The 197329-nt window shown below is 62.2% G+C and carries 195 protein-coding genes, 2 tRNA genes, 2 rRNA genes and 3 pseudogenes (1 of these 202 running past the window's edge); 107 read left to right on the forward strand and 95 right to left on the reverse strand.

What is annotated here, in order from left to right; genetic code table 11:
- Positions 1-284 precede the first annotated feature (284 nt).
- Complete coding sequence (locus FJ941_RS02695) at positions 285-497, reverse strand: helix-turn-helix transcriptional regulator (RefSeq protein ID WP_140502877.1); 213 nt, start codon at positions 495-497, stop codon at positions 285-287.
- A gap of 246 nt (positions 498-743) precedes the next feature.
- Between FJ941_RS02695 and FJ941_RS02700 the strand changes: the two genes are divergently transcribed.
- Together FJ941_RS02700 and FJ941_RS02710 are read left to right on the forward strand one after the other, a co-directional pair.
- Complete coding sequence (locus tag FJ941_RS02700) at positions 744-1199, forward strand: hypothetical protein (RefSeq protein WP_140502879.1); 456 nt, start codon at positions 744-746, stop codon at positions 1197-1199.
- A 418-nt stretch (positions 1200-1617) separates the two neighbouring features.
- Positions 1618-2211, forward strand: a complete 594-nt coding sequence (locus FJ941_RS02710) for a tyrosine-type recombinase/integrase (protein WP_246673670.1) — start codon at positions 1618-1620, stop codon at positions 2209-2211.
- A 143-nt stretch (positions 2212-2354) separates the two neighbouring features.
- Here FJ941_RS02710 and FJ941_RS02715 read toward each other — a convergent pair whose 3' ends face one another.
- The 10 genes from FJ941_RS02715 to FJ941_RS02760 all read right to left on the reverse strand — a co-directional run bounded on the left by FJ941_RS02715 (position 2355) and on the right by FJ941_RS02760 (position 12417).
- A complete protein-coding gene (locus tag FJ941_RS02715) occupies positions 2355-3122 on the reverse strand; it encodes a hypothetical protein (protein ID WP_140502881.1) in 768 nt (255 codons plus the stop codon).
- A 25-nt stretch (positions 3123-3147) separates the two neighbouring features.
- On the reverse strand, positions 3148-4032 hold the full coding sequence (copD, locus tag FJ941_RS02720) for a copper homeostasis membrane protein CopD (protein ID WP_140502882.1): 885 nt from the start codon (positions 4030-4032) through the stop codon (positions 3148-3150).
- Positions 4032-4499, reverse strand: a complete 468-nt coding sequence (gene copC / locus FJ941_RS02725; protein WP_246673671.1) for a copper homeostasis periplasmic binding protein CopC — start codon at positions 4497-4499, stop codon at positions 4032-4034. The genes copD and copC overlap by 1 nt, the downstream gene beginning before the upstream one ends.
- A gap of 59 nt (positions 4500-4558) precedes the next feature.
- Complete coding sequence (locus tag FJ941_RS02730) at positions 4559-5029, reverse strand: hypothetical protein (RefSeq protein WP_140502884.1); 471 nt, start codon at positions 5027-5029, stop codon at positions 4559-4561.
- Positions 5030-5057: 28 nt separating this feature from the next.
- Entirely contained in the window at positions 5058-7280 is a 2223-nt protein-coding gene (locus FJ941_RS02735; protein ID WP_140502886.1) for a multicopper oxidase domain-containing protein, read from the reverse strand.
- Between the two features lie 79 nt (positions 7281-7359).
- Complete coding sequence (locus FJ941_RS02740; RefSeq protein WP_140502888.1) at positions 7360-7764, reverse strand: hypothetical protein; 405 nt, start codon at positions 7762-7764, stop codon at positions 7360-7362.
- 151 nt (positions 7765-7915) lie between these two features.
- Positions 7916-8386 (reverse strand): hypothetical protein, encoded by a 471-nt coding sequence (locus FJ941_RS02745; RefSeq protein WP_246673684.1) that lies wholly within the window; start codon positions 8384-8386, stop codon positions 7916-7918.
- A 77-nt stretch (positions 8387-8463) separates the two neighbouring features.
- Positions 8464-9123: an acyl-homoserine-lactone synthase gene (locus FJ941_RS02750; protein WP_140502889.1), complete on the reverse strand. Its 660-nt coding sequence runs from the start codon at positions 9121-9123 to the stop codon at positions 8464-8466.
- A 634-nt stretch (positions 9124-9757) separates the two neighbouring features.
- Positions 9758-11278 (reverse strand): tyrosinase family protein, encoded by a 1521-nt coding sequence (locus FJ941_RS02755; RefSeq protein ID WP_181169703.1) that lies wholly within the window; start codon positions 11276-11278, stop codon positions 9758-9760.
- Positions 11279-11694: 416 nt separating this feature from the next.
- Positions 11695-12417, reverse strand: coding sequence for a LuxR family transcriptional regulator (locus FJ941_RS02760; RefSeq protein WP_140502892.1), 723 nt, complete (start codon positions 12415-12417; stop codon positions 11695-11697).
- A gap of 953 nt (positions 12418-13370) precedes the next feature.
- Between FJ941_RS02760 and FJ941_RS29325 the strand changes: the two genes are divergently transcribed.
- Positions 13371-13601 (forward strand): hypothetical protein, encoded by a 231-nt coding sequence (locus FJ941_RS29325; protein ID WP_246673672.1) that lies wholly within the window; start codon positions 13371-13373, stop codon positions 13599-13601.
- A 72-nt stretch (positions 13602-13673) separates the two neighbouring features.
- Here FJ941_RS29325 and FJ941_RS28910 read toward each other — a convergent pair whose 3' ends face one another.
- A complete protein-coding gene (locus tag FJ941_RS28910; RefSeq protein ID WP_181169704.1) occupies positions 13674-14015 on the reverse strand; it encodes a hypothetical protein in 342 nt (113 codons plus the stop codon).
- Between the two features lie 1560 nt (positions 14016-15575).
- A complete protein-coding gene (locus tag FJ941_RS02775) occupies positions 15576-18968 on the reverse strand; it encodes a TM0106 family RecB-like putative nuclease (protein ID WP_140502894.1) in 3393 nt (1130 codons plus the stop codon).
- 104 nt (positions 18969-19072) lie between these two features.
- Between FJ941_RS02775 and FJ941_RS02780 the strand changes: the two genes are divergently transcribed.
- The 3 genes and pseudogenes from FJ941_RS02780 to FJ941_RS02790 all read left to right on the forward strand — a co-directional run bounded on the left by FJ941_RS02780 (position 19073) and on the right by FJ941_RS02790 (position 23176).
- Positions 19073-19609, forward strand: coding sequence for a HEPN domain-containing protein (locus tag FJ941_RS02780; RefSeq protein ID WP_246673673.1), 537 nt, complete (start codon positions 19073-19075; stop codon positions 19607-19609).
- 186 nt (positions 19610-19795) lie between these two features.
- Positions 19796-22564, forward strand: coding sequence for a UvrD-helicase domain-containing protein (locus FJ941_RS02785; RefSeq protein WP_246673674.1), 2769 nt, complete (start codon positions 19796-19798; stop codon positions 22562-22564).
- Between the two features lie 182 nt (positions 22565-22746).
- A pseudogene (locus tag FJ941_RS02790) lies at positions 22747-23176 on the forward strand (MucR family transcriptional regulator).
- 871 nt (positions 23177-24047) lie between these two features.
- Here the strand turns inward: FJ941_RS02790 and FJ941_RS02795 are convergent.
- Positions 24048-24839, reverse strand: a complete 792-nt coding sequence (locus FJ941_RS02795; RefSeq protein WP_140502896.1) for a hypothetical protein — start codon at positions 24837-24839, stop codon at positions 24048-24050.
- Between the two features lie 161 nt (positions 24840-25000).
- Between FJ941_RS02795 and FJ941_RS02800 the strand changes: the two genes are divergently transcribed.
- Both FJ941_RS02800 and FJ941_RS02805 read left to right on the forward strand, forming a co-directional pair.
- Entirely contained in the window at positions 25001-25282 is a 282-nt protein-coding gene (locus tag FJ941_RS02800; protein WP_140502897.1) for a hypothetical protein, read from the forward strand.
- A 74-nt stretch (positions 25283-25356) separates the two neighbouring features.
- On the forward strand, positions 25357-25602 hold the full coding sequence (locus FJ941_RS02805; protein ID WP_140502899.1) for a hypothetical protein: 246 nt from the start codon (positions 25357-25359) through the stop codon (positions 25600-25602).
- Between the two features lie 112 nt (positions 25603-25714).
- On the opposite strand, the gene FJ941_RS29330 is transcribed toward FJ941_RS02805, so the two are convergent.
- A complete protein-coding gene (locus tag FJ941_RS29330; RefSeq protein WP_246673675.1) occupies positions 25715-25876 on the reverse strand; it encodes a hypothetical protein in 162 nt (53 codons plus the stop codon).
- A gap of 196 nt (positions 25877-26072) precedes the next feature.
- Here FJ941_RS29330 and FJ941_RS02815 point away from each other — a divergent pair, with 196 nt between their 5' ends.
- The 4 genes from FJ941_RS02815 (at position 26073) to FJ941_RS02835 (ending at position 30125) form a co-directional block, all read left to right on the forward strand.
- The gene (locus FJ941_RS02815) at positions 26073-26327 is read left to right on the forward strand and encodes a hypothetical protein (protein WP_210242209.1); all 255 of its coding nucleotides are present in this window, start codon (positions 26073-26075) and stop codon (positions 26325-26327) included.
- Positions 26324-27280: a gamma-glutamylcyclotransferase family protein gene (locus FJ941_RS02820; RefSeq protein WP_140502902.1), complete on the forward strand. Its 957-nt coding sequence runs from the start codon at positions 26324-26326 to the stop codon at positions 27278-27280. The genes FJ941_RS02815 and FJ941_RS02820 overlap by 4 nt, the downstream gene beginning before the upstream one ends.
- Before the next feature lie 38 nt (positions 27281-27318).
- A complete protein-coding gene (locus tag FJ941_RS02825; protein ID WP_140502904.1) occupies positions 27319-28494 on the forward strand; it encodes an abortive infection family protein in 1176 nt (391 codons plus the stop codon).
- Between the two features lie 1070 nt (positions 28495-29564).
- On the forward strand, positions 29565-30125 hold the full coding sequence (locus tag FJ941_RS02835; RefSeq protein WP_140502906.1) for an EF-hand domain-containing protein: 561 nt from the start codon (positions 29565-29567) through the stop codon (positions 30123-30125).
- Between the two features lie 301 nt (positions 30126-30426).
- Here FJ941_RS02835 and FJ941_RS02840 read toward each other — a convergent pair whose 3' ends face one another.
- The 3 genes from FJ941_RS02840 to FJ941_RS02850 all read right to left on the reverse strand — a co-directional run bounded on the left by FJ941_RS02840 (position 30427) and on the right by FJ941_RS02850 (position 32196).
- Positions 30427-30693 carry a hypothetical protein gene (locus FJ941_RS02840; RefSeq protein ID WP_140502907.1) on the reverse strand — a complete coding sequence of 89 codons (267 nt, stop codon included), beginning with the start codon at positions 30691-30693 and terminating at the stop codon, positions 30427-30429.
- 534 nt (positions 30694-31227) lie between these two features.
- Positions 31228-31704: a hypothetical protein gene (locus FJ941_RS02845; protein ID WP_140502909.1), complete on the reverse strand. Its 477-nt coding sequence runs from the start codon at positions 31702-31704 to the stop codon at positions 31228-31230.
- A 9-nt stretch (positions 31705-31713) separates the two neighbouring features.
- Positions 31714-32196: a YidB family protein gene (locus tag FJ941_RS02850; protein ID WP_140502911.1), complete on the reverse strand. Its 483-nt coding sequence runs from the start codon at positions 32194-32196 to the stop codon at positions 31714-31716.
- A gap of 606 nt (positions 32197-32802) precedes the next feature.
- On the opposite strand from FJ941_RS02850, the gene FJ941_RS02855 reads away from it, so the two are divergent.
- Positions 32803-33261 carry a MucR family transcriptional regulator gene (locus FJ941_RS02855; protein WP_140502912.1) on the forward strand — a complete coding sequence of 153 codons (459 nt, stop codon included), beginning with the start codon at positions 32803-32805 and terminating at the stop codon, positions 33259-33261.
- Positions 33262-33744: 483 nt separating this feature from the next.
- Here the strand turns inward: FJ941_RS02855 and FJ941_RS02860 are convergent, their stop codons facing one another.
- The 3 genes from FJ941_RS02860 to FJ941_RS02870 all read right to left on the reverse strand — a co-directional run bounded on the left by FJ941_RS02860 (position 33745) and on the right by FJ941_RS02870 (position 35398).
- Positions 33745-33978 carry a hypothetical protein gene (locus tag FJ941_RS02860; protein WP_140502914.1) on the reverse strand — a complete coding sequence of 78 codons (234 nt, stop codon included), beginning with the start codon at positions 33976-33978 and terminating at the stop codon, positions 33745-33747.
- Between the two features lies 1 nt (position 33979).
- Entirely contained in the window at positions 33980-34729 is a 750-nt protein-coding gene (locus tag FJ941_RS02865) for a thermonuclease family protein (protein WP_246673676.1), read from the reverse strand.
- Positions 34730-35308: 579 nt separating this feature from the next.
- Positions 35309-35398: transfer RNA gene (locus FJ941_RS02870), tRNA-Ser, on the reverse strand.
- Positions 35399-35773: 375 nt separating this feature from the next.
- Here FJ941_RS02870 and FJ941_RS02875 point away from each other — a divergent pair.
- From FJ941_RS02875 to FJ941_RS02890, 4 genes are all read left to right on the forward strand, one after another.
- On the forward strand, positions 35774-36505 hold the full coding sequence (locus FJ941_RS02875) for a DUF2569 domain-containing protein (RefSeq protein ID WP_246673677.1): 732 nt from the start codon (positions 35774-35776) through the stop codon (positions 36503-36505).
- Positions 36506-36638: 133 nt separating this feature from the next.
- Complete coding sequence (locus FJ941_RS02880; RefSeq protein WP_140502918.1) at positions 36639-36962, forward strand: hypothetical protein; 324 nt, start codon at positions 36639-36641, stop codon at positions 36960-36962.
- 244 nt (positions 36963-37206) lie between these two features.
- Complete coding sequence (locus FJ941_RS02885; protein WP_140502920.1) at positions 37207-38196, forward strand: BMP family ABC transporter substrate-binding protein; 990 nt, start codon at positions 37207-37209, stop codon at positions 38194-38196.
- A 104-nt stretch (positions 38197-38300) separates the two neighbouring features.
- The gene (locus FJ941_RS02890) at positions 38301-38777 is read left to right on the forward strand and encodes a GNAT family N-acetyltransferase (RefSeq protein WP_140502921.1); all 477 of its coding nucleotides are present in this window, start codon (positions 38301-38303) and stop codon (positions 38775-38777) included.
- On the opposite strand, the gene FJ941_RS02895 is transcribed toward FJ941_RS02890, so the two are convergent.
- Both FJ941_RS02895 and FJ941_RS02900 read right to left on the reverse strand, forming a co-directional pair.
- Positions 38756-39154, reverse strand: coding sequence for a hypothetical protein (locus FJ941_RS02895; RefSeq protein ID WP_140502923.1), 399 nt, complete (start codon positions 39152-39154; stop codon positions 38756-38758). The genes FJ941_RS02890 and FJ941_RS02895 overlap by 22 nt on opposite strands.
- 22 nt (positions 39155-39176) lie before the next feature.
- A complete protein-coding gene (locus FJ941_RS02900) occupies positions 39177-39383 on the reverse strand; it encodes a SlyX family protein (RefSeq protein ID WP_123151274.1) in 207 nt (68 codons plus the stop codon).
- A gap of 216 nt (positions 39384-39599) precedes the next feature.
- Between FJ941_RS02900 and FJ941_RS02905 the strand changes: the two genes are divergently transcribed.
- The 6 genes from FJ941_RS02905 (at position 39600) to deoA (ending at position 45873) form a co-directional block, all read left to right on the forward strand.
- On the forward strand, positions 39600-41132 hold the full coding sequence (locus FJ941_RS02905) for an ABC transporter ATP-binding protein (protein WP_140502925.1): 1533 nt from the start codon (positions 39600-39602) through the stop codon (positions 41130-41132).
- A complete protein-coding gene (locus FJ941_RS02910) occupies positions 41129-42268 on the forward strand; it encodes an ABC transporter permease (RefSeq protein WP_140502927.1) in 1140 nt (379 codons plus the stop codon). The genes FJ941_RS02905 and FJ941_RS02910 overlap by 4 nt, the downstream gene beginning before the upstream one ends.
- Position 42269: 1 nt before the next feature.
- Positions 42270-43241 carry an ABC transporter permease gene (locus FJ941_RS02915; RefSeq protein WP_140502929.1) on the forward strand — a complete coding sequence of 324 codons (972 nt, stop codon included), beginning with the start codon at positions 42270-42272 and terminating at the stop codon, positions 43239-43241.
- A 62-nt stretch (positions 43242-43303) separates the two neighbouring features.
- Positions 43304-43696, forward strand: coding sequence for a cytidine deaminase (gene cdd / locus FJ941_RS02920; protein ID WP_140502931.1), 393 nt, complete (start codon positions 43304-43306; stop codon positions 43694-43696).
- A gap of 48 nt (positions 43697-43744) precedes the next feature.
- Positions 43745-44554, forward strand: coding sequence for a purine-nucleoside phosphorylase (locus FJ941_RS02925; protein WP_140502933.1), 810 nt, complete (start codon positions 43745-43747; stop codon positions 44552-44554).
- Positions 44554-45873, forward strand: coding sequence for a thymidine phosphorylase (gene deoA / locus FJ941_RS02930; RefSeq protein ID WP_140502935.1), 1320 nt, complete (start codon positions 44554-44556; stop codon positions 45871-45873). The genes FJ941_RS02925 and deoA overlap by 1 nt, the downstream gene beginning before the upstream one ends.
- Before the next feature lie 7 nt (positions 45874-45880).
- On the opposite strand, the gene FJ941_RS02935 is transcribed toward deoA, so the two are convergent.
- From FJ941_RS02935 to FJ941_RS02945, 3 genes are all read right to left on the reverse strand, one after another.
- Positions 45881-46444, reverse strand: a complete 564-nt coding sequence (locus FJ941_RS02935) for a TIGR02281 family clan AA aspartic protease (RefSeq protein ID WP_140502937.1) — start codon at positions 46442-46444, stop codon at positions 45881-45883.
- Between the two features lie 851 nt (positions 46445-47295).
- Positions 47296-47925, reverse strand: coding sequence for a uracil phosphoribosyltransferase (upp, locus tag FJ941_RS02940; RefSeq protein WP_015315749.1), 630 nt, complete (start codon positions 47923-47925; stop codon positions 47296-47298).
- A gap of 148 nt (positions 47926-48073) precedes the next feature.
- A complete protein-coding gene (locus tag FJ941_RS02945; RefSeq protein ID WP_140502939.1) occupies positions 48074-49048 on the reverse strand; it encodes an adenosine deaminase in 975 nt (324 codons plus the stop codon).
- A 134-nt stretch (positions 49049-49182) separates the two neighbouring features.
- Here FJ941_RS02945 and ubiE point away from each other — a divergent pair, with 134 nt between their 5' ends.
- The 3 genes from ubiE (at position 49183) to coaBC (ending at position 53165) form a co-directional block, all read left to right on the forward strand.
- Positions 49183-49959 (forward strand): bifunctional demethylmenaquinone methyltransferase/2-methoxy-6-polyprenyl-1,4-benzoquinol methylase UbiE, encoded by a 777-nt coding sequence (ubiE, locus tag FJ941_RS02950; protein WP_140502941.1) that lies wholly within the window; start codon positions 49183-49185, stop codon positions 49957-49959.
- A gap of 70 nt (positions 49960-50029) precedes the next feature.
- Positions 50030-51604 (forward strand): 2-polyprenylphenol 6-hydroxylase, encoded by a 1575-nt coding sequence (gene ubiB, locus FJ941_RS02955; protein WP_140502943.1) that lies wholly within the window; start codon positions 50030-50032, stop codon positions 51602-51604.
- An 88-nt stretch (positions 51605-51692) separates the two neighbouring features.
- Positions 51693-53165 (forward strand): bifunctional phosphopantothenoylcysteine decarboxylase/phosphopantothenate--cysteine ligase CoaBC, encoded by a 1473-nt coding sequence (gene coaBC / locus FJ941_RS02960; protein WP_210242210.1) that lies wholly within the window; start codon positions 51693-51695, stop codon positions 53163-53165.
- Between the two features lie 51 nt (positions 53166-53216).
- Here the strand turns inward: coaBC and FJ941_RS02965 are convergent, their stop codons facing one another.
- Positions 53217-53798, reverse strand: a complete 582-nt coding sequence (locus FJ941_RS02965; RefSeq protein ID WP_140502944.1) for an invasion associated locus B family protein — start codon at positions 53796-53798, stop codon at positions 53217-53219.
- A 183-nt stretch (positions 53799-53981) separates the two neighbouring features.
- On the reverse strand, positions 53982-54305 hold the full coding sequence (locus FJ941_RS02970; protein ID WP_246673678.1) for a hypothetical protein: 324 nt from the start codon (positions 54303-54305) through the stop codon (positions 53982-53984).
- Positions 54306-54390: 85 nt separating this feature from the next.
- Between FJ941_RS02970 and FJ941_RS02975 the strand changes: the two genes are divergently transcribed.
- Positions 54391-54690: a hypothetical protein gene (locus FJ941_RS02975; RefSeq protein ID WP_246673685.1), complete on the forward strand. Its 300-nt coding sequence runs from the start codon at positions 54391-54393 to the stop codon at positions 54688-54690.
- A 127-nt stretch (positions 54691-54817) separates the two neighbouring features.
- Positions 54818-55294, forward strand: coding sequence for an NUDIX hydrolase (locus tag FJ941_RS02980; RefSeq protein ID WP_140502948.1), 477 nt, complete (start codon positions 54818-54820; stop codon positions 55292-55294).
- A gap of 143 nt (positions 55295-55437) precedes the next feature.
- Here the strand turns inward: FJ941_RS02980 and FJ941_RS02985 are convergent, their stop codons facing one another.
- Entirely contained in the window at positions 55438-56514 is a 1077-nt protein-coding gene (locus tag FJ941_RS02985; RefSeq protein WP_140502950.1) for an OmpA family protein, read from the reverse strand.
- Positions 56515-56602: 88 nt separating this feature from the next.
- Positions 56603-57142, reverse strand: a complete 540-nt coding sequence (locus tag FJ941_RS02990) for a GNAT family N-acetyltransferase (RefSeq protein WP_140502952.1) — start codon at positions 57140-57142, stop codon at positions 56603-56605.
- A 219-nt stretch (positions 57143-57361) separates the two neighbouring features.
- On the opposite strand from FJ941_RS02990, the gene FJ941_RS02995 reads away from it, so the two are divergent.
- Positions 57362-57817 carry a DUF2214 family protein gene (locus FJ941_RS02995; protein ID WP_140502953.1) on the forward strand — a complete coding sequence of 152 codons (456 nt, stop codon included), beginning with the start codon at positions 57362-57364 and terminating at the stop codon, positions 57815-57817.
- Here FJ941_RS02995 and nth read toward each other — a convergent pair.
- Entirely contained in the window at positions 57811-58617 is an 807-nt protein-coding gene (gene nth, locus FJ941_RS03000) for an endonuclease III (RefSeq protein ID WP_140502955.1), read from the reverse strand. The two genes, FJ941_RS02995 and nth, sit on opposite strands and share 7 nt — an antisense overlap.
- 22 nt (positions 58618-58639) lie before the next feature.
- Here nth and FJ941_RS03005 point away from each other — a divergent pair, with 22 nt between their 5' ends.
- From FJ941_RS03005 to FJ941_RS03050, 10 genes are all read left to right on the forward strand, one after another.
- Complete coding sequence (locus FJ941_RS03005) at positions 58640-59134, forward strand: DUF2244 domain-containing protein (protein WP_140502957.1); 495 nt, start codon at positions 58640-58642, stop codon at positions 59132-59134.
- 138 nt (positions 59135-59272) lie between these two features.
- Positions 59273-60151: a bifunctional helix-turn-helix domain-containing protein/methylated-DNA--[protein]-cysteine S-methyltransferase gene (locus tag FJ941_RS03010; RefSeq protein WP_140502959.1), complete on the forward strand. Its 879-nt coding sequence runs from the start codon at positions 59273-59275 to the stop codon at positions 60149-60151.
- Between the two features lie 224 nt (positions 60152-60375).
- Positions 60376-60846, forward strand: coding sequence for a hypothetical protein (locus tag FJ941_RS03015; protein WP_140502960.1), 471 nt, complete (start codon positions 60376-60378; stop codon positions 60844-60846).
- Between the two features lie 21 nt (positions 60847-60867).
- A complete protein-coding gene (locus FJ941_RS03020) occupies positions 60868-61260 on the forward strand; it encodes a hypothetical protein (protein ID WP_140502962.1) in 393 nt (130 codons plus the stop codon).
- On the forward strand, positions 61227-61745 hold the full coding sequence (locus FJ941_RS03025) for a hypothetical protein (protein ID WP_140502964.1): 519 nt from the start codon (positions 61227-61229) through the stop codon (positions 61743-61745). The genes FJ941_RS03020 and FJ941_RS03025 overlap by 34 nt, the downstream gene beginning before the upstream one ends.
- Positions 61720-62202, forward strand: coding sequence for a hypothetical protein (locus FJ941_RS03030; protein WP_140502965.1), 483 nt, complete (start codon positions 61720-61722; stop codon positions 62200-62202). Before FJ941_RS03025 ends, FJ941_RS03030 begins: the two co-directional genes overlap by 26 nt.
- Before the next feature lie 88 nt (positions 62203-62290).
- Positions 62291-63196, forward strand: a complete 906-nt coding sequence (locus FJ941_RS03035; protein WP_140502967.1) for a ribokinase — start codon at positions 62291-62293, stop codon at positions 63194-63196.
- 1 nt (position 63197) lies between these two features.
- Positions 63198-64643 carry an amidase gene (locus tag FJ941_RS03040; protein WP_140502969.1) on the forward strand — a complete coding sequence of 482 codons (1446 nt, stop codon included), beginning with the start codon at positions 63198-63200 and terminating at the stop codon, positions 64641-64643.
- A 93-nt stretch (positions 64644-64736) separates the two neighbouring features.
- Entirely contained in the window at positions 64737-65351 is a 615-nt protein-coding gene (locus FJ941_RS03045) for a LysE family translocator (protein ID WP_140502971.1), read from the forward strand.
- Between the two features lie 75 nt (positions 65352-65426).
- Positions 65427-65807, forward strand: a complete 381-nt coding sequence (locus FJ941_RS03050) for a hypothetical protein (RefSeq protein ID WP_140502973.1) — start codon at positions 65427-65429, stop codon at positions 65805-65807.
- 39 nt (positions 65808-65846) lie between these two features.
- Here FJ941_RS03050 and FJ941_RS03055 read toward each other — a convergent pair whose 3' ends face one another.
- Complete coding sequence (locus FJ941_RS03055; RefSeq protein ID WP_140502975.1) at positions 65847-66791, reverse strand: nucleoside hydrolase; 945 nt, start codon at positions 66789-66791, stop codon at positions 65847-65849.
- Between FJ941_RS03055 and FJ941_RS03060 the strand changes: the two genes are divergently transcribed.
- The 3 genes from FJ941_RS03060 (at position 66766) to FJ941_RS03070 (ending at position 67841) form a co-directional block, all read left to right on the forward strand.
- Complete coding sequence (locus FJ941_RS03060; protein WP_140502977.1) at positions 66766-67092, forward strand: hypothetical protein; 327 nt, start codon at positions 66766-66768, stop codon at positions 67090-67092. The two genes, FJ941_RS03055 and FJ941_RS03060, sit on opposite strands and share 26 nt — an antisense overlap.
- 1 nt (position 67093) lies before the next feature.
- Positions 67094-67519: an Hsp20 family protein gene (locus FJ941_RS03065; RefSeq protein ID WP_013893014.1), complete on the forward strand. Its 426-nt coding sequence runs from the start codon at positions 67094-67096 to the stop codon at positions 67517-67519.
- A 64-nt stretch (positions 67520-67583) separates the two neighbouring features.
- A complete protein-coding gene (locus FJ941_RS03070; RefSeq protein WP_015315721.1) occupies positions 67584-67841 on the forward strand; it encodes a DUF1150 family protein in 258 nt (85 codons plus the stop codon).
- A 72-nt stretch (positions 67842-67913) separates the two neighbouring features.
- Here the strand turns inward: FJ941_RS03070 and ptsN are convergent, their stop codons facing one another.
- From ptsN to lptC, 6 genes are all read right to left on the reverse strand, one after another.
- Positions 67914-68378 carry a PTS IIA-like nitrogen regulatory protein PtsN gene (ptsN, locus tag FJ941_RS03075; RefSeq protein WP_027056629.1) on the reverse strand — a complete coding sequence of 155 codons (465 nt, stop codon included), beginning with the start codon at positions 68376-68378 and terminating at the stop codon, positions 67914-67916.
- A gap of 57 nt (positions 68379-68435) precedes the next feature.
- Positions 68436-69020 carry a ribosome-associated translation inhibitor RaiA gene (gene raiA, locus FJ941_RS03080; protein WP_027143036.1) on the reverse strand — a complete coding sequence of 195 codons (585 nt, stop codon included), beginning with the start codon at positions 69018-69020 and terminating at the stop codon, positions 68436-68438.
- 264 nt (positions 69021-69284) lie between these two features.
- On the reverse strand, positions 69285-70811 hold the full coding sequence (rpoN, locus tag FJ941_RS03085; RefSeq protein WP_140502978.1) for an RNA polymerase factor sigma-54: 1527 nt from the start codon (positions 70809-70811) through the stop codon (positions 69285-69287).
- 293 nt (positions 70812-71104) lie between these two features.
- Positions 71105-71923 carry an LPS export ABC transporter ATP-binding protein gene (gene lptB, locus FJ941_RS03090; protein WP_027143038.1) on the reverse strand — a complete coding sequence of 273 codons (819 nt, stop codon included), beginning with the start codon at positions 71921-71923 and terminating at the stop codon, positions 71105-71107.
- Positions 71923-72519 (reverse strand): LptA/OstA family protein, encoded by a 597-nt coding sequence (locus FJ941_RS03095; protein WP_027143039.1) that lies wholly within the window; start codon positions 72517-72519, stop codon positions 71923-71925. Before FJ941_RS03095 ends, lptB begins: the two co-directional genes overlap by 1 nt.
- Positions 72506-73219: an LPS export ABC transporter periplasmic protein LptC gene (gene lptC, locus FJ941_RS03100; protein WP_140502980.1), complete on the reverse strand. Its 714-nt coding sequence runs from the start codon at positions 73217-73219 to the stop codon at positions 72506-72508. The genes FJ941_RS03095 and lptC overlap by 14 nt, the downstream gene beginning before the upstream one ends.
- 353 nt (positions 73220-73572) lie before the next feature.
- On the opposite strand from lptC, the gene sppA reads away from it, so the two are divergent.
- The 4 genes from sppA to FJ941_RS03120 all read left to right on the forward strand — a co-directional run bounded on the left by sppA (position 73573) and on the right by FJ941_RS03120 (position 76314).
- Positions 73573-74529 carry a signal peptide peptidase SppA gene (sppA, locus tag FJ941_RS03105; protein WP_140502982.1) on the forward strand — a complete coding sequence of 319 codons (957 nt, stop codon included), beginning with the start codon at positions 73573-73575 and terminating at the stop codon, positions 74527-74529.
- 79 nt (positions 74530-74608) lie between these two features.
- A complete protein-coding gene (locus FJ941_RS03110; RefSeq protein WP_006200394.1) occupies positions 74609-74893 on the forward strand; it encodes an integration host factor subunit beta in 285 nt (94 codons plus the stop codon).
- Between the two features lie 40 nt (positions 74894-74933).
- On the forward strand, positions 74934-75311 hold the full coding sequence (locus tag FJ941_RS03115; RefSeq protein WP_140502983.1) for a DUF1049 domain-containing protein: 378 nt from the start codon (positions 74934-74936) through the stop codon (positions 75309-75311).
- A 37-nt stretch (positions 75312-75348) separates the two neighbouring features.
- Positions 75349-76314: an ornithine cyclodeaminase family protein gene (locus tag FJ941_RS03120; protein WP_140502985.1), complete on the forward strand. Its 966-nt coding sequence runs from the start codon at positions 75349-75351 to the stop codon at positions 76312-76314.
- A gap of 79 nt (positions 76315-76393) precedes the next feature.
- Here FJ941_RS03120 and FJ941_RS03125 read toward each other — a convergent pair whose 3' ends face one another.
- Positions 76394-76843, reverse strand: a complete 450-nt coding sequence (locus tag FJ941_RS03125) for an EVE domain-containing protein (protein ID WP_140502987.1) — start codon at positions 76841-76843, stop codon at positions 76394-76396.
- 26 nt (positions 76844-76869) lie between these two features.
- A pseudogene (locus FJ941_RS03130) lies at positions 76870-76953 on the reverse strand (transcriptional regulator); the annotation flags it as partial.
- Positions 76954-77051: 98 nt separating this feature from the next.
- Between FJ941_RS03130 and FJ941_RS03135 the strand changes: the two are divergent.
- The 7 genes from FJ941_RS03135 to FJ941_RS03165 all read left to right on the forward strand — a co-directional run bounded on the left by FJ941_RS03135 (position 77052) and on the right by FJ941_RS03165 (position 84700).
- Positions 77052-77537 carry a DUF1772 domain-containing protein gene (locus tag FJ941_RS03135; RefSeq protein WP_140502988.1) on the forward strand — a complete coding sequence of 162 codons (486 nt, stop codon included), beginning with the start codon at positions 77052-77054 and terminating at the stop codon, positions 77535-77537.
- 89 nt (positions 77538-77626) lie between these two features.
- The gene (locus FJ941_RS03140; protein WP_140502990.1) at positions 77627-78715 is read left to right on the forward strand and encodes a class I SAM-dependent rRNA methyltransferase; all 1089 of its coding nucleotides are present in this window, start codon (positions 77627-77629) and stop codon (positions 78713-78715) included.
- A gap of 1 nt (position 78716) precedes the next feature.
- Positions 78717-79574 carry an RNA methyltransferase gene (locus tag FJ941_RS03145; RefSeq protein ID WP_140502992.1) on the forward strand — a complete coding sequence of 286 codons (858 nt, stop codon included), beginning with the start codon at positions 78717-78719 and terminating at the stop codon, positions 79572-79574.
- Positions 79575-79587: 13 nt separating this feature from the next.
- On the forward strand, positions 79588-80085 hold the full coding sequence (gene lspA, locus FJ941_RS03150) for a signal peptidase II (protein WP_140502994.1): 498 nt from the start codon (positions 79588-79590) through the stop codon (positions 80083-80085).
- Positions 80086-80140: 55 nt separating this feature from the next.
- The gene (locus FJ941_RS03155) at positions 80141-81130 is read left to right on the forward strand and encodes an MDR family oxidoreductase (RefSeq protein WP_140502996.1); all 990 of its coding nucleotides are present in this window, start codon (positions 80141-80143) and stop codon (positions 81128-81130) included.
- 144 nt (positions 81131-81274) lie between these two features.
- Positions 81275-83584 (forward strand): PAS domain-containing hybrid sensor histidine kinase/response regulator, encoded by a 2310-nt coding sequence (locus tag FJ941_RS03160; RefSeq protein ID WP_140502998.1) that lies wholly within the window; start codon positions 81275-81277, stop codon positions 83582-83584.
- Positions 83585-83824: 240 nt separating this feature from the next.
- Complete coding sequence (locus FJ941_RS03165; protein ID WP_032935138.1) at positions 83825-84700, forward strand: GNAT family N-acetyltransferase; 876 nt, start codon at positions 83825-83827, stop codon at positions 84698-84700.
- A gap of 146 nt (positions 84701-84846) precedes the next feature.
- On the opposite strand, the gene FJ941_RS03170 is transcribed toward FJ941_RS03165, so the two are convergent.
- Entirely contained in the window at positions 84847-85479 is a 633-nt protein-coding gene (locus FJ941_RS03170) for a trimeric intracellular cation channel family protein (RefSeq protein ID WP_140503000.1), read from the reverse strand.
- A 105-nt stretch (positions 85480-85584) separates the two neighbouring features.
- A complete protein-coding gene (grpE, locus tag FJ941_RS03175; protein ID WP_027143051.1) occupies positions 85585-86217 on the reverse strand; it encodes a nucleotide exchange factor GrpE in 633 nt (210 codons plus the stop codon).
- A gap of 444 nt (positions 86218-86661) precedes the next feature.
- Here grpE and FJ941_RS03180 point away from each other — a divergent pair, with 444 nt between their 5' ends.
- Entirely contained in the window at positions 86662-87684 is a 1023-nt protein-coding gene (locus FJ941_RS03180) for a fatty acid desaturase (RefSeq protein WP_140503002.1), read from the forward strand.
- 79 nt (positions 87685-87763) lie between these two features.
- On the opposite strand, the gene FJ941_RS03185 is transcribed toward FJ941_RS03180, so the two are convergent.
- The 6 genes from FJ941_RS03185 to cysG form a co-directional block, all read right to left on the reverse strand.
- Positions 87764-88384, reverse strand: coding sequence for a DJ-1/PfpI family protein (locus FJ941_RS03185; RefSeq protein WP_140503003.1), 621 nt, complete (start codon positions 88382-88384; stop codon positions 87764-87766).
- 158 nt (positions 88385-88542) lie between these two features.
- Positions 88543-89076 (reverse strand): DUF934 domain-containing protein, encoded by a 534-nt coding sequence (locus FJ941_RS03190; protein ID WP_140503005.1) that lies wholly within the window; start codon positions 89074-89076, stop codon positions 88543-88545.
- A gap of 171 nt (positions 89077-89247) precedes the next feature.
- Entirely contained in the window at positions 89248-90012 is a 765-nt protein-coding gene (locus tag FJ941_RS03195; RefSeq protein ID WP_027143056.1) for a phosphoadenylyl-sulfate reductase, read from the reverse strand.
- A complete protein-coding gene (locus tag FJ941_RS03200; protein ID WP_140503007.1) occupies positions 89987-91657 on the reverse strand; it encodes a nitrite/sulfite reductase in 1671 nt (556 codons plus the stop codon). The genes FJ941_RS03195 and FJ941_RS03200 overlap by 26 nt, the downstream gene beginning before the upstream one ends.
- 10 nt (positions 91658-91667) lie before the next feature.
- Positions 91668-91982, reverse strand: a complete 315-nt coding sequence (locus FJ941_RS03205; RefSeq protein ID WP_140503009.1) for a DUF2849 domain-containing protein — start codon at positions 91980-91982, stop codon at positions 91668-91670.
- Positions 91979-93427: a siroheme synthase CysG gene (cysG, locus tag FJ941_RS03210; RefSeq protein ID WP_140503011.1), complete on the reverse strand. Its 1449-nt coding sequence runs from the start codon at positions 93425-93427 to the stop codon at positions 91979-91981. Before cysG ends, FJ941_RS03205 begins: the two co-directional genes overlap by 4 nt.
- Positions 93428-93808: 381 nt before the next feature.
- On the opposite strand from cysG, the gene FJ941_RS03215 reads away from it, so the two are divergent.
- Both FJ941_RS03215 and FJ941_RS03220 read left to right on the forward strand, forming a co-directional pair.
- A complete protein-coding gene (locus tag FJ941_RS03215) occupies positions 93809-94258 on the forward strand; it encodes a host attachment protein (protein WP_027143060.1) in 450 nt (149 codons plus the stop codon).
- Positions 94259-94464: 206 nt separating this feature from the next.
- Positions 94465-96249, forward strand: a complete 1785-nt coding sequence (locus FJ941_RS03220) for a cation:proton antiporter (RefSeq protein ID WP_140503012.1) — start codon at positions 94465-94467, stop codon at positions 96247-96249.
- A 27-nt stretch (positions 96250-96276) separates the two neighbouring features.
- On the opposite strand, the pseudogene FJ941_RS03225 reads toward FJ941_RS03220, so the two are convergent.
- Positions 96277-97067, reverse strand: a pseudogene (locus tag FJ941_RS03225) (helix-turn-helix transcriptional regulator).
- 95 nt (positions 97068-97162) lie between these two features.
- On the opposite strand from FJ941_RS03225, the gene FJ941_RS03230 reads away from it, so the two are divergent.
- Entirely contained in the window at positions 97163-98083 is a 921-nt protein-coding gene (locus FJ941_RS03230) for a zinc-binding dehydrogenase (RefSeq protein WP_140503014.1), read from the forward strand.
- A 27-nt stretch (positions 98084-98110) separates the two neighbouring features.
- On the opposite strand, the gene FJ941_RS03235 is transcribed toward FJ941_RS03230, so the two are convergent.
- From FJ941_RS03235 to FJ941_RS03260, 6 genes are all read right to left on the reverse strand, one after another.
- The gene (locus FJ941_RS03235; protein ID WP_140503016.1) at positions 98111-98863 is read right to left on the reverse strand and encodes an SDR family oxidoreductase; all 753 of its coding nucleotides are present in this window, start codon (positions 98861-98863) and stop codon (positions 98111-98113) included.
- A 77-nt stretch (positions 98864-98940) separates the two neighbouring features.
- Positions 98941-101208, reverse strand: a complete 2268-nt coding sequence (locus FJ941_RS03240) for a transglycosylase domain-containing protein (RefSeq protein ID WP_140503018.1) — start codon at positions 101206-101208, stop codon at positions 98941-98943.
- Positions 101209-101421: 213 nt separating this feature from the next.
- Entirely contained in the window at positions 101422-101631 is a 210-nt protein-coding gene (locus FJ941_RS03245; protein WP_140503020.1) for a hypothetical protein, read from the reverse strand.
- A 349-nt stretch (positions 101632-101980) separates the two neighbouring features.
- Complete coding sequence (locus FJ941_RS03250) at positions 101981-102184, reverse strand: hypothetical protein (RefSeq protein ID WP_140503458.1); 204 nt, start codon at positions 102182-102184, stop codon at positions 101981-101983.
- A gap of 41 nt (positions 102185-102225) precedes the next feature.
- Complete coding sequence (locus tag FJ941_RS03255; RefSeq protein ID WP_027143068.1) at positions 102226-102846, reverse strand: ribonuclease D; 621 nt, start codon at positions 102844-102846, stop codon at positions 102226-102228.
- A gap of 148 nt (positions 102847-102994) precedes the next feature.
- On the reverse strand, positions 102995-104386 hold the full coding sequence (locus FJ941_RS03260) for a M20/M25/M40 family metallo-hydrolase (protein ID WP_181165809.1): 1392 nt from the start codon (positions 104384-104386) through the stop codon (positions 102995-102997).
- Positions 104387-104816: 430 nt separating this feature from the next.
- Between FJ941_RS03260 and polA the strand changes: the two genes are divergently transcribed.
- Positions 104817-107774: a DNA polymerase I gene (gene polA / locus FJ941_RS03265; protein WP_181169712.1), complete on the forward strand. Its 2958-nt coding sequence runs from the start codon at positions 104817-104819 to the stop codon at positions 107772-107774.
- Between the two features lie 143 nt (positions 107775-107917).
- Here the strand turns inward: polA and FJ941_RS03270 are convergent, their stop codons facing one another.
- From FJ941_RS03270 to FJ941_RS03305, 8 genes are all read right to left on the reverse strand, one after another.
- A complete protein-coding gene (locus FJ941_RS03270; protein WP_140503024.1) occupies positions 107918-108322 on the reverse strand; it encodes a Fur family transcriptional regulator in 405 nt (134 codons plus the stop codon).
- A gap of 343 nt (positions 108323-108665) precedes the next feature.
- Positions 108666-109712 carry an L-glyceraldehyde 3-phosphate reductase gene (gene mgrA, locus FJ941_RS03275; RefSeq protein WP_140503025.1) on the reverse strand — a complete coding sequence of 349 codons (1047 nt, stop codon included), beginning with the start codon at positions 109710-109712 and terminating at the stop codon, positions 108666-108668.
- A 133-nt stretch (positions 109713-109845) separates the two neighbouring features.
- Complete coding sequence (locus tag FJ941_RS03280; RefSeq protein WP_140503027.1) at positions 109846-110988, reverse strand: Gfo/Idh/MocA family oxidoreductase; 1143 nt, start codon at positions 110986-110988, stop codon at positions 109846-109848.
- Positions 110989-110999: 11 nt separating this feature from the next.
- On the reverse strand, positions 111000-111746 hold the full coding sequence (locus FJ941_RS03285; RefSeq protein ID WP_140503029.1) for a sugar phosphate isomerase/epimerase: 747 nt from the start codon (positions 111744-111746) through the stop codon (positions 111000-111002).
- Positions 111747-111800: 54 nt separating this feature from the next.
- Positions 111801-112898 carry an ABC transporter ATP-binding protein gene (locus tag FJ941_RS03290; protein WP_140503461.1) on the reverse strand — a complete coding sequence of 366 codons (1098 nt, stop codon included), beginning with the start codon at positions 112896-112898 and terminating at the stop codon, positions 111801-111803.
- A gap of 5 nt (positions 112899-112903) precedes the next feature.
- Positions 112904-113839 carry a carbohydrate ABC transporter permease gene (locus FJ941_RS03295; RefSeq protein WP_140503031.1) on the reverse strand — a complete coding sequence of 312 codons (936 nt, stop codon included), beginning with the start codon at positions 113837-113839 and terminating at the stop codon, positions 112904-112906.
- On the reverse strand, positions 113832-114725 hold the full coding sequence (locus FJ941_RS03300) for a sugar ABC transporter permease (RefSeq protein ID WP_015315676.1): 894 nt from the start codon (positions 114723-114725) through the stop codon (positions 113832-113834). The genes FJ941_RS03295 and FJ941_RS03300 overlap by 8 nt, the downstream gene beginning before the upstream one ends.
- A 98-nt stretch (positions 114726-114823) precedes the next feature.
- A complete protein-coding gene (locus FJ941_RS03305) occupies positions 114824-116062 on the reverse strand; it encodes an ABC transporter substrate-binding protein (protein ID WP_140503033.1) in 1239 nt (412 codons plus the stop codon).
- A 405-nt stretch (positions 116063-116467) separates the two neighbouring features.
- Between FJ941_RS03305 and FJ941_RS03310 the strand changes: the two genes are divergently transcribed.
- On the forward strand, positions 116468-117517 hold the full coding sequence (locus FJ941_RS03310; RefSeq protein ID WP_027146776.1) for a LacI family transcriptional regulator: 1050 nt from the start codon (positions 116468-116470) through the stop codon (positions 117515-117517).
- A 59-nt stretch (positions 117518-117576) separates the two neighbouring features.
- On the opposite strand, the gene FJ941_RS03315 is transcribed toward FJ941_RS03310, so the two are convergent.
- Positions 117577-118371: an NAD(P)H-dependent oxidoreductase gene (locus tag FJ941_RS03315; protein WP_140503035.1), complete on the reverse strand. Its 795-nt coding sequence runs from the start codon at positions 118369-118371 to the stop codon at positions 117577-117579.
- Positions 118372-118464: 93 nt separating this feature from the next.
- Here FJ941_RS03315 and FJ941_RS03320 point away from each other — a divergent pair, with 93 nt between their 5' ends.
- Complete coding sequence (locus FJ941_RS03320) at positions 118465-119397, forward strand: LysR family transcriptional regulator (protein ID WP_140503037.1); 933 nt, start codon at positions 118465-118467, stop codon at positions 119395-119397.
- Positions 119398-119446: 49 nt separating this feature from the next.
- Here FJ941_RS03320 and gndA read toward each other — a convergent pair whose 3' ends face one another.
- The 6 genes from gndA to FJ941_RS03350 all read right to left on the reverse strand — a co-directional run bounded on the left by gndA (position 119447) and on the right by FJ941_RS03350 (position 125269).
- Positions 119447-120874, reverse strand: a complete 1428-nt coding sequence (gene gndA, locus FJ941_RS03325; RefSeq protein ID WP_140503039.1) for an NADP-dependent phosphogluconate dehydrogenase — start codon at positions 120872-120874, stop codon at positions 119447-119449.
- A gap of 126 nt (positions 120875-121000) precedes the next feature.
- Positions 121001-122602: a copper resistance CopC/CopD family protein gene (locus tag FJ941_RS03330; RefSeq protein ID WP_246673679.1), complete on the reverse strand. Its 1602-nt coding sequence runs from the start codon at positions 122600-122602 to the stop codon at positions 121001-121003.
- 88 nt (positions 122603-122690) lie between these two features.
- Entirely contained in the window at positions 122691-123209 is a 519-nt protein-coding gene (locus tag FJ941_RS03335; RefSeq protein WP_140503043.1) for a YcnI family protein, read from the reverse strand.
- Positions 123210-123250: 41 nt separating this feature from the next.
- Positions 123251-123793: a copper chaperone PCu(A)C gene (locus FJ941_RS03340; RefSeq protein WP_140503044.1), complete on the reverse strand. Its 543-nt coding sequence runs from the start codon at positions 123791-123793 to the stop codon at positions 123251-123253.
- A gap of 96 nt (positions 123794-123889) precedes the next feature.
- Entirely contained in the window at positions 123890-124246 is a 357-nt protein-coding gene (locus tag FJ941_RS03345; protein WP_140503046.1) for a DUF2946 family protein, read from the reverse strand.
- A gap of 120 nt (positions 124247-124366) precedes the next feature.
- Positions 124367-125269, reverse strand: a complete 903-nt coding sequence (locus FJ941_RS03350) for a GntR family transcriptional regulator (protein WP_140503048.1) — start codon at positions 125267-125269, stop codon at positions 124367-124369.
- A gap of 245 nt (positions 125270-125514) precedes the next feature.
- Here FJ941_RS03350 and FJ941_RS03355 point away from each other — a divergent pair, with 245 nt between their 5' ends.
- From FJ941_RS03355 to FJ941_RS03380, 6 genes are all read left to right on the forward strand, one after another.
- Positions 125515-127020 (forward strand): altronate dehydratase family protein, encoded by a 1506-nt coding sequence (locus FJ941_RS03355; RefSeq protein ID WP_140503050.1) that lies wholly within the window; start codon positions 125515-125517, stop codon positions 127018-127020.
- Positions 127021-127081: 61 nt separating this feature from the next.
- Positions 127082-128080 (forward strand): aldo/keto reductase, encoded by a 999-nt coding sequence (locus tag FJ941_RS03360; protein ID WP_140503052.1) that lies wholly within the window; start codon positions 127082-127084, stop codon positions 128078-128080.
- Between the two features lie 339 nt (positions 128081-128419).
- Positions 128420-129412: an ABC transporter substrate-binding protein gene (locus FJ941_RS03365; protein ID WP_027144669.1), complete on the forward strand. Its 993-nt coding sequence runs from the start codon at positions 128420-128422 to the stop codon at positions 129410-129412.
- Positions 129413-129569: 157 nt separating this feature from the next.
- Positions 129570-131123, forward strand: a complete 1554-nt coding sequence (locus tag FJ941_RS03370) for a sugar ABC transporter ATP-binding protein (protein ID WP_140503053.1) — start codon at positions 129570-129572, stop codon at positions 131121-131123.
- Positions 131120-132088: an ABC transporter permease gene (locus FJ941_RS03375; protein ID WP_140503055.1), complete on the forward strand. Its 969-nt coding sequence runs from the start codon at positions 131120-131122 to the stop codon at positions 132086-132088. The genes FJ941_RS03370 and FJ941_RS03375 overlap by 4 nt, the downstream gene beginning before the upstream one ends.
- A 77-nt stretch (positions 132089-132165) precedes the next feature.
- A complete protein-coding gene (locus FJ941_RS03380) occupies positions 132166-133182 on the forward strand; it encodes a zinc-binding alcohol dehydrogenase family protein (protein WP_140503057.1) in 1017 nt (338 codons plus the stop codon).
- A gap of 8 nt (positions 133183-133190) precedes the next feature.
- Here FJ941_RS03380 and phnF read toward each other — a convergent pair whose 3' ends face one another.
- Entirely contained in the window at positions 133191-133937 is a 747-nt protein-coding gene (phnF, locus tag FJ941_RS03385) for a phosphonate metabolism transcriptional regulator PhnF (RefSeq protein ID WP_140503059.1), read from the reverse strand.
- Positions 133938-134049: 112 nt separating this feature from the next.
- Between phnF and phnG the strand changes: the two genes are divergently transcribed.
- The 13 genes from phnG (at position 134050) to phnE (FJ941_RS03450) (ending at position 144812) form a co-directional block, all read left to right on the forward strand.
- Positions 134050-134511 carry a phosphonate C-P lyase system protein PhnG gene (gene phnG, locus FJ941_RS03390; protein WP_140503060.1) on the forward strand — a complete coding sequence of 154 codons (462 nt, stop codon included), beginning with the start codon at positions 134050-134052 and terminating at the stop codon, positions 134509-134511.
- Entirely contained in the window at positions 134511-135122 is a 612-nt protein-coding gene (phnH, locus tag FJ941_RS03395) for a phosphonate C-P lyase system protein PhnH (RefSeq protein WP_140503062.1), read from the forward strand. Before phnG ends, phnH begins: the two co-directional genes overlap by 1 nt.
- A gap of 3 nt (positions 135123-135125) precedes the next feature.
- The gene (locus FJ941_RS03400; RefSeq protein WP_140503063.1) at positions 135126-136238 is read left to right on the forward strand and encodes a carbon-phosphorus lyase complex subunit PhnI; all 1113 of its coding nucleotides are present in this window, start codon (positions 135126-135128) and stop codon (positions 136236-136238) included.
- The gene (locus tag FJ941_RS03405) at positions 136235-136513 is read left to right on the forward strand and encodes a hypothetical protein (protein ID WP_140503065.1); all 279 of its coding nucleotides are present in this window, start codon (positions 136235-136237) and stop codon (positions 136511-136513) included. The genes FJ941_RS03400 and FJ941_RS03405 overlap by 4 nt, the downstream gene beginning before the upstream one ends.
- A gap of 5 nt (positions 136514-136518) precedes the next feature.
- On the forward strand, positions 136519-137418 hold the full coding sequence (locus FJ941_RS03410; RefSeq protein WP_140503067.1) for an alpha-D-ribose 1-methylphosphonate 5-phosphate C-P-lyase PhnJ: 900 nt from the start codon (positions 136519-136521) through the stop codon (positions 137416-137418).
- Positions 137415-138191, forward strand: a complete 777-nt coding sequence (gene phnK / locus FJ941_RS03415; RefSeq protein WP_056577906.1) for a phosphonate C-P lyase system protein PhnK — start codon at positions 137415-137417, stop codon at positions 138189-138191. Before FJ941_RS03410 ends, phnK begins: the two co-directional genes overlap by 4 nt.
- Positions 138192-138240: 49 nt before the next feature.
- A complete protein-coding gene (gene phnL / locus FJ941_RS03420) occupies positions 138241-138948 on the forward strand; it encodes a phosphonate C-P lyase system protein PhnL (RefSeq protein ID WP_140503069.1) in 708 nt (235 codons plus the stop codon).
- Positions 138945-139562 carry a DapH/DapD/GlmU-related protein gene (locus FJ941_RS03425; RefSeq protein WP_140503071.1) on the forward strand — a complete coding sequence of 206 codons (618 nt, stop codon included), beginning with the start codon at positions 138945-138947 and terminating at the stop codon, positions 139560-139562. The genes phnL and FJ941_RS03425 overlap by 4 nt, the downstream gene beginning before the upstream one ends.
- 148 nt (positions 139563-139710) lie before the next feature.
- Positions 139711-140421 (forward strand): DUF1868 domain-containing protein, encoded by a 711-nt coding sequence (locus tag FJ941_RS03430; RefSeq protein WP_140503073.1) that lies wholly within the window; start codon positions 139711-139713, stop codon positions 140419-140421.
- 130 nt (positions 140422-140551) lie between these two features.
- Positions 140552-141409: a phosphonate ABC transporter ATP-binding protein gene (gene phnC, locus FJ941_RS03435; protein ID WP_140503075.1), complete on the forward strand. Its 858-nt coding sequence runs from the start codon at positions 140552-140554 to the stop codon at positions 141407-141409.
- A gap of 110 nt (positions 141410-141519) precedes the next feature.
- A complete protein-coding gene (phnD, locus tag FJ941_RS03440; RefSeq protein ID WP_140503077.1) occupies positions 141520-142428 on the forward strand; it encodes a phosphonate ABC transporter substrate-binding protein in 909 nt (302 codons plus the stop codon).
- 56 nt (positions 142429-142484) lie between these two features.
- Positions 142485-143441, forward strand: coding sequence for a phosphonate ABC transporter, permease protein PhnE (gene phnE / locus FJ941_RS03445; protein WP_140503079.1), 957 nt, complete (start codon positions 142485-142487; stop codon positions 143439-143441).
- A 3-nt stretch (positions 143442-143444) separates the two neighbouring features.
- Complete coding sequence (phnE, locus tag FJ941_RS03450) at positions 143445-144812, forward strand: phosphonate ABC transporter, permease protein PhnE (protein ID WP_140503081.1); 1368 nt, start codon at positions 143445-143447, stop codon at positions 144810-144812.
- Positions 144813-144889: 77 nt separating this feature from the next.
- Here phnE (FJ941_RS03450) and FJ941_RS03455 read toward each other — a convergent pair whose 3' ends face one another.
- The 3 genes from FJ941_RS03455 to FJ941_RS03465 are packed head-to-tail and all read right to left on the reverse strand — an operon-like array spanning position 144890 to position 148075.
- Positions 144890-145741, reverse strand: a complete 852-nt coding sequence (locus tag FJ941_RS03455) for a sugar phosphate isomerase/epimerase (RefSeq protein WP_140503083.1) — start codon at positions 145739-145741, stop codon at positions 144890-144892.
- 37 nt (positions 145742-145778) lie between these two features.
- A complete protein-coding gene (locus tag FJ941_RS03460) occupies positions 145779-146966 on the reverse strand; it encodes a Gfo/Idh/MocA family oxidoreductase (RefSeq protein WP_140503085.1) in 1188 nt (395 codons plus the stop codon).
- 53 nt (positions 146967-147019) lie between these two features.
- Positions 147020-148075 carry a sugar phosphate isomerase/epimerase gene (locus FJ941_RS03465; protein WP_140503087.1) on the reverse strand — a complete coding sequence of 352 codons (1056 nt, stop codon included), beginning with the start codon at positions 148073-148075 and terminating at the stop codon, positions 147020-147022.
- A gap of 400 nt (positions 148076-148475) precedes the next feature.
- Between FJ941_RS03465 and FJ941_RS03470 the strand changes: the two genes are divergently transcribed.
- From FJ941_RS03470 to FJ941_RS03490, 5 genes are read left to right on the forward strand one after another with little or no spacing between them, the layout of a single operon-like run.
- Positions 148476-149363, forward strand: coding sequence for a sugar phosphate isomerase/epimerase (locus FJ941_RS03470; RefSeq protein ID WP_140503089.1), 888 nt, complete (start codon positions 148476-148478; stop codon positions 149361-149363).
- Between the two features lie 52 nt (positions 149364-149415).
- Positions 149416-150585 carry a mandelate racemase/muconate lactonizing enzyme family protein gene (locus FJ941_RS03475; protein ID WP_140503091.1) on the forward strand — a complete coding sequence of 390 codons (1170 nt, stop codon included), beginning with the start codon at positions 149416-149418 and terminating at the stop codon, positions 150583-150585.
- 2 nt (positions 150586-150587) lie between these two features.
- Positions 150588-151307: a FadR/GntR family transcriptional regulator gene (locus FJ941_RS03480; protein WP_140503093.1), complete on the forward strand. Its 720-nt coding sequence runs from the start codon at positions 150588-150590 to the stop codon at positions 151305-151307.
- A gap of 14 nt (positions 151308-151321) precedes the next feature.
- The gene (locus FJ941_RS03485) at positions 151322-152302 is read left to right on the forward strand and encodes a hydroxyacid dehydrogenase (protein ID WP_140503463.1); all 981 of its coding nucleotides are present in this window, start codon (positions 151322-151324) and stop codon (positions 152300-152302) included.
- Between the two features lie 39 nt (positions 152303-152341).
- On the forward strand, positions 152342-152731 hold the full coding sequence (locus tag FJ941_RS03490) for a hypothetical protein (protein ID WP_140503095.1): 390 nt from the start codon (positions 152342-152344) through the stop codon (positions 152729-152731).
- A gap of 24 nt (positions 152732-152755) precedes the next feature.
- On the opposite strand, the gene FJ941_RS03495 is transcribed toward FJ941_RS03490, so the two are convergent.
- A complete protein-coding gene (locus tag FJ941_RS03495; RefSeq protein ID WP_140503097.1) occupies positions 152756-154051 on the reverse strand; it encodes an amidase in 1296 nt (431 codons plus the stop codon).
- Positions 154052-154167: 116 nt separating this feature from the next.
- On the opposite strand from FJ941_RS03495, the gene FJ941_RS03500 reads away from it, so the two are divergent.
- The gene (locus tag FJ941_RS03500; protein WP_140503098.1) at positions 154168-154515 is read left to right on the forward strand and encodes a GFA family protein; all 348 of its coding nucleotides are present in this window, start codon (positions 154168-154170) and stop codon (positions 154513-154515) included.
- 113 nt (positions 154516-154628) lie between these two features.
- Here the strand turns inward: FJ941_RS03500 and FJ941_RS03505 are convergent, their stop codons facing one another.
- Positions 154629-155843 carry an MFS transporter gene (locus FJ941_RS03505; protein ID WP_140503100.1) on the reverse strand — a complete coding sequence of 405 codons (1215 nt, stop codon included), beginning with the start codon at positions 155841-155843 and terminating at the stop codon, positions 154629-154631.
- Positions 155844-156020: 177 nt separating this feature from the next.
- Between FJ941_RS03505 and FJ941_RS03510 the strand changes: the two genes are divergently transcribed.
- The gene (locus FJ941_RS03510; protein ID WP_140503102.1) at positions 156021-156992 is read left to right on the forward strand and encodes an AraC family transcriptional regulator; all 972 of its coding nucleotides are present in this window, start codon (positions 156021-156023) and stop codon (positions 156990-156992) included.
- Positions 156993-157109: 117 nt separating this feature from the next.
- A complete protein-coding gene (locus FJ941_RS03515) occupies positions 157110-157541 on the forward strand; it encodes a DUF4437 domain-containing protein (RefSeq protein WP_140503104.1) in 432 nt (143 codons plus the stop codon).
- 6 nt (positions 157542-157547) lie between these two features.
- On the opposite strand, the gene FJ941_RS03520 is transcribed toward FJ941_RS03515, so the two are convergent.
- The 7 genes from FJ941_RS03520 to FJ941_RS03550 all read right to left on the reverse strand — a co-directional run bounded on the left by FJ941_RS03520 (position 157548) and on the right by FJ941_RS03550 (position 164274).
- Positions 157548-158651, reverse strand: coding sequence for an ABC transporter ATP-binding protein (locus tag FJ941_RS03520; protein ID WP_140503105.1), 1104 nt, complete (start codon positions 158649-158651; stop codon positions 157548-157550).
- Complete coding sequence (locus FJ941_RS03525; protein WP_140503107.1) at positions 158651-159754, reverse strand: ABC transporter ATP-binding protein; 1104 nt, start codon at positions 159752-159754, stop codon at positions 158651-158653. The genes FJ941_RS03520 and FJ941_RS03525 overlap by 1 nt, the downstream gene beginning before the upstream one ends.
- Positions 159751-159981: a hypothetical protein gene (locus FJ941_RS03530; protein ID WP_140503109.1), complete on the reverse strand. Its 231-nt coding sequence runs from the start codon at positions 159979-159981 to the stop codon at positions 159751-159753. Before FJ941_RS03530 ends, FJ941_RS03525 begins: the two co-directional genes overlap by 4 nt.
- On the reverse strand, positions 159978-160937 hold the full coding sequence (locus tag FJ941_RS03535; protein WP_027144637.1) for a carbohydrate ABC transporter permease: 960 nt from the start codon (positions 160935-160937) through the stop codon (positions 159978-159980). The genes FJ941_RS03530 and FJ941_RS03535 overlap by 4 nt, the downstream gene beginning before the upstream one ends.
- 1 nt (position 160938) lies before the next feature.
- Positions 160939-161844 carry a sugar ABC transporter permease gene (locus FJ941_RS03540; RefSeq protein ID WP_015315632.1) on the reverse strand — a complete coding sequence of 302 codons (906 nt, stop codon included), beginning with the start codon at positions 161842-161844 and terminating at the stop codon, positions 160939-160941.
- Between the two features lie 69 nt (positions 161845-161913).
- Positions 161914-163230: an ABC transporter substrate-binding protein gene (locus FJ941_RS03545; protein WP_027144635.1), complete on the reverse strand. Its 1317-nt coding sequence runs from the start codon at positions 163228-163230 to the stop codon at positions 161914-161916.
- 366 nt (positions 163231-163596) lie between these two features.
- On the reverse strand, positions 163597-164274 hold the full coding sequence (locus FJ941_RS03550; protein WP_140503111.1) for a TetR/AcrR family transcriptional regulator: 678 nt from the start codon (positions 164272-164274) through the stop codon (positions 163597-163599).
- A gap of 139 nt (positions 164275-164413) precedes the next feature.
- Here FJ941_RS03550 and FJ941_RS03555 point away from each other — a divergent pair, with 139 nt between their 5' ends.
- The 3 genes from FJ941_RS03555 to FJ941_RS03565 are packed head-to-tail and all read left to right on the forward strand — an operon-like array spanning position 164414 to position 166900.
- Positions 164414-165610, forward strand: coding sequence for a Tm-1-like ATP-binding domain-containing protein (locus tag FJ941_RS03555; RefSeq protein WP_140503113.1), 1197 nt, complete (start codon positions 164414-164416; stop codon positions 165608-165610).
- Positions 165611-165619: 9 nt separating this feature from the next.
- Complete coding sequence (locus tag FJ941_RS03560) at positions 165620-166477, forward strand: phosphoenolpyruvate hydrolase family protein (protein WP_140503115.1); 858 nt, start codon at positions 165620-165622, stop codon at positions 166475-166477.
- Between the two features lie 6 nt (positions 166478-166483).
- Positions 166484-166900 (forward strand): cupin domain-containing protein, encoded by a 417-nt coding sequence (locus FJ941_RS03565; RefSeq protein WP_140503117.1) that lies wholly within the window; start codon positions 166484-166486, stop codon positions 166898-166900.
- Between the two features lie 206 nt (positions 166901-167106).
- Here FJ941_RS03565 and FJ941_RS03570 read toward each other — a convergent pair whose 3' ends face one another.
- The gene (locus tag FJ941_RS03570; protein ID WP_140503119.1) at positions 167107-168297 is read right to left on the reverse strand and encodes a Xaa-Pro peptidase family protein; all 1191 of its coding nucleotides are present in this window, start codon (positions 168295-168297) and stop codon (positions 167107-167109) included.
- Between the two features lie 365 nt (positions 168298-168662).
- On the opposite strand from FJ941_RS03570, the gene FJ941_RS03575 reads away from it, so the two are divergent.
- The 6 genes from FJ941_RS03575 (at position 168663) to FJ941_RS03600 (ending at position 174402) form a co-directional block, all read left to right on the forward strand.
- The gene (locus tag FJ941_RS03575) at positions 168663-170273 is read left to right on the forward strand and encodes an ABC transporter substrate-binding protein (RefSeq protein WP_140503121.1); all 1611 of its coding nucleotides are present in this window, start codon (positions 168663-168665) and stop codon (positions 170271-170273) included.
- A 149-nt stretch (positions 170274-170422) separates the two neighbouring features.
- Positions 170423-171409: an ABC transporter permease gene (locus tag FJ941_RS03580; protein ID WP_140503123.1), complete on the forward strand. Its 987-nt coding sequence runs from the start codon at positions 170423-170425 to the stop codon at positions 171407-171409.
- Entirely contained in the window at positions 171406-172236 is an 831-nt protein-coding gene (locus FJ941_RS03585; RefSeq protein ID WP_140503125.1) for an ABC transporter permease, read from the forward strand. The genes FJ941_RS03580 and FJ941_RS03585 overlap by 4 nt, the downstream gene beginning before the upstream one ends.
- Positions 172233-173117, forward strand: coding sequence for an ABC transporter ATP-binding protein (locus FJ941_RS03590; protein WP_140503127.1), 885 nt, complete (start codon positions 172233-172235; stop codon positions 173115-173117). The genes FJ941_RS03585 and FJ941_RS03590 overlap by 4 nt, the downstream gene beginning before the upstream one ends.
- Positions 173114-173899: an ATP-binding cassette domain-containing protein gene (locus FJ941_RS03595; RefSeq protein ID WP_140503129.1), complete on the forward strand. Its 786-nt coding sequence runs from the start codon at positions 173114-173116 to the stop codon at positions 173897-173899. Before FJ941_RS03590 ends, FJ941_RS03595 begins: the two co-directional genes overlap by 4 nt.
- Complete coding sequence (locus FJ941_RS03600; protein WP_140503131.1) at positions 173896-174402, forward strand: L-2-amino-thiazoline-4-carboxylic acid hydrolase; 507 nt, start codon at positions 173896-173898, stop codon at positions 174400-174402. Before FJ941_RS03595 ends, FJ941_RS03600 begins: the two co-directional genes overlap by 4 nt.
- Positions 174403-174500: 98 nt before the next feature.
- Here FJ941_RS03600 and FJ941_RS03605 read toward each other — a convergent pair whose 3' ends face one another.
- The 4 genes from FJ941_RS03605 to FJ941_RS03620 all read right to left on the reverse strand — a co-directional run bounded on the left by FJ941_RS03605 (position 174501) and on the right by FJ941_RS03620 (position 178726).
- Positions 174501-175256 (reverse strand): ATP-binding cassette domain-containing protein, encoded by a 756-nt coding sequence (locus tag FJ941_RS03605; protein ID WP_140503133.1) that lies wholly within the window; start codon positions 175254-175256, stop codon positions 174501-174503.
- Complete coding sequence (locus tag FJ941_RS03610; protein ID WP_140503135.1) at positions 175249-176310, reverse strand: ribose ABC transporter; 1062 nt, start codon at positions 176308-176310, stop codon at positions 175249-175251. Before FJ941_RS03610 ends, FJ941_RS03605 begins: the two co-directional genes overlap by 8 nt.
- Positions 176311-176412: 102 nt before the next feature.
- Positions 176413-177390, reverse strand: coding sequence for an ABC transporter substrate-binding protein (locus FJ941_RS03615; protein WP_140503137.1), 978 nt, complete (start codon positions 177388-177390; stop codon positions 176413-176415).
- Between the two features lie 430 nt (positions 177391-177820).
- On the reverse strand, positions 177821-178726 hold the full coding sequence (locus FJ941_RS03620; protein ID WP_140503139.1) for a sugar-binding domain-containing protein: 906 nt from the start codon (positions 178724-178726) through the stop codon (positions 177821-177823).
- A gap of 282 nt (positions 178727-179008) precedes the next feature.
- On the opposite strand from FJ941_RS03620, the gene FJ941_RS03625 reads away from it, so the two are divergent.
- Both FJ941_RS03625 and FJ941_RS03630 read left to right on the forward strand, forming a co-directional pair.
- Positions 179009-179917: a tagatose-bisphosphate aldolase gene (locus FJ941_RS03625; RefSeq protein ID WP_140503141.1), complete on the forward strand. Its 909-nt coding sequence runs from the start codon at positions 179009-179011 to the stop codon at positions 179915-179917.
- Positions 179918-179951: 34 nt separating this feature from the next.
- Entirely contained in the window at positions 179952-181397 is a 1446-nt protein-coding gene (locus tag FJ941_RS03630; protein ID WP_140503143.1) for an ROK family protein, read from the forward strand.
- Between the two features lie 23 nt (positions 181398-181420).
- On the opposite strand, the gene FJ941_RS03635 is transcribed toward FJ941_RS03630, so the two are convergent.
- Positions 181421-182098 carry a GntR family transcriptional regulator gene (locus FJ941_RS03635; RefSeq protein WP_140503145.1) on the reverse strand — a complete coding sequence of 226 codons (678 nt, stop codon included), beginning with the start codon at positions 182096-182098 and terminating at the stop codon, positions 181421-181423.
- A gap of 114 nt (positions 182099-182212) precedes the next feature.
- Here FJ941_RS03635 and FJ941_RS03640 point away from each other — a divergent pair, with 114 nt between their 5' ends.
- The 8 genes from FJ941_RS03640 to FJ941_RS03675 are packed head-to-tail and all read left to right on the forward strand — an operon-like array spanning position 182213 to position 190966.
- Positions 182213-182800 carry an amino acid synthesis family protein gene (locus tag FJ941_RS03640; protein WP_140503465.1) on the forward strand — a complete coding sequence of 196 codons (588 nt, stop codon included), beginning with the start codon at positions 182213-182215 and terminating at the stop codon, positions 182798-182800.
- Positions 182793-184589, forward strand: coding sequence for an alpha/beta fold hydrolase (locus FJ941_RS03645; RefSeq protein ID WP_140503147.1), 1797 nt, complete (start codon positions 182793-182795; stop codon positions 184587-184589). Before FJ941_RS03640 ends, FJ941_RS03645 begins: the two co-directional genes overlap by 8 nt.
- Positions 184586-185623: an LLM class flavin-dependent oxidoreductase gene (locus FJ941_RS03650; RefSeq protein ID WP_140503149.1), complete on the forward strand. Its 1038-nt coding sequence runs from the start codon at positions 184586-184588 to the stop codon at positions 185621-185623. Before FJ941_RS03645 ends, FJ941_RS03650 begins: the two co-directional genes overlap by 4 nt.
- A 10-nt stretch (positions 185624-185633) precedes the next feature.
- Positions 185634-187103: an aldehyde dehydrogenase gene (locus FJ941_RS03655; protein ID WP_140503151.1), complete on the forward strand. Its 1470-nt coding sequence runs from the start codon at positions 185634-185636 to the stop codon at positions 187101-187103.
- A gap of 59 nt (positions 187104-187162) precedes the next feature.
- Positions 187163-188167 (forward strand): ABC transporter substrate-binding protein, encoded by a 1005-nt coding sequence (locus tag FJ941_RS03660; RefSeq protein WP_140503153.1) that lies wholly within the window; start codon positions 187163-187165, stop codon positions 188165-188167.
- A 60-nt stretch (positions 188168-188227) separates the two neighbouring features.
- Positions 188228-189088: an ABC transporter permease gene (locus FJ941_RS03665; RefSeq protein ID WP_140503155.1), complete on the forward strand. Its 861-nt coding sequence runs from the start codon at positions 188228-188230 to the stop codon at positions 189086-189088.
- 1 nt (position 189089) lies between these two features.
- On the forward strand, positions 189090-189890 hold the full coding sequence (locus FJ941_RS03670) for an ABC transporter permease (RefSeq protein ID WP_140503157.1): 801 nt from the start codon (positions 189090-189092) through the stop codon (positions 189888-189890).
- Positions 189887-190966 (forward strand): ABC transporter ATP-binding protein, encoded by a 1080-nt coding sequence (locus FJ941_RS03675; RefSeq protein ID WP_140503159.1) that lies wholly within the window; start codon positions 189887-189889, stop codon positions 190964-190966. Before FJ941_RS03670 ends, FJ941_RS03675 begins: the two co-directional genes overlap by 4 nt.
- A 124-nt stretch (positions 190967-191090) precedes the next feature.
- Here the strand turns inward: FJ941_RS03675 and FJ941_RS03680 are convergent, their stop codons facing one another.
- The gene (locus tag FJ941_RS03680; protein WP_140503161.1) at positions 191091-191702 is read right to left on the reverse strand and encodes an NAD(P)-dependent oxidoreductase; all 612 of its coding nucleotides are present in this window, start codon (positions 191700-191702) and stop codon (positions 191091-191093) included.
- Positions 191703-191745: 43 nt separating this feature from the next.
- Complete coding sequence (locus FJ941_RS03685; RefSeq protein ID WP_140503163.1) at positions 191746-192384, reverse strand: DsbA family protein; 639 nt, start codon at positions 192382-192384, stop codon at positions 191746-191748.
- Between the two features lie 141 nt (positions 192385-192525).
- Here FJ941_RS03685 and FJ941_RS03690 point away from each other — a divergent pair, with 141 nt between their 5' ends.
- On the forward strand, positions 192526-193443 hold the full coding sequence (locus FJ941_RS03690) for a LysR family transcriptional regulator (protein WP_140503165.1): 918 nt from the start codon (positions 192526-192528) through the stop codon (positions 193441-193443).
- A gap of 148 nt (positions 193444-193591) precedes the next feature.
- On the opposite strand, the gene FJ941_RS03695 is transcribed toward FJ941_RS03690, so the two are convergent.
- The 4 genes from FJ941_RS03695 to FJ941_RS03710 form a co-directional block, all read right to left on the reverse strand.
- Positions 193592-193668: transfer RNA gene (locus tag FJ941_RS03695), tRNA-Met, on the reverse strand.
- 216 nt (positions 193669-193884) lie between these two features.
- Positions 193885-193999 (reverse strand): 5S ribosomal RNA (rrf, locus tag FJ941_RS03700).
- Positions 194000-194272: 273 nt separating this feature from the next.
- Positions 194273-197104 (reverse strand): 23S ribosomal RNA (locus FJ941_RS03705).
- Between the two features lie 45 nt (positions 197105-197149).
- Positions 197150-197329, reverse strand: the 3' portion of a protein-coding gene (locus tag FJ941_RS03710; RefSeq protein ID WP_140503167.1) for a hypothetical protein. 48 nt of this gene lie beyond the right edge of the window; the window shows 180 of its 228 coding nt (coding positions 49-228); its start codon lies off the right edge, out of view; the stop codon is at positions 197150-197152.

A 197329-nucleotide genomic window follows, 5' to 3' on the forward strand; every position in this document is an offset into this window, starting at 1 on the left:
CCGGGCGCTTCGATGGGAAATCGATGTCAAGTATCGGCGGCGTGGTTCTGATATTGGAGGAGCCAATGTCAAGAGCGTCATTGGCGAGACGTGGCCCGTACAGAACGCCGGCTGCCGCTTTTTCTCGCCTCCCGCGGCTCCCATGCCTAACTTTTTGAGCAGCGATGTCTGCTTACGGGCGGGGGCAAACTGGCTCCAATGGCCGACATCAGGCGCAAAGCCGCCGCCCGCTCGCTACAGCGCTGTTGAGGGCGCTCTCGCGGGCGCTCAACGGTCGCGTGTGGCTATCTGTTCAGCCGCACCAGCAGGTGCGGCTCGACACCCAGCGCGTCTGCGATGCGCCCGAGCACGGTGACACTTGCAGAGACGTCTGCTCGCTCGATTGAGCCGATGTATCTAGCGCTAAGCCCTGCGCGCTCTGCCAACTCTTCCTGCGTCAGCCCATTGCTGGTTCTGATCTGACGCAGGTTGATCGCAAAAACTTCCTTGAGGTCCATTCCCAGAGATAGCTCAGGAATGGAACGATCATTCCAGGAACGATAATTCCTATTCGGCATTCAATATGATATGGAGGAGATGCCTTCCAGCAAACGAAAAGGCTCACCCCCATGGACAGATTCGATAGACAACCCGCATTGGAAAGCCGGTTCAATGACCGAGCACTGTACCTTTGGTCCCACCAGCAGCGAGCCCATCACGTCGCTCTCCTACTGTGCCGGGTCCAGCAACGGCTAGAGAGCCGAATGTTGGTCAATACCGGAATTCCGGTATTGACGGATTCGGCGGCATCGGGCTCCGGAAATAGCATCCGAGCGGCGCGGATCGCGGCCTGGCAGACGGTCAATGGTAGACAAGAGTTTGCGGTTGCACGTGAAGCGGAAGTGCTCGCCGTGACGGAGGAGTTGAAGCATCTGGACGCAATCCCCGATGTTACGGCGACTTCGCTTGCTGGCGTCGTCGCCAAGCTGGAGATGATTGTTGGAGCAGACAGGGAGATCGACGATCCGTCTGACTTCCCCTGGCCGCACATCGCGTCGGTGCTTCGGGACATGAAGGCGATTGTTGGAGACATAGGTATGGATCGGCCAGAGAGGGCGGCGGTCCGGACTGACATCGCCAGACATTGGGAGGCGGCAGTCAAGCTGGTCGCGGCCCTGGAGGAGGAAGATGCCTTGGAGCGGTGCGGCCCAACCGGTTGAACCAAAGCTGATCCGTCAGCGTGCGAATGGTGGTTCTGGCGAATACATAGGTCGTTCCGCTTTGACGGGTTGCTGGGGCATATTTGGGCCATGTCCCACCCGGCTCGCAAAGCGACCTCTTCGGAACTGTCACGGGTCCGCCTCGGAACATTGCCGATCGACCTGTATGACTACCTATACGTTGAGCCGCGTCCACGCGTTGGCCGACCGGTTCAACACGATCCACGCGAGTGGCGCGTTACCGACAATCTTCCAAAGCGCGTCCCTGTCACTTCCGCAGAAATCGACGCGTTCGAGGCGTGGTTTGGCGACATCTTTAATCAGCTTTTCGGAGATCGCCCATGAAATGACAGGGAGACAGTGCTTATGAAGACGGCTTCACGGCGCGATTCTACGGAAAGCTTCGAAGAATGATGCCTTGGGCACCTTCGTCGCTGTCGGCCGTTCCCTAGCCCTCACGGGCTGCAGGCGAAGCGAGGCCGTGGGCCTGAAGTGGACCGAGGTCGATGCGGCAAATAGTTGTCTTCGTTTCGAAGACAGCAAGGAGGGAGCCTCGGTAAGGCCGATTGGGTTGTCGGTGCTAGATATGACGGATGGTCTGGTAATGGACGACCAAGGCGCCTTCGTTTTTCCTGGTACGGTCGAAGGGAAGCCGCTGGTTGGCTTCCCTAAATATTGGAAGAAGGCTCTCAAGGGGACCACACTCGAGGACATAACGCCTCATGTGCTCCGCCACAGCTTCGCCAGCGTCGCCAATGACCTCGGGTTCACAGAGGCTACCGTTGCGGCCCTGCTCGGGCATTCGCGCGGCACAGTGATTAGCCGATACATCCATACCGTTGATACCGCGCTGATCATGGCGGCTGATACGATTGCGGGATACATCCATGGGCTTCTGGATGGAATGCGCTTTACGCGAACATCGTACGCGCTCGATCGTGTGGCACGACAAGCCGCGCTCTCACGGTTGTTTTCCGAGGTCACGGCTGGTTCAGAGGCACTTGCGGCGTAGCCATGGCGCGTCTGCGGCGCGTCGGCCTGGTTGTCGTTCAGGGGTAGTGATTTGCGTTCCCTTATTCCCAAAACATCCTGACCCTGTGATCTGACAAGGGGCCCATGGAGGCGTCAACCCCGGCGTCAGTTCGATCTACCTTCCTAGCGACATTCTTGTTGAATAAACTTCATCATCTCTACCGCACAATGATCGAAGTATGGTCCGGCCAGCAAGAACGTGCCGTTTTCTTCCGACGCAGTCGAAGACAGACCGACAACAAAATCCGAGGCACTGTCTGAGACGGGGCTCAGGCGAGTCACCCATGCGCCACCGCTCATGCCCAGCCTGGCGTCGGGTTGCTTATTAGTCATCACCCCCAAGGTCGCGAAATCTTTGTCGCGATCTGCCCGCCCGGTAATTTCAACGAGCTTTCGATGATGACCCAGACCGACGGGTAATCCATAAGCAGATACGTCCGCGGGCGACGCAATTTCATCTCCCAACTGAAGAAAATTGTCGGATATCACTGAACGCAAAACAACGAGGGCGTAATCATCTGGCCAAAAGAAGCGCCCCCCAAAACCCTCGGGCAAGGGCTTAACCCATCCCCTAGGAGTTGCGATACATTTTGGATTGGTCAGCGGAGCTTCATTTTCCGAATTTCCGAGATTGCGGAGCTGAAAATCTCCGACCCAAGTGCCGTCTCCATTGTCTCGAACGCAATGGGCAGCGGTAAGCAGTATGTCACCACGCCCAACAAATTGAGCGGTGCAGTATCTGGTTGTCCCCTTTACCACGGTATCAAGGCGGTGGAATACATTGTACGGAGACTTCGATATGTCCGGAAAGGTTGTACCCTGCGCCAGATTACCATCCCCTCCACCAGGTGGCTCCGCCAATGGCGCAGCAGACGTTGACATCGTCAGCATCAATGCCACTCGGGCGCGCAATCGACTAAATCGGTTCCAGCATTCCAAATATCGAGACAAGAGCTATGACGCAAACTGACAGAGTAATTTCGGTCATAGTTCCAATGCGAATGGCGCGCAAGCTTTTAGACCTTTGAAATGCGATCTGTGGAACGAATTTGTATCGGTTGAGCATTGCAAAACTGACCATTAAGAGGACCAATACCATCTTGGTGGCCAGCATCGCCTGATAGGGCGAGGACCAGTTGGTAGGCCACTCTCCAAGTGTCAAGAAGGTATTGATCACGCCCGTGGCAAGCACCAGCGCAACCACCACATGTCCCACCTTGGAAAACCGTCGCAGCGCCAAACCAGCGGATATTCGCTTCTTCGGATCGTTCAAGGCTAAAAGAATCAATAGAAGTGGCACGAGAGAGCCCAGCCATGCGCCACACGACAGAACGTGGATGGCATCGTTTAGTCGATGCCCAAAACCAATCCAGCCTTGCTGCATGGCGGCATGGCCCGTCAGCGTGAAACCCGCAAGAACGAGACTGGCTGCTAGCGCTGTCCACGTCTGACGGTATGTTGACGGTATGACGAGCGCCGCGACCAACGATAGAACAGTAACGGCCTGCACCAGCCAAGTGTGGCCTACGGTGCTTTGGGACAATACGGCCCAGATCATCGATCGATCGAATACATCTGTCCAGCCGTCACCGATTGATCCGGCCTCCAAGGGGAGCGCGGCGATCGTCGATGTCGCAACTACCCCGGTGGCGATGATCCGGAAAAGTTGCAGGCGCTGTTGAATGTCGCGCGCCAGTTTACTCGGAACAACAATTGACAGATATGCGAAGGTTCCCCAAAGCAGCATCGCAAACGTATCCCGTAGGAACGTGCATACAGCCAGGGCAAAGCCAGCGCTCATCAGGGCTTCACGATGAAACTGTAGCGGCCTTTGGCTTTGTGGCCATCTGCCGACAGGGCATGCCAATCGACGGTATACGTACCCGCGTCAAGCGCCCGAGAAATTGGAACGACTAGGCTTGCAGCGTTGCCGCCACCAAAAGAGGCGGGGCCCGTCGCCACCGCCCTTTTGTCGGCCCCGACAAGCAATACCCCAGTAAACTTTAGGTCCACGTCCTCAGAAAAGGTCAGGTCGAGTTCGTTCGGCGGAATTGCCACTATGCTGCCTTCAGCAGGGATTGCGGACGTAAGGCGCGCATGTGCGAATGCCTCATCAGCAAACATGCCTCCGATCAGAGTAGCAAGTATCAGGGCGCGAATGTATTTTGGCATGAACATTTCCTTCAAACGGCGACCTGCGCCCCATACAACGATGGTGCTTTTCAGCCCGCCGAACGAGCCGTCGTGCCTTTGCTTGGTATGCTTCATGAAGAGGGGCAACGATGGGCAAACGGCTGACCATATGAACGAAGACATCAGCTGTTAGTTCACGGCTTGAGCTTGAGCGTTCCCCGCATACCACCAAGGTGTATCACGCACCAAAAATCGACTGGGTCCTTAAAGGTGTCCAGTACTTCCAGTCGCATTTTCCCCTTGAATTGAACGCCGAATTGACTCGCAGCCCCGCAATCTGTTTCACGGAGGACCACGTTTGGTCCTTTGTCTTGACCGCAGGCCCAGACAAGGTCCTTAGCCTCGGTGGAAGTTCCGTCCTTAGTTCTTATTGTGACGAATCCGTGGGGGATTGCCCCGTCAATCTGGATTTCGACGATGTCTCCTATCTTGAGATCATCGACGATGAGTGGTGTGGTCTTCGTCGAAGCCTTTCCGTTATAGGTCCACGCAACATTCTTGGTTGCAACAGCATGGGTATCAGCTGCAAAGCTTGCACCCCCAGCTACGACGATCGTGCCAAGTGCCAGTCCAAGAACCGAAGAACTTGCCAAAAACGTTCTCATTTCATTTCCTTCCTTGTTCGAAGCTTTCCTATTGCGCCATTGCTCCCACCGTTGGCTCCCACACTTCAATGGGAGCCATCAGCCCGCCGTCCTCGTGCTTGAGGATATGGCAGTGAAAAACAAACCGTCCGATCTGCTGCTTAGCATCGAAGCTCATCACGATAAAAACCGTGCTGAGGGGCGGCAGTGGAATGGTATCATGCCAGAGAGGTGTCGCGCCGGGATCGGCCGGATCAGTCGCATTTTCCTCATAGAATTTAACATTGGGTTGCATACATTCTTCAGGCGTTTTTTCCCCACACGTATCCGATGGCTTCGGTGGCTCAATGTTATAAATGTCTACAAGTTCTTTGCGCGTTGCCAATCGAAATTTAATCTGGTGGATGTGGAAATTGTGTAAGGCTGCTGTTGCGTTATTAAGCACCCACAACTGTTTGTGGCTCCCATCATGGTCTCCATGATCTATGAAGATGCAGACATGCCTCTTTGTCCAGTCAACCGTTCCATCCGCTTGAACATAATCTTCAAACGGAACAGCTATTTCAGCTTGCTGCCGCACATCATATCCTACGCTCGTTTTGCTGGGATCGTCGGGTTCGTAGTTCGCCTCATCCTGCAAACCTGATCCGACCTTGGGGCGCACGATTTGCGTTAGAATGCTCCAATCCGATTTCATGCCGGTGGATGTTTCCCCCCCGGGAATGAAAGTCACCCGGCGGTATTCGTGGAAAGCCGGATCCAAATCCCTGACGCAGCCATCAGGTAACTGCGCTCGTTCAGCAACAGGTGGCTGAACCTGAATGAGATTTGGGAAAGCCTCGACGGAAGCGTTCAATGCAACTCGAATCGGGCTTGCAGCGGTGTTCGGCTCTAACACAATCGTTGCAAGCTCAACCGCGGGCCACTTGTCTGTTCCCGCATCGAGCCCCCGGGTACTAAGAATGTATTCTTGGGGCTTATCATGCGATTTCTCGTCATTACGAATGTAGATCTCGGCGCGCGAAGCCGGCATCAACAATAGGCTATCATAGTTGTTTGCCTCAACAGGTTTCCCTTCCTGCTCAGGCAGGACAGGTCGTGCTGGGACTACGCCGTCGAGACCCAGTATTGTCAGTGGCAGAACCGTTCCGTCGGCCTTGTTGCGCAGTTCAAGCCAGTAGCCCACATTCGCGCTGAGATTACCCAATCGAAGTAGAAGGTTTTTCCCGCCCTCTATCTTAACCGTCGGAAAACGTTGCCCGTTCAGGGTGAATAGCCAAGCCGAGCTTTGGTCGAGTTGGCAGAAGCCGGCTCGAAGTGACAAGTCATCCGTGTCCAGTTTGTCCTTTTTCCAAACTCCGCACTTGGCGCCTGGTGCGCTTTCCGGTGGAAAATCGCGCGCAACGGGCTCCCATTCGGCCGTCGCGTTGCCATCGGCTTCTTCTGGAAGCTTGCTGATGTTCTGGAGTGGAATGTCCCGAAGGAGGGCGTATCGGACATTCGTTTCACGCCTCAGGTCGGCCGTGTCCTTGGCAACGTCATTGATGCATTTGGAAGGGTCAAGCGGATCCTGCCGGCAACCTGCTTTGACGTTAGCGGCCGCGTCGCCGACCGACAGTAGGCCGGACATGCCGCCCATAACCTGGTCGGATGAAATTCCGTGCATATGAGAGTGATACCAGTCGAGCCCAGATGGGTGAGGGATGTAGCCTCCTTTGCCTTCCAAGACCCGGGCATCGAGCACCCCGTCGCCGGGTATTGGGACATTGAGGTCGAAACTGCTGGGGTTTCCCTCTGCGTCGCGGCCAGCCTTCAAATGCACGTAAACGTTGTCCCCGTTTCCTAGCTCGGCGCGCTTAGGTCTCGCATTGTTGGGCGATACAATCCCCCCATGAAAGTAGTGAAGATTGGTCGGGTTTTCGTCCCCGTCGCCGTGGGACATGCCGTCATGCAAACGAGGTGCCAAGAGATTTTCGAGGTGAGCAGCGACCGTGTCACCTGGCGCTATCTCGATAACTGGCGTCAAATAACTTCCGTTGTAATTTTCAGTGGTGACTTTGTAGCCTCCGACCTCGATTTCATGCGTCTCGGCCGTCAGATTGACCTTCACCTGGTGGCGGCCGTCGGCTTGAGTTGAAACGGTACACTTGTCGCCAAGAGAAGACGCGCCTGCCGTTGCCACGGAGCAGATCGGAGGTTGGACAAGTTCTGCGGCCATCGCCGGCCAGAGGACCATGCCAACACCAAGTGCAAGGACCAAAAGACGTTTCAAGGCATCATTCCGTTCTGCAAGGTTTGTGGGCTTGGACCCTTTCGATACGAATAGGCCGGATTTCGCTGCCGAAGCTGCCCTACCGATCTTGAGTGCCGGCTGGACTTAGACCGACTACTATTCGCTGCTTGCCGTAGCTTACGGCCACGCCGTAGTGACAATCGTGGTAATTTGGATCAGCGTATTGAACCGGTGAAAGGGTGAAAACCTGCGTCACTTGGCCCGCTGGCGGCGCTGCTGCCAGCTCTAATTGGAGAACGAGCGGGTTATCCTGAGTTCCGGCCTTGGTAACGCTCAATTTATACCCAGGCGTCGGCGCGAGGAATTGGCCAGTTACCAGCAGCGAAGAGCAGCCCGCACTCGTAGGAACATAGGTCGCGGCGAACGAACCCGGAACCAGTCCGATACTGTCTGCAGCAAACGTGGCTGTTGACGCAAGCGATGCTACGAGGCTGGTGACGATCGACAGCTTCGAATATCTCATTGCAGTATCCTCCTTGTTATTGGACGTAGTCTTCACTCCGCCAACATTCGTGTTCCACGGCAGAAACAATTTCACTGCACTCGTCTGTGCACAGGAAATCGCCCGTCCAGCCGTGCTCGGGATTCGCCAACGCGTATGATTCGCGGCGGGGTCATTGTTTGACGGCTACAAATGAAGCGACGTACCCTGCGGGCGCACCATCGTGCGGTTTTGCTCTCAGAACACTGCCAACGAGTGCTGGAACCTGTCCAACACCGTTCGACCATGATGGAGCCAGATAGCCGGAATAGTCGTATTCCCAGTTCTCGGTCTGTGTGCCCACCCGACCATGGCCAACGATTTGAACCGTCAATGGCGCCGCCGATGTTGGAGGCTGGACGGTTCCTTGTAGATCTAATCCGCCGCCGCCCCAGTCAATCGCTCCTGTGAGCGAATTGTCCGGTTTGACATCAAATGAAAAAACCGCCTCTGCAAAAAATAAAGATAATGCGGTTTTCGGGTCGGCGGTAACCAGAGCAGGATTGTTGTGAAAACTTCGATATGTCCATTTACCGGATAGCACGCTGCTGTCCTGCACTGTTTGCTCTGTTGCCTGAGCGAAGCTGTGGGCGATTGGACCCACGCTCAAGCCAAGCACCACAACGAAGTACGTTAGACAGATAGAGGGTCCTGACACTCGCACTTATATACTCCCCAAACTTATTCAGCCGCCTGGACCGTGTTTTTAGGTCCTTCAAGAAAGCGCCGCTGTATCCCGCGCCGTACCAGCAGGGAATGATCGATTCCAAGGATCTTGCGGACACTCTTGAGCGCTGCTTCGTTCACCTCGATATAGGCGACGATGTACCATTCGCCGTTTTCCTCGCGCGCCATACCAAGGGGCTCGGCCCGCCACTTCAGCGCACCATGGTGGGGCATGAAATAGGTTTCCTGGACGCCGCCCACCGCGCTGAAGCCCTCATCAAGCGCGTATTCCATCACCGCGCAGCACAGCTGCGTCAGCGTACCCCGCAAGCCGATCGAGCGTTTCTCGGGCACCACGAAGGTGCGTGTCCATTCGGCCCAGTCGGGACGTCTCGGAACACCTGACCTTTCGCACATGTGAGAAAAGACCTCCGAGACCATGTGCGGCTCGCTCGTTGGGATCAATCGCGCCGAGGTCACCACGCGACCGTCTTCGAGACCCAGCAGATAGGTCGCCGCGTCCGTATCGAACTGGTCTCGCTCACGACCATCTGGGCTTGGAGGGCGCCAGCGCTTCTGATGCACGAAGAAATCGTGCCGGCGGCGCAAAAACTCATCGAATTCGTTTTCGTAGAGATGCATGTTGTGCGCATTGACGACATGGGCAGTTATCATCGCGCGACCCCCATCATTCCGAGAAAGGATAGTTGCAGTCGCGCTAAAGTACGTCACCTGTCCGATCGGACAGTTGACGCACTTGCAGTCAAACGCCTGTGCGCATCGTCAACGACAGCTTGGGCCACCGTGCCGGCAAAATACCTCCGCAGAGCTCATATGGAAACCATCCAAAGGTGCGCTCAGTCGGGGACAATAGACGAATTTGCGTGGGATGACCGGATAGCGATCTATTTGATCAGACTTCCCAAGCCGCGGCGCTGTGGATTGGCTGCTGTTTCCAGGCGCAGCAAAGCTCACATCGGCGCAATCGCGACTACCATATCATTGTCGTCCAATCGTGCATGCAAACGATACTTGCCAGCGCGATTTGCGTCATGGAGGAATATCCGACAGGTTGAAGGTTGCGGCCGAGCGCGGCGAGGCGGCCTGTTGTCGGTTCAAACTGCCGTATTATCCGTAACGGAAGACTGTGCAAGCCTTGCCCGAGTGTTGGCGGCTGGCGTCAATCCAGGAGAGCGCCTCCTACAGGCAACTCGCCGGGGCCGAAAGGGCGCAGGTTTCTGGAAAGCCGAAGTACGGTACGGACTGCCAACCACGGGCTGTCCGCACCGCCGGGAGCGCTTTTGCGGTCCTACTGCTGCGGCAACCCCGCACTAACTTCGACAAGCTCGACCTTGCCCAAAGTGAGCGAGGCACCATTCAAAGTACCTACCGATTCTTTGGTGGTCAGATTGAGCCGTCCATCCCACAATCCTTCTTTCTGAAGTTTTGCTACGAGCGATGTGACGTCGAAAGACAGTATGTTTGGCGGACCCTCCATCGCATGCCCATCGTGTCCCCCACCTGCGGGTATTGGTAAAAGCGAAAACGTCGATATTGTTCCTATGAGGAACTCATCGATCTTGTTAGAATCGCCCTCGTTCGGAACGTTTAGATATAAGTCAACGTTCGCTTCAACCTGCTTATCGATAGAGATCTCGGATATTTCTATTTTACTGCTCTTGGCACCCCCTTCGACGAGCGGAGACATGTTGGATATCTCACTCGTTTCAGCAATTGTCTCAGATCGCAAGCCAGCTTTAACTATCACGTTGGTACTGGTCGCAATAACACGTCTGCTAGTGGGTTGCATGGCTAAGATCACCACTGGCGCCGATGGAGGTTGTGGAACCTCATGATAACTGTATCCAGGCCATTTGGCGATCTGCTCCGGTTTCAACACGTCCCTTGTGGCAACTTTGACCAGCGCGCGGTTTTCGTCAAAAAAGCTAAACTCGCGATCAAGCCAGCTATCGGTTGGCGTTTTGAAGTTTGCCTTCATTGTACCTTCCCAGATGCGATCGATCTCGCAGTGATGCAGCCAGAAGATGGGGTCCCTCGGTGACGTAAACAGGCTCGACATATCTTTCCCGCCAACTCCCGTTTCATTATGGACCCCGCCGTGAGGGGTTCCCTCAATTGCCCGGGTTAAAAGCTCGTATTTGTCTTTCTCTGTTTTCCAAAAATTCCCAACAAAGTTATTTTTATTCATATGATCGCCACCATTACTGGCGGGCGATCGATCATGAAACAGTGGACTGCCGGCATCTTGTCTGAACTCTTCAGGCAAAATCTGGCTGGCGGCGCCATCCATGTATCCCCAATATGGCAGAGCGAAACTATCGTCGCCGGAAAGCTTCCGAACTATGCGTTCGAAAAAGAACAGGTACGGCCGGTGCCAAGACAAGAAATCCATATTGGTTGGAAAGCCTGGCAGTGTGTGGGGGCATTTCCCCCAGGTCGCCTCTGCGTCCTTTCGTTTCGTATTTTTATCGCTAGCCACACCGAAATACAGGTCAAGCTCCGCCTGCTGCGCTTTCAAGAGCGCAGGGAATCCCCCAGCGGCCAGTTTAGAATTACCATCATCCGGAAACCAATGCATTTTGTATTGATACAGCCATCCCAGCGGGTCGGTAGGGTCCTTCTTTGACAGTTCTTGCATCTCTTTGACTGCCTTGGCGTACAGTCCTAGTGACGTTTTGCCTTCTTTAGAGAAGGCAGAGTATCGGGTCTTTGGAACGTCGGACGCGTACGCCGGCAAGGAATCAAGGAGCGCAAGTATGCCAGCCGCCGCAGTGCCCCTCAGGACGGTCCTTCGCGAATAGTCCCTCATTGTAGCCTCCCAGGTTTTTCGTCGTATTTCTTCCAATGGCAAACGCGAAGACAGCCCCGCATAGGGGCGAGCTTCGATAGCTGACATTGAATTTAGTTGCCGGTTCCGGACCCTTCCCCAGACGTGTGAGTTCGGGTTTGCCGAGGTGTCGTGACTGGGCCGGATGGCACAGGCACTCACCTGTCGGGGTCACCACGCGACCGCCTTCGAGACCCCAGCGGTAGATCGCCGCGTCCCTTGACGATTCTGATGCACGAATAGATTGTGCCGGCGGCGGCGCAGAAACGTCATCGTAGAGGTGCTTGTTCAGCGCATTGATGACATATGCAGCAATCATCGCGCGCCCCCTAAATTCCTGAGTGATAGTTGCAGCCACGCTAAAGTACGTCACCTGTCCGATCGGACAGTTGACGTAATCAGGGGTGGATCAATCGACGGCGCACAGCTTCGACTACAGCTTGCGTGGTCGTCCCTACGCCAAACGCCTCGCGGGCTCGGGTTGCATGCCATTTGACCGTGCGTTCGGTCAGGCCGAGGATCTGGGATGTCTCAGACGAAGTTTTGCCGGCGGCCGCCCAAAGCAGCACCTCTTTTTCGCGATCTGTCAGGACACTGTCAGCGTCGTCCGCGACGTCCGACAAAGCTTGGATTGACATGCCAGCATAGACCGCCATCGTCACCAACTGTACTTGCTGCCGTGGGGACAGAACGCAGGCCTTTTGCGAGGAGGCGAAGGACAGGACAGACTGCCAATGATGCACGCTAAGCATCGGCACGGCGAAGCCGCTACAGATGCCAAACTCCGTCGCCTCACCTGCCACGCGCCGTGAAGCCTCTGTGTCTGACCATTTTGCCGGCACTTCGGCCCACAGGAATGGCTTCAGAGTTTTTGCCGAGTAAATGCACACGCCGTCCACCGCGGCATGCTCCGCTTCGACGTAACGTTCGAACCAGCCCTTGGGCCAGCCATTCAGTTCAACCATCGGCGCCAGCTTCTGGCCCCCGAGAGGGACGCCGCTCAGGATAAGGTGCTCGAATCCGAGATTTTTTACAGTGGAAAGGAGGTCGCTTAAAAGTGCGCCGGTTTCCGTGTGCCTCCGGCAGCGCTCGACAAAATCGAATACATCTGAATCGATCATCGGAAAGACGCCCAAAACCCCTAAGCCCGATGCGGTTATGCGGCAAATTAGCAACTTCAAATATTATATTTAAAAGGCGTTCCTTTTGCCAGCGGTTCCCGGCGTTCCAGCCCGCTTTTCTGCTTTGGCAGCCTTGTCGAGAAAGTTGTAGCGAAGCACGTGTTTTAATTGTAGCGCTATACCAGGTTAGATCTCAGGGGTCCCGCAGGCTAAAGTGACGCTCAGCTCGAGGTCGGTTGCTGGCCAAAAATTGAGGGCGCGGCTGTGGCTGCGCGTTTATGACTCTATAACTTGTGCGTCAAGCTTCGTTATAGTCTAGCCAAGCTTTGCGAAACGCAGCACGAAAAGACGACCGATCCTGATATAGGTTGACGGGAGGAATCATTCTTAGGGGGAGCGAAATCGTGCTGGGGGCTTGCGTCAGTCGTTTGCAACATGACGTGGGCCCGGTGGATTTCACACGGGCCACATTCAACTCTTCGAGCCGCCCAGAACAGGAGCCGAAGCGGCGGCCGAAAAAGAGATTGAACGCTTCCGCTATGTTTATGATTGCGGCTCCGAGCAGAGCGAGGCGTTAAAAAGCCAATTAAACGCGCACCGACTAAGCAGTAACGGACGCGCAGACATTCTGTTCGTATCCCACCTCCATTCCGACCACATCAACGGCATCGAACGCTTGCAGGCCATTGCGTCACTAAGCTGGCCATCGATCATTTTGGACGCGTCTACAACGAGATCTATGGCTTGCAGACGGTGTCACTGCGCTTCACCGAGGTCTACGGGCCGGGCAACCGCATGCCGCAGATCCTGCGCGATATCGTCAAGACGGTGCTACGCGGCGAACGGTTGTTCATGGAGAATGGCTCCGATCACCTGTTCCACTTCATCCACATCGAGGATGTCGCGCGTGCCGCAATCCTGGCCGCGACGGCCGAGACCATGAAAGGGGCTCGGTGTTCAACATCTTCGGTGACCGAGCCTGGACACTTGCGCAGTCGGCGGATCTGCTGCGAAAGCTCCTGCCAAACGCCGCGATTTCGATCGGCCCAGGCTATTGCCATCTTGACCAGCAAGGCCCTTGGCACCAGTCCGCCGCGATCCGCGAACTCGGCTACGCCCCGCAACACACCCTCGAGGACGGCCTCGCCCGCTACGTCGAGTGGCTAACAACGAACGAATATTGAGCGGTTTGTCCGAGGGCAGAGCCGCATGGTTGGATGGCGGATTTCTCCTAAATCGTCGGACGTCGCCCATTTTTAAAAAATATGCTCGCAGCGATCAAAGGCGCGCCCCGGTGCTGCGCGGCTTTGCCAGCAGCAGCTGGTTTCGCTGCCGGTGATTCCGGGGATTAGGCAAAGAAAGCCGGCTCTTTCATCGGTGCCCTCGCATCTGTGGGTACGACTTGGCTCACGCAAAACCACGAAGATCGTTTGGAACGGGTGAAACAGGAAGGCGCGCATCGCGAGCGGCTCTTTGGCGAATTCATTGATCAGGCGTCGAAAACCTACGCGGACGGCGTTTTTCGGGAAGGCTTGGATGATCCGGCCAAGCTTGTCCCAATGTATGCGACCGTCAACAAGCTTCGCTGTTCGCAACACCGGGTACGATCGCCGCGGCAGAGGCGGTTCTGGAAGGGATCGTGGAGACCTATGAATCGCCCTCCCCCGCTCCGCAGGCGCGCAGTCAACTCGCGGCGCACGACATACTGCGCATGTTCGCAGACTCGTGCCGTGCAGAACTTGCCCGGCTGAGATGACGCCTGGAAATTGGCACGACCAATTTTAATGGGGATCGGCCTGTGATCTGGGACATGGACGCTTGCGGCGAGCCATCGGCCGGACCGGCTGAAGCTCTTCAAGCAAGTTATCCTCGCCTCCACCGCCGTTCCCACGATATTCCGGCCGGTCGAACCGAAAGTGCTCGCCTCCGGCAAAGCCTACCACGAAATGCACGTCGACGGCGGCACCAGGACCAGGTCTTTCTAAGGCCCGCGGGCTTGAGCTTGCTCGGACATTCCACGCGCGGCTCAAAGCACGCCTTTATATCATCCGCAATGGCCGGACGACGCGGGTGCGGGGACCGTCGACGCCACACTGCCAGACATCGCAGAAAAGGCAGTGTCCTCCCTTATCAAGACGCAAGGGATCGGCGACCTTTCAGATACGCCGTCTCCAAGCGCGACGGCATCCCTTCAACTTCATTGACGTTCCGGTCGGCTTCAGTGAGGAACCAAAAACCCCGTTGAGAACAACTTCATGCGGGCGCTATTTGCAAAAGGCTATGAGATGGGTCACGACGACGTGCCATGGAAAACGTGCCACTCGGATTTTCGAAATGACCTGGCGGAGCCGTTGATCCCGTCGTGGACTGCCGGCGTCTCGCATGCTCCGAAATCCGCCTGAAGCTTGACCACGAGTCATTTTTCCTCCTCTACCTGTCGGATGGCGGGCACTCCACAAGCAGTGTATCCGCAGTATCTCGACCGATATGGAAGGCATGCGAAGCGAACGGCAGCTTACGGGATCGTCATCCGGGACTTCAAATGTCGCGGATGCGGCGCAAAGCTGCCTTTCAACACTAGGCCAAGGCGCTGGATTTCGATTGGTTTAGACGTCTGGTGCGCGCGAAGGGATTCGACTGCCGACCCGCGATTGATTACCCGCAGATGGGCTCCGCTCAACCGCAGCAACGAATTCTGAAATGGCAAGTTGTTGAGTGGGGGGGAAAGGCGGTAGCGCTCTAGCGCTACCATAATCAACCACACGAGCCGATGCATGCTATCCCCCCGAAATAGGCGGCCTTCGGTCAACGCGTCATCATCGAGCAGACTTCGATGGCATTTTCCACAGGAGGGTTAGCGAAATTGGTACGGTCTCTTGTGCTTCCGTAGTGATTCCGCGCAAAAATAGCGAGGACACTTGCCAAAATCGGCTTCGCCTAACTATCTGATATTTACGATTAAATTGGCGAACCCGACAAGATTCGAACTTGTGACCTCTGCCTTCGGAGGGCAACGCTCTATCGGTTAAAACTGGCGAGTAGTTAGTGTCCCATGCGAACCCATGACATCGCGTAACTATCTGATCTTACTTAAGTATCGTCCCATCCATCAGAGCTGATCCTCCCACGCATGCTATCGGATGGGCCACGCTGCGGACCTATGGGTCGATCGCATCGGCCATTTCGAGATACCGGCAGAAGCCATTGGCGAGCTGCATCTGGCGCGGCGTCCGGCATTCCGGCTCGAACACGTCCGGATTGGCCACGAGAATACACAAGGCCTTGGCGCGAGAGGTGGCCACATTGAACCGGTTCGCGCTGTAGAGGAACTCCATGCCACGTGGCGCGTCGGCATGACTGGAGGTTGTGACGGAATAGATCACGATTGGCGCTTCTTGTCCCTGGAACTTGTCAACCGTCCCGACTTTCGCGCCGGGGAGGCGCGCCTGGATTTCAAAGACCTGCGCGTTGTAGGGCGCGATGACCAGAATGTCGTTCAGGGTCAGCGACGCCTCGTTGCCCTCACGGTCGCGCCAGCGTGCGCCCGAAGCGAGGATCCCGCTGACAACATCGCGAATGCGATCGGCCTCCTCCGGGCTGGAATTCTGGTTCCCCCTGTGCTGCATCTCGATGTAGCGCAGGCCACTCCCGCCAAGCAGGCCGTCCATCAGGATGGCCTGGTTCTCAAGACCGGGACGGGGAAGGAGGCGGCTTTCGTAGAACAACTCGGAGGTGAACTGGCAGATGTCGGGGTGGAGGCGCCAGGTCTGGTCGAGGAACAGGCCCTCGTCCTCGGCGATGGTTTGCCGTCCGCCGAGAAGGTGGTCGAGGGCCGAGACCTCCGTACCCTCGGGGTGCGAGCCCTGCATCGGCTGCTCAAGCTGCTGCGGATCGCCGAGCAGAACAAGGCTGGCTGCGGCCGGCGATAGGGCAAGCACGTTGGCGAGCGACATCTGCGCGGCCTCATCCACGAACAGCACGTCGACGAGGCCAGCCGCATCGGGCCTGGCCCACAGGAACCCCGTGCCGCCGAGGACGTGGTAGCCGCTTGCAAAGGCGCCGAGGGCCTCGGGGTTCTTCGCGGTGAATGTGAGGTGCGGGACATTGTCTTCCGCATCCGTGACCTTGTGCAGGCACTGCAGGTCGAAGTCTTCCTTAGCTGCTTCTTCGGCGGCCTTCGCGAGCAGATTGCGAATGACCTTGTGGCTGTTGGCGGTCACCCCGACGCGAAGGCCGGCCCTGACCAGCGCAAGGATCGCGTAGGCGCCGGTATGGGTCTTGCCCGTGCCAGGCGGTCCTTGGATGGCGAGCACCCCCTGCAAGGCCGGAACGAGGCGACAGGCCGCATCGACCGCGCTCTCGCCCGGCTGGCGCAGCACCGCGCAGCCGGCATCGGGTGGAAGGCGCAGCAGCAGATCGCGCGCCGCCTTGTAGGCGCCGAGACCGCCGATGCCATGATCGGCCACGTACTCGCCGATCTGCACCAGGGACTCGGCCAGAACGCTTGTGTCAATGTAAGTATGGGCAAAGACCGCTTCGGGATGAAAACCGGCAGTGTCGCCCCTCTTCTTGACATCGATGAAGCGATGTTCCAGGTCGACGGCCTCGACTTTGCCAAATCGCTCGCCGCCGACACTGCGCAAATCCTCCCCGCCCCGAAACTCGGCGTCCTGCTGGGGAAATCGATAGCGGTGGATAGGGGCCTTGACGGTTCCGCCCACCGCATCCACGTATTCGAGACCCGAAATGCCTGCCCGCTCGTCCTCCAACTCGTCCGCAGACAGTGCCGCCAGCCGGAAATATTCCCACCAGATCGCCTTCTCCTCCCGGCGATGCCAGTCGAGCACGTTCGCCAGCACGTAGAGCGCCTGCTGCTCGCCGCTACGCCCCGCGGGATCCACCGGAATGCCATCGGTCAACTTGGCAACGACTGCATGGATCCGCGCCTGCCAGGCCGTAATATCCGGCGGAGCGCCCTCTCCAGGCGGAGCCGGCCGGGGAATCTTCACGCCTGAGGCGACCGCGTCAGTCCGCAGACGCTCCAGCCAGTCCCGAAGCCGCTCCGTCGAGACACAGTCATCTTGGTTGTAGCCTGTCACGACGGCCCGATCTTCCGCATTGATGCCGCCTGCATCCTCGAGCTCCAGGCGGGCCTGGACCTTGCTCAAGGCATAATTGGCATCGGGCAGCGACACCGCGCGTACGAATTCGTAGAGCGGCTCCAGCCTCTTGATGGAATAGCTCTCGACGCTGGCGCGGATGGCGTGGCGGACCACCGCATAGAGATCGACCAGGACCTGCCCGCGCAGCAGGGTGTCGATCTCTTCCTCGCGCGTGGCGTAGCGCCCCATTAGGCGTTTGAGCGCGCCCACCTCATAGGCCGCGTAATGATAAATGTGCATGCCGGGATGGTGCGCTCGCCGCTCGATCACGAAATCGACGAAGCGCTCAAAGGCTGCCTTTTCATCGGCCGGCGTGAGACACCAGTCGGCGACGTAGGTGAGCACGCCTTCTGCGTCCTTGAAGGCATAGCCGAAGAGATATTCGAGGCCGCCATCGCCAACGAAGGGGTCGCCTTCGAGATCGAAGAAGATGTCGCCGTCATCTGGCTCCGGTAGACGGCACAGACCAAAGCCCGGTTCAATAGGCAGCGCTTCATGGAGCAACTGCCCGGCCGCGCGCCCCGCGACCTGTATCCGGGCCTGCTCCCGGATGCGATTGTAGGACGAAACGGCGCCGCGCTCCGGCTTCCACGGCAGCGGCAGGGTGAGCTCGGCCAGCGCGGTCATGGTGGCGACGTCGTGGCCGGCGAGCTCGCCGCGCTGCACGGCCGTGATCCCGGCCACAAGGGAGAGGTGATCGTCCTGGTGGCGCTGGTCGTCGCATCGGCCACGCCAGCGGCAGATATCGCAATGAGCGACCGGCTCCGGATAGGTGCCGCCGTTTCCGTTCAAGGACGCGACGAAGCGTTCGCGGACATTGCGGTAGTAGGCGGCATAATCGCTGACCCTAAACGCCTCCGGCTCGAAGCCGGTAAGCGGCGCGACAACGTAGGCGTATTCTGGCACCAGGCCCTGCACCTGCCCGACGAGGTCAGAATAGAGGCAGAGCTGCAGCACCGTCCCGCCCTTGGTTTCGCGGGCGAGCTTGGTGTCGACGACTTCATAGGACCAGGCGCCAAGATCGCTTGGCGTCTCGACGCGCCGGAGGATGTCGGCCCGGCCCGTGAAGGGCGGCGCGCGTAGCGCGGCCTGCACAATGATCTGCGCGCCGGCGCGCATCGCCTTAATCGTGGCGGCCACTGAGCGATCATCGATGCCCTTGCCGTCGATGACCGCGACCGTAAAGCCGGACGCGCGCAGGTGATCGACATAGGCAGCCTCGTGCGTGGCGCCGCGCTGCTGCAGGATTTCAAGCAGTGGGTCCCAGATCTTCGGCTTTTCGAGCGCGCCGTCCGCAACCTGAAGGTCAAGCGCCGTCAGATGGCCGCAATTCAAATACCCGACCAGGTCGGAGGCGCTCAACTGTAGGTCGGGGCCGATTCTCAGCATCAACAAAGTCTATGCGACTTAGCGACAGCCCGGCAATTGCGAGCGCGCCGAACAACACTCTTCTATTTACGAAATCTTCCCCATAGTGCCCTTACATTGCGCTAATGACGCTCGATAACCGCAAATATCCTGGTGAGCTTGCATCTCCACAGCAGATTCACGCCCTAGCCGAGGAATACCGCAGAGCAGCAAGCCTTCTTCTTCAGCTCGGCCGACCCGGTAAGCCGCTTACCCGAGCACCGTTCAGAATGGCGGCAATCCATGCGATCGAACTCTATCTGACTGCGCTTCTGCTCGACTTTGGGCTCAATCCCAATCAGATCCGCAAGATGCAGCACGACCTTTCAGCGAGGACGGAACACGCCTTAGCGGCCGGGCTGAGCCTTCGCGTCAAAACGGCAAAGCACCTCCAGTCCCTCAGCCAGAACCGAGAATATCTCGTCACCCGCTACGGACCGGAACTCGCAGCAACGGCCTCGCAGATAAACCGTCTCACAGCTACCCTTGATGAGGTAGCGACAAAGGTCACTGCATTGACCACGCTTGCGCCGAGAAAGCCGAAGCAATCACACCCGGCTACCGACGAGCTTCAAGGCCAGAATCCAGCAGCCCCCTATCCGAATCCATCGCCAACTCGATAACATGCTTGTAAGCGCCGAATCCGACGGACATGACAAATGCGCGCTCGTAGCAATGGGTCACGCTCCAGCGACCGCTGAGAAATACCCAGGCACTATTCAGCATGAGTGCCAGGATAATTTGGAACATCTCAATCTGTTCATGATAGTCGGCTCCTCGGCACCATTTGCTTACTGGGCGCACGAGACGTGGCTTTGACTAAATTGCTATCTGGCCGCTCCCGCACCTACCGCCCTGGCTTCTTTGCGCGCTTGTTTCCGGCGGGAAAATGGAAGCTGACCCTGGACCCCAAATTGTCGGGACATTTCCGGCTAGCTCAAGATAACGAAGTCGAGCTTAGCTGCCTTGATGTCGTGTCGATTTCGACCAGCAAGGCCCTCTTGTGGCACACTGTGGAGATCCGCGCTCGTGGCAGAACAGTTTTGCTGTCAGCGCTGTCGGGTGACGCGGCCACACAGCTGGCCGCGGACCTTCATGCCTTCATTAACACGCACCTCTTTGGGCTGATCGCCACCGAGAAGGATCGCCTGCTCGATGTCGACCAAAGGCTTCGCGAGATTACCGAAGGCAACAGGCAGTATCTTGCACAGGCCGATCTGGGCAGGGCCGTTGCCGGCGTCTCTGGCGCTGCGGCGGCTGCCCTCTCTCACCCGCTTCTGGACCCAGACCTGATGCCGCGAGCGCTCAAGGCCTCCCTCCCGGCCTCGTTCTCCATGATAACGGACCCGGGCGTCCGCCATGCCTACAACGAGGCTTTCGTCAGCTCGGAATTGATCAAGTTCCAGTCGTTCTTCGACGATCTCGACCGGCGTTCGTTTTCCGACCAGCAGCGCGAGGCCTGCATCCGCCTGGAGGACAACAACCTGCTCGTCGCCTCGGCAGGGTCTGGCAAATCCGCGACGATGGTCGGCAAAGTCGCTTACGTTCTGGCAAAACAGCTCTATCGGCCTGAAGAGATCCTGCTCCTGGCCTTCAACAGAAACGCAGCCGATGAACTCAGGACGAGGATCGCCGCCCAGCTGCAGGTCGCGGAGGACGCCTTAGAGTGTCGCGTCACGACATTTCATGCGCTTGGGCGCGGAATCATCGAGGAGGTCGAGGGCCGACCGCCCCAGCTCGCCAACTGGGTGGATCATCCCGCTGGCGAAACCAAGGTCATCGAGGCGATCATCCAGAGCCTTGGCGAGAGCGACCCGGAATTCGCCCGGATGTGGGCCGAGCTTCTCGTTGTGCATCCCAAGGCCGACATCCCGATCGAGGTGTTTGACGGGCAGGCCGACTATCGGCGCTACGTGTCGGACAGCCTTCGAAAGGGTAGCGCCACGATCGGTTCCCTGTCCGGCGTGATCGTAAAGTCGTTGCAGGAACAGAAGATCGCCAATTGGCTTTGGTTGCATTCCGTCACCTTCGAATACGAACGGCAGATCGCAGTAGCGGAAGATGGTGACGCGGTCCGCCATCTGCATCCTGATTTCTACTATCCGCAGACCGCAACCGTGCACGAGCATTTCGCACTCAATGCGGACGGAAGCTCACCCTTTGCGGACTATGCCCAGCACGCCGAGAACAAACGGCTGGCATATAGCCGGAACGAGATCGATTTCTTCGAGACGACTTCGGCTCAGGCCAGCAACGAGACGCTGCTTGGCACCCTCGAGTCCGAACTGGCGCGCCGCTCCATACCTTTCGAGCGCAAGGGCTACGCCGAAATCACCAAGGCGCTCGATCCGGTGATTATCAAGCACTATCACCAACTGATATCCACCTGCTTGAAGCATATACGCGCCAGCCACCTCACACTCGAAATGCTGCTCGAACGTGCCAGGACCTTGCACGACAAGGAGCGCGCGAAGCTATTCGCGCGCGTGGTCTGGCTGATCACTCAAGGGTATTCCCGAAAACTCGAGGAAACCAGGCGGATCGACTTCGATTCGATGATCGCGGATGCGGTCCAACTGGTCGAGACTGGCCGATATCGAAGCCTCTATTCCCTCATTCTCGTGGACGAGTTTCAGGACATTTCCGAACCTCGCGCCAACCTCATCAAGGCGCTCAAACAACAAAAAGCGTTCAGCAAGGTGTTCGCGGTCGGAGACGACTGGCAGTCGATCTATCGCTTTGCCGGATCGGACATCACGATCTTTACACGGTTCGAAGCGAATTTCGGGACCAGTTGGCAGGGGCGCCTGGAGCAGACGTATCGCTGTAACCAGCTCATTGCCGAAACGGCCGCTAAGTTCGTCCAGCGCAATCCTGAACAGATCAAGAAGTCCGTCCGCTCTACCCTGCCGGCCATCTCGCGATCGATCCGCGTCATTCCCATCGACGATAAACGCGACAAGCCGGACTTCGCAGCGGCCTGTAAGCGCCTGCTCGAACGGCTTGATGCCGCTCTGGGTGGCATCGCCGACCGGTGGCGCGACGAAAACAGGGACAAGCTCAAGGTTCTGGTTTTGTGGCGCTATAACGTCCTTGATCCATTCGAAGGGCGGCCACCGTCCTTTGACAACATCGAGGTGACCGGGCTTTCTTTTCACCGCGCCAAAGGCCTTGAAGCCGACTACACGATCCTGCTCGATGTCAGCGAGGGCGATTATGGCGTACCAAGCCGCATCGAAGACGATGAGCTGCTAAACTTGGTCATTCCCCGCCCCGAGACCTTCGCCTACGCCGAAGAACGACGCCTGTTCTACGTGGCGCTCACTCGTGCTAGCCGAGGCGTCTACATGATCACCAATCGTCGTCAGCCGTCTCGCTATATCCATGAGCTTTGCCAGATCGCCGGTGAGGAAGTCCGCTTCGAGACGATCGAGGGAGCCGAATTGAGCCAATGCCCAGCTTGCCTGGTCGGCCAAATGGTGGAGCGGCGTAACAAAGACGGGTCGATGTTTCGTGGGTGCAATCAGTTTCCGGATTGCAAACACGTTGAACCGGCAAGCGCAGTGCGAAGGCGGTGACCGCCTAAACTCAGTTTGACGGCGAACTTGGACGCTCTACGAAAGCCACGCTCTAACGAGCATTGAGTTGTGCTTTGGCCTGATGGGGAATGAAATGGCTGAGATTTAACTCGGAATCGTTCAAAATTACGATATACGACAGAAGGGCAAAGCGGGCTTTGAGCTATACCAGGAGCGGATACTTGAGCGATCAAAACGAAGTCGTGACGGCCGATTTGGTCGAACTGACAGCCGACATTGTCTCTGCCTATGTCAGCCAAAATCCCCTGCCCGTTGCAGGATTGCCAGACCTCGATCCATTCGTCGCTTACAGGCCTTGGTCAGCCGAATGTGGACGAGCAGTCTCAACAGGAACCAGCCGTCAATCCTAAAAAGTCGGTAACGCCGGACTACATCATCTGCCTGGAAGATGGGAAGAAATTCAAATCGCTGAAACGTCATCTCGCGGTTCACTACGGGCTCACGCCAAACGAATACCGCGAAAAGTGGGGATTGAAGCCAGACTACCCGATGGTTGCGCCGAACTACGCGGCCCAAAGATCTACGCTCGCGAAGGCGGCAGGGCCCGGACGCAAACCGCAACCTACCCCGACCCGAAAGGTGCCTGCCTAACGAAAGCCTAGGGCTTAGTAAAGGCTGGCTGTCGTTGTTCCAAACCTCGGGCACGCCTTGAGGGGCAGTTAGCCTATCGAGACCGTGGGCTATGTCACCTAATTTCGAGCAATCTTCGGCGACGTTGCGCGCTACGCAGAGCGTCGCCGATAGCAGAAGGTGCGCCGAGATACGAGCTTCGATCAAAGTAGAATACTGCGGATCCAGACCGCCAATTTTTCATCAGCGCGCAAAATTCAGCTGTAGGCTCAACGCAGAAAGTTCGAAAAGCTAATCCCGGTCTTCTCACAATATTCATTATGTTAAATGAGATGTCCCGGAGAGTCGGGGATGGAACTTCCCATGCCGGCCTTGCTGGGGGCACTATAACCTGCCGGCAGCCCCACCTGATGGGTAGACCCCGCATCGTGCTCCAAGATCGAAGTTCTCCGATCGACCCGAAAATGTCCGCCAAGATGGTGTGCTGTCCCCCAATTGGCAATCAATTCGAGCTTCGCAGGTAAGCACGAGCCACCAACACACACCCGCGTGTCTCCTTCCTTCCAGGCTGCAGGCGGATCGCGGGACCGGTAAGGCGCTACAGGTCCCGCGCCTTATCCAGTCGCGATCCCTGCATCGCAGGGCGACTGTCTGATGTCCTCTTGCGTGGACCTGGTTCTCTGTGCTGTTGCCCCGAGCGCGGGTCACGCGCATGCGGACGGCGGAAGAGTCACAGCTCTTACGACTGGGCAGCCTTTGATGCCGCCAACACACTGGAATTGCGTCGTCGCTACCAATCAAGATTATGGAACTTAAGCCTGGGTGCACAGCCTCGCACTCGCCTACCGCGCCTTTGGGTCGGTGCAGCTCAGAGACCGGCCTGATTGCCCGGTCAGGGATTCAATGGGCCACCATTTGCATTGCCAGGCATCGCAAACCTCAACCAAACGTCAACGGCAGATTTGTTACCACGAACGGCAATCTCTAGCAACTCTCGGAGCCTCTCATATTCTACGCTCGGTGCGACCTCCTCTTTGTAGTCGGCAAAGCCTACGTCGTGCATTTTCTCCAAAACGACTGGGAACAGAACAGGGTAGAGCGATCGTTCATAACTGTCGGTGTAATCCATCGCCACACAAACGCCGGTCATGATTTTTGTTTCTTTGCCCCGGATCCGACACCGCCCCAACTCATCCAGGGCATAGAGGCTGCTCCATCCGTCGACCGCGCCTCGCAGGAAAAGGAATTTCCCCTCCGGTTTGTACACGATAAACTGAACTCTATTTCGGCCATAGTTTTGCATGACTACTTTGGCCACTTTAAGTGAGTCGTCCCACTCAAAGCCAGCTCTGAAGATCTCTATCCGGTTAGAGTCGACAGAATTTGGTCGATACATATTATAGAACCCGTAGTGGCCGTCGAACACTTTCTTAGTGTAAGTCCCTGTCTCCCTTTTTGAATAAACTAATGAGTTTTTTGAAAGGAACCTCACAATTTTATTGAACTCCACATCGGAAATGGAGAGGCCTTGGCCAGCGCGCCGCCAAGTCCTATATGGAAGGCCAGCATTCCCGAGGATTGATTCAATCTCACCTCGATGCTCTTTTGAAAATTCATCGATTAGAGCTTTTACCTGCTGCCTGGCTTCTTTTCTCTCTTCTTCTGTAGCCATTTCCGCAAGCATGGTCGTTCGTTCCCTTCCGGCCATCTGACACACTCTGACATTTCCCTGACAGCCGTGAGAATGGGCAGAGCCGTTGGCGGCGGCGATGATCCGGGCAGCTCATAAGAGCACACCGCCCGGCTCGGTCAAGGCCGTGATCAAGGGAGCCTTAGGGTTTCGCAATGTTCAAACTTCCTCTCGTATTCGCCCTCGCTGTGGCCGGCCTGGTCATGGTCAGCCACGCGAGTTCCGCCGAAGAACAGTCGCCGCCCCCGAAGGTGACCTGCCCCGTTGACACGATGACTGACAATGGGGGTGTCAAGATTTGCCACGACGACAAGGGCTCCGCCGGCGTCACGATCCCGGTCGACCCCAACGTCCTCAAATATCCAATCGGCCGGAGCGACAAATCCGTCGCCAAACAGGTTGGCAACGCTGTCCATCACTTCTTTAGCCACCTGTAAGGGCACGCTACTGGCTCGCGGTTAGCGCGAGCCAGTAGCAATCCGATCCTCTTTTAACGCTCAGGAGAACACAAATGCGCACTTTCATGCTCGCCGTCGGCCTCATCGTGGGGTTCCCCGTCATTCCCGTCATGGCGCAGAACTACACCGACAATCCGCCGACAAATGGGCCCTACATTTCGCCCTGCCAGGACAGCAACAGCTGCAACACCGTGCAAGTTGACACGCTTGGCGGCAAACCGGGCCTGAATCCGGTGTCCGGCGGCTACCCCGGCGTCCCTTCGACCGCAGCCCCGCCGCCTCCGCCTAAGCAGCATTGATTATCGCTGCAACTCCCGGCCCTGCCGCGCGATCGCGACAGGGCCAAAAACATATGTAGAAGATCAGAAGGCAATACCTCTCTGCAGCGCCCTGCCCCCCGTGTTGACACACCTATTTCAGTTCTGGCCCAAATGGCCGATCGAGCGGGACATTTTGCGGAGAATGACGATGGCGACCCCACTGCTGATCGACTTCGATCCCGGGATCGATCCCGTCGTCAGTTTGTTCTATGCCGCGCGGCACTTTGATCTTGTCCAGGTCGCCACGACCCATGGCAATGCCTCCTTGACTACAACGACGCGCAACGCCCTACGTCTCGTGGGTTTGGGGGGATTGACGCGCCGGTGGCTGCGGGCAGCCCTCGTTCTTAGGGCCTCAATAAGTTTAAACGTCACGGCGTAATAGCATTAAGCTTTTAGCTTATTGCTATTAGCTTTACACTGATATATGAGTAACCTCGGAGCCTACGATGGAGGATCTGATCATGACGCCTGCCGAAGCCCTGAAGAAGATCAAGGTTGCGATCGAAACATCGCCGCGGAACGGTTATATCGCCGAGCTTCATGTCCAGGTGATCAAGTACGCCAATGTCCTGGAGGGTGTGACAGGCAGGGAGTTCTGCGAGGCGGTCGGACTGACACCTGCGTTTGGAACTGAGTTTGCCAAGATGCGAAAGATCGCTGGCAGGCTCATCGACGCGGGCCTGGACGTGGACCGGATATGATGTCCGCGATCGGTGCGAGCGCCACACTGGCAGAGCGGATCAAGGGCATTCTTGCAGCCGTGAAGCCGCTGGCTGCCGAATATTATCAGGTGACGGGCAAGCCGCTTGGCGTGACCGGTGAGGTAGCCGAATACGTCGCATCGACCGTCATGGGACTTGAACTGGCCCCTCCCCGCACAACCGGATATGACGCGGTCCGGCATACGCCAGCCGGGCCGGAGCGAATCCAGATCAAAGGCCGCGCCTATGACCCGGCCGGGAACCGCAGCCAGCGAATAGGCCAGATTAAACCGTCAGGCCCCTGCGATACCGTGATGCTGGTGTTGCTGCATAACGCCACCTTGGACCCTGTCGAGATCTGGGAGGCCCCCTTCCCCGCAGTGGTCGCGCGTTTGGCGGAGCCAGGCTCCATCTCCCGCAACGAACGTGGCGCACTGGCCGTGTCCGATTTCAAGCGGCTGGGGCGACAGGTGTGGCCAGCGCACGAAACATTCCTCTATTTCGCCTACGGCTCAAACATGGACATTCAGCAAATGAAGGAGCGCTGCCCGGACGCCGAAATCGTTGGTTCAGGTCATCTGCCGGGCTATGCACTGTGCTTTCCCAGAATGTCGATGAAACGCAAATGCGGAGTTTCATCGGTGGAGCCCTTTGCTGGAGGGGAAGTCTGGGGCGTGGTATATCGTTTGACGGCCGCCGACCTGGCTCTACTCGACCGGAACGAAGGTTATCAGTCCGGCCGAGATCGGCATCTCAACAGCTACACACGTCTCCCGGTGACGGTTACGATGAACGGCGTGGCAACTGAGATGCAGACATACTTTGCCGAACCGCAATCCGGAAAATTCTTGCCGAGTGCGGCCTACCTGCAGCATCTTCGCGACGGCGCCAGGCACCATCGGCTGCCGGATAGCTATTTGGCTTTGCTCGACGGGTTGGAGGCTATTGCGTGAAAGTCCGATGATGAAACGGATCGGATTCTAATTGCGCCATGCCGACAGCCATTCCGCCAGCCACTGTTAAAGAACTTCGGCATCGTGTCTGTATGCTGATTTCCAATGTTTCAGCCTATCAGGTGCCCCGCTATTGCCAACGCTTAGGCCTAGCGCCCGGCGAAAGCGACGAAGCGATGAAAAGCAAATATAAGTACGCCGAGCGGCGACTTGATACGCTAGGGGTCAGTCGAGTGCTCGAGGTCGCTCGAGCGATCTTGGAAGAAGATGCAAACTTTGCGCTCACCGAACTCGTTGCCAAGATTGATGAGCGCGATGAACCCCCTATCACGGAAATAACCCGCCGCAGGCTGTTGGCCCTATTCCAGGCAAGGCCGTTGACCACCCAACTTCCCGAGATCGAATTCATTCAACGGGTCTGGCCGATCGCCGAAATGGACTCGATATATGACCCCTCTGAGGGTCCCCTGGAAGACGACATCTTCCAGCACACGGTCCGCAACAACGACTGGGATACAGCCGAAGTGCTTACGGCTCTGGGACTCCTGACCTGTTCGAAGGCTCGCCTGTTCAAATTCCTTACGGAGGTCGTGGGTCCCGTTTCACAGGCGCCGGACGTCCAGGCAGAGCTCGCGGCGGCACTAAATGGGGTCTTGCAGCATGACGGTTATCGGCTTGCAGTAACCGGAAAGGTGTCGGGGACCCACGTGTATGCAGTACAGAAGGCCCGGCTCGGCAGCCCGGGCGACGAAGGCATCTCTGCCGCCCTGGTCGCGTTCAATCCCGACGATGTACATGCTCGCTGGACAGCCGCCGTCGATCGCCGCCAGGACGACCCGCAAGGGGCGATTACCCTGGCCCGGACGCTCCTCGAGGATGTCTGCAAATGGATTATCGATGAGGCCGGCGAAACCTATCAGGATAAGGACGACCTGCCGGTTCTCTACCGCAAACTTGCCAAGACGCTGAAGCTTGCGCCCGACGACTATACCGAGCAGACATTCCGGCAGCTGCTCGGCAGCTGTCAGCAGATCGTGGAGCTGCTGGGCTCGCTGCGCAGCAAGTTGGGTGACGCTCATAGTCCGGGGCCAAAGCGGTCACGCCCCCTGCCCCGTCATGCCGAGCTGGCGGTGAATCTTTCGGGAACCATGGCCACATTCCTCGTCTCGACATGGCAGGCACGCCAAGCTGAAAGGCCGAAGGGCGCTACATAAGCCCGGCACAGCGCACCATTTGGCCGGTTTCACGATAAAAAAGGCTTAGAAACAGGTATTTTGGGCCGACCGGGAGACTTCTGGACCTCCCTCCCTAGACTAAACCGTCTCCGCCCCCGCGACGTTCATGCCTGGGAGCTCGGAGGTTGGGGCACCCTGCAAAGCAGGATGCGACGGTCGCGTGTCCAGAAAACGACCGAGTTTCCGTATATCGCCGCAAGTGGTGCCCGGATACCGATCCGAGGATAGTTTCACGTACGGAAACCATGTGCAGAATTCTATTGTGCGGATAACGTCCCACCAGCCAATCGGACAGACCTCATATGACCGTTTAAGTCCAGGTCAGGAATTCGCACGTGGACCTTCTTGGCCGATGCCGACAATTCCAAGCCGCGATGGGTTGTCAAAATTACCTAAAGCAAGCGCGCGTAGTCGGACTGAGAAACGACCCAAACGTTCGAAAACTATCAGGAACCCAGGCGAACTCGACGCTGCTGCCGACAATCACGCGGCATGTCTGCGATAGGAAAAATACGCCCCCTCAATAGTGGGTCTGGCGATGTAGCGGTCTACCGACTCGAACCCCCATAGATGCTTGGATCAAGGTTGCACCACAGCGGATCCAGACACCCGGACCTCCTTCAGAAGCGCGCGCATCTCGACGGGAACCGCAAGACAGAAAAGTTCGAAAAGCTTCCAGGAACCCCAGCCAAACTGGATGTCCTACGGATGATTTCGCCCCGGCGGCTGGCATGAGGCCGCCGCAGCTGCCGATTCTGCAAGTCCACGAGGTGAGATTGTCGTTCGCATGAAGCTAACGCGTGGGCGCGTGCTGCCATTCTTCGAGAGCCTGCCACGCTGCCCAGTCGGGGCTCATTGCATTGGGGAGAATTGACTGCACGTGGCCATGGCGTGCGGCTGCTGTCGGAACAGTATGTTGAAGCCCATATTCCATGGTCGTGTAACTTCATCGTGACCCGATCTCCAGGGAGGAACAATCGGAATGAACTCCAAGTTGGGGGCCAGCCAATCAGCTTGAGGCAGACCACGACCAACCAATGGAGCATGTCATGAGATTTCCACGCTGCACGACCACCGCCGCCGCCGCTTTGATGTTCGCGGCCTTCCCTGCGCTCGCCCAGACGAACGGAACACCTGCACCAACCCCGGCGACCCAACAGCCCGGAGCTGGGCAACTGCCGGATGTGAACAGACAGGCCGGTGGGCCGACGCATGAAATGATTCGCCAGATGATTGAGGAAGCCGTCCAGGAGAGAATGCAACAGGATCGGAGCTCTAACGAAAGTAACAATCGGCAAGAGGAGGGTGACAACCGTCAAGAGGAAGCTTCCCGCCATCGAGACGGTTGGCAGCGGCACCGCAATGGCGGTCCAGCCGGTGAGCATGGAATGGTCGGAAATCATGGTCCTCGCATGATGCGCGGCACCGGGATGCGACTTGTACTCGCGCTTCTGGACACGGATGGTGACGGATCGCTGTCCGAGAACGAGCTCCAGGAGGCTGTCGGCCGGATCTTCTCTGCAATCGACCAGAACGGTGACGGGAAGATCGACATGGATGAAATCCAGTCCTTCTCGCATGGCTCTGGCGGTCGTGAAGAAATGCCGTGATTGGCTAGTGTCTTAGCTTGAAATCCGGCTAGTCAAAAAGCGGCTCGGAGTTTGGCGAACGCCACAGACGCCCTGAGGCGCTTTGGGGAGAGGCAACACGGCCGTGGGCGCGTTCTCCCCCCGAGCCCGCTGCCGGTTCCCAATCGCCCATCCAGCGACCTAAGGTCAAGTTGAGCGGGCATCGGGCCAGATGTCCTCACATGGATCCTTTCAACGCAGTCATCCGTAAAGCAGCCGGATCGGGCGAGGCCCGGGCCAGCGCAGACACAGTCGGGCCAGCCCGTCACCGACAAGCCTTCCCTCAAGAACTGCAGTCCGACTTCACCAGCAGCGCGCCGTGTTTCGCCCAAAGTTGCTCACATTGCTTCGCCCTCAAGCATGGCGCTCCCGCAACTCCATGAAAGATTATCGCAGAACGAACGTCGTAGCCCAATACCGACGCGTTTGCCAAAAAGTGAACTGCCTCTCCAAGACGGCGAAGTTCAAGGGAGGCTTCTTTCTTGTTCGCTGCGTCGAATACACCGAGGACCTGCACTTCATCATCACGTGAGGCCAGTATGGCAGCCATGGCCTCGTCACTCATCACCCCCACGACTGTTCACGCGGTTGCTGCTGAAAAAACCCAGCGCTACCCAGTACGCTGATGCTCGATGCATGCCGGCAACGGTTTCTTCTTTCATCGTCGCTGGCTCTTGCCGCGAGCCAAATAGCGGCGGCCTTTGTCAGACCAATGAGGCACTCACCTGCAAACTCGGCCGGTTCGTCGGTCGTAGTGTCGAATACCGCCCATGTGTCGCAGGGTTCCAGAACGGGTAAGAATTTCATATTAGTCTCCGCTAATTTTTCTCCCAACATTAGCGGAACCACTTTGTTCCTGGAGCTTCGATGCCGTGCTCACGCGTACCCGTCTCGACGGATGCCGGCAGCGAAGGGCCTCCCCAGCGAGCGGTCGCGTCCGGGGCCATGACTCTCAGCGTGGACAGCCAGGAGGCGTAGAACCGTTGACGTCGGGCTTTGATTGGACTGGCCTCTGGAGATCGATGCGATGCCCTACAAGCAGGACATGCAAGAAGCGCATCCAGCCGTGTCGTATACAGCTTGGTTAACAACCGTCGGCCCTTAGCGATCTTACCATGCGAACGACAATCGGATCGTAGGGGAGCTTTTCGTCACGACTATAGGTGGCCGTAAACAATGCCGCGCGGCCGTCGCAGACTTTGACGGCCCGGACATACAGTATCTGACCGTCCTTCAGCCCAGAATAGCTGGCCCATTGCGGCGTCACTCGCTTATAGGTCAACCTCCAGCCGTCGTGCTCATTCACGGCCATGCGATGCTCTATCTCGGTGCGAAAACTCGCCTTGCCGAGTTGCGCCCCCCATACTGCGAGAAACGCTTTGTTTTTACCCTCGAAGGCTGCCCCTTGGTCGGAGCGCTGGGTTAGTACAAACCCCGGGGGAACATCGAACACGAAGCCGAGATGTTTGATCCCGAAGCCCTGCCATCCCTGAGCACCGAGGAGCGACGTGGGCACCATGGTGACAATTAAACTCAGCAGAATATGGGGACCATATCTCATAGCCTGTTCCTATTGCTTCGGCGTCCCGCTCCCGGTCCGTGGCACGTCGTCTAGCAGGGTCGGCTCGACCGAGCCGTTCGTTCGGTGATCTGCTGGCAGCTTGCCGTTTGGGGTCATCTGGTTAACGGCGTCCGGCAGATCCCTGGTGATCCTCGCAATGAGCTCCTCGCGCGAGAGGCCAGTCTGCCTTGAAAGTGCCTCCAGCGTCTGCGCGTCAATAGCCTTTTCCACCTCATGAGGCTCGATCGCCTCGTTCGGCCCGGTGCCAACCCAGGAGTCCACCTTCGGGCCAGCACCTGCATTTTTAAAACGGTCGAGAACATCGCCAAGCGCGGTGCCGGCAACGCCCCTGGACATCTGGTCCAGCATCCCCCCTTGCGGATTGTTTGGATCGCGCTCTCCCGCTCCACGGATCATCTCTGCGATCTTGTCGCGGTTTTGATAAGCCAAGACCCCCAGCATAGCGATCGCAAGTCTTCCAAGATTGGCCACTCGTTCCTCCTGTGGTCTCGAGCTTGGAGAAGCTCTCGGCCTGCCAAAAGTTCCGCAATTGGCCAGCAAACCTTAGGCAGAGCTTGGAAATCGACCGAGCTTGGCTTCGCAGTGCGTACACTGATAGGTCAGATCTCTGTCGAGCAGGCGATTTATAAGCTTGCTGCGGACGACGTCCGCTTTCAGGCAGTGCGACAGGATGCTGAGCGGCCGATGAGGCGCAAAGCTGCCACTCACATTTGGATACCCCCGGACGTGCACTATGAGGAGGGCAAACGCGCCAGGAAGTCGATGCCTCCCAGCCCGAATCTAATATCCCACTTTGTTCATAAGCACCCGCAATTCGAGCTGAGGCGCGACCCAGAAGATTCGAAAAGCTTCCAGGAACCCCAGCCAAACCGGATGCTGGGCAGGCAACTTCGCTTCACAAGCCTCGTTCGCTCTACGGTCGCTACTACTTCTGAAATAACATCAAAGGGTTGTCCGAAGTCCGTACGAATTCTGCGTCGGCTCCACTGCAGTTCGACAGACCAAGCTTAGAAGGGCGGTTGCGTCGTTGATCATCGACCAATAGAGAGGGGACAAATCAGACAAAAAGGACCACCAATGACCAACGAATCCGACACCCGCCCTGCCGAACTAGCTGAGTTAACAGCCGACATTGTCTCAGCATATGTCAGCAACAATCCATTGCCGGTGTCTGGCTTGCCGAACGTGATAGCATCGGTTCATGCTTCGCTGTCCGGACTTGGCACGCCGATCTCGCCTGTCGTTGAACCGCAAGTCCCCGCGGTCAACCCGAAGAGGTCTGTGACGCCGGACTTCATTATCTGCCTCGAAGACGGCAAGAAGTTTAAATCCCTGAAGCGGCATCTTAGCACGGACTTCGGCCTGACACCGGACGCCTATCGCGCCAAATGGAACTTGCCGCACGACTACCCTATGACAGCTCCGAATTACGCCGCTCAGCGCTCGCAACTGGCGAAGTCCATCGGGCTTGGCCGCAAGGCTGAACCCGTCGCACCAGCCAAGAAGGCACCTGCGAAGCGGAAAGCCAAAGCGTAGTCCGCAACCACCTGACGCGACGGAAAGGCTCAGCTATGTCTGGAGAGCGGCGGACCTGAAAAGGACCGTCTGGCCGGCGCCATTCGGGCAACCTCCCAGCGAGGGCGCCGGTCTTTTTCCTAGCGGGCGGCAAAAGATGATACTCTAGTTGGTCGGTCCGTCAATCTGCAGCGGTTCCGGTTTGGTGGTGACTCCAGTAGTCACTGCCTGCGGCTACCGCCAGCGAACACGTCACGGGCACCTATCGTGAGCGCCTGCTCACAATCATTTCAACGCGGCGGAAGTTAGGTGATGAAGATCAACCGCGAGGGCTTCGACGATCACCCTCTTTTGCTCGTCCGAGTATTTGAATTCGGGGGCGTGTTTTAGCGATTCCTTACTGTCACGCAGCGTCCATCGAGCCGAACGGAACGACCTCCGCGCCACCTCTGACAATTCCGGCCAGTCGATCGGCCCAAAGGTCGAGTGCTTCTCGCATTTCTCTCATGTAATCGTAGCGCGCATATCGGGTTTCTTTCCGTCTGGAAGCATTGGCTCATACTTGGCCTTATGCGCCAAGGGATGTCCGACGAAGAGATACAGCTCCCAGACTTCCGGAATCCCGTTCTTGTTAGCCTTGTCGACATTCGTCGCCAGTTTTCTCAATTGGTCGGCCGGCAGATGCGGCGCGGCCGCATAAATTAATTTTTGCAAAGTGCGCCTTGAGAAGATCAGCATCCTAGCGGCGTGCCTTTCGCCATCCAGCTGCGCGCGCTTCGGCCTCGGTGCAGAACCATCGTTCGCCCTTGCTCGGCGTGACAACGGTTTCGTCGTAGTGCTCCTGGCCGGGCAGATGGTAGATGTGCTCGCCGGAATTCACGCTGATGTTGCCCTTTATGCTGCAGCCAGAGCCTAACAACCCGAAGCCGGTCGACGGAGTGCTGACTACCTCGACTTTGTCTGCATTGGCCGCTCGCCAATCCCAAGGCGCCTGAAACGTTCCGACCCACAGGCCGACCTTTGCCGCCGAGGCCTTCCCCTGCTGCTCTGCGTAAGCGCCGTGGCTGTAGCGGGGCCAGTCCAGTGCCTGGCCGTGCTCGACCATCCATGCGGCCACATTGGCGCCATCTGCTCGCCGGCAGTCACCAACAAAGCGATGGTAGCGGTCCCAACTTACGAACGTGCATTGCACTGGCTTGGACACCGCGAGGAAGGCGTCCAGCGCCTCGGCCGACCGGTGGCCGCAAGGATAGTCAAAGCCCTTGGCATCGCTGCAATACTGCCGGCTCTCGGGTGCGTCGATCCCGTTGAAGCGGATGCGCTGCCCATGCACTTCGATCGTGTCGCCATCGATGACCGACGCAACGCCGGCGATCGGCGCCGGCTTCGGTCCGACCAAGTTCGACAGGATGAGGTCGGGCATGTCGTCGCGATGCTGCATGACGAACTGGCCAACCAAGACCGCCGCTGCGGCGACCGTGACGAACACGAGCCGCTTCGGAACGCTGGCCAACAGGATTGCGCGACACCGCCTCGCGCCAGTGCGCTTCCGCCACTGGTCAGACCGATTGTCGTGACGTGATCTGTCCACTTCCCCCAAGCTCCCAAGCGGAAGAATGCGTCCGTAACGACCAAGAGTCCAGAAGTGCCGTTTTGGCACGCCCGGAGTGGCATCCAAATTGCCTTTCTCAGATTTGCCAGCGTTGGGGCTGGTAATCGTCCCGCACACAGCGTGGACGTGGGGTCGCTGGGTTGGGGCAGCGAGCCTTTTATCGCCCCAGTGCATTTTTTAGCTATCGCTAACGGAACGGCGTTTGCCCGTCGAGGAGAATGGCTCCATATTCAGCCCATAGCCGTTCGCATTCGTGTACCCTGAGGCTTGGCGTATCGTCTGTCCGTTAGTCGCTGACTTGGCGTTCGGTTCCGAACAGTTTTACGATGGGAATGGCACCCCGGCCGAATGTCTCATGCCGTCGCATGTTATCTAAATCAATAGCATCCTACATGATGGGCTGTTTGGTGGGTAAGTTGTGTAATTTACTCTAACATGTTGATTGCATTGATGATATGGCGGAGAGAGCGGGATTCGAACCCGCGTTACGGTCTCCCGTAAACACACTTTCCAGGCGTGCGCCTTCAACCACTCGGCCACCTCTCCGTCCTTGCATTTTTCGCGTTGGCCGGTTTCGCCGCGCGGGTTGGGGACAATGCAGTCCCTTCAGGGAGGCCGGCACGCGATATCAGCGCCGTGGGTGCCGCCAACCAGCGAACACCTTCCCTTCGCACCTGAGCCGTCAAAGCAACAGGCGCGGGGCTCATCTAGTCGATCCCGCGCCGAATGCCAAGCCATAACGGCGGTCTATTCGCTTTGCCGGCCACACACAGCTTCGTCAAGCTGCGTCGCACCCGTTTTTCAAGCCGCCACCGCCCGAATGGTGTGCACAGCCATGGCCGTAGGGCCGGCCGCGCTTGACTTCGCCGCGGCCCAGCTGTCGAGTGAAGCGGAGGCTTTGCGGGGGGGCATCGTCCGGAGATGTCTTCAAGCAGTGAAAAACCGGGCGGAACGCCGGACAGTGGACAGGCGCCGACAGGGCACCCGGACAGCGGGCTGTCCTACGTGCCGGTGGGCTGGCTCATCTTCGTCGTGGCTTGGTCGGTCTACGGCCTGGCCTCGGCCTGGTGGCTGACCGGCAATTCCGGCCTGCCGGACAGGATCTTCTATTTCCTCCTCGGCGGGCTTGCCGTCGACATCATCACCATTCTGTGGGGACTCTACCTTCTCGGCCTTGCCTTTGGCCGCTCGGCGCGTTTCCCGCGCCACTTCATCATCTGGCAGGTGACGACCATCGTCTGGGTGCTGGCGAGGCTGGCTTATGTGCTTGCCGTGCCCGATTTCGTCTTCTCCGCCAGGAGCTTGCTCATAGGCGGCGCCGAAATCGCCATCGGCCTGCTCTGCATCTATCTGCTGCGCCGCGGCTCCTGCGTCGAAGGCGTCTATGCCAGGCAGCAAGCCGAAGCGCCATCGGTCTTCGTTTCCATCGTCGCTGCCTTGCTCGGCATCATCCTGGGCGCGGTCATCGGCGCCGTTGGCGGCTTCCTGGCTGGCTCTGTGATCGCCGATGTCGCCGAGGTCAGTTGCTTCGAGGGCGGCTGCGGCTACTTTGCCGCCTTCATCGGCTTGGCCGGGCTGGTGGTCGGCGCCATTGCCGGGGGCATTCTTGCCGTCTTGCTCGTTCACCGCCGCCGGCGCGAGCCGGCCGCATAGGGTTCAGCAAGCGCGGGGCTTCAAATTCGCGTATCCCGATTGCGGACAAGCCGCACGCATTCTATTTCTGGTTTCGGGACATGTGCCGGAGGTCTCCTGGTTGGCGTCCAGGAGGGACCGGGGGAGAGCCTTGATGTTTCGCTTCGTCTTTCGTCTTGCAGCCATGGTCGCGCTGTCGGTTTCCGTCATCATGGCGGTGCTCGACACGACGCGCACGGTGGCGGCCTCTGCCCTTGTGCTGACCCCCCTCAACGCGAGCTGGCTGGCCGTCTCGCCGGACACGCGGGCCGCCTTCGAAGGCTTCGTCCGCACCAAGGCCAGTCCGCTGCTGTGGGATGGCGTCATCGCCTGGGTGCTCAACCAGCCGGGCTTTGCCGTATTCGCGGTGCTGGCCTTCCTGCTTTACGCCATCGGCTACCGGCGGCAGCGGCGCACGGGACAGTTCGCGGCGAACTGACCCATCGCCTGCACCATTCCGGCCGCCTCCTCACGGCTTGCACACAAGGTCAGATCGCTGTGTGGCTTGCCCGCGGCACGCTTTTCCAAAAGGTCAAAATTCCGCGTGAATTTTGTTTCGGGCCGTGCCAGATTGCCCGGGAGCGGGAGGGGAATACACTCCTGGCTGACGTCGTTTGCCGGCCGGAGAACCGGGCAGGCAGGCGGTGCGTAACGGAAAAAATAACCGACAGGGTGTGGATCACATGAAACGTATCGTTCTCGGCCTCCTGGCCGCAACCGCAATGGTTCTTCCGGCTTTCGCCGCGGATGTCCAGCCGGCCATCCTTTACGATCTGGGCGGCAAATTCGACAAATCCTTCAACGAGGCTGCCTATCACGGCGCCGAGAAGTTCAAGACCGAGACCGGCACCCCCTATGTCGAGTTCGAAGTGTCGAACGCCTCGCAGCGCGAGCAGGCGCTGCGCCGCTTCGCCGAGGACGGCCACAACCCAATCGTCATGGCCGGCTTTGCCTGGGAGGATGCGCTGAAGAAGGTCGCGGCCGAATACCCGGACCTCAACTTCGCCATCATCGACGATGCCGTCGACCTGCCCAATGTCCGCTCGCTGGTGTTCAAGGAGAATGAAGGTTCCTATCTCGTCGGCATCATGGCGGCGATGGCCTCGAAGTCGAAGAAGGTTGCCTTCGTCGGCGGCATGGACATCCCGCTGATCCGCAAGTTCGAATGCGGCTATGTCGGCGGCGCCAAGTCGGCCGGCGCGACCGACGTCATCCAGAACATGACTGGTGACACGCCGGCGGCGTGGAACGATCCGGCCAAGGGCGGCGAGATCGCCAAGACGCAGATCGACCAGGGCGCCGACGTTGTATACGCGGCCGCCGGTGGCACCGGCGTCGGCGTGCTGCAGGCAGCGGCCGATGCCGGCAAGCTCGGCATTGGTGTCGATTCCAACCAGAACGGCCTGCAGCCCGGCAAGGTGCTGACCTCGATGCTGAAGCGCGTTGACGTTGCCGTCTACACCGCCTTCATGGACGGCAAGAACGGCACCTTCAAGGGTGGCGTCGAGAATCTCGGCCTCAAGGAAGGTGGCGTCGACTACGCCATGGACGACAACAACAAGGCGCTGGTAACGGCCGAGATGAAGGCGGCGGTCGAAAAGGCCAAGGCCGACATCATCGCCGGCACGGTCAAGGTCCACGACTACACCGCCGACAACGCCTGCCCCTATTGATCGGCGGCGCCATACGGCCATGATCCGCAACCGCTGGGCGAAAGCCCGGCGGTTTTGCTTTTTTTGCCGACCGAACGAAGCTCGCAAATGGCATGGAGCGAGGAATGCAGCCAACGATCGAACCCATGCGCGGGCATGACATAGAAGTCGTCGCGCGACTGCGGATTGCCGCCTTCTTCGAGGGGACGGGAAGGACGCTGGAAGAGGATGCGGCAGGGCTCAGCAACCTGCTGACCAGCGACGGTCTTGAAAAGGCTCTGGTTGCCCGTGTGAACGAAGTGCCGGTAGGCACCTGCCTGCTGGTCCGGCATGAACTGGAACCGGCGCATGATCTGACACCGTGGCTGGCCGGGCTTGTCGTCGATGCCGGCCATCGAGGCAAGGGAACCGGCACCGCGCTGGTCAAGGCGATCGAAGCGCATGCGGCGTCAGTCGGCGTCGAGACGCTCTACCTCTACACCTGGCAAGCGCGCGAGTTCTACGCGGCGCTCGGCTGGGAAGCCATCGAGGTGTGCGAGCAGGACGGCGAAACGATGATGCTGATGTCGCGCCGGCTCGATCACAATGTACCCAAGAGATAGCCGAGCGCGAAGGCCGCAATCAGCCCGGCCATGACGACAAGTCCACGCCGACCGCCCAGCAAATGCACGCCAACGCCGTGCGGCTGTCGGGACAGGCTTCGGATCACTGTCGGTGACCTGGCATCGTTGCCGCCCAGGCCAACGCTGCGCATTTGCGGCAATTCGGCGAGGCGTTGCGCAACCAGCGCCCAATGATTGGCGCCTGCTGGTTTTTCGGTGCGATCGAAAACATGCATGCGTTCGGCGAGCTGCACCACCGCGTCGCGGAAGGCAGGATCGATCTCGAGATCGCGCTCGGCCCGCTCGCGCTCGGCATCGTTCATCAGGCCGAGCACATAGTCGCCGGCCCTCGCGATGCGGTCGCTTTCACCTGCCATGGCCAGGACCCTCCCCTTTTGCTCACCAGTGTGGCGGTTTGGTCACTGGCACGTCCGGTGCCGCCTGCTCTTCGAGCGCCAGGAAGCGGTCGGTCAGCGCATCGAGCTTGCGCTGCATGCGTTCGATCACCTTCCACTGCTCGGCGATCTGGCCCGACAGCTCCTCGATGGTCTTCTCCTGCTCGGCGGCGCGGATTTCCAGCGTCGTCAGCCGGTCGGCGGGCATGATCATGCAAAGTCCTCAGTTTTGTACCGCGACACCTTGCGCCGCAATGTCAAATCGACCTCCGCATATTAGCGGATGCGAGAGCTTCGGCCACGTTCGAAATTGACAAGCGCGCGGGGATTTGTCGAGAGTGGAGGCTGCTCCGGACAATTGGCACGGGCGGAGCGTCATGCTAGGCGTCTTGACCAAGCGATAAAAAATAAGAGTGGGACGGGCTGCATGGCGCAAGCCGCAATCGAACTGATCGGCATCAACAAGAGTTTTGGCGCGGTGCGCGCCAACCGCGACATCAATCTGGAGATCGCGCGCGGCACCATCCACGGCATCGTCGGCGAGAACGGCGCCGGCAAGTCGACGCTGATGTCGATCCTCTATGGTTTCTACCAGGCCGATAGCGGGGAGATTCGTGTCGGCGGCCAGCCGGCGTCGATCAAGACACCCAACGACGCGATCGCGCTCGGCATCGGCATGGTGCACCAGCATTTCATGCTGGTCGACAATTTCTCGGTGCTGGAGAACATCATCCTCGGCGCCGAAACCGATGCGCTTCTGAAGAGCAGCATCGCCAAGGCGCGCTCCGAGCTTGACCGGCTGGAGCGCGAATACGGGCTGGAAGTCGATCCCGATGCGATCATCGAGGAACTGCCGGTCGGCCTGCAGCAGCGTGTCGAAATCCTGAAGGCGCTTTATCGCGGCGCCGAAATCCTGATCCTCGACGAACCGACGGGCGTTTTGACGCCGGCCGAGGCCGACCACCTGTTCCGCATCCTCCGGCAATTGAAGGAACAGGGAAAGACGGTGGTGCTGATCACCCACAAGCTGCGCGAGATCATGGCCATCACCGACGCCGTGTCGGTGATGCGTCAGGGCACGATGGTGGCGACCCGGGAGACCAGGAAAACCACTGTCGAGGAACTGGCGGAACTGATGGTCGGGCGGCGCGTGCTGCTGAGGGTCGAGAAGGGCGAGGCCGAGGCCGGTGCCGTCAAGCTCGTGGTCAAGAACCTGACGGTCAGGGATTCCCGCGGCGTCACCATGGTCGACGACGTCTCCTTCGATTTGCGCGCAGGCGAGATCGTCGGCATCGCCGGCGTCGCCGGCAACGGCCAATCCGAACTGCTCGAGGCGATTTCCGGCATCAGGCATGCCGTTTCCGGTTCCGTGATGCTCGAGGGCAAGCCGATCGATCTCACCGGCAAGGCCGATCCCGGCGAATTGCGCGACCGCGGCCTCGCCCACGTGCCGGAAGACCGCCATCATGTCGGGCTGGTGCTGGCCTTCGAGGAGAACGAGAATTCCATCCTCGGCTACCATGACGATCCCCGCTACCTCAAAGGACCGTTCCTCAACATCGATGCCATCATGGCCGATGCCAGGGACAAGATCGAGAAATACGACATCCGTCCCGGCAATCCGCGCCTGAAGACCGCCAATTTCTCCGGCGGCAACCAACAGAAGATCGTGCTCGCACGGGAAATCGAACAGGACCCGGGCGTGCTGATCGTCGGCCAGCCGACGCGCGGCGTCGATGTCGGCGCCATCGAATTCATCCACAAGCGCCTAATCGCCATGCGCGACCAGGGCAAGGCGGTGCTGGTGGTCTCGGTCGAGCTCGACGAGATCCGTTCGCTTTCCGACCGCATCCTGGTGATGTTTGCCGGCCGCATCGTCGGCGAGCGCGGCCCCGACGCGACCGAAGGCGAGCTTGGCTTGCTGATGGCCGGTGTCGAACATCAGGAGGCCGCGCAATGAGCACCCCTTACGCCAAATTGCCGGCCTGGGCCGATTATGGGCTGATCCCGCTGATCAACCTGTCGGTCGCCTTCATCGTCGCCGGTTTCGTCGTCATGCTGGTCGGCGAAAACCCGCTCCGCGCCGCCGTCATCCTGGTCGAAGGCGCCTTCGGCAAGGGCACAGGCATCGCCTTCACCCTGTTCTATGCCACGACCTTCATATTCACCGGGCTTTCGGTGGCGGTGGCGGCGCATTGCGGCCTGTTCAACATCGGCACCGAGGGACAGGCCTACATCGCCGGCCTCGGCATCGCCATCGTCTGTCTTTCCTTCGACAGCACGCTGCCCTGGTGGCTGACATTTCCGCTGGCCATCGTCGCTTCGGCGCTTGTGGGCGCATTGTGGGCGCTGATCCCCGCCTACCTGCAGGCCAGGCGCGGCTCGCACATCGTCATCACGACGATCATGTTCAACTTCATCGCCGCATCGATCATGGTCTACCTGCTGGTCGGTCCGTTGAAGCCGGCGGGCTCGCAGGCGCCACAGACGCGTAACTTCCTCGCCGGCGCGGAACTGCCGAAGCTAAACTGGATCATCGAACTGTTCGGCGCCAAGATCCGCTCGGCGCCGCTCAATGTCTGCTTCCTGCTGGCGCTGGTGATGGCCTTCCTGGTCTGGCTGCTGATCTGGCGCACCAGGCTCGGCTACGAGATGCGCACCTATGGCCACAGCCCGAAGGCGGCTCGCTATGCCGGCATTTCGGAAACCCGCATCATCATTACCGCGATGATGATCTCGGGCGCGCTGGCCGGCATGATGGCGCTCAATCCGGTGATGGGCGACCAGCACAATGTCGCGATCGACTTTGTTTCGGGCGCCGGTTTCGTCGGTATCGCCGTGGCGCTGATGGGCCGCCTGCATCCGGTCGGCATCGTGCTGGCGGCGATCCTGTTCGGTATGCTCTACCAGGGCGGTGCCGAACTCGCCTTCGAGATGCCGGCGATCAGCCGCGACATGATCGTCATCATTCAAGGGTTGGTCATCCTCTTCGCCGGCGCCCTGGAGCACATGTTCAGGCCCTATATCCAGGCTCTGTTCGCTTCGTTCAGCCCGAAATCGGTGGGCATGCAGGCGGTCACTGGGAAGGGTGCCTGAAATGGATATCTTCAACGCAATCATCCAGGTGCTGGACTCGACCATCCGCCTGTCGGTGCCGCTGCTGCTTGCCTGCCTCGCCGGCCTCTATTCGGAGCGGGCCGGCATTTTCGACATCGGCCTCGAAGGCAAGATGCTGGTCGGCGCCTTCGCGGGTGCTGCCGCGGCTTCCGTGTTCCATTCGGCGCTCATCGGTCTCGGCATGGCGATCCTGATCTCTGTCGCCTTCGCGCTGGTGCACGGCTTTGCCTCGATCACCCATCGCGGCAACCAGATCGTTTCGGGCGTGGCGATCAACTTCGTCGCCGCCGGATCGACCATCATCCTTGGCCAGGCCTGGTTCCAGCAGGGTGGCCGCACGCCGGCGCTGCAACCGGGCGAGCGGTTCGAGGCGATCATCTGGCCTGGCGCCGACGCGGCCAGGGACGTGCCTGTCATCGGTCCGATCTATGCCGAACTGATCTCCGGCCATTCGATCCTCGTCTATTTCGCCTTTGCGATGGTGCCGTTCACCTGGTGGGTGCTGTTTCGCACGCGCTTCGGTCTCCGGCTGCGCGCGGTCGGCGAAAATCCGGCCGCGGTCGACACCGCCGGCATCTCGGTCGCGTGGCTGCGCTACCGCGCGCTGATCTGCACCGGCATCCTCACCGGCGTCGCCGGCGCCTATCTGTCGATGGTGCAGAATGGTGGCTTCGTGAAGGACATGACCGCCGGCAAGGGCTACATCGCGCTGGCCGCGCTGATCTTCGCCAAATGGAAGCCGGTCAACGCCATGTTCGCCTGCTTGCTGTTCGGTTTCCTCGACGCGGCGTCGATCCGCCTGCAGGGGACACCGCTGCCCATTGTCGGCAAGGTGTCGGTGCAGTTCATGCAGGCCCTGCCTTATGTGCTGACCGTCATCCTGCTCGCCGGCTTCATTGGCAAGGCCATACCGCCGCGCGCCGGCGGCGTGCCCTACGTCAAGGAACGCTAAGGGTCGACAGTTCGGCGGACGAAGCACCGGGTTTGGACACGATCATCGGAGAGAACAACTGAATGTCGCATGATCTGTTCGAAGCGGCCAAGTCCGCCATGGCCAAGGCCTATGCGCCCTACTCGAAATTCCCGGTGGGTGCCGCCTTGCGCACCGAGGACGGACGCATCTTCACCGGCGCCAACGTCGAGGTCGCCTCCTATCCGGAAGGCTGGTGCGCCGAGACCACCGCGCTTGGCCACTACATAATGGGCGGCGGTGGCAAGATCGTGGAAATCGCCGTCCTCGCCGAACGCATGGCCAAATGCTCGCCTTGTGGCGGCTGCCGCCAGCGGCTGGCCGAATTCTGCCGTCCGGAAACGAAGCTCTATCTGTGCGATGCTACGGGCGTCGCAGAAACAGTCACGATGGGCGACATGCTGCCCTATGGTTTTCGCGGCGATATTCTCAAATGACAAGCTTGCTCAAAATGAAAAGCTGGATCAAATGACGCGTAGGCCGAGATGACGGAAAAGGCGCTGGACCATCTTATCGAAAGGCTCGACGGCCTGGCGCCGTCGACCGCGCTGGTGCTGGGTTCGGGCCTGGGCGGCCTGGTCGACCGGATCGAGAATCCCATCCGCGTCTCCTATGCCGACCTGCCCGGCTTTCCCCGGAGCGGTGTCAGCGGCCATGCCGGCGAAGTGGTGGCCGGGCTGTTTGCCGGCATTCCGGTGCTGATGCTGTCCGGCCGCACCCACTACTACGAGCATGGCGTTGCGGCGGCGATGCGGCCGGTGCTGGAAGTGCTTGCCGGCATCGGCATCACGAAACTGATCCTCACCAACGCAGCCGGCTCGGTCGATCCGGATATGCCACCGGGCTCGGTGATGCTGCTCACCGACCACATCAACTTCTCGGGCACCAATCCGCTGATCGGCGAGCCGAGCGACCGCCGTTTCGTCGGCCTCACCGAAGCTTATGATGCCGGCATGCGCGACGCGATCGAACGCGCGGCGAAGGCGACCGGCACAGCGCTGCACAAGGGCGTCTATATGTGGTTCTCAGGCCCCTGCTTCGAGACGCCAGCCGAAATCCGCATGGCGCGCATCATGGGCGCCAACGCCGTCGGCATGTCGACCGTGCCGGAAGTCATTCTCGCCCGCTTCCTCGGCCTGCGCGTCGCCGCCTGCTCGGTCATCACCAACCTGGCCGCCGGCATGACCGGCGCCGAGCTTTCGCACCAGGAAACCAAGGACATGGCGCCGGTTGGCGGTTCGCGGCTGGCAACGGTGCTGCAGCGCGTGTTCCGTGACGGGCTGCTGGAGAGCTGATGCTTCCGCAGGAAATCATCCGTCACAAGCGCGACGGCCATAGGCTGGCGCCTCACGAAATCGCCGCCTTCATCGACGGCGTGACGTCGGGCACCGTAACCGACGGCCAGGTCGCGGCCTTCGCCATGGCGGTATTCTTTAACGGTATGAGCCGCGACGAGGCCGTGGCGATGACGCTTGCCATGCGCGATTCCGGCGACGTGCTCGACTGGTCGGATTTGCCGGGCCCCGTCACCGACAAACATTCGACGGGCGGTGTCGGCGATAATGTCTCGCTGATGCTGGCGCCGATCGTCGCCGCCTGCGGTGCCTATGTGCCGATGATCTCGGGCCGAGGTCTCGGCCATACCGGCGGCACGCTGGACAAGATGGATGCCATTCCCGGCTACATCAGCCAGCCCGACATCGCGCTGTTCCGCAAGGCGGTGCTGGAAACAGGCTGCGCCATCATCGGCCAGACCGCCGATCTGGCACCTGCCGATCGCCGGCTTTACGCCATCCGCGACGTCACCGGAACCGTGGAATCGGTGCCGCTGATCACCGCATCGATCCTGTCGAAGAAGCTCGCGGCAGGCCTGCAATCGCTGGTGCTAGACATCAAGGTCGGCAATGGCGCCTTCATGGAGAAATCCCGCGATGCGACCGCGCTCGCCAACAGTCTGGTCGAGGTCGCCAGCGGCGCCGGGCTGAAGGTCTCGGCGCTGATCACCGGCATGAACGAACCGCTGGCTTCGGCCGCCGGCAATGCCGTCGAGGTGCGCAACGCCGTCGATTTCCTGACCGGCCGCTTGCGCGACCGGCGGCTGGAGAACGTGACGCTTGCGCTTGCCGCTGAAATGCTGCAGTCGGCAAGGTTGGTATCGTCCAACCAGGACGGGATGCGCCGCGCCACCGAGACGCTCGCCAGCGGCCGCGCCGCCGTCACCTTCGCGCGCATGGTGACCGTGCTTGGCGGCCCTGCGGATTTCATCGAAAAGCCGGAAAAATACCTGCCCGGGGCGGCAACGGAATTCGCGGTCAAGGCGACGACGGACGGTTTCGTTACCGGCATAGCCACCCGCGACATCGGCCTCGCGGTGGTCGGGCTGGGCGGCGGGCGCACACGGCCCGACGACAAGGTCGACCCCGCGGTCGGCATCACTAGGCTGCTGCCCATAGGCGCGGAAGTAAACGCCGGAGATGCGCTGGCGCTAATCCACGCCCGCTCGCCGTCCGATGCCGAGGCGGCTGCCGCGGCCGTGCTTTCAGCCTATGCGATCGGTGCTTCGAAGCCGGTCGCCGACAAGTCGGTCATTCGGCGGATTCTGCCGCGCGACTGAGTGGACCCTACTGAACCAGCAGCAATGTGCCGTTCTCGGCCTGGTACTTGCCGAGCCGGTTGAGAAAACTCATGCCGATCAGGTTGGTGCGCAGTGCCTTGTCGTCGAGCACGATCGCCTGCACACCGTCGACGCTGATGCTGCCGATCTGCAGGCGGTCGATCATCACCACCGCGGCCTTGATAACGCCGTTGGCGGTGCTGACCTCATGACTGAAATCGGAAGGATTGAGCGACAGCCCGATCCTGCGCGCCGTCGACGTATTGACCGCCACCAGCGTCGCGCCGGTGTCGATCATGCCGTCGACCTGACGGCCGTTGAGCTTGAAGGTGGACGAGAAGTGTCCACGCCCGTCAGCCGCAACCACGACCTTGCGGCCGGTTGGCAGCGGCGCCACCGGCTTGTCGGGAACAGACGCCAGACTGGCCTCGGGTTGCGTCTCGGCCCCAGGCTTGGCCGTCACCGCCGATTTCAGCAGGTCTTCGAATACTCGCGGATTTGACTGGTAGACAACCGGGATCGATGCCGACGCACCGGCAAAGACGCTGAGAATGAGAAGCTTGCGCAGCATGGATCGGCCTTGGTGAAGTCGACACTTACCACGTTATGGTGTTTGCGTTTTTAACGAGGGCCGAAACCGCAGGTTTTCGTAAACGAACCGTATCGGGCAGGGGAATCGCCAGCCTGTATCAGTAGTGTTGCTCCTGGCCTATGCGAATTTATGGATCAATGACGGCTTCGCTATTCGTGAAAACGCCTGCTGAAACATGGATTCGCTAACGCCTGGCATTAGAGACGACAGTTTGCCAAATAGGTATTGGGGATCCGTTGCGCTACGTGGGAAGGAGATTAGCGTCATCGGAATGTCGTTTCTTGACAATGATTCAATCAGATTTGCGAACTTACGATACAAAACGCCAATCTGTTCATCCGCATGGTCCGTCTCCCACAGTCCTCCCGCAACCGAGGAGCCGTCTGGCGAGCCAGTTGTTATTTCCTGCACGTAAGCTCGACTGGCCGCGGCATCCTCAAACCGTCGGACCGGAATGACGACGTGATCTATCTTAATGCCAGCAGCCAAGACCGCGTCCACATTCTCACATAGAAATGGACTCTTGATTATTCTCGGGCCACACGGATCAAAGATCCCTCTTTCCAGGCCGGCTCGGGCTTTCGGAGAATAATCTGTCGCCGACCATTCGCCGGTATCCAGACCAAGCTCTGTTAGCAGCTCGACAAGATAAGTGGTTCCAGCCCTCCCCGTCCCACTGATGAAGATCCGCCTTGTGTCTTTCGTGGGGCGCCTTAATCGAGGCAAGAATCCGAGTATGGGTAACACGCGAAAATACCTTGGATGCCAGAGAACTACTGCTCAATTCGCCGGTACGGGGACGTTCTATAGACCTGAGACGATCAGACAGCCTATTTCGTCCCGTACATGCGGTCGCCGGCGTCGCCGAGGCCAGGCATGATGTAGCCCTTCTCGTTGAGCTGGCGATCGATGGACGCGGTGAAGACCGGAACATCCGGGTGCGCCTTGGTAAAGCGCTCGATGCCTTCGGGCGCCGCCAGCAGGCACAGGAAGCGGATATTGGTGGCGCCGCGCTCTTTCAACTTGTCGATCGCCGCGATCGCCGAATTGGCTGTCGCCAGCATCGGGTCGACGACGATGACCAGCCGGTCGGCGAGGTCGCTCGGCGCCTTGAAGAAATACTCGACAGCCTCCAGCGTCTCGTGATCGCGGTAGAGGCCGACATGGGCGACGCGGGCCGCCGGCACCAGGTCGAGCAGGCCTTCGAGCAAGCCGTTGCCGGCGCGCAGGACCGAGGCGAAGACCAGTTTCTTGCCCTCCAGCGTCGGAGCTTCCATCGTCTCCATGGGCGTTTCGATCGTTGTCGTCGTCAGTTCGAGATTGCGGGTGACCTCATAGCCGAGCAGCAGCGAAATCTCGCGCAACAGCCGCCGGAAGCCGGCCGTCGAGGTCTCCTTCTTGCGCATGATGGTCAGCTTGTGCTGGACAAGCGGATGGTCGACGACGGTGACGCCCTTCATGATGTTCTCCTGATGCGGTGTCGCCCGAAACCGCGCGCATGGACCCTTTCGGACGTGTCGCGCTTCAAGCTGCTTGGGCGAACCCTAGCGGTATTGGACCGGCCAAGGAACCGCTTGGTCGCATCGACCACAGCTTTGTCGGAAGAAATCAGCGAGCGGCGCTGTTCAGCCGGGCAAGAAGCGCCGCTTTGGTCTTGCGGTCGACGAAAGCCGCCTCGATGGCCGTCCTGGTGACCGCGGCGAGCGCTTTCTCATTCATCGCGAAATGCTCCGCCGCAATGTCGTATTCGCGCTTCAGCGAAGTCCAGAAATAGGGTGGGTCGTCAGAGTTGAGCGTCACCTTGCAGCCCGCCGCCTGCAGGGCCGGAAACGGATGGTCGGCGAAACTGTCGAAGACCTTGAGCGCGATGTTGGAACCGGGGCAGCACTCCAGCACGATGCCCTCGTCAGCGATGCGCCGGACAAGGTCGGGATTTTCGATGGCGCGCACGCCATGTCCGATGCGCGACGGGCGGATATGGTCGAGTGCCGCCTGGACAGTCTCCCAGCCCGTCAGTTCGCCGGCATGGACGGTGATGCCGAGCCCGGCCTCCCGCGCGATCTCGAAAGCCCTGACATAGTCTTCCATGTCGCCCGTGCGCTCGTCGCCGGCGACGCCGAAACCGGCGACCAGCGGATGGCCGCAGCGCGCCGCGAAGCGTGCCGCCCGCTCGATCGATTCGACGCCGACATGGCGCACGCCGGTGACGATCATACGGCCCTCTATGCCGGTCTTGGCCTTGGCGCGCAGCATGCCTTCGCCGAGCGCATCGGTGTAGGCCTTGGGCGACAGTCCGGCTTTCGTCGCGTGGTCCGGCGAGGTGAACACCTCGGAGTAGATTGCCCCGTCGCGGGCCAGGCTGGTCAGATAATGGTCGGCCAGCCGCGCGTAATCCTCCTCGGTCCGGAACAGGTCGGCGGAAAAATCGTAAGCCGCGAGAAAGGAGGTGAAATCCTGCCAGACGAAGGACCCGTTCTGGATATAGGGCGAGGTATCCTTGCCGTACTTCTGCGCCTGGCGGATAACGAGATCTGGCGCCGCTGCCCCTTCGATGTGGCAGTGCAGTTCCGCTTTCAAAGGCATTCAAACATCCCGTCGGTCAGTCCAGGTCTTGAAAACCCACCACCTGGAAGCGCGGCTGAACACCGCGCCTTAAACAATAGCGCCCGCATCACCGATCGGCTATGGTCCCGCCGGTTTTATGACGGATCAAAAAAATGTCAGTTGAGAGAACCACGGCCGCCGGCGGCATGGAAACCTCCTATGGTTTCAAGCGTGTAGGGGAAGGCGAGAAGCAGTCCCTGGTCAACGATGTTTTCCGCAAGGTCGCCAATCGCTACGACCTGATGAACGACCTGATGTCAGGCGGCCTGCACCGGCTGTGGAAGGATGCCATGGTCGCCTGGCTCAATCCGCCCAAGCGCTCGGGCTGGCGTGTGCTCGATGTCGCCGGCGGCACCGGCGACATCGCCTTCCGCATCGTCGATGCCAGCCATGGCCATGCCCACGCCACCGTGCTCGACATCAACGGCTCGATGCTCGCTGTCGGCCGTGACAGGGCCGAAAAGAAAGGCCTGTCCGGCAACACCGATTTCGTCGAGGCCAACGCCGAGGAACTGCCCTTCCCTGATGCCAGTTTCGACGCGTACACCATCGCGTTCGGCATTCGCAACGTCCCGCATATCGACGTGGCCCTGGACGAGGCGTTCCGCGTGCTGAAGCCCGGCGGCCGCTTCCTGTGCCTGGAGTTTTCCGAGGTCGAGATGCCGTTGCTCGACAAGGTCTACGAAGCCTGGTCGTTCAATGCCATTCCCAGGATCGGCAAGTTGGTCACCGGCGACGGCGAGCCCTATTCCTATCTGGTCGAATCGATCGCGAAATTCCCCAATCAGCAAAACTTCGCGGCGATGATTTCCCGCGCCGGCTTCGATCGCGTCTCCTTCCGCAACTATTCAGGCGGCATAGCGGCCCTGCATTCGGGCTGGAAGCTTTGACGTCGTCGCCCATCTCCAACACGCGAGGTGCCTTGCGCCAGTTCAATGAACCGGTGGGGCGGACGCGGCCATGAGCACCGTCAGCGCGGGGTTCCGGCTCGTACGGGCCGGTTGGGTGCTGGTGCGCGAGGGCGTCGTCGCTGCCTTGCCCGGCGAGGAACTGTCCGGCCTGCCGAAATTCGGCTGGCGGCTGGCGCGGCTGTTCACCCGCCGCCGCGCACTTGCCTATGAGCGTAGCGATCGGCTGGCCAAGGCAGTGGTCCGGCTCGGGCCTTCCTATGTCAAGCTTGGCCAGTTCCTGGCGACGCGGCCCGATGTCGTCGGCAACGACATGGCGCTCGATCTCGCCATGCTGCAGGACAAGATGCACACCTTCCCGACGGCCGAGGCGGTCGCGGCGATCGAAGCCTCGCTCGGGCGCAAGCTCGGCGATCTCTACAAGCAATTCGGCGACCCGGTCGCCGCCGCCTCCATCGCTCAGGTCCATGCCGCTGAAACCGTCGATGGCGGCGTCGCCAGGAAGGTAGCGGTCAAGGTCATCCGGCCGGGCGTGCGCCGCCGCTTCTTCCACGACCTCGAAAGCTATTTCCTCGCCGCCCGCCTGCAGGAAAAATACATACGGTCGTCGCGCCGGCTGAGGCCGGTCGAAGTAACCGAGACGCTGGCGCAGACCACCAGGATCGAGATGGACCTGCGCCTCGAGGCGGCCGCGCTCTCGGAACTTGGCCAAAGCACCAGGGAAGACCCTGGCTTTCGCGTCCCTTCGGTGGACTGGGAACGCACCGGTCGCGACGTGCTGACCATGGAATGGGTCGACGGCGTCAAGATGAACGACCTCGCCGGCCTCGAAGCCGCCGGCCATGACCTGAAGGCGATCGCCGCCAATCTCATCCAGTCCTTCCTGCGCCATACGCTGCGCGACGGCTTCTTCCACGCCGACATGCATCCGGGCAATTTGTTCGTCGAGGCAAACGGCACCATCGTCGCCGTCGATCTCGGTATTGCCGGACGCCTCCGCAAGAAGGAGCGCCGCTTCCTCGCCGAGATCCTCTACGGCTTCATCACACGCGACTATCTGCGCGTCGCCGAGGTGCATTTCGAGGCCGGCTATGTGCCGCGCCAGCATAACGTCTCCGCCTTCGCGCAGGCGATCCGTGCGATCGGCGAGCCGATCCACGGCCAGCCGGCCGAAACCATTTCTATGGCCAAGCTTTTGACGCTGCTGTTCGAGGTGACCGAACTCTTCGACATGGCGACACGGCCTGAATTGATCCTGCTGCAGAAAACGATGGTGGTGGTCGAGGGCGTGGCGCGCACGCTCGATCCGGCTTTCAACATGTGGAGGACCGCCGAGCCGGTAGTCAGCGGCTGGATAGCCGGCAACCTCGGGCCGCGCGGCTTGCTGGCCGACGCGCGCGACGGCGGCAAAGCGATGCTGGCGCTAATCCGCCAGGCGCCGGAACTCGCGGCCCGTACGGAACGGCTGTCGCGAGAGATCGACCTGATGGCCGAGCACGGCCTGCGCTTCGATGAGGCGACCGCCCGCGCCATCGGCAAGGCCGAGGCACGCTACAGTCGTTCTGGCCGTGTCGCGCTGTGGGTGATAGCGCTGACGCTGGTCTATATCGCCTGGAAGCTTCTTTAGGCCCCCGTCGCTCCGAGGCCTGCGGCTTGCGGCAATTTGATTGCATTGCTACCATCGCTATCGGGCAAGATGAGTAGAGTGCAATCATATGGCCAGTATCACGATCCGCAACCTTGATGATGAGGTCAAGGAACTGCTGCGCCGGCTGGCGGCGGAAAACGATCGCTCCATGGAAGAACAGGCGCGGGTGATGATGCGGGCCGCTGTCGACGGCCAGATCGGCCCGGTTGGCCGTCTCGATCAGATCGAGAAAGCCCTCCTTGAACTGGCCAATTCGCAAGGCGCCCCGACCGTGGCGTCGGCCTTGGCAGTCAAGAGCTTGCCGCGAGGCACACTTTCCAACAAGCGCATCCTGCTCATCATCGGCGGCGGCATCGCCGCCTACAAGGCGCTCGATCTGATCCGCCGGCTGCGCGAGCGTGGTGCGGCGGTGCGGGTGGTCATGACGTCGGCGGCGCAGGAATTCGTGACGACGCTGTCGGTCGGGGCGCTCTCCGCCGACCATGTCTTCACCGACCTGTTCGACCGCAACGATGAACACGATGTCGGCCACATCAGGCTGTCGCGCGAGGCGGACCTCCTGGTGGTGGCGCCCGCAACCGCCGACCTGATGGCCAAGCTCGCCAATGGCCATGCCAACGATCTGGCCTCGACCGTGCTCATCGCCACCGACAAGCCGGTGCTGATGGCCCCGGCCATGAACCCGAAGATGTGGTCGCATCCCGCCACCCGCCGCAACCGCGCCACCTTAGGCAAGGACGGCATCACCTTCGTCGGCCCCGCCAAGGGTGAGATGGCCGAGAGCAACGAGGCCGGCGAAGGCCGCATGTCCGAACCGTTGGAGATCGTCGCCGCGGTCGAGGCGCTGCTCGATGCCGGGCCCAAACCGCTGGCGGGGCGCAAGATCATCGTCACGTCAGGCCCGACGCACGAGCCGATCGATCCCGTGCGCTATATCGCCAACCGGTCGTCCGGCAAGCAGGGCCATGCCATCGCCGCGGCATTGGCAAGGCTTGGCGCCGATGTCCGACTTGTCTCCGGTCCCGTAAGCATTGCCGACCCAGCCGGCGTGAAAACCATCCATGTCGAGCGAGCGCAGGAAATGCGCGACGCGGTGGAACAGCTTCTGCCTGCCGACGCCGCGGTATTCGTCGCCGCCGTTGCCGACTGGCGCACCGAGAATTCGGCCGGTGAGAAGATCAAGAAGGTCGCGGGCGAAGGCCCGCCGGTGCTGCGCATGGTCGAGAACCCCGACATCCTGGCTGGTGTCGGTCACCACGAGCAGCGACCCGGCCTGGTCGTCGGCTTTGCCGCCGAGACGCAGGATCTCTTGCGCAACGCCGAGGCCAAGTTCAGCAAGAAAGGTGCCGATCTCATCGTCGCCAACGATGTGTCGCAGACCAGCGGCATCGGTCCTTCAGGCGTGATGGGCGGCGATCGCAACCGGGTCCGGATCGTGTCTAGGACCGGCATCGAGGAATGGCCTGAGATGACCAAGGACGAGTTGGCGGCGCGGCTCGCCGCGCTCATCGCCGAGCGGTTGAAAACGATCGTCGTCTGACAAGTGTTGGCGGAGCCGCCAACATCCTTTTGCGTGCTGTGCGCCAAGCCGTCAGTTGGCCAAAAGCTCAGCCGTGCGGGCAAGCGCCCCGCCGAAGCCATTGAGCGGAATTGAAAAGCTTATGACTTGCCCGGTATCGGCCGCGAACGCGTCGATCTTGAGTGTGGTGCCGTTCTTCAGCAGCGGCGTGACATTGGCATCGAACGCCACCGGCACAAGGCAGCCGACCACCTGGCAGGTGTTGAACGGCAGGCTGCCATCGAGCTTCTGGTCGTCTATGGTCAGCGCGACACCCTTGGCAAGCGCCAGGCCGAACGGCAGGGCAAGGGTTCCGGTCGCATCCTCGCCGGTCTTGCTCGACAGCTCGATCGCCAGCAGCCGCTGGTTGCTTTGCTTGTTGAACTGCTGATGCGACAGGCTGCAGACCTTGTTCGTGCCCGATATCTGGCAATTGACCGTCCAGTCGCCGTGAGTTTCGGACAAGGCCGATGCACCGCCGGGCAGCTGCGGCGCGTCAACTGCGGCGGGCGGTGTTGCCGTCACCTTGTCGCTCTTGGCTTGCGCCGCCATGGCCGGCAGGCCGGCGATACAGGCGGCACCCAGCACTGCTGCGAAATACGCGTATTTCCTCATCAAGACCTCTCCCGGCTCCGCCTCGAGCCAGTCTAGAAACTGGCCTTGAGAGACGCGCTGACTGCATTCTGTTTGACCGTTTCCCCGAAGGCGCCATTATACCTGACGGACATGCCGACGCATTGACGCCTTTCGGCTCGAGGCCGGCGCCGACCCGATAGAGCGGCGAATCGATCGCTTCCGTCAAGTGCAATGCCGGATAGCCGGGCAGATTCTGCGCAGCCGCAAAGCGGCCACTGCGCCATCTGGAACACGCCCGGATCGGTGAGTGCCGGAACCCGGATCCTGCGCCAGTTCGAGGAAGGCCGGATCGTCGGCGTAGAGAACGAGATCGGTGCCGTTATCCACCTTGAACTGGACGTTGAAGTCCACTGCCGGATGCAAGGTCTTCGCCTCGATGCCGGAATCGGCCATCGCCGAATCCTTGGCCACCACACATTCGGTGAACAGCTTGTCGATCGACAGGAAGTTCAGCGGAGCTTCGCCGTCGAGGTTGTTGAGGTCCACGTCGTATTCCCGCCATGGCATCGCAGGACGAACACCCTATATATCTGGTGCGATGAGGTTTTCTTGCAGGAATGAGCGGATGTACATGCGTCGTACACCTATGAGTTTCGTGCTGGCGGTGCTGGCCGGGGCGGCTTCCGTCGGCTTTGCATCGCCTGCTTCCGCGCAGGTGCTCGATCCTGCGGCCAGAAACAATGTGCTCATCCAGCAGAATGACCTGCAGGCCTTGCAGAGCCGGGTTCAGCGGCAGCAATTTCAGCAAGAGCAACAGCAGTATCGTGCCCAGGATCGCGTTATCGTCCAGCAGCCGCCTGTCGTTCCGCAGGTCAGGCCGAGCTGCCAGACGCAGATAATCGGCAACACCGCCGTCAGCACCTGCCGCTGATCGACGGGCATCTTCTTTTATTTAGCCGACTTACATGGTAGGGCACTTTAGGTGCCCCTGCGGCAGTTTGGATTTTGCAAAGGCGTCGCATCACGCTAAGGGGCATTGGAGCGACTGGATTATCAAGATGGCAGCCACCAAGAAAAAGGCCGTGCGCCAGGCCAAGAAAGGCGAAAGGATCCGCCAGGTGGCGGCCATTCCCTTTCGGCTGAACCCGCGCGGCGGTATCGAGGTGATGCTGGTCACATCGAGAACGACGAGACGCTTCATCGTGCCCAAGGGGTGGCCGATGAAAGGCAAGAGCGGGCACAAGGCAGCCACCATCGAGGCATTGGAGGAAGCCGGGGTGCTTGGCAAAACGCTGAAGCAGCCGGTGGGCACCTATTCCTACTGGAAACGCTTGGCCAACCGCTTTGTCCGCGTCGACGTCATCGTGTTTCTGCTGGAAGTGACGGAAGAGCTTGCCGACTGGCAGGAGGCCAAGCGGCGGCAGCGGGCTTGGCTGGCGCCGGCCGAGGCCGCGATGCTCATCGACGAGCCCGATCTCTCGACGCTGGTGAACACCTTGGCGCTGCCCAAGCCCGCGCCGCTCGAGCAGGCATAAGCCTCAACTGTCCGTGCTCTCATCTTCAGGAAGCGGCCGTGCCGGCGGGCCGCTATAGGCCCACAGCCATTCGCGCGGAAAAGTGTGGGCGGTTTCCTGTCCTTATTGCGTCGCAACAAAGAGTTTGAAGCGCTCGAAAGCGCTTAGTTCAACTTGACCAGAACCACCCGACGGTTCTTGGCGCGGCCGGTCTCCTCGTCATTGCTGGCGACGGGCGCCATCATGCCGGCTCCGGCCGCCGTAAGCCGCGACGCATCGATCCCGTATTTCGCCACGAGCGCCGCCTTGACCGCCTGCGCCCGCCGGGACGACAGATCGAGATTGTAATCGAAGGCGCCCTGATTGTCGGTATGACCGACGACGATCACGGTCATCCCGGGCTCATTGGTCAAAAGCGTCGAAATCTCCTTCAGCGTCGGCTCGGACTCTGGCTCGATATCAGCTTTGTCGGTGTCGAAGAAGATGCCGTAGAGGGAGATGCTGCCGGTGGCGGAGAGCGAGTCCGCCATCTTGTCAGCTTCGACGACCACCATTTTCCTGTCGCGCGCCTTGGGTTCCAGCACCTGCACAACGGCGACGGTGCGACCGTTGAGTTTCTTGCAGTAGAGATCGTCGGTCAACGAATAGGTCTGCACGATGACATAGCCGTCGCCGCCGTCCTGCGGCACCTTGGCCGAGAAATAGCGCTGGTCGCTGATGCCGGTAGCCAACGCGCAAGCGCCATTGGAGAATGCCGCGTCCTTGAGATCGCTTTCATGGAAGGAATACATCGTCAGGCTCATGTCGCCGCCGCCGCCGCTCGACGAGCGGTCGGCGGCGCCGCCACATTCCTCCTTCTTGCACTCGAACAGGACTTCGCCTCCTGCTGCCTTGATCACATCCTGATAATTGCGCAGCACCTCGAGCGGCGACCGCTCGGCCGGCAGCACATAGGCGATACGGGTCAGGGCACCCTCCACCTCGGCCTTCTTGTCCGGCGCGAAAACGCGATTGTTCATGGCGTCGTGCGCGTTGGGATCTGTACTTGGCTTCAGGGGCGACAGCGGTATGCTGAAGTCGGTAAAGGCAAGCTTTGCGTAGGACACGATGAAAGAGCCTTCGTAGCGCTTGGCCAGTTGATTGTCGGCGGCGCCCGCGATATCGGCGGTCGGCACCGTCGCGTCGGCTGCCGCGAGCCGCACTGTCAGCGCGAGAACAAGCCCCGCCCAGAAAAACCTCATGATTGTCGACTTTAATGCATGCATCGATCGATCCCCTCGCTTGATGATCGATGCTAGCAGAGCGGGTATGTCCAGTCGATGACGCCGCTCAGGGCAGCCGCTCCAGCAGGATGGTAGGCGCGTCGTGATAGAGGGTCTGCGTCAGCTCGGTATAGCCGCACTTCCTGGCGACGTTCAACGAAGCCGTATTCTCGGGATCGATGATGCAGACGGTTCTGGCACGTCCGAACGTCTCGTCGCCCCAGCCATGCACGCGGCTGACGATCTCCGTGGCAAGGCCGGCGCCGTGCGCGGCCGGAGCGAGCGCCCACCCCGCCTCGGGGATACCTTCGATCGACGGCTCCATGTCGCGCTTCAGATCGTGGAACCCGGCCTCACCGACGAAGCGGCCAGTCGCTTTCTCCTCGATGGCCCAGAAGCCGTAGCCGAGCAGCGACCACAGGCCGGCATGGCGCAGGAAGCGCATCCAGCTTTCCTCACGCGTGCGCGGCTTGCCGCCGATGAAACGGGTGACAACGGGGTCGGCCCACATCGTGGCATAGGCATCGAAATCGCCGAGCCGGTGTGCCCGCAGGATGGTTCGCGGGGTCTCGATGACCGGGGCGATGGTCGCTTGCGTCGTGTTCATTGGATTTGTCTCGCGTTACGGCCTGCGGTTAGCAAATCGCCGGCGCGGTGCAAGAGCCAGGAACCAGGAACCATCATCCAAGGCGCAACGTCCGGCAGCCTTCACGACATCCGGGCGCTATGGGATTTTCGCGCGGCGGTGTTATTTTCGACGCCGGCTGTTTCAGCACGTCCCAATTTTTCACGCCCCGGCCACTGCCGCCGATCCAAGGAAATCCGCATGGACACCACCGACCTCGTGCTCGCCATCATCCACCATCTGCTGGTGTTCTCGCTAGCCGGGATCATCGGCGCCGAATTCGTGCTGATCCGTGGGGATCTGCCGGTCGCGACGCTCAAGCGGCTCGCCGGCATCGACCGCCACTACGGCATCATCGCCGCGCTCATCATCATCGTCGGCATCGGCCGTGTCGCCTGGGGGCTCAAGGGTTGGGAGTTCTACGTCTACAACTGGGTGTTCTGGGCCAAGATGGCGGCATTCGGCACCGTCGGCCTGCTGTCGATCATCCCGACCGTGCGTTTCATGTCCTGGAGCCGGCAGGCGAGCGCCAATCCTGCCTTCGCGGTGCCTGTCGGCGAACTGGCCTCGGTGAAGACCTATATCCGCGCCGAGGCGTTCGTTTTCCTGCTGATCCCGGTTTTCGCCGCGGCGATGGCGCGTGGCTACGGCTACTGATCGTCGGCGGCAATCGTTTCAAGCGGAGCGATCGGCACCAGCGGTGCCGGAATGCTGGTCGTCTTCACCTCTGCCTTGCAGATATCTGCGATAACGCAGGCCGGACAATCCGGCTTGCGCGCCTTGCAGACATAGCGGCCGTGCAGGATCAGCCAGTGATGCGCATGGCGCATATATTCGTCCGGGATGATCTTTAGAAGTCCCTGCTCGACCTGTTCCGGGGTCTTGCCGGGCGCCAGGCCAAGCCGGTTGCCGATGCGCAAGATGTGGGTGTCGACCGCCATCGTATGCTGGCCGAAGGCCATGTTGAGCACGACATTGGCGGTCTTGCGCCCGACACCGGGCAGCTTGACCAACTCGTCGCGGTCATCGGGCACCTCGCCGCCATGGTCGCGGATCAACGCCTCCGATAGTGCGATGACGTTCTTGGCCTTGTTGCGCCAGAGACCGATGGTCCTGATATAGTCGCCGACCCTGGCTTCACCCAATGCCAGCATCTTTTGCGGCGTATCGGCGGCTTTGAACAAAGCCCGCGTCGCCTTGTTGACGCCGGCATCGGTCGCTTGCGCCGACAGCACCACCGCCACAAGCAGCGTGAAGGGGTTGACATGTTCAAGCTCGCCCTTCGGCTCTGGCCGCTGCACCGAAAAGCGTCGGAATATCTCGTGCACTTCGGCCGGGCTGTAGCGCGAAGTCCGCCGCGCGGGCCGTGAACGCGGCTTGGCATTGGAGCCGTCGCGCCGTCCGGACGGCGGCTCTTTTTCGGGCATGGAAGATTCTTTGGACTTGGGGCTGGCCATTTCCCTCCTATAATATCCTGTCATGAGCGACACAAACGCCTCGTTTCAGGCTGATGAGCCCTTCTTTCACGCATTGCTGACCCCACACCGGTCGCTGGGCCGGACGGGCTTCCTGATCCTGATGGGCGCACTGATGTTCGGCTGGCTGGTCACGGGTGCGTTTTTCCTGTCGCGCGGCGCCTGGCCGGTGTTCGGCTTCTTCGGCATCGACGTGATTGCCGTCTACATCGCCTTCCGCGTCAATTATCGGGCCGCACGCGCCCGCGAGGAAGTGTCGGTCTCGCGCACCAGCCTCGACATCCGCAAGACGGCCCCCTCGGGAAAATCGGAAGCGCATCGCTTCAACCCTTTCTGGGCGCGTTTTTCGGTCGCCCGTCACGCCGAGATCGGCATCACCAGAATGATCGTGGAAGCACAGGGCCAGAACGTGCCGATCGGCGGCTTCCTCGACCCCGATTCCCGCGAGAGCTTCGCCACCGCCTTCGCGCGCGCGCTGGCGACCGCCAAGGCGCGCTAAAGCAATTCCAGGAAAAGAAGCGGTTTTCCGTCCGGGCTCGAAACCCGGAGTCTATCTGGGCAAGTGCTGCAAGAAGGCAAGTTTCGGGTGGCGATCGGCGCCCCAAGAGGCGATATTCCGGCCCAAGGAGACAGGTCCATGAGCACACACACGGCAGTCCTCAAGAAGGACATCACGCCCGAGGGCAGCGACTACGAGATCGTGCGCCGCGCCATCGAGAAGATCAGCCTCGACTATCGCGACCAGCCATCGCTGGAAGAACTGGCCGAGGGGGTCGGCGAGACGCCGACCGGTTTGCAAAAACTCTTCACCCGCTGGGCCGGCCTGTCGCCCAAGGCCTTCCTGCAGGCGGTGACGCTGGACCATGCGCGCAGGCTGCTCGATTCCGGCATGCCTCTGCTCGAAACTTCCTTCGAACTGGGCATGTCCGGCCCCGGCCGGCTGCACGACCTGTTCGTCACCCATGAGGCGATGTCACCGGGCGACTACAAGACGCGCGGCGCTGGCCTCACCATCCGCTACGGCTATCACACCTCCCCGTTCGGCGCTGCCCTGATCATGGCCACCGACCGCGGGCTTGCCGGCCTCGCCTTCTGCGACCCCGGCGAGGAACGCACCGCTTTTGCGGACATGTCCGGCCGCTGGCCGAACGCGCTCTATGTCGAGGACAGGGAAGCGACAGGGCCCTATGCCGCGCGCATCTTCGAGCCGACGCTGTGGCGCGCCGATCAGCCGCTTCATGTCGTCATGATCGGGACCGACTTTCAGGTCCGCGTCTGGGAGGCGCTGCTCCAGATCCCTATGGGCAAGGCCCGTACCTATTCCGCGATCGCGGCCAGCATCGGTGCGCCGAGCGCCAGCCGCGCGGTCGGCGCCGCCAACGGCGCCAACCCGCTCTCCTTCGTGGTGCCGTGCCACCGCGCCATCGGCAAATCAGGCGATCTCACCGGCTATCACTGGGGCCTGACCCGCAAGCGCGCCATCCTGGGCTGGGAGGCGGGGCAGATTTCGTCGTGAAATGTCGATTTTTGCTTTCTGCTGCGGAGAATATATACGAACATTTGGAAATGCGCAGTATTATTACGCATGATTTTGGAATTTCTGGATACAACCGTGGACAACCGTCGGTTCCTTCAAGAGCTTTATTTCGGCGTCTTATTTAAGTTTACGCTAAATTAACCACGATAAAGCGATGATGACCCATATTAATTCGGGCGATCCGACTTAATAGGAGGATCTCGATGAAGTTGTTCCGCACCGTGTTTGGTGCAGCCTTGCTGGTCGCGTGCCTGGACCGCGCGGCGATGGCCACAACGCAGAATGTTATCTTTAATGGCACGGTCACCGCGACCTGTACGCTCGTTGTCGGCACCAACGGCACGATGACGGTGAGCGCCGACCTTCAGTCGCTGAGCTCCCACAACAGCGGCGGTTCGGCTGGAACAGTCACGCTCACCACCACCGGGGGTGTTTCGCTCAGCGTCGATCCGGTGACCCTCACCACCGTGCCGGCCGCCGACAGCACGGCCATCACCTGGACACCGACCTATTCTGCCAGCGGCGCCCACACGATCGCGGAAACGGCGTCCTCCACCGCCCTGACTGTCCCCGGCGCCGACCTTGTCTCGGTCCATCTCGCCGGCACCAAGGGCGGCAGCAACCGCTTTGCCACCGGAAACTATCAGGCAACGGTAACACTGCGCTGCGAATAGGCCGTCGCGAAGGAGAGGTCCTTGAAACATGCACGAATCCTGGCGACGGCGGTGGCCGTCTGCCTGCCGGCCATTGCGGCCAACGCCCAGTCGATGTCGCCGATGCGGGGCGAGGTCAACAGTTTCACCGACGCCTTCGCGGTCCGCGTCTTCCCCGCCAATCCCTACGGCCAGAAGATAAGGGTCGAAATCCACGTCTACGATCAGGATTTTCAGCCAGTGGACGCCAAGATCTCTCCGAGCGTCTTTCAGCTGGGCTCGCAGGCTTCCCGCCCCGTCCTTGTGGTCGTGCCCTTCGGCGGCGCTGCCGAGCGTAAAGTGCGTATCTGTACCGAGAGCATCCCCTTTCCCAATCAACAGACGCAGATAAAGGCACAGATATGCGGAAAGTTTTTTGGGCACCGCAAGTCCTGACAGTCGCGTGTGCGGCAATGTGGGCGGGGATCTCGCCGGTGCTGGCCGAGGATGTCTACAACCTCAATCAGAACGAGAGCGGCTTCAATTTGCCCGGCGTGACGTTGCCTCAGGGCCAGGACGAGGTCCACGCTTCCGACGGCACCACCTGCCGTTCGGCGGTGTCGGGCACCGGCGCCTATTTCGACCTCGGCGTTATCAGAGGCAACAGCCAGTCGAACAACGACGTCGCCACCTACGGCCGCGTGGTGATCCCGATCGGTCGTGCGCCGAAACGTGTCGATTGCAGCCGCCTCTATGAACTCGAGGTCGAGCGCCTGCAACTGGAGCTGAAACTGCTCAAGATGGGCCTCGGCGGCGACGGCCCGACGGCGAGCGTGGCCGCCAGCGCTCCCACGCCCGTGGCCGCATCACCCGGATGGGCCAACGAAGGCTGGAGCATCAGGACCGGAAGCGGCGATGGCAAGAAAAAGAAGAAGAAATAACCGAGCGCTGCTTGCGATGGCCGCGCTCGCCGGCTTCTGCCTTCCGGCGCAGGCGGCGATCATCGGCACCTGCACCATCATGGTCGGGGCATCGGGAACGATGACCGCAAATCCGGCCATCGGCATACTCGGATCCAAGCAGGCAGGCGGATCGAGCGCCAGTGCCACCGTGGTGGCAAGCTCCACGCTGTGCTCGCTGTTCAACCTGCTGGACTGTTATTCGGTTTCAGCGCCGGCGCCTGCGGCATTCTCGTCCGAGCCGAGCGGCGGTGGCACCAACGTGACCTTCGTCTCGGTCTTCCGCCTCGATGGCTCGGGCGTCGACAACAATGGGGGCGTGCCGCAAAGGGTCGTCAACGGCACCCACGCCATGCAGGTCGACCTCACCGCCACCAAATCGAGCGGCATCTTCCCGGCCGGCAGCTATCAGGGCATCGTCACAGTGCTGTGTGAGTGAGGCGGCAAATCGCGCTGGACCATTCGCGTGGTCTGGCATCGAGCGGCCTGGCAGGATAGCTTCCCCTGCATTCAGCAGGAGGCATTTCTTGATTATCGTAGTCGGCTCGATCAACCTCGACCTTATCGCCAATGTCGACCGCTTGCCGAGCCCCGGTGAGACGGTGAGCGGTTCCGGTTTCACAACGGCGCCCGGCGGCAAGGGCGCCAACCAGGCGCTCGCCGCCGCACGTGCCGGTGCTCAGGTGCGCATGGTCGGCGCCGTCGGCAAGGACAATTTCGCACCAGAAGCTCTGGCGTTGCTGCGCGAGGCCAAGGTCGACCTGTCGGGTGTGGGAGAGACCTTTGCCTCGACCGGCACGGCGCTGATCATGGTCGGTGACGACGGCGAGAACATCATCGCCGTGGTTCCCGGCGCCAATGCTTCCGTGGTGCCCGGCGACCTCTCCAAGGCTTTTCTGAACAAGGGCGACGTCGTGCTGCTGCAGCATGAGATTCCGCTCGCGACGATCGATGCGGCACTCGACCAGGCAAGGGCGGCCGGCGCGGTCACCGTGCTCAACACGGCTCCGTTCCACGCCAAGGCGGCCGGCTTCCTCGGCAAGGCTGATTACGTCGTAGCCAACGAAACCGAGTTCGACCTCTATGGCGAGGCGCTGGCGCTCAGCGGCCGCGATCGGAAGGCGCGCATGCGCGATTTTGCCGGGAAAACCGGACGCGCCATCGTCGTCACGCTTGGCGGCGAAGGCGTGATGGCGGCGACGCCGAGCGATTTCCTGACCGTTCCCGCGTTGAAGATCACGCCGGTCGACACGGTCGGGGCCGGCGACACATTCTGCGGCTATTTCGCGGCCGGCCTGGCGTCGGGCCTCACGCTCGAACAGGCATTGGCGCGTGCCGGCGCCGCCGGCTCGCTGGCTTGCCTCAAGCCCGGCGCCCAGCCGGCAATCCCGCTGGCCAAGGATGTCGACCAGGCCTTGCAGGAAACCCGTTGAGATGATGCGCCCGCGCACCAGACATGCCGTACCCGCGGCCAGCGACATCTGCCGCCTGTCGGCTGTCGAACTCGCCGACGCGATCCGCCGAAAGAAACTCTCCGTGCGCGAGGTGGTGACGGCGTTCCTCGATCGCATCGATGCGGTCAACCCGTTGGTCAACGCCATTGTCTCGTTGCGCGACCGCGCCGACATCCTGCGCGAGGCCGATGCCGCCGATATCAGGCGGACGGATGGAAGCGGGTCCCTCTTTGGCCTTCCCATTGCCATCAAGGACCTTGCCTCCACAACGGGCCTCAGAACCTCGTTCGGCTCGCCGATCTTCGCCGATTTCGTGCCGCAGGAAGACGACTTCTTCGTCGAACGCATCCGCGACGCCGGAGCCATCATCATCGGCAAGACCAATGTTCCCGAATTCGGGCTCGGCTCCAACACCTACAACAACGTGTTCGGGCCAACGCTGAATGCTTTCGATCCGTCGCTCACCGCCGGCGGCTCGAGCGGCGGTGCGGCGGTGGCGCTGGCACTCGACATGGTGCCCGTCGCCGACGGCAGCGATTTCGGCGGTTCGCTACGCAACCCGGCAGCCTGGAACAATGTCTACGGTTTTCGGCCGTCGCAAGGGCTCGTGCCCGCTGGTCCCGACTTCGAGGTTTTTCAGGCGCAGATGGGCGTCGAGGGGCCGATGGGCCGCAACGTCGCCGACATGGCGCTGTTGCTCGACGTGCAGGCCGGTTACCATCCGCAGGCGCCTCTCTCCTATGAAAAGCAGGGCTCCTTCCTTGAAGGGCTCGCGACGGTGGCGACCGGCGGCCGCATCGCCTGGCTGGGCGATCTCGGCGGCCATCTGCCGATCGAGCCCGGCATCCTCGACCTTTGCGAGGCAGCACTCGCACGGTTCACGGATGTATCCTTCCTGGCCGAGCCCTTGCGACCGGATTTCGATTTCGAAGCACTCTGGCAGGCCTTCGTGACGCTGCGCCAGGCCAGCAGCGGCTGCGCCCTGAAAGTGCATTATGACGATCCCGCCAGGCGCGGCCTGTTGAAACCGGAAGCCGTCTGGGAAGTGGAGAACGCCATGCGGCTGACGGCGCCGCAAATCCGCGCGGCTTCGGTCGTTCGCACCTCCTGGCACCGCATGCTGTTGTCGATCTTCGACCGCTTCGACCTTATCGCGCTGCCAACCGCACAGGTCTTTCCCTTCGATGTCGGCACCCATTGGCCCCGCGAGGTCGCCGGGCGGGAGATGGACAGCTACCATCGCTGGATGCAGGTTTCAGCCTTCGCCACCTTGGGCGGTTGCCCGGCGGTCAATATGCCGGTCGGCTTCGACCACAGGGGCCGGCCCATGGGCATGCAGCTGATCGGCCGGCCACGCGGCGACCTCGCCGTGCTGAAGGCCGCGGCCGCCTATGAGACGACGTTGCCCTGGCCGGCCGGCGCCTGAGCCAGGCACGCCGCGCACCGGCTTGCGTCGTTATCGCCGCCATGCATTGATTGTCGCCTGAAAGGCCGCGTAGCGGCATTGCGAGGAAAAATCATGTCGCTGGAACTCTACGCCGCCTATGTTCTTGCCTGCATCGTCATCATCCTGGTGCCCGGGCCGACGGTGACCTTGATCATCGCCAACAGCATCCGCCACGGAACTCGTGCCGGTCTCGCCAACGTTGCCGGCACGCAAGCCGGCCTTGCCGTCACGATCGCCATCGTCGGCATCGGCCTCAACACGCTGATCTCGGGCATGGGCCACTGGTTCGAGTGGGTGCGTCTGATCGGCGCCGCCTACCTGATCTGGATGGGCGTGCAGATGTTCCGCTCGAAGGGCACGCTGAACGCCGACGGAACCGCTCGTAAACCACGCGGCGGCTTCTTCCTGCAGGGCCTGCTCGTGGCGCTGAGCAATCCCAAGACGCTGATTTTCTTCGGCGCCTTCTTCCCGCAGTTCATCGCGCCGCAGGGCAATTATTCGCTGCAGATCGTCGTCATGGGCCTAACCGCCATGATCTTCGCCGTCATGTCGGATTCGACCTATGCGCTCGCCGCCGGCCGCGCCGGCCGCATGCTCTCGGCCAGCCGCGTCAAGCTCCTGTCCAGGATCAGCGGCAGCTTCATGGTCGGCGGTGGCCTGTGGCTGGCGTTTTCGCGGTCGAAGTAACCACGAAAGCGCCTTCTTCATAAATTTTCGCAGAGACACATTGAAGAATTGCACGCCACTGCACAATTCTTCACTATGCGCAAATCAAACGTTTCCTTTCGGGATCGCTTGCTTATTTGGCAATACGAGTACAGCGACGCAGTGGTCGGCATCGCTTTCTTTTGCGCCTTTGCGCTGATGAAATCCATCGCAATTGTAGAGCTTCAGGCCAATCCGGTCGTCGCCACCCAACGCGTGATGGCCGTTGTCGAATACATTAGAGTGAAGCCTATCAGCCCGTATGCCATGGTAGGTCACAATTTATACTACACCTACGATGTACGCCTTGATGACGACAACACGCGGATGTCGATCGACGATGACGTCGAGCGACCGCATCTTCTTGGCTCTCTCGTTCCTATTGAACGGCAGCACCACAAGCACGGCGTCGACACCTATCGATTGCTCAATGGGTGACAACGCGCGCTGGTGACAACGCGCGTTGTCCAAAAAACGTCAGTTAAGCCGCCTCAGCCTCTCCACCAGCAGCGCAAAAAACCCGTCATGGTCGATGTCGCGCATCACCATGGCGTTCTTTTCCCGCTTGGTCACCCCCCACCAGTCGATCACGGTCATGCCCATGGTCAGTTCCGAGGCGGTTTCCACGCTGACGTTGCAATGGCGGCCCTTGAACAGATCCGGCTTCAGCAGATAGGCGATAACGCACGGGTCGTGCAGCGGCCCGCCGTCGGTGCCGTACTTCTCCTCGTCGTAACGCTCGAAGAATTCGAGCATGTCTGCCGTGGCGATGCCGACCTTGCTGCCAAGCTTGCGGAAAGCGTCGATGCGCTTGGACGTGGTCAGTGCCTTGTGGGTGACGTCGAGCGGCATCATCACGATCGGGATGCCGGACTTGAACACCAGATCGGCGGCCTGTGGATCGACATAGATGTTGAATTCGGCGGTCGGCGTGACATTGCCGCCTTCGAAGAAGCCGCCGCCCATCAGCACGATTTCCTTGATGCGCGGTGCAATGCGCGGTTCGCGGATTAGTGCCAGCGCTATGTTGGTAAGCGGCCCGAGCGGGCAAAGGGTGATGGTGCCGCTCTCTTCCTTCATCAGCGTCTCGACGATGAAATCGACGGCATACTGCTCCTGCAGCTTCATCGTCGGTTCGGGCAGTTGCGGCCCGTTGAGACCGGTCTTGCCATGCACTTCCTCGGCGGTGACCAGTTTGCGCGCCAACGGACGGATGGCGCCGGCATAGACCTTGATATCTGGCCGGCCGGCCAATTCGCAGATCTTACGGGCGTTCTTTTCGGTCAGTTTCAACGGCACGTTGCCGGCAACGGCAGTAATGCCGATGATGTCCAGTTCGCTACTGCCGAGCGCCAGCAGAATGGCGACGGCATCGTCCTGGCCGGGATCGGTGTCGATGATGATCTTGCGTCGTTGGGGCATTTCAATTCCTTGTTTGGCTAGCCATCAGCTCACCGAACCGATCATGCGCCCAAAAAACGCCAACCGGCCGCAAGCTGCCGAACCGCTCGACTGGGAACGGTCCCGGCCTGCGCGCTTCTCCTTGCATCCGCGCGTCGTTTCAAGCGCCATGTCGATTATTCCTGTGAGTCCACGGCTTGGTCTTTTTGGGCGGGTCTTTTGGTGGCTTGAACTTGGTCGTGGGGCGGACCATATCAAGACCATCGGGAAAAATGCCATTTGGGTTTTTCCAGTTTATGTCGCTCTTGAGAGGACAGTGTAACATGAGCCGAATGACGCCTTTCTCCAGCCCGCTTCTCCTGGGTTTCGACGCCATGGAAAAGACCTTGGAGCGTCTGGCGAAGTCCGGTGACAGCTACCCTCCCTACAACATCGAGCGCCTCAGCGGCGCCGACGGCAAGGCCGAAAGGCTACGCATTACACTTGCTGTCGCCGGTTTCGCCGAAAGCGATCTCGATGTGACAACGGAGGAAAACCAGTTGGTCGTGCGCGGTCGTCAGACCGACGATACCGAGCGCGAATTCCTTCATCGCGGCATTGCCGCACGCCAGTTCCAGCGCTGCTTCGTGCTGGCCGACGGCATGCGCGTGATCGCGGCGGAGCTGAAGAACGGCCTTTTGTCGATCGACCTCGATCGGCCGGAGTCTGAACGGCTGGTACGGAAAATAAATATATCGGTGAAAGACTGATCTTCACTGATGGCTCTCATGCGGGATGGCCTTGAGCGGCGTCCTCGCGCCAAGGAGGCTTGAAATGACCAGAACTGACGAAACCATCACCATGACCAGCGGCGAGTTCGCCCATCTCGGCGAAGGCTCGGTCGCCTATCTGCGCAAGGTCTCGAGCGATGAACTGCTCGGCCGCTTCCCCAACATCGGCGAAATCGCGCCCGGTATGGAGCTGTGGGCCCTGTTTGGCGCCAACGGCCAGCCGATCCTGCTTTCCGACGCGCGCGACCGTGCCTTGGCCGGCGCTATGGAAAACGACCTGACCACCGTCGCCATTCATTAAAGTCGGCCAGCGGGTTAACTGAAAAGGGCCGCTCACGGCGGCCCTTGGGGTGATATCTTAAAAAAGATGGCTTCAGGCCGCGTGCGAGGCCTGTGTGTCCGACAAAAGCGCGTGGATCGCCGCGGCGTCGCGCGTTCCCCTGACCTTGGCCACCGTGTCGGCGTCGCGCAGCACGCGCGCGATGCGCGACAGCGCCTTTAGGTGATCGGCACCCGCCCCCTCCGGCGCCAGCAGCAGAAACACCAGATCGACCGGTTGGTCATCCAGCGATTCGAAATCGACCGGGGTTTCCAGCCGGGCGAAAACGCCGGCGATGCGCTTCACGCCGGCGAGCTTGCCGTGCGGGATGGCGATGCCGTTGCCGACGCCGGTCGAACCCAGGCGTTCGCGCTGCAGGATGGTGTCGAACACCTCCCGTTCCGGGATGCCCGAAATCGCCGCGGCTCGCTCGGACAGCAATTGCAGAAGCTGCTTCTTGGAGTTCGCCTTCAACGCCGGCAAGATCGCCGGAACGCTGATAAGATCGCTCAGATCCATGCTTGAAAATCCTTGTTCGCCTGCCGCGCCAGTCCTCACCCCTCGTGCGGCCGGCTTTTATCCCTGTGCGACTTTGGTCGTGGACGGATCGATCCAGCCGATGTTTCCGTCGGGCCGGCGATAGACAATGTTGAGGTGGTCGGTTCCGGCATTGCGGAAAACAACCACCGGACTGTCCTTGGTATCGAGCTCGATGACGGCTGAGGCCACCGACATGGTCTTCAGCGTCATGGTTGATTCGGCGACGATGGCCGGTGCGAAATCCTCCGGGATTTCCTCATCGTCATCGGCAAGCGGTGCCATCACGGTATAGGCAATGTCGGTCAACTCGCCATTGGCATTGCCCGAATTGTGCGATTTCAGACGGCGTTTGTAGCGCCGAAGCCGGGTCTCCAGCCGATCGGCCGCGGCCTCGAAGGCGAGCGTCGGATCCTGGGCATCGCCGGTGGCCTGCAGCGAGGCGCCGGAATCCAGCCTGATCATGCAATCCGCCGAATAGCGCGAGCCCGATTTGATGACGGTGACGTGCCCCGCGAAGCCGCGATCGAAATATTTGCCGATCGCTTCACCGACACGATCGTTGATGCGTGTGCGGAACGCATCGCCGATATCCATGTGCTTTCCCGAAATGCGCAGATTCATCTGAAAACTGACCTTCCTTGCTCAGGCTTCAAACTGGCCCGAGTTTATACTCGTGATCCGTGCGCACAAGCTTTGCGGCGTCACTCGCGCCGATTTAAATCCGAACTTTCCGGTTGATCACAAGCCGCCTTCTTGACCGTCCCGGGTCATTGTCGTGACGGACCATCCGCTAGCGGGCATCAAGCCCGTCTCATGCGGGCGGGCTTCTAGCCACTTCACCGTGGCTTGTCAATGAAACTCGAAAACCGTGGAAATCGCGAGTGCCTAACGGCCGGCACTGGCGAGCGCCCGCTTCTCGCGCCGGCGCTGCACCGATGAGGGAATATTCATGCCTTCCCGGTACTTGGCGACCGTGCGACGGGCGATATCGACGCCGCTTTCCCTCAGCATGTCGACGATAGCATCGTCCGACAGCACATCGACGGGCTTCTCTTCGTCGATCATTTGCTTGATGCGATCACGCACTGCTTCGGAGGAATGCGCATCGCCACCACCCGATGCCGCGATCGAGGCGGTGAAGAAATAGCGCAGTTCGAACACGCCGCGCGGGGTGAGCATGTATTTGTTCGCGGTGACCCGGCTGACCGTCGATTCGTGCATGCCGATGGCGTCTGCCACCGTGCGTAGGTTGAGCGGCTTCAGGTGGCGCACGCCATGGACGAGGAAAGCATCCTGCTGGCGCACGATTTCCGAGGCCACTTTGAGGATCGTCTTGGCCCGCTGGTCGAGGCTGCGTGTCAGCCAGTTGGCATTCTGCAAGCACTCGGCCAGGAAGTCCTTCTCGGCCTGGTTCTTCGCGTGCGGCGACACTTGGGCGAAATAGATATGGTCGACCAGCACGCGCGGCAGCGTTTCGGCGTTGAGTTCGACGGTCCAGCTGCCGTCATTGGCCGCCCGCACCTCGACATCGGCGACGATCGAGTCGCTGGCGCCGCCTGAAAACGCCATGCCGGGCCGTGGGTCGAGCGCCCGGATTTCGGCCAGCATGTCGAGCAAATCCTCCTCATCGACGCCGCAGAGCCGTTTAAGCGTCTGGAAATCGCGGCGCGCCAGCAGTTCGAGATTGGCGATCAGGGCCTTCATGGCCGGATCGAGCCGGTCACGCACCGCAAGCTGCAGGGAAAGGCATTCCGCGAGATCGCGGGCAAACAGGCCGGCCGGCTCGAAAGTCTGGCATACGGCCAGCACCTTGCCCACCGCCACGCCGTCGGTGCCAAGCCGCCCAGCGATCTCCGCCAGATCGGCCCTGACATAGCCGGTCTCGTCGAGCCCATCGGCAAGTTCTCCGGCGATCAGCCGCGCTACGGGATCGGTGAAGGCGAGCGCGATCTGCTCGCCGACATGGTCGCGTAGCGTGATCGCGCCCGCCGCCATGTCGCCGGCATCGAGCCCCTCGGAAGAGGAGCCCCCGCCACTGCCCGAAGCCGATTTCCATTGCGCCGTCAGGTCGGGCCCGAGCCGTTCGCTGGTGCCGGGATCATCGGGAAACAGGTTTTCCAGGGACGTGTCGAGCTTTTCCGAGATTGCCTCGGCGCTCCATGCCGTCTCGCTCTCGAACCAGTCGCCATCGGGCGCCGCTTGCGGCTCAGCCTCGAGCTTCTGCGCCTGATCGCTCGCGGCATCGTCCTGCGGCTCGGCGCGCTCGAGCAGCGGGTTGCGCTCGATCTCCTCGTCGATGAAATGCTCGAGCTCTGCATGGGTGAACTGCAGCAGCCGAATCGACTGCATCAGCTGCGGCGTCATCACCAGCGACTGCGACTGTCGGAGCTGTAGTTTCGCCGCCAATGCCATGGTTCGGTTTCAAACGCCTCCTCTACGCGTCCGGACTTCCGGAATGAATTTCTCGGCCGGCCATAGAAACTGGCCCGGCTTTTGCTTGTCAAGGCAAAGCCTAGCAAAACTCGCTTACCGGAGCGTTATTGCGGATCAAAATCGCGGAAAACTGGTCGTCGGCGCGCAAAAAATCGTATCAGGAAACAAATTTCACGCTGAGAGCGTTTCCAGGAGCCGGGAAAAAATGGCTTTCCAATCGGAATTCGTAAAAACAGAGACGGGACGGTTCGCTGTTTCAGACAGCGAACGTCTCAGAGCGTGAAACCCTCGCCGAGATAAAGCCGCCGCACGTCGGGATTTGCCACCACTTCGTCGGCGCGGCCATGGGTCAGCACCTGGCCGGCATGGATGATATAGGCACGGTCGATGAGGCCGAGCGTCTCACGCACATTGTGGTCGGTGATGAGGACACCGATGCCGCGCGCCGTCAGGTGACGCACCAGTTGCTGGATGTCGGCGACGGCGATCGGATCGATGCCGGCGAAGGGTTCGTCGAGCAGCATATAGGCCGGGCGCGTCGCCAGCGCACGCGCGATTTCCAGGCGCCGCCTTTCGCCGCCCGAGAGCGACATGGACGGCGCCTTGCGCAGATGGCTGATGTGAAATTCCTCGAGCAGTTCGTCAAGGCTGCGCTCGCGAACCTTGCGGTCCTTTTCGACCACTTCGAGCACGGCGCGGATGTTCTGTTCGACATTGAGGCCGCGGAAGATCGAGGCCTCCTGTGGCAGATAGCCGATGCCGAGGCGCGCGCGGCGATACATTGGCATCGAGGTGACGTCGAAGCCGTCGATCTCGATAGTGCCTTCATCCACCGGCACCAGCCCGGTGACCATGTAGAAACAGGTCGTCTTGCCGGCGCCGTTGGGGCCGAGCAGCCCGACGGCTTCGCCAGCGCGCACGCCCAGCGTGACGCCGCTGACGACCTTGCGGCCCTTGTAGCTCTTGGTCAGGCCCTTGGCGATCAAGGTTCCCTTGAACTTCGCCTTGTCGACGGTGATCGCGGCCGGAGCCGAAAGCTTGCCTGCGGCCCGTCCCGGAAGACGCGCCGTCAGCGACGACAGGCTGGCCATCAGGGGTTCGTCGCTCCCGATTTCGACGCATCCGATTTCGGCGGTGGTGTGATCGACATCACGACGCGTTTGCCAGCGCATGGATCAACCTGGGCCAGCCCGGTTTTCATCTGCACGACGAGTTTGCAGCCGACCAGGACATTGTCGTTTTGCGAGAGCACCACCTTCTGACCCGAAAGCACCAGAACCTGGGTCTTCATGTCGAAGCTGCCTTGATCGGCGGTGGCGACCTGCGCATCCGACTTGATGTAGACCTTGTCGGAGATCTCCAGGTGATCGATGTTGGCGGAGCCGGTCATCGCCGCACCTGCCGCTTCCGACCCCTTGGCAGCGGCATTGGGATCCTTGACGTAATAGACCGTCATCTTGCCGGCCTTCATCAACGTCGGTCCCTGGACGACGCTGACATTGCCTGTGAAGATGGCGACACTCTCGGCCTGACGAACCTCCAGCTTGTCGCTTTCGATCTGGATCGGCTTGTCGCCGGACAGTTTGAGACCTGATTGGGTAGTGGACTGCGCCAGTGACGGCACCAGTCCGAGCAGCAGCAACGCCGAAGTTGCAGCCGCGAGCCGCGTCGAACTACTGAGCCGCATTGGTTTCTCCGCTGTTTCCCTCTGCCGTCTTCATGGCGGCGGAATCGATGTTGACGCGCACTTTATTCTCAAAAACCAGAACCTTGCCATTGTCCTGGACCGACATCGTATTCGCCGTGATCCGCGACCCGTCATGGCTGACGTCGACCGGATCGCCCGTCTTCATAGTGCCTTTGCCCATGTCGAGGAAGACCGATTTGAACTTGGCTTGCATGCCGTCGGTCGTGGTGATGATAACGTCGCTGGTCAGGTTCATCGTGTTGCCGTCGCGATTGTAGGTACCGTGCGAGGCTTTTACCGCCGCGACATTATCGGGCGCGATCGGCACCTTGGCGTCGATGCCTTCGAGTTCGATGATGCCTTGCGTGCTCACATCCTGTATCGCCCGCAGCGCCGTCATCGAATAAGGCTGCTTCTGCTTGGTGAAACCGTTGAGTTTGGGATTGGCCATTACCAGCTTGCCGTTGGAGAAGGCGGTGCCTTCGGCCTGCACCGCGACGGAGACGGGCGCGGCGAAATAGGAATAGACCGGGAAGGCCACGGCGATCAACGCCGCGGCCAAGGGCACGGCGAATTTGAGCACGCGCACGCGGCGCGAATGACGCTGGGCGCGGTCGAAAGCTTCGCCCCGCGTCCAGCCATCCGCAGGGGGAGCCAACTCCGTCTCCGGGCTGGTCGGTTCATTCGGTCGCGCTAACATGACTGCTTTCTTCCAAAACCCTGCCCAGGAGCCCCGCCTATAGGTGGGACGCCAGCGCCCTCACGCAAGCACAAGCCGACGAAAACCGCAAAAATGTGACAGCTGCCGTGCACAAACAAAACCGGGTCAGCGCAACAGCCAGTGCTTCATAGCAGAAATAGACGCCCTTGCGTCTTTTTTCATCACTGAAGTTCTTCGCACTTACCTCGCGTCGCTCGCATAGGCCAGTCACAAAAAAGACAGCGTATGGACCGTCGCGCGCGGATCGACGCGCCATGTGCGGGACGGAACTGCTTCCCGATGAAGACATCATGGTCTAAAAGCGTCTCTTCCCGCTGACTGTGAGGCTGACGATGGCATTGAGAGCCGACGACCTGATCGACCGCCGCCGCTTGCGGCGCAAACTGACTTTCTGGCGTGTTGTGGCCTTTGGCATTGTGGCGCTCGGCGTGATGGCGCTGTCGACCTGGTTCTATGGCGACGATTTCGGGGGCCTTGCCGTCGACCACATCGCCAAGGTCAGCATCGAAGGCACCATCACCGAGGACGACGAACTGATCAAGCGGCTGGAGACCATCCGCCAGTCGCCGAAAGTAAAAGGCGTGATCCTGGTGGTCGATTCTCCTGGCGGCACGACCGTCGGCGGAGAGTCGATCTACGAGGAGGTGCGCAAGCTCGCCGCCGACAAGCCTGTCGTGGCCGAGGTCGGAACGCTCGCCGCGTCGGCGGGCTACATGATCGCCAGTGCCGCCGACCATATCGTCGCCCGCAAAACCTCGATCGTCGGCTCGATCGGCGTGCTGATCCAGTATCCCGACGTCAGCGGCCTGATGGACAAGCTCGGCGTCAAGCTGGAGGAGGTGAAATCCTCGCCGCTGAAAGCCTCACCCTCGCCCTTCAAGCCGACCAATGACGACGAACGCGCCATGGTCCGCAAGCTCATCCTGGACAGCTACGACTGGTTCGTCGGCATCGTCGCGGAACGCCGCAAGATGACCCACGAACAGGCGCTGGCGCTCGCCGACGGTTCGATCTTCACCGGCCGCCAGGGTGTTGCCAACGGGCTGATCGACGCCGTCGGCGGCGAGTCCGTGGCGATCGACTGGCTGGTGACCAAGGGTGTCGATGCCAAACTCAAGGTGGTCGAGTGGAAGGACACGGAACGGCGCGGCGGTTTCCTGTGGTCGAAGGCAATGGCACGCACGGTCGCCGGCGCGCTCGGCCTGCCGGACTCCGGCGGCGACGTCATCCATGAACTTGGCGCCGACCGCTTGTTTCTTGACGGTCTCGTTTCCGTCTGGCACCCTTGAGACGCGTTGGGACAGCTGAAAAAGCAAATAAAATCATCCTGATAATTTTGGCCGAACTGCTTTCACGGGGACCCGTCTGATGATCAAGTCCGAGCTTGTGCAGATTATTGCCACGCGCAATCCGCATCTTTTCCTGCGCGACGTCGAAAACATCGTCGGCGCGATCTTCGATGAAATCACTGACGCGCTTGCCGAGGGCAACCGGGTCGAATTGCGCGGTTTCGGCGCTTTTTCGGTGAAGAACCGACCTGCCCGCACCGGCCGCAACCCGCGCACCGGCGAATCCGTCGAGGTCGAGGAGAAATGGGTGCCGTTCTTCAAGACCGGCAAGGAACTGCGTGAAAGACTGAACGGCGGCAAGTAGCCGGACGGCTTGTCCCGGCCCGCTTGCGACGGAAAATATCATGCTCAACCGCTTCATACTTATCGTGATCTTCGTGCCCCTGGCGATCATCCTGATCGCTTTGGCCGTCGCCAACCGCGAACTCGTCGCCTTCACGCTGGACCCGTTCAATCCCGGCAATCCGAAGCTGACGCTGACCTTGCCGCTGTTTATTTTCCTGTTCCTGGCGCTCGCCGTCGGCATGGTCGTCGGCAGCCTGGCGACCTGGGTCAAGCAGGGCCGCTACCGCAAACTGGCGCGCCAGCGCGGCGTCGAGGCGGAAAACCTGCGCCAGGCGGTCCGCGCGCCTTTAGTGCCGCAAGCCCCGGTCCAAGGGTCGGCTCCAGAGTCAGCCCCAGGGTCAGGCCCAGGGTCAGCATTGCCGAAGCCCACCAATTGACGCGTCGGCCGGCGCATTTCTTTTCATGGAGCCTTTCATGCTGACCATTTCGGCCGCCGAGGTCGATCGTGCGCTGACCTTTCCTGGTCTGGTCGAGACGCTGCGCACGGCATTTCGCGAGGGCGCGGTGCAGCCGGTCAGGCATCATCACGCGGTCGAAAGGCCTGACGGTGCGGCGTCGACCCTGCTGCTGATGCCGGCCTGGACCGACTTTCAAGCCGCGGGCGGTTCCGCCGGCGGCCATATCGGAGTCAAGATCGTCACCGTCTCGCCCGACAACAACACCATCGGCAAGCCCGCCGTGATGGGGCTCTACCTCCTGCTCGACGGCGGCACCGGCGAACCGGAAGCCCTGATCGACGGCCAGCGGCTGACGCAGTGGCGCACGGCCTGCGCCTCGGCGCTCGCGGCGTGCTATCTCGCCCGTGACGATGCCTCGCGGCTGCTGGTGGTCGGCGCCGGCGCGCTGTCACCCTTCCTGGCCAAGGCGCACAGCGCCGTGCGGCCAATCAAGACCATCCGCATCTGGAACCGCACACCGGCCAACGCCGAGAAAGTCGCGGCCGATCTGTGCGCCGAGGGCTTCACGGCCAGCGCGGCGACCGATCTCGATGCCGAGCTTGGTCAGGCCGACATAGTCTCCTCGGCGACAATCACCACCACGCCGCTGATCAAGGGTGCGCTTCTGCGGCCGGGAACCCATGTCGATCTGGTTGGCGGCTTCACCCCGACGATGCGCGAAAGCGATGACGACGCGATCATGCGCGCCCGCGTCTATGTCGACACACGCGCAGGCGCCACCAAGGAGGCCGGCGACATCGTCCAGCCACTGGTCTCCGGCGTGCTGAAGCCGGAAGCCATCGTCGCCGACCTGCACGAACTGGCGCGCGGCCAAAGGGAAGGCCGCGGCAGCCCTGACGAGATCACGCTGTTCAAGTCGGTTGGCGCGGCACTCGAGGACTTGGCCGCCGGCATTGCCGTCTACAAGGCGCTCAGGGGCTAATGCATGTCGCCCGGAAGTGTCCTCGGTTCCGGGATAACGACATGCATAGAATCAGAAGCTTGCAGCAGGTCGGCGAATCCTATTCGCCGCGACATGCTGTAGTCGAAGCCAGTTTGGCGCTCATCGCCTTTGCGATCAGGCCGAAATCGGCCGCGCTGATCGGAAACAGACCAAAGCGCAACCGGTAACCCCAGTACGATTTGCCGTTGGTGAATTCCAGCCTCGCAAGCAATGGCTTGATCGGCGCTTCCTCGGCCTGCGCCCAGTCGACATCGCGGCGCAATGGCGTGAAGCCGCCGCCCATGTCGCCTTGGTAGGGGTGTCCTTCCCGCACCGTGCCGATGGCCGTGAACGCCTGCAGACCGTCTTTCTCCCCCAAAACGGTGGTCGGCGAGTAATAGACGATGCCGTCGCCAGGCCTGACGCGGTGCAGCGGTGCCGCCTTGCCGTGGTTGACCTGCATGAAGCCGCCTTGCCGGCCGCGCTGGACATGGTCGGCAGACGCTACCGCGATCCAACACGCGCTCATTTCTGTTCCCCATTGGCCTGTTCTCCGTCGGCCAATGCTTGCCCGCCCACCGGCCGGCGGTGCCGGCGCAGCGACTGGATCAGGTCAAGCAGGCGTTCGGAACGGGACATGGACGCTATCCGGGAGTGGTAAACGATAGGGCCAGCGCTGAGGCAACGGCAAGTGGCGACGGTTCGGAACGGCTTCGGCCCGGAACCGTTGTCGCGTCATGCGACTATATGGCTTCCTGCTCTTCTGGTCTGTCTTGACCGCCACGATCGCTGCGCTCAGCCTCGGGCCGTCCTTCGCCCATGTCCTGGAATCGGCACCCCGGCTCACCCGGTGGTCCCCGGCGCTTTGGCGCGAGGCCACCGTTTTCAACGGGCAGTTCCTGCTCTTCGCTATCATCGGCGCGCCGCTGGATGTCGCGGCGGTCGCCTGCCCGGGACTGCTGGCATGGTTGCTGCGCGAGGATCGGCCGGCGTTCTGGTTCGCACTAGGCGCCGCCTTGCTCTATGCGCTATCCTTGGTGCTTTGGTTCGTTCTCGTCAAACCGGCCAATAACGTTCTCGCCACCTGGGTGCCGGGCCCGATTCCGGACAATTTCGAAGCCATACGGCTGCGCTGGGAGACCGGCCACATGGCCGTCACGGCGGCCAAGGCTGTCGGCTTCGTTTCGCTGGTTGTCGCCCTGCTTTCGATCGGGCGTGGCTGAGCCTCCGCAACCGCAATGTCGCGCGGGTTTGTTGCGCCGATGGGCATAGCTGTGGCAGAAGCGGGCCGAACCGCCGGAGAAGCTGCCTCTTGAAGTCTTTTCGCGTCAAACGCCGCGACGGCCGACCGCACCCAGCGAAGAGCGGGACCGTACAGCCGCGCCCGGCCGAGGATCGTTCCGCGGTCAAGCCAGATGCCAGGCCGCGCGAACAACACAATGTGAAACCGGAAAACCGGTTCGAGCCGAAATCCGCGCCGCGCATCCTCGCCCGCCGCGAAGGCGCCCTGCCCGCTGAGCACCTTCCGGTAATCCTCGAAGTAGCTCCCAACGCAGATTACGCGCTGCTCGACAGCGGTGCCGGCCAAAAGCTTGAACAATACGGTCCCTACCGCATCGTGCGGCCCGAAGGCCAGGCGATCTGGCAGAAGGCTCTGCCGGCAAGGGACTGGGAGCGGGCCGACGCGATCTTTACCGGAGACACCGACGAGGAGGGCATCGGCCGCTGGCGTTTTCCCAAGACACCGCTCGGCGAAACCTGGCCGATGAAGCATGACGGCATCGATTATCTCGGCCGTTTCACCTCGTTTCGCCATGTCGGCGTCTTTCCCGAGCAGGCCTCGCACTGGGACCATATGGCGGACCTGATCGCGGCGGCCAGGCGCCCCGTCAAGGTGCTCAACCTGTTCGGCTATACCGGCCTTGCCTCGCTGGTGGCGGCGCGCGCGGGTGCGGAGGTCACCCATGTCGACGCCTCGAAGAAGGCGATCGGCTGGGCGCGCGAAAACCAGGAGATAGCCGGTCTTGGCGCCAAGCCGATCCGCTGGATCGTCGACGACGCGGTGAAGTTCGCCGAACGCGAGGAGCGTCGCGGCAGCCGCTACGACATCATCCTCTTCGACCCGCCGGCCTATGGCCGCGGCCCCAAGGGCGAAGTGTGGCAGTTGTTCGAGGACCTACCTGATTTGACGGACCTCTGTCGCTCGATCCTGACCCCAAAACCGCTTGCCGTGGTTCTGACCGCCTATTCGATCCGTGCCTCCTTCTTCGCCATCCACGCTCTGATGCGCGACACCTTTGCCGGCATGGGCGGCAAGGTTGAATCGGGCGAGCTGATCATCCGTGAAAAGTCCGTCGGCCGGGCGCTTTCGACTTCACTGTTTTCGCGCTGGGTGGCCTGACATGAACGAACGGCATGCCGGCGCACCAGGCCAGGTGAAGGAAGTCACCAGCCTTGCCAATCCGCTGGTCAAGGACATCAAGGCACTTGCCTTGAAGAAGTTTCGCGACCAGCAGAACGCCTTCATGGCCGAAGGGCTGAAGCTGGTCATCGATGCGCTCGATTTGGGCTGGCAGATCAGGACGCTTGTTTTCGCCAAGGCCGGACGCGGTAACGCAGCCGTGGAAAAGGTCGCGGCGCGCACCGTTGCCGCCGGCGGCACCGTGCTCGAAGTATCGGAAAAGGTGCTTGTCGCCATCACCCGCCGCGACAATCCGCAAATGGTGGTCGGCGTCTTCTCGCAAAAATTCCTGGCCCTGAAGGACATCCGTGCCGACAATGGCGATGTCTGGGTGGCGCTCGACCGGGTGCGCGACCCAGGCAATCTCGGCACCGTCATCCGCACCGTCGATGCCGTCGGCGCCAGGGGCATCATTCTGGTCGGCGGTACCACCGATCCGTTTTCTGTGGAAACTGTACGCGCCACCATGGGTTCCATTTTCGCCGTGCCTGTGGCGAAGGCAACGACCGAGGCATTCCTGGCCTGGCGCGGCGGCTTTTCGGGCCTCGTTGCCGGCACGCATCTGAAAGGCGCGGTCGACTACCGCTCGGTCGATTTCTCCCGCGGGCCGGTGCTGCTGATGATGGGCAACGAGCAGCAGGGCTTGCCCGAAAGCCTGGCGGCAAGCTGCGACAGGCTGCTCAGGATTCCGCAGGCGGGCCGCGCCGATTCGCTCAATCTCGCGGTCGCCACCGGCATCATGCTGTTCGAGATCAGGCGCGGCGCGTTGAAACTCGAACCAATCCCGGACCAGCAATGAGGGTTGCCCAATCGTGAAATCATGGTCTCCCTACGCGCTGCTCGTCATCGTGGCCATCGCGCTCGACCAATGGATAAAGACACTGGTCGAGGCCGGCCTGCCCTTCCAGGAAAAGCTCGACCTTCTGCCGTTCCTGGCGCTGTTTCGCACCTATAATACGGGCATCGCCTTCTCGATGTTCTCCTCCTTCGGCGATACCGGTCTCGTGGTCATCGCCGTGCTGGTCGTCGCCTTCGTGCTTTACCTCGCCACGCGCACGCCATCGGGCCATGTCATCGCCCGCATCGGCTTTGCCCTGATCATCGGCGGCGCGCTGGGCAATCTGATCGACCGTGCCGTCTACGGCCATGTCATCGATTACATCCTGTTCCACACGCCGGTCTGGTCCTTCGCCGTCTTCAACCTTGCGGACGCCTTCATTTCCGTGGGCGCGGCGCTGGTCGTCTTCGACGAACTCATCGGCTGGCGGCGTGAACCCACGCCTCCGAACGCCAAGCCTTCCAAGGATTGACCCCACGCTGCCATCGCCGCACAGTCACACGCCAAGCAAGTTCGCGGAGAAAAAGATGACCGAAACCTTCAAAGCCATCCTCGTTTCGCGCGATGCCGAGAAAAAACAGTCGGTCGCCGTGACTGATCTTACCGACGCCGATCTGATGGAGGGCGACGTTACCATCGCGGTCGAGGCGACGACGGTGAACTACAAGGACGGACTGGCCATCTCGGGCAAGGCGCCGGTGATCCGCCGATGGCCGCTGGTGCCGGGCATCGACCTTGCCGGCACCGTCATCTCCTCTTCCAATCCCGACTGGCGCAAGGGCGACAAGGTCATCCTGAATGGCTGGGGCGTTGGCGAGACCCATTTCGGCGCCTATGCCGGGCGCGCCCGCGTGAAGGGCGACTGGCTGGTGCCTCTGCCGGAAGGCATGAGCGCGCATGATGCCATGGCGGTCGGCACCGCCGGCTACACGGCGATGCTCTGCCTCATGGCCCTGGAGCGGCACGGCATCCTGCCCGATCGCGGCCCTGTCGTGGTTACGGGCGCCGCCGGCGGCGTCGGTTCCGTCGCTGTCTCGATCCTGTCCAGCCTCGGCTACCATGTCATCGCCTCGACCGGCCGCAATGCCGAAAGCCCTTATCTGATCGACCTCGGCGCCGCCGAGGTGATATCGCGCGACGAGCTCAACCAGCCCGCCAAGCCGCTGGCCAAGGAGCGTTGGGCCGGCGGCATCGATTCGGTCGGCAGCCACACGCTGGCCAACGTCCTGTCGATGACCTCCTATGGCGGCGCGGTCGCCGCTTGCGGCCTGGCCGGCGGCATGGATCTGCCGTCGAGCGTGGCGCCCTTCATCCTGCGTGGCGTCTCCCTGCTCGGCATCGATTCGGTGGCGGCGCCGAAGGCCGTACGCCTCGAGGCGTGGCGGCGCATCGGTGCCGATCTCGATGTCGACAAGCTCGCCAGCCTGTCCACGACCATCGGCTTCGACGGCATCATCGGTGCGGCACACGACATCGTCGATGGCAAGATCCGCGGCCGCGTCGTCGTCGACATGTGACCCGTCTAAGGGGTCGCGGGCGCCGGACGGAATTGCCACATCAGCTGGTAAATCCGTCGCCGCCGAGGCAAAAACGCCCAATCCGCTAAAATTCGAACGATCCCCCGCAATTTTCCATAATCTCTGTCTGGCAAAGGATTTCGCATGATCGCGGAATCCGACAGCCAACCGGTCGACGCAGGCGACGGTATCGATGCCGGTGACGACATCGATGCGGCACCGGCGCAAGCGCCGGCGTCTGCGCGGCGGTTTATCGCCGCGCCGCCGCTGGTGCCCGATCAACAACCGGCCAAGCGGGAAGGCCTGCCGATCCTGACCTTCGTTGTCATGGCGCTGGCAGGCCTCTCCTACCTGACCGGGGGCCCGGCCTTCATCAGCGTGGCGTTGCTGGTAACCGGCCTTGCCGGCCTGGCCATGCATCTGCACGCCAGACGCAGCGTGCGCCGCAATACGGTCATGCTTGACGAAACCACAGCCCGCAACCGCGCCGAGATCGAGACGCTGGCCGATCGCATGTGGGAGATGCAGGAAAGCGAGGAGCGCTTTCGCGGTCTCATCGATGCGCTCGGCGACCTCGTCATCCATCGCGACCGCGACGGTTACATCGTCTATGCCAACAAGGTGTTCGCCGACCTTGTCGAAACCGATCAGCGCGACCTTGCCGGCAAGACGCTGGCCGAGCTCGGCATCGAGGTCGGTATCGTTCCCGATGCCGCTTTCTCCGACCATGAATGCCTGAGTTCCACCGACGTTGAAATCCGCACGCCGACCGGCCCGCGCTGGTTCTCGTGGATCGAGCTGTCGGTGCGCGACAAGGACAGCAATGCCGTCTCGCATCGCGCCATCGCCCGCGACATCACCGCACGCAAGCGCGCCGAATCATCCATGATCACCGCGCGCGAGCGCGCTGAGTTCGCAAGCCAGGCCAAGTCGCGCTTCCTCGCCACGGTCAGCCATGAGATCCGCACGCCGATGAACGGCATCATGGGCATGGCCAGACTGCTCGCCGACACCAGGCTGTCGCCGGAGCAGCAGACCTATGTCGGCGCCATCTCGACTTCGGCCAGCGCCTTGCTTGCCCTGATCGAGGACCTGCTCGACTATTCCAAGATCGAGGCCGGACGCTTCGATCCCGAACCGCAGCCGATGTCCGTGCGTGAGATCGCCGACAACATCATCGAATTGATGGCCGCACGCGCCTTCGCCAAGAATATTGGCCTCGGCTGCCATGTCGAACCGGATGTGCCGCAATTGATCACAGCCGATCCGGGCCGGGTCAGGCAGGTGCTGCTCAACCTCATCGGCAACGCCATCAAGTTCACCGACAGCGGCGGCGTTCTGGTCAGCGTCGCGCGCGCCCGCACCGAGACCACCGACCGCATCTGCTTCACCATCGCCGATACCGGTCCGGGCCTGCGCGACGAGGACATGGAGCGCATCTTCGAGGAATTCGAGCAGGCCGACGGCACCTCGACGCGCCCGCATGGCGGTGCCGGACTGGGACTTGCCATCTCCAAGCGCCTGGTGGCCGCCATGGGCGGCGCGATTTCGGTTTCCAGCCGGCTTGGCCAGGGATCGGAATTCGTCTTCGAAATTCCCGCCATATCAGCCACCGAGCCGCCGCAGGGCCGGTTGAACGCGCTTGCCGGGCGACGCGCCGTGATCCTGTCCAAGAACACCGTCGAGGCCGACGCCATCGCCCGCACCATCCGCGCCAATGGCGGCGCGGCCGGCATGGCCACCACCGTGGCTCAGGCCGCTTCCTTTGCCGACGGCTGCGACGTGCTTCTGGTCGACGCGGCCCTGGAAGAGAGTGACGGAAGGCTGCTCAAGCGGCTTCGTCAACATGGGTTCGCCAATTGCGAAGCCATCACGCTGATTGCCCCCACCGACCGCGGCATGCTTGGCGAGTTTCGCGGCAGCGGCTACGCGACATTCCTTGCCCGGCCAGTGCGCGGAGGAACACTCTTGCGTGTCCTTTTGAGCAGCCACGCACCGGTCCTTGCCACGCCGCAGCCGGAAAAACGCCGCGCACCGGCGCTTCGTGCGTCAGGCGAACGCCAGCAGGGCCTGTCCGTGCTGATCGCAGAGGACAACGACATCAATGCCATGCTGGCCCGTGCAACGCTGCTGAAAGCCGGACATCGCGTCAAGGTGGTCGGCAATGGCAAGGCCGCCGTCGAGGCGGTCACGGGCGCCGGCCACAACCGCCGTTTCGACGTGGTGCTGATGGATCTGCATATGCCGGTCATGGACGGGCTGGACGCCATTGCCGCGATTCGTCGCCATGAGGAGGAGACATCCGTGCCGCCCGTGCCGATCATGGTGCTGTCAGCCGATAGCCAGGAAAAGACCCGCCATGCGGTGCTTGCCCACGGCGCCAGCGGCTTCGTCACAAAGCCGCTTGACCCTGAGGCGCTGGTCAGCGCCGTCGAAGGCCAGGTCGCCGCTTGAGCCGCCTTTTCCCGGTGCGTGGCTGACGAAGACCACCAAAAAAGCAGCACGGTTTCGGCGCCCGCGAACACGACGCACCTGGGGCCTTGTGACGCAACATAGCCGGTTGACCGTTTTCGCCAGCCGACGAAGTATTGCCCGCGACGCCGTATCACGGTACTGTCACAATCCTGTTGCACCTACACCGTATCCCCGTGCCAAGAGGGATGGCTCGAAGGAGAATCACTCGTGCATACAGTTATGCCGGAATGTGACACTCGGCCGAACGCCAGCAGCGCCTTGCTCGCCGGACGTAATGTCGATTCCGTCATAAAAGGCGCAGCGCTCGGCCGTATCGGCAACCTCGAAGTGCGGCTTGCCCGCAACGAGGCCGAGATCGCGGCCGCGCAGGAAGTGCGTTACCGTGTATTTTATGATGAGCTTGGCGCCAGGAAGGATCTGTTCCAGGCGCAGGACCGCCGCGACGCCGACCGTTTCGACCCGCTCTGCGACCATCTGCTCGTCCTTGATACCACGCTTTCCGGCCCTGAGCACCGCCGCATCGTCGGCACCTATCGCTTGCTGCGGCAAGAAATCGCAGCAACCGCCGGCGGCTTCTATTCCGAAGGCGAATTCGAGCTGACCAAGCTCATCGCCCGTCATCCCGGCCAGCGTTTCCTCGAACTCGGCCGCTCCTGTGTTTTACCCGAATACCGTTCGAAGCGCACCATCGAGGCGCTGTGGCAAGGCATCTGGGCCTATATCAATCATTACGAAATCGGCGTGATGACCGGTTGTGCCTCATTCCACGGCACCGTGCCTGCGGCGCATGCCGAGGCGCTCACCTATCTCGCCCATCATTGCCGCACAAACTCGGCCTGGGACGTGCGGGCTGTGTCCGAACGTTATTGCTCCATGGACCTGATGCCGATCGAGGCGGTCAACACCAAGGCGGCGATCGCGGCGATGCCGCCTCTGGTCAAGGGCTATCTGCGGGTAGGCGCTCGCATCGGCGATGGTTGCGTCATCGACCGCGAATTCTCCACGGTCGACATTTTCGTCGTGATGCCGGTCAAGGAGATCGGCGCACGCTACGTCAATTATTATGGCGGGGAAGCGCAGCGCTTCGCCGCGTGACGCTAGCGAATAGCGAATAGCGAATAGCGAATAGCGAATAGCGAATAGCGAATAGCGAATAGCGAATAGCGAATAGCGAGAGCTGCGCCGCAACCATGCGTTCTGCCAACCCTATTCGCTACTCACTACTCGCTATTCCCTTCTTTTCACGGAATGTCTTCCGGCCGCCGGCCGGGCCGGCTCTTGTAGGATGGAAAGGTCCAGCCGAAACGGAGCGCACCACCGCGCACCGCGAACGCGGCGGCGAAGCCGGCCAGCTCGGAAACGATCGGCGGCAATCCTGTGACATCGCCAGCCGTGAAGATTGCAGCGCCCGCGAGCGCGGCCGTAACATAGATCTCCGGCCTCAGCAGCACCGAGGGTTCACCCGCCAACAGATCACGCAGGATGCCGCCCGACGTGGCGGTGAGCACGCCGGTGACGACGGAAACGACCGGCGAACTGGTAATGGCCAGACCCTTGGCCGCACCCATCACCGAAAAAGCGGCCAACCCGACGGCGTCGAGCCAGAGCAGCCACTTCCAGCGGGATTCGACACGGTGCGCACCAAAGAACACCAGCACCGCGACCGCCGCGCAGATCAGCACGTAGCTGGAGTTGGCGACCCAGAAAACCGGCAGATTGAGGATGACGTCGCGAAGCGTGCCGCCGCCGATACCGGTGACGCTGGCCAGGAACAGGAAACCGATAATGTCGACCTGTTTGCGCGACGCCGCCAACGCCCCTGTCGCCGCGAAGACGGCAACGCCGGCATAGTCGAGAAGGGCGATGGGGTTCATGGGTTAGGGGAGTAGGGGAATAGGGGAATAGGGGAATATGTTTAGCACGAAGCCGCTTGATTCATACGGCTTCCTGTTTCTTTCCCCTACTCCCTATTCCCCTACTCACGCATCCTTCTCGGCCTGCTCATTGACCGGCCCTGGCTCGACCGGCGCGTCGGCCGCGATTTTCGGGCCGCCCTTGGCGACGCCGACCATGGCTGGGCGCAGCACTCGCTCGCCGATCGAATAGCCCGGCTGCACGACCTGGACCACGGTGTTGGCAGGGACATCGGGATTGGGAACTTCGAACATCGCCTGGTGGAAATTGGGATCGAACTTCTCGCCTTCCGGAGCGAGTTTCTTGACTCCATGCCGTTCCAGCGCCGACAGCATGGCGCGCTCGGTCAGATCGACGCCTTCGATCAGTGCCTTGAAGCCGGCATCCCCCGACGCCTTGGCCTCGGCGGGAATGGCATCCAGCGCGCGGCGCAGATTGTCTGACACCGACAGCATGTCACGGGCAAAATTCGCCACCGCGTAGGTGCGCGCGTCGTGCACGTCGCGCGCGGTGCGGCGGCGCAGGTTCTCCATCTCGGCCGCGACGCGTAGTGCGCGGTCCTTCAGCTCTTCGTTTTCCTTCAGCAGGCGCACAAGCGCTTCATAGTCGCCATCGATGCTGCCTTCCGTACGCTCGACATTGGCCTCGGCCGCCTCGGCTTCACTGGGCGCGCGTTCGTCTTTTGCCTGGTCGCTCATCGCCGTTTCCCGTCATCTCGAATGGTATGGATTTGTGCCCGATATCGAGGTTCGCAGGCCAAAAATCAAGGGGAAAGCGAACGTAAGGACCTTTCACCGGACCTGGAAGGCACCAAGGCGGTAGTCCGATTTTAATTCAAATTTTACCGTGCTTGCCGGCTTTGCTTGCCACAAGGCCGTGATGCGGGAACCATTCCGTCGCTGGAGGAGTTTGGGACCCGACGCAGGATTTGAACCGATGACCCGCAACAAGCTCGAAAAAACAGAAAGGCTCGCTGCGGAGGTTCTTCGGGCAATTGCTCGACCACCTCGACAGGGTCGAGGATGGCGACGTCGGTTGGCGACGGGCAGTGAGGATCGACTAGGCCTTACGCGACAATTACGCACAGTAACTTTACGTGATCATCGGCTTGCGGTGGCGGCGCACCCCGCCTATGCTTCCTGATGAACATGATTTCCCCCGAAGCGGCGGCCAATAGCAAGCGCGCCTGGCTCAAGATTCTGGCGCGCTACAAGAAGCCTGACAGGCGGCGCAGCGCACTCGAACTTGCCATCACCCTCATTCCCTTCGCCACTCTGTGGGCTCTGTCGTCCGCGGCCTATGCCTATGGTCATTGGTGGGGACTGATCCTCATCTTGCCCGCGGCCGGATTCCTGGTGCGGATTTTCATGATCCAGCACGATTGCGGCCATGGCTCCTTCTTTGCCAATCGCCATGCCGATGACTGGATCGGTCGTGCGCTGGGCATCCTGACGCTGACGCCTTACGACTGCTGGCGGCGCGCCCATGCCACGCATCATGCCAGCGCCGGCAATCTCGACGAGCGCGGCATGGGAGACATCAGGACGTTGACCGTCGCCGAATACCGGCGGATGTCCTGGCGGGGCCGTCTGGCCTACCGTCTCTACCGCCATCCCCTGGTGATGTTCGGCCTTGGGCCGGTCTGGCTGTTCATCTTCTCGCAAAGGCTGCCCGTCGGCATGATGCGCGGCGGCCTGACGCCCTGGGTTTCGTCAATGACCACCAATCTTGGCATCGCGCTTGCCGCGGCCATCCTCATCTGGGTCATCGGTCCCGGCGCGTTCCTGATTGTCCATCTGCCGATCGTCATTCTCGCCGGTTCGGCCGGCATCTGGCTGTTCTATGTCCAGCACCAGTTCGAGGAGACCGAGTGGGCGAAGGATGGGGAATGGGAGTTCCAGCACGCCGCCCTGCACGGCTCGTCCTATTACGACCTGCCGCCGGTGCTGAACTGGCTCACCGGCAATATCGGCGTTCACCACGTCCACCACCTCTCCGCCAGGGTGCCCGGCTACCGGCTGCAGGAAGTGCTGCGGGACTATCCCGAGTTGCGCGGTATCGGCCGCGTCACGCTGCTCGAGAGCCTGCGCTGCGTCAAACTGGCCTTGTGGGACGAAAGCCGCAGCAAGCTGATATCGTTCCGCGAGGCACACGCGGCGCTATAGGCGCGGTCCACGCAGCGGACAAAGGGCCGGATGAGAGGCCGCGCAAAGCTTCTCAACCGTCCGGCCAGTCCTCAAAGCCTCAGGCCGCCTGCCGCTCGTCGCGCATCAGGATCTCGCCATGGCGGATCTCAGTGCCCAGCACCTTCAGGCATTCGCGGATGAAATTGGACAGGCCCGGCCAGCCCTTGGCCGAAACGAGATTGCCGTCGACATGGGCTCCGTTCGGCGCGACGTCGATATAGATGCCGCCCGCCAGCGTCACCTCCGGCTCGCAATAGTGAAGCGCCGCCACTTCCCTGCCCCGCACCACGCCGTCGACCGCGATCAGGATCTGCACGCCATGGCAGATGGTGAAGATCGGCTTGCCTGTCTCATGGAAGTGCCGCACCAGCGCCTGCACGCGCTTGTCGATGCGGATGTATTCGGGACCGCGGCCGCCCGCCGCGTAAACGGCATCGTACTGGGCCGGATCCACGTCGGAAAACGTCTTGTTGAGGATGTAATCGTGGCCGGGCTTTTCGGTGTAGGTCTGGTGGCCTTCGAAATCGTGCAGCGATGTCTTCAGCACGTCGCCGGCCTTCTTGTCCGGGCAGACGACATGCACGGTGTGGCCGACGGCATGCATGGCCTGTTCAAAGACGAAAATTTCATATTCCTCGCTGAACTCGCCGACGAGCATCAATATCTTCTTGCCAGCCATTCCCGGTTCCTCCCTTTGGGGCCATTATTTCGGGTTCCGAAATAATCGCATTATCCTAAGGGCAAGATGATGCAAGGAAAAGCGCAAATCGCACAATTGGTACGACCAGTTTGGGTCCTTCCTCGATTGAGAGGGCTTTGGCTTTCATAGAAAACGCGTCAGCTGCCGCGAACCCGGCGCCAGGAATATTTCGGACCTTTGGGCTCCGCTATGGCCGCAGGCTGGTAGTAAAGCCCCAACCCGCCGGTGCGGCCCTCTTCCAGGCGCTTCAAGAGCACTGGATTCGAGACCTCGAACTCGTCGAAGCCAAGCCGCAGCATGTGCGGCAACGGGTCGACCAGGACTTGCCCGGTGGCACGCAGCGCGCCCGTGAAATGATAGCGGCTGCGTAGCAGTTCGCCCTTGGAGAAGGAGCGGCCGTCACCGAAGGCCGGGAAGGCCAGCGCCACCAGCGACAGTTGGTCGAGCAGATCGGCGATCTTCTCGAGCTGATCGCCGGGCTGCAGGAGGGCGCCGAGCCGCTCCTTCGCCGAGCGGCGCACCTCCGGGTCGAGGTCGAGGAACGCCTGCAGCGGCAGGATGAAGCGGCCATTGCCGGAAAGCGCATCGGCGCTTTCGGCATGGATCCACTCGTCCTCGCGAAAACCCTCCGGGGTCCAGAGCCGGGTCTCCGGTGTCGTCGGTTCAGTCATCAAAATTCCCAAAAATTCGAAGCGCTCAAAGGGTGTGTTGAAATTCAGGTCAGGCTGCGTCGAAAACAGTTGTTTCCGAGAACCGGAGCGGAGCGTACTTGAAGTACGTGAGCACCGGAAGCTCAGGAAGCTGCCGTTTGCAGGCCGGCCTCACCTGAATTTCAACATACCCTATAGTGATGCGTCGGTCAGCGACACTTCCAGTCCCGACAGGTGAATGCCGCACTCGGTCTTGGCGTGACCGGCCCAGCGGCCGCTGCGCGCGTCCTCGCCCGGCTGCACCGGCTGCGTGCAGGGAAAGCAGCCGATCGACAGATAGCCATAGGCGACCAGTGGATTTTCGCGCAGCGCATGCGCGCGCATGTAGCCGGCCTGATCCGACGTCGTCCAGCGCGCCAGCGGATTGATGCGGATGCGCGGGCCGACCGCCTCGAACACTGGAAGTGCGGCCCGCGTCGAGGCCTGGAAGCGCTTGCGGCCTGTGAACCAGGCGCGGAAGGGTGCGATGCCACGTGCCAGCGGCTCGACCTTCCGCACGTCGCAGCAGGCATCGGTGTTGTTCTGGTGCAGATTGCCGGTCGGATCGATCCGTTCGAGCGCCGCTTCGTCGGGCTTGATCACCCGGATGTTGGTCAGCCCGAAATCGGCGACCAGCGCGTCGCGATAGCCGAGCGTCTCCTCGAAATGCTTGCCGGTATCGAGGAAGACGACCGGCAGCGTGCGGTCGATCTTGGCGATCATGTGCAGCAGCACCGCCGAATCTGCGCCGAACGAAGACACGGCGGCGATCTCGTCGTGAAACAGCTCATTGGCCGATCGTTCGATGATCTCGATCGGGCTGAGATGACCGTAGAGCGCGTCAAACCCCGCCGCCTTGGCGGCGGCGCCGTCCTCGACGTCGACAATATGGTCAAGCGGCCTTGGCTTCGCCAGCATAGAGCGCCTCCTTGAACGGTGCGGGACCGACACGGCGGTAGGCGTCGATGAATATTTCGTGTGGGTTGAGCCGAAGGCCGAGATAGGTATCGACGATCGTCTCGATGGCGTCGGTGATTTCTTCCGAAGAGAAGCCGCGGCCGATGATCTCACCGACGGAGGTGTTTTCGTCGGCGGAACCGCCGAGCGTCACCTGGTAGAGTTCGGAGCCCTTCTTCTCGACACCCAGGATGCCGATATGACCGACATGGTGGTGGCCGCAGGCATTGATGCAGCCGGAGATCTTCAGCTTCAGCTCGCCGATCTCGCGCTGCCGCTCCAGCGAAGCGAAGCGTTGCGAGATTTCCTGTGCGATCGGGATCGAGCGCGCGGTCGCCAGCGCGCAATAGTCAAGACCCGGGCACGAGATGATGTCCGAGATCAGGTTGGAATTGGCCGTCGCCAGCCCGATGTCGACCAGCGCGTCATAGACCGTCTTGAGGTCGGCGCGCGCCACATGCGGCAGGATCAGGTTCTGCTCGTGGCTGACGCGAAGCTCGTCGAAAGCGTATTTTTCGGTGATATCGGCGACCGCTTCCATCTGGCTGTCGGTCGCATCGCCCGGCACCTCGCCGATACCCTTGAGTGAGATCGTCACCGCCGCGTAGTCGGGGTGGCGGTGCGTCACCACGTTCTGGTCGAGCCAGTCAGAGAAGCCCTTGGAATCCAGGCGCGCCACCTTGACCGCCGCGTCGCCGTCCGGCCGCCCGGTCAGCGCCGGCGGGGCGAAATAGGCCTCGATGGCGCGAATGTCGGCCTCCGGCAGCTTCAGCTCCGCGTCCTTCAACTCCTGCCACTCGGCCTCGACCTGGCGGGTGATTTCCTCGGCGCCGGTCTCGTGGACCAGGATCTTGATGCGCGCCTTGTACTTGTTGTCGCGGCGGCCATAGAGATTGTAAACGCGCAGGATCGCCGTGCAGTAGGACAGAAGGTCGGCTTCCGGCAGGAAGTCGCGGATCTTCCTCGCCACCATCGGCGTGCGACCCTGGCCACCACCGACATAGACGGCGAAGCCGAGCTCGCCGGCGGCGTTCTTCTTCAGGTGCAGGCCGATGTCATGCGTCTGGATGGCGGCTCGGTCGCGCTCGGCTCCCGTCACGGCGATCTTGAACTTGCGCGGCAGGAACGAGAATTCCGGATGCACCGACGACCATTGCCGCAGGATTTCCGCATAGGGGCGCGGATCGGCGACCTCGTCGGCGGCCGCCCCGGCAAAATGGTCGGCGGTCACATTGCGGATGCAATTGCCGCTGGTCTGGATGGCGTGCATCTCTACGCTGGCCAGGTCCGCCAGGATCGCCGGAATGTCCGACAACGCCGGCCAGTTGAACTGGATATTCTGGCGCGTGGTGAAGTGGCCGTAGCCCTTGTCGTATTTGCGGGCGATGTGGCCCAGCATGCGCAGCTGCTTGCCGTTCAGTGTGCCGTAAGGCACAGCGATGCGCAGCATATAGGCGTGCAGTTGCAGATAGACGCCGTTCATCAGCCGGAGTGGCCGGAACTGGTCCTCGGTGATCTCGCCGGACAGCCGGCGCTCAACCTGGTCGCTGAACTCGGCGACGCGGGCCTGGACAAAATCGTGGTCGAACTCATCGTAACGGTACATGCTTCGTCTTTCAGGGCGCGTCCGCCCGTCGCTGGTTAGATTGCCCGCGCAGCCTGCCGAGATCGTTGCGGATGGTGGGACCGGCGGCGCGGATCTTCTCGCGCAGCCGCACCGGCTCGACAACGCCGTCGACGACTTCCGCGTCGATCAGATTGACGTCGACCACTTCATTGTCGGCGTGGGCCTTGGCGCCGATCGCCTCCAGCCGATCCTCGGCCGCCTTGTCATGGGCAAGGTCTGCATGGTCCACCGTCTCGGTCCAGCCGCCATCGGCGTACCAGACGGCAATGCCGTCGCCGAGGCGATTGGCGGTCAGTATCTTCATGGCTGAACTCCCTCGGCGGCCGCTACGGGCGCACTCTCATGCCTGTGTGCCGCGAGCGCCTCGGACCGCTCGAAATTGGCGCCGGCGACGGCGTCGCCGATGATGGTCATGACCGGGCCCGACAGATCGGCGCGCGCCTCCAGCGATGGCAGGTCGGCAAGCGTGCCGTGGAAGCGTCGGCGATTGGTCAGGCTGGCATTCTCGACCACCGCGACCGCCGTGTCCGGCGACAGGCCGGCCTCGATCAGCCGGCCGGCAACTTCGGCGGCGACCGAGCGGCCCATGTAGACGGCGACGGTAGCGCCGGAAATGGCGAGCTTGGCCCAGTCCGGCAACGAATTGCCCTTGAGGTCGTGGCCGGTGGTGAACACCATCGACGACGACACACCGCGCAGCGTCAGCGGCAGTTCGAAATCGGCGGCAGCGGCGAAGGCCGCGGTGACGCCCGGAACCACCTCATAGGCGATGCTGGCATCGCGAAGTGCTGCCATCTCCTCGCCGGCGCGGCCGAACACCAGCGGATCGCCCGATTTCAGCCGCACGACGCGCTTGCCCTCACGGCCAAGCTCCACCAGCAGCGCATTGATTTCGGCCTGGCTCTTTGTATGGCAGCCCTTGCGCTTTCCCACCGGCAGGCGCTCGGCATCGCGGCGGCCCATGGCGACGACCGCCTCCGGCACCAGCGCGTCATGGACGATGACGTCGGCATCCATCAGCAGGCGATGCGCCCGCAGGGTGAGGAGGTCCTCGGCGCCGGGACCGGCGCCCACCAGGGCGATGCGGCCGTGAACGGGCGCGTCGGACAACAGCAGATCGGTGGCGGCTTCGTGCGCCTGCGAAAAATCGCCGGCCTCGACGGCGCGCGCCGGCGCTCCGCCGAAGAAGTCACTCCAGAAACGCCGGCGCACATTGCCCCGGGGTAATCTCTCGGCGGCATTGCGGAACGACATTGCAAGCGCCGCCAGCGCGCCAAGCGACGGCGACAGCATGCGGTCGATGCGGCCACGCAGCATCTGCGCCAGCACCGGACCTGCACCTTCGGTGCCGATGGCAATGGCGACCGGTGCGCGGTTGACCAGCGCCGGAGTGAAGAAATCGCAGAGATCCGGCCGGTCGACGGCATTGACGGGAATGCCCAGCCGGCGCGCGTCGGCGGCTACGCGGCGATCGAGCGCTTCGTCGCCGCTGGCGGCAAACACCATCACGGCGCCTTCGAGCTGCGAGGCATCATACGCGGCGGCCACATGCTTCGCGCCGGCTTCGGCGATGAAGGTCAACAACTCCGGCTCAGCATTTCTGGCGATGATGTGCAGAACGGCACTCGACTGGGCAATCAGCCGCGCCTTGGCCAGAGCCTCCTCGCCGCCGCCGACAATGGCCACGGCTTCGCCCTCGACCCGCATGAAGACGGGAAAGGCGTTGAGCTTGGTGGTAGCTTGCGGCATGATAATAGCGATCCGGGACAGTTTCGCAGTTTTACGCCGAGGCGTAAAAAAGCAGAAGCAAAGCACTCGCGCATCCGGTGATGGCAGGCAATCGCTTTTTCGCAACCGCGAAGGGCAGGAGAAAAATATTCCACGCCCATGCCCATGAGCACGCCGGGTCGCCGAAATCGGCCCTGATTTCAGGCGCTTTTAGCTGCCGGCGACCTGTCCCGCAAAACAGTTTTTTCTAATTTCTATTAATTTAGTAGATTAAAGCCGTCCGGTGGCGATCTCATGTTCAGCGCCCGGCCTGCACGGCTGTTCGGTGCGCCGCGTGGGTTGGAACGTTGACCGGCTGAAACGCGTTCCCGGTATAGCCACCACTCAACAAGGAGCGTCCTCATGAACACGATCAAACTGAAGCATGGCATTTGGGTTCTGGTGGCAGACGGTGAAAAGGCGCTCCTGCTCAAGAACGTCGGCGACACCAAGTTTCCCAACCTTGAAGTCGTGCATCTGATGGAACAGGAAAACCCGCCCACACGCGAACAGGGAAGCGACAGCCCCGGCCGGTACAATGACGGCCCATCCGTGCACCGCAGCGCGGTCGAGGAGACCGACTGGCACCGTATCGGCAAGGAACGCTTCGCCGAGGAAATTGCCGCCCGGCTCTACAAGCTTGCCCATGACGGCGAGTTCGACAGCATCGTGCTTGTCGCCCCACCAGTGGTGCTCGGCGCCATGCGCAAGAAGCTGCATAAGGAGGTTGGTGACAAGGTGACGGCCGAAATCCCGAAGACCATGACCAACCACGGCATCCCCGAGATCGAGGCCCTGTTGCAGGCAGCCTGATCGCTGGCAACAAGGCGAATGCCATCGCGAGCTCAAACAGATCGGCGGCATCACGGTCGCCGGTCCGGCATTTTGTCGCCGCGCCGTCGCTTTTCGCACCTTGCGGGTTGCATCACCGTTGCCCCTTCCATCATATTGCGAAACAGGCGACGGCTTTCGGGCGCCGCATATCCGACATCGCTAGCTTGAAAGGCGCTCCATAGACAATGCCGCATGACACGCCCCTTATCGCCACCATCGTCGCCGGGCTGGGGCTGGCTTTTGTCTTCGGCGCTCTCGCCAATCGCTTCCGTATTCCCCCATTGGTCGGCTATCTCGTAGCCGGCGTTCTGGTCGGCCCGAACACGCCCGGTTTCGTCGCCGATGCAGGGCTTGCCAACGAATTGGCCGAAATCGGCGTCATTCTCCTGATGTTCGGTGTTGGCCTGCATTTCTCGCTCAAGGACCTTCTATCGGTCCGCGCCATCGCCGTGCCTGGCGCCATCGTTCAGATCGGCTTTGCCACCGCGCTCGGCGCCGGGCTGTCCTGGATGCTCGGCTGGTCGATGGGCGCGGGCGTGGTGTTCGGTCTGGCGCTGTCGGTCGCCTCGACCGTGGTGCTGCTGCGCGCGCTTCAGGAACGCCGCCTGATCGAGACCGAGCGCGGCCGCATCGCCGTCGGCTGGCTGATCGTCGAGGACCTGGCCATGGTGCTGGCGCTGGTGTTGCTGCCGGCGCTTGCCGGTGTACTCGGCGGCCAGGAACAGGCCAATGCCCATTCGGGCGACCTGCTGTCGCTGCCGGCCAGCTACGGCATATGGGGTGTCGTCGGCATCACGCTGGCCAAGGTCGCCGCCTTCGTGGTGGTCATGCTGGTGGTCGGCCGCCGGGTCATTCCCTGGATCCTGCACTACGTTGCCCATACCGGGTCGCGCGAACTGTTCCGTCTCTCGGTGCTCGCCATTGCGCTCGGCGTCGCCTTCGGCGCGGCCAAACTGTTCGGCGTCTCGCTGGCGCTGGGCGCGTTCTTCGCCGGCATGATCATGAGCGAATCCGAGCTCAGCCACCGCGCGGCCGAAGAATCGCTGCCGCTGCGCGATGCCTTCTCGGTGCTGTTCTTCGTCTCCGTCGGCATGCTGTTCGATCCATTCAGCCTGATCAGCAACGGCCTGCCGATCCTGGCGACGCTGGCCATCATTGTCATCGGCAAGTCGCTGGCGGCGTTCGTGATCGTCGTAGCCTTCGGCTATCCCCTGGCCACGGCCTTGATGATTTCGGCCAGCCTTGCCCAGATCGGCGAGTTCTCCTTCATCCTGGCCGAGCTCGGCGTCGGGCTGAAACTTCTGCCCGAGCAAGGCCGCGATCTGATCCTGGCCGGCGCCATCCTGTCGATCGTGCTCAACCCGTTGATGTTCCTGGTTATCGACTGGATGAAGCCGTGGCTGGAGGCCCGCGCCATCAGGACGGCGCAACCAGTGGATACCAAGCCGGTCGGCCCGGCGACGGAACCGGGCCAGGTGGCCTCGGTCGCCGCAACGTTGAGCAAGGAAGACGGCCCGCCGCCGACTACGACGCTTGCCGGTCATGCCATCCTGATCGGCTATGGCCGGGTCGGTGGCCTCGTCGGTGCCGCGCTGAAGGAAGCGGCACAGCCTTTCCTCGTCATCGAGGATGCCGATAAGACGCTGGCGAGGCTGAAAGCAGACGGCATCGAAACCATCGCCGGTAATGCCGCCAATGCCGAAGTGTTCGCCGCGGCCAATCCTGAGGGCGCAAAGCGGCTGATCCTTGCCATCCCCAACGCCTTCGAGGCCGGCCAGATCGTGCTGCGGGCACGCGCCGCCAATCCCAACATCAATGTCATCGCCCGCGCCCATTCCGACGCCGAGGTCGAGCATCTGAAGGGACTCGGCGCCGATACCGTGATCATGGGCGAACGCGAGATCGCGCGCGGCATTGTCGAAGAGGTGCTTGGCCACGAGCCGCGGGTTTCTGAACCGTCCGCTGCCTGAGTCGACGCTACCCACAGGCGCGTTCAATCATGCCACGAATGCCGAGCCGCCATTTTGCGCGACACCGCCGAGATATTTTGCCGGGGGCTTGCCAAGCGCCTTCTTGAACATGGTGATGAAGGCGGTAACCGAGCCATAGCCGAGGTCGCCCGAGACTTGCTGCACGCTGGCACCGGACGCCAGCTCCCGAATGGCGACGATCAGGTGCAATTGCTGGCGCCAGCGCCCGAAGCTCAAGCCAGTCTCCTTGACGACGAGACGCGCCAGACTGCTTTCGCTGAGCGCGACGCGGTTGGCCCATTGTGCCAACGTACTGCGATCGGCAGGGTCTTGCGCCAGCGCCTCGGCGATCCGCCTCAAGCGCGGCTCGGATGAAATCGGCAGATGCAGCTGCTGGACAGGCATGCGCGGCAGTTCTGCAAGCAGGGTCCTGGTCAGGAGCTCATCCCTTGCCTGGTCGTCCTGCACGCTGTCGGACAGCTCGACGATCAGTTCGCGCAGCACCGGTCCGGCAATTCGGCGGCTCCCGGCTCGATATAGACGAAGAAGATCCGCGCGTTGGCCGTCGCGATGTTGCTGTGCTCCATGCCGCCGGGAATCCATACGCCGCAATGCGGCGGCACCATCCAAAGGGCGCTCGGAACGCGGCATGTGACGCCGCCTCCGAGCGCAAAGACGAGCTGGCCTTTGCGGTGCCAATGGGCCGGCACTTCCGCTCTGGTCTCGGTGACGTCGACACGCACGGCGATGGCTGGCGCCAGCCCGTCATCGACATCGACATCGAAATTGACCCATGGATAGCGAAGAGGCTGTCTCATGATTGACTGCTTTTAGCGATTAAATGCCATAACAGCTAAATTCTTCAAGCAGGGAAGCCGATAAGTTCCGGCCTCCAGCAAGAAGGTACGCACCCATGCTCGCCTTAATCATATCTTCCGACAGCGCCACGGGATTGAGGTTGGCCGGGGTCGAAGAACCTCGGCCCCTCGCGGACGAGGCGCTCGTCTCGGTCCACGCAACTTCGTTGAACCGGGGTGAACTGCGCTTGCTCACCATCCGTCCGAACGGCTGGACACCCGGCCAGGACATCGTCGGAATTGTCGAACGCGCGGCCGCCGATGGCTCCGGGCCGATCACGGGCACCAGGGTCGCGGCTTTGGTCGACCAGGCCGGATGGGCTGAACGGGTCGCCGTTTCAACAGACCGTCTCGCCGTCCTGCCGGATGAGGTCAGCTTCGCCTCGGCAGCCACGCTTCCGGTCGCCGGCACGACCGCGCTCAGGACTTTGCGCCACGGCGGTGACCTGGCCGGCCTAAAGGTCCTGATCACCGGTGCAAGCGGTGCCGTCGGTCGCTTCCAGATCCAGATCGCCCGCGAGCAGGGTGCGTCGGTGACCGCCATCGCCGCCGCCAGGCACCACGAGGATTTACGCGAACTCGGAGCCGAGCAGATCGTGGAGTCGATCGAGCAGGCCGAGGGGCCGTTTTCGCTGATCACCGAGTCGGTCGGCGGCGAAAGCCTCGCACACGCGATCGAACGCGTCGCCCCTGCCGGCACAATTGTCATGTTCGGCTCGAGCAGCGGTGAACTCACGCCGGTTGGGTTCCGTCAGTTCGTTCCGGACCATGAGGGGGCGCGGCTTCAGACCTTCGCCTACTACACGTCCGGCTCAGGCATCGGCACCGATATCGCCGCGCTGCTCGCCCTGGTCGCGGCCGGCCGGCTGGAGACCCGCATCGCCTTGACCGTGCCGTGGACGAACATCGGCCAAGCCCTGGACGCACTGCGACAGCGCAGCTTCAGCGGCAAGGCTGTCGTCACCATAGGCGGGTGAGCCGGCCCTAGCCTGAAGTCGACCAGTTCATACGTGCTGGCCGCCATTGATGTGGATTTCCGAGCCGGTCACATAGGACGCCTGCCCGGAGCACAGGAAAAAAATGATGTCGGCGACCTCCGCCGTGGTGCCCAGGCGCCGCAGCGGAATGGTCTCGACGATCTTTTCCGTGCCCGGCGACAGGATCGCGGTGTCGATCTCGCCCGGCGCGATGGCGTTGACACGGATGCCGTGCGGGCCGAAATCATGCGCCATCTCGCGCGTCAGCGAGCCGAGAGCGGCCTTCGACGTCGCGTAGGCGGTGCCGGCAAAGGGATGCACGCGGGTGCCGGCGATCGACGTCACATTGACGATCGAGCCTCTGGCAGCCGCCAATTCCTTGAACAGGCCGCGCGCCAGCATGATCGGCGCGAAGAAATTGACCTGGAACACGTCGCGCCAGACATGCATCGGCGTGTCGATCGAGTCCATCCGGCTGTTGCCATCCTTGAGCTTGGGCGAAATGCCGGCATTGTTGACCAGCGCGTGCAACTGCCCGCCATGCGCTTCGAGCCGATGACGGATTTCCGACACCGCAATACCGACATCTTCCTGATCGGCGAGATCGACCTTGATGTGGTCCTCCGGGCCGGCCGGCCACGGGCAGTCCTCGGCAAAGGCCTGGCGCGAGCAGGTGATGACGCGCCAGCCTTCCCGCGAAAAGCGTTTCACCGTGGCATGGCCGATACCGCGGCTGGCGCCGGTCAGCACGATGGTTTTTCTGGTGTCTGTCTCGGTCATGTCGCGGTCTCCAGGCAGGACATGTAGCCGAACGCCGCCGGGGTGGCGAGAGGCGGTTGACGCCGCTAGCCGGCTGCTCAGCCGCCGCCAAGAATATCCAGGATCGAGGTCTGCCGCTTCTTGAGCCGACCGCCGACGCTGCCTGGCGGCACCGGGTGCCCGACCGAAGCCGTGGTGCCGCCATCCGCTGGCATGTTGAAGCCATCGGCATCGACGGTCTGGGCAGGCCGCGCCGCACGGACCGGCGCCGGCGGTGCCGCCGCCTGCGCGGCCGGCGCCTGCTGTCCAACCGAAGCCGAGGGAACCGGTGCCGGTTGGTTGTTGTCGGCCGAGGGAATGTCGTCGGGCACGATGGTGTCCGCCGGCGTTGACTTCCAGGTGCCGGGCAGCGGCCGCACCGGCACGCCCTCATGCGCGGCGACCATGAATTCGTGCCAGGCCTGCGCCGGCAGCGCGCCGCCGGTAACCTTCTTCATCGCCGTGCCGTCATCATTGCCGAACCACACGCCGGTGGTCAGATTGGCGGTGTAGCCGACGAACCAGGCGTCGCGCGAATTCTGGCTGGTGCCGGTCTTGCCGGCCGACGGCCAGGCGAAGGCCGCCTTCTTGGCAGTGCCGACCTCGACCGTCCCGGTCATCATCGAATTCATCATGCCGACGATCTCGGGCTTGATCACGCGCGGTGCGCTGCCGCCAGCGCTGTCATAGAGCACCTTGCCGTCGGATGTCGTGACGCGGCGGATGAAATGAATGTCGGGCTTGTAGCCGCCATTGGCGAAGGGCACATAGGCCGAGGTCAGTTCCAGCGGCGTCACTTCCGAGGTGCCGAGCGCGATCGAGGTGTTGGCCAGCAGGTCGGACTGGATGCCCATGCGGTGCGCGGCTTCCACCACCGCGTTCGGCCCGACTTCCATGGTCAACTGCGCGGCAACCGAGTTGAGCGACTTGGCCAGCGCCGTCGCCAAGGTGACCTTGCCAAAGTACTTGCCGCCGTAATTGTCGGGTGTCCAGTTGCCGATCTTGATCGGTGCGTCGTTGCGGATGCTGTCGGGCGTGCGGCCGGCCTCGAGCGCAGCCATGTAGACGAACGGCTTGAACGCCGAGCCCGGCTGCCGGCGCGCCTCGGAGGCGCGGTCGAACTGGCTGGTCGAATAGTCATAGCCGCCGACCATGGCGCGCACCGCGCCGGAATCGTCGATCGACACCAGCGCGCCCTGGGTGACATTGAGCTTCTTGCCGCTGTCGTCGATCAGCCGGCGGATCGACTGTTCGGCGAGTTTCTGCAGGTTCAGGTCTACGGTAGAATCGATGACGATATCGCCGCGCACATCGCCGATCAGGTCGGGCAACTCTTCCATGATTGTGTCGGCGACGTAATTTTCCGAGCCGGTCCAGTAGGATGGCGAGCGCGTCGCCGGTGCGCTCAGCGCCGTCTTCAGCTCTTTCTCGCTGATCTTGCCCTCCTCGCGCATGGCGGCGAGCACCAGCTGCGAGCGCTCCTCGGCGGCCTTGGGATCGCGCGCCGGCGACAGCCGCGACGGCGCCTTCAGCAGGCCAGCCAGGAGTGCGGCTTCCGATAAGGTGACGTCGCGCGCGCTCTTGCCGAAATAGCGGCGCGAGGCCGCCTCGACACCATAGGCACCGGAGCCGAAATAGACCCGGTTGAGGTACATTTCGAGGATCTGGTCCTTGGTGTGCTTGTGCTCCAGCCACAGCGCCAGCAGCACCTCCTGCACCTTGCGTTCCAGCGTGCGGTCGGGCTTCAGGAAAAGGTTCTTGGCCAGTTGCTGCGTCAGCGTCGAACCACCTTGCGAGAAGTGCCCGCCGATGAGGTTGGTCACCATGGCGCGAGACAGGCCGATCGGATCGACACCGAAATGCGAATAGAAGCGGCGGTCCTCGATGGCGATCACCGCCTCGGGAATATAAGGCGACATTTCGTGCAGGCCGACCGCTTCGCCGCCGCTCATGCCGCGATTGGCCAGCAGCTGCCCGTCGGCCGAGACGATCTTGATGTTGGGCGCACGGTCGGGGATCGACCAGGTCGTGGCCGCGGGCATCTTGGCGCCGTAGTAGATAACGACGCCCGCCACCGCGATGCCGCCCCATATGGCGAGCACGAAACACCAGTAAACCAGCCGGCCGAGCACGCCGAACAGGCCGCGTCCACTCCCTCCGCGCCTCCCCCGCGACGATTTCCCCTTCGATGATTTGCGTTTGGTGGAGGCTTTGCGATTGCTCGGCACGACGCGGTCCTCCTCGCTCACCGAAAGACCCGTCTGGGATTTCGCCCGTGGCGGTCCCTCGAAGCTGGGCTCGATGCGACTGTCTCTGCGGTTCGCCATGCGCTGCGCTTGATGTCCCCGGTGCCAATGGCGCTCGGGTTGAAGAGTAGATGCGGCGATTTAAGGGCGGGTTAAGCAGAGGTTCGCGCAAGCGTCTGAATTCCGTTAGGAATTTGTTAATCTGTTGTCCATTGCCAGCGTCGCAGCGCGACGGATGTGACAGGCTCCGCGCACCCGAAGCACCGTCGGCGTCCGAACGCTCGTGGCGAGCCCTCATTTGTGGCCTTGGCGTTTTTCTATCTCGTAGCTCAGCCACCGGCAGAACATACCCATGACCGACGCGGCGGCGCCGACAAGCAGGCAGACGACCAGCAGCGGGCTCTTTGAAGCGCTCGACCAACTGACTATGGCCAGCAGGAAGACACTGGCGGTGGAAATCAGATAACCCACCCCTTTGAGCAAGTGCAGAGAAGCCGTTGTCATGCCTGAAACATCCTCCGCCTGTCTTATGGAACATTCATTTCGCCTTGGAGTTCCATTCAGAGCAAACCCGGACCCACGACGCCGATGAAGCGCGCAGGGTGATCAGGAAGGGTATGAAGGCCTTTGCCGCCAAAATGCGGATGCAGGCTGGCGGCCCAACCCGGGTCTCTTCATAATCCGCTCGAATTTCACATCCGGTTAGTCGGGATCACCAGCCTGCCGTAGCAAGGCGACGAGACACTCGCACTTGATTCTTCGAGCAGGCGCACGGTTGCGGAGCGGAAGGCTCCGAATTGGCCCCGATTTCGATAGCGTCAGGCTATGCGAAAGCGCCCGGCCAGCGGCGCGCTCATTGGTCGTCGTCGTCGCCGGCGGCGGGCCGCCAGCTGGTTGGCTCGACCTTCTTTTGCGTGTGGCTGTCGATGTAGACCCACCAGCCGTCGTCGCGGTATTGAGCGATGGATTCATTGAGGATGCCATCGCTGTCCTTCCAGGTGACGGTGACCTTGGAGCCGTCGGTCGGCGCGGTCGATATCGGCTTTCTGTCCGCCATCTCATCCCCTTCTTCCAGACGGTTGATCGCCACGAGGGCCATCAGCTGTGAGCGAAGATATCCTCTTCGTCCCAGCCCATCAGGTCAAGCTTGGCCCGCGTCGGCAGAAAGCGGAAACAGGCGTCCGCCTCCTTCGTGCGCCCCTCGCGCGCCAGCCGCCCGGCCAGCACATCGCGCAACCGATGCAGATAGAGCACGTCCGAGGCCGCGTATTCGAGCTGCTCGGGCGACAACGTTTCGGCCGCCCAATCCGACGATTGCTGCGCCTTGGACAGGCCGACGCCGAGAAGCTCGAAACAGATGTCCTTCAGCCCGTGCCGGTCGGTGTAGGTGCGCGTCAGCCGCGACGCGATCTTGGTGCAGAACACCGGCTCGGCCATCACGCCAAACGCATGGTAGAGCACAGCGAGGTCGAAGCGACCGTAGTGGAACAGCTTGGTCACGCTGTCGTTTCCCAGCAGCTTGACGAGGTTCGGTGCTTCCTTCTGCCCCGGCGCGATCTGGATGACATCGGCACTGCCGTCGCCAGGCGAAATCTGCACCACGCAGAGCCGGTCACGGTGGGGATTGAGGCCGAGCGTTTCCGTATCGATGGCCACCGCAGCGACATCGTAGCGGGAGAGGTCAGGCAGATCGTTTTTATGGAAGCGGATATCGCTCATCGTCTTCTCCGGGTCGCAGCCTTCGGCGTCGCGCATCCATCGAAGAAGCGCACACGCGCTCCAACAAATTGCGCTGTCGACCCGTCCTCGCCGTGATCGGCGGAAAAATCAACAGAAAGTTGATTTTCCGCCGTCCAGGTTGTCCGCCTTACCGTGTCAGCGCGTCCAGAATGCGCGCCCAGGAGCGCTGGCCCTTGTGGAAGGAGCTGAGCTCGTATTTCTCGTTGGGCGAGTGGATGCGGTCGTCGTCGAGGCCGAAGCCGACCAGCAGCGATTCCATGCCGAGATAGGTCTGGAAGTCGCCCACCACCGGAATGGAGCCGCCGCTGCCGGTCGTCACCGCGGGCTTTGGCCATTCGTCGGAAAGCGCGGTCTTGGCCTTGGCCAGGAACGGCGAGTCGTAGGAGAGCTGGATTGCCGGAGAACCGCCATGAGCGTGGAATTCGACCGAGCAATCGGCTGGGATGCGCTCCTTGACGAATTTCTGGAAAGCCGCGCGGATTTTCTTCGGATCCTGCTTGTGGACGAGGCGGAAAGACACCTTTGCCGAGGCTTCCGCGGCGATCACCGTCTTGAAACCCTTGCCGGTATAGCCGCCGATGATGCCGTTGAACTCGGCGGTGGGCCGCGCCCAGGTCAGTTCCAGTACCGAGCGGCCTTTTTCGCCCGACGGGATCGACAGGCCGACAGGTCCGAGGAAGGTCTCGGCCGTCTCGCCCAGCGTTTCCCATGATTTCAGCACCTGCGAAGGCGTTTCCTCGACGCCGTCATAGAAGCCCGGAATGGTGATAAGGCCGTCCTTGTCGTGGATGTCGGCCAGCACCTTGGCCAGGATGCGGATCGGGTTCGCGGCAGCGCCGCCATAGAGGCCCGAATGCAGGTCCCGGTCGGCGGCCTTAACCGTGATCTCCTCGCCGACCAGACCGCGCAGCCCGACGCAGATCGACGGCGTGTCGCGGTCCCACATGCTGGTATCGCAGACCAGCGCGAAGTCGGCCTTGAGCTCCTCGGCATTGGCCTCGAGGAACGGCTTCAGCGAGGGCGACCCCGATTCCTCCTCGCCTTCGAACAGGATGGTGACGCGGCACGGCAGACCACCATACACCTGTTTCCAGGCACGGCATGCCTCGACGAAAGTCATCAGCTGACCTTTGTCGTCGGCCGAGCCGCGCCCGGTGATGATTTTGTGACCAGGTGCAATCTCCTTGATCGCCGGGGCGAAGGGATCGTTTTCCCACAGCTCGATCGGGTCGACCGGCTGCACGTCATAATGGCCGTAGAACAGCACATGCGGCGCGCCCGCCGGCCCGTCGTGATGCGCAACCACCATTGGGTGCCCGGGCGTGTCGCGCACGCTGGCGTCGAAGCCGATCAGCTTGAGTTCCGCCACCAGCCATTCCGCCGCCTTGCGGCAGTCGGTGGCATAGGCTGGATCAGTGGAGATCGACTTGATCCCGAGCAGGCCGAAGAGCCGTTCTAGGCTCTGGTCGAGGTTCTGATCGAGACGGTCGAGGACAGGGGAAACTGCGGACATTTGCATAGCCTTTCGATTCAGTGCCGGAACCGTAAAGGCAGAGCGGCGAAACGAAAAGCCCGGGACGATTGGACCACGGCCCGGGACGGTCGCCGCGGGCAAAAAAATGCCGCCGTGGTGGAGGGGGAACCACGGCGGCCTTTTACTCGAAACGATGCGGCAGCCCGGAGAGGGGGGATAGGCTGCCGCAATTGTCCGGTATAGGCGGGGGACGGGCCTTGCTCCGGACTTCGGCGAAAACTGCCGATGAACTGTATTTGGTCCCTGAACGTGGCGATTCAAGGGCACCAACGTTACACTTTTGTAACGTGCCCGTGAGCGGGCTTGTATAACCCCGATCCGTCAGGATCCCGATCTGTCAGGGTGTTGACGGAACCTATCTCTGGCGATGTCTTTGGCATGGACCAAGGCATTGCGCCGCGCTATCCCTGCCGGCATGAAAAAAGGCGATCATCTCTTCCTCATTGACGGCTCTGGCTACATCTTCCGGGCCTATCACGCACTGCCGCCGCTGACCCGCAAGTCCGACGGCCTGCCGGTCGGTGCCGTTTCCGGCTTCTGCAACATGCTTTGGAAGCTGATGCAGGATGCCCGCAACACCGATGTGGGCATTGTGCCGACGCATTTTGCCGTCATTTTCGACTATTCCTCGAAAACCTTCCGCAACGACCTCTATCCCGAATACAAGGCGAACCGTTCGGCGCCGCCCGAGGATCTGATCCCGCAATTCGGCCTGATCCGCCAGGCAACCAGGGCGTTCAACCTGCCTTGCGTCGAGATGGAAGGCTTCGAGGCCGACGATCTCATCGCCACTTACTGCCGGCTGGCCTGCGAGGCCGGTGGCGACACCACCATTATCTCCTCCGACAAGGATCTGATGCAGCTGGTTGGCGACACGGTCGGCATGTACGACCCGATGAAGGATCGCCAGATCGGCATCCCCGAAGTCGTCGAGAAATGGGGCGTGCCGCCGGAAAAGATGATCGACCTGCAGGCGCTGACCGGCGACTCCGTCGACAATGTGCCTGGAGTGCCCGGCATCGGGCCAAAGACCGCGGCGCAACTGCTCGAGCAGTTCGGCGATCTCGACGGATTGCTCGCCCGCGCCGGCGAGATCAAGCAGGAGAAAAGGCGGGAATCGATCATCGCCAACGCCGACAAGGCGCGCATCTCGCGCCAGTTGGTGACGCTGAAGAACGACGTGCCGGTGGCCGAGGGGCTGGACGATTTCCTGCTGCATGCGCCCGACGGGCCGAAGCTGATCGGCTTCCTCAAGACCATGGAATTCACCTCGCTGACCCGCCGCGTCGCGGAGGCGACCGGCACCGAGGCCGGCGACGTCCAGGCCGTCACTGTGACCGTCGAACGCGCCGATAACGCACATGGCCCCGACGTCGGTGCCGGAACACCGCCCGTCGCCCGAAAGGGGGCGGGCTCCGAACCTGGCCAGGCTGCTGAAGCCGAGACGACGGAGAGGCCAAAACAGGGTGACACCCCTTCCCTCCTGGCCGCATTGCGGCTGGAGGGCGCGGCGACACGCAAGATCGATACCTCGGCCTATCAGTGCATCCGCGATATCGCGACGCTGAAAGCCTGGGTCGCCGATGCGCGAGAGGCTGGTATCGCTGCCTTCGACGTCAGGGCGACGTCGACCGATCCGATGCAGGCCGAACTGATCGGCATGGCAATGGCCACAGCGCCCGGCTGCGCCGGCTACATTCCCTTCGCCCACAAGAGCGGCAATGGTGACTTGCTCGGCGGCGGCGCGCTCGAAAACCAGATACCGCTTCGCGAGGCGCTGGCGGTCCTGAAACCGCTGCTTGAGGACAGGTCGGTGCTGAAGATCGCGCACAACCTGAAGTATGACCTGGTTATCATGAGCCGCTATGGCATCGATGTCGCGCCCTTCGACGACACCATGCTGATCTCCTACGTGCTCGACGCCGGCACTCCGCACGGCCACGGCATGGATACCCTTGCCGACAAATGGCTTGGCCATAGGCCCCTTCAGCTCAAGGACGTGACCGGTTCCGGCAAAAGCTCTGTCGGTTTCGATCAGGTCGACATCGACAGGGCGACGGCTCACGCCGCCGAGGATGCCGACGTGACGTTGCGGCTGTGGCTGGTGCTGAAGCCCCGCCTTGCCGCCAAGGGCCTGGTCTCGGTCTATGAACGCTTGGAGCGGCCGCTGGTGCCGGTGCTGGCGCGCATGGAACAGCGCGGTATTTCGGTCGACCGGCAGATCCTGTCGCGGCTTTCGGGCGAGCTGGCGCAAGGTGCAGCCCGGCTCGAAGAGGAAATCTACCTGCTCATCGGCGAGCGCATCAACATCGGCTCGCCCAAGCAGCTCGGTGATATCCTGTTTGGCCGCATGGGCCTGCCCGGCGGCTCCAAGACCAAGACGGGCCAGTGGTCGACCTCGGCGCAGCTGCTCGAAGACCTTGCCGCCGAAGGTCACGAACTGCCGCGCAAAGTCGTCGACTGGCGCCAGCTGACCAAGCTGAAATCGACCTACACCGATGCGCTGCCGGGCTTCGTCAATCCCGAAACCAAGCGCGTCCACACCTCCTACGCGCTGGCCGCGACGACGACCGGGCGGCTGTCGTCTTCCGACCCGAACCTGCAGAACATTCCGGTGCGCACGGCTGAAGGGCGCAAGATCAGGACCGCCTTCATCACCGACAAGAGCCACCGGCTGGTGTCAGCCGACTACAGCCAGATCGAACTGCGCGTGCTCGCCCATGTCGCCGAAATCCCGCAACTGCGGCAGGCCTTTGCGGATGGCGCTGACATCCACGCCATCACCGCTTCTGAAATGTTCAATGTGCCCGTGGAGGGCATGCCGTCGGAAGTGCGCCGCCGCGCCAAGGCGATCAATTTCGGCATCATCTATGGCATCTCGGCTTTCGGCCTCGCCAACCAGCTGTCTATCCCGCGCGAGGAGGCGAGCGCCTACATCAAGAAGTACTTCGAGCGCTTTCCCGGCATCCGCGACTATATCGAGGAGACCAAGGCCTATGCCCGCGAGCACGGCTTTGTCGAAACAATCTTCGGCCGCCGCATCCACTATCCCGACATCAGATCGTCGAACCCGTCGCTACGGGCGTTCAACGAGCGCGCCTCGATCAACGCCCGCCTGCAAGGCACCGCCGCTGACATCATCCGCCGCGCCATGATCCGCATGGAGGAAGCCTTGGACAAGGCCAAGCTGTCCGCCCGCATGCTCCTCCAGGTACATGACGAACTGATCTTCGAAACGGTCGAGGCGGAAGTCGAGGAGACGATCCCGGTCGTGCGCCATGTCATGGAAAACGCGGCGATGCCGGCGGTATCGATGTCGGTGCCGCTGCATGTCGACGCGCGGGCCGCCAACAATTGGGACGAGGCGCACTGACGCGCTAGAGCAATTTCAGGAGAAGTGTATAGCGGTTTTCCCGGGAAAAGCGCTTAGCGCTTTTCCTTGGAAATTGCATTAAAACAAAGAGTTAGAGCGGTTAGGCGATTCTACCAATCGCTGAACCGCTCTGCGGAATGCCCTCAGGCCGCCTGCGCCAAACACTTCGCGCACGTCCCGCGAAATTCGATCACCGCCTTCTTGGCGGCGAAGCCGGTCGAGCTGACCCATTCGTTCAGCCGGTGGTCGACATCGTGGTCGGACATTTCGGTCACCTGCCCGCAGCCGTCGCAAATGGCGAAAGCGGTCATCGAGTGGCTGTGGTCGTGCGGCTCGGCGCAGGCGACGAAGGAGTTGATGCTTTCCAGCCGGTGCACGAAGCCCGACTTCACCAGCGTGTCGAGCGCGCGATAGACCTGTAGCGGCGCGCGAAAACCGCGCTCGCGCAGCTGGTCGAGCAAGGTGTAGGCGCTGAGCGGCCCGCTGGCGGTCTCGAGTTTCTCGAGCACGCACAACTGGTTTTTCGTCAGCACATCCCTTGCCGCCATGGTTCCACTTGTCCTGCACCGTTTGCGGCCTGCCTGCGCGTGCAAACGGCCCGATCCCATTCAGATAGCGACGAACCGCCGTCTTTGCTACTCCTCTGTTGCCGTCCCGGTCAGTCGATGACGCGCGGGCACATTGGTGACGGCGGGATCGATAGCGCCACGGTGTTCAAGGATACTGGCGGAAATCTCGACGAAGGTAGCCAAGGGTGTGCCCGGCACCATTGGCCGGCCGACCCACCCGGCGATCAAGGCCGCCTCAGGGAGGCCGGCCACGCCCTGACTGGACTTCATCCGTGAAAGGCCGGCGCGAGCAATTCCGCCAGCCTTTATTAGCCAGCTTCATCTACTTCCTCGGCGGACCTTTGCGCTCGGCGGAGGCCGCCCACAGATTGATGTCGGACTCGCGCGCGTACGTATCGATCTCGGCCAGTTCGGCATCGCTGAAATCGAGCACCTTGAGCGCGCCGACGCAGTCCTCGACCTGCTCGGGCCGGCTGGCGCCGATCAGCGCCGAAGTAACCCAGCCCCTGCGCAGCACCCAGGCCAGCGCCATCTGCGCCAGCGTCTGGCCGCGCTTGCCGGCGATCGCGTTGAGCGCCTTGATGTTGGCGATGGTGCGGTCGTTGATGAAGGCTGTCTTCAGCGACTTGCCTTGGGACGCCCGGCTGCCATCGGGAATGCCGCCGAGATATTTATCGGTCAACATACCTTGCGCCAGCGGCGAGAACACGATGGAGCCGACGCCGAGCCCTTCGAGCGTATCGAGAAGGCCATCTTCCTCGACCCAACGGTTCAACATCGAATAGCTCGGCTGGTGGATGACGCAGGGCGTGCCCAATTGCCTCAATATGTCGGCGGCCTCGCGGGTGCGCTGCGAATTGTAGGACGAGATGCCGGCATAGAGTGCCTTGCCCGAACGCACCGCATGGTCGAGCGCGCCCATGGTTTCTTCGAGCGGCGTATCGGGATCGAAGCGGTGCGAATAGAAGATGTCGACATAGTCGAGGCCCATCCGCTTCAGGCTCTGGTCGAGACTGGCCAGCATGTATTTGCGCCCGCCCCATTCACCATAGGGACCCGCCCACATTTCATAGCCAGCCTTGGTCGAGATGATCAGTTCGTCGCGATAGGCGGAAAAATCGGTGCGCAGGATCTCGCCGAAAGCCGCCTCGGCCGAGCCGGGCGGCGGTCCATAATTGTTGGCCAAGTCGAAATGGGTGATGCCGAGGTCGAAGGCCTTGCGCACGATCGCCTGCTTGGTCCGATGCGGCGTATCGTCGCCGAAATTGTGCCACAGCCCGAGCGAGATCGCCGGCAGCTTGAGGCCGGACCGACCGCAACGGTTGTAGATCATTTTTTCGTAGCGGTTCTCAGCGGCGACATAGGTCATGGGAAATCCTCGAATCTGAACGGACAGGGCACCGTCATCGCAGAGGCGATGAGCATGCCCGTACCCCATCCTTTACCCCCTCCCCGGAGGAACGGGGAGGGGGGCAAGCAAAATTATCGATAATCTTCGCGACCTATTTCTTCTTGGCCAGAAGATCCTTGGCTTGCTTGACGCCAAGCGCGGCCGGGCGCTCGCATGTGGTTTGCATGGCGACGAACTTGCCGGTTTCGCCCGAGCGCAGGAGGCCGGTCATGACATCGACGGCATGCAGCGCGAGTTCCATCGAACAGCGGTGCGGCCGGCCTTCAGCGATCGCCAGCGCCATGTCGGCGAGGCCTGATGTGCGGTAATTGGCCATCATGCCCTGGCCGTGCATCTCATTGGGGATGCCAAGCGGGTGCTTCCATTTCGGCAGCTTCTTGACCGGCTTGCCTTCTTCGGTGAAGCGCACGTCGCCACCGAAGAAGTTCGGATCCGGCACGAACACCGTCCCGGCCTCACCATAGAGTTCCATCGGCGCGTGGCCGTGAGCCCAGACGTCCCAGCTGGTGTTCAGCGTCACCACGGCGCCGTTCTCGAATTCGAGCAGGCCGTGAATGGTGGTCGGTGTGTTGACCGGGATTTTTTCACCCGCGCGAGGCTTTGAGCTGATGGTCCGCTCCTTGGCCGGAGTCGTCGCGAAAGCCGCCACCTGCTTCACCGGCCCGATCAGCTGGATCAGATTGGTGATGTAATACGGCCCGATGTCGAGCACCGGCCCGGCGCCCGGCTGGAAGAAGAAATCGGGATTCGGATGCCAGTGTTCCATGCCGTGGCCCATGACGTGGCAGGTGCCGCTGGTGATCCTGCCGAGCCTCCCCTCGTCGATCAGTTCACGCACCAGCTGGTGCGCGCCGCCCAGGAACGTGTCCGGCGCCGAACCGATGCGCAGCCCCTTCTTCTCGGCCCGCGCCTTGAGGTCCTGGCCTTCCCTGAGCGACAGCACGAACGGCTTTTCCGAATAGACATGCTTGCCGGCATCGAGCACCTGCTTCGACACCTCGTAGTGCACGGCCGGAATGGTCAGGTTGACGATGATGTCGATGTCGTCGGCCTTGAGCAGGTCCTCGACGGTCTCGGCGCGGAGCTTGAATTCCTTCGCCCGCGCCCTGGCCACATCCATGTTGATGTCGGCGCAGGCACGCATCTCGATGCCGCGAAACAGCGGCGCCAGCGAAAAATAGGCCTTCGAGATGTTGCCGCAGCCGATGACGCCAATACCCAGTTTCTTTGCCATGGCGGTTGTTCCTAGTAGCTCTTGACGGTTGCGATCGAGCGGCGGGCGAAGCGCTCGATGTCGTTGGGATTGTCCTGTTCCATGACAAAGTATTTTGCCGCGCTCTTGGCCCGCAACACCTTGATCAAGCCGGCCCAGTCGATTGTGCCATGCCCGACATCCGACCAGCCATCCTCATCCAGCCCCTCGCCAGGCTTCGCCATATCCTTGACATGGACGGCGACGATGCGCTGGCCGTGCTTCTCGATCCAGGGTAGCGGGTCGGCGCCGCCGCGCACCACCCAGGCAACGTCCATTTCCCAGCCAATATTGGGGGCGGACGACAGGATATGGTCCTGCGGCAGCGAGCCGTCGGCGAGCGTCTTGAATTCGAAATCATGGTTGTGCCAGGCAAAGCCATAGCCGGCCTTCGAGGCCACGTCGCCGACCTTGGCCAGACGCTCGCCGAAGGCGCGCCAGCCGGCGGCGTCGGATGGCCTGTCCTCGGCCATCAGATAAGGGCAGATCAAAAGCTTGACGCCGAGCGTTTCGGCGATCCTGCGCACGCCGTCGAAATCCTTCTCCAGCGCATCGATGGAAAAATGCCCGGTCGGCATCGAAAGGCCGTACTTGTCGAGTTCGGCGCGGAAGGCCTTGGGATCGTCATAGACGCCGCCGAAGCCTTCGACCTCGGCGTAACCGAGCTTGCCGAGCATTTCGAGCACATCGGTCCAGGGCAAGAAATTGCGAGCGCTGTAAAGTTGGAATGACCAGTTCATCGTCTCTGTCCGTTCTGCTTGGGATTGTCTTTGGGAGGATGGTTTTCTTGGGAGCTACATGCGGTTTCCGGATGGGGTGTCGAACAGCGAGGCGCGGGCGGGATCGAAACCGATTCGGATCGGATCGCCATTGCGCAGCGTTTTTTCCGCCTCGACACGGAAGGAAAAAATGCGGCCGCCGAGCTTCGTCCACACCAGTGTATCGGAGCCCATGGGCTCGACGATCTCGACGGCGGCATCGGTGGCAAAGGGCATGGAATTCGCGGCCTCGCCAAAGACAACGTGCTCCGGCCGGATCCCGAACACGCAAGGCCCGCTCTTGTCGCCGGTGCCGTCGAAGCTGTAGCGATCGAGCGGTATGTTCAAATCCCCGGTCTTGAACACTGCCGTCGTGCCGGTCTCCAACTGCCCCTCGACGAAGTTCATCGCCGGTGAGCCGAGGAACCCGGCAACGAACCGGTTGACCGGACGGTTGTAGATGGTTTGCGGCGCGTCGAGCTGCTGGATGACACCGCCCTTCATCACCGCTATGCGATCGGCCAGCGTCATCGCCTCGATCTGGTCATGGGTGACGTAGATCATCGTGTTCTGCAATTTACGGTGCAGAAGTTTGATCTCGACGCGCAGTTCGGAACGCAGCTTGGCATCGAGATTGGACAGCGGTTCGTCGAACAGGAAGACGTCGACATCGCGCACCAGCGCCCGCCCGATGGCTACGCGCTGGCGCTGGCCGCCGGAGAGTGCGGCCGGCTTGCGCTGCAAAAGCGGCTCGATCTGCAGGATCTCGGCGGCCCGCGCGATGCGCTTGGCGATCTCGTCCTTGGCGATGCCGGCGACGCGCAGCCCGAAGGACAAGTTCTTCTCCACCGTCATCTGCGGATAGAGCGCATAGGACTGGAAGACCATGCCGATGCCGCGGTCCTTGGGCTCTTCCCAGGTGACGTTCTTGCCCTTGATGAAGATACGGCCTTCGGAAATGTCGAGCAGGCCGGCGATGCAGTTGAGCAAGGTCGACTTGCCGCAGCCGGAGGGCCCGAGCAGCACGATGAACTCGCCTTCGGCGACATCGAGGTTGAGCGTCTGCAGCACCGAGATGGCGCCGAAGTTCAGCGACAGATCCTGGATCGAAACACTGGTACCGTTCGCCGCCATCGCCATCACCCTTTCACCGCGCCGGCGGCGATGCCGCGCACGAACAATTTGCCGGAAATGAAATAGACGATCAGCGGCACCAGCCCGGTCAGGATGGTGGCGGCCATGTTGACGTTGTATTCTTTCACGCCTTGCACCGAGTTGACGATGTTGTTGAGCTGCACCGTCATCGGATAGGTGTCGGGGCGGGTGTAGACGACGCCGAACAGGAAGTCGTTCCAGATGCCTGTCACCTGCAGGATGATGGCGACGACGAAGATCGGCAGCGACATCGGCAGCATGATGCGCAGATAGATGCCCCAGAAGCCGGCACCGTCGACGCGCGCCGCCCGGAATAGCTCTTCCGGCATGGAGGTGAAATAATTGCGGAACAGAAGCGTCAGGATCGGCATGCCGAAGATGGAGTGCACGATCACCAGGCCGGTAAGGCTGCCATAGAGGCCGATCTCGCGCAGGATGATGACGATGGGATAGATCATCACCTGATAGGGAATGAAGGCGCCGACGATCAGGATGACGAAGAACGTGTCGGCGCCCTTGAAGCGCCAGTTGGCCAGCGCATAGCCGTTCACCGAAGCGATGGCGATCGACAGGATCACTGAAGGAACGGTGATGCGCACCGAGTTCCAGAAACCACGGGAAAGCCCATCGCAATTCAGGCCGGTGCAGGCCTGCGACCACGCCTTGACCCAGGGCTCGAAGGTGATCTCGAGCGGCGGCGAGAAGATGTTGCCGAGTCGGATCTCCGGCATGCCCTTGAGCGAGGTGACGACCATCACATAGAGCGGCAGAAGGTAGTAGAGCGCGACCACCACAAGCGTGCCGTAGAGGAAAATGTTGCGGCGCGAGAACATGTGCCGCGGCTTTGGCCCGCTCGGGCCGGCGGCATCATCCCGCGGGTTTGACGACGTGGCGGACAAGGCGACGGCATGGTCAGACACGCTTGCGGCCTCCGAATTCGAGATAGGCCCACGGCACGATGACGATCATCACCGACAGCAGCATCATGGTCGAGGCGGCAAAACCCTGGCCGAGGTTCTGGGCGAAGAACATGTAGTCGTAGACATATTTGGCCGGCACTTCGGAGGCGATGCCCGGCCCGCCGCTGGTCTGCGCGACAACGAGATCGTAAACCTTCACGATGCCTGACGCGATGATCACTAGCGTGGTGATGAACACCGGCCGCATCATCGGGATGATGATGAACAGATAGGTCTTCCACATGGGTATCCCGTCCACCCGTGCGGCCTTCCAGATGTCCTCGTCGATGCCGCGCAGGCCCGCCAGCATCAGGCACATGATCAGCCCTGTGCCTTGCCAGAGCGCCGCGATCGATATGCCATAGATGACGATGCTGGAATTGTAGAGCGGATTGAAGTCGAAGCTGGTCCAGCCGAGGCTTCGTACCACGCCCTGGACGCCGAAATCCGGATTGAGCAGCCATTGCCAGACAAGGCCGGTGACGATGAAGGAGAGTGCGAAGGGGTAGAGAAAGATGGTGCGGAACGTGTCCTCGAAACGGATCTTCTGGTCGAGCAGGGCAGCCAGCAGAAACCCGATCACCAGCGAGAACACCAGTGAGATCACGCCGTAGATCAGAAGGTTCTCGATCGAAATCAGCCAGCGCGGCGTCGCCCACAGCCGGTAATACTGGTCGAGCCCGACGAAATTCAGCCGCGGCAGGAGCTTCGAATTGGTGAAGGAATAGAGCACCGTCCATGCGGTGCCGCCGACAAAGACCACCATTGCGGTGAGGATCATCGGGATCGAAGCGACCTTCGCATTGAGATTGCGGAAGAGTTGGCTCGGGCGTTCGCTCTTGCTCATCGGTACAGTCGTGCTGGATCGGATAAGGGCGGAAAGTCAGCACGCCTGGGCTCCCGACCCTGCCTGGCAAGGTCGGGAGCGAGGCGGCTCATCAGTCGTCAGTCAGCCGAGGCGATGATGTCGGCGAAGCGCTTCTGCGCATCTTCGAGGCTCATGTCCGGCTTGGCGAAGAATTCGGAGAAAAGGTCCTCCTTCTGCTTCTGGCTGTCCTGCGAGAGCAGCTGGTCCGTCCATGGGATGACCGCGCCCTTGGCCAGGATAGCGAGGCCCTTCTTCATGCAATCATTGGCCGCGTTGAGGTCGACGTCGCCGCGCACCGGCAGCGAACCCTTCTTGAGGTTGAAGGCAACCTGGGTCTTGGGATCGAGCAGGGTCTCGGCCAGCACTTCCTGCGCCTTGGCCTTGTCGGCGTCCTTGAGCAGCGGGAAGTAGAAGGCGTCGCCGCCCGTGGCGATGACCTCGTTCAGGCCAAGGCCGGGAAGACAAGTGTAGTCCTTGCCGGCGGTCTTGCCGGCCACCTGGAACTCGCCCTGTGCCCAGTCACCCATGATCTGGCCGCCGGCCTTGCCGGTGATGACCATGTTGGTGGCCTGGTTCCAGTCCTGCACATTCGTGTTCTTGGCCATCTTGCGCGCATCGTCGGCCGCCTTGAACACCTTGGCGACTTCGGGACCGGCTGCGAACTTGGCGTCCTTGTCCTTGTAGACCTTGAGGAAGGCGTCGGTTCCGCCGACCGCGGCAAGCAGCACGTCGAAAGCGCCCGATGCCTGCCAGGCCTGCCCGCCGACCGCGAGCGGCACGATGCCTGCCTTCTCCAGCGCCGGAGCCGCGGCCACATACTCATTCCAGTTCTTCGGCACCGGAACGCCGGCCTTCTCGAAGGCCGCGTTCGACAGCCACAGCCACTGCCAGGAATGGATGTTGACCGGCACACAATAGATCTTGCCGTCGATCGTGCACGAGTCGAGCAGGCTCTTGGGCCGCACCACCTCCGTCCACTTGCCCTTGGTGGCGACATCGGTGAGGTCACGCATCAGGCCGGCCTGCACCAGCTCTTCCGCTTGCCGGCCATGGTTGAATTGGGTGGCCCCCATCGGATCGCCGCCGGTGATGCGGCTGATCATGATCGGCCGCGCCGTGCCGCCGGATCCGGCGATGGCGCCGTCGACCCAGTGATTGCCGGTGGCGTCGAATGCCTTGGCGAGTTCGGCGACCGCTGCCGCCTCGCCGCCGGAAGTCCACCAATGGGTGACTTCCAGATCGGTCGCGGCCGCCGGCCCGGCGAAGTTGAGCGCAACCGTCGCTGCAAACGCAGCGGTCAGGAATTTATATCGCATTTCGGCTTCCTCCCAGAAATCTGAAACGTTACAGATTTTCGATACGGCAATTGAAGACTATGCGCAACCCCTTCCGGCAAGAGTCGGTTTGATATTTTTCGAGCCGCGAACAAAATCGTTTCGTTGCGGCCTTATTGTGCGACGCAATGAGCAAGAGTGCGCCGCACAATGAGTAAAAGCAGCAAGAAACTTGCTAGGAGCATGCTTCCCTCTGAATCCCAACGATTTTTCGTCCACGCGGTTGACGATGTCTTTCCGTGTCCGCCAGCACCCACTTTTACACCGATCGTGACAAGCTGTAACGTTTCAGTATATTGCTTCCAATGCAGATGACGCGCCATGGGAAGCGGCCCGCAACATTGCCGGGCTGCCCGGCGGCTGCTATGCGCCTGATGGGCGGGACGGATGGACAGACAACGCACGGACAAGGATGACGAGGCGACGGCACAGGAGCGGCCGACGCTGAAGACGCTTGCCTTCATGACCGGACTCGGCGTCACCACCGTGTCGCGCGCCTTGAAGGACGCGCCCGAGATCGGCGCAGAGACCAGGCGTCGTGTCCAGCTCGTGGCCAAGCAGATCGGCTATCGGCCGAACCGCGCCGGCGTGCGCCTGCGGACCGGCAAGACCAATGTCATCAGCCTCGTGCTCAACACCGAGCACGAACTCATGAGCTTTGTCTCCGACATCATCTATGGCGTGACGGAAGTCATCGCCGACACGCCCTACCATCTGATCGTCACACCCTATTCGCGCTCGCAGGATCCGCTGGATCCGGTGCGCTATCTCGTTGAGACCGGCTCCGCCGACGGCGTCATCATTTCACGCACGCAGCCGAACGATCCCCGCGCCCGCTACATGCTGGAGCGCGGCATTCCCTTTGCCACGCATGGCCGCACCGATATGGGGCTGGTGCATCCCTATCATGATTTCGACAACTACGCCTTCGCGGCCGAGGCGGTGCGCCACCTCGCCGGCATGGGTCGCCGCCGGCTCGCTTTGGTGACGCCGCCGGTCGGTTTGAGCTACTACCGTCATACGGTCGACGGCTTTGCCGACGCGCTGAGCGAAGTCGGCGCCAGCGAGGTGCCGTTCAACACCGTCTCTATCGACCACTCGATCGAGCAGATCAGGATGAGGACGGCGCAGCTGATGCGGCGCGACATCAGGCCGGACGGCATCATCAGCAGTGCTGCAGCCGCGACGCTCGCTATCGTCGCCGGCATCGAGGATGCCGGCCTGAAGCTCGGCCGCGACGTCGACGTTGTGTCGAAGCAATCGTCGGAACTGCTGCATCTGTTCAGGCATGAATTGCTGGTCGTCAACGAAGACTTCCGGTTGGCCGGGTCCGAACTCGCCCGCTCGGTGCTCGGCTGGATCGGGGGTGCCGCGCCCGGCTCGCTGCAGAGCCTGAGCGAGCCGAAGGGCGTCGTGGCCTATCGGCGCTCCGACTGAGCATCGGCCTGGATCGGAACGCGCAAATCCGCATGCGTTTCGTGAAACAATGAACCGTTCTAGTCGGCCGCGCCGCGGTTCAAATGGAGTTCGAAGCCGGCCGCTCCCGGATCACCCAGTTCGGCACGAAGCCGCATGCTCGGGATCAGGTAGTCGCCACCATTCTGGCGCCGGTAGGGAATGGGCGCCGTGGTCGCAAGCGTCCGCATCCGTTCGCGCAGGCGTTCGGCGACAGGCTCGAAGCCGGCTTCGTTGAAACGATCCACGCTGTAGATCACGAACGGCGGAAGCACGTCGTAGCCGGGATAATAAAGGATCCCGTGATTGATCGGGAACAGCAGATCGTCAATCGCGCCGTTGACGCCACGCGGGGAATAATGGTCCTCCCAGCCACCGGCCGTCACGATCAGCATTGCTCGTTTGCCCACGAGTGTGCCCTCGCCGTAGCGGTCGCCCCATCGCTTGTCGCTATGTTCACCGACGCCATAGGCGAAGCCGTAGGCAAAGACCCGATCGACCCAGCCCTTCAGGATCGCCGGCATGGCGAACCACCACAGCGGAAACTGCAGGATCAGCGCATCGGCCCAAAGCAGCTTCTCGATCTCGGTCTTGACGTCTTCGGTCAGCGCATTGGCCTCGAACGCCTTTTTGGAGGCCGCCACCGGCAGCAGCCGCGCATCCGGCGACAGGCCGGGGAAATCAGCACGGTCGACCTCCGATTTCCAGCCGTCGGCATAAAGGTCCGATATCAGCACCTCGTGGCCTTGAGCCTCGAGTTCCTTGAGGGCGACGTCACGGAGCGCGCCGTTGAGCGACCGTGGCTCGGGATGGGCGAAGACAAGCAACACTTTCATGATGAGCGATCCTGTTGGAAGACGTTGGCCTTGAGATAGCCAATGCCCGAACGATCCGCTATGTCTTGATAATGCATAAAATTATGCCGATTAATGGATAAATCAGACATCACTCTGGAGCGCATGCGCACCTTCGTTCGCGTCGCCGAACGGGGCAGCTTTTCTGCGGTCGCACGTGAACTCGGAATCGGTCAGTCCACCGTCACCCGGCATCTGCGTGAACTCGAGGAGGCCGTCGGGGTGGCTCTGCTCAGCAGAACCACGCGGCGTGTCACGATGACCGATGAGGGCAGCCGTTATTATGCCGACAGCTTACAGATCCTGCGCCTTGTCGAACAGGCGAGCGACGAGGCCCGCGGCACGCGCGAAGCGCCCGCGGGCACGGTCCGGCTCTCCTGCACCGCGGCTATCGGGGTGCTGCATGTCAGCCGGCTGATCTTCGCGTTTCAGGACCGCTATCGCGACATCGGCGTCGATCTCAGCCTCACCGACGAGCGCGTCGACCTAGTCACGGAAGGCGTGGATATCGCGCTTCGTCTCGGCCCGCTCACCGACAGTTCCATGAAGTTGCGGGCGCTCGGCCAGTCCCGGCGTCTGCTCGTGGCGGCACCCGGCTATCTCGCTGAACGCGGCAGGCCTGAAGGTCCCCGTGACCTGGCCGGTCACGAGGGCATCCGCATGTCAAACGTGGCGGGCAGCGACACCCTTATGCTGCAAGGACCGGACGGCGAGCGCCATGTCGTGCCGCTTGCCGGGCGCCTTCGGGTCGACCACGGACTTGCCGCACGCGAAGCCCTGCTCGCCGGGCGCGGCATTGCGCCCGCCCATCAATGGCTTGTCGGCGATCTCCTGGCGTCCGGCCGGCTTGAGGCGATCCTGCCGGACTATGCGCTGCCGTCGGTTCCGCTCAGTATGCTGATCGTCCCCCAACGCGCGGGCATCGCCCGGGTCCGGCTGCTGGTCGATTTTCTTGCCCAACAGATCGGCGGCATCCCCGGGATCGAGAAAACGCATGTGGATCGGTGAGTATTTCCGGCACGGCATGCAAGCAATGCCAGATATTCCATGAGAACGATTAGCCAGCCGCGCCGCTGCCCCACGGCCCGTGGAACGCACCCTGCTCGCCAATGCGCTCGAAACCATGCGCACCGAAGAAGTCGCGCTGCGCCTGGATCAGGTTCGAGGTACCGCGGCCCTGGCGGTAGCTGTCGAAATAGGCAAGCGCCGAAGACAGCGCCGGCACCGGCGCACCGGCCTCGGAAGCCCTCGCGACGACACGTCGCAGCGACGGATGCGCCTCCTGCATCATGGTGATAAAGGCCGGCGCCATCAAAAGGTTGGTCAAAGCGCCGCCGCTGCCGAACGCTTCGGCCATCGTGTCGAGCATCTGCGAGCGGATGATGCAGCCGGCGCGCCAGATCTTGGCGATGGTCGGCATCGGCAGGTTCCAGTTGAACTCCTTCGAAGCGCCGCTCATCACCGCAAAACCCTGCGCGTAAGCGGCGATCTTGCCGGCGAACAGCGCCAGTTCGAGGTCTTTCAGCAGCGCGTCCTTGTCGCCGGAAATTTTCGTCACGCCGATATTGCCATAGGCTTTTTCGGCCGCCTGCCGTTCGTCCTTGATCGACGACAGCACGCGCGCCGCCACCGCCGCTTCGATCGCTGTCGCCGGAATGCCGAGCTGCTGCGCCTCGATGACGGACCATTTGCCGGTGCCCTTCTGGCCGGCGCGGTCGAGGATGATGTCGACCACCGGCTTGCCGGTCTTCGGATCGTCGGCGGCGAGCACCTTGGCGGTGATCTCGATCAGGTAGGAATTGAGCCGGCCCTTGTTCCAGTTGGAAAACACCGTGCCAATCTCTTTCGGCCCCATGCCCAGACCATCGCGCAGGATGCCGTAGATCTCGGCGATCATCTGCATGTCGGCATATTCGATACCGTTGTGGATGGTCTTGACGAAATGTCCGGCGCCGTCAGTGCCGAGCCAGGCGGCACAGGGCTCGTCGTTGAACTTGGCGGAGATGGCGGTCAGCACCTTCTCGACACGCTTCCAGGAGTCTTCGGTGCCGCCGACCATGATCGACGGTCCGTGGCGTGCGCCCTCCTCGCCGCCGGAGACACCCATGCCGATGAAGGTCAAGCCCGAGCCGGACAGTTCCGAGAAGCGCCGCATCGTATCGCGGAAATTGGCATTGCCGGCATCGATGACGATGTCGTTGTCGGACAGCACGCCGCGCAAGGCTTCGATCTGCTCGTCGACCGGCTTGCCGGCCAGCACCATGATGATGATCGGGCGCGGCGGCCGGATCGCCGCGGCGAGTTCCTCCAGACTGTGGCAAGGAATGACCATGTCCCTGAGCGCACCGGCATTCTCGACGAAAGCGTCCGTGCGTGCCTTGGTGCGGTTGAAGACGGCGATGCGGTGCCCGTGCTCGGCGATGTTCAGCGCCAGGTTGGAGCCCATCGTGCCAAGGCCGATCAGGCCGATTTCGGCTTTTTCCATCGTTTCTTCCCTGTTTCCGGATCTGGTGTTTTCGAGCTCGAGCCCGTTCTGCCCATTATTGCTTGGATGATTGACGGGCCTTCAGGCCCGCGTCAACCGCCTCGCCCAATTGTGTTGTCGCGGCCATTACGGCCTGATGTCGATCGGCGCCTCGATCTTCACCATGTCGAAGTCCGAGACCAGTATGTCTATGCGCACTGTCCAGCGGCCGGGAACCGGGATGATGAGGTTGTCGACACGCCAGCTGCCATCGCCGGGCCTGGTTGCCGCGCGCTTCAGCGGCTCGATGCCGGAATCGGGCTTCGACAGCACCAGCGTCACTTCCTTGGCGTCGAGCGGTCCGAAATCGCCGCTCATGATGATCATCGAGGCGGCGACCGGTCCGGCATGGCCAGGCGTGATGCTGAGATCGGCCATCGCCTGTAGCGCGTGGACGTGGACCGAAACCGGCTGGGCCGCGGCGATCGCCAGCGCTCGTGGCGGCGGCGTGAAGCGCCAGCCTGCCGCGACCCCGAAGATCGCCAGCACGATCAGCACTTCGACGCCGACCGAGCGGGTGAGCCGGCGTTGCACCTCGGTCGCGCCCGCCTCGGCCGAAGCGGTGAGCTTCCAGCGATTGACGGCGGCCAGCGTGAACAGGAAGACCAGCAGCGCGAGCTTGATCAGCAGCAACCGGCCATAGGCAGTGTCGACCAGCGCCGAGGGCGTCTGCACCTGGATCACGGCCAACACGATGCCTGCCGCGGCAAGCAAGGGGACCACAGGCACGATTGCCCATGAGAAGCGGCGCAGGAATTCAACGGCGCCGGCCGCTTGACGCTTCAGCGAGAGGCCGAGCGGCACCAGAGCGCCGGCCCAGAAGGCGATACCGACGCCATGGACGAAGACCAGCGGCCGTGTCAGCCATTGCGGTTCGGCGGCACTGGCATGGCCGCTGGCGGCAAGCGCTGCGCCCACACCGACCAGCCCGGCAAGGGCAAGCTGCCTGGCGGCCGCGCGCGGTCCGGCCAGCGACAGCAGGCCAAGCCCCAGCGCGATCAGGGCGATCAGCACCGTCCAGCCGAAGCTGGTGCCGAGCCCTGTGCGCCAGACCACCGGCTGCGCCAGATGGGAGAGCGGCGCACCGAGCGCATCGAGACCTTGCAAGCCGAGCGACAAGGGTGCCGCCACCAGCCCGCACAGGATCGTCCCGGCAACAAAGCGTTGACCGGCGCGGCCATCCCCGGCCAGCCAGGCAAGGGCGAAAGCGCCGCCAGTGCCGAGGAAAAGGCCGGCATAGAGAACGACCTTGCCGATCCAGATCGCCGACCGCAACGGCCAGTCGACCGCCTCGGAGACGGCTGGAGGCCCGCTTGGCGCACCGATGGAAAACAGCAGCGAGCCGCCGACCGGATGGCCATCGGCGGAGATGACACGCCAGCTCAGCACATGCGTGCCGGATTTGAGTGTTTGCGGATTGTCGATCTCGACCGTCTGGTCGCTGAGGCGGAAGGATGTCAGCGGGATCGGCGTACCATCGGGCGTCACCAGCGTCAGCACCAGCGGCGAGACCGGCTCGCTGAAGGTCAGCGAGAACCGCGCCGGCGCCTGCGCCAGCACGGCGCCGTCGGTCGGGTCGGTCTTGATCAGCGCCGCATGGGCAAAGGCCTGGCCTGTCGAGGCCATGACGATGAGCGCCATGAGCACCGCGAAGAGCCCACCAGCCCAGCCGAATCGCTTGCCGGCCATTGCGGTCCTTTGGAGTGGGGATGTTGGGTTCATGCTGCCGCCATGGAATTGGCGGCGCACCTTGCGGACAGGGCGCGCCGCCAGAAAATCATTTCTTCGGCGTGAGCTTGATGCCTGGCGCCGGGGTCTCCAGCGCGTCCTCATCCTGTCCGGCCGCCGGAATCTCGATCCAGCGGGCGGCGGCATCGCCGCATTCCTGCACCACCGGGAAGTAGAGCTTCTGGCCGGCGGGCAGATCGGCCGTCAGCGTCGCCCGGAAGACGAACTCGTCGTAGAATTCATCCGGCAGATTGCCGCCGCTCCAGTCGACTTCCTTGACTCCGTCGGCCACCGCCTGGCCATAGAGCTGGTAGGATTTTTCATATTTGCCCTTCTTGGTCTGCAGTGTCCAGCCGGGCTTCGGCATCGGCTTCACCGCGATCACCCCTTCCGGAATCTGCACACGCACGGCGGTCGTCGCCTTGCCGTCGCAGCCATGCGGCACGCGCAGCACAGCTTTGTAGGTCGAGCCGACGGCCGCCTCCTGGGTTTCGAGCGTGATGTGCGCCAAGGCGGCATTTGTCCCCAGCACGAGAAACGCGCCGGCCGCCAAAAGATACTTGATCATGATGGTCCCTCTGATTTCAAAAAAATGGTGGATCGGCGCGATCAATTGGCGTGGTCGTCCATGCCGCCCATTTCACCCATGCCCTCGACGGCGAACTCGACGCTGACGGCGCCGGCCTTCTCGAAAGTCAGCGTGGCGGCGAATTTTTCACCCTGCTTGGGTTGCCGCTTCAGGCCGATGAACATCAGGTGATAGCCACCGGGCGCCAGCGCCACCTTGCCTCCGGCCGGAATCTCCAGGCCACCGTCAACTGGCCGCATGGTCATGACGCCGTCCTTGACGCCCATTTGATGCAGCTCGGCCTTTTCGGAGACGTCGGAGGAAATCGACAGCAGCCGGTCCGCGGCGCTGCCCTTGTTGATGACGGTGAAATAGCCGCCGGCCACCTTGGCGCCAGCCGGCGTGGCGCGCGACCAGGGGTGTTCGATTTCGAGATTGCCCACCTTGAATTCATGCGCCAGGACGGCCTGGGCGCCGACGAACAACAGGGCAAAGGCCAGCGTGACAATGCCGAGATCGGCTTTGAACCGAGGCGGGATGCGGCCGAACACAGTGCCCGCCGACATACGGAAAGAATGGGACATGGTTGCTCCATGACGTGATGATCGCGCCGTCGCCGGTCGCGAATGGTTTTGATCTTGGATGAGTACGCTCGCGAAAGGTTCCGCAAGCAAGCAGGCTCAGGCCGCAAGCGGCGGCGCGCGCGGGTTCGATGGGGAGCGTTCGCGGGCGAAGTCGAGATGGGTGGTCGCCGGAAAGACGAAGGCGACGGTCTCGAAGGAAAGGGACGCAAGCGCAAGCCCCGCATCGGGCGGCGGCGCATAGGCCGGCGAAAACATGCTGCAGCCGAGCGTGCAGCAGGCCGGCAGATGTGACGGGTGCTGGTCGCCGCCGGGAAGCTGGGTGGCGCCGTCGCGGGTACAGATGACGTTGCCGAAGGCATCGAGCGGCGCGGCACTCGGCCCGGAGCTGAAGGCGAACGCACCAAGTGTCGACTGGAGCAACAGCAGACAGGCCGCGACAAGCGCGACCGGCATGCACCGTTGTCTCCCCCGACGGCTCAAACCATCTGCCTCTTCAAACGATCGATGACGATACCTACCACGGCCGGGACAGGTCGAAAATCGCCAAATCGACACTGCGGCAACACGGCAGGATCAGCTCTTTTGGGATGACCGGCTTTCCGGGATCGAGGTCAGCAATGTCTGGCGTGCCGACTTCAAATGCCTGCGGCAGGCGGCATCGACCTTGCCGAGGTCGCGCGACTTGAGTGCCTCGATATAGGCCAGATGTTCGCCGATCGCGACTTCGTTGCGCTCGCGTTCCTGCGCCTTGTTCCACTGGTAGTGGTAGTGGAAAATCATGGCGATGACGTCGTAGAAATCGACGATGAAGCGGTTGCGCGAGGCGCGGTGGATGAGCCGGTGGAGGCGCTCGTCCAGCTCCGAGAACTCATTGAAGCGCGTCGCGATCTCGCGTGCCAGAACGCGGTGTTCCCCCTCCAGCCGGTCGAGATCGCCCCAGACCGGACTGTCCTGCGGCAGCGCAGTGAAGGCGGCGGCCGAGCGCAATTCGAACATTTCGCGGATCTCGGTCAGTTCCAGTGCGAAGGCCCGCGTAAAGCCCTTCAGCACCCAATGGCTGTTGCGGCGTTTTTCGATCAGGCCAAAGCGGGAGAAGCGGATCAGGAACTCGCGCACGCTGGTGGTGCCGACGCCGATCTCGCGCGCCAGTTCGAGCTCGTTGATCTGCATGCCGGCCTCGGCGCCGCCGGCCAGCAGCCTGCGCATGAACGACCGTTCGATAATCTCGGCCAGCGTGTCGGTCTCTTCCTCGGGAAAGAAATCATCGGGACGCGGAGCGCGCAGCACCGTCTTGGCGCGCTTGTTCCAGGCGATCAGTCCGGTCTCTTCCATGCGCGCCAGGATGCTGCGCACCGTCGTGCGGCTGACGCCGAGCACCGCGCCCAACTCCGGTTCCGACGGCAGGCTGCGCGTTTCGTCGAGCAGCCTGAGGCAGCGGTTATAGGCGTCCTTATAGACGTTGTTGCTCTTCGACATCCCCTGATCCATTCATGCCCGCGCTTGCGGCGGCCGGCTTGAAGCGCAATATGTGTTCCAATGACCCTGAAAAGCAGGAATCTCTTTCTCCGGGTCCGGTTCATTGTTCCGGCACCACCACTTGCCTCAGGGCGAACTGCGGCGAAAAAACAATTGACGCAAAACTGTTTTTTCACGATAAAAGACATTAACTCTTAACAGGCGCGTGTCAATCCGCGCATCCCAGGATCACCCAGGAAACGCCCGTGAACGTCTCGAACACCATTCTTCTGTCCCCCGCCGACAATGTTGCCGTTGCCAATGGCCGTATCGAGATCGGCACCACGCTGCCGGGCGGCGCGCTCGCTGCCGCCGTCATCGAGCCTGGCCACAAGGTGGCGATCAAGCCGATCGCCGCGGGTGAAGCAGTCGTCAAATACGCCCAGGCGATCGGCCGCGCCACACAGGACATCGCACCGGGCGAGCATGTCCATTCGCACAATCTGGTCTTCGAGGCCGGCCGCCTGCCGGTGGTGCCGCCGAGCGAGGCCGAGCATGCGACGGAGGCCGACCGCGCCCGCACCTTCATGGGCTATCGCCGCGCCGATGGCCGCGCCGGCACCCGCAACTTCATCGGCATCATCGCCAGCGTCAATTGCTCGGCCACCGTCTGCCATTCGATCGCCGACACCGCCAACAGGACCTTGCTGCCGAAATATCCCGGCATTGATGGCTTCGTGCCGATCGTCCATGGCCAGGGTTGCGGCATGAGCGCCACCGGCGACGGCATGATGGTGCTGCATCGGACCTTGGCCGGCTATGCCCGCCACCCGAACTTCGGCGGCGTGCTGATGGTCGGCCTCGGCTGCGAGGTCAACCAGCTCACGCTTTACGGCCAAAAGGGTGCCGCCGCCGGCAAGCGCCACTTCAACATCCAGGATGCCGGCGGGTCGCGCAAATCGGTGGAAAAGGCGATCGGCGTGCTGGCCGAGATCGCCGAGGAAGTCGGCCAGTTGAAACGCGAACCGATTCCGGTCAGCGAGATCGTCGTCGGCCTGCAATGCGGCGGCTCCGACGGCATGTCGGGCATCACGGCCAACCCGGCTCTGGGCGCGGCGGTCGACATCCTGGCCGGCGTCGGCGGCATCGGCATCCTTTCCGAGACGACGGAAATCTACGGCGCCGAACACCTGCTCGCCTACCGCGCCGCAAGCCCCGAGATCGCCAAGAAACTCGATGGCTACGTGAAATGGTGGGAAGATCACGTCGCCAAGCATGGCGCCTCGATCGACAACAACCCCTCGCCCGGCAATAAGCGCGGCGGCCTCACCACGATCCTGGAAAAGTCGCTCGGCGCGGTCGCCAAGGGCGGCCAGACGCCGCTCAACGGCGTGTTCGGCTATGCAGAGAAGGTCACCGGCAACGGGCTGGTGTTCATGGACACGCCCGGCTACGACCCGGTCTCGGCCACCGGACAGGTCGCGGGCGGCGCCAATGTCATCGTCTTCACCACCGGCCGCGGTTCCTGCTTCGGCTGCCGGCCGACACCCTCGATCAAAGTCGCCACCAACTCGACCATGTATAACCAGATGGAAGAGGACATGGATGTCAATTGCGGCGTCATCGCCTCCGGCGAAAAGACCATTGCCGGCATGGGCCGCGAGATCTTCGAACTGATCGTCGAGACGGCTTCGGGCCGCAAGACCAAAAGCGAGGATTTCGGCTACGGCGACAACGAGTTCGTGCCCTGGCATCTCGGCGCAACGCTCTAATTCGACTGATATCTGGTAGACTGCCCGGCCGCACAAGTGGCCGGGAATAGGGAGGTTGTGGATGAAAAAACGCCGTATCGGCCAGACAGCGCTGGAGGTGACCGAAGTCAGTTTCGGCGGCGCCGCGATCGGCGGTCTATACCGGGCCTGTTCGCGTGAAGCGGCTATGGAAACATTGCAGGGCGCGTGGGAAGCCGGCTTGCGTTATTTCGATACCGCGCCCTTCTACGGTTTCGGCCTGTCGGAGCGTCGCTTCGGCGACTTTCTGCGCTACAAGCCGCGTGATTCCTACGTGCTGTCGACCAAGGTCGGCCGCCTGTTCCGCCCGGTGCCGGAAGACCAGGTTCCCGACCACTCCTATGTCGATCCGCTGCCCTTCGCGCTGGACTACGACTATTCCTATGACGGTATCATGCGGTCGGTCGACTTCAGCTATGCGCGCCTTGGGCTAAACAGGATAGACATCCTGTATGTGCACGACATCGGCGTCTACACGCACGGAGTCGAGAAGACCAAACTGCACTTTCGCCAGCTGATGGACGGCGGGCTCAAGGCGCTCGAAGAGCTGAAGCGGGCCGGCACGATTTCGGCCTATGGGCTCGGCGTCAACGAAGTCCAGATCTGCCTCGAAGTCATGCGCCGGGCGCCGCTCGACTGCACCCTGCTCGCCAGCCGTTATTCCTTGCTCGACCGCAGCGCGGAAGCCGAACTGCTGCCGCTGTGCCGCGCGCAACAGACCTCGCTGGTGATCGGTGGTGTTTTCAACTCGGGCATATTGGCGACCGGGCCGGTGCAAGGCGCGCATTTCGACTACGCACCCGCCAGCCACGATGTGCTCGGTCGTGTCGACGCCATGGAGAAGATCGCCGGTGAAGGCGGTTATCCGCTGGCGGCGGCCGCGTTCCAGTTTCCTTTGCACGAGCCAACAGTCGCCACCGTGCTGACCGGCACCGCAAAATTGGCGAACCTGACGCGCAACCTCGAATTGCTCGATATCGACGTGCCGGAGACAGAATATGCCAAGTATCGTCCCTACACCGTGGTGCAGGAACTGCCTTGAAGCCCGCACTTTCGCGATGTCCACAGGGTCGCGGGCGGGCTTCACAATATCGCGATCTGGAAGAATGAACATTCCATATTGACTGGAGTATGGAATTAATATTCCATACTCCCTCAGAACGGAAACGGAAGCGCCCGACCAAGACTGGAGAGGAGCCGACGCCGGTAGGAGTCGTTGTCAGGCCTACGGGAGAGTTGGCCGGAAACACCGCTTGCATCGGCTGGATCGATGGACTATCAAAACAGTGCAACTGTTTTTTATTGATAAAGTTCTGTTTGGGCAACGCCTATCCGAACCGGGCTTCCGTAACGTTTCACCAGGCGACTTAGGGAGGATCCTATGAAATTCGTGACCAGCATTCTCAACCGCCGCGCCGTCATGGCCCTGGCGGCAGCCTCGATGCTCACCGGCGTCATGCATACCGCACCGGTTTCGGCGGCGGACGTGACCATTCCGATCATCGTCAAGGATACCACGTCCTTCTACTGGCAGATCGTCCTGGCCGGCGCCCGCAAGGCTGGCAAGGATCTCGGCGTCAATGTGCCGGAACTCGGCGCCCAGGCTGAGACCGACGTCAACGGCCAGATCTCGATCCTCGAGAACGCCGTCGCCGGCAACCCGGCCGCCGTCGTCATCGCGCCGACCGAAGCCAAGGCGCTCGGCAAGCCGATCGACGAGGCCGCGGCCAAGGTCAAGGTCATCGGCATCGACTCCGGCGCCGACTCCAAGGCCTTCACCTCGTTCCTGACCACCGACAACGTCCAGGGCGGCCGCGTCGCCGCTGACGGTCTCGCCGCCGCGATCGGCGCCGCCAACGGCGGCAAGGTCGAAGGCAAGGTTGCGCTTATCACGGCGCTCCCTGGCGCTGGCTCGCTCGAACAGCGCGCGCAAGGCTTCAAGGAACAGCTCAAGGCCAAATATCCCGGCCTCGAACTGATCGCCGACAAATACGCCGACGGCCAGGCCACCACCGGCCTCAACATCGCGACCGACCTGATCACCGCCAATCCGGACCTGAAGGGCATCTTCGCGTCAAACCTGATCATGGCGCAAGGCGTCGGCCAGGCGATCGCCGAGAACAAACTTGCCGGCAAGGTCGGACTGATCGGCTTCGACAGCGACGAGAAGCTGATCAAGTTCCTCAATGACGGCGTCATTTCGGGCCTCGTCGTCCAGGATCCGTACCGGATGGGCTATGACGGCATCAAGACGGCGCTCGCCGCTTCGAAGGGCGAGAAGGTGGAGGCAAATGTCGACACCGGTGCCAATCTCGTGACCAAGGACAACATGAAGGATCCCAAGATCGACGCGCTGCTCAATCCGAAGCTCTGAGCAGCCAGTGTTCAAAAACCGTTTCCGGGGCGTCGCGCCCCGGAAACATCCGCCGCCACGAGCGGCTTGGCAATCGGCCGGCTTCGGCTAGGCTGTTTGAAAAGACGATCACAGCCTCGCCAGGTGCCAGCCGCGGGGCCAATCTGGGAGGATCGCCATGACGCCGACGGCGCACGAACTGCATCCGGCTCCCGCGCTGGAGCCCGGCAGGACCATCCTCGAATTGCGTGGGCTGGAAAAGCGTTATCCCGGCACTCATGCCTTGAAGCCGGTGGACCTTGCCTTCAAGGCAAGCGAGATCCACGCCATCGTCGGCGAGAACGGCGCCGGCAAATCCACGCTCATCAAGCTTTTGACCGGCGTCATGCCGCGCACCTCCGGAGAAGTGATCTGGGAGGGTCAACCGGCTGCACTGGCGACCCCGCATGAGGCGATGGCGCTCGGCATCAACGCCGTCCACCAGGAAGTCGTGCTCTGCCGTCACCTCACGGTCGCCGCCAACATGTTCCTCGGCGAGGAGAATTCGCGCTTCGGCATCCTGCAGCAGCGCGCCATGGTCAAGGAAGCGCAGAAGATCATCGATGATCTCGGCTTCGACTTGCCGGCGCATGTCACATTGGGCGATCTGACCATCGGCCAGCAGCAGTTGATCGCCGCCGCCCGCGCCACCGTGCGTGGCACCAAATTCCTGATCTTCGACGAGCCGACCGCCTACCTGACCCGCAAGGAGGCCGACCAGCTCTTCACCTTGATCCGCCGCCTGAAGACCGAGGGCGTGACGATCATCTATATCAGCCACCGCATGGAGGAAGTGTTCGAGCTCGCCGATCGTGTTTCGGTGCTGCGCGACGGCACGCTGGTCGGCACCAGGAACATCAGCGAGACCAACGATGCAGAACTCGTCAAGCTGATGATCAACCGCTCGATCGAACAAATCTACCACAAGGAGCATTTCACTCCCGGTGCGGCGATCATCGAGGCCAGGAACCTCTCGGGCAAGGGCTTCGAAAACGTGTCGATGACGGTCCGTGCCGGCGAGATCGTCGGGCTCTACGGCCTGATCGGCGCCGGGCGCAGCGAATTCGTCACCACGCTCTACGGCCGGCACAAGAAGTCGGCCGGCCAGGTCCTGTGGGAAGGCAAGGATGTCCAAATCAACTCCGAGCATGACGCGATCAAGCTCGGCATGGCGCTGGCGCCGGAAAGCCGCCGCGACCAGGGTCTCTGCCTCAATTTGCCGGTTGGCCTCAACCTCAACCTGCCGATCTACAAGCGCATCTCCAGCAATTTGTTGATCTCGAACGCGAAAGAGAAGGCCGAGGCCGACCGCCAGATTGCTGGCCTCAGGATCAAGACTCCGACGCGCCATGCGTTGGCTTCCAGCCTATCCGGCGGCAACCAGCAGAAGATCGTTATCGGCAAATGGCTGGCGCACGGTGCCAAGCTGTTCATCTTCGACGAGCCGACGGTTGGCGTCGATGTCGGCACCAAGGCCGAAATCTACCGCCTGTTCAGCGCGCTCTTGTCGAAGGGCGCCGGCATCATCCTGATCTCGTCCTATTTGCCGGAGGTCTATGAACTGGCCGACACGCTGCACGTGTTCCGCCGCGGCAAGCTGGTGGCCACGCACGGGTTCCACACCGCCGATCACGAGGACATTCTCACACAGGCGCTCGCCGAGAAACAAGAAAAGCTGGGAGGAAAGACATGAGCACCGAGGCGATTCCTGCCGAAAAACCGAAGCGCAATTACAACGCCCTGTTCGGACTGACGCTGCTGGCGCTGCTGGTGCTGCTGTGGGTCATCCTGTCGTTGTCCACATCGAGCTTCGCGTCGGCCAACAACATCTCGAACCTGCTGCGTCAGGGTTCGATGATCGCCATTTTGGCTGTCGGCCAGACCTTCGTCATCATCACCGGCGGCATCGATCTGTCCGTCGGCGCGGTGGTCGGCTTCGCAACCGTCATCGCCGCGATGCTGATCAATGCCGGCGTCCCGGTCTTCCTCGCCATCCTGCTCACCTTGCTGGTCGGCGTCGCCATCGGCCTCTTCCATGGTTTTGGCATCGTCAAGATGGGCCTGCCGCCCTTCATCATCACGCTGGCGACCCTGACGTCGCTGCGCGGCATTGGCCTCTTGATGACCAACGGCAATTCGATTTCGATCAACAATGATGCTTTCCAGGAATTCTCGCGCAACTCCTTCCTCGGCGTTCCCAATCTGTTCTGGATGGTCCTGCTGGTCGGCATACCCGCCTATATCTTCCTGCATCACAGCCGCTGGGGCCGGTACCTGTTCTCGGTCGGGTCGAACGCCGAGGCCTCGCGCCTGTCCGGCGTCAACGTCCAGCGCACCATCTTCATGGCCTACACGCTGTCGGGTCTCTGCGCGGCCTTCGTCGGCGTGCTCTTGGCTTCGCGCATCGGCATCGGCAATCCGACGCAGGCCGAAGGCTGGGAATTACAGGCGATCGCCTCGTCGGTGATCGGCGGCACCTCCCTGTTCGGCGCGGTCGGCTCGGTGCACGGGCCGCTGCTCGGCGCCTTCATTCTCGCCACCATCAATAACGGCGCCAACCTGCTCAACGTCAACGCCTTCTGGCAGCGTGTCATCACCGGCGTGCTGATCATCGTCATTGTCTATTTCGACGGCCTGCGCCGCCGCGGCGGCAAGTAGTCAACGAGCCGAAAAACGATCTCCGGCCCGGTATCAAAACGGGCCGGCGTTTTCGTAAACCCAAAATGGACTGAAACATGAAAGCCGTCGTCTGCCGCTCGCCCGGCGAACTCATTCTGGAAGACCGTCCGGCTCCCGGCTCGCCGCCTCCCGGCTGGGCACTGGTGGCGGTCAGCCATGTCGGCATCTGCGGCACCGACTACCATATCTTCGAGGGCAAGCATCCGTTCCTCGCCTACCCCCGCATCATGGGCCATGAGGTGTCTGGCACCGTCGTCGAAGTCGGCGAAGGAGTCGGGCTTGCGGTCGGCGAACCGGTCATCATCAACCCGTATCTCTCCTGCGGCAAATGCATCGCCTGCCGGCATGGCAAACCAAATTGCTGTGTCAGGATCGAAGTGCTCGGCGTGCATCGCGACGGCGCCATGTGCGAACAGATCCTGGTGCCGGCTGAGAATCTCTATCCCACAAATGGTCTGTCGCTCGCCGACGCCGCCGCCGTCGAATTCCTGGCCATCGGCGCGCATGCCGTGCGCCGCGCGCGTTCCGAGCCCGGTGCACGCACGCTAGTCATCGGCGCCGGCCCGATCGGGCTTGGCACCGCCATCTTCGCACGCATTGCCGGGCTCGAGGTGACACTTCTCGACATGAGCTCCGAAAGACTGGTCTTCGCGGCGAGTGAGCTCGGCTTTTCGATTCTCGACGGCTCGCAAGCACCCGTGTCCGATCTGGTGCGTGATGCGACCGGCGGCGAAGGCTTCGACGTGGTCTTCGACGCCACCGGCAACACCCGGTCGGTGCAATCGGCCTTCGCCCATGTCGCGCATGGCGGCACGCTGGTGCTGGTCAGTGTCGTCAAGGACGACATCGTCTTTTCCGATCCTGAATTCCACAAGCGCGAAATGACATTGGTCGGCAGCCGCAATGCGTTGCGCGCCGACTTCGATCATGTCGCCGCCTCGATCCGCAATGGTGCTGTGCCGCTGGCCAAGCTCGTCACCCACCGCACCACGCTGGCCGATACGCCAGGGGATCTCGCACGCTGGGCACACGAGAAGTCGGGCCTGATAAAGGCCGTGATCGAGATCGGATAGCCGGGGCGTTATAGCGCCGAGAGCTTCAGCTCCACTCGCTCGGCCGGAAAACGCGATTCGGAAAACTGGATTGGCTGGCCGTCGGGCGTGACGTTGACGGCCACTGTCACCAGCACGATGGCGCCCGGCTGCAGATCGAGATCGGCGAGATCGGCGGCGTCCGCATGGCGCGCGGACAGCGAGGTCGATTGCCTGAGATAGTCGTCGATACCGAAACGAGCGAGCGACGCGGTGATCGAACCGGTTTGCGCGATCGCCTTGTCGATGCCGGCAAAGCGCTTCGCCTCGAACCATGCAGCAGCGCGCGACACCGGCCGTCCGTCGGCCTCGCCGCGCGTTTCCAGCCGGATTACCTCGGCACCCCGGGCAAGGCCAAGCCCCTCGGCAACGCGCTGGCTGGCAGGCTCGACCGAGAAAGCAAGCAGCACGATGTGCCGTTCCGAGGTCTGCCCCTGCAGCCCCGCAGAGAAGCGCGTGCGCGCGCCGATCGGATAGGACAGCCGCTTGCGCGACAAGACGAACGTGCCGCGCCCCTGTTCGGCCCGCAATACGCCCTCCTGTACGAGGGCCGATATGGCGCTACGCACGGTGTGACGATTGACGCCGTAGCGCTCCGCCAGCGCGACCTCGGGCGGCAGTGCGGCATTTTCGGCGAAATCGCCAATGGCAATCGCTTGCAAGATCCTGTCGGCGATCTGGCGCCAAAGTGAGACGCCGCTGCGCCGCTCGATGGTATCGGCCGCTTGCCCGGTCATGTTTTTGCCTCCCGGCCTGTCACGCACCCGTCATGGACTCGCGCTAGGTAATATGTATAATTTGTATAGTTGTCTATATCAATAGACAAATCCAGCGGAGAGGAAATTGGCGATGCGAGGACAGGAAGCCCGCGACCAGGCCGAGCGCAAGGCCGCCATGGCCACCTTGGCGCAATCGAGCGGCGACGACATCGTGCGGCTCTGGAACGAGTCCGGCCTGCCTTCGCAAGCCGAGCTTCTGCGCGGTCCCGAGACGGGCCTGGTCACGCTGCGTGGCCGCATCGGCGGCGGAGGCGCGCCCTTCAATGTCGGCGAGGCGACCGTCACTCGTGCCACTGTCCGGCTGCCATCCGGGCAGGTCGGCCATTGCTACACGCTTGGCCGCGACAAGCAGAAGGCGAAGCTGGCAGCCATCGCCGACGCGCTCTGGCAGGACCCTGCCCGCCGCACCGAGGTCGAGACCAGGCTCATTGTGCCCTTGCGCTCGGCTCTGACCGCTGCCCACGAAAAACGCCGCGCCGAGACGGCGGCAACGAAGGTGGATTTCTTCACCATGGTTCGCGGAGAAGATTGATGGATATCGCTGCGCAATCGATCGAGGGCGGTTTCGCCGATCCGGTCTTCAACGCCCAGACGGTGTTCCGGGCCGTCATGGATGCCATGGCGCGGCCGGGCAGCTTTCAGCCCCTATCGGCACTGGCCCGCCCACCGGCTCCGCTCTCGGCCACATCGGGCGCCGTAGCACTGGCGCTGTGCGACAACGACACGCCGCTCTGGCTCGACCCTGCCCTGCATGCCTCCGCGGCGATCGGGTCCTGGCTTGGTTTCCACACCGGCGCGCCGCTGGCCAACACGCCGGCCGACGCGCATTTCGCGTTTGTCGCCACGCCGGCCGAGATGATGGCGCTCGACGGTTTTTCGCAGGGCACGCAGGATTATCCCGACCGATCAACGACGCTGATCCTCCAGGTCGGAGATCTCACTTCAGGGACCCCGCTGTTGCTGGAAGGCCCGGGCATCGAAACCAGCGTCACGATCGCGCCGGCACGGATGCCGCGCCATTTCGTCGAGCAGTGGAAGCAGAATATCAGGCGCTTTCCGCGCGGCGTCGACATCATCCTCGCCACATCGGACGGCATAGCCTGCCTGCCGCGCACGACGCGCATCAAGACTATGGAGGCTTGAAGAATGTATGTCGCGGTAAAAGGCGGCGAAGCCGCAATTGCCAACGCTCACAGCCTGCTTGCCGACCGCCGGCGTGGCGACCGCTCGGTGCCGGCATTGCGCCTCGACCAGATCGTCGAACAGCTGGCGCTCGGCGTCGACCGGGTGATGAGCGAAGGCTCGCTCTATGACCGTGAATTGGCGGCACTCGCTATCGTCCAGGCGCGGGGCGACATGATCGAGGCGATCTTCCTGGTGCGCGCCTACCGCACCACGCTGCCGCGCTTCGGCTATTCCAGACCGATCGACACCGGCACAATGCTGGTTGAGCGGCGTGTGTCGGCGACCTACAAGGACCTGCCCGGCGGCCAGTTGCTTGGTCCCACCTTCGACTACACGCACCGCCTGCTCGACCCTGAGCTCGCCGCCGGTGCCGATGTCGCCGAGCCCTTGCGGCGCGAGACGGAAGCCCAGGCGATGCCGCGTGTCTCGGCTATCCTTGCCCGCGAAGGCCTGATCGAGCCCGATGGCGACATGCCTGGGGATCATGTTCCCGGCGACATCACCCGCGAGCCGCTGGAATTCCCGATGGCGCGCGACATCCGCCTGCAGGCACTGTCGCGCGGCGACGAGGGTTTTCTGCTGGCCCTCGGCTATTCAACGCAGCGCGGCTATGCCCGCAACCATCCATTCGTCGGCGAGATCCGCATCGGCGAGGTCGAGCTGGAGCTCGACGTTCCCGAACTGCCCTTCGCGGTGCCGCTCGGCACGGTGCGCGTCACCGAATGCCAGATGGTCAACCAGTTCAAGGGCTCGGCCAAGGCGCCGCCGCAATTCACCCGTGGCTACGGTCTCGTCTTCGGCCAGAGCGAGCGCAAGGCGATGGCCATGGCGCTCTGCGACCGGGCGCTGCGCGCCTCCGAACTCGGTGAGGACGTCGTTGCCGCCGCGCAGGACGAGGAGTTCGTCATCTCGCACTCGGACAATGTCCAGGCCACCGGCTTCGTCGAGCACCTGAAGCTGCCGCACTATGTCGACTTCCAGGCCGAGCTCGACCTCGTGCGCCGCATGCGCGCAGAGTACGAAGCCCGCGAAAATCCAGCGAAGGTCGAAGAGAAGCGGGAGGCGGCGGAATGACCCTAGCCGCCGCTATGCCCACCATCGGCGCCGCCACTATCACCAGCGCTGTAGTGGCCACTATGCGCCTCGTTGAACCCTTTGCTACCGGCAACAGTCTCGCCTTGCGCGCCTTCTTTCGGCGCGGGCAGAACCATGCGCCGAAGGACAAAGGCAACCGCGCCGACAAACACCAACAGGAGAATTCCGAGATGCATCCAACCCGTTTGGGTCATCCGAATTCGCCCCTATTTCCGCGTCTTGGACGTCAATTCAATAGCACAAAGCGGATGTGATCGCCATGACCGACATCGCCACCTACAACTTCGCCTATCTCGACGAGCAGACCAAGCGGATGATCCGCCGCGCGATCCTCAAGGGCATTGCCATCCCCGGCTATCAGGTGCCGTTCGCTTCGCGCGAAATGCCGATGCCCTATGGCTGGGGCACCGGCGGCGTCCAGGTTACCGCCTCGATCATCGGCCCCGACGACGTGCTGAAGGTTATCGACCAGGGTGCGGACGACACCACGAATGCCGTATCGATCCGCGCCTTCTTCAAGAAAGTAGCCAATGTCGCGGTGACCACCGATACCGCCACCGCCAGCATCATCCAGACCCGTCACCGCATTCCCGAGCACCCGCTCACCGCGGGCCAGGTGCTGGTCTACCAGGTGCCGATCCCCGAACCGCTCCGCTTCCTCGAGCCGCGCGAGACCGAAACGCGGAAAATGCATGCGCTGGAGGAATACGGCCTCATGCATGTGAAGCTCTATGAGGACATCGCCAAGCACGGCCGCATCGCCACCACCTATGCCTATCCGGTCAAGGTCGAGGGCCGCTATGTCATGGACCCATCGCCGACGCCGAAATTCGACAATCCCAAGATGCATCGCTCGCCGGCCCTGCAGCTGTTCGGCGCCGGCCGCGAAAAGCGCATCTACGCGGTGCCGCCCTTCACCGATGTGGTGAGCCTCGACTTCGAGGATCATCCGTTCGAGGTGCAGACTTTCGACCAGCCCTGCGCGCTGTGCGCGGCCGAAAATGTCTATCTCGACGAGGTCATCCTCGACGACCATGGCGGCCACATGTTCGTCTGTTCGGACACCGATTACTGCGAGAAGCGGCGTGAAGAGGGCCATCGCGGCCACCTTGCTCCCGAAACCCATCTTGCCCCAGAAAATTTGGAGCCGGCGCAATGACCGACGAACCGCTGCTGCGCGTCTCGGCGCTCTCCAAGTTCTACGGCTCGCGGGTCGGCTGCGACAACGTCACTTTCGACCTCTGGCCGGGCGAAGTCCTGGCTGTCGTCGGTGAATCCGGCTCCGGCAAGACGACGCTGCTCAACTGCCTGTCGACGCGGCTGCTGCCCTCCTCCGGCACCGCCAGCTACCGCATGCGCGACGGCCAGTTTCGCGAGCTCTACCGCATGAGCGAGGCCGAGCGCCGCTTCCTGATGCGCACCGACTGGGGCTTTGTCCACCAGAACCCGGCAGATGGCCTGCGCATGACGGTCTCGGCCGGCGCCAATGTCGGCGAGCGTCTGATGGCGGTCGGCGACCGTCACTACGGCAAGATCCGCGCTACCGCGGTCGACTGGCTGTCGCGCGTCGAGATCGAGGAAGACCGCATCGACGACGAACCGCGCGCCTTTTCCGGCGGCATGCGTCAGCGGCTGCAGATCGCCCGCAATCTCGTCACCGGGCCACGGCTGGTGTTCATGGATGAGCCTACCGGTGGCCTTGATGTCTCGGTGCAGGCCCGCCTGCTCGACCTGTTGCGCGGGCTGGTCACCGACCTTGGCCTTGCCGCGATCGTCGTCACCCACGACCTCGCCGTGGCGCGGCTCCTGTCGCAGCGCATGATGGTGATGAAGGACGGCCGCGTCGTCGAAAGCGGCCTCACCGACCGCGTCCTCGACGACCCGCGCGCGCCGTACACGCAATTGCTCGTTTCCTCGATTTTGCAGGTGTGATGATGGCGCGTGTACGCCCGCCGACGATTGACAATTGGAGAACCTTCTGATGCCGACGCTTCTCGTTGTCTCCGATGTCGCCAAAAGCTTCACCATGCATCTGCGCGACGGCATCAAATTGCCCGTCGTCGCGGGTGTTTCGTTCTCGATCAAGGCCGGAGAATGCACCGTGCTCGGCGGTCCGTCCGGTGCCGGCAAAAGCTCGATCCTGAAGATGCTCTACGGCAACTACGCCGTCGACGAAGGCCAGATCATCGTCACGCACGAGGATGGGTTGATCGATCTCGCCCATGCCAGCCCACGCACCGTGCTTGCCGTGCGCCGGCAAACGATCGGCTATGTCAGCCAATTCCTGCGCACCGTGCCGCGCGTCTCGGCTCTCGATGTCGTCGCCGAACCACTGGTTGAACGCGGCGAGGAGCGCGAGGCAGCCCGGGCCAAGGCACGCTCCTTGCTGGCCCAGCTCAACCTGCCGGAAAAACTCTGGATGCTGCCGCCGGCAACCTTCTCGGGCGGCGAGCAGCAGCGCGTCAACATCGCGCGCGGTTTCATCACCGAACATCCGATCCTGCTGCTCGACGAGCCGACCGCATCGCTCGACGCGACCAATCGCGACGTGGTGATCGAACTCATCGCCGCCAAGAAGGCGGCAGGCGTCGCCTTGCTCGGCATCTTCCATGACCACGAAGTGCGCGAGGCGGTGGCCGACCGCATCATCGACGTCACCGCCTTCGCTCCGGGAAAACTCGCCGCATGACCAGGAAATTGTCGGAAATGCCGCTGGTCCACCCGACAGCGGAGGTGCACAACTCGACGCTCGGCCGCTGGACCGAGATCGCCGACCGCAGCCGGGTCTCGGAAAGCGAACTCGGCGACTATTCCTACATGATGCAGGACTGCGCCGTCTGGTGCGCGACGATCGGCAAGTTCGCCAACATCGCGGCCAGCGTGCGCCTCAACGCCACCAACCACCCGACATGGCGGCCGACGCTGCACCATTTCACCTACCGTGCCTCCGACTATTGGGACGACGCCGAGCACGAGAGCGAATTCTTCGCTCAGCGCCGCGCCAAACGCGTCACCATCGGCCACGACACCTGGCTCGGCCACGGCTCGACCGTCCTGCCCGGCGTCACCGTTGGCGATGGTGCTGCGGTCGGCGCTGGCGCGGTCGTCTCGAAAGACGTCGCGCCCTACACCATCGTCGCCGGCGTGCCGGCCAAACCGATCCGCGAGCGCTTCGACCGCCGCACCGCCGAACGCTACCAGGCGCTTGCCTGGTGGAACTGGAACCATGCCAGACTGCGTGCCTCGCTCGACGACTTCCGCGAGCTGTCGGCCGAGGCATTCCTGGAGAAATACGAGGGATAGAGCAGTTCCAGAAAAGTGGGAACCGGTTTTCCGTTCGCAATTGTTGCAGGCAAGGAGACATAGCCCTCACATCGACGTCATGAACGACTCTGTTTCATATCCTTGACACATCACCGGGGCAGGACGCGGGTGTTCCAAGGAGATCGCCATGCTCGACACCGTCAGACCCTCGCTCGCCGGATTCTTTGCCGGCTCCAATCCGACGCCGCCGGCGCATCTCGGCACGCGCTACGACGCGTCAGGCAACTTTCTCCTCGAGCCCGGCAACACCGTCGTCAGCCATCTGGTCAGCGGCTCGCCATCCGAAGCCGTGGTGCTCGCTGTGCGCGATCGGATGATGGCAATGCCAGACGCCGACCGCCTTGCCTTCACGCCTGTCTCCAGCCTGCACATGACGCTGTTCCAGGGTATTATCGAACATCGCCGCCGCTTGCCTTACTGGCCACGCGACGTGCCGCTCGACACCAGAATCGAGGCCATGACCCGCCTCTATCTGGAGCGCCTGAAGGGTTTCCAGGGTGCCGGTCCATTCAACATCAAGGTCGTCGAGATCGTGCCTACCGGCCTCACCGTTGCCGGCGCGACCGACGAGGATGTGCGCATCATGCGTGAATGGCGCGATGCGCTGGCCGTGCCATTCGGCTACCGGCACTCCGATCACGACAATTACGTCTTTCACATCACCTTCGCTTATCAGATCCAGCGTCTTGCCGACGACAGGGCCGCCGCATGGCAGACGCTGTTCGACGATTGCCTGGCGCTTTTCGCGCGGCAGGCGCCGGTGATCGAGATCAAGGCTCCAGCCTTCTGCGCATTCCGCGACATGGAGCATTTCGAGGAATTGCTGGTGCTCGGCTGATCGCCGGCAGGACGCCGGCCGTCATATCTGTGGAGCGTAACAAAACTGACATGCTGGCGACACGGCAGGTTCATGTGGCTGCGTTAGGCGAGTGCCTGACGATCAATATGGACCGGACTGGAACCAGCCCATGTCAGCAAGCTCTGCCACGCTCGAAATTCGCGGTGTCAGCCGACGATTTGGCAAGAACACCGCCGTCAGCGACGTCAACATCTCGATCCCGCAGGGGCAGATGGTCGGCGTCATCGGTCGTTCGGGTGCAGGCAAGTCGACGCTTCTTCGCATGATCAACCGTCTTGTCGACCCCAGCCAAGGGTCGATTTTTTTTGACGGCGCCGAGGTCTCCCGCCTTCGCGGGTCGCCGTTGCGGCGTTGGCAGCGCGACTGCGCCATGATCTTCCAGCAGTTCAACCTGGTGCCGCGCCTCGATGTGCTCACCAACGTGCTGCTTGGCAAATTGAACCACCGTTCGACCTTGTCCAACCTTCTCGGCATGTTCTCCCGTGCCGAATGCGCCGAGGCGGTCGCCGCGCTCGAGCGGCTCGACATCGCCCGTACGGCACTTCAACCCGCCGGCACCCTGTCGGGCGGTCAGCAGCAGCGCGTCGCGATTGCCCGCGCAATGATGCAGCAGCCCAGGGTGATCCTCGCCGACGAGCCGATCGCCTCGCTCGACCCGCTCAACGCCAAAGTGGTGATGGATTCGCTGCAGGACATCAATCTGCGCGAAGGCATCACCGTCGTCACCAACCTGCACACGCTCGATACCGCCCGCACCTATTGCAACCGCATCATCGGCATGGCCGCCGGCAAGGTCGTCTTCGACGGGCCGCCCGAAGAGCTCAACCGCGAAGCGGTGCGTCTAGTCTATGGCGCCGACAGCAATGGCGGTGAGATATCGGAGGTCATCACCTCCACCAGCGTTGCCTTCAAGCAGAAGATCGCCGCATCCGCCGGACCGCTCGAACCCGCATTCCCGGGATACTGAGCCCATTACGGGCATAGCGAGCAGCCTGGATCGTCCGCCCGCGTCAAGGGCATTTGTCAAGATCAAGAACGCTGCCGGCGCGGGGCCGGAACCTACAGGAGAGATAGCAAATGTTCAGGAAGATGGTTTTCGGTGCCGTTTCGGTGCTCGCCATGGCCACCAGCATGGCCCACGCCGCCGATATGAAGGAATTTCGCGTCGGCATTCTCGGCGGCGAAAACGAAACCGACCGGCTGCGTAACTACCAGTGCCTGGCCGACCACCTGAAGGCCGAGTTCGGCTTCGAGAAGGTTTCGCTGTTCCCCGCCGCCGACTATGACGGCGTTATCCAAGGCCTGCTCGGCGGCACGCTCGACTTCGCCGAACTCGGCGCTTCCGGCTACGCCAGCGTCTACATCAAGGACCCGAAGGCGGTCACCCCGATCCTCACCACCAAGCAGACCGACGGCTCCACCGGCTATTATTCCGTCGGCCTGGCGCTGAAGACCTCGGGGATCACCGACATCAAGTCGGCCAAGGGCAAGAAGCTCGGCTATGCCGACCCGGATTCGACCTCCGGCTACCTGATCCCGCTGACCCAGATTCCGAAGACCACCGGCGCCTCGAACGAAACCTTCTTCGCCTCGACCCAGTTCAATGGCGGCCACGAAAACAACGTTCTGGCCGTGCGTGACGGCAAGGTCGATGTTGCGGTCGACGATTCCTCGGGTATAGGCGACTTCAAGAACGGCTACACCTCCGGCACCTTCCACAAGGAAGTCGCCAAGGGCGCCGTCGACCCCAACGATTTCGTCGAAGTCTGGCGTTCGGGCCTGATCCCGAACGGTCCGCTCGTCGTGCGCACCGCGATCGGCGACGACATGACCGCCAAGCTGACCGCCTTCTTTACCGACCTGCCCAAGAAGGACAAGGCTTGCTTCGAAGGCGTCGAAGGCGGCGATTTCACCGGCTATGTTCCGGTGAAGCCGGACTTCTACAGCGTCATCGTCGAAGCCCGTAAGGCAGCCATCGGCGGCTGACGGCGAAATTGCAAAAGGGCGGTATCTCAGGTACCGCCCTTTTTGCATCTCCGATCATGACCCTTTCCATGACAGCCCCCTCCGGTGCCACCCACGAGATGGCCGATGCCTGGCGACGTCAGACGTCGCTGCGCCGGTTTTATACCGTGCTCGGCGTCGGACTGCTGCTTGCCGCGATGCTCTCCAGCATGTGGTTCGCCGACGAAGCCAATGCCGGGCACTTCTTCGACCGGCTGCCGCACATTCTGGATTTCCTGAGCTGGCTGGTCCCGAAGGACTGGAACGACGTCTGGCGGGCGCTGTTCGATATCGCCTCGCCGCATGACACCGGCACCCAGGAATTCAACTTCCCGCTCGGCCGCGTCCACGTCTGGGGCGGTTTCTACATCCCCGAATATTTCGAGCTGATGCTGACCACCGTGAACGTGGCGCTGGTCTCGACCTTCATCGGCTTTGTTTTCGCGGTGCCTTTTTCATTCATCGCGGCGCGCAACCTGACGCCCCATCCGGCACTGAGGCTGGTGGTCAAGCGCTTCATGGAATTGCTGCGTGCCTTTCCGGAGATCGTCATCGCCGGCCTGTTCGCGGCCATCGTCTCGACCGGCCCGATCGCCGCCATCATCGCCATCGGCCTGCATTCCATCGGCGCACTCGGCAAGCTGTTCTACGAGATCAACGAGAACATCGACATGCGTGCCGAGGAAGGCCTGACGGCGGTCGGCGCCAACTGGTTCGAACGGGTGCGCTTCGCCGACCTGCCTCAGGTGTTGCCCAATTTCGTCTCCTATACGCTGCTCCGGGTCGAGATCAACGTGCGGGCCTCGACCATCATCGGCGCCGTCGGCGGGGGTGGCATCGGCGAGGAACTGAAGCTCTCTATCTCGCGCGGCTTCGGCGCCAAGACACTGGCGCTGGTGCTGCTGCTGTTCACCACCATCTTCATCATCGACCAGTTTTCCGCCTGGCTTCGTCGCAAGCTGGTCGGCGAACAAGCCTTTATGATGGGGGCGTAAATCATGGCGACCATGACCGCCGAGGAGATTCTGTCGATCGAGGCGCGCCATCCACAGGTGTTCCGACGCCCGGCATACAAACGCTTTGGTCCGCTGCTCCTGTTCGTCGGCACTCTCCTGTATCTGATCTATGCCTTGTGGTTCTTCAGCCTGCCGCAGGTGCTGCGGGAATCGCATTGGGAGCGCCTCCCGCTCTTCCTGACACAATGGATCAGCTACGATCTGCAACCGGAATTCCGTCTCGACCAGCCGGAGATCACGCCCAAATATCCGCGTTTCTCGGCGCTGGGCGACAATCCCAATCCGGATTGGGTGATCAAGAATGCCGACGGGTCCTTCACCGTGCGGATCGACGGCCAGGCCAAATCCGTCACATTCGACAAGACCTACGCGACGATTGTCGCTCATGGCCAGACGGTGCCGGTGGCGCTGACCAGCGGCAAGCCGGTGATCACGGGTCCGGTGCCGGACTGGATCACCGCGCATGACGACGAGGTGGTGGCCAAGATGGGTTTTGTCGGCGAGGTGCGCGTCACCGTCGACCGCGTCAAGGTGCGAAAGCGCTTCCTCGGCTGGGCGAACTTCGTCTTCGACACGCGCTCGCCTTTCTTCGGCAAATCAGCGGGGGAGGTGATCTCGCTGGTCATCTCGGGACCAGAACTGAAACCAGGCACCTCGAACCTCGCATTGGCCGGCGACAACATCTGGAACAACGCCCAGTGGCAACATGGCGATGTCTGGACGAAGCTCTTGCAGACCATCGTCATGGCGTTCCTGGGCACGCTGCTCGGTGGCATCGTCGCCTTCCCGCTGGCCTTCTTCGCAGCGCGCAACATCACGCCGAGCGGCGTGCTCAGCCAGGTGCTCAAACGCTTCTTCGACTTCATGCGCTCGGTCGACATGCTGATCTGGGCGCTTTTCTTCACCCGCGCCTTCGGCCCCGGCCCGCTGGCGGGAAGTGCCGCGATCTTCTTCACCGAGATCGGCACCCTCGGCAAAGTCTATTCGGAAGGTCTGGAGAACATCGACGACAAGCCGCGCGAAGGCGTACTCTCGACCGGCGCCAACGGTATCCTGGTGCAGCGCTACGGCGTGATGCCAGAAGTGATCCCGGTCTTCATCAGCCAGACGCTCTACCAGTGGGAATCCAACACCCGCGGCGCCACCATCATCGGCGCCGTCGGCGCCGGCGGCATCGGCCTGAAACTGTGGGAAGCGATGCGCACCAATTCCAACTGGGCCAACGTCTTCTACATGGTGCTGCTGACCCTGCTCGTCGTCTTCATTTTCGACAACATATCCAACTTCCTGCGCCGCCGGCTGAGCCGGACCATCCACGACTACAACAGAATCCAGGCCCAGCAGGGATAGCTTGTGATATAGAAACGGACTGGAGGCCGGCGGGACAGAGGGGCGCGAAGGATCGTCGACGCAACGTGATCGGCTTCCTAAGCCGCCTTCTTCCACCCGTTCCTGATATGCTTGTACCCCTCCCGGTACACTGCTTCCGGCGTTTCGGAAAAATCGCGCCACACCTTGGTCGCAGCCGCCAATTCCTTCAGCGAGCGGCCGAACGCCTCGATGGTCAGCCAGTCGTCGTAGCCGCTCTTGCGGATCGCCGCGAAGGTTTCTTTCCACGGAATGTTGCCGCGCCCCGGCACGCCGCGATCGTTCTCCGATATGTGGATATGCACGACGTTCCTGCGGTGCTTCGTATAGGCGCCGATCGGGTCGGCCTCCTCGATATTGGCGTGGAAAGTGTCGTACATCGCCCTGATGTGCGGCCGGTCGATGGCGTCGATGTGCTCAGACAGGTCGGCCATCGTGTTGAGGAGATAGCATTCGAAGCGGTTCAGCGCCTCGAGCCCGATGGTGACGTTGCGCTTGCCGGCATGGTCGCCGATGGCGCGCTGCGAGGCGACCGAGCGCTTTTTCTCGGCGGCAGTCGGTCCGGACCCGGAAAAGGCGCCAAGGGTCGAATGCAGCGGTCCGCTCAGCGTGCTGGCGCCAAGCGCATCGGCGCAATCGATGGCCCATTTCATGTAATCGACACCAGCCTTGCGCGTTGCCGCATCGGCCGCGATCAGGTTCATCGCTGGATCGCCCATCGCCGAGACTGCGGTCCGCTCCAGCCCGATCCGGTCCAGCAGTTCTCCCAGTTTCCTGTAGTCGTCCGGCGTGCCGGCGAAGATCGGGATTTCGACGCCGTCAAAGCCGGTTGCCTTGATGTCGCGAAGCAATGGCTCGTGCTTCTTCGACACCGCCGTCGTCCACAAGAACATGCACATGCCGATTTTCATCGACGCCCTCCCCCATTTTCCGCTGGCCAGGCGCTTCTTACAGCTTCGTCCACGCCCCATTCTTCTTCGACGACTTCACACAGGCCTCGATGAAAGCCATGCCTTCGATGCCGTCCTGAATGGTCGGGAAGACGACATCCTTTGCCGGCTTGCCGCCCTTCTTGCGTGCCGCGCGGATGGCGCGTGCCGCCTCCTGGTAAATATTGGCGAAGCCTTCGAGATAGCCCTCGGGATGGCCTGACGGAACGCGGCTGACACGGCCCGCCACCGGCAGTGCGCCGGCGCCCTTGCGGGTGATCAATTGTTTCGGCTGGCCGAACGGCGTGTACCAGAGATAGTTGGGATCGGCCTGAACCCATTCCAGACCGCCCCTCGAACCGTAGATGCGCAGCTTCAGGCCGTTCTCATGACCAGGCGCCACCTGGCTTGCCCAGATCATGCCTTTTGCCGGATGCGTTTTTCCCGTCGGTTTGAAACGCAGCATGACATTGACATTGTCGTCGAGCAGCCTGCCCGGCACGAAGGCATCGAGATCGGCCGACAGGGTATCGAGCTCGAGCCCGGAGACGAAGCGGGCGAGGTTGTAGGCATGGGTGCCGATATCGCCGAGCGCGCCGCCGGCACCCGCCTGCTTGGGATCGCCCCGCCATGAGGCCTGCTTCTGGCCGGTGGCGGCGAGGTCCTCGGTCAGCCAGTCCTGCGGATATTCCGACTGCACGATGCGGATATCGCCGAGCACGCCCTTGGCCACCATTTCGCGGGCCTGCCGCACCATCGGGTAGGCGGTATAATTGTGGGTGAGAACGAACACCTTGCCGGTCTTCTCGACTATCGCTGCGAGCTTCTTGGCTTCGGCCAGTGTCGTGGCCAGCGGCTTGTCGCAGATCACGTGGATGCCTGCCTCCAGGAAAGCCTTGGCTGCCGGCACATGCACGTTGTTGGGGGTGACGATGGCCACCGCCTCGATGCCATCCGGGCGCTTCGCCTCGGCCTTGGCCATTTCGGCGTAGGACGCATAGCTGCGTGAGGGATCGAGCCCGAGTTCGGCGGCCGAGGCTTTCGCACGCGCCGGGTCGGACGACAGGGCGCCGGCGACCAGCACGAAATCATTGTCCATGCGTGCCGCGATGCGGTGCACGGCGCCGATGAAAGCGCCTTGCCCGCCGCCAACCATGCCGTAGCGAATCGGGCCGCCTCCCGTTTCCGACTTCGATGCAGCAACCATGTTTTTCTCCCTCGTGTGAGATTCCCCTCCGCCGAGGGGAAGTGAAAGCCGTGTCAAATTCCCATCATGGCGCGCAGCAGCTTCTTGTCCGTGGTGCCGGCGGCGAAATCGTCGAATGCCTTCTCCGTCACCCGGATGATGTGATGCTGGATGAAGGGTGCCCCTTCGGCCGCGCCGTCCTCCGGATGCTTCAGGCAGCATTCCCATTCCAGCACCGCCCAGGAATCGTAATCGTACTGCGTCAGCTTGGAGAAGATGCCGCCGAAATCGACCTGCCCGTCACCGAGCGAACGGAAACGGCCAGCGCGGTTCGTCCAGCTCTGGTAACCGGAGTACACGCCCTGCCGTCCGGTCGGATTGAACTCGGCGTCCTTGACGTGGAAGGCCTTGATCCGTTCGTGATAGATGTCGATGAATTCAAGATAGTCGAGCTGCTGCAGCAGGAAATGCGAAGGGTCGTAATTGATGTTGCAGCGCTTGTGGCCACCGACCGCGTCGAGGAACATCTCGAAGGTCGCCCCGTCGAACACGTCCTCTGAAGGATGAATTTCGTAGCCGACATCGACACCATTGTCCTCATAGACGTCGAGGATCGGCTTCCAGCGCTTGCCGAGTTCGCCGAAGGCTTCCTCGATCAGTCCGGCGGGCCGCTGCGGAAAGGGATAAAGGTATGGGAAAGCCAGCGAGCCGGTGAACGACACCGATGCATTCAGCCCGAGATTGCGCGACGCCTTGGCGCCGAACTTCATCTGTTCGACGGCCCATTTCTGCCGCGCCTGCGGGTTGTTGTGCACCGAAGCTGGCGCGAATCCATCCATCTGCGCGTCATAGGCCGGATGCACCGCCACCAATTGCCCCTGCAGATGCGTCGACAGTTCGGTGATCTCGACGCCGGCGTCAGTGCAGGTGCCCTTCACCTCGTCGCAATAGGCCTTGGAGGACGCCGCCTTCTCGAGGTCGAACAGGCGCGCGTCCCAGGTTGGGATCTGCACGCCCTTGTAGCCGAGACCGGCAGCCCATTTGGTGATCGACGCCAGCGAATTGAACGGTGCGGCATCGCCCGCGAACTGCGCCAGAAACAGCCCAGGGCCCTTCATTGTCGTCGGCATCGGCATCCTCCTCGTTTTGTCACGACCAAGCATAGCGCCTGATGAAAGCAGGGCCAGTCACTTTGGTCTTTTCGCGTCGGACGCTCGGCCGACAATGCCATTCTGGTATGACCAAATAAGGCAGTTTGGTCAAGTCTCGGAATGCGCCGAAAAGGCGCTCCGGACGCGCAAAATAATGGCACATATCGCAATGTAATCAACAAACTAATCCATCCTGGAAGTTGCGGCACCACAGTTGTTGCCGTCTCGAGGAATTTGCTGTAGACCTAATTTCAGGCCCAATTGGTCGAACCAGTTTGCAGGTAAAGTCTGGGGATGCCTTGGGGAAGAACCCTTGCGTCGTCTTTCGGCGATGCATGTCGCAGGCAAACCATACGGACGAATCTGGAAAGGACAGGCCATGCATCTTTCGACGCACAACTGGATGCGCGCGGAACCGCTTGAGACGACGCTCAAGCGCATCAAGAAATTCGGCTATGAGTCGATCGAGATTTCCGGCGAGCCCGCGCAGTACAAGACCAAGGAGACACGGGCGCTGCTGAAGGAGCATGGCATCCGCTGCTGGGGCGCGGTCACCTTGATGCTGGGTGAACGTAACCTTGCCGCCAGGAACCAGGGCCAGCGTGAGCGCTCCGTGCAATACGTCAAGGACGTGCTGACGATGGTCAGCGAACTCGACGGCGAGATCATCACGCTGGTTCCGGCAACCGTCGGCAAGGTGGTGCCGGACGGCACCGAGGAGGAGGAGTGGAAGTGGGTCGTCGATGCGACCCGCGAATGTTTCACCCACGCCAAGAAGGTCGGCGTCAAGATCGCTATCGAACCGCTCAACCGCTTCGAAACCTATCTGTTCAATCGCGGCGCCCAGGCGCTGGCGCTGGCCGATGCGGTCAGCCCCGAATGCGGCGTCTGCCTTGACGCCTATCATATCCACATGGAGGAATTTAACGTCCATGACGCCATCCGGCAGGTTGGAAAGCGCCTGTTCGACTTCCATGTCGCCGACAACAATCGCTTCGCCGCCGGGCTCGGCCAGATCGACTGGCCAAGGATCGTCGCGACCTTGAAGGAAGTCGGTTATGACGGCGCGCTGACCAATGAATTCGTCGCCCCGGTCGACCGCACGCCGGCAGCACCCTATCCCGAAATGGTCGAGCGCCACCCGGTCGATATCTCGCCCGAGCAGCTGAAGTTCATCCAGGATCACGGCTCCAGCGTGCTCACCGAGAAATTCTACACCGACCAGATGCGCATCACCGCCGAAACGCTGTTGCCGCTGATCAAGTAGTCGACGCCTGGAATTTGCCTTCCGCCCTACCGGCGGCGGGCAGGGGAACAAAATGCGCATCAAGACAGTCCAGGCCTGGTGGGTCCGCGTGCCGATCGAAGCCGCGAAGCAGCATCGTAGTGACTTCGGCCAGGTGACGACCTTCGACGCCGCCATTCTGCGCATCGAAACCGATGACGGGCTGGTCGGCTGGGGCGAAGGCAAGAACGCAGCTGGCAGCGCGGGCAGCTACGGCGCTCTCGTCCACATGCTGAACCACGAGGTCGGCCCGCAATTGATCGGCCGCGATCCGGCCGATATCGGCATCATCTGGGAGATGCTCTACAACGGCGTACGCCATGAGAGCGCCGCCCATGCCGGCCACGCCATGCCGCAACTGGCGCGGCGCGGCATGAGCATCGCCGCTATCAGCGCCGTCGACATCGCGCTCTGGGACATCCTTGGCAAGTCGCTGGGCCAGCCGGTCTGGCGATTGCTCGGCGGCCGCAAGGCCGATCGCATGCAGGCCTATGCCTCCGGCGGCTGGGCCTCCGCCGATGCCATCGGCGAGCAATTGAGATCCTACGTCGCCAGGGGCGGCTTCAAGGCGCTGAAGATGCGGGTGGGCGCCATGGATGGCGCGGCACACATTTCCGCCGCCCGCGTGCGCGCTGCGCGCCAGGCGCTCGGCCCCGACGTCGAGCTGATGGTCGATGCCCACGGCACCTATACGGTGGCGGAGGCCAAGCGCTTCATCCATCTCGTCGGCGATCTCGATCTCGCCTGGTTCGAGGAGCCTGTGATCGCCGACGACAAGCCGGGCATGGCCGAAGTGCGCACCGCCGGCGCGGTTCCGATCGCCACCGGCGAGAGCGAGGCGACGCGCTATGCCTTCCGCGACCTCGCCATGCTCAAGGCCGCCGACATCTTCCAGCCGGACCCGGCCTTCTGCGGCGGCATCAGCGAGGCGATGAAGATCGGCACCATCGCCAGCGCCTTCAATTTGCGCTTCGCGCCGCATCTTTGGGCCGGTGCGCCATGCTTCTTCGCCGGACTGCATGTCTGCGCCGCCTCGCCTTCGAGTTTCACGGTTGAATATTCGCTCGGCGCCAACCCGATGATCCACGATCTGATCGAAGAGACTGTCGAAGCAAGGGACGGCATGATAGCGATCCCGGAAAAGCCCGGATTGGGATTCACCATTTCGGAGCGATTCCTGGAGGCGCACGCGCAACGCAATTGAAGATGAAAGAAAAGAACCTTCTCGCGGAACTCGCCGCCTATCTGTTCTCCCATTCGGACAAGGAGAGCGGCCGCACGCCGTCGGAACGCGAGCTGGCGGAGCATTTCGGCGTCAGCCGTGGCCAGATCCGCGAAGCGCTCGCCATCCTCGAAGCCATGCGCATTGTCGAGCGCCGCGCCAAATCGGGCATCTACATCGACACCAAGCAGGCAAGCGTCGAGGCGCTGGCACTGTTTGCGCGCGCCGGCCTGCCGCTCGATCCCTTGCAGATTTATGAAACGGTCGAGTTACGCAAGATCCATGAGATCAAGGCTGCCGAGCTTGCCTGCTCGCGCGCCACCGAGGAGAATTTCGAGCGCCTGCGCGAAATCCTTAGGGCATCGGAAGACCGCATCGCCGCGGGCGAAGGCCTGGCCAAGGAGGACCGCGAATTTCATCTGGAGATCGTGCGCGCCACCAAGAACAGCGTCTTCCACAACATCTGTAGCGTCTACTATCTGATGGGCGAGCAGCGCCTGCCGATCTACTTCAACGATCCCGAACGTAGCGTGCGCTCGCATGCCGAGCACGTGCAGATCTACGAGGCGCTGCTGCGCCGCGATGGCAATCTCGCCCAGGCGCTGATGAGCGCCCACCTCCAAGGCGCGGAAAGCTATTGGAAGGGCCTGATCGAGGGCGGTATGGCGGCTGTGCCCGCGGGCGCGACACTCGAAAAGGCCTGACCGTGACCCAGGCCATGCCCAAGATCCTGTCGACCCATCCGCTGCATCCGCGCGCCACGGCCAGGCTCGCCGGCGCCGGTCAGCTCGTCATTGCCTCCGCGCTCGACGCCGCCACCTTGACCAGGGAGGCCAAGGACGCCGACATCGTCATTGTGCGGGCGCCACTGCCGCCGGCATTGTTCGAGGGAGCCTGGAAGCTGAGGGCCGCGATCCGCCATGGCGCCGGGCTCGACATGATCCCGATGGAAGCGGCCGCGGCAGCCGGCGTGCTCGTGGCCAACGTGCCGGCGGTCAATGCCCGCTCGGTCGCCGAACATGTCATGTTTACCGCGCTTGCACTGCTGCGGCAGTTCCGCAGGGTCGACCGCGACCTGCGTGCCAAGGGCTGGCTTGCCGGCCGCGAGCATGCCAATTCCAACATCGAACTCGCCGGCAAGACTCTCGGCATTGTCGGTCTCGGCGCCGTCGGGCAGGCCGTCGGCCATATCGCCGCGCACGGCTTCGACCTGAAAGTGGTGGCAACGACGCGCAGCATGCAGCCGGCGCCGGAAAAGGTCGGCTTCCTGTCGATCGACGCGCTGGTCGAGCAGAGCGACATCATCGTGCTCTGCTGCCCGCTGACGCCGGAGACCCGCGGCCTGATCAGCCGCGAACGCATCGCCCGCATGAAGCCCAACGCACTGCTGATCAACGTGTCGCGCGGGCCGGTCGTCGATGATGACGCGTTGATCGAGGCCTTGCGGGAGCGCCGCATCGGCGGCGCCGCGCTCGACGTTTTCACGACGCAGCCGCTGCCGCCAAATCATCCCTATTTCGGCTTCGACAATGTCGTCATCACCCCGCATATGGCGGGGATCACCGAGGAATCGATGATGCGCATGGGCGTCGGCGCGGCCAGCGAAGTCTTGCTGGTGCTGGCCGGCAAGCTGCCGGTCAATCTGCGCAATCCGGAAGTGGTCGATCATTACCGGCGACGGTTTCCGGCGCAGATATAGCATCGCGGTTTCGCCCCAATTCTCCGCGACGTTGAGGCCATGCCCGGTCTTCGCCTTGCATCTCTGATTGCCGCAACTTCCTCCATCTGCACCTTGCCGGCACTCGCTGCGGCCGAGAGCAGCTATGTCTATTGCGACAACGGGATGCGCTGCTTGAAGGCGCCCTGTCCATCGAGCAGCGCGCTCGATCTCGTCACCGGCACGATCATCAAGGGTGTGTCGATCGACACCAGCGGATTGCCGCAGGCCGACAAAGCGATAACCGATCAGTCCGACGTGCTTTATAGCGGAAAGATCGTGGTCAGGGGCGCGATCGAGCAGCGCACGCAGACCATCACCGGCAAGGATTACAGCTTGCCCTGGCTGGTCGCGACCCGCATCGTGCGCACCGCCAAGGACGGCGAACGCAAGCACTGTTCATCGCGCTGATCCGCCACTGCGGCTCACTGCCGATCAACCACCCAGCAGCCCCTCCACTGACGCGGCGATACTCAGCAGACGACTGTCATGGCCATTGCGCGCCACGAGCATCAGTCCGGCAGGCAGCTTCATGCCTGGCATCGGCAACGAGATTGCGCAGAGGTCGAATTGGTTGGCGACCTGCGTGTTGCGCAAAACCAGTCCTTCGATACGATCACGCAGTTCGGCATCCTCCGCCAGGGAAGCGATGGTCGGCGCCGTCACCGGCACGGTTGGTAGGGCCAGCACATCGATCGACGCCAGCCGCTCATCCATCGCGGCGGTAAGCGCGGCACGGCGGCGGAGCGCCCTGATATAAACCGGCGTCGGCAGCAGTGCGGCGCGCGCCAGCGGCCTGCTGACATGCGGATCCACCGGCACCGGTGCGCCTGTCGCCAGCCAGTCGGCATGCACTTCCGCGCCCTCCATCGCCGCGATCGATCCGCGCTTGGTGGCCGCGCGCAGATCCGCGATCATGTCGTCGATCGGCAGATCCGCAATGCGTGCGCCAGCCTGTTCGATCCTGCCAAGACAATGCTCGAAGGCCGCGGCAATTTCGCCTTCCGTGTCGCCGAAGAGAACGCCGCGCGGAATGCCGATGCGAAGCCCGGCGAGTGGAATGGCCACCAACTCGTTCGGCTCCTCGCCGGCCATCACCGCGTCGGCGGCGGCGCATTGCGGGACGGTTCGGGCGAGCGGTCCGACCGAGTCCAACGTTCCCGAAAGCGGAAAGGCGCCGGAGAGCGGCACGCGCCGCGCTGTCGGCTTGAAACCGACGACACCATTGAGCGCCGCCGGAATACGGATCGAACCACCGGTGTCGGATCCGATCGAGATTTCGCTCGTCTCCTCGCCCACAGACACCCCGGCGCCCGAGGACGAACCACCTGGAATGCGGCTGGCATGAACGGCATTGCCTGGCGTGCCATAATGCATGTTGTCGCCGATCGCGGTGAAGGCGAATTCGGTCATGTTGGTCTTGCCGATAATGACGGCGCCGGCCTGGCGCAGCCTGCCGACGATGGTGGCATCGCGCATAGCGGGCGCGGCGGTCCTGCGCATCAGCGAACCGGCCGTGGTCGGCTCGCCGACGACATCGAACAAATCCTTGATCGAGACAATGGTGCCGTCGAGCGGCCCGAGCGTCACGCCCACTCTTTTGCGGGCGTCGCTGGCATCAGCGGCAGCGCGCGCCGCTTCGGCATAGAGCTTCGTGAAGGCCTTCTCGTCGGCCGCGCGATAGGCAAGACGTGACAGGATGTTTTCGAGACGGTCGCGGATTGATTGCATGTCGGTGTCGGACTCCGCCAGGATAGAAACGTCCTTAGGGCAACCAGCCGCTAAGCCTGCCGAAGGGATAACCCGGCCAGCGTGCCTTTGCACCTGCCAGCGATAGGAAGATACTGATGCTGTACAAAGGCAGCTGCCATTGCGGCAAGGTTGCTTTCGAGGTGGAGGGCGAGCTTGAGGGCGTCGTGCGCTGCAATTGCTCGATCTGCGCCCGCAAGGGTGCGCTGCTATGGGCCGTGCCACGTGACAGGCTTACCCTCGTCGCCTGGGGCGATGACCTTGGCCGCTACACATTCGGCGAGGCGAGAATAGCGCACCGCTTCTGCCGAACCTGCGGCATCCATCCTTTTGCCGAGGACACCAGCGAAGGCGGCGAACGCAGCGCTTACGTCAACATCAATTGCGTCATCGGTCTCGACCCGTCCGCCTTGCCGATCTTCGACTTCGACGGGCGGGCAGTCTAAGCTTCCCAGTATCCCCCATCGCCCGCTATTCGTTCACCGCTGCCTCAAAATAACGGCGGCCCGAAAGCCGTAAGGGTTCTCGGGCCGTTGCCAGGGACGACCGTTGGGAGAGACTATTCGGCCTGCTTCGGACCGCGCAGGAATACCACGATGGCAGCCAGCAACGTCGCCGCGCCGCAATAGGCAAAGGCGCTGGCAACGCCGGCATGGTCGACCAGCAGACCGCCAAAGACGGCGCCCATCGCAATCGCCACCTGGAAGGTCGCTACCATCAGGCCGCCGGCGCTTTCAGCCTGGTCCGGCGCTGCCCGCACCAGCCAGCTCTGCAACCCGACCGGCACCGCGCCGAAGGCAAAGCCCCAGCCCGCGACGGCGGCGGCGGCGACCATGGGCGAAGTGCCAAGGATCAGCATCGAGGCGGCCGCCAATGCAATCAGCAGGGGCGCTAGGGCCACCGCGGCCTTGAGGTTGCGCTCGGCCAGGATGCCGCCGGCGATGTTGCCGAAGAAACCGCCCATGCCGTAGGCCAGCAGCACCAGGGAGATCGTCTCGATGTTGAGCACCGGCACCTTCTCAAGGAAGGGACGGACATAGGTGAAGCCGGCAAAGTGCCCGGACGCGACAAGCAGCACCACCAGCAGGGCAACCCTGATCGACGGCCGCTCCAGCACCCCGAGCAAGGTGCGGAAGCTCGCGACCCCCATCGGCGGCAGCTTCGGAATGGTGGCCAATTGCACCAGCAGCGCCAGCGCCCCGACGATCGTCGCAATCATGAAGGCCGTGCGCCAGCCCCAGACGTCGCCGACATAGGCGCCGACCGGAGCGGCGGTAACGGTGGCAAGCGACACGCCGGTCAGGATGATCGACATGGCGCGCGGCATCAGCCGCATCGGCGCCAGCCGCAACGCCATGGCCGCCGACATTGCCCAGAAGCCGCCAAGGGCCACGCCGAGCACGACACGGGCAAGCAGAAGCATGGATAGCGACGAGGCAAAGGTGGCGAGAAGATTGGACAGGATGAGGAACATCGTCAACATCCACATCACCAGCCTGCGGTCCATGCGCCTTGTGATGATGGCCATGGTGGGGGCGGCGATGGCGCCGACGATGGCGGTTGCCGTCACCGCCTGCCCTGCCACGCCTTCGCTTACGCCCAGATCGCGCGCCATCGGCGTCAAAAGGCTGGCGGGCAGGAATTCGGCGGTGACCAGACCGAAAACGCCAAGGGCGAGCGAGACCACGGCGCCCCATGCGGGCTCGGTTCGTTCATCGGATTCTGCGGGGTTCAGAAGTGCGGCGTCAATGGCGCCTGTCGCGGGGTCGGCCATGGTCAGTCTCCGATGTTTGCAGCGCCACATAGAAACGAACCGGCTCGGGCTACCGTTACACGCCTTGCCGCCATGGCTTGGCTATGCGGCCGGTCTTCCGTTTGTTTGCAGCGCAGCATTTGGCTGCAGCGCAACGTGGGAGTGACGGGTTGGAGTTTCCATGCTAGAAACACCAGGATGAATTACAATTCGTCCAAAATGACGCTGCCGACTTCTGGTGATCCGCTGACCGACATGCTGCGCGGATTACGGCTCGACGGCGTCGACTATGGCCGCTGCGTGTTGGGCGAGCCCTGGGCCGTTTCCTTCCCCGCACAGAAGGCGGCGCGGTTTCATTTCATCGGCCAGCAGGGTTGCTGGCTGTTCTCGCCGGCCAGGGAGTGGATCGAACTCTCCGTAGGCGACGCGCTTCTGATCCCGCGCGGCGACGCGCATGTCCTGGCCAGCGCGCCCGGCGTGCCCCCGGTGCCGATCGGCCGCTACACGATCGAACCGGTGTGCGAGAACATCTACGACGTCTCCAACGAGTGCGGTGGGCCCAAGACGTTGCTGTTTTGCGGCAGCATGCATTTCAATCTCGACGGCTCGCACCCGCTGCTCGACATGATGCCAAACCTGATGCAGGCGCATAAGTTGATGGCGAACGCGCCGGGTATTCAGCATCTGCTCGACGCGATGGCCGGCGAGGTGACGATGGACCGGGTCGGCTCCGGCGGAATCCTTGCCCGCCTTGCCGATGTGCTCGCCGCCACGATCATCCGCTCCTGGGTGGAGAACGGCTGTGGCGATGCCACCGGCTGGATCGCCGCCGTCCGCAATCCCGACGTCGGCAAAGTGCTGGCAGCCATCCACCTGCAGCCGGATCGCGATTGGAGCGTCGAGGCGCTGGCGCGGATGATGGGAGCCTCGCGCTCCGCCTTTGCCCAGCGCTTCGCCACAGTGGTCGGAGAGACGCCGGCCAAATATGTGCTGCGCGTGCGCATGCACCAAGCCAGGCAATGGTTGGCCCGCGATGGCATGAGGGTATCGGTGGCGGCGGCGAAACTGGGTTATGATTCGGAAGCATCCTTCAGCCGCGCCTTCAAGCGGGTGATGGGCGTGGCGCCGAGCCATCTGCGCCACATTGGTGCCGGCGACGACCCGTCCTGACGTCAGGCAACGAAATCGCTCCAATCCTTCCCGGCTGGAGGAATTGCCAGGTCTTTTGGACGCAGCGTCATTGCCGGCCGGCTTCCGGCGGATAATCTGGTCCGTGGAGGAAATCCCATGGCCAATCATTTCGCACTGCTGGCGCTTGGTGTCCTGTCGGTCATTCCCGGACGCGCCTTTGCCCTCGAGGATAGCTATCTGCCGGCAGGCAAGATCCCTTACGTCGCCGAGGCGCCGGACCAGCCGCAGCGCCTGGGACCACTGTGGGGCGAAAGGGCCAAGGGGCCTGCCGGCACCTTGCTGAAAGTCCCGGGCAACTGGCGCGCTCCTGTTCACGCGCACACCGCCGACTATCGCGCCGTAGTCATCCAGGGTCTATGGGCGCACTGGCAGATGGAAGGCGGTGAGGCGACCAAGGTCGAACTGCCACCTGGTTCCTACTGGACGCAAAAGGCCAACGAGATGCATGACGACGCCTGCCTGTCGGAGACGGAATGCGTGATCCTGTTGATCAACGACACGCCATACGAAACCTATCTGCCAAAATAGCCGCGCTTATGACGCGTGCCGCAGGCTGACCCCACTGCCCTTGTCGAACAGCACCACCTTGTCGGGGTTCCATGCAAAGCGCACCGGTTGCTCGATCGCGACGTCGGTCCTGGCCGGCACCGTGGCGCGCAGTGTCGTATCGCCGACCCGCAGCGTCAGGATCTTTTCCACGCCATGGTTCTCGACGTCGTGGACACGCGCCTCGACCGGTGCGCCGCTTTCCAGATAGACATCCTCCGGACGGATGCCGAAGACGAGCGGGCGACCGTCGGTCGCCCCACTCGCCCCAGCCCCCGCAAAGATTTTAGCCGCCCCCGCAAAAGGCAGTTCGAAATTCAACGGCGCCATCACCGCCCGGCCGTTCACCAACCTGCCGTCGATCAGGTTCATCGGCGGCGAGCCGACGAAGCTCGCTACATAGGTGTCGCGCGGATTGTTGTAGATCTCGTGCGGCGTGCCGGTCTGGATGATGCGGCCGTGGTTGAGCACGCCGACTTTGTCGCCCATCGACATCGCCTCGATCTGGTCGTGGGTGACGAACAGGAAGGTGGCGCCGAGCTGTATCTGCAGGTTCTTCAACTCGGTGCGCAGCGCCTCGCGCAATTTGGCGTCGAGCGCCGACAGCGGCTCGTCCATCAGGAACACGCGCGGCTTGCGCACGATGGCGCGGCCGATGGAGACGCGCTGCATCTCGCCGCCGGATAGCCGGTCGGTCTTGCGGTCGAGCAGGTGCTCGATCCGCAGCGTGCGGGCGGCGCGGTCGACGCGGTCCTTGATCTCGGCGTCCGGCAGACGGCGGATCTTCGGCTTCAGCGGAAATTCGAGATTCTCGCGCACCGTGTAACGCGGATAAAGCGAGTATTGCTGCAGCACCAGCGCCACGTCGCGCTCGGCCGCGCCCCAGTCGGCAACGTCGACCCCATCGATGAAGACCTGCCCCTCGCTCGGCTTCTCCAGGCCGGCGATCAGACGCAGCGTCGTCGTCTTGCCGGCGCCCGTTTCGCCGAGCAAGACAAAGAATTCGCCATCGGCGATGTCGAGGTCGAGCCCGGTCAAGGCCGTGTGGTTGCCGAAAGTCTTGGAGATGTTCTTGAGCTGGATATGGGCCATCAGAGCCTCACCTCAAGCGACTTGCCGCTTGACTTGTCGAAGAAATGCGCCTGCGTCGGATCGATCCTGGCAAAGACCTTTTCGCCGGGACCTGAAATGTAGCCACTCTTGGTGCGGGCACGCAGCATCTTGGAGCCGACCTTGAGGTCGACGATGTCGAAGGAGCCGAGCGGTTCGACGATCTGCGTCTCGACGGCCATGAAGCCATCGGCCGCGTCACGGCGAATGAGCACCCCTTCGGGCCGAATGCCGAGCGCCAGGCTGCCACTGGCATGGCCATTGAGCTTCGACAGCAATGTGCGGGGAAACTCGAAGCCGGAAGCCGCTCCACCGACCGAGACCGAAACGGAAGACGCCGTCTCGGCGACCGCCGCGTCGGCGACGTTCATCACCGGGCTGCCGACGAACTGGGCCACGAACAGGTTGGCCGGACGCGAATAGACCTCGTCGGGCGTTCCCACCTGCTGCAGCACCCCCTCATGCATGATGACGATGCGGTCCGCCAGGCTCATCGCCTCGATCTGATCGTGCGTGACATAGATGGTGGTCGAGCCCTGCTTGATGTGCAGCCGCTTGATCTCGGCCCGCATCTCCTCGCGCAGCTTGGCGTCAAGCGCACCGATCGGCTCATCCATCAGCATCGCCTTCGGCCGCCGCACCAGCGCCCGGCCGATGGCGACGCGCTGCATGTCGCCGCCTGAGAGCGCCGACGGTTTCTTGGCCAACAGGTCCAAGATTTGCAGCGTTTTGGCGACCGAACGTACTTCCTGGTCGATTTCGCTTTTGCTCTTGCGCGTGGCGCGGAGTGGAAAGGCGATGTTCTCGTAGACGCTCATATGCGGGTAGAGCGAAAACGACTGGAACACCATGGCGATATCGCGGTCGGCCGCCTTCAAATGCTGGACCGGTTTGCCATCGATGAGGATATCCCCCTCATCGATGGTTTCCAGCCCGGCGATGGCGCGCAACGTCGTCGTCTTGCCGCAGCCGGACTGGCCGAGCAGCACGATGAACTCATTGTCCGCGATCTTGAGGTTGAGGTCCTTGATGACCTGGACGGCACCGAAGAATTTCTGGACGCCGCGAAGCTCGATCTGGGTCAATGCTGTGCTCCCGGATTTCGCGCATCCGCGCCATGGCCGGTGCCGGCCTGTTCCTCGGGTGCGATCTTCGAGGTGATGTTGAAGCCGATCAGCCCGATCAGGATGATGGTCAGGCCATAGGCGTGCAGCAGCATGTTCCAGGGCTGGCAGAGGGCCACGATGCCGAGCACCATGAGTATTTGCGAACCCGGTTCCAGATATTTCTGATTGATGGCGCGAAAGCTCATTTGCGGATTGCTCCGAAGGACATGCCGCGCAAGAGATGATTGCGGAGCAGGAAGGTGAAGATGGCGACCGGCAGCAGGAACAGGAAGGTTCCGGCGGCGATCACCGTCCAGTCCGGCAGGCCGGAGCCGACCTGGCTGGGAATGAACGGCGGTGCGGTCTGGGCGCGGCGGTTGGTCATGATCAGGGCGAAGGCATATTCGTTCCACGCCGTGATGAAGCAGAAGACGGCGGTGGCGGCGATGCCGGTGGCGGCCTCCGGCAGCACGATCTTGAAGAAGGCTTCCATGCGGGTGTAACCATCGACCAGTGCCGCCTCCTCATATTCCTTCGGGATTTCATCCATGAAACCCTTCATCAGCCACACCGAGAAGGACAGGTTGAAGGCGGTGTAGAGGATGATCAGCCCGATGTGGGTATCGTTGAGGCCGACCGCGCGGTACATCAGGAACATCGGGATCGCCACCACCACGGGTGGCAACATGCGTGTCGACAGGATGAAGAAGAGCAGGTCCGCCTCTCCCTTCACCTTGAAGCGCGAGAACCCATAGGCGGTGAACGTGCCCATGCCGACCGCCAGCACCGTCGATGTGATGGCGATGATCAGCGAGTTCAGAAAGCGGCTCGGATAGCCGGACCACTGCACCTGGCCCTTGCCGTCGCGCACGATCTTTTCGCCACCGTCGAAGACGACGCGCTCCCACCATGGGGCCGCCGCGTACTCTTCCGGCGACGGCGGACTGCGCAATTGAGATCGCTTGGTGAACAGCTTCACAAAGGGCGATATCTCCGGCTGAAAGACCACGGTCGGCGGAATGGTCGTGGCAAGATTGCGCGGCTTGAACGCCGTTGATGCGATCCAGTAGATCGGCGCCAGGAATATTATCGTCACCAGCAGCACGGCGACGATGGCGACGCGGTTGAAGGTGATTTCGGAAGAAGTGCGGACGGCGGCCATCTCAGCGCTCCTTCACCTTGTTGAGGTATTTGACATAGATGTTGGTGATCGCCAGCACCATGATCAGCACGATGTAGGCCATCGCGCAGGAGCGCCCGGTCTGCCATTCCTGGAACGCCATCTTGTAGAGCCGGATCGAGATCAGCTCGGCCGTCGGCTGGCTGGTCAGGATGTAGGCAAGGTCGAAGGTCTTGAACGCTTCCATGGTGCGGAAAATGACCGCGATCATCAGGATCGGCGCGACCAGCGGCAGCGTGATACGGAAGAAGGTGTAGAACGGCCCGGCGCGGTCGATCGCGGCGGCTTCGTAGAGATGCTTCGGCACCGCCGACAGGCCGGCCAACGACAGCAGCATGACGAAGGGTGACCACATCCAGATGTCGGTCAGCGCGACGGCGTAAAGCGCCATCTTGGGGTCGGCCAGCCACTCGAAATTGCCGAGCCCGAGCGCATAGTTGATGACCCCCCATGACGGGTCGTAAAGCAATTTCCAGAACAGCCCGACGACCGCCATCGACAGCATCATCGGCAGCAGCAGCAGTGTGGTGATAAGACCCTTGAGCGGAATATCCCGGTTGAGCAGCATCGCCACGCCGAAGCCGACGAGCAACTGTCCGACGACCGAGACAATCACGTATTTCGCCGTGATGGCGAAGTTCGACCAGACATAGGGGTCGTTGAGCAGGTCGCGATAGTTCTGCAGCCCGACGAAATTCGCCGGCGCGTTGGTCGACGCGCGGAAGTCGGTGAAGGAATAGCCGAGCGAGTAGATCAGCGGGAAAATGTTGAAGACGATCAGGAACAGAACCGTCGGGATGATGAAGAGATTGCGGATGGAAATATCGCTCAGGCCGCGCGCCGCGGCACGCGAGGATCTGTCGAGGGTGGTGATCATCGTGGTCGCCAAGACCCTGCTCCCGGTTCAAGAAAAAGAAACGGAGGAGGCGACACCGCCCCCTCCGCGGGACATGAATAATTATTGGCCGCGGCCGTATTTCTTGAAGGTCGCGTTCCAGTCTCCAGCCAAGGCGTCCAGCGTTTCCTTGGCGGTGCCACTGCCGCCGATTATGTAGGGATAGACGCGCTGGTTCAGTTGCTGCAGCAGTTCGGCATATTCCGGCACCGCCCAGAAGTCCTTCACCTTGAACATGGTCTCGTAGAAGGCCTTGTTGTAGGGCGTGGCGTTCTGGAACTCAGGCGACTTGAGCACTGCCTGGCTGCAGGTATAGCCGCCAAGGGCCGCCCACTTCTTCTGGGTCTCGTCCTTGATGAACCATTCGAGGAACTTCATCGCCTCTTCCTGCTTCTGCGAGTACGAGATGACGGAGATACCTTGCCCGCCGAGCGCGGCGAACTGGTCGCCATTGGGACCGGGAGGGTTGGCGAAGAAGCCGGTGTTCTTGGCATTCGGGTTCGACGCTTCGTTGATCAGCGACGGGAAGAACGCGAAGAAGTTCATGCTCATCGCGGCCAGGTTTTCCGTGATTGCCTGGTTGTCCTCGACGAAGAACGATTTGGCCCAACCCGGAGGCGTGAACTTGTAGAGTTCCTTATAGGCATCGAGCGCGGCCACCGCCTTGTCGGAGTTGATGTGACCATCGACCTTGTAGGTCGTGTAGTCGCCCAACTCACCGCCATAGGAGAACAGCGCGTTCTCGAAGCCCATCGCCATCGCGTCGTAGGAATTGTCGGTGTAGATGGCGATGCCGTATCTCTTCTGATCCGGCCGGTGGAAGAACTCGGCGATGTCGCGCAGCGCCTTGAAGTCCTTCGGCACGTCGAGGTCGTAGCCGTACTTGGCCTTGAAGGCTTCCTTCTCCTTCGGATCCTCGAACCAGTCCTTGCGATAGGACCAGCCGACGGCATCGCCCTCGAGCGGGATCGCCCAGTATTTGCCGCTGTTGCCGGGATACTCGGCATAGTATTTCACCGTCGCCGGTGCCATGACGTTGCCAAGATCATGCTTCTTGAAAAAGTCGGTCAGGTCGACATAGTGGCCGCCGGTGGAACCGGCGCCGAGCCACTGCGAGTCGCCAACGACTAGGTCATAGGCGTCGCCATGGGCGTTGAACTCGGTGAAGGCCTTGGTCTGGAAGTCGGACCAGGGCGTAGTCTCCACCGTGATCTTGACGCCGGTTTCCTTCTCGTACTCGTTGCCGAGTTCCTGCAGGTAATTGGCCGGATCCCACTCCGCCCAGAAGATGGTGAGCGACTTTTCCTGCGCGTAGACGGATGTTCCGCAGGCAAGCGTTAAGCCGATACCAGCAAGCACGCTGGTCACTAACTTGCGCATAATGATTTCCTCCCTTGTGCGCATTCTACCTTGTCTTGCGAGCCGGCGACGGAGCTGGCCCTGGTAGTTCCTCCGGTGGTCGCGCTTTCCGAAATTCGGAGCCTCCTCGCTCTGTCCGGAAATGGGTCGCAGCCCTCACTTTCGATCCGCTTTTCTTTCCAAATCTGGTATTACCAATTATGAATGCCCGTCAAGCCCTTTCTTGCGCAACGATGCCTGCCAAAGCCGTCGAATTTCAGACTTATCCAACTGTTTTCCCTGTATTTTCCTACTCGTTGATATGCTTTGGCCTTGTGCGGACTTTTGCATGGCGGGTATTATGAGTGGTCGACGCGCTAATCTGGTAGAACCAGATTAGCGCTATTCCTATGTCGTCGCCAGCGTCATCCCAGGCGTATCGGTGGCCGACTCCGCGATCGCCGCGCGCACCAACGCACTCGCCGCCCATTGCGCGACCGACATCGTCCGGGGGCTGTCCAGCCCCCATATATCCTTGAGCACGATCAGCACCTCCACGCCGAAGATGAGCGACAGCGCCTGCGCCAGCCGCTTGAAGTCGCGCGGCGGCAAGCGGCCCTTGAGCGGCGCGAGCGCCTCTTTCAGCAATTCGACGCGATGGCCGCGCGTGAAGGCAGGCTCGCCGCCCAGCGTACCCGCCTGGCGTCGCGCCCATTGATCGAGCGAGAGCTTCAACGCTGCCTTGAATGTCGCCTCGAAGGCCTCGATGCGCGGCATGGCCGTATCGAACAGTTCTGCGACCCGGCGCTCGGCGTCGGCGGCGGTGGATTTCCAGGTGAGGATCGGCCCGAGTCCCTCGTCGACGACCGCCTGCACCAAGGCTGCCTGGCTCGGGAAATAGCGATAGGCGGTGGCGCGGGAAACCTCGGCCGCCTCCGCCACCTCGCTGACCGAGGGCGTCGCCCCCGCCTGCATCAGCCTTGTCGCCGTCTCCAGCATCAGCCGTTTCGTACGCGCGCGGGGTCCGCGTTCGGCTCTCTCACCGGTGTCTTCGTTCGTTGCGGGTTGTTGACGTGAGACACTCATACCAATACGATACGCGCGTCTCAAAAAATTGCAATGGCAGCCCCTATCCTGGAGTGGCTATGTTGACGCTTTATGGCGCACAAAGCTTTCATCTGCTGAGCATCACCACCTTTGGGCCAGCCAGCACAGGGGGGCGCAGATGAAGCGCGTCTATGTGGTGGGCACGGCCGATACCAAGGGCGAGGAACTCGGCTTCCTCGCAGATGCGATCGCAGCCACGGGCGCCGTCGTTTGCCGTGTCGATATCGGCACGCGAGGCGCGACCGTGCCGGTCGACGTCTCGGCTGAGGAGGTCGCCGCCTGTCACCCCGATGGCCGCGGTGCGGTGCTCGGCATCAACGACCGCGGCAGATCGGTTGCGGCGATGGCTGGGGCATTCACGCGTTTTGTCCAGTCGTGCACCGACATATCAGGTGTGGTCGGCATTGGCGGTGGTGGCGGCACCTCGATCATCACCGCGGGCATGCGCGCGCTGCCGCTCGGCCTGCCCAAGATCATGGTCTCGACGCTCGCTTCGGGCGACACCGCTCCCTATGTGGACGTATCCGACATCATCATGATGCCATCGGTGACGGACATGGCTGGCCTCAACCAGCTGTCTCGTGTCGTCCTGCACAACGCCGCCCAGGCGATAGCGGGCATGGCAGGCAATCCGGCGACGGCAGCGGACGGCAAAGCATCGATCGGCCTTACCATGTTCGGCGTCACCACGCCTTGCGTGACCGCAATCGCCGATCAATTGCGCGACATCTACGACTGCATGGTCTTCCATGCCACCGGCACCGGCGGCCGCAGCATGGAGAAATTGGCCGACAGCGGCCTGCTGTCGGGTGTCATCGACATCACCACAACGGAGGTCTGCGACCTGCTGTTCAATGGCGTGCTGCCGGCGACGCAGGATCGTTTCGGTGCCATCGCCCGCACCGGCCTGCCCTATGTCGGTTCGGTGGGCGCGCTCGACATGGTCAACTTCTGGGCGCCTTCGACCATTCCGGAGCGCTATCGCGGCCGGCTGTTCTATGAGCACAACCCGAACGTCACCCTGATGCGCACGACCGCACAGGAGTGCCGCGCGATCGGCGAATGGATTGGTACCAGGCTCGCCCATTGCGAAGGTCCAGTGCATTTCCTGATCCCGGAAAAAGGCGTCTCCGCACTCGATATCGAAGGCGGCGCCTTCTTCGATCCGGAAGCCGATGCCGTCCTGTTCGACGCCATCGAGCGCACCATCAGGCCGGCTGCGACGCGCCGCGTCACCCGCCTGCCGCTGCACATCAACGATCCCGAATTCGCCAGGGCCGCGGTCGCTGCCTTTCTCGATATCGCCAGACAGTGAGCCCCAGACATGCCAGCCATACCGCGCAAGGACATATTGAAGAAATTCCGGGGAATGATCGACAAGGGCGTGCCGATCGTCGGCGGCGGTGCCGGCACCGGCCTGTCGGCCAAGGCAGAGGAAGCCGGCGGCATCGACCTCATCATCATCTATAATTCCGGCCGCTACCGCATGGCCGGACGTGGCTCGGCCGCGGGCCTGCTCGCCTATGGCAATGCCAACGAGATCGTCAAGGAGATGGCCTATGAGGTCTTGCCGGTGGTCAGACGCACGCCCGTGCTGGCCGGCGTCAACGGCACCGATCCCTTCGTCATCATGCCGCTGCTGCTGGCGGAACTGAAGACGATGGGCTTTTCCGGCGTGCAGAATTTCCCGACCATCGGTCTCTTCGACGGCACCATGCGGCAGAGCTTCGAGGAGACCGGCATGGGCTTCGGCCTCGAGGTCGACATGATCGCCGAGGCGCACAAGCTCGATCTCTTGACCACGCCCTATGTCTTCACCCCCGAAGAAGCCCGCGCCATGGCCAAGGCCGGAGCCGACATCGTCGTTGCCCATATGGGTGTGACGACTGGCGGCTCGATCGGCGCCACCTCGGCCAAGTCGCTCGACGACTGCGTCGTTGTCATCGACGCCATTGCCGAGGCCGCGCGCTCGGTACGCAAGGATGTCATCCTGCTTTGCCATGGCGGCCCAATCTCAATGCCCGACGATGCGCGCTACATCCTCTCCCATGCCAAAGGCCTGCACGGCTTTTATGGCGCGAGCTCGATGGAACGGCTGCCCGCGGAAGCCGCGATCGCCAGGCAGACAGCGGATTTTAAGGCGCTCGGCGGCGAGAAGACCGCCAAGAAAAAAAAGGGATGATGAGAGATGGCCGACAAGAGCAAGGTGTTTGTCTACCCGAAGGACGTCAGCGCCTTCGGTTTCGACTGGGGGAAATTGTCCCTGACCGTTGCGCCCGAAGTGAATGGCGCGACCCGCTTTTCCGGCGGCGTCGTCGACCTGCCCTCGGGCAAGGGCCATACCCGCCATAACCATCCGGGCGCCGAGGAAATCATCTTCGTCATCTCGGGCCATGGCGAACAGATGGTCGAGGACGAGAAGGGCAATCCGGTGGTCGAGAATGTCGGCCCCGGCTGCACCATCTATGTGCCGGAAAGCCGATTCCACTCGACGCTCAACACTGGTGACGGGCCTATGCAGCTCTTCGTGGTTTATGCGCCGGCGGGACCGGAGCTTGGGTTGCGTGAATTGCCGGATTTCAGGCTGATCCCGGCGGGACAGTGATGATCTGCTCGGGGCGGCGCCGCCCCTCATTGTCCTGCCGGACATTTCTCCCCGTAAAGTGACGGTGAGAAGGACGCTACACCGATGCTTTCGTCAATTTTCAACGGTGCAGGACGAGCGCGGAGGTTGCGACAGCTCCCTTCTGCCAGCCCCTATACGGGAGAAGGTGGCGGCAGCCGGATGAGGGGCAGCGCACCTCAATCCAATCAGGCCGTACCACCCTTGTTCCAGCCCCTGCCCCGATCACCGAACATCACATAACCAGCATCCGTCACCGCCACCGTATCCTCCAGCTTGATGAAGCCGCGCGTCGGGTGAAGCATGGTGGTCTCCACCGACAGCACCATGTTTTTCTCCAGCGGCTTGGCGGCATAAGTGCCTTCATAAGTCACCGGATGGTTGGTCATCAGGAACGGCGCCTCATGCGTGATCAGGCCCATGCCGTGGGCGAAGAAATCCGTGTAGGGCGCGACCTTGGATGTCTTCAGCACACCCTCGGCGTGAGCAATCATGTCGCCGCCCAGCACACCTGCCCTCACCTTCGAGAAGGCCGCCTGCTGCACGGCCTCGACCTCGGCCAGCAGATCTTCCAGCTCCGCGTCCGGTTCGCCCAGAATGCCCATCCTGCAGAGGTCGCCTATATAGCCGTGATAATTACCGCCGGAATCGATCGACAGCACCTCGCCGTTCTTCCACGCCTGGCTTGACGAAGCGCGGTTGTGGCTGGAGCCCAGCGTAAGCAGGCAATATTCGAAATGCGCGCCGCGATTGGTCTCCTCGCGCCGGAGCTGCTCGATGATCTCGCTCTTTGTCGTGCCCTCGTGCGCCCAGGCGATGGTCGCCAGCATGGAATCCGTGATCAATTCGGAGGCGGTGCGCAGCTTTTCGAGCTCGGCGTCAGTCTTGATGGCGCGCATGCGCTCCAGCATGTCGGTCGCATCGATCAGCTGGGCGTCCGGCAGCGCCTTGCGGATCAGCGCATAGGCGTCCGATGGCAGGAAACCGGGTTCGATGCCGAAGCGGGCACCGTCCTTGCCGATCTTCCTGACATGCTCGACCGCGAGATTGGCGGCATCGAGCGTGCCCCAGCAGGCGGCATGCAGCGTCGGCGTCCAGAACGGATGGTTCTGGTGCTCGCCGCCCTCCATGCGGTTGCCGACATAGGCCGCATGGTCCGGCCCGCCCTTCTCGTAGACGACGATTGGCAGGTAGCGGCTGTGACCGATCGCATCCATGGCGGCGAAGAAGATGAACTTGTAGCCGCCCAACAGATACTGCGTGTTGTGCTTGGAGGTCGCAAGCAGCACGTCGATGCCGGCCTCCTCCATAAGCCGGTCGACCCTCGTCTGGTCGAACGGGATATTGCTGACGGCACTCTTGCCCGGCGCAATGTTCATCACTCTCTCCCTGAATTGCCCGGGATCGGTGCTGTTTCGCACTCGATCCGCCGGCTCGCGATCAAATCTGCACCATTTTTCTCACTGTGGTCTAGCCAGAATGTTTATGACGCAACGCCCGGACGATCACCAAGCGTCATTTGTCCATATATCCGCAGATCTGGTCCTACCAGACAGCCGAATTGAATGGACTTGTGCTAACTGGTCCAGCGGACGAAAATTTCAAAGCCAAGCAAGGATGCGCCAATTCCATCTCTGGCGAAACCCTCGGCAAGGCTCATAATCCCGCCGCAAGAATGCCGATGCACGCGCCGGCGTTCGAGGGGTGTTGTCGCGCCCGGTCGCGGAGAGGACGGAGTTCGATCATGTCAGGTTTCACCATTTCCAGGCGCACCATGCTTACCGGCTCGGCAATACTGCTGGCCTCCACGGCCATGCCGACATCAAGCTGGGCACAGACGCCGAAGAAGGGCGGCCGGCTCGTGCTTGCCGCCGATTCCGAGCCACGCAATCTCAATCCGGCGATCGTCGCCTCCAACGGCGTCTTCTTCATCTCCAGCAAGATCGTCGAGACGCTGGCCGAAGCCTCCTTCGACGGCAAGGATGGGCTTGCACCTCGGCTGGCGGTGAGCTGGGAAGGGGCCGCCGACGGGTTGTCGGCGACGTTCAAGCTGCGCGAAGGAGTCAAATGGCATGACGGCAAGCCGTTCACCTCGGCCGACGTCGCCTTCTCGGCGCTGCAGATCTGGAAGCCGCTGCAGAATCTCGGCCGCACGGTGTTCAAGGACCTCAGCGCGGTCGACACACCAGACGATCTGACCGCAGTGTTCAAATTCGCCAAGCCGACGCCGTTCCAGCTGATCCGAAACGCCTTGCCGGCACTGTCGAGCGTCGTGCCGAAGCACGTCTACGAAGTCGGCAAGATCGAGGACAACCCGGCCAACAACGCACCCATCGGCACCGGGCCGTTCAAGTTCGGCGAGTACAAGGCCGGCCAGTATTACCGGCTGACGAAGAACACCGATTACTGGGGCAAGGACGAGCCATATCTCGACGAAATCATTTATCAGGTCCTGCCCGACCGTACCTCGGCCGCTGCCGCGCTCGAAGCCGAGGAAATCCAGCTCGCGGCTTTCTCCGCCGTGCCACTGGCCGACCTCGACCGCATCTCCAAGGTTCCTGGCCTGAAGGTCATCACCAAGGGTTATGAGGGCCTGACCTACCAACTCGTGGTCGAAATCAACCATCGCCGCAAGGAACTGGCCGACGTCAAGGTGCGCCAGGCCATCGCGCATGCCATCGACAAGGATTTCGTCGTCAAGACGGTGTTCCTCGGCTATGCTGCCACCGCCACCGGCCCGGTGCCGAAGAACGATCCGCAATTCTACACCGCCGACGTGCCGACTTATGCCTTCGACGTCGCCAAGGCCAACGCGCTGCTCGATGAAGCCGGTTACAAGAAAGGCGCTGACGGCAACCGCTTCTCGCTCAAGCTCTTGCCGGCCCCCTATTTCAACGAGACAAAACAGTTCGGCGATTATTTGCGCCAGGCGCTCGCGGCAATAGGCATCGACGCGCAACTGGTCAACAACGACTCGGCGGCGCACATCAAGGCGGTCTACACCGACCACGCCTTCGACCTCGCGGTCGGCCCGCCGGTCTTCCGGGGCGATCCGGCCATCTCGACCACCATCCTGGTGCAGAGCGGCATTCCCGATGGCGTGCCGTTCTCCAACCAAGGCGGCTACAAGAACGATGCGCTCGACGCGCTGATCACCAAGGCCTCCGAAACGCTCGACACCACGGCGCGCACCGACCTCTACAAGGAGTTCCAGAAGCAGGTCGCGGCCGACCTGCCGCTGATCAACGTCGCCGAATGGAGTTTTATCAGCGTCGCCAGTGACAAGGTCGGCAACATCGCCAACAACCCGCGCTGGGCGGTTTCGAACTGGGCGGACACATATTTGGCAGGCTGATCTTCCTTGCGGATTGCCTGTCGGGGTGCTCAGCTCCGGAGAATGAGAGTTCCTTCGCGCCCCCCTCGGTCCTGCCGGACTGTCCAGCAGGACAGAGGGGGGCGCCGTAGGGCGCGACCTCTAGCGTCTGCAACCGGCGCCCTGTTGCCATGACCCGTGCCCTGGTCCTCCTCCGCCGTCGCCTCGTCGGCAGCATTTTCGTACTGCTGATCGTCGTCATCGGCACTTTCCTTTTGCTCGAAGCCGCCCCGGGTGATGCAGTCGACGCCTACATCGTCTCGACCGGCGGCGATGCCGGCATGATCGAGCTCTTGCGCCACCGCTGGGGCCTTGACCAGTCGGAGTTGACGCGGCTCGCCAACTATCTCTGGGCATTGCTGCATCTCGACCTCGGCCAGTCCGTCACCTTCTCCAGGCCGATCCGCGACGTCATCCTCGAGCGCTTGCCGACCACGCTCATCCTGATGGTCAGCGCCACCGCGCTCTCCTTCGGCCTCGGCTCGACGCTCGGCATCTATGCCGGCGCAACGCCCGGCGGTTTGCGTGACCGTTTTCTCTCCGTCGCCTCGCTGGCGCTCTACGCGGTGCCCGGCTTCTGGCTCGGCCTGGTGCTGATCGTAATCTTCGCCGTCGACCTGCGCTGGCTGCCGGTCGGCGGCGTCGAGACGCTGGCCTCGGACAAGACCGGTCTGGACCGCGCCGCCGACATAGCTATCCATCTGGTGCTGCCGGTTTCCGCACTCGGCTTCATCTATCTGGCGCTTTATCTGCGCATGATGCGCGCCGGCATGGCCGAGGTCTGGCGCCAGGATTTTGTGCTGGCCGCCCGCGCCAGGGGGCTATCGCGCCGCCGCATCGTGCTCGCCCATGTCGCCCGCAACGCACTGCTGCCGCTGGTCACCATGCTCGGCCTGCAATCGGCGCAGATGCTGGGGGGCAGCGTCGTCATCGAGAGCGTCTTTGCCGTGCCCGGCCTCGGCCGGCTGGCGCAGGAAGCGGTGGCCGCGCGCGACACCCCCTTGCTGCTTGGCATCATCCTCACAAGCGCATTGCTGGTCATCCTCATCAACCTTCTTGTCGACATCGCCTATGCCTTTCTCGATCCACGCGTCGGCGCCAGTGAGGCGGGCGCATGAACCGTCTGCGCCGTTTCTTGCGCACGCCCGAAGCGGTTGCCGGCACTATTCTTTTGACGGTGCTGTTTGCCATGGCGCTGTCGGCCTCGCTGCTGTTTCCCGGGGACCCGCAAGCGATTGCCGGCCCCGCGCTGCTGCCGCCATTCCAGGATTGGCCGCTGCCGCTCGGCACCGACCGGCTCGGCCGCGACGTACTGGCCGAACTGTTCCATGGCGCCCGTACCTCGCTTGCTGTCGGCCTTGCCGCGGCCGCCGCGGCCCTCGTCATCGGCGCTATCGTCGGCACGCTGGCCGGCTTTGCCGGCGGCCTCGTCGACGACGTGCTGATGCGCATCACCGACGCGTTCCAGACCGTACCTGGCTTCCTGCTGGCACTGGCCTTCGTCAGCGTGGTTGGCCCCTCGCTCGGCGTCGTCGTCGTGGCGATAGCACTCGGCACCTGGACCGGGCCAGCGCGCATTGCGCGCGCGGAAGTGCTGTCGATCCGTGAGCGCGACTATGTCGCCGGTGCCCGCGTCATCGGCATGAGTCCGCTGGAGATCGCCTTTCGCGAAGTGCTGCCCAATGCCTTGCCGCCGGTGCTGGCGATGTCGTCGGTCATAGTCGCCGCCGCGATCCTCACTGAAGCGGCCCTGTCCTTCCTTGGCCTCGGCGATCCCAACCGCGTCACCTGGGGTGGAATGATCGCGGAAGGGCGCGCTGTCTTGCGCACCGCGCCGTTCCTCTCGATCGTCCCGGGCATTGCGCTGGTGCTGACGGTATTGGGCGTCTATCTCGCCGGCGAAGGCATCGTCGAGACGACGGCCGTGCGCAGGGGTCTGTCGTGACGGTGCTGGCGTCGATCCGCGATCTGACGGTGACCTACCGCCGCGATGGCAGCGAGGTCGCGGCGCTGAAGAACATTACTCTCAATGTCCAGGCAGGCGAACGGCTGGCGATCATCGGCGAGAGTGGTTCGGGCAAGAGCACGCTGGCGCTGGCGATCGCGGGGTTGTTGCCGCAGTCCGCCAGGGCAGAAGGGAGCATCGAGTGGTTCTCCCTTTCATCGTTGGGTGCCAAGGCACCCCCCTCTGTCCTGCCGGAGGGGGACCTCGCAGGGCGCAGGGGGCGAAAGTCTGCCTCCGTGCCAAACCATACCCTCCTCGGCGGCCGCGACATTGGCTTCGTCTTCCAAGACCCATCAGCCAGCCTCGACCCGGTGATGACCGTCGGCAAACAAATCGCGGAAGTGGTGCGCACCCATCTTGGTCTCGGCTGGCCAGCATCTTATGCCAGGGCAGAGACACTGCTCGAACGCGTCCACCTGCCCGACCCTGACTCCACCATTCACGCCTTCCCGCACCAGCTCTCCGGCGGTCAAAAGCAGCGTGTGGCCATTGCCGCCGCGATTGCTGCCGGGCCGAAACTGCTGATCGCCGACGAGGCGACCAGCGCGCTTGACACCGTCGTGCAGGCCGAGATCGTCGCTCTGATCCGACGGCTGGTGGCCGAGGACGGCATGACGCTGCTGTTTATCAGCCATGACATTGCGCTTGCCACCGAGCTTGCCGGACGCATCGCCGTATTTCGTCACGGCGAACTGATCGAAATCGGCGGCACTGGGCAAATCGTCAACGCACCGACGCAAGCCTATACACGCGCGCTGCTCGACGCCCATATCGGCCTCGACGCCGAGCCGTTGCTGAACCGAAGCGGGCTGAATGCATGAGCCTGCTCATGGTGTCCAATCTCATCAAACGCTATAGTCGCGGCGGCAAGACCCTCGCCGCGGTGGACGATGTCTCCTTCCATATCGAGCCAGGCGAAACGCTGGCGCTGGCAGGCCCTTCCGGCAGCGGCAAGTCGACAATCGCGCGGCTGGTGCTGCGACTGATCGAGCCGGATAGCGGAAGCATCGAATTCGAAGGCGATAATTTCCTTGCCTTGCGCGGCGCGGCCTTGCGTGCGCGCCGCGCCCGCCTGCAGATGGTGTTCCAGGATCCGCTCGCCGCCTTCAATCCGCGCGCCACGGTGGCGCGCGTCCTCGACGACCCCTTGCGCATCCACGGCGTCGCCTCGCGATCCGAGCGCCCGCGCCGCATCGCTGCCCTGCTGGAACGGGTCGGCCTGGCGGCCGATCTTGCGCCCCGCGCCATCCACGAAATCTCCGGCGGTCAGCGGCAGCGCGTGGCGATTGCCCGCGCCATCGCCACCAAACCGTCGCTGATCGTGCTTGACGAAGCGGTATCGGCGCTCGATGTTTCAGTGCGCGGCCAGATCCTCAATCTGCTGCTCGACCTGCAGCGCGAGGAACGGATCGCCTATCTCTTAATTTCGCATGATCTCGGCGTCGTCCGGGCGGTCGCCCACCGTGTCATCCTTCTCGATGCCGGTCGGATCGCCGAGAGCGGTGGTGCCCGAACCGTCATCGGTGCACCGCAATCGGCCATCGGCCAGGCGCTGGTGGCAGCCGCCCCGAGATTACACAGGACCACACAGGACGCATCATGACCGATCCCGAAGCCAGAGCCGAGAAACTGTCGCGCGAGCTCGATTCCGCCTTCCGCAACCGGGCCGATCTCTATCGCCTGTTCCTCGACGAACTCACCGGCGAAGTGGGCGCCGAAAGAGCCGAGGCGATCATGATCCGCACCATCGAACAGCGTGGTAGGGAGGTTGCAGCGGCCGCTTTTGCCGCCTTCGGCCCCAACGATGCGCCAGCAATCGGCGAGGCGTTTCTGGCTGTCAGCCCGGATGGCGGCCTGATGTACCCGACCGATGTCGAACGCGGCGATGACCGCATCGCCTTCAAGGTCAAGCGCTGCCCGCTGAAGGATGCCTGGGTCGAGGCTGGTATCGGCGACGACAAGCTCGCGACCCTCTGCCGCATCGCCGGCGCCTTCGACCGCGGCCTCTTCGAGGCGACCGGCGTGCGCTTCGACAACATCACCTGGACGCCGGGCCGCGGCTCCGGCTGCTGCCACATCGTACTAACCAATCGAGATGCCGGCTAAGCAATTTATCGTCCTAAGAATGCGTTGAGGTTCAGCTCTGGCTGAGCCCAAAGCGGCTGATGCCGAGAACCGTAGCATCGCCTGAACATCGACACACGTTAACCCCCGACCATCAGCCGGACGACCTCATCATGGTTGGTCTCGGAAATCTTGCGCTCGCCGGCCTGGACGCCGCGCCGCAGCACGACGATCCGATCCGAGACCGCAAAGATATCCTGCAGATTATGCGAGATGAAGATCACGCCGCGTCCTTGCGCCTTGAGCTGGTGGATCAGCGAAATCACCTTGCGCTGCTCCGGCACGCCCAATGCCGCCGTCGGTTCGTCCATGATGAGGATCTGCGCGTCCCAGTAGACGGCGCGGCCGATGGCGACGGCCTGGCGCTGGCCGCCGGAGAAATTGCTGACCGGGGCGTTCATCCGGCTGACGTGGAAATCCAGCCGCTTCATCGTCTCCCTGGCCGCGTCGGCCATCGCCTTGCGGTCGAGCACCGGCAGAAAGCCGAACGCCTTGCGCATCGGTTCGCGGCCAAGGAAGATGTTGGCGCCGATTGATAGATTGTCGGCCAGGGCCAGATCCTGGTAGATCGTCTCGATGCCTTTTTCGCGCGCCTCCTGCGGCGTAGCGAATGCCACCGGCTGGCCACCGAGCAGGATTTCGCCGCCTGTCGGCTGGAACACGCCCGAGATCGCCTTGATCAGCGTCGTCTTGCCTGCACCATTGTCGCCGGCAAGCGCCACCACTTCGCCCGGCCGCACGGCCATGGAGAAATCGCTGAGCGCACGCACGGCGCCGAAATGCTTGGACAGGTTGCGGACTTCGAGCAAGGGGGTGTTCGCGTTGGTGCTATTCATCCTGGCGGCCTCCACTGAACCGGCGCTGCGCCTGGTCTATGAGCACGGAAATGATGATGACGACGCCGACGGCGATGAACTGCCAGAACGGCTCGACATTGACGAAGACCAGCCCGTACTGGATCACCGCGATCACCAGCGCGCCGGCGACCGTGCCCAAGATCGTGCCGGAGCCTCCGAACAGGCTGGCGCCGCCGATCACCACCGCAGCGACGCTGTCGAGCAGCAACGGCTCGCCGGCTTGTGCCGCGCCGGCGGTGAAGCGCGCCGCGTAGAGCGCCCCGCCAAGGCCGGCGCACATCGCCGACAGCACATAGAGCCGCAATATGTGGCCCCTGATGTCGATACCGGCACGCCGCGCCGCCTGCACATTGGCGCCGATGGCATAATTGTGCTGGCCGAACCGCGTCTGGCCGAGCAGATAATGCATCGCGATGACGAAAACGGCAGCGATCATGACCAAATAAGGCACGCCGTGGAACTTGCCATTGCCGAGCAGCGCGAACCAGGAATTCTGCACCGGCACAGTCGTGCCGCCGGCAAGCAGGAAGGCGACACCGCGCGCCACGCCGAACATGCCGAGCGTTCCGATGAACGGCGGCACCCTGAGGCGCGAGATTAGGAGGCCATTGATGACGCCGGGCAAGCTGGCGACGATCACCGCCGCAAGGATGCCAGCCAGCATGGCCAGCGGCAAGGGAATGGCGGCGCCCGCCAGATTTGTGGCATGTGCGGCAACGACGGCGGCAAGCCCCATGATGAAGCCGAGCGACAGATCGATGCCGCCCGAAATGATGACGAAGGTCTGTCCGGTCGCAAGCAGCAGCGGCGCTATCGCGAAGATCGCAATGGACTGCAAGTTGAACGGGTTGAGCACGAACGTCGCGCCGAAGGCGAACCTCGACCATATCTCGAAACAGATGATCAGGCCGGCGAGGAACAACCAGGCGCGCCCTTCGGCGATGCGTCCGATCAGGGTCCTGGCCGGATCGCCATGATCGGCCTGGGGCGCGACATGCTTCTCGGCCGGCTGGGCTGGTGATGTCGAGGTCATGAATACTCCGCGGCGCGGCTGCCTTCAAACAGGCCTCGCCTTTTGCGGGACCCGGCACGAGCTCCCCCCGGCGATACCGGGAGGAGCCAAGCTCGTCTGGACCTACTCGGAGTAGAGATACTTCGAGATTTTCGGGTCCGCGATGTTGGACTTGTCCATGATCGTGAAGCCGGTGCCGATCGCGACCGGGATCGACTGGCCGGTCAGATGGGCATAGGCCGAAACAACCCCGAAATAGCCGATCTCGGCGGGATGCTGGGCGATTGCCACATCCACGAGGCCGGTATTGATGTTGTCGACGATGCTGGTCGGTGCATCGAAGGCAACGACCTTGACGGTGCCCGTCTGGCCCGCCTGCTTGACGCCGTTGGCGGCACCCAGGGCCGAGAACAGATTGGCGCCGAACACGCCGACGAGATCGGGATTGCGCGCGAAGACAGCCTGCAGCTGCGAGGCAGCCTTGTTGGCGTCGTCATCATTGAATTGGGTCTCCAGCACGGTGATGCCCGTATGCTTGGCCATCTCCTTCTTGAATCCCTCTTCGCGCTGGTCGGTGGTCGAAATGCCGGGCTTGACGTTCGACACATAGACCTTGCCCTTGTCGCCGATGGCGGTGGCCAGCGCGCGCGCGGCGATCTCGCCGCCCAGCACATTGTCCGAGGCAATGTAGGCCAGCGGGAAATCGGCATCGCCGGCACCCGTCTGGTAGACGCCGCTGCCGATGAAAGTATCGACTGTTATGACCGGGATGCCGGCGTCATTGGCCTTGCGCAGCGGCTCGACCAGTTGAACCTTGTCGGTCGGCGCGATCAGGATCGCATCCGGCTTCTTGGCGATGACCGCGTCGAGCACCGGCACCTGGGTGACCGGGTTGAAGTCTGGAGCGCCCTGGAAGACCAGGTTCACGCCGAGCGCATCGGCCGCCGCCTGGGCACCCTTGCGCATGGTGATGTAGAAGCCGTCGGTGGTGAGGCCTGGAATGAGCGCGATGGTGTATTTCTTGTCCTGCGCCTGCGCGGGCGCCATCAGCACCGTCGCGCTGACGGCAAGTACCGCGAGCGCGGCAACGATCTTCTTCATGACATCCTCCTCATTGTTGGCAGTTCTGCCGTTTTCGGTGACATTGAAATGGCCGTCATCCACGCGGAGGCAGGATGCCGACGGCCGGGAACGCCTGTTGCCTTTCGCGGGCAGCTCCTCCCAAGCGCCCTCCAGTCTAAATGTCAGCCGGTCCAGCCGACCGGCACAATCGCCGTGCTCGCTTTCCTCGCCTCCGCGAGGTCAGGGAACCACCGCGTCCGGCATGCCTGCACGCCGGGTTCGCAGTTTGTAACACTTTGCAGAAATAAATTGCAACACGGTTTTTTCCGAGGCCGCAACGCCGGCTTTTCCAGACATCATCCGACTGCTCCTCGGAGTCCCCGGCGAACTATCGTCCCGACTCCCCGGCGACACAATGGATTTCGCAACAGCTTCTCTCCGCGCCGACAGCGAGGCATCAGTCCGGCAGCTATCGCGTTGCAAGAACCGCGAGGATGGCCTGCGCCGTCTTGGTATCCGTTACCAGCGCGTTGATCAGCCGGGCGCGAGCGGCGCCAATGATGGCCGTCGCTTTTTCCGGCGTCGCGGCGATACCGATCACCAAGGGCACGGCCCGAAGTTGCGCCGGCGACATGGCGATCATCCGGCCCTCTCCTTCCCAGGCTATCAGCACGCCATCGGCATCGAAATAATGCCGAAGGACATCGCCGGCCGCGTGGACCAGCGCCTGCTCGCTCGGCGTGGCGGCACTCGCCTCGGGCGCGTTGATGGCATGCGGCAGGCCAATGCCGACGATCGCCACATCAGTCCTGTCCCACAGCGCGACGGCATCGCGGATGGTGGCGTCTCCGAGGAAGACCTCGCGCAGCTCGCTCGACGGCAGATAGGGGGCGTGGATGAAGTGCGGCGTGCCGCCGAACTCCTCCGCGGCAAGCCGCACGAATTCGTTGACCTGGAAATGCGCCGCGTGCTGCTGCATGCCGCCGGTTGCGGCCACCGTCAGCACGCCTGGCATGCGCGGCAAGCCGGCTCGAATGACCTCGCGCACGGCCCGCCCCCAGCCGATGGCGACCACAGAGCCGGCCACCAGCTGCGCCTGCCTGAGCAAAGCGCCAAGCGGGGCGGAAAGCGCCGTCAGCGCGCCCGCCGCCGGCGTCTCGACAACGGCGGCGTCCCGCAATTTCAATCCGTCGACAAGTTCCCTGGTGATATCTTCCGGCGTTGCCAGGTCGATGACCTCGATGCGCACGATACCCTCGGCCCGCGCCCGCTGCAGCAGGCGCGAAATCGTCGCGGTGGAGACACCGAGCTGCCGCGCTATGTCGACCTGCGACATCTCCTCCACATAGTGCAGCTTGGCAACCGTGTGCAGCATGGTGCGCGATGCGGTCGCGTCCTGGACGGAGGGAACAGACAGCTTGCAATTCCTTTCAGCAACGTGTTACACACGTATACGCCGATGGGAGTTATCGCGCAAATCCGGCGAACTCGCAACTTGAGGGCCATACCAGGCCAAGCGCCGGCAAGGCTGCTTATCCCAGCGGCCGGCGATGCCTCAGGCGGCAAAAATCTTCCTGCCGGCAGGCGGGCAAACTGACCATTGTTTCCACGGGATCAGCGCCCTCGGCGAGAGAGCGCCAACATCGGACAGAAGACCATGACGAAGATGACCACCGCGGAACGGCGCGGCTACCAGCAGATATGCGGCAAGGACGGAGCCATGGTGGCCATCGCTTGCGACCAGCGCGGCGGCATGCGCACCTTGCTGGCGTCGGACCCCGCGGACCAGGCCAGGATCACCAACGACATGCTTGGCGACACCAAGGCCGACATCACGCGCTACCTGGCAAGTGCCGCCTCCTGCGTGCTGCTCGATCCGCTCTGCGCGGTGCCGCGGGTTGTCGATGAAGGCGTGCTGAACCGGGATACCGCACTCCTCATCGGCCTCGACGCCTCCGGTTTCGACGTTTCGCCAGAAGGCTACCGCCTGTCTCGGCTGGTTCCCGATATCGATGCTCGGCGCGTGCGCGAACTCGGCGGCACGGGCGGCAAGATCATGGTGTATCTGCGGGCCGACAAGCCGCAGGCCAACGAACACAACATCGCCATCCTGCGCCAATGCATCACCGACTTCGGCAAGGAGGACCTGCTGCTCGTGGTCGAATTCCTGACCTATCAGCTTGAAGGTGAAAGCCCCGAGGACTATGCGGCCAAGACACCCTTGCTGATCGAGGAGGGTACAAGGATCTCGCTGGAATGCGGCGCGAAGGTGCTGAAGCTTCCCTACCCCGGAACACCGGAAGCCTGCGCCAACATTACAAAAATGGCCGGCGAAGTGCCGTGGGCCGTGCTTTCGGCTGGCGTCAACCACGCCACCTTTCTCGGCCAGGTCGAGATCGCCATGCAAAACGGCGCCTCCGGTGTGATCGCCGGCCGTTCACTGTGGAAGGACTGCATTTCGCTCGACCGTGACATTCAACGCGAAAGGCTTGAGACCATCGCGGTGCCGCGACTGCGCGAGATCCAGGCGGTGATCGGGCACTATCGGCAGAAGGCCGCCGCCTGATATCCTGTTGGATCACAGGCACGTGCAGGATGTCATGCCACAAAAGTCGACGGCCATAGGGATCGATATCGGCGGCACCAATTTGCGTGCCGCCCGCATCTCCGGCACCGGTGAAATCCACAAACGCCTTTCCGAGAAGAGCGCGCCCGATCCGGAACTGGTGCTTGGCCGCATTGCCGACATGGTGCGCCTTCTCGATACGCCTGATGTGGTGGCCATCGGCGTCGGTATTCCCGGCCGTGTCGACGCGCGCCGCGGCGCGGTCCTGTCGGGAGGCTACGTCAACCTTGCCTCGGTCGCGCTCGCGCAGCGGCTGGAAAGCATGGCTGGCAAGCCTGTTGTCCTCGACAATGACTGCAATATGGCGCTGGCCGCCGAGATGGTCCTTGGCGCCGGCCAAGGCCACGACAACATCGCGATGTTCACCATCGGCACAGGCATCGGCGGCGCCGTCGTCCAGAACCGACGGATCATGCGCGGCCGGGCAACGGCGGGGCAACTTGGCCACATTACCGTCGACGTCAACGGCGAGGTCTGCGCCTGCGGGCGGCGCGGCTGTGTCGAAACCACCAGTTCCGGCACGGCACTTGGCCGCCACATCGCGCGCGCCGGCTTTGGCCCCGACGTTTCGGTCGACCTGCTCTTTGCCCGCGACGCGGCCGGCGACATCAAGGCGCGCGGCATATTGGAGGCCTGGGCAAGGCCGCTGCGCGCGGCGATCGATACCACCGTCGCCATGTTCGACCCCGATCTCGTCCTGCTTGGCGGTGGGCTTGGCCTGGCGGCACACAGAACGCTCGGCCACGCGCCGGCGCTGGCGCCGTGGTACCAATGCCCGGTGGCGCCGGCGCAGCTCGGCGACGATGCCGGTGTGATCGGCGCCGCGCTGCAGGCGCTTTCGGCGCAGACATCGACATCGCTTTCCGTTCAGCCTGGCCGCGCCAGACGCGCCGTGCTCGTCAACGGCATCCCGGCCAGCGGCAAGAGCACGGTGTCACGCGGCATCGCCGATCGCATGGGATGGCCGCTGCTTGCACTCGATACCGTCAAGAATCCGTTCCTCGAACTGCTCGGCGGTGCCGACCGCCAATTCAATCGCACGCTCGGCCGCGCCAGCTACCAGGCAATCTGGTCGCTCGTCGGCGACGCCCCTGCCGGCAGCACCTTCATCGTCGATGCCTGGTTCGGTTTCCAGCCACGGCAAGTGCTCGAAGATCACCTGCGCAAGGCCGGCGTCGAACACACCGTCGAAATCTGGTGCCACGCGCCCGGCGAGGTTCTGGCGGAACGCTATGGCGCCCGGCTCGGCCAGCGCCTCCCCGGCCATCCCGGCGCTGCCTATATCCCTGAACTGGTTGAGCTGGCCAAGCGCGCCGAACCGCTGCGCCGCGGGCCGCTGTTCGAGGTCGATACGACGCAGCCGATCGACTTCGATGCCATCGCCGCATGGCTGCGCGCGACCCTGGCCAGCGACGCCTGAGCCGCTTCCGGTGCCAGCGCCGGTTACGCCGGTGGCAGCCGAAGCGTCGCGCGGGCGATCTGCCAGGCGGATTCGACATGCCGCCGCGCCGCCGCTTCAGCCTCGTCGGGCTTGCGCGATCTGATGGCATCCATGATCTCGGTCATCTCGGCAATCGCCGGTGCGCGGCGGTTGGTCGAAAGAATAGTCATGGAACGCAGCTGGTTGATGCGCACATTGAGCCCGGTCACGATCTCCCAGGCGACGCGCTTGTCGGCTGCCTCGAAAAGCACTTCGTAGAATTTCGTTGTCGCCCGCATCACCTCGGCCGGCTTGCCGGACGCCCAGGCTTCGAAAAGATTGGCGAGCGCATTGTCGAGCAGGGTCAGTTGCGCGTTCGTCGCCGACATGGCGCAGGCACGCGCGGCTATGCCTTCGAGCAGGGCCCTGAGCTCATAGATCTCGTCGGTTCGGCCAAGGTCCGGCTTGGCCACCGCCGGCCCGTGCCCCGGTATCATCTGCACCAGGCCTTCGGCCTCTAGCTGCCGCAAGACCTCGCGTACGACCGAACGGCTGACGCCGAGCTGGTCGCAAAGCGGCCGCTCGACCAGCCTTTCGCCGGGCTGGAAATGGAAATCCATGATCGCCTCGCGCATGCGCTCCAGCGCCAGTGTTCTCAAGGTCTTGGCGCTGCGGTCGATGCGAAGCGTGTCGTCTGACATGGGCGGCCTCCTGCCTCGCCACGAAAACAGATTCCATGGCCGGTTGACAAGTTTCTTGGCGCTCCATATCATGGTATACCATAAGATGATATGGCATCGACGACCGAGGACTTCATGCAGCCCGTCATTCGCAAGATCGTCACCTACACCGAAAACACGCTGATTGAGGGCGGCAAGGCAGCGCCTCGGCCGCTGCGCCTGATCGGTGTCGCGGCAGTGCTTGCCAATCCGTGGGCCGGACGCGGCTTCACCGACGATCTGTCGTCCGAAATCCGCGCCTGTGCGCCAGTGCTGGGAGAGACGCTGACCCGGGAAATCATCGCCGTCGCCGGTTCGGGCGACGCCATCGAGGGCTACGGCAAGGCCGCGATCTGCGGCACGTCGGGCGAGATCGAACACGCTTCGGCACTGATCCACACGCTGCATTTCGGCAATTACTACCGCCGTGCCGTGGGCGCCAAGACCTATCTCGCCTTCACCAATCTGCGCGGCGGCCCGAACACACCGATCATGATCCCGCTGATGGACAAGAACGACGAGGGTAGGCGCTCGCACTACCTGACAGTGCATTTCCAGATCGGCGACGCGCCGGCGCCGGACGAGTTGGTGGTGGCGCTCGGCGCCTCGATCGGCGGCCGGCCGCACCATCGTATCGGCGACCGCTACCAGGACCTCAAGGAAGTGGGCGACCTGCATGGCTGACGTACCCGCATCGGCATGGGCTCGACAGGGTACGGCGCCTGATGGCACCGGCTTCATTCGAGCCGGCTCGGGCGCGCCGGTACTGTTCATCCATGGCGTCGGCATGAATGCCGCGATCTGGCAGCCGCAGATCGACAGGATGGCCGGCAGTTGGGATGTGATCGCCATCGATATGCTCGGCCATGGCCGGTCGCCGCTCCCGCCACCGAGCCCGGAACTGGCCGACTATGCCGATCAGGCCATTCGCTTGCTCGATCATCTCGGCCTCGACAAAGTGTCGGTCGTCGGCCACTCGATGGGCGCGCTCGTCGCCCAGGAGCTTGCGTTGCGGGCACCGCAGCGCGTTCGCGGCATCGTATCGCTGAATGCCGTGTTCCGGCGCCCGCCAGAATTGGCCGAGGCTGTCCGTCAGCGCGCGGCTGCCCTCACCGACCGGGGCGACGCGGCTGGCACGGCACAGACCATTGCCCGCTGGTTCGGGGATCCGGTGCCCGCCGAACTCGAGGCGGCGGCGGGCAAGACGGCGTCCGCGCTCAGCGCGGTCGATCCGGAAGGCTACGCCCGCACCTATCGCCTGTTCGCCCGCGCCGACGGCGACCACGCCGAGCGCCTGCAAACGCTTGCCGTGCCGGCTCTGTTCATGACCGGGTCCGAGGACAGGAACTCCTCGCCAGCGATGTCGGCCGCTCTGGCACGGTTGGCGCCGCATGGCCGCTGCATCGTGCTTGCCGGCGAACGGCACATGATGGCGGTGGCCGCACCGGACCGCACCACGCGCCGCATCGTCGGCTTCCTCGAAGCAGCGGAGCGAGGGGACGGGACGGTGACTTCTGGTTTCGACAGCGGCGACTTCCGCCGCGCGCTCGGCTCCTTCCTTACCGGCGTCACCATCGTCACCACGATCGGGCCCGAAGGCGAGCCGCGCGGCTTCACAGCCAACTCCTTCACCTCGGTGTCGCTCGATCCGCCGCTGGTACTCGTCTGTATCGCCTATAAAGCCTTGGGCCATCCCGTCTTCGCCACCTCGAAGAGCTTCGCCATCAACATCCTCAATGAGGATCAGAAGGCGGCGTCCGGCATCTTCGCTTCGAAAGCGGCCGACAAATTCGCCTCCGTGGCCTGGCGTCCAGGACAGACCGGCAGTCCGTTGCTGGACGGCTCGGTCGCGTCCTTCGACTGCGACATGGAGCGGCTGGTCGACGCGGGAGACCATTCCATCCTTATCGGCCGCGTACGCGATTTCGAGCACAACTCCTCGCAGCCTCTCGGCTACTGCCGCGGCGCCTATATCGCACCCGGCCTAAGCCAGGAGGCGCTTGCCGCCGCCCAGCCCGGCACCGATGTCGGCGCCATTCTCGAAAATGGCGGCAGGATCTTATTCCTGGAAACGGCTGATGGCTTCGAACTGCCGCGCGGCCGGGGACTGGGCTCGGCCGGCGATGGCACCAGCCTCCGGGGCCTGCTTGCCGCCAAGGCTATCGAGGCCCAACTCGGCTTCCTTTTCGCCGTCTGGGACGACGCTGGCAATTCGTCGCGCACGCATGTTTATTATCGCGGCACGTTCGACGTGCCCGCCTCCAGCGATCGTGGCATCCGGCTGGTCGACATCGACACGATCGGCGACTTGAAGATCGTCGATCCGGCGGTCCGCTCGATGCTTACCCGCTATGTCAGGGAATGCATGCAGGACGCCTTTGGCGTCTATGTCGGCAATGAGATGGAAGGCGAAGTCAGACCGCTGGGCAAAGCGCCCACGCCCGCTGCCTCCTACACAGGTGACCACAGATGAAGTTCTCGCTCTTCGTGCATATGGAACGGTCGGATCTCGCCAAGCCGCATTCGGAGCTGGTGAGCGAGCTCGAGGAATTGGTCCTGCAAGCGGAGCAGGCCGGCTTCGAGACGGCCTGGATCGGCGAGCATCACGGCATGGAATTCACCATCTCGCCGAACCCGTTCGTCAACATCGCTTATCTGGCGGCCAAAACCAGCCGCATCCGTCTCGGCACTGGCACGATCGTTGCGCCATTCTGGCATCCGATCAAGCTCGCCGGCGAAGCGGCGATGGCCGACGTCATCAGCGGCGGCCGGCTCGACATCGGCATCGCGCGCGGCGCCTACAGTTACGAATATCAACGTCTCTTCCCCGGTCTCGACGCCTGGGGCGCGGGCCAGCGCATGCGTGAGATGGTGCCGGCGATCCGTGGCCTATGGGACGGCGATTTCGAACTCTCCGGCGAGTTCTGGTCGTTCCCGCCGACCACTTCCTCGCCCAAGCCCTTGCAGAAACCATATCCGCCGATCTGGGTAGCGGCGCGCGACCCGAACTCGCACGATTTTGCGGTCGTCAACCACTGCAAGGTCCAGGTAACGCCGCTGGCTTCAGGCGACGACGAGGTGTCGAGCCTGATGCAGCGCTTCAACGCTGCTTGCGACGCGCATCCCGACATCGCCCGGCCGGAAATCATGCTCTTGATGCACACATTCGTCGCCGAGGATGCGGCCGACGCCGATCGGCTCGCCCGGGACCTGTCGAATTTCTACTGCCAGTTCGGCGCCTGGTTCCAGAACAAGAAGCCGGTGCATCAAGGCGTATTGGAGCCGCTCACAGAGGATGAGATCGCCGCGATGCCGCACTATGCGCCGGACAAGATCAGGCAGAATCTGGTGATCGGCAAAGCCGACGAAGTCATTGCCCGGCTGAAGGCCTATGAGGCACTCGGTTACGACCAGTATTCGATCTGGATCGACAGTGGGCTCTCGCACGAACGCAAGAAGAAATCGCTGCAACTGTTCATCGACCGGGTGATGCCGGCCTTCCTCTGATAGCGAGCCCATGACCGACGCTCTTTTCAGGAACTTCATCGACGGCCGCTTCGACGAGCCGTCCGCGACCTTCGACAGCATCGATCCGTCGACCGGCGCGCCATGGGCCAGGATGCCGGCGGCGAGCGAAGCCGATGTCGACCGTGCGGTCGAGGCGGCGCACCGGGCGCTGCGTTCGGGCCCGTGGACGGCGATGACCGCCACCGCGCGCGGCAAACTGCTGGTCAAGCTCGGCGACCTCGTCGCCGCCGATGCCGGGCGTCTTGCCGAACTCGAGACACGCGACACCGGCAAGATCATCCGCGAGACCCGTGCCCAGATCGCCTATGTCGGCGACTACTACCGCTATTATGGCGGGCTCGCCGACAAGCATGAAGGCGCGCATGTGCCGATCGACAAGGCGGATCTCGACGTCACCATCCGCCGCGAGCCGATCGGCGTCGTTGCCGCGGTCGTGCCATGGAATTCGCAGCTCTTCCTCTCCGCCGTCAAGCTCGGCCCGGCGCTGGCCGCTGGCTGCACGGTCGTGCTCAAGGCCTCCGAGGACGGCCCGGCGCCGTTGCTCGCCTTCGCCGAACTCGTCCAGCAGGCCGGCTTTCCCGAAGGCACTGTCAACATTCTCACCGGCTTCGGCCAGGATTGCGGCTGCCGCCTGACCAGCCATCCGCTGGTTTCGCGCGTCGCCTTCACCGGCGGCCCGTCCACTGCGCGTGCGATCGTCAGGAACACGGCGGAAAACCTCGCCTATACGACGCTCGAGCTCGGCGGCAAGAGCCCGGTCGTCGTCTTCGCCGATGCCGATCTCGACAGCGCCGCCAACGCGGTGGTGGCCGGCATTTTTGCCGCGACCGGCCAAAGCTGCGTCGCCGGCTCGCGATTGCTGGTCGAAGGTTCGGTGAAGGACGAGTTCCTCGCCCGGCTGAAGCTCAAGGCCGAGGCGATCAGGATCGGCGATCCGCAGGACCCGGCCACCGAAATGGGTCCGCTCGCCACGCAACGTCAGCGCGACTGGATCGAGAAGATCGTCGCGGAAAGCCTCGCCAAGGGCGGCACGCTGATCACCGGAGGGACACGCCCCGGCGGCCCCGGCTTCTACTACGCGCCGACCATCATCGATGCCGGCGACGGCAATCTGGCATGCGTGCGCGAGGAATTGTTCGGGCCTGTGCTGAGCGTGCTTGCCTTCGACTCCGAAGCACAAGCGCTGGCGCTCGCCAACGACACCCCCTTCGGCCTGGCTTCCGGCGTGTTCACCAGCAATCTCGGCAAGGCGCACCGCATGGCGCGCGACATCCATGCCGGCGTCGTCTGGGTCAACACCTACCGCGCCGTATCGCCGCTCGTTCCCTTCGGCGGCTACGGCCATTCCGGGCTCGGCCGCGAGGGCGGCCTCGATGCCATCAGAGACTATACGCGCTCGAAATCCGTCTGGATCAAGACCTCGGACGAGCCGATCCCCGATCCCTTCGTCATGCGCTGAACAGCGCGTGGCGCAGGTGCACTGAGAAAAACAAGAACAGACCAACAGAGGAGAACAAAATGAAACTGATTTTGACCGGCATTCTGGCCGGACTGCTCGCGGTGACCGCAGCCAAGGCCGATGAAATGGCGTTCACCAGCTGGGGTGGCACAACGCAGGAAGCACAGACCAAATCCTGGGCAGCGCCCTTCGAGGCCAGCTCCGGCATCAAGGTCCTGCAGGACGGGCCGACCGACTACGGCAAGCTCAAGGCCATGGTCGACGCCGGCAACGTCACCTGGGATGTCGTCGACGTCGAGATGGACTTCGCCATCAAGGCCGCCAAGGATGGCCTGCTGGAGCCTATCGACTATGCGATCGTGCCCAAGGCCGATCTCGACCCCCGCTTCAGCAATGAGCATGCCGTCGGCAGCTTCTACTATTCCTTCGTGCTCGCCTGGAACAAGGGCGCGGTCTCCGGTGACACGGCGAGCTGGGCCGACATGTTCGACACCAAGAAGTTCCCCGGCAAACGGACCTTCTACAAATGGTCGGCGCCGGGCGTCATCGAGATCGCACTGCTCGCCGACGGCGTGCCGGCGGACAAGCTCTATCCGCTCGATCTCGACCGCGCCTTCAAGAAGCTCGACACCATCAAGTCGGACATTGTCTGGTGGAGCGGTGGTGCGGAGTCGCAGCAGCTGATCGCCTCCGGCGAGGCCGCCTTCGGCCAGCTCTGGAACGGCCGCGTCTTCGCGTTGCAGCAGGACGGAACCGATGTCGGCGTCTCCTGGAAGCAGAACCTAACCGCCGCCGACGTTCTTGTCATCCCGAAAGGGGCGAAGAACAAGGACAGCGCCATGAAGTTCCTGGCCGCGGCCACCAGCCCGGCCGGCCAGGCGAAATTCGCCGAGGCCAGCGGCTATGCGCCGATCAATACCAAGGCCAAGGCCGAGATGCCGGCCGATGCGGTCAAGGCCCTGCCCGACGCTCATGTCGACGGCCAGATCAACCTCGACATGAACTACTGGGCCGAGCATCGCGACGAGATCGCCACGCGCTGGTACGCCTGGCAGACCAAGTAGCGCCACAGAAACCCACGGGGCGCGGGAACCGCGCCCCGTTCGGGTAACGGGAACCGGCCGATGCAAGGAAATTCTCTCAGACGCGGTGCCATTGCCGGCCTGCCGGCCGGCAGCGGCGGCGCCTTGCCGGCAGTCGTTCTGGTCGGCCTGTTCTTCGTCGTACCGGTCGTCGCCCTTTTGCTGCGCAGCGTCACCGATCCCGAGCCCGGTCTGCAGAACTACGCCGCGCTGTTCGGCAGCGGCACCTATGTGCGGGTGTTCCTGAACACCTTCCTCGTCGCCGCCGTCGTCACCACCGTCACCATCGTGGTGGCGTTTCCGGTCGCCTGGATGCTGGCGATCATGCCGCCGGCCTTCGGCTCGCTCGTCTTCGGCATCATCATCCTGTCGATGTGGACCAACCTCCTCACCCGGACCTATGCCTGGATGGTGCTGCTGCAACGCACAGGGGTGATCAACAGGACGCTGATGGGGCTGGGCATCATCCAGGAGCCCCTGCCGCTGATCAACAATCTCACTGGCGTCACCATCGGCATGGTCTACATCATGCTGCCCTTCATGATCCTGCCGCTGGTCGGCACGCTGCGCGCCATCGACCCGATGACGCTGCGCGCCGCCGCCCTTTGCGGGGCAACCCCGTTCCAGGCCTTCCGCCGTATCCTGTTGCCGCTGTCGCTTCCCGGCATCGCCGCTGGCGGGCTGATGGTCTTCGTCATGTCGCTTGGCTACTTCGTCACGCCGGCCCTGCTCGGCGGCACGTCCAACATGATGCTGGCCGAGATGATCGCCCAGACGGTGCAGTCGCTGCTCAACTGGGGGCTCGGCAGTGCGGCCGCCTTCGTCCTGCTCGTCGTCACCATGGCGCTTTACGCGCTCCAGCTTCGTCTGGTCGGCGCCAAGCGCCCCGCCGGGGGGCTCTGACATGCTGCTCGACTATGACAGGCTCGGATGGCTGCGCATGGCGCTTGCCGGCTTTACCGCGCTGGTCGCGGCTTTTTTGCTGCTGCCGGTGGTTTTCATCGTGCTTTTGTCGTTCGGCTCCTCACGCTGGCTTGCCTTCCCGCCGCCCGGCTGGACGCTGAAATGGTACGAGCAGCTGTTGGCGGACCCGACCTGGATCGATGCCGCGCTGACCAGCGCAAAAATCGCCGCCATGGCCGCCATCCTCGCCGTCATCATTGGCCTGTTCGCATCCTTCGGTTTGATCCGGGGTGAATTTCGCGGGCGCCAGATCCTGCGTGGGCTGCTGCTGACGCCCATGGTGCTGCCAGTGGTGGTGTTCGCCATCGCCGTCTACGCTTTCTTCCTGCGCATCGGGCTGGCCGGCACCACGATCGGCTTCGTCATCGCGCACACCGTCCTGGCACTGCCCTTCGCCATCATTCCGATCACCGCCGCGCTCGAGGGTTTCGACAAGTCCATCGAGGACGCGGCCATCGTCTGCGGCGCCAGCCCGCTGCAGGCACGGCTGCGGATCACCTTGCCCTCGATCCGGATCGGCATCTTCTCGGCGGCGATCTTTTCCTTCCTCGCCTCATGGGACGAGGTCGTGGTGGCGATCTTCATGGCGAGCCCGACCTTGCAGACCTTGCCGGTGAAGATCTGGGGCAGTTTGCGCGCCGACCTCAGTCCGGTCGTCGCCGCCGCCTCCAGCCTGCTCGTCGGCCTGACCTTGTGCCTGATGATCGTGACCGCACTCCTTCGCAGAAAATTATCGAGATGACCCGGCCATTCCTGTCCATACGCGCGGTGAGGAAGACGTTCGGCGCCTTCGTCGCCGTCCACGATGTCACCATCAATGTGCCCAAGGGCGAATTCCTGACCTTCCTCGGGCCGTCCGGCTCCGGCAAGTCGACGACGCTCTATGCGATCGCCGGTTTCCAGGACCCGTCCTCCGGCGACGTCCTGCTGGAGGACAAGTCGCTGCTTTCAGTGCCGTCGCACAAGCGCAACATCGGCATGGTCTTCCAGCGTTACACGCTGTTTCCACATCTGAGCGTTGCCGAGAACGTCGCCTTTCCGCTGCGTGTACGCGGCCGCCCCGACGCCGAAGTGAAAAGGAAAGTCGCCGACATGCTGGCGCTGGTGCGGCTGGAGAATTTCGCCGGCCGCTATCCCGGCGCGCTATCGGGCGGCCAGCAGCAGCGCGTGGCGCTTGCCCGTGCGCTCGCCTACGATCCGCCGATCCTGCTGATGGACGAGCCGCTGTCGGCGCTCGACAAAAAACTGCGCCAGGAGATCCAGGCCGAGATCCGCCGCATCCACCGTGAGACCGGTGTCACCATCCTCTATGTCACCCACGATCAGGAAGAGGCGCTGCATCTGTCGGATCGCATCGCCCTGTTCAAGGAAGGGCGCATCGAGCAGATCGGCACCGGCGAGGATCTTTATCTCAGGCCAGCCAGCAAGTTCGTCGCCGGCTTCATCGGCAACTCGAATTTCCTGCCCGCCGAGCATCTGGAAACCGCCAATGGCGCATCGACCGTGCGCCTGGCCGACGGTTCGGTCGTGAGCGGCGTGAAGACGACGCAGGCCTTCGATCGCGGCCAGAAGGCCCGCCTGATGGTGCGCCCCGAGGCGTTCCGGCTGACGCCCGGACCTGCATGCGCAGCGCTCGCCGTCGAGATCGTCGATACCGCCTTCTTCGGTGACCGCAAGCGGGTCGTGGCGCGTACCGCTGCCGGCGATGAGATCGATGTCAGGCCGACTTCGGATGCGGTGGAGCCGGATAGCGCGGATTGCGCCATGGGCAGGCGGATCTTTTTCGATCCTGCTTCCGCCTTCCTGTTTCCAGCCTGAAGCCGCCAAGCCTGCCCTTGAAACCACAGCGGCGTTTCCGCCGGCGGCCCGCACGACCAGGCCTGTCGCCCGTAACGCCGGGCCATGAGCACGAAATCACCGCCAGCCTCGCAGCCGGCATCAATCAGTAGCCGACGGTGAAGCGCTGCCTGACATGCGTCGGCTTCTCGATCTCGTCGACCATGGCAATGGCATAGTCCTCGAAGGAAATGCTGCTGCCCTTGTCCGAGATGAGAAGCGTGTCTTTGCCAAGGCGGAACTTGCCGGTGCGCTCGCCTGGGACGAACAGGGCCGACGGCGACAGGAAGGTCCAGTCGAGATCGCCGACCGTCTTGAGCTTATCCAGGAAGTCTGCGCCCTTCTGTGCTTCGGCCTTGTAGATCGCAGGGAATTCGGGCGTATCGACCAGCCGCTTGCCGGGCGCCACTTCAAGACTGCCCGCGCCGCCCACGACGACATAGCGCTTCACACCAGAGGCACGCACCGCGGCGATCAGCGTGTCGGGGTCGCTGTCCACGAAATGCACTGAGCTGATCACCACGTCGTGTCCACGGATCAAATCGGCGAGACCTTGCCGGTCGAAGACATCGCCCTTCCTGGCGGTCACGCCGGGCAGCGCCGCGATCTTTTCCGGGCTGCGGGCGATGCCGGTGACCGTATGGCCACGGTCGGAGAGTTCCTTGAGCAGGCGCGAACCGACAGCGCCGGAGGCGCCGATGAGAGCAACTTTTGCCATGTCTTCTTCTTCCGTTTCCTGTTGGAGGGCTGATTGACGGAGATCATGCCGCCGCGATATGGGCGACGAGATTGTCGAAGCTGCTGAACAACGCGTTCGAACCGATGAGCCGGGGCGCTTCGTTGCGGATGACCGCCAGCGAAGGCACGCCATTTGAATGCAAGCGCTGGAACAGCGCGCGGCCACGATTGACCAGCTCGAGGTGCGCCGTCAGCAAGGTTTCGGTCGGGTTCTTCAGGATCGCGGCGGCATCTATCATGCCAGCGTCGGCGAGCACGGCAGCCACGCCTTCGACAGTTACGATATCGCGACCGTCGACGTAGCGCGCACGTTGGATCGCCTTGAGAGCGGTCGACCGGCGGCTGGGGTCTTCCAGGCCGGCGGCGCTGATGCCGAGGGTCGCGGCATGCGAGTCTAGCAAGGTGCCCCGGATGCCGAGGACATTGCTCTGATAAGCCTGCGTGAAGGCTTGTCCGGTTAGACGTTCGATACGCTGGTCGTTTGCCCAGGCGTGAGCGGCAAAACCTTCATCCATTGGCCTCGCGCCCGCTCCCGAAAACAGGCCGGTCGGCAGCAATTCGACGCGCACGCCGCTGGCCACCAATTTGTCCAGCATCGGGGTGGCGCCGTAGCACCAGCCGCAGAGCGGATCGAAAAGATAAGTCACGTCCAACTGAACCATGATTACCTGATATCCCTTGGCGCGGCGTGTCCGCGATCTGACCGTCAAATGTCTTGCTCCTATGTGCCAGACGACGATCTTGCGATAAATGGCCTCCAATCATATAAACTGTCTGATCTGATCAGACAAACGGCGAGTGCCTTGGCCGACCTGCTGAACCTCAATCGTCTCGTCTATTTCACCACTGTCATGGAGACCGGTTCTTTCACATCGGCAGCCGACCGGCTTGGCGTCGCTAAAGCCGTGGTAAGCCATCAGATCGGCAAGCTCGAGGAGGAATTGGGGGCGACACTCATGCGACGCACGACGCGGCGTGTCGCGCCGACCGAAGAGGGACGCCTCTTCTATGATCGCGCGGTGATCATCCTGCGGGAAGCGGAGGCCGCCTATGGCGAGATTTCGCGCGCGACCGTCGAACCGGCGGGAATGTTGAGACTAACGGCGCCGCTCGACTACGGCTCGAAGATGGTTGCGCCGGTCATCGCTGCCTATCTGAGAACTTATCCGCATATGCGCGTCGAGGCGATCTTCGACGATGCGGTAAGCAATCTGGTCGACGAGGAGATCGACCTCGGCATTCGCGTCGGCTGGCTTGCCGATTCCTCCAACCAGGCGCGGCGCCTGGGCACGATACGGCAGATCGTGGTGGCAAGCCCTGCGTTCGCCGCAAGCTTGCCGCAAGGCGTAAGCCCCCGCCAGGCGCGATCACTGGCCTGGGTCGGAAACGCCCAGCTTCGGGGCATCAGCCAATGGCTGTTTTCAAGGGATGACGACAAGGTGCTGACCGAACTCAACCCGGTCGTCACATGCGACAAGAGCCCGGCTGCCCATGCCTGCGTGCTTGCCGGCATAGGGCTGGGCGTATTTCCCGACTACAGCGTCAGCGACGACATCGCCGAGGGGCGGCTGGTGCCGGTCTTTGCCGACTGGGCCTTGCCCACCGGCGGCATCCACGCTGTCTTTCCGCCGGCAAGGTTCCGGCCCGCCAAGGTGCGCGCGTTTGTGGATCTGCTCGCCACCGCCGAGAAGAAGCGATCGCGCGGCAGCGTCATGCTGTGAGATGCAGCAGAAGGTCGGCAAAGACTTACATTAAAAAAAAAGCGATTCTGCCGCACCCAAAAAGAGGGGTTCAAATCCAAGGGGGCTCTTATCCGAATGCAAAACGGCCCGCCAAGCTTTGAGCCTGGCGGGCCGTTTTGGGTAAGTTTGGTTGCGGGGACAGGATTTGAACCTGTGACCTTCAGGTTATGAGCCTGACGAGCTACCGGGCTGCTCCACCCCGCGCCACCACCGCGATCGCCGCTGTACTTTGGCGACTGCGGTATTCTGTATCCACCAAATGAAAGGGCCGCTTAGAGCGGCCCGGGATCCCTTGGCGGGCCTTTATGCATGTCGCCCAAAAGTGTTAGCGGTTTTGGGGCAACGACATGCATCGAACAAAGCAATGAGAAGATTTCTCTGTCATCCGGTTGGATGTGAGTTTGAACGTGCGTTTAGCAGACCTGGCAGCGACCTACTCTCCCGCGTCTTGAGACGAAGTACCATCAGCGCTGGAGCGTTTCACGGCCGAGTTCGGAATGGGATCGGGTGCAGCCGCTCCGCCATAACCACCAGGTCGGCAAAACGCACGTTATTCGAGAAGCTGGTTTGAGCGAATAGCCATAGAGAGGAGCGAATAGGGGACCTATTTTGTGCTTTCTCGGAGCTATTCGCTGGTCTTTTTTGTGCCTGGTCGTTCTTGGCCTGACGCCTTTCGAAGCGAAGCTTCGCAAGGTCGACCGACCGTCGGCGCCGATGCGCCGCACCCACGTAGCGCCGCCCGCAGGGCGGAACAAGCGTGAGTGAGAACAGACCATTTGATTTCGTCAAATGGATATTAGGAATGAGAACGATCAAGCCGATCGAACTATTAGTACCGGTAAGCTTCAAGCGTTGCCGCTCTTCCACACCCGGCCTATCAACGTGGTCGTCTTCCACGGTTCTCAGGGAATACTCGTTTTAAGGTGGGTTTCCCGCTTAGATGCCTTCAGCGGTTATCCCGTCCGGATATAGCTACCCTGCTATGCGGCTGGCGCCACAACAGGTCCACCAGAGATCCGTCCATCCCGGTCCTCTCGTACTAGGGACAGATCCTTTCAATATTCCTACACCCACGGCAGATAGGGACCGAACTGTCTCACGACGTTCTGAACCCAACTCACGTACCGCTTTAAATGGCGAACAGCCATACCCTTGGGACCTGCTCCAGCCCCAGGATGCGATGAGTCGACATCGAGGTGCCAAACAACCCCGTCGATATGGACTCTTGGGGGTCATCAGCCTGTTATCCCCGGCGTACCTTTTATCCGTTGAGCGATGGCCCTTCCACGCGGGACCACCGGATCACTATGACCGACTTTCGTCTCTGCTCGACTTGTCAGTCTCGCAGTCAGGCAGGCTTATGCCATTGCACTCAGCGAACGATTTCCGACCGTTCTGAGCCCACCATCGCGCGCCTCCGTTACTCTTTAGGAGGCGACCGCCCCAGTCAAACTACCCACCATACATTGTCCCGGACCCGGATAACGGGCCGCGGTTAGACATCCATAGTAATAAGGGTGGTATTTCAAGGGTGGCTCCACCTGAGCTGGCGCCCAGGTTTCAAAGCCTACCACCTATCCTACACATGCCACTACGAATGCCAATGTAAAGCTATAGTAAAGGTGCACGGGGTCTTTCCGTCTAACCGCAGGAACCCCGCATCTTCACGGGGAATTCAATTTCACTGAGTCTATGCTGGAGACAGCGGGGAAGTCGTTACGCCATTCGTGCAGGTCGGAACTTACCCGACAAGGAATTTCGCTACCTTAGGACCGTTATAGTTACGGCCGCCGTTTACTGGGGCTTCGATTCAGAGCTTGCACCCCTCCTCTTAACCTTCCAGCACCGGGCAGGCGTCAGACCCTATACGTCGTCTTGCGACTTCGCAGAGCCCTGTGTTTTTGATAAACAGTCGCTACCCCCTGGTCTGTGCCACCCTCCTCTACTTGCGTAGAAAAGGGTCACGCTTCTTCCGAAGTTACGCGTGCAATTTGCCGAGTTCCTTCAGCATAGTTCTCTCAAGCGCCTTGGTATACTCTACCAGACCACCAGTGTCGGTTTCGGGTACGGTTTATAAGGAGGAGCTATTTCCTGGAACCACGCAGCAGCCCGCTCAATCCGATAAGATTGGACTACCTCAATGATCCGTCACTACCTCCAAGCCCACGAATATTAACGTGGTTCCCATCGACTACGCGTTTCCGCCTCGTCTTAGGGGCCGGCTAACCCTGCTCAGATTAGCTTTAAGCAGGAACCCTTGGTCTTTCGGCGGGGGAGTCTCTCACTCCCCTTACGTTACTCATGTCAGCATTCGCACTTCTGATACCTCCACCACCCCTCACGGGTATGGCTTCATCAGCTTACAGAACGCTCCGCTACCGCTTGGCCCTTGCGGACCAAACCCTAAGCTTCGGTGTATGGCTTTAGCCCCGTTACATTTTCGGCGCAAAGACCCTTATTTAGACCAGTGAGCTGTTACGCTTTCTTTAAATGATGGCTGCTTCTAAGCCAACATCCTGGTTGTTTTGGGATCCTCACATCCTTTCCCACTTAGCCATAACTTGGGGACCTTAGCTGTAGGTCAGGGTTGTTTCCCTTTTCACGACGGACGTTAGCACCCGCCGTGTGTCTGCCGACTAGTACTCCCAGGTATTCGGAGTTTGGTTAGGTTTGGTAATCCGGTGAGGACCCCTAGCCCATCCAGTGCTCTACCCCCTGGGGTATTCGGTCGACGCTCTACCTAAATAGATTTCGCGGAGAACCAGCTATTTCCGAGTTTGATTGGCCTTTCACCCCTAGCCACAAGTCATCCCGAACTATTGCAACAGTTATGGGTTCGGTCCTCCAGTAAGTGTTACCTTACCTTCAACCTGCTCATGGCTAGATCACTCGGTTTCGGGTCTAATGCGACGAACTGAACGCCCTGTTCAGACTCGCTTTCGCTGCGCCTACACCTAGCGGTTTAAGCTTGCTCGTCACACTAAGTCGCTGACCCATTATACAAAAGGTACGTGGTCACCCAGGACGAACCTTGGGCTTCCACTGTTTGTAGGCAATCGGTTTCAGGTACTCTTTCACTCCCCTTGTCGGGGTGCTTTTCACCTTTCCCTCACGGTACTAGTTCGCTATCGGTCATGCACGAGTACTTAGGCTTGGAGGGTGGTCCCCCCAATTTCAGACAGGATTTCACGTGTCCCGCCTTACTCGAGGACGATTGATTGCATTACGCGTACGGGGCTGTCACCCACTATGGCCCTACTTTCCAGAAGGTTCCGCTTGTCTCTCAATCGCCACTGGCCTGGTCCGGGTTCGCTCGCCACTACTTCCGGAGTCTCGGTTGATGTCCTTTCCTACGGGTACTTAGATGTTTCAGTTCCCCGCGTTCGCCACTTTATCCCTATGTATTCAGGATAAGTTACCTATATCTGATACTTGGAAACCACAGCAGCACCAGCGCAATCTCGAAGAGATTGTCGCTCATGCTACTCTGATTTTCCAAGCACCTTAGGTGGGTTTCCCCATTCGGAAATCTACGGATCAAAGGGTATTCGCACCTCCCCGTAGCTTATCGCAGCGTATCACGTCCTTCATCGCCTGTGCATGCCAAGGCATCCACCAATTGCCCTTAAGACACTTGATCGTTCTCATTGCCAATATCCACCGCGCAATCCGAAGGATTGTCGCTTCAGCCAAACCCTTGCGGGGTCAGCATCCGCGCAATCCCGAAGGGATTGTCGCCACGCGATCTCGAAGAGATCGTCGCGTCAGCCAAATCCTGTGCAGGATCCGGCTTGATGTCATTGGCACAAAAAGACCAGCTTCTCGAGATCGGTTCGAGGGTGCGGTTAGGCAAACCCATCATAGG

Source organism: Mesorhizobium sp. B2-3-13 (assembly GCF_006442195.1).
Lineage (GTDB): Bacteria > Pseudomonadota > Alphaproteobacteria > Rhizobiales > Rhizobiaceae > Mesorhizobium > Mesorhizobium salmacidum.

Bases quoted from the DNA above. Each gene is read 5' to 3' on its own strand.
- FJ941_RS02695 (WP_140502877.1), bottom strand. From the start codon at position 497: ATGGACCTCAAGGAAGTTTTTGCGATCAACCTGCGTCAGATCAGAACC.
- FJ941_RS02700 (WP_140502879.1), top strand. From the start codon at position 744: ATGTTGGTCAATACCGGAATTCCGGTATTGACGGATTCGGCGGCATCG.
- FJ941_RS02715 (WP_140502881.1), bottom strand. From the start codon at position 3,122: ATGCTGACGATGTCAACGTCTGCTGCGCCATTGGCGGAGCCACCTGGT.
- copD (WP_140502882.1), bottom strand. From the start codon at position 4,032: ATGAGCGCTGGCTTTGCCCTGGCTGTATGCACGTTCCTACGGGATACG.
- copC (WP_246673671.1), bottom strand. From the start codon at position 4,499: ATGAAGCATACCAAGCAAAGGCACGACGGCTCGTTCGGCGGGCTGAAA.
- FJ941_RS02730 (WP_140502884.1), bottom strand. From the start codon at position 5,029: ATGAGAACGTTTTTGGCAAGTTCTTCGGTTCTTGGACTGGCACTTGGC.
- FJ941_RS02740 (WP_140502888.1), bottom strand. From the start codon at position 7,764: ATGAGATATTCGAAGCTGTCGATCGTCACCAGCCTCGTAGCATCGCTT.
- FJ941_RS02750 (WP_140502889.1), bottom strand. From the start codon at position 9,123: ATGATAACTGCCCATGTCGTCAATGCGCACAACATGCATCTCTACGAA.
- FJ941_RS02755 (WP_181169703.1), bottom strand. From the start codon at position 11,278: ATGAGGGACTATTCGCGAAGGACCGTCCTGAGGGGCACTGCGGCGGCT.
- FJ941_RS02760 (WP_140502892.1), bottom strand. From the start codon at position 12,417: ATGATCGATTCAGATGTATTCGATTTTGTCGAGCGCTGCCGGAGGCAC.
- FJ941_RS02775 (WP_140502894.1), bottom strand. From the start codon at position 18,968: ATGCTGAGAATCGGCCCCGACCTACAGTTGAGCGCCTCCGACCTGGTC.
- FJ941_RS02780 (WP_246673673.1), top strand. From the start codon at position 19,073: ATGACGCTCGATAACCGCAAATATCCTGGTGAGCTTGCATCTCCACAG.
- FJ941_RS02795 (WP_140502896.1), bottom strand. From the start codon at position 24,839: ATGCTTGCGGAAATGGCTACAGAAGAAGAGAGAAAAGAAGCCAGGCAG.
- FJ941_RS02800 (WP_140502897.1), top strand. From the start codon at position 25,001: ATGTTCAAACTTCCTCTCGTATTCGCCCTCGCTGTGGCCGGCCTGGTC.
- FJ941_RS02805 (WP_140502899.1), top strand. From the start codon at position 25,357: ATGCGCACTTTCATGCTCGCCGTCGGCCTCATCGTGGGGTTCCCCGTC.
- FJ941_RS29330 (WP_246673675.1), bottom strand. From the start codon at position 25,876: ATGGGTCGTGGCGACCTGGACAAGATCAAAGTGCCGCGCGGCATAGAA.
- FJ941_RS02815 (WP_210242209.1), top strand. From the start codon at position 26,073: ATGGAGGATCTGATCATGACGCCTGCCGAAGCCCTGAAGAAGATCAAG.
- FJ941_RS02820 (WP_140502902.1), top strand. From the start codon at position 26,324: ATGATGTCCGCGATCGGTGCGAGCGCCACACTGGCAGAGCGGATCAAG.
- FJ941_RS02825 (WP_140502904.1), top strand. From the start codon at position 27,319: ATGCCGACAGCCATTCCGCCAGCCACTGTTAAAGAACTTCGGCATCGT.
- FJ941_RS02835 (WP_140502906.1), top strand. From the start codon at position 29,565: ATGAGATTTCCACGCTGCACGACCACCGCCGCCGCCGCTTTGATGTTC.
- FJ941_RS02840 (WP_140502907.1), bottom strand. From the start codon at position 30,693: ATGGCTGCCATACTGGCCTCACGTGATGATGAAGTGCAGGTCCTCGGT.
- FJ941_RS02845 (WP_140502909.1), bottom strand. From the start codon at position 31,704: ATGAGATATGGTCCCCATATTCTGCTGAGTTTAATTGTCACCATGGTG.
- FJ941_RS02855 (WP_140502912.1), top strand. From the start codon at position 32,803: ATGACCAACGAATCCGACACCCGCCCTGCCGAACTAGCTGAGTTAACA.
- FJ941_RS02860 (WP_140502914.1), bottom strand. From the start codon at position 33,978: ATGCTGATCTTCTCAAGGCGCACTTTGCAAAAATTAATTTATGCGGCC.
- FJ941_RS02875 (WP_246673677.1), top strand. From the start codon at position 35,774: ATGTCTTCAAGCAGTGAAAAACCGGGCGGAACGCCGGACAGTGGACAG.
- FJ941_RS02880 (WP_140502918.1), top strand. From the start codon at position 36,639: ATGTTTCGCTTCGTCTTTCGTCTTGCAGCCATGGTCGCGCTGTCGGTT.
- FJ941_RS02885 (WP_140502920.1), top strand. From the start codon at position 37,207: ATGAAACGTATCGTTCTCGGCCTCCTGGCCGCAACCGCAATGGTTCTT.
- FJ941_RS02890 (WP_140502921.1), top strand. From the start codon at position 38,301: ATGCAGCCAACGATCGAACCCATGCGCGGGCATGACATAGAAGTCGTC.
- FJ941_RS02895 (WP_140502923.1), bottom strand. From the start codon at position 39,154: ATGGCAGGTGAAAGCGACCGCATCGCGAGGGCCGGCGACTATGTGCTC.
- FJ941_RS02905 (WP_140502925.1), top strand. From the start codon at position 39,600: ATGGCGCAAGCCGCAATCGAACTGATCGGCATCAACAAGAGTTTTGGC.
- FJ941_RS02910 (WP_140502927.1), top strand. From the start codon at position 41,129: ATGAGCACCCCTTACGCCAAATTGCCGGCCTGGGCCGATTATGGGCTG.
- FJ941_RS02915 (WP_140502929.1), top strand. From the start codon at position 42,270: ATGGATATCTTCAACGCAATCATCCAGGTGCTGGACTCGACCATCCGC.
- cdd (WP_140502931.1), top strand. From the start codon at position 43,304: ATGTCGCATGATCTGTTCGAAGCGGCCAAGTCCGCCATGGCCAAGGCC.
- FJ941_RS02925 (WP_140502933.1), top strand. From the start codon at position 43,745: ATGACGGAAAAGGCGCTGGACCATCTTATCGAAAGGCTCGACGGCCTG.
- deoA (WP_140502935.1), top strand. From the start codon at position 44,554: ATGCTTCCGCAGGAAATCATCCGTCACAAGCGCGACGGCCATAGGCTG.
- FJ941_RS02935 (WP_140502937.1), bottom strand. From the start codon at position 46,444: ATGCTGCGCAAGCTTCTCATTCTCAGCGTCTTTGCCGGTGCGTCGGCA.
- upp (WP_015315749.1), bottom strand. From the start codon at position 47,925: ATGAAGGGCGTCACCGTCGTCGACCATCCGCTTGTCCAGCACAAGCTG.
- FJ941_RS02945 (WP_140502939.1), bottom strand. From the start codon at position 49,048: ATGCCTTTGAAAGCGGAACTGCACTGCCACATCGAAGGGGCAGCGGCG.
- ubiE (WP_140502941.1), top strand. From the start codon at position 49,183: ATGTCAGTTGAGAGAACCACGGCCGCCGGCGGCATGGAAACCTCCTAT.
- ubiB (WP_140502943.1), top strand. From the start codon at position 50,030: ATGAGCACCGTCAGCGCGGGGTTCCGGCTCGTACGGGCCGGTTGGGTG.
- coaBC (WP_210242210.1), top strand. From the start codon at position 51,693: ATGGCCAGTATCACGATCCGCAACCTTGATGATGAGGTCAAGGAACTG.
- FJ941_RS02965 (WP_140502944.1), bottom strand. From the start codon at position 53,798: ATGAGGAAATACGCGTATTTCGCAGCAGTGCTGGGTGCCGCCTGTATC.
- FJ941_RS02975 (WP_246673685.1), top strand. From the start codon at position 54,391: ATGCGTCGTACACCTATGAGTTTCGTGCTGGCGGTGCTGGCCGGGGCG.
- FJ941_RS02980 (WP_140502948.1), top strand. From the start codon at position 54,818: ATGGCAGCCACCAAGAAAAAGGCCGTGCGCCAGGCCAAGAAAGGCGAA.
- FJ941_RS02985 (WP_140502950.1), bottom strand. From the start codon at position 56,514: ATGAGGTTTTTCTGGGCGGGGCTTGTTCTCGCGCTGACAGTGCGGCTC.
- FJ941_RS02990 (WP_140502952.1), bottom strand. From the start codon at position 57,142: ATGAACACGACGCAAGCGACCATCGCCCCGGTCATCGAGACCCCGCGA.
- FJ941_RS02995 (WP_140502953.1), top strand. From the start codon at position 57,362: ATGGACACCACCGACCTCGTGCTCGCCATCATCCACCATCTGCTGGTG.
- nth (WP_140502955.1), bottom strand. From the start codon at position 58,617: ATGGCCAGCCCCAAGTCCAAAGAATCTTCCATGCCCGAAAAAGAGCCG.
- FJ941_RS03005 (WP_140502957.1), top strand. From the start codon at position 58,640: ATGAGCGACACAAACGCCTCGTTTCAGGCTGATGAGCCCTTCTTTCAC.
- FJ941_RS03010 (WP_140502959.1), top strand. From the start codon at position 59,273: ATGAGCACACACACGGCAGTCCTCAAGAAGGACATCACGCCCGAGGGC.
- FJ941_RS03015 (WP_140502960.1), top strand. From the start codon at position 60,376: ATGAAGTTGTTCCGCACCGTGTTTGGTGCAGCCTTGCTGGTCGCGTGC.
- FJ941_RS03025 (WP_140502964.1), top strand. From the start codon at position 61,227: ATGCGGAAAGTTTTTTGGGCACCGCAAGTCCTGACAGTCGCGTGTGCG.
- FJ941_RS03030 (WP_140502965.1), top strand. From the start codon at position 61,720: ATGGCAAGAAAAAGAAGAAGAAATAACCGAGCGCTGCTTGCGATGGCC.
- FJ941_RS03040 (WP_140502969.1), top strand. From the start codon at position 63,198: ATGATGCGCCCGCGCACCAGACATGCCGTACCCGCGGCCAGCGACATC.
- FJ941_RS03045 (WP_140502971.1), top strand. From the start codon at position 64,737: ATGTCGCTGGAACTCTACGCCGCCTATGTTCTTGCCTGCATCGTCATC.
- FJ941_RS03050 (WP_140502973.1), top strand. From the start codon at position 65,427: ATGCGCAAATCAAACGTTTCCTTTCGGGATCGCTTGCTTATTTGGCAA.
- FJ941_RS03060 (WP_140502977.1), top strand. From the start codon at position 66,766: ATGATGATCTTGCGTCGTTGGGGCATTTCAATTCCTTGTTTGGCTAGC.
- FJ941_RS03055 (WP_140502975.1), bottom strand. From the start codon at position 66,791: ATGCCCCAACGACGCAAGATCATCATCGACACCGATCCCGGCCAGGAC.
- FJ941_RS03065 (WP_013893014.1), top strand. From the start codon at position 67,094: ATGAGCCGAATGACGCCTTTCTCCAGCCCGCTTCTCCTGGGTTTCGAC.
- FJ941_RS03070 (WP_015315721.1), top strand. From the start codon at position 67,584: ATGACCAGAACTGACGAAACCATCACCATGACCAGCGGCGAGTTCGCC.
- ptsN (WP_027056629.1), bottom strand. From the start codon at position 68,378: ATGGATCTGAGCGATCTTATCAGCGTTCCGGCGATCTTGCCGGCGTTG.
- raiA (WP_027143036.1), bottom strand. From the start codon at position 69,020: ATGAATCTGCGCATTTCGGGAAAGCACATGGATATCGGCGATGCGTTC.
- rpoN (WP_140502978.1), bottom strand. From the start codon at position 70,811: ATGGCATTGGCGGCGAAACTACAGCTCCGACAGTCGCAGTCGCTGGTG.
- lptB (WP_027143038.1), bottom strand. From the start codon at position 71,923: ATGGCCAGCCTGTCGTCGCTGACGGCGCGTCTTCCGGGACGGGCCGCA.
- FJ941_RS03095 (WP_027143039.1), bottom strand. From the start codon at position 72,519: ATGCGGCTCAGTAGTTCGACGCGGCTCGCGGCTGCAACTTCGGCGTTG.
- lptC (WP_140502980.1), bottom strand. From the start codon at position 73,219: ATGTTAGCGCGACCGAATGAACCGACCAGCCCGGAGACGGAGTTGGCT.
- sppA (WP_140502982.1), top strand. From the start codon at position 73,573: ATGGCATTGAGAGCCGACGACCTGATCGACCGCCGCCGCTTGCGGCGC.
- FJ941_RS03110 (WP_006200394.1), top strand. From the start codon at position 74,609: ATGATCAAGTCCGAGCTTGTGCAGATTATTGCCACGCGCAATCCGCAT.
- FJ941_RS03115 (WP_140502983.1), top strand. From the start codon at position 74,934: ATGCTCAACCGCTTCATACTTATCGTGATCTTCGTGCCCCTGGCGATC.
- FJ941_RS03120 (WP_140502985.1), top strand. From the start codon at position 75,349: ATGCTGACCATTTCGGCCGCCGAGGTCGATCGTGCGCTGACCTTTCCT.
- FJ941_RS03125 (WP_140502987.1), bottom strand. From the start codon at position 76,843: ATGAGCGCGTGTTGGATCGCGGTAGCGTCTGCCGACCATGTCCAGCGC.
- FJ941_RS03135 (WP_140502988.1), top strand. From the start codon at position 77,052: ATGCGACTATATGGCTTCCTGCTCTTCTGGTCTGTCTTGACCGCCACG.
- FJ941_RS03145 (WP_140502992.1), top strand. From the start codon at position 78,717: ATGAACGAACGGCATGCCGGCGCACCAGGCCAGGTGAAGGAAGTCACC.
- FJ941_RS03155 (WP_140502996.1), top strand. From the start codon at position 80,141: ATGACCGAAACCTTCAAAGCCATCCTCGTTTCGCGCGATGCCGAGAAA.
- FJ941_RS03160 (WP_140502998.1), top strand. From the start codon at position 81,275: ATGATCGCGGAATCCGACAGCCAACCGGTCGACGCAGGCGACGGTATC.
- FJ941_RS03165 (WP_032935138.1), top strand. From the start codon at position 83,825: ATGCCGGAATGTGACACTCGGCCGAACGCCAGCAGCGCCTTGCTCGCC.
- FJ941_RS03170 (WP_140503000.1), bottom strand. From the start codon at position 85,479: ATGAACCCCATCGCCCTTCTCGACTATGCCGGCGTTGCCGTCTTCGCG.
- grpE (WP_027143051.1), bottom strand. From the start codon at position 86,217: ATGAGCGACCAGGCAAAAGACGAACGCGCGCCCAGTGAAGCCGAGGCG.
- FJ941_RS03180 (WP_140503002.1), top strand. From the start codon at position 86,662: ATGAACATGATTTCCCCCGAAGCGGCGGCCAATAGCAAGCGCGCCTGG.
- FJ941_RS03185 (WP_140503003.1), bottom strand. From the start codon at position 88,384: ATGGCTGGCAAGAAGATATTGATGCTCGTCGGCGAGTTCAGCGAGGAA.
- FJ941_RS03190 (WP_140503005.1), bottom strand. From the start codon at position 89,076: ATGACTGAACCGACGACACCGGAGACCCGGCTCTGGACCCCGGAGGGT.
- FJ941_RS03195 (WP_027143056.1), bottom strand. From the start codon at position 90,012: ATGCTGGCGAAGCCAAGGCCGCTTGACCATATTGTCGACGTCGAGGAC.
- FJ941_RS03200 (WP_140503007.1), bottom strand. From the start codon at position 91,657: ATGTACCGTTACGATGAGTTCGACCACGATTTTGTCCAGGCCCGCGTC.
- FJ941_RS03205 (WP_140503009.1), bottom strand. From the start codon at position 91,982: ATGAAGATACTGACCGCCAATCGCCTCGGCGACGGCATTGCCGTCTGG.
- cysG (WP_140503011.1), bottom strand. From the start codon at position 93,427: ATGCCGCAAGCTACCACCAAGCTCAACGCCTTTCCCGTCTTCATGCGG.
- FJ941_RS03215 (WP_027143060.1), top strand. From the start codon at position 93,809: ATGAACACGATCAAACTGAAGCATGGCATTTGGGTTCTGGTGGCAGAC.
- FJ941_RS03220 (WP_140503012.1), top strand. From the start codon at position 94,465: ATGCCGCATGACACGCCCCTTATCGCCACCATCGTCGCCGGGCTGGGG.
- FJ941_RS03230 (WP_140503014.1), top strand. From the start codon at position 97,163: ATGCTCGCCTTAATCATATCTTCCGACAGCGCCACGGGATTGAGGTTG.
- FJ941_RS03235 (WP_140503016.1), bottom strand. From the start codon at position 98,863: ATGACCGAGACAGACACCAGAAAAACCATCGTGCTGACCGGCGCCAGC.
- FJ941_RS03240 (WP_140503018.1), bottom strand. From the start codon at position 101,208: ATGGCGAACCGCAGAGACAGTCGCATCGAGCCCAGCTTCGAGGGACCG.
- FJ941_RS03245 (WP_140503020.1), bottom strand. From the start codon at position 101,631: ATGACAACGGCTTCTCTGCACTTGCTCAAAGGGGTGGGTTATCTGATT.
- FJ941_RS03250 (WP_140503458.1), bottom strand. From the start codon at position 102,184: ATGGCGGACAGAAAGCCGATATCGACCGCGCCGACCGACGGCTCCAAG.
- FJ941_RS03255 (WP_027143068.1), bottom strand. From the start codon at position 102,846: ATGAGCGATATCCGCTTCCATAAAAACGATCTGCCTGACCTCTCCCGC.
- FJ941_RS03260 (WP_181165809.1), bottom strand. From the start codon at position 104,386: ATGCAAATGTCCGCAGTTTCCCCTGTCCTCGACCGTCTCGATCAGAAC.
- polA (WP_181169712.1), top strand. From the start codon at position 104,817: ATGAAAAAAGGCGATCATCTCTTCCTCATTGACGGCTCTGGCTACATC.
- FJ941_RS03270 (WP_140503024.1), bottom strand. From the start codon at position 108,322: ATGGCGGCAAGGGATGTGCTGACGAAAAACCAGTTGTGCGTGCTCGAG.
- mgrA (WP_140503025.1), bottom strand. From the start codon at position 109,712: ATGACCTATGTCGCCGCTGAGAACCGCTACGAAAAAATGATCTACAAC.
- FJ941_RS03280 (WP_140503027.1), bottom strand. From the start codon at position 110,988: ATGGCAAAGAAACTGGGTATTGGCGTCATCGGCTGCGGCAACATCTCG.
- FJ941_RS03285 (WP_140503029.1), bottom strand. From the start codon at position 111,746: ATGAACTGGTCATTCCAACTTTACAGCGCTCGCAATTTCTTGCCCTGG.
- FJ941_RS03290 (WP_140503461.1), bottom strand. From the start codon at position 112,898: ATGGCGGCGAACGGTACCAGTGTTTCGATCCAGGATCTGTCGCTGAAC.
- FJ941_RS03300 (WP_015315676.1), bottom strand. From the start codon at position 114,725: ATGAGCAAGAGCGAACGCCCGAGCCAACTCTTCCGCAATCTCAATGCG.
- FJ941_RS03305 (WP_140503033.1), bottom strand. From the start codon at position 116,062: ATGCGATATAAATTCCTGACCGCTGCGTTTGCAGCGACGGTTGCGCTC.
- FJ941_RS03310 (WP_027146776.1), top strand. From the start codon at position 116,468: ATGGACAGACAACGCACGGACAAGGATGACGAGGCGACGGCACAGGAG.
- FJ941_RS03315 (WP_140503035.1), bottom strand. From the start codon at position 118,371: ATGAAAGTGTTGCTTGTCTTCGCCCATCCCGAGCCACGGTCGCTCAAC.
- FJ941_RS03320 (WP_140503037.1), top strand. From the start codon at position 118,465: ATGGATAAATCAGACATCACTCTGGAGCGCATGCGCACCTTCGTTCGC.
- gndA (WP_140503039.1), bottom strand. From the start codon at position 120,874: ATGGAAAAAGCCGAAATCGGCCTGATCGGCCTTGGCACGATGGGCTCC.
- FJ941_RS03330 (WP_246673679.1), bottom strand. From the start codon at position 122,602: ATGGCCGGCAAGCGATTCGGCTGGGCTGGTGGGCTCTTCGCGGTGCTC.
- FJ941_RS03335 (WP_140503043.1), bottom strand. From the start codon at position 123,209: ATGATCAAGTATCTTTTGGCGGCCGGCGCGTTTCTCGTGCTGGGGACA.
- FJ941_RS03340 (WP_140503044.1), bottom strand. From the start codon at position 123,793: ATGTCCCATTCTTTCCGTATGTCGGCGGGCACTGTGTTCGGCCGCATC.
- FJ941_RS03345 (WP_140503046.1), bottom strand. From the start codon at position 124,246: ATGCCGGTCGCGCTTGTCGCGGCCTGTCTGCTGTTGCTCCAGTCGACA.
- FJ941_RS03350 (WP_140503048.1), bottom strand. From the start codon at position 125,269: ATGTCGAAGAGCAACAACGTCTATAAGGACGCCTATAACCGCTGCCTC.
- FJ941_RS03360 (WP_140503052.1), top strand. From the start codon at position 127,082: ATGAAAAAACGCCGTATCGGCCAGACAGCGCTGGAGGTGACCGAAGTC.
- FJ941_RS03365 (WP_027144669.1), top strand. From the start codon at position 128,420: ATGAAATTCGTGACCAGCATTCTCAACCGCCGCGCCGTCATGGCCCTG.
- FJ941_RS03370 (WP_140503053.1), top strand. From the start codon at position 129,570: ATGACGCCGACGGCGCACGAACTGCATCCGGCTCCCGCGCTGGAGCCC.
- FJ941_RS03375 (WP_140503055.1), top strand. From the start codon at position 131,120: ATGAGCACCGAGGCGATTCCTGCCGAAAAACCGAAGCGCAATTACAAC.
- FJ941_RS03380 (WP_140503057.1), top strand. From the start codon at position 132,166: ATGAAAGCCGTCGTCTGCCGCTCGCCCGGCGAACTCATTCTGGAAGAC.
- phnF (WP_140503059.1), bottom strand. From the start codon at position 133,937: ATGACCGGGCAAGCGGCCGATACCATCGAGCGGCGCAGCGGCGTCTCA.
- phnG (WP_140503060.1), top strand. From the start codon at position 134,050: ATGCGAGGACAGGAAGCCCGCGACCAGGCCGAGCGCAAGGCCGCCATG.
- phnH (WP_140503062.1), top strand. From the start codon at position 134,511: ATGGATATCGCTGCGCAATCGATCGAGGGCGGTTTCGCCGATCCGGTC.
- FJ941_RS03400 (WP_140503063.1), top strand. From the start codon at position 135,126: ATGTATGTCGCGGTAAAAGGCGGCGAAGCCGCAATTGCCAACGCTCAC.
- FJ941_RS03405 (WP_140503065.1), top strand. From the start codon at position 136,235: ATGACCCTAGCCGCCGCTATGCCCACCATCGGCGCCGCCACTATCACC.
- FJ941_RS03410 (WP_140503067.1), top strand. From the start codon at position 136,519: ATGACCGACATCGCCACCTACAACTTCGCCTATCTCGACGAGCAGACC.
- phnK (WP_056577906.1), top strand. From the start codon at position 137,415: ATGACCGACGAACCGCTGCTGCGCGTCTCGGCGCTCTCCAAGTTCTAC.
- phnL (WP_140503069.1), top strand. From the start codon at position 138,241: ATGCCGACGCTTCTCGTTGTCTCCGATGTCGCCAAAAGCTTCACCATG.
- FJ941_RS03425 (WP_140503071.1), top strand. From the start codon at position 138,945: ATGACCAGGAAATTGTCGGAAATGCCGCTGGTCCACCCGACAGCGGAG.
- FJ941_RS03430 (WP_140503073.1), top strand. From the start codon at position 139,711: ATGCTCGACACCGTCAGACCCTCGCTCGCCGGATTCTTTGCCGGCTCC.
- phnC (WP_140503075.1), top strand. From the start codon at position 140,552: ATGTCAGCAAGCTCTGCCACGCTCGAAATTCGCGGTGTCAGCCGACGA.
- phnD (WP_140503077.1), top strand. From the start codon at position 141,520: ATGTTCAGGAAGATGGTTTTCGGTGCCGTTTCGGTGCTCGCCATGGCC.
- phnE (WP_140503079.1), top strand. From the start codon at position 142,485: ATGACCCTTTCCATGACAGCCCCCTCCGGTGCCACCCACGAGATGGCC.
- phnE (WP_140503081.1), top strand. From the start codon at position 143,445: ATGGCGACCATGACCGCCGAGGAGATTCTGTCGATCGAGGCGCGCCAT.
- FJ941_RS03455 (WP_140503083.1), bottom strand. From the start codon at position 145,741: ATGAAAATCGGCATGTGCATGTTCTTGTGGACGACGGCGGTGTCGAAG.
- FJ941_RS03460 (WP_140503085.1), bottom strand. From the start codon at position 146,966: ATGGTTGCTGCATCGAAGTCGGAAACGGGAGGCGGCCCGATTCGCTAC.
- FJ941_RS03465 (WP_140503087.1), bottom strand. From the start codon at position 148,075: ATGCCGACGACAATGAAGGGCCCTGGGCTGTTTCTGGCGCAGTTCGCG.
- FJ941_RS03470 (WP_140503089.1), top strand. From the start codon at position 148,476: ATGCATCTTTCGACGCACAACTGGATGCGCGCGGAACCGCTTGAGACG.
- FJ941_RS03475 (WP_140503091.1), top strand. From the start codon at position 149,416: ATGCGCATCAAGACAGTCCAGGCCTGGTGGGTCCGCGTGCCGATCGAA.
- FJ941_RS03480 (WP_140503093.1), top strand. From the start codon at position 150,588: ATGAAAGAAAAGAACCTTCTCGCGGAACTCGCCGCCTATCTGTTCTCC.
- FJ941_RS03485 (WP_140503463.1), top strand. From the start codon at position 151,322: ATGCCCAAGATCCTGTCGACCCATCCGCTGCATCCGCGCGCCACGGCC.
- FJ941_RS03490 (WP_140503095.1), top strand. From the start codon at position 152,342: ATGCCCGGTCTTCGCCTTGCATCTCTGATTGCCGCAACTTCCTCCATC.
- FJ941_RS03495 (WP_140503097.1), bottom strand. From the start codon at position 154,051: ATGCAATCAATCCGCGACCGTCTCGAAAACATCCTGTCACGTCTTGCC.
- FJ941_RS03500 (WP_140503098.1), top strand. From the start codon at position 154,168: ATGCTGTACAAAGGCAGCTGCCATTGCGGCAAGGTTGCTTTCGAGGTG.
- FJ941_RS03505 (WP_140503100.1), bottom strand. From the start codon at position 155,843: ATGGCCGACCCCGCGACAGGCGCCATTGACGCCGCACTTCTGAACCCC.
- FJ941_RS03510 (WP_140503102.1), top strand. From the start codon at position 156,021: ATGAATTACAATTCGTCCAAAATGACGCTGCCGACTTCTGGTGATCCG.
- FJ941_RS03515 (WP_140503104.1), top strand. From the start codon at position 157,110: ATGGCCAATCATTTCGCACTGCTGGCGCTTGGTGTCCTGTCGGTCATT.
- FJ941_RS03520 (WP_140503105.1), bottom strand. From the start codon at position 158,651: ATGGCCCATATCCAGCTCAAGAACATCTCCAAGACTTTCGGCAACCAC.
- FJ941_RS03530 (WP_140503109.1), bottom strand. From the start codon at position 159,981: ATGAGCTTTCGCGCCATCAATCAGAAATATCTGGAACCGGGTTCGCAA.
- FJ941_RS03535 (WP_027144637.1), bottom strand. From the start codon at position 160,937: ATGGCCGCCGTCCGCACTTCTTCCGAAATCACCTTCAACCGCGTCGCC.
- FJ941_RS03545 (WP_027144635.1), bottom strand. From the start codon at position 163,230: ATGCGCAAGTTAGTGACCAGCGTGCTTGCTGGTATCGGCTTAACGCTT.
- FJ941_RS03550 (WP_140503111.1), bottom strand. From the start codon at position 164,274: ATGAGTGTCTCACGTCAACAACCCGCAACGAACGAAGACACCGGTGAG.
- FJ941_RS03555 (WP_140503113.1), top strand. From the start codon at position 164,414: ATGAAGCGCGTCTATGTGGTGGGCACGGCCGATACCAAGGGCGAGGAA.
- FJ941_RS03560 (WP_140503115.1), top strand. From the start codon at position 165,620: ATGCCAGCCATACCGCGCAAGGACATATTGAAGAAATTCCGGGGAATG.
- FJ941_RS03565 (WP_140503117.1), top strand. From the start codon at position 166,484: ATGGCCGACAAGAGCAAGGTGTTTGTCTACCCGAAGGACGTCAGCGCC.
- FJ941_RS03570 (WP_140503119.1), bottom strand. From the start codon at position 168,297: ATGAACATTGCGCCGGGCAAGAGTGCCGTCAGCAATATCCCGTTCGAC.
- FJ941_RS03575 (WP_140503121.1), top strand. From the start codon at position 168,663: ATGTCAGGTTTCACCATTTCCAGGCGCACCATGCTTACCGGCTCGGCA.
- FJ941_RS03580 (WP_140503123.1), top strand. From the start codon at position 170,423: ATGACCCGTGCCCTGGTCCTCCTCCGCCGTCGCCTCGTCGGCAGCATT.
- FJ941_RS03585 (WP_140503125.1), top strand. From the start codon at position 171,406: ATGAACCGTCTGCGCCGTTTCTTGCGCACGCCCGAAGCGGTTGCCGGC.
- FJ941_RS03595 (WP_140503129.1), top strand. From the start codon at position 173,114: ATGAGCCTGCTCATGGTGTCCAATCTCATCAAACGCTATAGTCGCGGC.
- FJ941_RS03600 (WP_140503131.1), top strand. From the start codon at position 173,896: ATGACCGATCCCGAAGCCAGAGCCGAGAAACTGTCGCGCGAGCTCGAT.
- FJ941_RS03605 (WP_140503133.1), bottom strand. From the start codon at position 175,256: ATGAATAGCACCAACGCGAACACCCCCTTGCTCGAAGTCCGCAACCTG.
- FJ941_RS03610 (WP_140503135.1), bottom strand. From the start codon at position 176,310: ATGACCTCGACATCACCAGCCCAGCCGGCCGAGAAGCATGTCGCGCCC.
- FJ941_RS03615 (WP_140503137.1), bottom strand. From the start codon at position 177,390: ATGAAGAAGATCGTTGCCGCGCTCGCGGTACTTGCCGTCAGCGCGACG.
- FJ941_RS03620 (WP_140503139.1), bottom strand. From the start codon at position 178,726: ATGCTGCACACGGTTGCCAAGCTGCACTATGTGGAGGAGATGTCGCAG.
- FJ941_RS03625 (WP_140503141.1), top strand. From the start codon at position 179,009: ATGACGAAGATGACCACCGCGGAACGGCGCGGCTACCAGCAGATATGC.
- FJ941_RS03630 (WP_140503143.1), top strand. From the start codon at position 179,952: ATGCCACAAAAGTCGACGGCCATAGGGATCGATATCGGCGGCACCAAT.
- FJ941_RS03635 (WP_140503145.1), bottom strand. From the start codon at position 182,098: ATGTCAGACGACACGCTTCGCATCGACCGCAGCGCCAAGACCTTGAGA.
- FJ941_RS03640 (WP_140503465.1), top strand. From the start codon at position 182,213: ATGCAGCCCGTCATTCGCAAGATCGTCACCTACACCGAAAACACGCTG.
- FJ941_RS03645 (WP_140503147.1), top strand. From the start codon at position 182,793: ATGGCTGACGTACCCGCATCGGCATGGGCTCGACAGGGTACGGCGCCT.
- FJ941_RS03650 (WP_140503149.1), top strand. From the start codon at position 184,586: ATGAAGTTCTCGCTCTTCGTGCATATGGAACGGTCGGATCTCGCCAAG.
- FJ941_RS03655 (WP_140503151.1), top strand. From the start codon at position 185,634: ATGACCGACGCTCTTTTCAGGAACTTCATCGACGGCCGCTTCGACGAG.
- FJ941_RS03660 (WP_140503153.1), top strand. From the start codon at position 187,163: ATGAAACTGATTTTGACCGGCATTCTGGCCGGACTGCTCGCGGTGACC.
- FJ941_RS03665 (WP_140503155.1), top strand. From the start codon at position 188,228: ATGCAAGGAAATTCTCTCAGACGCGGTGCCATTGCCGGCCTGCCGGCC.
- FJ941_RS03670 (WP_140503157.1), top strand. From the start codon at position 189,090: ATGCTGCTCGACTATGACAGGCTCGGATGGCTGCGCATGGCGCTTGCC.
- FJ941_RS03675 (WP_140503159.1), top strand. From the start codon at position 189,887: ATGACCCGGCCATTCCTGTCCATACGCGCGGTGAGGAAGACGTTCGGC.
- FJ941_RS03680 (WP_140503161.1), bottom strand. From the start codon at position 191,702: ATGGCAAAAGTTGCTCTCATCGGCGCCTCCGGCGCTGTCGGTTCGCGC.
- FJ941_RS03685 (WP_140503163.1), bottom strand. From the start codon at position 192,384: ATGGTTCAGTTGGACGTGACTTATCTTTTCGATCCGCTCTGCGGCTGG.